This window comes from Deinococcus taeanensis, assembly GCF_020229735.1.
Lineage (GTDB): Bacteria > Deinococcota > Deinococci > Deinococcales > Deinococcaceae > Deinococcus > Deinococcus taeanensis.
The window spans coordinates 275,001-494,577 of the sequence record NZ_CP083455.1 but is presented as its reverse complement, the minus strand read 5'-3'; the positions used below and the strand labels follow the sequence as shown (position 1 = coordinate 494,577).

Below are 219,577 nucleotides of genomic sequence, written 5' to 3'. Positions count from 1 at the left end.
TGAACGCCATTTCCGAGGAGTCCACTTCGTGGTAGCTGCCGTCGTAGATGGTGACTTTCATGTCCACGACCGGGAAGCCGAGCATGGGGCCGCTCTGCATGGCTTCCTCGATGCCTTTCTGGGCCGGGCCGACGTACTCGCGGGGCACGGTGCCGCCGACGATGGCGTTCTCGAACACGAAGCCAGCGCCGGGCTCGAGGGGCTCAGCTTTGATCTTCACGTGGCCGAACTGACCGCGGCCGCCGGACTGACGCACGAACTTCCCTTCGACGTCCACCGCGCGGGTGATGGTTTCACGGAAGGCCACCTGGGGCGCACCGACGTTCGCTTCGACCTTGTACTCGCGCTTCAGTCGGTCCACCAGGATTTCCAGGTGCAGTTCGCCCATGCCGGCGATGGTGGTCTGACCGGACTCCTGGTCGGTTTCGACCTTGAAGGTGGGATCTTCTTCGGCCAGCTTCTGCAGGCCGATGCCCATCTTCTCCTGGTCGGCCTTGGTCTTGGGCTCGATGGCGAGCTTGATGACCGGCTCGGGCACGTCAATGCTTTCGAGCAGGACCTTGTCGTCACCGTCGCCGATCAGGGTGTTGCCGGTGCCAGCGTCTTTCAGGCCGATCACAGCGCCCAGTTCCCCGGCCTTGAGTTCGGTGACTTCCTCGCGGCTGTTGGCGTGCATTTTCAGCAGACGGCCCACGCGCTCGCGTTTTTCCTTGCTGGCGTTGTACACGTAGCTGCCGGACTGGAGGGTGCCGGAGTAGATGCGCACGAAGGTCAGGCGGCCCACGTAGGGGTCGGCCATGATCTTGAAGGCCAGCGCGGCCAGTTTGCCTTCAGGGTCAGCGGGGAACTCGGTGGTGTCCTCGGTGTCCTCGATCTTGCCTTTGATGGCGGGCACTTCGAGGGGGCTGGGCAGGTAGTCGATCACCGCGTCCAGGAGCAGCTGCACGCCTTTGTTCTTCAGGGCGCTGCCGCACAGCACGGGGAAGATGCGCTTCTCGATGGTGCCCTTGCGGATCGCGAAGACCAGCTGCTCCACGCTGGGTTCTTCGCCTTCGAGGTACATCATCATCAGGTCTTCGTCGACTTCCGCGGCCGCTTCGATCAGCTGGGCGCGCATCTCGGCGACCTTGTCGGCGTATTCAGCGGGCACGTCACTTTCGACGATGTCGGTGCCCAGGTCGTTGGTGTACGTGTGAGCGCGCTGACGCACGATGTCGATGATGCCCTTGAAGTCGCTTTCCTGACCCATGGGGTACTGGATGGGCGCGGGGATCGCACCGAGGCGCTCTTTGATGTCGCTCAGCACCAGTTCGAAGCTGGCGCCGGTCTTGTCCATCTTGTTACTGAACGCGATGCGGGGCACGCCGTACCGGTCAGCCTGACGCCACACGGTCTCGCTCTGCGGTTCGACGCCCTGGCTGGAGTCGAACACGGCCACGGCGCCGTCGAGCACGCGCATGGAACGTTCGACTTCAATGGTGAAGTCCACGTGACCGGGGGTGTCGATGATGTTCACGACGTATTCCTGGTCGGTGCCGCTGCGCTTCCACTTGGCGGTCGTGGCGGCGGCGGTGATGGTGATGCCGCGCTCGCGCTCCTGCTCCATCCAGTCCATGGTGGCGGCGCCGTCGTGCACTTCACCGATGTTGTGGGTACGCCCGGTGTAGTACAGGATGCGCTCGGTGGTCGTGGTCTTGCCGGCGTCAATGTGCGCGGCAATCCCGATGTTACGGAAGTGGGTCAGATAGCTCTGGGCTTTGGTGGTCATAAGACTCCCTATTTTGCCTGGCGACGTGTCTCGTCACCGTCAGTTCGGCACGTAGTCGTGGTGCTGCTGACTGGGTCGTGCGGCCGGGCTGCTCACGTGAAATGGACGGCGGGAGCGGTCCCGCCGTCCGATCTCGCTCGGTTCAGGCCCGGTGAGGGGCCGTGAAGCGGTCTTACCAGCGGTAGTGCGCGTAGGCGCGGTTGGCTTCCGCCATGCGCTCCACGTCGTCTTTTTTCTTGATGGCGCCGCCGCGGCCCTGGGCGGCGTCCATGATTTCACCGGCGAGGCGCTCCACGGCGGTGCGCTCGGGGCGGCCTTCCACGGCGGACATCATCCAGCGGAGCGTGAGGCTCTGCTTGCGGCGCTCGCTGGGCTCGACGGGCACCTGGTAGGTGCTGCCGCCGACGCGGCGGCTGCGCACTTCCACGCGGGGTTTGATGTTGTCGTAGGCCTGCTTGAAGATCTTCAGGGACTCCTGGCCGGTGCGTTCCTGAACGAGCTTCATGGCTCCGTAGAAGATGCGGGACGCGAGGTTCTTCTTGCCATCCTGCATGATGCGGTTGATGGTTGCGCTCACCAGAACGTCCTGGTAGACCAGGTCGGGCTGGATGACGCGCACTTCAGCTTGGCGGCGACGTGCCATGGTTGACTCCCTTGTGTCTTCGCCCCGCGTGCGGGGGTCAGGCGCGCATTACGCGCGGATTACTTGCTTCACTGGCATCACCCCTTGGTGGGCGATGGAAGGTGGGGCGGCGGAGCCGGCAACCGCAGTGCGCGGCGCGGCTGCGACGCACGCCTTACTTCTTCTTCGCCGCGGCCGCGCCGGCCTTGGGCTTCTTGGTGCCGTACTTGGACCGGCTCTTGTTGCGGTCCTTGACGCCCTGGGTGTCGAGGCTGCCGCGCACGATGTGGTAACGCACGCCGGGAAGGTCCTTCACACGGCCGCCGCGGATCAGCACGACGCTGTGCTCCTGCAGGTTGTGGCCTTCGCCGGGAATGTAGGCCGTCACTTCGAAGGCGCTGGAGAGGCGCACACGGGCGATCTTGCGCAGTGCGGAGTTCGGCTTCTTGGGGGTGGTGGTCTTAACGACCGTGCACACGCCGCGGCGGAAGGGGCTGCCTTTCAGGGCAGGGACCTTGCTCTTCTTCTGGATCGTCTTGCGACCCTTACGAAGCAGTTGCTGGGTAGTAGGCAGGGGAAATCACTCCTCATGGGAACAAGCGGCGCAGGGAGCGCCACTCTGGGGCGGGGCCGCCCACGCGTACGGGGCGGCGCAGGGTTGGCTGGGTCGGACCTAAGGTGATCACGCACCGACCGGCTGGTGGCGCAGGGCGCACGCGGTTGTGGTGGCTTGCCGAAAAACCCCCCTGGTGCAACCCAGAACCGGGGCAGTTTTCAACCTTCGCAGCATACCCTCGCGCGGGGCACGAACGCAAGCGTTCCGCCAGGCTATAGGGGTGGTGCGCGCGGCGCGGTCCGTGCTATGCTCCCGGACGCCCGTTCTTTCCCGTGCGGAGAGGTGCCAGAGTGGTTGAATGGGTCGGTCTCGAAAACCGAAGTAGTCGCAAGGCTACCGTGGGTTCGAATCCCACCCTCTTCGCCAGACGAACCCCAGGCCACGGCGCCTGGGGTTTTTTGCGGCCCGCTACGGCAGCCCGCGCCAGTGCTGAAGCAGCGCCGCTTCCCGCGCGGCGTGCACCACCGCTCCGTGCGCTTCCCGCAGGGCCTCGCCCCGCAGAGGGAGGTACAGCGCGTCGTACAGGGCCTGCCCGGCCCGCGCCAGTTCCATGAGTTCCACCCGCCAGGCGTTCAGGTCGGCCGGCACCCAGGTGGCGGGTTCGGTGGGATCGGTCAGGAGGGCGTGCGGGTCGGCAAGGCGCGCGGCCGTGAGGGTCAGCGTGTGGCGCAGGGCCAGCACCCGGCCGGGCAGGTGCGGCGCGGCGCGCAGATCAGCCAGGGTCAGGGCGTGCGCGGCGCGCAGCAGGCCATCACCTGGGCCGCTGAACAGGCCATGCAGGCCCTGGGGGCCGTACAGCACCTCACGCAGGGTGTCGCGCAGGAGTTCCGGAGCGGGCATATGCCGGATGGTACGCCAGGCGGCGGATGCGGGTGCCTGGGCCGTCGCGTAGGGTAGGGGTACGATGATCAAGAACATCAAGTGAACGCACACGTTCCCCGCAGATTCCCGGGCTTACACTGGGCGTAATGCTGGAACGGCTGAATGCCCCCACCCGAGTGCCGTCTGGGTGGCGCGTGGCCGCGTCAGGGTGGGCTGCGGAGCTTTGGCTCGCCCCACACTCCATCTCTTACTCTCCCACTGCGGGGCGGCCTGCCCTGCGGCGGCGCATTTCCCAAAGGAAGTGACTCACCATCGATAAAGTGCATGGCAACACGTCCGGCCTGCGCCCGGCCCAACTCAAAGCCCTGAGCAACCTGTACCGCCGCCGCATCGAGCCCGGGCGGATCGGGTCGCCCGAACTGGCGCGCAACCTCGCGGAACTCTCCGCGGATGTCCGCCGCGAGGTGGGCGTGCTGATCGACCGGCGAGGCCGCGTGATCAGCGTGAGTGTCGCCGACGCCAAGACCACCGAATTTCCTGACCTGCGCATGGGGGAAAATCGTCTGTCGGGCTTTCACCTGCTGCACACCCACCCGCGCGGCGGAGCACTCAGCAAGGGTGACCTGTCCACGCTGTTCCTGCGGCGCCTGGACGCGGTCTCCGCCATCGAGGTGCGCGGTGAAGGTCAGCCGGGCCTGGTGCATACGGCCCACCTCACCCCGCCGGGCACAGTCGGGGAGGAGGAGGACTGGCGCATCCTGCCGCCCGTTCCGGCCTTCCAGATCGACGAATTTGACCTGGGCGCGCAGGTGCAGGCGCTGGAGGAGGAAATTGCCCGGGCCGCTGTGGGCCGCGAAGCGAAAAAGGACCACGAGCGCGCCATTCTCGTGCAGATCGACCAGGGTGAGTTCGACGCCGAGGAGCGTCTGGAGGAACTCGCGGAACTGGCCCGGACGGCCGGAGCGGAAGTGGTGCACCGGGAGCTCGTGTACCGCCGCAACCTGAAACCCGGCACGCTCGTCGGCGCGGGGAAACTCGAGGAACTTACCAGCCGGGCGTACCACCTGGACGCGGACCTGCTGATTTTCGGGCAGGAACTCGGCCCGGCCCAGGCACGCGAGATTGAGGCCGCCACCGGCCTGAAGATCATCGACCGGACGCAGCTGATCCTGGATATCTTCGCGCTTCACGCGCAGGGCGTGGAATCCAGACTGCAGGTGGAACTGGCGCAGCTGCGGTACATGAAACCGCGCCTGCTGGGCGCCGGGGCGCAGCTCTCACGCATCGGCGGCAGCGCGGGCAGCGCCGCGGGCGGCGCCATCGGTACGCGCGGGCCCGGGGAAACGAAACTCGAGCTGGACCGCCGGCGCATCAACGACCGCCTCTCGTTCCTGGAACGGCAGCTGGAGAACGTCTCGGCGCGCCGGGAGGAGCGCCGCAAGCAGCGCGCCCGCAACGACGTGCCCGTGATTTCCATTGTGGGCTACACCAACGCCGGGAAGAGTACGCTGCTGAACACCTTCACGCACGCCGCCGAGGAGCCCCGGCGCGTGCTGGCGGAAAACAAGCTGTTTGCCACGCTGCGTCCCACCAGCCGCCAGGGGTACCTGGAGGGCATCGGACCCGTGGTGCTGACCGACACGGTGGGGTTCATCCGGGACCTGCCCAAGGACCTGACGCGGGCCTTCCGGTCCACGCTGGAGGAAATCGGGGACGCCGACGTGCTGCTGCACGTCGTGGACGCGGCCAGCCCCGGCGCGGACACCCGACTGGACGCCGTGAACCGCATTCTGGAGGAACTCGGATTCCGGGACATGCCGACCGTTATTGCCCTGAACAAGGCCGACGCGGCGGCCCCAGACACACTGGAGCGCGAGGTGGAACGCACCGACGGCGCCGGGATTCCCGTCAGCGCCCTGCAGAACGTAGGGCTCACAGAGTTGAAAGACGCGCTGGCGGACGCTGTGGCAGGGGTGCAGCGCGCCGAGCTGGCACGGCAGGAAGAAGCCCGGGCGCTCTCCGCCCGGTACCAGTAACGCGCGCTCACGTACCCACCGGACGCAGGGGAGCCGCAGTGGCCCCCTGCGCTTTAGGTTGACGACCTGATCACCGCGACCCAGGCAGACTGAACGGATGGTTCTGCCCTGGTTCACGCTTCTGCTCGCGTCGCTCACCTGGGTTCTGGGCGAGTGGCCGGGCGAGCGCACGCTGCCCACACTGCTGCTGGCCTACGCGCCGCCCCTGCTGTGGGTGGGCGCCACGCTTCCTGCCCTGCTCTGGACGCACGGGCACGGGAAAGGCCGGCGGGTGGCCTGGGCCGCCCTGCTGGTCGCCACATGGGGTGCCGGAGCGCTGCACCTGCGGCCCCAGGCGGAGGGGGCGCTGCGCGTGGTGACCTTCAACGTCCTGGGGGGTCAGCGCGCCACCCCCATCCAGCTGGGCCGCGCGCTGGCCGCCCTGAATGCAGATGTGATCCTGCTTCAGGAATCACGGTTTGCCACCCCGGAGGGCCGTGCTCTTCTGACGGCGGCCCTGCCCGGCTACCGCGCCGAGCACGCCGCTGAGGTCACCACCCTGACCCGCCTGCCGCTCCTGGACGTGCAGGTGTGGCCCCTGCCTGCCAACCGCCGCGAAGTGCTGCTCACCCGCCTGTCCTGGCAGGGCCGGCCGCTGGGCGTGGTGAACGCCCACCTGGGCACCGTGCAGGTCAGTTCCGTGCTCACGGGTGATCTGGAGAGGGTTCGCCGCACCAGGGACGCCCGGGACCAGCAGGTCCGGCTCCTGCGAGACATTGCGGCGCAGAGCCCCGGGCTCCTGTTGCTGGGCGGTGATCTGAACACCCCGCCGCGCGGGCGGACCTACCGCGAGCTTCGCACGGCCTTCGGGCCAGACGCCCACGATCAGGCTGGACGCGGCCCGGGCTGGACCTTTCCGCCGCTGCTGCTGAGAATCGATCACGTGATGGGCCGCGGCCTCACGCCCCGCAGCGCCCGGGTTCTGCCCTGGGCCCTCAGTGACCACCGGCCCCTCCTGGTGACGTTTGACCGCTAGCCGTGAAGGGCTCTTTACCGCCCTCAGCTGTGCGCTGAAGGATCACGGCCAACACTGAGGCCAAGGCCCCACCCCGACCCATTCAGGAGGTTCTCCATGACCGGCCCCTACGATCGCCCGCCCGCCCCGGCCAGTGAGCCGACCGATATGCCCGCCCCTATGCCTGAGCAGATGCCCGGCGCAGGCGACAGCGGTCCCATGATGGACCCGCCCGTAAACCCGGACACTCCGGGCCTCCCGGAGCCTCACCCGACGCCCAATCCCGACACGCCAGGCATGCCGGAACCGATGCCTGCTATGTAACGCCTGCACCTCCCTTCACCTTGAAGGGAGGTGCTCCGTTCAGCTCAGAGCGTATGACCATGGTCACGCAGCCAGGCGCGGTGTTGCGACCACTCGGGCATTACGCGCTGCACGTGCGCCCAGTAGCGGGCAGAGTGATTCAGTTCCAGCAGGTGCGCCGCTTCGTGCAGGGCCACGTACTGCAGGACCGGCAGAGGCGCGCGGCTGAGTTTCCAGTGCAGACGGATATCGCCGCTGGCGGTGCAACTGCCCCAGCGCGACTGCGTGTCACTCACCAGCACGCGGCCCAGGCGGGGCGCAGCGCCCAGCTGCGCGGCGTAATCCTGAACCAGCGCGCGGTAAGGAGCGGTACAGGCGCGGCGCGTCCAGTACCTCAGGGCGGTCTCCGGATCATTCAGGGGCAGCAGAAGTGTGGCTCCGTCACGCCGGGCGGCGCGCCGCGCAGGGTCCAGGCGGACCGTCAGGGTGTCGTTCAGGAACGGCAGAATCTGACCGTCATGCAACGCGACCCGGGCAGGGGGGCGGGCAGCGTAGCCCGCGAGGTGCCCAGCTACCCATTCGCGCCGGTCGTCCAGAAGGCTGCGCAGGTCCTGCAGACTCACGCGGTGCGGCGCGAACAGTGTCACCGCCCCAGGCCGGACCTGCACCGCGACAGTCCGGCGGCGGGCGCTGCGTTTAATCTCGACGGGCACCCCGGCCACCTCCCACTCACTCATGGAAACAGCAAAGCGCATAAACGCAGGGCGCGAGGTGATTCACCTCACGCCCCACCCGCTGGCCTGAACACTTACAGCTGACTGGCGTTCACGCTAAAGGTGTCGCAGCTGTTGGGGTCGCCGCCCTTGAAGCCGGTCATGAACCACTTCACGCGCTGCGCGGCGCTGCCGTGCGTGAAGGAATCCGGCACGACGCGCCCCTGCCCCTGACGCTGCAGGTTATCGTCACCGATGGCCTCAGCAGTCCGGACGGCCTCCTGCACGTCCGACTGGGTCAGCTTGGCGTCCTGCTGGGTTTTGTTGCCCCACACGCCCGCGAAGCAGTCCGCCTGAAGTTCGAGACGTACGCTGTAGCTGTTGGCTTCGGCCTCGGTGCGGGCGCTGCGCTGGCGACGCCCGACCTGATCAGCGATGCCAAGTTCGTTCTGCACGTGGTGACCAACCTCATGGGCGATTACGTAAGCGTACGCGAAGTCACCCCCGCCCCCCAGACGCTGCTGCATGGTGGCGAAGAAACTGGTGTCCAGGTAGATCGACTGGTCGGCCGGACAGTAAAAGGGGCCGACGGCGCTGTTGGCCTGCCCGCAGCCAGTGGCCGTGCCGCGGTTGTAACGCACCAGCCGGGGATCGGTGTAGGTGCGCCCAGCGGCCTGGAAGACGTTGTCCCAGACGAGGTTGGTGCTGCGGTAAATCTGGTTGATGAACTGATAGACCTCGTCGTCCGCGGCAGGCTGCGCCTGCTGCGTCTGACCCTGTTGCGTCTGGCCCTGTTGCGTCTGACTCTGTGGGGAGCTTCCGTTGCCGCCCCCCAGGATGGCACCGGGATCTATGCCGAAGAACATGGCGATCAGCGCAATGATCAGACCGCCCACGCCGCCGACCGCAATGCCCCCGCCAGGCAAACCGCCCCCGCCCTGACGACTCTCGACGTTCCCGCCACTCCCGGGAAGATTTTTCCAGTCCATGTGCGCCCCTTTCACTGCTTGATGCCGGTCCGCCGGTGCGGTCCTGGTCCCTCAAGCCATTCTAGGAACGGCTGTGCGGGGCGTGCCTGAGCTGACCTTTAGGCTTCACAGGGCCTCCCTGAAGGTTGAACCTGGGCGTTACTGAACGGCGCGGGCCGGGTGCGTGACCAGCAGGCGGGCGCGGCTCCCCTCGGCACGTACGTCGTCGCTGGGACCATGCACGAGCAGTTCCTGCTGCTGGCCGGCCAGGCCCACGGTGTCCGTGACGTCGTGGCCTTTGAACTCGCGGGCCAGGATGGTGACTTCCGGTGCGCCTGGATCGTCTGTGAAGCGCAGGTGCTCGGGACGCACGCTGACCAGCACAGGGCCACTGCGCGGTTCACTGAGCGCAACCGGGCCCAGCGCGGTCCGGGCCGTGAGGTGCTCGGCGGTGCCGGAGAGCAGGTTGCTGCGGCCCAGGAAGTTCGCCACGAACGCCGTACGGGGCTGCGTGTACACCCCGTGGGGCGTACCGATCTGTTCGGCCTGCCTGGCGCACATAAGCACAATGCGGTCACTGAAGGCCAGCGCTTCTTCCTGGTCATGCGTGACGAGGATGGCCGTGGTGCCGCTCGCACGGAGGATGGCGCGCACCTCCTGCCGGGTGGCGTGACGCAGCTGCGCGTCAAGGTTGCTGAATGGTTCGTCCAGCAGCAGCACGCCTGGGCGGGGGGCCAGGGCGCGTGCGAGGGCCACGCGCTGCTGCTGCCCGCCGCTCAACTGGTCCGGGCGGCGGGTCTCGAACACGGTCAGGCCAACCAGGGCCAGCGTTTCGCGGGCACGCGGCAGGCGCGCGGCGCGCGGCAGGTGTCGCAGCCCGAACAGGACGTTGCCCAGTACGCTCAGGTGCGGAAACAGCGCGTAGTCCTGAAACACGAGACCCACGCCGCGCCGCTCGGGGGGCGTGAACGGCACGGTAACGTTCTTTCCGGCGAGGTGCACAGCGCCGCTGTCGGGACGTTCCAGGCCGGCGATCAGGCGCAGGGTGGTGGTCTTGCCACACCCGCTGGGGCCGAGCAGCGTCAGGAGTTCGCCCGGAAGCACACTGAGATTCAGGTCATGAACGACGGGCGGCAGGCCCGGCGCGTAGCGTTTGGTGAGGTGCTCGAGGTGCCCCGTGAGCGCCAGGGTCCTGGGGGGGCCTTGGGAGCCAGTCGGACTAATATGGCAAGGACATCCTACAGCTCACGTTTCACGCTGCTACGCTCAGTGATTCAACGCTCCTCGAGTGCCAGCGTCACCAGCCTCGTCACCAGTTCACTGTATCCAAGTCCAGCTGCCTCAAAAAGCTTCGGGTACATGCTCGTGGTGGTGAAGCCCGGCATGGTATTCACCTCGTTCAGCAGCAGTTCGCCGGTCTCCTCCACGAAGAAGAAGTCAATGCGGGCCAGCCCTGCACAGTCCAGGGCCCGGAAAGCCCGCAGCGCTGTCTCACGCACCTGCTCGGCCACGCCGGCCGGCAGGGGGGCTGGGATGTGCATGGTCGCCCGCCCCTCGGTGTACTTCGTTTCGTAATCGTAGAATTCCGCTTCGAACTGCAGCTCGCCCACCGGGCTGGCGACCGGCGCGTCATTGCCCAGAATGCCGACCTCCACCTCACGTGGCCGGTGGCTGGTCATGGCTTCCAGAATCACGCGGCGGTCCAGGCTGAATGCCAGATTCAGCGCGCCGTCCAGCTCGGCGGGAGAATTCACCTTGCTGATGCCCACGCTGGAGCCCAGGTTCGCTGGTTTCACGAACAGGGGAAAGCCCAGTTCCGCGGCAACGGCCCGCACGCGAGTGGGTTCCTGCTGCCACTCGCGGCGGACCGCGAGCCGCCACGCCACCTGGGCGATGCCCGCGGACGCCAGCACCTGTTTGGTCATGACCTTGTCCATGCTGACAGCAGAACCCAGCACGCCGCTGCCCACGAAAGGAATTCCGGCCAGGGTCAGGAGGCCCTGAACGGTTCCGTCCTCACCCATCGGGCCGTGCAGCAAGGGAAAAACTGCGTCGTACCCCTCGGCGCTGGCCGCGCGGTGCAGCACAAGGTCGCCGCCGACGGGCGCCTCTCCGCTTTCCAGGGCCCGCTGCGTCTCGGTGGGGGGCAGCCAGCGGCCCTGCTTGCTGATCACCACGGGCGTCACGTCGAACTGGTCGCGGGGAAGCGCCTTCAGGACACTGCGGGCACTCTGGAGGCTAACCTCATGTTCACCGGACTGACCACCGGCCAGCAGCAGGATGCGCTTCTTCACGCGGCGCAGTATGTCATGCCTTTCGGGCGTACACATGGACAGCAAGTGCCGTACCATACGCCTGTGAAGCACGAGCAGTACTGTCCAGACTTCTTGGACTGTATAAAGATAGACAGCGGCGAATTCTCAGCACCACCACGAATTATCCCTGGCGTCCTGGCGTGTGGCAGCGGGTGAACGTCACACCACAGCACGAAACGGTGCGCTATGATGCCCACCGATCAACCCCCAGACAACACGGCGCGAGTCCCTGCACACGCAGTCCCGCGCCGGTTGTCGAAGTACCTTTCGGAGGATCAATGAAAAAAATTGCTGCACTTGCCACCCTGCTCACCCTGACCTCGGCCCTGGCCGCGGCTCCTAAGGACACCCTGGTCTACCAGACCTCCTCTGACATCCCCACCCTGGACCCCGGCGTCACCTACGACACCGCCTCTGGCGAAGTTGTCGAGAACATGTACGAGACCCTGCTGACCTACAGCGGCGCCAGCCTGACCAAACTCGAGCCCCTGCTGGCCACCAAGTGGACCATCAGCAACGGCGGCAAGACCTACACCTTCGATCTGCGCAAAGGTGTGAAGTTCCACAGCGGCAACACCTTCACCTGCGCTGACGCCGAGTACAGCTTCGAGCGCAACCTCGTGACCAACAGCGCCGAATCCGGCAACTGGTTCATCGCCGAAAGCCTCCTGGGCACCGGCGCCAACGCCGCCGACGACAAGACCATCACCTGGGCCCGCATCGACAAGGCCATCGAGTGCACCAGCGCCGGTCAGCTTGTCTTCACGCTTCCCAGCGTTGACCCCGCCTTCCTGGCGAAACTCGCTTTCTCCGGCCAGAGCATTGTGGACGCCAAGCATGCCGCCGAACTGGGCGAATGGAACGGCAAGGAAGCCACCTGGAAGGACTGGATCGGCAAGGACCTGACCAACAGCAAGCTGGCCCAGCAGCCCAGCGGCACCGGCGCGTACAAACTGGTTCGTAAGGACTCCAACGCCACCCTGCTGACTGCCTTTGACGGTTACTGGGGCAAGAAGCCGGCCATCAAGAACGTCGTGATTCAGAAGGTCTCGGAACTGGCGGCCCGCCAGCAGGCCTTCCTGAAGGGTGACGCCGACATCATCGACGGTGGTGGCCGCGCCGTGGACGAAGAGCAGGTCCGGGGCAAACCCGGCGTGCTGTGGATCGACAACCTGCCCAACACCACCGCCGGCGCGTTCTTCATGAACGAGAACATCAAGAATACCGGTCTGCTCGGCAGCGGCAAACTGGACGGCAAGGGGATTCCCGCGAACTTCTTCAAGGACGCCAACGTCCGCCGCGGCTTCAGCTACTCCTTCGACTACGACCAGTACATCAAGGACGTGCAGAAAGGCAAGGGCAAACAGCGCACCATGCTGCTCCCCGAATCCTTCCCGGGCTACGACCCCAAGGTCAGCACCTATGACTTTGACGCGGCCAAGGCCAAGCAGGCCTTCCAGCGCGCCTGGGGCGGCCAGGTCTGGAAGAACGGCTTCACGCTGACCGCGAACTACCGCGCCGGCAGCGTGGCCGCCCAGACGGCCGTGGAAATGATGAAGAAGAACGTTGAAGCCCTGAACCCCAAGTTCCGGATCAACATTCAGGCCAAGCAGTGGAGCGAAATGCTGAAGGACTCCAAGGACGGCAAGGAAGCCATGGTCATCCTGGCCTGGGCGCCCGACTACGCCGACCCGGACAACTTCATGTACACCTTCTACAGCAGCAACGGCTACTACTTCCCCCGCAACAACTGGAAGGACGCCCAGGTTGACAAGTGGCTCGAGCAGGCCCGCAACACCGTCAATACGGCCGAGCGTAACCGCCTGTACAGCCTGGTCGCCAAGAAGGCCCACGAGCAGGCCCCGTACATCCTGATCCCCGCGCCCGTGAACTACACCTTCGTGCGCGACAGCCTCGTCGGCGTGAGCGCCAGCAACTACAACCCCATGATTTCCTTCGGCGCCACCGGCACCTTCTGGAAGGAACTCAGCAAGAAGTAAATCACCCGCCCGCACTCACCTGCGCGGCAGGCAGGGCAGCCCCGACCGGGCTGCCCTTTTCCCGTGCCAGACAGTGAAACCAGGCCGGATTGCGCGCCGGACAGGTTCTCTATACCGGGACGACCCCCCCGCATACTTTGCGTTCTACAGGGGTTTTGGATACGCTAGCGGGCGGATTACACCTCAGCGCCCAGTCTTAGACACAGTTCGCTCTTCACCCTCTTCCCTCCCGCCCCGGTCAACCGTGACCTGACCGCCGGGAGACTTCCCACCGAGGCCCTCATGCTTAATTTCATCGTGCGGCGACTCATCCAGATTCCTGTGGTGATGCTCGTCCTCTCCCTGATGATCGTTGGCCTGACGCAACTGCTCACCCCCGAGCAGCGCGCCGCGCCGTACATCCGCAGTGAACAGCAGGCTGCGCGCCTGGAACAGATCATCGAGCAACGCGGACTGCGGGACCCCTTCCCTGTCCAGTACAGTCGCTGGCTGGGCAGCACCCTTCAGGGTGACCTTGGCTACTCCAAGGCCAGCAGTCAGGACGTGCTTGTCACGATCAAGGAACGCCTGCCGCGCACCATCGAGCTGACCATCGTCACGGCCATTCCGATCCTGCTGCTCAGCATCTGGCTCGGCACGCTCAGCGCCCTGCACAAGGACCGGTTCATCGACCAGCTGCTGCGGGTGCTGGTCGTCCTGGGCTACTCGCTGCCATCATTTGTGGTGGGCATCCTGTTGCTTGCCGTGTTCTACGCGTATCTGGGCTGGCTGCCCGGCGCCGGGCAGGTCAACGTGCTGAACACCTTCGCGCTGGGTGACATCAAGCACTACACCGGCCTGCTGACTGTGGATGCCGCTCTGAACGGCCGTTGGGACATCACCTGGGACGCCCTGCAACACATGCTGCTGCCCGCCCTGACGCTCATCATCGTGCTGAGCGCCAGCCTGATCAAGGTGATGCGCAACAACATGCTCGAAGCGCTCACCAGTGACTACGTGCGCACCGCGCGCGCCAAGGGCCTCACGCCACGCGTGGTGAACAACAAGCATGCCCGCCGCAACGCACTGCTCAGCATCGTGACGCTGGGCGGCTTCCTGATCATCGGCCTGCTCGGCGGCTCGCTCATCACCGAAACGATCTTCGCCTTCCCCGGCGTAGGCCAATGGGTGGTTCAGGCGGCCGTGGGTGTGGATCTCGCTGCCGTTCTGGGCTTTGCCATGCTGACTGCCGTGATCGTCGTCGTGGTCAGCACCATTGTGGACGTCCTGTACGGCGTGATCGACCCCCGCGTGAGGTTCGACTGATGTTCCGCTTCCTCTCCCCCCTGCGCCGGAGGACCGCATGACCGTCGCCCTGACCCCCTCAAAGGACCGCAGCAGCTTCAAGCAGTTCTGGACCAGCCCTGCGGTCCGCAAGCTGCGCCGTAACCCGCTGGCCATCACCGGCCTGATCATCACGCTGCTGTTTGCCCTGCTCGCCGTGTTCGCTCCGCTGATCGCCAGGCCCAGCGGCAACTGCCTGCGTGACCTGAACATCACCGAAGCCAGCCAGGTGTACAACCCCGGCGGCGGCGCCTTCTGGCAGGCTGTCTTCGCGCCGCCCGACAGCTGCTACCGCACGGAGCGCCTCAGCTTCCAGCAGCGGCCCAGCGCGCCCAGCGCCGAAGCGCCGTTCGGCACCGTGAACGGCTACAACATCTTCTATGGCCTGGTCTGGGGCACCCGAACCGCACTGAAAATGTCGTTCATCATCGTCGGCATTACCCTCGTCATCGGTGTGATTCTCGGCGCCATCAGCGGCTACTACGGCGGCTGGCTCGACAACCTGATTCAGCGCTTCATCGACGTGCTGTTCTCCCTGCCGCCCTTGATCCTCACCGTGGTCATCCTGACCATCCTGCGTGCCCGCCTGCAAAGCGGCGCAGGAGACTACGACCCGACGATTCCGATCATCGTGGCGTCCTGCGTCACCGGCTGGGCCTCCTACGCCCGCCTGATCCGCGGCGAGGTCCTGCGCACCCGGCAGCTGGAGTACGTGGACGCCGCCCGCAGCCTGGGCGCCCGTGACCCCCGCCTGATCATGAAGCACGTGGTGCCCAACAGCATCGCCGCGGTCTTCACGACTGCAGTGCTGGACCTGGCAACCGTGCCGCTGGGCATCGCCGGCCTGTCCTTCCTGGGCCTGGGCTTCGAGCCTGGTTTCGCGGAATGGGGTCAGCTGGTCGACGCAGCCCGCGCCTGGCTGAAACCCGAGTACTGGTACACCCTGGTGTACCCCGCTGTGTTCATCGTGCTGTTCAGCCTGGCGTTCAACCTGTTTGGCGATGGTCTGCGCGACGCGCTGGACCCCAAGTCCCGCTGAGCTGAGTGCACGCGACAGGTCCCCCGCTATGAAGCGGGGGACCTTGCTGTAAGGGCTGGTCCTCAGAGGGCCGGTGGGCCTCCCCTGGGGCGCGCCAGGAAGAACAGCGCGCCAGCGACCACCCACAGCAGCGCCACCACACCCGGCGAACGCAGGAATGCACAGCCGATCAGGAACGGCACAGCCGGCGCTGTGGCGGCCTGCATGGCCGCCGCCAGCGTCCGCTGCGGCTCAGGGAGGCCAGCATCGCGGGCTGTGCGCCGCGCGAGGTACAGTGCGGCCGCTGCGAGCAGACCTGCAAGCAGTACCACCCCGGCCAGCCAGCCGGGGCTGCGCAGGGTCAATGGGCGGACCAGCGCGAGCAGGCCGCCCAGCGGTACGCCCGGCGCGGCCAGCACCAGGAACGTGAGCGTGAATGAGCGGCGGGCCGCGCGGGTCAGACTTCCGGCGTCCCCGGCCCTCAGGTCCCGGGCCACGCCCTCAAGCATGCGTGGATAGCAGGTGCACCGTCACGGGCTGCCCATTCACCTCGGCGGCGGCGCCGTCCGGCAGTTCCTTGCGCAGCCGGGCCACGCTGCCCCCCCCGGCGTGCAGACCGGCCTGACCCACCACGCGGCCGTCTGCCGTGACTTCTGCACCGGGCGCCCAGGGGCCAGCACCGTTCAGGCGCACGAGGTGATAACGGGCGTTGCCGCGGGCTTCGAGACGGGCCATTATCTCCTGACCCACGTAGCAGCCCTTGCGGTAGCTGATGGCAGGCAGCGGGCCGGTGAGGTCCAGCCCCACTTCCTGCGGCAGCGTGCCGGTCAGGGCGTCACGGGTAATGTCTGGAATGCCTGCCTGCACCCGGGCGGCGTCCAGAGTCGCCAGGGGCGCTTCCTCGCCGGGCAGGGCAGCGAGCACAGCGGTCTCCTGCCGCGCGAGGTAGTGAAGATCCACACCGGGGTGCCCCACACGGTTCACGCGGCCGGCCAGGACAGTCACGCCGCCCAGGTCGAGGGTCTGGGCGTCCGCGCCGTCAGGCTGCCAGCCCGGCAGGAGGGCGCCGGGCCACACGTGCACGGTGCGCAACTCAGCGCTCACGTCGTGCACCTCCACCTGGTCGAAAATGATGTAACGGCGCAGCCGGGCGGCGAGCGGTTCGGCCTGGCCTTCATCGAGGTGAAGGTACACGTCCTGATCACGTTTGTAGGCGCGAGCAAACTGTTCGATCTGCCCGCGCACGTTCAGGAACGCGCAGGGCACCATGCCGGGCGTGGGGGCGCCGCGCAGGTTGTTCGTCATCTGGCCGTGCACAAAGTCCACGCGGTCCGCGCCGGTCACGCGCAGGCTGCTGGAGGGAATCCGGGTCCACATGCCGCCCAGGGTAAGGGATGACGCGCCCGGCATGTGGAACGCGGGTCGCAAGGTCTGCCGGCGAGCGCGCCTGGGACGACGCGGCGTTCAGTCGGAGGCGAGGGCCAGCTGCCGCTGCCGGGCCTGACGCGTCAGGTGCCAGCGGCTGAGGTCAGCGGCGGCGTCACGGACGATGGCGCCGGCGTGCGGCAGCGCGGCGCGGCGGCTCTGCATGTTGCGGGCCACAATGCCGGTCAGGTCGTCGAGGTTGTGCAGGTGCGCGCCGGGTACCCCGGCGATGTTCGGGTCGAGAATGCGGGGCACGCTGATGTCAATCAGGAACATGGGACGCCCGGGACGCTGGCGCAGCGCCGCGCGCACGCCGTCGCCGTGCAGGACGTAGTGGGGCGCGCCGCTGGACGCGATCAGCACGTCCGCCTCGGGCAGCACTTCGTGCAGGTACTCCACAGCGCAGGGCCGGCCGCCGAGCTTCTCGGCCAGCTGCCGCGCCCGCTCCACAGTGCGGTTGACCACGATGACGTCCTCCACACCCGCGGCACGCAGGTGCGTGAGGGTCAGTTCGGCCGTCTCCCCCGCCCCGATGATCAGCGCCGTGCGGCCCGCAAGGCCGCCCAGGGCGCTTTGGGCGAGATCCACGGCGGCGCTGGAAACGCTGACGATCTTGTCGCTCATGCCAGTCTCGAAGCGCACGCGTTTGCCGGCGGCCAGGGCCCCCTGCGCGACCTTGTTCAGGATGGTGCCGGTCAGGCCCCGTTGGCGGGCGTCCATCCAGGCGCGCTTGACCTGCCCCTGAATCTGCGTTTCGCCGACCACGAGGCTGTCGAGGCCCGCAGCCACGCGGTACAGGTGCGTGACGGCCGCCTCACCCTGGTGAACGTACAGGTGATCACGCAGCGCGTGTCCCCAGGCACCCTCGAAGGCCGACAGCGGGTCACCGCTGACGCCCGCCATGTACACCTCGGTGCGGTTGCAGGTGGCGAGCAGCATGACTTCCTGCGCGTGCGCGCACAGATGCGAAAGCAGGGTGCCTTCCTCACCGGCGCGCACCGCGGCCCGCTCACGGACCTCGACGGGAGCAGTCTGGTGATTGAGGCCGACCACAGCGAAGTCCAGCGCTTCGAGCAGGGGCGCGCCCGGCCGGGCCAGGAGGGCGTGGGCGGTGGGGCAGGCGAGGGTCATGCGGGAACTCCTACGGCCCGGCGGATCTCGGCGCGCAGCGCGTTGAGCTGCGCCTGCTTCTGGTCGCCCGGCAGGGTAAGGGCGTGCTCGCGGCGGCCCGTCCAGTCACGCAGCTGTTCGGCGCTCGGCAGCAGCTCCGCGATCCGTTCGCTGAGCGCCTGGGCAAGCGTGGGCAGTTCACGGCCGGTGTTCACGGCCACCTGAACCCCGTGCCCTTCAGCGAGTGCGGCGAAGCGCAGGTTCCCCCGCGTGGCGTCGGAAGCGTCATTCACGAGCAGGCCGAGGGTCAGCGCGTCACGCACCACGGCGCCGTTCACATCCGGCGAATCTGTGGCGGCCACCGCGATCCGCGCGCCGCTGAGGTCCCCGCGGCGGTAGTGCCGGGGCGTGACCTCCACGGACAGGGCCTGGAAGTCAGGGTGCACCTGCGGAGCGATGACCTGCACCTGGGCGCCGCTGCCCAGCAGGCTGCGGGCGCGGCGCAGGGCCACGGGCCCGCCGCCGATCACGACAGCCTGGGCGCCGTGCAGGTCCAGAAAGGCAGGCAGCAGGCTCACAGGGCGCAGTCTAGCGTGGGACGGCCGGGGCAGCCGTCCCCGACCGATCGGTAAGAAAGACGACTGGGACGCACTTGGTCTGCCTTTCCGTCACTGCCCGGGGAACGCCGTGACGGCGCCCCCTATGCCTGAATGGCCGCCTCCGCGGCCTGCGCCAGGGCGTCCAGGGTGGCTTCATGCGCCACCGTCACCTGCGTGAAGCCCGCCTCACGCGCTGCGTCCGCGGTCTGTGGTCCCATGGCCGCGACCCGGAACGCCGTACCCGCCAGCGCCGCCAGGTGCCGCGCAGCGCTGCCGGACGCGAGCGTCACGACCGCCGCGCCGCGGAGACGGTCCATGGACAGGTCATCCGGCTGGGCGGGCTCCGTGCGGTACAGCTCCTCGCGCTCGTACGTCAGGCCGCGCTCTTCCAGGGCGCGCTGCAGATCATCCTCGGCCACCTGGGACGTCAGGTGCAGCAGGGTGCCCTCCTCTGGCCCGGCCGGCAGTCCGGCCCCCAGGTGCCGTGCGCCCGGGGTGGCCGGCACGAAGTCCGCCCGCACACCCCGCTCCGCCAGGGACCGGGCGGTGCTGGGCCCCACCGCCGCAACGCGCACGCCCGCCAGGTGCCGGGCATCCAACCCCAGCGCGTCCAGGTGGGTGAACAGCGAACTGACCGCCTGGTTACTGCTGAGCAGCAGCCACGCCACGCCGCTCAGGTCGCGCAGCCTCGCGCGCAGCTCACCCGGGCGCGCCGTGGGAGCGAAGCGGATCAACGGGACTTCCAGCACACTGGCGCCGCGCGCCCGCAGACGGTCAGACAGGCCGCTGGCACCGTCACGCGTACGGGTGACCGCCACGGTCTTGCCGGCGAGCGGTCCACCAAAGCCGGGCGCCGTGTCGAACCAGCGCAGCGTGTCCCGCAGGCGCACCACCTCACCCACCACGGTCACGGCCGGGGCTTCCAGCCCGGCGGCGCGCACCACGTCCGCGATGGTTGCCAGGGTGCCGGTCACGGCGCGCTGCTGCGGGGTGGTGCCCCACTGCACGGTCGCGGCGGGCGTCTGGGGGTCCCGGCCCGCCGCAATCAGGTCCGCGGCAATCTGGTCGAGGTTGCGCACGCCCATCAGGAGCACCAGGGTGTCCACACCCGACAGGCGCTCGTAGTGCGCGCCGCCTTCCCTGGTGTTCCCGGTCAGCACCGCGAAGGACCGCGCGGCCTCGCGGTGCGTGACGGGAATCCCGGCGTACGCGGGCGCGGCGATGGCGCTGCTGACGCCCGGCACCACCTCAAACGGCACCATGGCGTGCGCGCAGGCTTCTGCCTCCTCGCCCCCGCGGCCAAACACGAACACGTCTCCACCCTTCAGGCGCGCCACGCGCCGCCCACCGTGCTCCTGCGCCTTGCGGACCAGCAGGGCGTTGATCTGCTCCTGACTGATGTACTCCGAAAAACCCTTCTTGCCCACGTAGATCGTCTCGGCCTGCGGAGCGAACCGCAGCAGGTCCGGATTGGCGAGGTAGTCGAAGAGCACCACGTCTGCCTCCTGCAGGGCCTGCATGCCCCGCAGGGTCAGCAGGCCCGGATCGCCCGGCCCGGCCCCGATCAGGGACACAAACGCGCGCGGAGAGGCAGAAGCAGGAACGTCAGTCATGGGCCACAGCGTAGCGGCCACCGGGCGGGACAAATGCGTGCTCCTCCGTCCGGTGCCCGTGACCCGTCACCTCCCCACCGGACAGGGCCGCGGCGCCGCGCAGCACCGCCTCCCAGTTCGCGCGTTGCAGGGCGTGCGCGCCGGCCAGGTAGGAGAAGCGGTCAAACCAGCTGGACGAGCGCACCACCGACTCAATCTCCAGGTGCAGGCCGCCTGAGGTGGGCTCAGCGCAGAACGTCACCGTTCCCGCGTCGGCGTGCAGCCGCAGCGTGCGGATACAGAAGCGCCGCGGCTCGTGCTTCTCCACCGTCACGCGCGCACGGCGTATAAAACCCATCAGGATCCGCAGGCGCGTGCCCGGCCCGATGGGCGGACCACCCTGGGACGGCAGGGGGGCGTCCAGGCCACGGAACCACGCGGCAAAGCGCGGCGCGAGTTCCGGAAGACGCTGCAGCACCTCGGCAGTCAGGACCTCCGGCGCAACGTCCGGGGCGCGCACCTCCACCCAGTAGCGGCGGTGCGTCACCGGCCCCACGCCGTCGGGCAGCGCCGTGGGGCGCAGGGGATTACGGGGCGACTGAACGTAAGCTGCGTAGCCGACCAGGGCCGCGACGGCCGCAGCCACCGGGCCGGACAGACGGAATGAAGACATGAGCACCTCGGAACGCTGACCTCGGCACGCCCAGGGTGGGCCGCGCCGGTGGATTCAGTGTTCCGGGCAGACGTTCAGACTGTGGGTGATTTGACTGAAGTTCACTTTATGCCCCGCCGCTCAGTCCGCAGCGGTCTGCATGGGCAGGTCAAGGTGATGCGCGGGCGTGTCGTGCAGCCCCGCGAAACGAAGGTGCCGCTGACAGATGAACCACAGTTCATCCCGGTCGTTCGGCAGGATGAAGTAGGCATCTGAGGTCTCGGAGGGGTTGTACACCCCCACCACGCGGTAGGCGCGGTGCCCGCTGAAGCCGCTCGACAATGGTCGGGGCATCGGAGCTCTCGGACCGTCCAGTTCGACAATCCGCACGAACAGGTGAGGGTGAAAAGCAATCATGACCCATCGTCACTGCGGCTGGGTCCGCTGAACTGGACAGATCACACAAGATCAACAAACGGTGATCAATCCCGAAGCCTATGCTGAGCGGCCATGACTGCGCACCGCACGCCGGCAGCCGCGCGGCTCGCGTGGGCCGAAGCCCACGCACACGCCCTCGGCGGCCTGCGCCACATGATCGGCCCGCTGGTGGCCGCCCACACCGCTCCGGACCTGCCCTTGAACACCGCGTGGCACGACGGCACGACTCCCCTCACCGCCGCCCACCTTCAGGACCTCGAAGCGTTCTGCGCCGCGCACCATCAGGTGCCCACCGTGCATGTCCTCTCTCCTTTCGCCGCAGCGTCCCTGCCCGCCCTGAACGCCCGCAGCTACGAGCTGAGCGGCGTGCTGAACGCCTACCTGCACAATCTGGAGCCCCTCCCCCTACCGCCGGCCCTGCCGGTCGCGGAAACCACCGACCCGGACGAATGGGCGCACCTGTCTGCGCAGGGCTTCGGGCCCGGCAGCCTGAGCACCATGCTGGTCGTGGCCCGCACCCCAGGCACCCGCCTGTTCACCGCGCAGCTGCACGGGGAAGCAGCGGGCAGCGCCGCACTCGCCGTGCATGAGGGGGTGGGCGCCCTGTTCGGCATGTCGACCCTGCCCGCTGCCCGGGGCCAGGGCGTGCAGACGGCGCTGCTCGCCGCGCGGGTGCACGCCGCCGCCCAGACCCGCGCGGACCTCGCGAGCGTGTTCGTGACCCCAGGTACACCCAGCGAACGCAACATACTGCGCGCCGGATTTCGGCTGGCGGCGCTGCGACTCACGTTCACCCGCCAGCCAGCCCGGTAGCCGTTCAGGCCCACGCACAGTCACGTCCGGACAGAGCGGCCCACCGTTCCCCGGCGAGCCCAAGGCGCCCGTCATCCGGAACTGCAAAGCTGAATCTTCGCGTTCCCCGGGCAGAGCCCCCCAGACCACCGGCCCATGCGGCACGCCGGGAGTCGCTGGGGGAACCCCTGTTGCCACTGAGCAGACGACAAGGTGGGCCCGCCGGCCCCTTCCAACAGCAGGAACTCCAGGGGCAGCCAGCCGGACTGACGCCCCCTCAGGCGTGCAGGGTGAACTTGTCGTTTCCCTGCAGGGGCCGTCTCGACCGGTCCCGGAGGCTCGTTGCAGCAGCATCTTACCCTCAGCGTTCAGTCTCAACCCAGGTGGAGCCGGGCGCCGACCGAGCCGCTCGGTCCGGCCCCGTCCCGAGTAAACTGAAAGGAGCCCCCCGTCTCACTGAGCCAGGGCGGACCCGGCGGTGCGGACCGCATCCCGCACCGCCGCACACACCGCCTCCTGCACCAACGCCCCCAGCAGCATGGGATCCGCCGCTGGACGCGTACCGCTGCTCAGCATGAACGCACTGTCCCCGTCCCAGAACGTATGGCTGGGGTGAATCACGCGCGCCAGGGCCGCCTGCGCAGCGTCCGCCAGCCGGCGGCACTCCCCCTTGGTCAGCGCATGCTCGGTCACCACGGCCACCAGCGTGGTGTTTTCGGCGTCGCCAGGCGTGAACGCGACCGCGCCCGGCCCCACCCCCGGTCCGGCCAGCACCCCCCCACGTTCATCCAGCACGTCCCCGATCGGGTTCACGACCGCCAGAGCCCCCACCTGCACCCCGTGCCGCTCAAGCAGCACACTCCCCAGTCCGCCCGGCACTGCGCCCACCCCCAGGTACTTCCCGGCCGTGGCACCCGTCCCGGCCCCCACCCGCCCGCGCGGCACGGCGGCGGTACTGGCCGCGCGCGCGGCGGCCTCGCCTTCCTGCGCGCCGGGGCGCACGTCGGCACGGCCCACGCCCAGGTCATAGATCACGGCCGCCGGCACGATCGGCACACGCGCCCACGGCGTCAGGTGCCCAACGCCACGTTCCTCCAGCACCCGCACCACGCCCGCGGCGGCCGCAAGGCCGAACGCGCTGCCGCCCGTGAACAGCAGGGCGTGCACACGCTCCACCTTCTTCTCCGGGGCGAGCAGCACGCCCTCGCGCGTACCTGGGCTGGGCCCCAAAAACGACGCGGACGCCACCGCGCCGTCCGGCGGGCACAACAGAACGGTGCAGCCAGTCTGCGCGTCTAGGTCCGTCCAGTGGCCCACCTGAAAGCCCGGAATTCCGGTCAGGGTGCGGTTGGTCCGTTCGGTCATACCGGTCATTCCAGCACGCAGGCGACCCCCAGTACGCTGGAACACCAGGCCTGACGAGCCGCTGGCCTGAGAAGCGGCGCTCGGCACGCCAAGCTGTGTGCCCCGCTGGGTGGCGGGCGTCCTGGCTTGTCACAAGGGGTTCGTGCCCCTCGCCGTGGCCCTGGTTCGCGGCCGGTGTGCCACTGGGCGCAGAACGCGGCGAGCCGGCGTGAAGGCCAGGCAGCATGACTTGACCGGCCGCCGGAGGCCTTGTAGGGACAGCCGCCCGAGGGCGGGTGCGCCGTCTGAGAGCTTCCTCTCCGGGACCGTGAAGGCCCGCCCTGGTAAAGAGCCGCAGAAAGGGATCGCAGCGGATGTGTTTCGCACGACGTGCTGATCTGCACCAGCAGGCCGTACGTGGGAGGCCTGACACCATGAGCCACACGGACGCCGTGGGACCCGTAAGAAACGCCGCCGGATGACCTTCGCGGTCCGGCGGCGTTGCGGCGCGCTTCAGGGCGTTTTCAGGGCGTACCCGATCCCGCGCACGGTGCGGATGATGCCGTAGCCGTCCAGGTCACGGAGTTTGGCGCGCATGTTGGCCATGTGCACGTCCACCACGTTGCTGTTGCTGGGCAGTTCCCCGTTCCAGACTTCCCGTTCGATCTCCTGCCTGGAGTACACGCGCCCGGGCTGGCGGGCCAGGAAGGTGAGCAGGTCGAATTCCTTCGGGGAGAGGCGCACCTCGTGACCGTTGTAGTGGCACAGGCGTTTCTGGGGGTGAATTTCCAGCGGCCCGATGGAGATGACCTCGCCGTGCTGCTGGTGGCGCAGCTGCACTTTTACGCGCGCCACGAGTTCCTCCGGGTGGAAGGGTTTGGTCATGTAATCGTCGGCGCCGGCTTCGAGCAGGTTCACCTTGCGGTCCACGGCGTCCATGGCGGTCAGGATGATGATCGGCACGCTGCTGGTCTTGCGCAGGCGCCGGGCGATTTCCGCGCCGTCGAAATCCGGCAGACCCAGGTCCAGGATCACCAGGTCCGGGCTGCTTTCACGTGCGGCGGTCAGGCCGGTCACGCCGTCTGGCGCGGCCAGGACGCGGTACCCGGCCTGTTCCAGTTCGTACTGGACGACGCGGGTGATATCAGGGTTGTCCTCGATCAGCAGGATGCGTTGCTCCATAAAAGTCGTTCTGTCTCCTCCGCCCCCGCGCAGGGGCACTCTGTACCGGGCGGCGCCCAGCGCTGAGGTGCGGCAGTGCAATTCGCCTGTATTCCGGCCCATCGTAGGGTGCAGGGTGTGCCCGTGGGGAAACACCGCTATTTATGGTTCTTTAACAGCCTGTCAGGCGCCCGGCACGTGAATGCTGTCCACCTGCACGCCGTGCCTCAGCAGCAGAGTTTTCAGGCGCTGCATGGCGCCCAGCGCCCGCTCCCGTTCCGGCGCGGTGAATACCAGGGTCAGGCGCGCCGGCTGCCCGGCGCGGGGTTCCTGCGCCTGCACCTGCAGCGGCCGCGTGAAGGCCGGGTCGTGCATCAGGTCACGCAGAATGCGGGTGAAGGTCAGCTCGTCCACACCGTCGAGCGTGAAGGCGATGCCCAGCGGGTCCGGCGGGAAGGTCATGCGCGCAGGGTAGGCCCAACCGTGCCCTGCGTCCACCCGGGCGCGCGGGGCGGCCCCTACAATGGCGCGCATGACGGGCGTGAACGCAGACGATTTCGACTTTCCGGATGCCGAGGGCGGCGTTCACTTTGAGCATCTGAACGGCGCGGACCTGTATTTCGAGGTGATCGGGGACGCGCAGAACGGTGAGGCGCCGGTGGTGTTCCTGCACGGCGGTCCCGGGTACAACAGCTACTCCTTTCAGGCGCTGGTCGCCGAGCGGCTCACGCGTTCCGCCGTGTACCTCGACCAGCGCGGCTCGGGGCGCAGCGGCCCACTGGAGGACACCGAGCAGGGCAGTGACACGCTGGATCTCGACACGCTGGTGCAGGATCTGGACGCCGTGCGGGATTTCCTGGGCGCCGAGCAGATCGTGCCGCTCGGGCATGGCTTCGGCGCGCTGGTCGCACTGGAGTATGCGCGGCGCCACCCGACCCTCACGGCCCGCGTCGTTGTCGTGAACCCCTGGGTGCACTTTCCGGATCTGGCCCGCACGCTGCTGGAGGAAGCCAGCGCGCGCCGCGGCGTCGCCTTCACCGACCCGGCCGACGAGGTGCGGGCCGCGACGCCTGAAGGCCAGCACCCCGCCGTGGGCGGCGCGCGCATCGAGGCGGCGTTCGCGCTGCTGAACGCCCGGGACCTGCTGAACGCCCTGCAGTTCCGCGATCAGGCGACCCGCATGCGCCTGGAGTTCACGGACGCCGAAGGGCAGCTGATCGGCGGCGGTGAGGTGCAGGAAGCGCTCGTGAACCAGGGGCTGTGGGAATTCGAGTACCCGCCGTTCCTGACCGAACTGCGCCGCCCGGTGTTTGTGATTGCGGGCGTGCACGACCGCACCAGTTACCCGGAGCAGGTGCAGTGGGTTGCGGACCTTGCCGACGCGGACGTAACGGTCCTGGACGCCGGCCACTACCCCTGGCTGGACGATGAGGACGCCTTCGCCGAGGCGCTGGAGGACGCCCTGAACCGCTAACCCCTATGCGCGCGCCTCCCCTGATCTGTACGGCCGCGCCCGCCTGCCCGGCGGCGCCCCCTATACTGAACGTGCCCCGCATGACGCCCGCCGCTTCCCTCCCTGCCTGCCGGATCTGCCGGAGGCGCGCGTGAAAGGCCTGATTCTGGCCGCCGGGCGCGGCAGCCGCCTGCTGCCCATCAGCGCCACGCGCGCCAAGCATGCGGTGCCCGTGGCTGGCGTGCCGATCATCGCGCGGGCCGTGCAGGCCCTGCGCGCTGCTGGCGTGAACGACATCGGCATTGTGACCAGTCCGTCCAGCGAGACGGACCTGCGCGACGCCACGCAGCACAGCGGACACCTGACCTTCATCCGGCAGTACGACCCGCTCGGCACCGGCCACGCCGTTCTGAGTGCCCGGCACTTCCTGGAGGGCAGTTCCGCCCTGCTGTACCTCGGCGACAACCTCTTCGAGGATTCCCTGACCCCACTGATCACCGCGCTGCGCTACGCGGACGCCGTGATCGGCGTGAAGGAGGTGCCGAACCCGCAGGCGTACGGCGTGGCCGTCGTGAAGGCCGGTCGGCTCACGCGGCTCGTGGAAAAACCCCGCACGCCGGAAAGCAACCTCGCGGCGTGCGGGGTTTTCAGCTTCAAACCCCCCCTGATGGACATCCTGGAGGACCTCCCGCACAGCACACGCGGTGAGATTGAGTTCCCGCAGGCCCTGACCCAGCTGCTCGTGCAGGGGCGGCAGGTGCGCGCCGTGGAATTCAAGGGCTTCTGGACGGACGCCGGCGCGCCCGAAGACCTGCTGGGGGCCAACACCCACTACCTGACCCTGCTTCAGGGCCGCGTCGACGGCCGCGTGGAGCGCAGCACCCTGACCGGCCCGGTGGTCATCGAGGCGGGCGCGCTGGTAGAAGACAGCGTCATCACCGGCCCCGTGTGGATCGGCCCGCACGCCGTGGTGCGCGGCGCCACGCTGGGCCCGTTCGTGAGCGTCGGCGCGCATGCCCGCGTGGACAGCGCCCGGATCAACAGCAGCCTGATTGATGAGTTCGCGCGCGTGCTGCACCCCACCCGCCCCCTGACCCGCAGCCTGATCGGCCGGCACGCGCTTGTCACGGCGCCGAGCGACTCAGGACTGCAGATGGTGATCGGGGACCGCAGTGTCATGCGCATGTGAAGCCCGCCGGCGCCCTTCAGCGTCCCCACACCCGGACCGGCCGGGCCTTCCCGTACGCTGAATAACATGACAACGCGCGACGGTCAGGGCAGCGGTCACGTCAGCACGCCGGTACCCGGCACGGACCGCGGCGAGGTACTTATCAGCGGCCTGGATACGGGTCCGCGCAGCGAGGACCGGGAAAATCTCTCCCCGACCGACACGCAGGCCCTGTTCCTGCCGCCGCACCACCCGGCCGAGGAACCCACCGACGAAGACGGCTGACCCCTCAGCGTGCCCACCCTGCCCCCGGCCCACCGGGGGCAGTGGCGCGCCTGCCGCTCCCGCATGACCGCACGGGGCGCCCTGCGTTAGAATGGCTGCCGCACGCGCCCCCGGCCCCCCGGTGCCGAACGGGCGCAGTTTCACGCAAGGAGAGTCACGAAACCATGGCCGGTCACAGCAAGTGGGCGCAGATCAAGCGCAAGAAGGGTGCCAACGACAAGAAACGCAGCGCGATGTACTCCAAGCACATCCGCGCCATTCAGGCGGCCGTCCGCTCCGGCGGCAGCGGCGACCCCGCCGCGAACCTCAGCCTGAAAAACGCCATTGCCGCCGCAAAAACCGACACTGTTCCCAACGACAACATCGACAACGCCATCAAGCGTGCTGTGGGGGCCGGCGAAGGCGCCGCGGAGTACAAGGAAGTCACGTACGAAGGGTACGGGCCCGGCGGGACCGCCATCCTGATTGAAGCGTTGACCGACAACGTCAACCGCACCGTGGCCGACATCCGCGCCGTGTTCAACAAACGCGGCGGGTCGCTGGGCACCAGCGGCAGCGTCGCCTGGCAGTTCGAGAAAAAAGGCGTGATCCTCCTGACCGACACCAGCGAGCAGGCGCAGGAAACCGCCATTGAGCACGGCGCCGAGGACATTCAGGAATCCGAGGACGGTCTGGAGATCAGCACCGGTCCTGCCGACCTGTACGCCGTGCAGGACGCCCTGCAGAGCGCCGGGTTCACCGTGGAGAACGCGCAGATCACCATGCTCCTCACGAACACCGTCGCGGTGGCCGGTGACGACGTGAAAAAGCTCCTGACCCTCATCGATGCGCTCGAGGAACTCGACGACGTGCAGAACGTCCACAGCAACGCCGACCTGCCCGACGACGAGGACTGACCCGGCGCGGCGAGGGGCACCGGAGGCCTGGCCTCCGGTGCCCCTCGCCCTCGCTGCTCTAGGGCGTGTAGGCCAAGGTCAACAGTCTCAGTGGAGCCTGAAGTGCTGCAATGCATCGTCGGGCCATTGACCCTCATAGATGTAGCCTTCCAGGGTCGTGATAATGCCGTCATCCACGTACAGCACAAATCCGCCCAGACTTTCTTTTGCCCCGATATATGCCACCACATGCTGACCAAGCCGCATGACGGAGGGGCATGAATGGCAAGGTTCCAAGTCGGCAGTAGGACTGAAGTTTGTATAAACGCCCACGCCAGTGGCGTGCCGTGAGACCACGGCCAGCTGACTGAGCTGAGTAGTCAGTTCTGAAAAGTCAGCCGCTTCGACAGTCAGAATCTGCTGTATAACGTGCCGTTCCAGGTCATTCATGCCAACAGCATAGGGAGAGCGATGGTACATGGTTTGGCCGCTACCGCCCCAAAATGTCATGTAGGGGTACCTTGGCCGACACGCCCTAGCACTACTTAAACACAGATTTTTGCGGTGCAGACGGCTTTCATACGTGTCTGACAGGCTGGTGCATGACCGTCGCTCAAAAGAACCCCTTGCCCCTGCGGCGCTTCCTGCGTCCGTTCCAGCGTGTGCTGGGCCATGCTCGCCGCCGAAAGTGGTGTCCCGTGTACCTGCACGGCTTGATGGCCCCGCTGGAACGCAAAAGTCTGCAACCACTCGCCGCATATGTCGCGCCTGGTCAGTAAGCGCAGCTGCACCATTTTGTGACGGTGAGTCCCTGGCAGGATGACCAGATGGGGGCCGTCCTCGCGCGACACGCGCAGCGGTTGGTCGGGGGCCACGACGCCGTGTTGATCGTGGACGACACGGCGTTCCCAAAGCAAGGCACAGGCAGTGTTGGGGTCGCCAGGCAGTATTGCGGTGTGCTGGGCAAGGTGGCCAACTGTCAGGTGTTGGTTTCCCTGACGCTCGCGAAGAACGATCTTCCCGTTCCTTTGGCGCTGCGGTTGTTCCTGCCCCAGGCATGGACGGATGACCCACAACGGTGTGTTGCGGCCGGTGTCCCTGTGGGACACCGGCTGTTTCTGACCAAGAAGGAGTTGGCATTGCAGGAGATCGACCGCGTCCGGCAGCACGGGGTGACGTTCAAAGTCATTGTCGCAGATGCTGGCTATGGGAATAGCGCTGCGTTTCGTGGAGCGCTCACCGCTCGGGGACTGACCTGGGCGGTGGGTGTCCCAGGCACGCAAAAGGTGTACTCCACACAAGTGGGAATGCTCACGGATCGGAGATCCAAGACCGGCCGACTTTTGGTGCCGGTTCCTGACGAGCCACGCAAAAGCGTGGCTCAGGTGTTGCATGACCTGCCACCACACAAATGGGTTTCACGCACCTGGCGCAAGGGCACCAAAGGACCGCTGCGCGCACGCTTTGCGGTCATGCGCGTCCGGGTTGTCGACGGTGGGGAACTTCATGACGGGTCCCACTTGCCCGGTGACGAAGTCTGGGTCGTTGGCGAACGTCGGCCCAGCGGGGAGCGCAAGTACTACCTCACCAATCATCCAGCCAACACATCAAAAATCGAGCTCATCCGCGACATCAAAGCGCGGTGGTCCTGCGAGCAGGTCCATCAGCAGCTCAAAGAGGAACTGGGCCTTGATCACTTTGAAGGCCGTTCCTGGCGAGGGTTGCACCATCACACACTGCTCTGCATGACCGCGATGCTGTATTTGCAAGCCCTTCGATTGGTCACGGTGACCGTTGACCCTGAGGGACGGCGACCAACCTTGCCACAAGCACGCCAGCTGACGTGCCCTGTGCTGTGGTGCCCGTACTGCTCAAGGGGAATCGGGTACGGTTGATCACGATGCTGGAGATGTACACCGTTCGACTTCACCAGGATGGACAGCCGGATCAGATCGCTGAGATGTCCGTGCTTGAAGATGATGGGGATGGCCTGATTCGTATACGGGTGGCCACACCGTCGCGCGTCTACGAGGGGCAGGACAGTTGTTTCTTTGAAACACTCTGCGTGGTGCGTCGCAAGTTGGAGCATGACGGTCTGCTGTTGTGCGTTCAAGGCGCCATGCTTGGGGTTTATCCGTCCCCGATGGCGCTCTCGATGGGTGCACGTGTCGCTTATCGGCTCACCTTGGGCCAACCTGCGAAAACAGCTGACCTCGTCGATCTCTTTGAGCCTGTAGACAGACTGGGGAGTACTGTGGACGAACAAGCACAGTGGTACAGCCTGTGGTTAGAAAGTCTCAGGCCGTCAACCTAGCTTTTTGGCGTGGATAGGCTCATGCATTGTGCTGGCGGTTGCTTAAAGCCATGATTCGCGACGTCACGGTCAAGACAGCTTGTGGCGTAGTTGCTGAATTGCGGCCAAGAGAGCATCGCGATTTCCTGCTGAACTGAGCCATCGGGGTAAGCGACTGGCAAGGCTACTGTTCTGCCAGTTTCTGAGATGCGTCCGTTGCCGGAGTGTGGCTGCGACGTATGACTCGAGGTAATCCAGGTGTGCTGAATTCAGCGCCCACAAGACATGCCCCCCAATTGGTTCCTGAAGCCACAAGGGGAGCTGAAAGTACGGGTCTGTGGGCTCATGCTGATCGTTAGGAATCTGCATGACGTTGTACGGCGATACGTATGACTTTGCGTAACCACACGAAAGACAGGTCACAGTGGGTTCAGTGGCAGATTTCCTGGCGACGCGCGCACATCGGCTACATCGAGGGCACACGACAAGGAAAGGCTCACCGAGGAAGGAAGAAATCGTCGCGCCTGGATCTTCGAAGCGTTTGGCTTCGGGCATGTCAGCATCGTACTGCCTAAATCAGGCGAGTTTGGCAGATACGCATGAATGCCGCATCCACCGTCAAAATCCGTGTTTAAGTAGTGCTAGAACACCAGTGCCTGCGCGTTCCCCCCCAGCCGGTCCCACAGCGTGAACGCGGCCCGCGCCCCAGGCCGGATGATGCCCTCATCGTCCCAGCCGGCCGCCAGCGCCGGACCGCGCGTATGCGCCCGCAGCACGTCCAGTTCCGTCAGCGCCTCACCGGGGGCCAGGCGCTCCCCTGCATCATCCACGCGGGTAACCGCCGCCGCGAAGTTCGCACGGTACTCAGGCGGCGCGACCGGCGCGTCACTCCCGAACGCCAGCACCGCCCCCGCATCCCGCAGCGACCGGAACGCGTAACTCAGGCTCTCCAGATGCGGCATCAGTGACCGGATCATCGGGCCGTCCGCCTGCAGGTGAATCGGCTGCACGCTCGCCGTCAGCCCCCGGAAGCGCGGCACGTCCTCCGCCCTCAGGTGCTGCGCATGCTCGATGCGCAGGCGAATCCCACGCGCCTGCGCCTGTGGCCGCAGGGCGTCGTACGCGTCCAGCACCTCCGTGTTCGCGCGGTCCCCGATGGCATGCGTGACCGGCGTGAGCCCCAGCTCAATCGCCGCGCGCCCCACCTCCCGGATCAACTCCGGCGGGTCCAGCGGAATACCCGTCCCGGAGCCATCCGCGAAACCCGGCGCATGCAGCCACGCCGTGCGGCTCCCCAACGCGCCGTCCGCGAAGAACTTCACCCCGCCCCACTGGAACAACCCGCCCGGCGTGCGCGCCAGCCCCAACGCCTGCGCCTGACCCAGCCGCTCGTGCGGCAGGCACGCCCACACCCTCAGCGGCAGCTCCCCCTGCTGCGCCAGCCGCTGCAACGCCCGCGGCGCGTCCGGCGCTTCAAACGCCATGGTGTGCGCACTCACGTACCCCCGCTCCGCCAGATCCTGCGCGCCCGCCCGGGCCGCCGTCAGGAACTCCGCCTCCGTCGGCGCCGGAATCGCCCGCGCCACCAGCGCCGACGCGTTCTCCAGCAGACACCCCAGCGGCCGCACCACCCGCCCCCCCTCCGGGTCCGGCGTGCCCTCATGCACCCCCGCCGCCCGAAGCGCCGCACTGTTCACCCACGCCATGTGCAGGTCCCGCGAGTACAGCATCACCGGATGGTGCGGACTCACCTCATCAAGCAGCGCCGCCGACGGGTATTCCCCCAACCCCAGCTCCGACAGCAGAAACCCCCCGCCCCGGATCCACGTTCCGGCCGGCGTGTTCAGCACCCGGTGCGCCACGCGCGCCTGCACCTCCGACACACTCCGCGCTCCATGCAACCCCACCTGCGAAAGCGAAAAGCCGTACGTCACCAGGTGAATGTGCGCCTCCGACAGCCCCGGCGTGAGCAGCACGTCCCGGTGATCCAGCACCCGCGCGCCCGGCGCCGCCCCCCGCACCGCCTCACGCGACCCGGCCATCAACACCCGCCCGCCCCCCACCAGAACCGCCTCCACCTCCGGCAGAGCGTCATCAAGCGTGAGGGTCCGGGCATGCACTACCGTCAGATCAGCGGTCATGCCCGCCAGCCTAGACCATCCCCTCCCGCCACCCAAGCGGGGGCGCAGCCCCAGCCGCACACCCCCACCCCGGAAGCGCCTGTTACACTCACCGTATGCCCCGCATTCTCGTGGTGGATGACGACGCCGCCATCCTCAAGCTTGTCAGCGTGATCCTCTCCCGCGCCGGGCACGAGGTGCGCACCAGCACCCACCCCGTCGAGGCCCTCGACCTCCTCAAGGTCTTCACGCCCGACCTCGTCATCAGCGACGTCGTCATGCCCTACATGACCGGCCTGGAATTCCTGGAGAAAGTCCGCTCACACGAACAGCTTTCCGCCATTCCATTCATGCTGCTCTCCAGCCACGCCGAACGCGGCGACGTCCGACGCGGCATGAACCTCGGCGCCGACGACTACCTCCCCAAACCCTTCACGCCGCAGGACCTCACCACCGCCATCGACGCCCGGCTGCGCCGCGCCGGCCTCACCCTGCAAGGCGAAAGCGGCATGCAGGCCAAAGGCCTCGGCACCGCACAGGTCGTGTGGAAAGGCACCGCCGTCACCTGGGTCAGCCGCAAAGCCCTGGAGTTGTTCTTCTACCTCCTCGAACACAAGGAAGTCACCAGCTGGGAAGCGGCCGAAGCCCTCTGGCCCGAAAAGGACGAGGCGCGCGCCAGCAGCCTCTTCCACACCACCCTGCACCGCCTGCGCCGCAGCCTCAGCAACGAATCCGTCGTCAGCACCAACCGCCGCTACGCCCTCGCCGGCGACATCAACCCCGAATACGACGTGCAACGCTTCGAACTGCTCGCCGCACAGGCCGAACACGGCAGCCTCGGCCTTGAAGAACTCCGCGAACTCGTCGCGCAGTACGGACACTTCCTCCCCGGCACCGACAGCCCCTGGGCCGACGACGTCCGCGCCCGCCTCGAACAGAAACAGCTCAACCTGCTCGGCATCGCTGCCCGCGCCGCCACCGCCGCCGGCCGCGACCGCGATGCCGCGCAATTCCACCAGCGCGCCCTCGCCATCGACCCCATGAGCGAAAACGACTGGCAGGGCCTCGCCAAAGCCCTCGACACCATCGGCGACCCCCGCGCCCGCCTCGCCGCCCAGCGAGAAGCCTGGTGGGCCGTCGACCTCGACTGACAACACGAACAGCAACAGGCCCGGCGCATCAACAGCCGGGCCTGCCTCATGTGCGCCACGCCACCCCCAGACCACCCGGTACGCTACCTGAACCGGAGGTCAAATGTTCGACACCAAAGAGCCCATCACCGGCATCGCACCGCAGCTAAAGGCCCCCACTTCTGTCTCAACCCCGCGCTCCTTAAAAAGCACCCAGCAGACTTGGGAACGCACCTTCCGCGGCAAGGCCAAAGGCGTTACTTTTCAATTACGGATCATCCGCAAACCCAATGGAGAGCTCAGTGCTCGCTACCAGGCGATACCCGGTAGAGGAAGAGGATGGCACCTCGAAGGACAACTTTTTAAGGACAACACTTTTGTACTTCGAGGTACAGAAAACAATGCCGAATTTCAAGGAAGAATAAGCCCTGACGGCACAATTCTGAAATCGCGTTTTATTAACAATACACATAAAGGAAAATTCGAAGTTGGTAACTTGCGTTTATCTGTTATCCCTGTTAGTACAGGGGAAATTATAGCTAAATCTTCGACATCCACTATTCGTAACGGAGATAAGGAGGAATCTGGTCATTTAAATCGAATTGATATACCTTTGAACCTAGCAAATGAAATCAATAATGTCAATTATACGCCAAAATCCTCGGAGAAGAAGGAAAGACATGAAGTTTACTTTCACATCGTAAACGCACTTCAAAAGCTTGGAGTACCTTACCCCGAATTAATTGCAGCGCAATGGGCAACTGAATCTTCATGGGGAAGATTACATTCAGGGAAAAATAATATTTTTGGCATCAAAGAATTTGATCCTGATAAACCTCGTACATTTGTAATGACCAAAGAGTGGGATCCAAAACAATCGAAGACAGTGGATAAGTCAGAGCCGTTTGCGGACTATAATGACTCTTTGGATGCGTTTATAGCACGAGCGAATTTCACATTTGATAATCCCAGGTATAGAAAAGCTGGCTACTTTGAATCTAAAACACTAAAAGAAGCAGCGTATGCTATAGATCGGGCAGGGTATGCAAATACAGGTCAACCAGGAAAATATGCCGAAAGCTTGATTGATATTATGAAGGGTTGTGGCGTGGATGTTGAGAAGCAAACATCGCTCATTAATAAAGAGACCGAGAAAAATGACAGCGATGATCAATCCAACAAAAATCGTACATCAAATGAAGGCTCACCAGACCAGCTCGACCGGCTAATCGGCTTGACTACTTATAAGAAAACATACAGCATCAGGGAAATAAACTTAGCCAGATCGATGATTGGGAAGATGACCAGCAAAAGAACACAGGGAGATCTTTTTGAGCTACTCCAAACGAAAGTACCCTACAGAAATCAGCGTAACAACAATTCTGTTGGCCTACAATCGGACCGGTGGACTTATAAGGGAAGAGATGGAAAACTCCATTGGGTAATTTATACTGGAAAGCCAATTGGAGATATAATGTGCAACCTCACGTCACTGACTATGGTACTTGAAACTTTGGGTATTCAGAATCCATCGGACGAGCAGTATGAGGATTTCTTAGAAAGAGTAAGACGTGAGAACAACCTTCCTCCTAGAACTACTCAAAGCGGCTGGGCGGGAATAGCACGGCAATTGAAAGCTCGAGAGACTAAGCATTTTTATAATTATAGAGGTGGTTATGACAAATGGTCTCAGGACCTACTACCGCGACTAAGAGAAGGACAAGGCATCATGATGAGTTTGAATGGTCATATTATCAGACTTCAGTCAGTGAATCAAAGCGGGATTACCGTCGATGACCCATATGGGCGCTTACCAAGTCTCCTTGCATACAATCCAAACCACGTAACCGCAAGCTATTCAGGTAATCTAAATTCTACAAAGAAAGAGGAGGGCGTCGGCGAAGATGTCGTCTTTCCCTGGACACAAGTTTCTAAATTTACTTTCTTATGGATTGCCGCCTTTGAAAGGAATTAAAATGAGCATACACGCAAATGCATTGGCATCTCTCGCGATTCTTTCAACCGCTTCAGCCTTGTCTCTCGAGAAGAGCTGGCAACTTGTGCCCATATCCGCCATTCCGGCGCTCCGTAATGATCCGGAGGTAAAAGCGTTGCGGAAACTATCAACCGCAGCCCGTGAAAAGCTGCTATTCACTCCGGGAAGTTTGGTAGATCGGAAGAACCAGTACGCGAACATGCGTCTGGGTGAGGGCAGCTTTCTGGAGTTCACAGTATGGAGTGGAAAAGACGGTGGGGGCGCAATAGGCTTGAACCGGTACCGAGGAGATGAGGATGTGCAAGCTCTTTATCTGTTTGATACAAAATTCAAGCTAAAGGAAGTCAGCGGTCTGCTGCGCGTATCTCCAGCGGAGGCGGCAGCATTCTATCGAAAGGTGACGGGCGTGATTCCAACGGGATCAGTGCGGACAGTGGTGAACCTGCCACGGTTCGGGACAAGCATCATCATCTCTTTAAAGCCAGACGATAATCGCCTGCTGGCGAAATGCACGGTTCTAGCGACGAACGATTACTCGTGCGGGGATCGACTTGATGTGTTGAAGCTAATGTGGACAGGCTCGGGGTTTTCGCGGGTGCCGCTGCGATAAGCCAATCCCGCAGCTCCGAACGTGTCACTTCGTGCGCCCATCCAGACCCTCATATGCGTGGGTCTGGATGGGCGCGCTAGACTTTCTTTTATGACGGTTTCGCTGACGACGGCGCAGATTCGGGAGAAGTACCTACAGTTTTTCGAGAGCAAGGGGCACCTGCGGCTGCCGAGTTACAGCACGGTCGCGCCGGACCCGACGACGCTGTTCACGGTGGCGGGGATGCAGCCGTTCAAGGAGCAGTTCATGGGCGCACCCGCCGTGTTCGACGGCGTGGCTAACAAGCGCGTGACGACGGCGCAGAAGTGCCTGCGTATCGGGGATATCGAGAACGTGGGGCGCACGCTGCGGCACTGTTCGCTGCTGGAGATGCTAGGGAACTTCAGTTTCGGGGATTACTTCAAGCTGGAGGCCCTGACCTGGGCGTGGGAGTTCCTCACGTCACCGGAGTGGCTGGGCCTGGACTGGTCGCGGCTGTACGTCACCATCTACAAGGATGACGAGGAGGCGTTCCGCATCTGGACAGAAGTGAATGGTCTTCCGGCCGATCACATCCTGCGGTTTGATGCGGACGAGAACTTTTGGCCGGCGAATGCGCCGCTGGAAGGGCCGAACGGGCCGTGCGGGCCGTGCAGTGAGATCTTCTATGACCGTGGGCCGAAGTACGGTGATGACACGTGGGCGGAGTATGCCGAGACGCGTGAGAGTGCCCGCTTCCTGGAAATCTGGAACTGTGTATTCCCTCAGTTTGACCGTCAGGACCTGGCGGCGGATGGAACGCCAGTGCTGAAGGACCTGCCGTTCAAGAACATTGATACGGGGATGGGGCTGGAGCGCATTGCCACGGTTGTTCAGGATGTGTACGACTTTTACAGCAATGATGTGTTCGCGCCGATCGTGGCGCGCATCGCGGAGCTGAGCGGTAAGCCGTACGAGGGGCCGCAGAGCGTGTCGCACCGTGTGGTGGCCGAGCATCTGCGTTCGGTGAGCATGGTGCTGGCTGATGGCACGGCGTTCAGCAATACGGGGCGCGGGTACGTGGTGCGGAAGATTCTGCGCCGGGCGTCCCGGCATGCGTACCTGCTGGGGCTGCGGGAGCCTGCGCTGTATGCCCTGGTGCCGCTGGTGGTGCAGAGCATGGGTGAGGCGTATCCGGAACTGAAGGAGCATCAGGCGAAGGTTGAGGCGGCAGTCCGGGGTGAGGAGGAGCGGTTCCTGAAGACGCTGGAGGGCGGCATTCAGCGGCTGGGGGGCCTGCTGTCCGGCATGGAGCGCGGCGCCGTGCTGTCGGGTCAGGATGCGTTCGTGCTGTATGACACGTACGGGTTTCCGGTGGACCTGACCATGGAAATTGCGGAGGAGTACGGCATCACGGTGGATGAGGCCGGGTACGCGGAGAGCCTGGAGAACGCGCAGGAGATCGCGCGGGCGGGTAGCAAGTACGGGAAGAGCGAACTGTTCGGCGGGAATCAGGAGGCGCTGGAGGGCCTGCCGCGTACGGCGTTCGTCGGGTACGACGACCTGAGTGCTGAGGGTGAGGTGGTGGCGCTTGTTGGTGTGGGGGAGCGTCTGGCGCACCTGCCGGCGGGGTCGGAGGCGACGGTGGTGCTGTCGCGGACGCCGTTCTACGCGGAGGGGGGCGGTGAGGTGGGCGACACGGGCCGCCTGGAGTGGGAGGGCGGCGCGGGCGTGGTGCGTGATACGCGCAAGACCCCGCAGGGCGTGTTCCTGCATGACGTGCTGGTCGAGGAGGGTGAGCTGCGTGAGGGCGTGACGGTGCGGGGCGTAGTGTCGGGCGACCGGCGCGCCATCGAACGGCATCACACGGCGACGCACCTGCTGCACGCGGCGTTGCGGGCGGTGCTGGGGAGTGGCGTGGCGCAGAAGGGTTCGCTGGTGGCTGCGGACCGGTTGCGTTTTGACTTCTCGCACGCGGCGGCGCTGACTGCTGAGGAGGTTGCGGCGGTGGAGACCCTCGTGAGCCGGTGGGTGAGTGCGAACTTCCCGGTGACGTGGCAGGAAATGCCGATCGCGGAGGCGAAGGCGGCGGGCGCGACGGCGCTGTTCGGTGAGAAGTACGGCGAGACGGTTCGTGTGGTGAAGGTGGGCGGCAGCGTGGAGTACGCCGGGGAGCCGGTGAGCAGCATGGAGCTATGCGGCGGAGCGCATGTGCGGCGCACGGGGGACATTGGCGCGTTCGTGATTCTCGGGGATGAGAACGTGGCCGCCGGGGTGCGCCGGGTTGAGGCGCTGGCGGGTGACGCCGCGACCGCGTGGGTGCGTGAGCGGCTGAATGCCGCCGCGAGGGTGGCCGGCCTGCTGAACACCAGTGTGGATGGTCTGGAGGCCCGCGTGGGTGGGCTGCAGGCGCAGCTGAAAGCGGCAGAGAAGGACGTGGTGGCCGTGAAGCGGCAGCTGGCTGAGGCCCAGATGGGCGGCGGGGGCGGCGCGGCGCAGACCCGCGACCTGGGGGGGTTCAAGGTTGCGGCGCTGAAACTCGCGGGGCTGGAAGGCAACGAGTTGCGCGGGGCGGCAGACAAACTCCTGGATCAGAGTGGCGCGGACCTCGTGGTGGTTGCGGGTGAGAAGGGGCTGGTCGTGAAGGCCACGAAGGACGCGGTGGGGCGCGGCGCGCATGCCGGGCAGCTGATCGGGAAGCTGGCAGCGGCGGGCGGCGGGAAGGGCGGTGGCCGCCCGGATATGGCGCAGGCAGGGGTCACTGATGCGGATGCGGCGCTGGGTGCGCTGGACAGCGCGTTCTGACCGCAGGGGAAGAGGGGCGCAAGCGTGTTGCTTGCGCCCCTCTTCCCCTGCGAAGTTGCTGTTCTGCCGTTCCGGGGTGGGGTTGTGGCGGCCCGCTCCAGGCGCCCTGGCACTTCCTGCCTGGGGCGGGGCGGTTGGTCCGTTCTACCGGAGCTGCTCGAGGATGGTGGGGTCCTGAATCTGCCGGTCCTGGGCGAGGAGCAGCACCTTGCTGATGACCTCGGCGGTGCGGGGGTCCGGGTCGGCGAACGGCAGGAAGATGCGGCCCTGCGCCTGGTTGTGCACGGGGATGATGCACAGCGCTCCGCCGGGCTGGCGGTGCACGGCGCCGCTGCCGAGATGCACGGTGTAGCGGGCGTGGTGTCCGTCAATGAGTGCGTGGCCGTGTTGCACGCGGACGTTCCCGAGGTTCAGGAGGCGCTGCGTTTCCCGCAGCAGGGCGCCGCGCATCTCCACGGTGCTCTGGGTGGCTTCGGGGTCGACGCCGCCGACGTGAGCGACGGAGATGATCAGGTCGAGGTCGCGCAGGGTTTCGCTCAGGAGGCGTGGGGGAACTTCGCTGAGGGGCAGGGCCTCGGTGGCGTCACGGCGGATGAAGTACGCGGCGTTCACGGGGGTGCCCTCAACTTCGTTGGGCGTGCCGTACCCGAGGCTGGTGTCCAGCCAGACGTTGATGCCTTCGGCGTGCCAGGTTTTGCGGACGCCTTCTTCCGGGACGGTGATCCAGCCGCGGGTTTTGAGGAGTGCGGCGGCCTTGCCAGGCTGAACGTGGTGGCCGGCGTGGCGGGTGAGGCGTCGGGCGCCGTGTTCGGCAGGGGTGAGGGGGTAGTACTCGCGGAACACCTGTTTGAACGGCTGGGTGGTGGCGCGGTCCATCACCTGCGTCTGGAAGGTGGTCCATTGACCGCTGGTGTACAGGTCGTGGGGATGAGCGAGGCGCAGGGCGTGTTCACCGATGGGGTGCGGCCCGGCTGGGGTGTCGAGGGTGTCGCCCTGCCACCAGCCGAGGTGCGTTTCGTTCAGGACCCACACGAGGCTGCGCAGCATGGGGGCAATGACGGGGTGTGCGGCGAGGTCGCGCAGTTCCTGGCCCTGCAGGTGGTCGCCGCGGATCATGGTGTCTTCCAGCGCGGCGCGCATGCGTTTGCGGGTGGCGTTCAGTTCGGTCACGGCGCCCTGCATGGCGGTGACATCCGGCCGTTTCTTCAGGGCGGTGGGCAGGGTTTTGAGGGGTTTTCCGCCACGCTGAACGGCCAGGCTGGCTTCGCCCTGCCCGGTGAGGTGAATTCTCAGGGTGAGGTCGCCGTCGGTGACGGTCTGCGTCCAGTCTGGGGCGGTGCGGGCTTCCATGGCCCACATGAGTCGCTGCGGGTCGGCGTACCCGGCGCTGCGGGCGAGGTTCTGCAGGCCGATGTCGGCGGCGCGGCGTTCGCTGGCCTGCCGCTGCGCACCGAACTGCCGCGCCTGGCGGCGGAAGTCGCTGAGCAGACGGTAACGACGTTCGAGGTCCCGGGCGGCTTTGGTTCGGCCGCGGGCGAGGGGCAGCAGGCCCAGCGCGCGGACGGCGTCCTGGTTGCGTTTCTCACGGATGCGGGCGGTCAGCTCTTCTTCGGGCAGTTCGCCGAGGATCGCGCGGGCGTACGTTTCGGCGCGTTTGTGCCCGCCGCTGGAGGATGCGTACTTGGCGGCATTCAGCAGGGCGCTGAAGCGTGCGCCGCCCAGCACTTTGAATGTCTGGCGGAACCACGCGACGTCCACGGCACCTTCGGTGAGGTCGGTGGGGCTCAGGGGGGTGCGTTCGCCGATGTCGGCCTCCCAGGCCTGGCGGACGTCTTCGGGGACGCTCCAGTTGCTGTCCCGGGTGTGGGCGTGCAGCCAGTACACGGCGTCACGCAGGCCGCGCCAGCCCAGCGCGTCCGCCACCAGTGGCGCCCACTGCGGAGCGAACATGGCGAGGTCCAGCAGCCGGGCGTCCGGGAGGCCGAGTGCGGCGGCCTGCGCGCGGAACGTGTCGGGGGTGTCGGTGGGCTGCGGGAAAGCCACGCGGATCAGGTGGCTGAAGGTCACGTCCCGGCTTTCGTTGTTGCCCTGGTACCCGCGTTTAAGGGGGTTGCTGCCGAGGGCCGCGAGGAGGCGCAGGGGCAGGGCCGCGCCGTGAATGCTACGCAGGGCCAGGGCGGGCCGGGTGGCGGGGGTTTCGAGGTCGCCGCGCGTGACTTCGACGTCCAGCACGCGTTCCCGGACGGTCTGTACGGCCTGCTCCCAGTCGGGGTGGGTGGGGTCGTCTTCCTTGCGGGTGCGGCGCGTGGCGTGGCTCAGGTCTTGGAAGGCGTTGCTGGAGGAGTAACCGCGGCGTTCGTGCCGCTCGCCGATCAGCTGGTCGAGGAGGTCGTCGCGGGTTGCCCAGCCGTGCGTGTAGGCGTGCAGCAGCAGGGGCGTGTCCACGCGCTCGCGTGGAAGCTTCGGGAAGGCGCCGCCGCGGTACAGGCGCAGCTGCCACAGGCGGCGCTGCTGCGCGGCCGTCCAGGTGCGCCAGTTGCCGGCCGGAGCGAGCGGTGCCAGCAGGTCGCGGGGGTCCTCGTTCCGCCAGGGTCGCTGGGGGTTCACGTGCAGTTCGGCGGTGGTGGGCAGGTAGGTCAGTGCGGTTTCCCAGGCGTCCAGGGCGAGTTCAGTGTCGGTGGGGGTGGCGTGCGCCTCGTGCAGGGCGTCCACGATGACCTGTGCAAGGTCCGGGTGCTGCAGGCGCAGGGGGACCAGGGGCCCCAGGGTGCGGTGCAGGGTCTGGCGCAGCAGCGCCTGGCGGGTGTGGGCGGCGGTGCGTTCCGCGGCGGCGTCACCGCCGTCTGCGCCGAGTTCCTCGTCAAGTTCGGCGGCGGTGGTGTCGTTGCGGTTCACGAAGTGGGCCAGCGCCCAGCGCAGGCGGGTCAGGTCGCCGTCCTCCGGGTTGAGGCGGGTGTGCCACCAGTGCTCCCACAGGGTCCACAGGGGCATGGGTTCGCCGCTGCGCCCGGGCCGCAGCGCCCAGGGGCGCACGTTGCCGAGCAGCTGGGTGTCGGCGCCGTCCCATCCGGCGCCGGTGAGGGGCGTGTCACGGTGCGTGACGAGCAGGTCGTCCAGGGTCCGCAGCAGGGCTGCTCCGCGGGCCACCTCGGCCGGGTAGTCGCGCCCGCGCACCTGCGGCGCCTCCGGGCGGGTCAGGCGGGCCGGGTCGAACAGGCCCAGCCCGTCGCGCAGACTCAGCTGGCTGCCCGGGTCGGTCAGGCGGGTCAGCAGGGTGGCCTCGGTCACGTTCTTCGGCTGGAATCCGTCGGGGGCGGGGCTGCCGGCTTCCAGCAGGAGTTGCAGGCCCGCCTGGCGCTGCTCGGGATTCGTAGTGCCCAGCAGCGCCCGGGCACTCCGGGCGGCCTGGGCGGGGTCCGTGGCCAGCAGGCGGATCAGGCCGCGCCGCAGGTCCGGACTTTTGCGTTTCAGCAGGGTGTGCACGACGTTCACCTCGGCCGGGTCGGGCGTGAAGTGCGTCATGACCTGCACTGCTTCCTGTGAGACGCTGCTGTTGCGGTCCTGCAGGAGCGTGAGCAGCAGGCTGCGGGTGGGGGCGTCCAGGGGACGCGTCTGGGCGTGCGCCTGAAGCTGGCGCAGCAGCGCGGCCTTTCCGTAGACGCTCAGCCCGCCCAGGTGCGGCGTGAGGACGGTGAACGGCCGGTCGCCTCGCAGGGTGGGCAGCATGTCCAGCGCGTCGCTGCGGGCGGGGACGTGGCCCAGCCAGGGGAACAGCAGCGGGTCGTGCCGTTCGGTGCCGGGCAGGCGCAGGGCGTAGGCCTCGTACAGCTCGAAGCTGTAGGGGAATGGGGCGTCGCCTCTGCGGGTCACGGCACTGCCCGCCACGACTGCCAGACGCACGTCCGGGTCAAGCAGCAGCGTGTGGCGGTCGTCGTCGCTGAGCAGATCGGCGGCCGCGAGGTACTGCGCGGCGGCCATGCGCCGTTCGGCGTTCGGGTCAAGCAGCAGCGGCCGGGCGAGGTCAGCGGCCTGCACGGCGTCCCGCATGCCGAGCGTGAAGAGGGCCAGGTACGCGTCGGTGGCTTCTCCGGTCTGCGCGGCCTGCCGGGCCACGGCGCTGTCGTCCAGGAAGCTCAGGGCGCGCGTGAGGTGGGCCCGGACGGTTTTCAGGTCGGTCACGTCGTAACTCAGGCCGAACCAGACGCACGCGGCGCGCAGGGTGGCGGCAAAGCGCAGCAGGTCCTCGCGCAGGATCAGACCCAGCATGCGCGTGAAGGCGTCCACGCTCGCTTCATCCACGGTTTCCAGAATCACCTGCCGCAGACCTTCCTGACGCTGCGCGGCGAGCAGCAGCCCCTCGGCGAGGGTCCAGGCGTCCTCGCGGGTGCTGCTCAGCAGCGCGCACGGGACGTGGCGGCCCATGCGGGCCACCGGGTGCTGCGTGCCGGCCGTGGCCCGCAGGACCTCGAACACCTCCTCGTGCCCGTCGCTGATGGCCTGACCGAGCAGCAGGCCCAGACCCTGCGACTCCCAGGGGTTGAGCAGTCCGGCGTGCACGGCAAACCATTCGATGGGCTGCGGGTACTCGCGGGTGGCGTGCCAGGCCTGCCACAGCCATTCCTGCGCGCGCGCGGCGGCCAGCCGGTGTCCGGGCGCGCGGAAGGCGCGCCGGTCATAGCCCAGCGGGTACGGGTGGCGGGTCAGCAGGGCGTCGAGCGTCCGGGCGGCCAGCTGGGGGAAGTGCGGGAACAGTGCCTCGCACAGGGCAAGCCGCGCCGCGGCGTCACTGGTGTGCAGGGCCTCCGTGAGCGCGGTCTCTGCGCCGCTCAGGCCGGTGCTGCAGTGGCGGATCAGGGTGGCCCAGGGGCCGGGCAGCGTCTGGAGGCGGGTGTCGAACTGCGCCTTCCAGGGCTGCTGGAAGGCGCGCAGGGTATCCTGGACGTTCATGGTCAGCCTCCGGCCAGGGCGGTCAGGCGCAGCAGCAGCAGGGTGCTGTCGGGCCGCAGGGTGACGGGCGCGCTGAGGTCCCTGATCTGCCGGTCGTCGAGGAACACGTAGTACAGTCCGTCGCGGAAGGCGGTCAGGGCGGTGCGGGTGGCGTCGTCGGGGGTGACGGTCCCGGCGCGGTCCTGCGGGGCGACGCTCACGCGGCCGGTGAGGGCCGAATCGTGCAGTTCCTGTTCGGTCAGGACGCGCAGGACACCGGCGCTGTTCTGCCGGTCCTCGTACGCAGTGACCTCGTGGTGCACGAGGTGGGTCAGGAGGCTTTCCAGGGTGTGGGGGCCGTCAGGCAGGGGGACGGAGCGGCGCTCGAAGGGGGTGCGGCGACCCAGGAGTTTCGTTTCGACGATCATCAGGAACCTCAGCGTGGGAGGGCGTCGTGGGAATGGTGCGTTTTTCACCTTGCACTGTACCCTCTCAGCTTTGTTATGTAAAGAGCAGAATCTATCCCTGCTTTTTGCCCCCGCTGAACGTCCCCTCCTCTGCTCCTACTGCCCAGGCCGCAACGATCAGGGAACCACCAGGCGAACACAGTCCAGGATCACGCTCGGAACACGCGGACGGCCCTCCCGCCAGGCGACATTCCGGTGCTTCAGCAGACGGCTGCGGTACCCAGGGCCGTCCTCCAGGCGCCAGTACGCCCAGCGCCGGGTGCCGGCGCCCTCCCACCCCATCCCAGCGGCCGCCCCTGACAGCCCGCCCTGGTCAACACAGCCTCCAGCGGGCCACGCGTGTACACAACCTGATGATCCTGTGCCCGCCCCCGGCCGCCCACCGCCACGAGCGCCGGTCAGGCCGGGTCCGGGGGATGACCGCCCGGTCCCACGACGCGCACCGTGCCGCCGGGCTCCAGGGAACGGAACACCAGACAAGCTCCGGCCCCCCTGAGCGGCGTTCAGGTCTTCCCACACGTGCCCGCACAGAAACGCGCCGGTCGCCGAGGCACGCGGCAAAACGACTGCGGCCGAGCTTTATGCTGCCAGGGGCCGTGCAGCCAGCGCTGTTCTCCCGCACCGATGTTCAGGCGCCGCGCCGCCGGTTAGCGCCCCAGCGCCTCCCGCTGCGCGCGGGTCAGACCCCGGACGACCAGCGCGTGACTGCTGCTCAGGAGTTCCTGGATCAGCGGAGCAGGCACGCGCCCGTCAAGAGTCACCGTCACCCAGTGGCGTTTGTTCAGGTGGTACCCGGGCGCAATCGCCTCGTGTTCGGCCCGCAGGGCGTCACCCCGCTCGGGTGGAACTTTCACGGACAGCGTGACGGGATCACCCTGCACGTCGGTCAGGGCGTACATTCTGCCGGCCACCTTGAACACCAGGGTGGTCGCATCGAACGGAAAAGTTTCCTGCGAGTGAGGCAGCGCGGCGCAGGCGGCCCGGAGCTCAGCGATGGACTGCATCTGCCCAGCATAGGGCGCCTCAGCTTTCCGTGATGCCCTCGGCCGGGTCGAGCGCCTCGTTCGCTTCGGCGCGGCTGGCGTCCCCTCCACCGATCAGGTCCGTGACTTCCTGACCGCTCAGGTGGTCAGGGCTGGTCGCCGGGACGAGCGGGACGTTCGGCAGCTGCTCCGGCACAGCGCCCTGCCCGGTGGGGTCAGTGGGATTCACGCTCGGCGTCTCATCATCACGGGTCATCCCTCAGCGTGACGCCGTGGGGCACGGCGCCGCTGATGGTTCCCTCAAGGAACCGTGATGAACTGAGCCTCATGCGCTCTCTCCTCCTGCTGTTTCTTCCGGCGCTGCTGTCCGCCGCGCCGCCTCCGGCTGCGGCACCACAGGCCGTCCGTCTGGCGATTCTGGGGGACTTCAACGGCGCGTACGGCAGCGTCACGTACCCGGCGCCCCTGGCCCGCAGCGTGGCGCGCATCGTGAATGAGTGGCGGCCCGACGCGGTGCTCTCCCCGGGGGACCTGATTGCCGGGCAGAAGGCGTCCCTGGAAGACGCGCAGATGCGGGCCATGTGGGCGGCGTTCGACCGGCAGGTGCGCCAGCCACTGACCGCCGCAGGTCTTCCCTTTGCGTTCACACTGGGCAACCACGACGGCAGCCCGGACGTCCCCCGGGACCGGCGCGAAGCCGCCGCGTACTGGCAGGCGCACGTGCCGCCACTGGCGTACGTGGACCGCGCCCTGTTCCCGTTCCGCTACAGCTTCACCCTGGCGGGCGGGCAGGTGTTCGTGGCGTCGCTGGACGCGGCGGGTGCGGCCGTGGACGCCGCGCAACGCTCGTGGCTGGCCGCCCAGCTGGCCAGCCGCGCGGCCCGGCAGGCGCGGGTGCGCCTCGTGCTGGGGCACCTGCCTCTGGCCGGCGTGAGTGCCGACAAGAACCGGCCCGGCGAGGTGATCCGCGAGGCCGGCGCGCTGCAGCAGGTGATGCTGGCCGGAGAGGTCCTGGCGTACATCCACGGCCATCACGCTGCGTATTACCCGGGCCGGTTGGGGCCGCTGAATGTCCTGTCCGCCGGGGGGATCGGTGGGCGGGCGTACGTGGGACACCCCGGCACGGCGCGCAGCACGGTCACGCTGCTGACCGTGGACACCGGTCAGGGCCGCGCGACCCTGCTGACGGTGGACGCCGACACGGGCCGCCCGGTGCTTCCGCAGACGCTGCCAGCGCGCCTGGACGGTCTGGGCGGCCCACTGCTGCGCGTGACGGACTTCCGGTAGGGCCGCTCAGGCTTTGGGTGTGCCGGTCCCGGTGTCTGGCGGGTCGCCCAGCGACCAGAAGTCCAGGTCGTCCACGGCGCTGCCAAGTCCCTGAAGCTGCTGCAGGTCCTCCGCGGTGGCGGGTGGGGTGCTGCCCTGAAGGTCCTGCCCGATGGCCCGCGCCAGGACCTCCTCGGGGACGCTGGCCATCAGGCGGCTCAGTTCCTCAGGCGTCACGTCGGTCAGCACCTCGTTCAGCACCTCGTCCGGCAGGGGCTCCAGTGCCGCCGCGACGGGCAGCGTGACGGCCGCCGCAGTGGGCGGCACGAGGGCTGGTGGCGGCACGTCCCGCCGGACGTCTTCAGCACGGCGAGGACTGACCGGAGGCACCGGGCGGACCGGCGCGGCGGAGCGGGCGCGGCGGGACGCGGCGCGCCAGAGCAGGAATGCGGCGGCCAGCAGCACCAGTACGATCAGGAAGCCCACCATGCCTTCCAGCGTACCGCGCCGGACGTTACCGCGCCTTCAGGTGGTACAGCTCCAGGCCCAGGGCCGTACGGTCCCTGAAGCCCTTCCACGCGGCGCTGCCCTTGGGGTTATTCGCCACGGGCCCGGGCACGTTCAGGTAGGGTGCGGCGCTCTGGTCACCGTTCAGGGTGAGCTTCAGGAAAGCCGTCACGAAATGCTGGTTGATGTTGTTCAGCCGCGCGCTGTCCCAGACGGGGTCGGCGTAATGCTCGTACTCCGCGAAACTGCTGCTGGCCTCAGCCGGGGCAGGGTTCGGGGCGACGTTGTGCAGGGCGCGCTGGTACACCAGCAGGTACCGGTCGGCGTTCACGGCATGCTCGAACAGGGGTTTCACGCCGTCCTCAAAGCCGGAGACGTCATCATGGTCCCCGACCACGAACAGGGTCGGGACCTTCAGACCGGCGAGACCCGCGGCGTCCCAGAAGCCGTACTCAGCGCCGGGAATGCCGACGCTGCGCGCGGCGCTGGGACCACCCCACGGGGCGAAGGCCACCACGGCGCGGATCCGGGGGTCCGGCGTGAACGCGCCGGTCTGGCGCGCTTTCAGGGTGCCGCCCGGCAGAAGGCCCGCGACCGCCGGGGCGTACCCGGCGCCTGCAGCGTTCAGGACGCCGTACCCGCCCATCGAGTACCCGATCAGTGCGGTGCGGCTGGCATTCACGGCGCCGCTCAGGGGTGAGCCGCTGCCGGGCGCGCCCAGACGCGCGAGCTGATCGAGGGTGAAATTGATGTCCGGGGCGCGGTGGACCAGCGTGCTGCTGAACGGCCCGCGGTTGCCGTGCGTGCTGTCGGTATGGTCGATGGCGGCCACCACGTACCCTTTGCTGGCGAGGTTCTCCGTGAGGTACGACAGCAGGTAACGGCTGCCGGTGTACCCGTGCGAGACGATCAGGAGCGGGAATGCCTGACCGGCGACAGGGGCGGCGTCGCGCGTGGCGCGCCCCGGAATGTCGAAGGCCACGCCGGTGCCGAGCGTGTCGCGGTAGCGGACCTCCCCAGTGCCGCTGGGCCCACCGGTGGGGTACCAGACTTCCACAGTCAGGGGCCGGTCGGCGCGGGGCACCGGGCCGCTCTGAGGGGCGCGTGCGAGGTCCGGCTGGTCGGGGTGAACGAGCCTCAGGGTGCGGACGCCCACGGCGTACTGGCCGCGCGCGGCGAGCTCCGGAGCGTCGGGGCGCAGGTCGCCCGGCACGCCTGTCCGGGCGGGAGCGGTGGCTTGCGGCGCAGTGGTCTGGGCGGCACTCAGGCTGGGGGCGGTCATCAGGGCAAGGCTAAGGCACAGGGCAAGACGGTTCACAGGTGTGGCCTCCAGAGTCCGCTGACCGGACGCGTGGTCCCGCAGGGGAGTTCAGGACGTGCAGCGCAGCATACTGTGCGTGCTGGCGGTCAGGGCCGCATCATGGGTGCGCCCCCCGGCAGCAGGAGCCGGGGGGCGCACGGAGCAGCGGGCGTTACGCCTCGCTGTAGGTTTTCTCGATGGGCAGGCCCACGGCGTTGCCCCATTCGGTCCAGCTGCCGTCGTAGTTGCGCACGTTGGGGTAGCCCAGCAGTTCGCGCAGCACGAACCAGCTGTGGCTGCTGCGTTCGGCGATGCGGCAGTACGCGATGACGTCCTTGTCAGGCGTGACGCCTTCCCCTTCGTACAGGGCCTTGAGTTCGTCGGCGCTTTTGAAGGTGCCGTCCTCGTTGGTGGCTTTTGCCCAGGGGATCGAGCGGGCGCCGGGGATGTGCCCGCCGCGCAGCACGCCTTCCTGCGGGTAGTTGGGCATGTGGGTCACCTTGCCGCTGAACTCGTCGGGGCTGCGGACGTCCACCAGGGCGCCGGTACCGCCGCGGACGCTTTCCAGGTGGGCCCTGACTTCGTCGCGGAAGGCACGCAGGCTCTCGTCGCGGGTCAGGGCGGGGTAGCTGCCCGGCTCGATGCTGGGGGCGTCGGTGGTGGTGGGGCGACCCTCAGCGACCCATTTCTGGCGCCCACCGTTCATGAGTTTCAGGGGGTTCTTCACGCCGCTGTACGACAGGAACCAGTAGGCGTAGGCCGCCCACCAGTTGCTCTTGTCGCCGTACAGCACGATGGTGTCGTTCTCCTTGATGCCCAGTCGGCCCAGCAGGGCGCTGACTTCTTCCGGGGTGATGAAGTCGCGTTCCACGGGGTGCCAGAAGTCCTGCTGCCAGTCGACCTTCACGGCGCCCGGGGCGTGCCCGGTGTCGTAGAGGAGGATGTCTTCGTCCACTTCGATCAGGCGGATGCCGGGGGTGTTCAGGTTGTCCTGCACCCAGTCGGTGTTGACCAGTACGTCTTTCGCGTAGTCCATGGTGGTGCCTCCTGTGCTGAGGGGTGATGCGTATTGTTACCCCAGGATTGTACCCTGATTCCAGACTTATTGACCAAAGAGGTCAACTGGACAGGGGACTGCATTCCCCTCCAGGGCAGGACGCTACAGTGACAGCCATGAGCGACGCCGCGCCCCTCCCCGAGAAACTTCAGAACATCGTGAGCATGTTCCGCAGTGCCCCCAAGACCCTGCGCCTGCAGGCCCTCCTGGAATACAGCAAGAAACTTCCCGGGCTGCCCGAGAAGTACCTGGAGCACCCGGAATTCCTGCAACCTGTGCCCGAGTGCACCAGCCCGTTCTTCCTGGTGACTGAACAGGACGATCAGGGCGGCATGCACCTGTTCTTCAAGGTGCCCGAGGAAGCGCCCACCGTGCGCGGGTACGCCGGCATCCTTCACGAGGCGCTGGACGGCGCGCGCCCCCAGGACATCCTGAACATCCCCGATCAGTTCTACATGGACATGGGCCTGACCGAACTGATCACCCCCATGCGCCTGCGCGGCATGGGCGCCATCCTGATGCGCCTGAAGAACGACGTCCGCGAACACGCCCAGAGCTGACCGACAGCCCGCAGGCTACCCGGCGCCACGGAGCAGCCCTCCCTATGCAGCGGCGACCAATACCAGTGGTCGAAACCAGCCCTTGCCCCCGTTCAGGCTTTCCTTGCGTCCTTGGGCAGCGCGGCGGCCAGCAGCAGGACCGTCACGCCAAGCGCCAGCCGTGGGCCACGTGCGTGCCCAGGCGATTGGCATGCCCACGCGCGGAACTGCCAGACTATCCTGCAACCCCAGCAGTGGCACCAGGCCTTCGTCAGTCAGCGCCCATAATCCCACGCCGAGCGTCAAGTCCCTGCCGAGGTTACCGCGCCCGGCGTGGGCGCCGTACAGCGCTCTACGGCCAACCCCCATGGTCCCAGTGCACTGCCTCGCTCAGGGCCGCGCGGGTGCGCCGGGCTGGCGCGTGCCTTTCGGCGGACCCGTACACTAGGTGGACCAGAGCCGCCTCGGCGCTGCCCTCCTCCTGGCGCACCATGGATGCCACGCGCGGGCCAGTACTGGCGCATCAGTGGTGAGTCTGGTGATCGGCCGATCAGCCCGGCCAGCGCGTTCCGGGCGACACCCATACCACCCGCCATAGAAAGCAGGCTGAGCAGCAACGGCGGCGCGACCCGCGATATGAAGAAAGCGGGGTCTGAATACAGAGGTGCGGCCCGCGCCGGTGGCGCGGGCCGCAGCCAGGCAGGTCAGACGATGGGTGTCGTCTCGCGCTCCGGTAGGCCCTGGCGGTGCGCTTCCCGCAGGGCGGCGAGGGCGCGGCCGCGGTGGCTCACGGCGCGCTTTTCCTCCACAGTCATCTCGGCCAGGGTGCGGGTGTCTCCGTCTGGCACGAACAGCGGGTCGTATCCGAAGCCGTTCGCACCGCGCGGGCCTTCGAGCAGCGTGCCGTGCAGTTCACCGCGGTACGTTTCAAGGTGCCCGTCCGGGTAGGCGAGAATCACCACGGAGACGAATTTCGCGCGGCGGTTCTTCTCCCCGCGGAGTTTCTCCAGGACGTACACGTTGCGTTCCATGTCGCTTTCGCGGTTGCCGTAACGGGCGGAGTACACGCCGGGCTCGCCGCCGAGCGCCTCTATCTCAATGCCGCTGTCGTCGGCCAGGGCGGGCGCGTTCAGCATGACAGCCGCCGCGCAGGCTTTCAGCGCCGCGTTCTCCTCGTAGGTCGCACCCGTCTCCTCTGGCAGGGGCAGCGGCCCCAGAGGGCTGAGCGTCCAGCCGAGGTCCTGCAGGGCCTCCTCGATCTCCCGGATCTTCCCGGCGTTGCTGGTCGCCAGTACCACTTTCATGCCCCCGTCAGTCATCACGCCCTCAAGTCTAGAGGATTCACTGAAAGGCTGAGTGAACGGCGCCGCCTCCCCCGGCGGCGGGGCCCGCGCTTCCCCCGCGCTGCCGCTCAGTGGGCCTGGGCAACGGCGCGAATCAGGTCATCCTGCACGGCCCGCAGGGTCAGAATGGAGGTGTCCTGCGGGCCGTTCATGAGAACCGCGAAGGCCAGGGGGTGCCCGCTGCGGCCGGTCACGTACCCGGCCAGGGCACTCACGCCGGGCAGCGTGCCGGTCTTGGCGCGAACGTCGAGGTCCGCGCCGCGCAGCCGCAGCGCCAGAGTGCCGCCCCGCCCGTCGTGTGCGGGGACGTTCTCGCCTGTCCCGGCCTGCGGGAGCGCCTCAATAAACGCGTTGCCGCGCGCGAGGTACAGCGCGCCGGGCAGGCCGCGGTGCCCCGCCAGGGGGTGCGGCAGGTCGTACTGCACGCGCAGCAGCTGCACGAGCACGCGCGCGCTGAGCCGGTTCCCGCGGCTCAGGCCGCTGCCGTCGTTCAGCACCACCTCGCTGAGGTCCGCGCCGATGCGCTGCAGGTACGCCCGTTCGCGCGCCAGGGCGCCCGGCCGCGTGCCGGTCCCGCCGGGCGGATGGGCCAGCGTCGCCAGGAGTTCCTCGGCGCGCAGGTTGTCACTGGGCCACAGGGTGGCGGCCAGGGCCTGCGCCGGGCTGGCGCTGCGCACGCTCGCGACCCCCTGTTCCGGCCGCCGCCCGGGCGGCACGAAAGGGTCCGGCGGCAGCGGCCGGCCCTGCTTGTCGGTCCGCTCGGGCGGCACGAACGGCTGCCACGCGGCGGCGCGTCCCGGCTGGTCGCGCGTGACCTTCACGCCGGCGGCACGCAGCTGCGCAACCAGTTCGGCCGCCAGGCGCGCCCGGGCCTCCCCGGCCGTGGCGGGCGGCGCGTCGTGCCACCCGGCCAGGCGAACGGCTGTCATGGGCGCACCCAGGGGCGGGGCCGCCCAGCTGTCCACGTCGAATGACTGGTCGTCCACGCGCACCTCGCCCACCTGCCGCAGGCCCCGGGCGTACGCCTGCCGCGCCAGGACCCGCAGACTGTACGGGCCGGTGGTGGCTTCCAGGGTGGGGTCTCCGCTGCCGCGCAGGGTGATGGCCTTGACGCTGGGGCGCCCCTCCTGCGCGGCGGGCACGGTCAGTTCCGCGCTCCACCACCCGCCTGCGCCGCCCCGTTCGTCGAGCACGCTGGCGGCCGTGACAAGTTTCGTGGTGCTCGCGGGAATGAACCCCCGGTCCGGCAGGGCCGCTTCCAGCACCTGCCGGGTGCGGAGGTCCTGCACCAGGATGCCCACCTGCACGCCGACGGGGAGGCTATGCAGAGCGGCGCGCGCGCCGGCACTCAGGCCAGGGTCGCGCGTCAGGTGCACGTCGCCCGGCTGCGCACCTCCGGCCGGGCGGTCCTGCGCGCCGGCCAGCGGCAGCAGCAGCAGGGGGATCAGCGCGGCGCGGCGCACGCGGCCCAGCCTGGGGGCGGTCGGCAGCGGAGGGCCAGGCGGGCTCAGACCTCGCCGCCCCAGGTCAGGCCGTGCTCGTGCCACGCGGCTTCGACGTGCGTGAGCAGGTCGATGGGCAGCGGGCCTTCCTGCACGACCCGCACGTTGCGTTCCAGGTTCTCGATGCTGGCGGTGCCCACGATGGCGCTGTGCACGCCGGGCGTGTAGGCCGCGAAGCGCAGCGCGAAGGTCAGCCAGTCCAGTCCGGCCTCCTGCCGCGCGGCGTCCAGGTTCAGGGTCCGCAGCCGTTCCCAGTACGTCTCGGCGTACTCGCCCGTGGGGCGCTCCTTGAACTGCCAGGCGGCATTCGCGATGGGCCGCTTGGCGATCACGCCCAGGCCGCGCTCGTTCGCCGGGCCGATCAGCTGGCGGCGGCTCCACTGGTCGGCGAGGTTCACGCTGGTCTCGATGCTCCCGAAGCGCCCACACTGTACGGCCCAGGCCAGCGCCTCGTTCTCGCCGCTGTACGCGGCCACGCGGATCAACCCGCTGCTGCGGGCGTCGTCGAGCGCGCCCAGCAGGTCCTCGCGGCGCAGCGTGTCGGCCGGGCAGGAGTGAAGGTGGAAGATGTCGATCCAGTCGCAGCGCATACGGGTCAGGGCCTGCTCGATGCCCAGGCGGACCGCCTGCGGCGTCCAGTCCTCGGCGCCCTCGGCGTCGTAGCCGCCCTTGCTGCTCAGGATGAAATCGTGCCGCCGGTACGACAGGTGCCGCCCGATGCGTTCCTCACTCAGGCCGTAGCCGCGGGCGGTGTCCACCAGGGTCACGCCGCGGTCCACGGCACGGTTGAGGAGGGTGCCGGCCTCGTCTTCACTCAGGTGCTCCGCGCCGACCTGCCCGGCGCCCAGGCCCAGGACGCTCACGCGCAGTCCGGTGTGGCCGAAATCCCGCTGTTCCATGCCCGGCATTCTGCCCTGAGCAGGCGCGGCGGCGTGTGAGGTGCGCCGGAAGGACCTTCAGAACGGGGGGGGTGGCCCCTCCGGGTGCCTCAGCGCTGAATGAGTTCAGCGCGGCCTTCCTGCTCGGCGCGGAACTGCAGTTCATACAGGTCGCGGTACAGGCCGCCTGTGGCGACCAGCTGGGCGTGCGGGCCGTCCTCCAGGATCCGGCCGCCGTCCATGACGAGGATGCGGTCTGCGCCGCGGATGGTGCTGAGGCGGTGGGCGATCACGAAGGTGGTGCGGCCCTGCATCAGACGGTCAAGGGCCGCCTGCACGAGCGCTTCGGACTCGTTGTCGAGCGCGCTGGTGGCCTCGTCGAGAATCAGGATGCGTGGGTCTTTCAGCAGGGCCCGGGCGATCGCCACGCGCTGGCGCTGCCCGCCGGAGAGTTTCACGCCCCGCTCACCCACGACCGTGTCGTACCCGCGCTCGAAAGCCGTGATGAACTCGTGCGCGTTTGCGGCGCGCGCCGCGGCCTCCACGTCCGTGTCGGTGGCGCCGGGCCGTCCGTACAGGATGTTCTCGCGCACCGTGCCGGAAAACAGCAGGGTTTCCTGCGGCACCAGCCCCACCTGGGCGCGCAGGTCCGTCAGGGCGTACTCGCGGACGTCCCGGCCGTCCACGCGCAGCGTGCCGCCGGTCACGTCCCAGAACCGCGGAATCAGGTTCACGAGGGTGGTCTTCCCTGCCCCGCTGGGCCCGACGAGCGCCACGACCTGCCCGGCCGGGACGTCCAGTGTCACGTCGCGCAGCACGGCCCGGCCCTCGTACGCGAACTGCACCGCCTCGAACCGGACGCGGCCCTCCGCGCGCCGCAGGGGGGCAGGAGCGGCCGGCTCGGGCAGATCGCTGCGCTCATCCAGCAGTTCGAAGATGCGGCCCGAGGCGCCCAGCGCCTCCTGAAACTGATTGAAAATGCCGGTCAGGGCCGCCACCGTGCCGCCCACCTGCAGGGCGTAGATCAGGAACGTCACGAGGTTCCCGGGGGTCATGGCGCCCGCCATGACCTGCCGCCCGCCGTACCACAGCACCACGGCCAGCGCCCCGAAGGTCAGGAAGCTCATCACGCCCGCCATCAGGGCCTGCAGGCGCGCCCGCCTGAGGGCCGCGAGGAAACTGAGGGTCACCCCCTGCCCGTAGCGGCGCTGCTCGGTGGGTTCCGCCGTGAAGCTCTGCACCACCCGGACGCCGCTGATGGCTTCCTCGGCGCTGGCATTCGCACCGGCCACGGCGTCCTGGACCTCGCGGCTCACCTTCCGGATGCGCCGCCCGATCGTGACGGCCGTGCCGATCACCAGCGGAATGACCGCCAGGGTCAGCAGGCTCAGGCGCGCGCTGGTGGTGACGAGCAGCACCACGGCCCCCACGAGGCTGACGCTCTGTGCGGCCAGCTGCGCCAGGGCGGTGCTCGTGACGGCCTGCACGGTGCCCACATCCGCGGTGAGGCGGCTGGTGAGGTCGCCGGTCTTGTGCTCACCGAAAAAGCGGGGGGAGAGCGTGAGCAGGTGCGTGAACACGGCGCGGCGCAGATCAGCGACCACTCCGGCCCCCACCCGGGCGAGCAGGTACGCCTGCAGCGCTCCGAACAGCGCGGACAGGGCGAAAATGCCCAGCAGGCTCAGCACGGTGCGGTCCAGGAGACTGGTGTCGGTGCTCCCCACCCGCAGGAAGGACGCGTCGATCAGGCGGCCGAACAGCGCGGGGAACACGAGGTTCAGGCCGCTGGACAGCAGGGTCGCGGCCACGCCCACCGCGAACAGGGCGCGGTACGGGCGGGCGTAGGCAAGCAGGCGCGTCAGCTGCCGCGGGTCGCGTTTCACGTGTGGAGCGTCCGGGGTGAGGGGAGGAGCAGCGCGGCCAGGGCGGGAGAACATGCCTCCAGGGTACGGCGCCCGCAGCGGGCCTGACCGGAAGGCCAGGTCCCCGCGCGGATGGAGGCACCCATGGGGCAGCGGCCCCCGGAAGCTCTCCCGGGGGCCGCTGCGGCAGAGCTTCAGGCCAGCGCGCTTTCAGGGGCGACGTAGGGCAGGTCGAAGGCGTCAGCGACGCCCTGGTAGGTCAGTTTGCCCTGGTGGGTGTTCAGGCCGAGCATCAGGGCCTTGTTGCGGTTCAGGGCGGCCGGGCCGTGATCGGCGAGCAGCAGGGCGTACGGGAGGGTCTGGTTGGTCAGCGCGAAGGTGCTGGTGCGGGGCACGGCGCCGGGCATGTTCGCCACGCCGTAGTGGATGACCCCGTCCACGGTGTAGGTAGGGTCGTCGTGGGTGGTCGCGTGGATGGTTTCCACGCAGCCGCCCTGGTCCACGGCGACATCCACGATGACGCTGCCTTCCGGCATGAGTTTGAGCATGTCCCGCGTGACGAGGTGGGGGGCTTTCGCACCGGGGATGAGCACGCCGCCGATCAGGAGATCGGTGGTGGGGAGCAGGTCGCGGATGTTCGCTTCGCTGCTCATCATGGTGGTGAGCTTGCCGAAGAAGACATCGTCGAGGTACGCGAGGCGGCGCTGGGACACGTCGAGGATGGTGACCTTGGCGCCCAGGCCCATCGCCATCTTGGCGGCGTTGGTGCCCACGACCCCACCGCCGATGATGGTGACGTGGCCGGGCTGCACGCCGGGCACGCCGCCGAGGAGCACGCCGCGGCCGCCGACAGGTTTCTGGAGGTGGTACGCGCCGGCCTGGACGCTCAGGCGGCCGGCAACCTCGCTCATGGGCGTGAGGAGAGGCAGGCTGCCGTCGTCAAGCTGCACGGTTTCGTAGGCGACGCCGGTGGTGCCCGCCGAGAGGAGGGCGTCGGTGAGGGGGCGGTCGGCGGCGAGGTGCAGGTACGTGAACAGCAGCAGGTCGGGACGCAGGTACCGGTACTCGCTCTGGATGGGTTCCTTGACCTTCACGACCATCTGGGCGGCCCAGGCGTCGTCGGCGGTGCCGAGGGTGGCGCCTGCGTTGACGTAGTCCTGATCGGCGATGCCGCTGCCGAGGCCGGCGCCCTGCTGAACGGTGACGGTGTGGCCGCGGCGCACGAGGGTGGCGACGCCGCCGGGGGTGAGGGCGACGCGATTTTCCTTGACCTTGATTTCTTTGGGGAGTCCGATGTGCATGGGGTGACCTCGCTGGCCACGCAGGTGTCTCCTGCCGGCGGTGTTGCTGCTGTTGTGGCGCAAGATTAACAGGTGAAGGCGCAACGGCGATTGCCGGCACATGCTGTTTTTGGCTGGATAGCCGCAACAGGATTGCGCGTTTATGGTATCTTAAGGTCAATCATGTCCCAGAATGATCTTGACGCCATCGACCGGCAGATTCTCGGCATCCTTCAGCGGGACGCCCGCATCCCCAACACCGAACTTGCCGACGAGATCGGCCTGACCCCCGCCCCCACCCTCCGGCGCGTCCGGCGGCTGGAAGAAGAGGGGGTCATTCAGCGCTACGTGGCCCTGCTCGACCCCAAGACCGTGGGACGTGAACTGATGGTCATCGTGCGCGTCACGCTGGACAAGCAGACCAAGGCCGGCTTCGAGGAATTCGCCCGGAAGATGCAGGAGCGGCCCGAGGTTCTCGAATGCTTCCTGTGCCTGGGGGACATCGACTACCTGCTCAAGGTGTCTGTGCCGGACCTGGACGCCTATCAGCATTTCCTGGTGAACACCCTGGCCGCCATTCCCGGTGTGCGCAACACGGCGAGCACCATCGTGGTCAAGCAGGAGAAGTACACCACCAGCCTGCCCCTGGAGTAACCGCCCGGCACCTTCAGAGACCCGCAGGCCGCTCTCACGCGACGTATGAAACACTGAAGCGCATGCGTTCTGCTGCTCTGCTGTCCGGCGCGGCCCTGCTGGGGTCCATCCTTGCCGCGTGCGCTCCCGCCCCCTCCACCACCGTGGCCGCCGCTGCGCGCGTCCCGGCCTCTCCCCCGGCCCAGCCGGCCGGGCAGAGGTTCGAGGCCCTTGCGTACCGCTCGGCCACGCCGGTGCGGTCCTTCCCGGCGGCCCCACCACGGATCATCGACCCGAACCGGGCGTACCGCGCGGTCCTGACCACCAGTCAGGGAACTGTCACGCTGGACCTGTACGCCAGGGCGTCCCCGGTGGCCGTGAACAACTTCGTGTTCCTCGCGCTGAACCGCTTCTACGACGGCACGCGCTTTCACCGCGTGATTGACGGGTTCATGGCGCAGGGCGGTGACCCGTTGAGCGCTGAGGACTCCAGACGCGCCCAGTGGGGAACGGGCGGGCCCGGCTACCAGTTCCCGGCGGAAGTGCTCAACGGCCTGCGCTTCGACCGGGCCGGGGTCCTGGGCATGGCGCGCGCGCAGAGCCTGAACTCGCAGGGCAGCCAGTTCTTCATCACGGTGGCGCCCGCGGACTTCCTGAGCGGCAACTACACGGTCTTCGGACAGGTCGTGGCCGGACAGGACGTCCTGAATCGCCTGCAACGCAACGATTCCGGCAGCGGGCCCATCGCCGGGACCGGCGCGGACACCCTGCTGAGCGTGCAGATCCTGCAGGGCCAGTAGCGGGCACAGGCAGGGTCAGCGGTCCCTCACCGGGGTCCCCGGGGGCCTCTAGACTGAACGGCATGCGTCTGCGACCTGTGCTTCCTCTGCTGGCCGCCGCGGCGGCCGCCTGGTACGTCCGTGGTGTCTACCGCTTCCGTGACCCGGTGCGTCTGCCGTCCGCGGCGCCCGGCGAGGTGCTGAGTGCCGCCGACGGCGTGGTCAGCGCGGTGCGGCGCGTGCAGGGCGGCGTGATTCACGGCGGCACGCCCCTGGACGCCGCCGCCCTGCTGGGAACACCCGGCGCCGCGGACGGCTGGCTGATTGCGGTCCTCGTGGGCGCACTGGACGTGCATTACGCGTACCAGCCGGCTTCCGGGCCGGTAACTTCGACCACGCACGTGGGCACCCGCGCGAACGTGCCCCTGGTGGGAAGCGTGGAGAGGCTCGCGGCGCTGACCGGCCGCCCGGTGGAGGCGCTCGTGTCACGCGGCGCGCTGGAAAATGAACGTCAGGCGGCAGTGATCGGCACGCCCCTGGGGGACGTCACGCTGACACTGGTGGCGCCCCAGGCGGGCCTGCGGGGCCTGTCCTTCCTCCGTGAAGGTGACCAAGCGCGCGCCGGGTACAAGGCCGCCTTCCTGGAGGAGGGAGGCCTGGTGCTGTTGCACCTGCCCGGGACGTTCACCCCCGCCGTGAGTGTGGGAGACCGCGTGACCGGCGCGCAGACCGTCGTGGCCCGCGCCGCACCCTGACCCTGGGCGGGGTTACGGCGGCGCCCGCCCGGGACCGCTATGCTGATCTGTCTGTCCTCCGGGGCAGTGGGAGGAACGCACCTTGAGTTCGGAAGCGCGCGCAGCAGACAGACAGAACCCGGAACGGGCAGGAGAGCGGCTGGTCGCGGACCGGAAGGTGAGGGCCGTGGCGCAGGCGGGCAGTTTCGGCACCGAGTACGCCTGGGCGGGCAGTGTGCCCACGTTCGTGACGTTCGAGCGGGGCGTGCTGTCTGCCCAGGCCGACACGCGCGCCGGAGTGACGGTGGAGCGCTTCCCGTTCGAGAAGCTTGAGGCCTGGCGGGACTGGGACGTGGCGCGCACAGAGGCGCCGCTGGCCCTGCTGGCCACCAGCCGCGTGATCTACGACCCGACCGGGCATTACGGCCGCATTCAGCGCACCCTGTGGAACCTGAGTGCCTCGCAGCGCGCCGCGCACCGCGCCGAACTGCTGCGCGGCGCCCAGGACGCGCTGAGCGCGGCGCGTGCGGCGCACACCGGGCCCGGGCACGGCGTGCAGGAGCAGCTGCTGGCCCTGGCCGACGCGCGCGAGATCGCGCTGACCCTGCTGTACCCGGCGCTGCTCACCTGGCTGCACCTGTGGCCTGAGTTCGAGATCCGCCTGCCTCACGCGTGGCGCTCAGCGGCGGGGCTGCGCTTTCCGAAAGCGGTGTACCGCCTGGAAGCCCTGTACGCCTTCGGCGGGGAGGATGAGGCCCGGCGGGTGCTGCTCGCCACGCGGGGCCTGGGCCTGGTGGAACAGGAGCGCCGGGCACGCGCCGCGTTCCAGGCGGGGTACTACGACGGCGCGGTACGGTTCCTGCGGGATGAAGCGGCCCGCACCCACCGCGAGGACCTGCGCCGCTGGATGAACCTGACGCCCGCGCGGCGGGAGAAGCTGGGCACGCTGATGGGCGTGACCCGCGCGCCACTGGGCCCGGCGGCGCTCCGGCTGGCGCAGGAACTGCTGGAGGCCGTGCAGGAAGGCGAGTAGCGCCGGAAGAGGGCAGGTGTGCCGTGGGGTCCGGTGCGCCGGCACCAGAGAGGCGAGGCGCGCTGGAATCAATGAATGAGCCCCCTTTCGGGGGCTCTCGGTGTGCCGGGGCGGGCGGGTCAGGCGCTGGGGGTGGTGTCCTGATCCAGGACCCTGCTGCCGCTGCGGATCGCAATGGTGCGTTTCTGCGCGGCTTCGCTGCGGGGCACGCGGATGGTGAGGGTGCCGTGGTTGAAGTCCGCTTCGACCTTGGCCAGGTCGTACTTGGCGGGCACGCTGAACGTGCGGGCCAGGGTGCCGTAGGCGCGTTCGACGCGGTGGGCGGTGCGGCCTTCCTTGCGGTCGTAGGTGCGGGTGGCCTGCACGGTCAGGGTCTGGTTCTCGGCTTCGATCTGCAGCTGGTCGGGGGTGATGCCGGGCAGGTCAAGGGTGAGTTCGAGGCCCTGGTCGTCCTCGTGCACGTCCACGGGGGGGGCGAAACGGGCGGGGGCGCTGGTCTGGCCGAAGGCGCGGTCCATGCGCTGGGTCAGCTCTTCGATTTCACGGAAGGGATCAAATCGCATCACTTGAAGTACCTCCTGGGAGTGGAAGCGCCGGGGGTTCCGCTCAGTTCTCCTGAGTGCCCTGCGCTCAACTGTCAGTAGTGTAAAACCTGAGCGCTATCATGTCAAGTTTAGTGCGTCTTAAATCTGCCGCGCCGTCCGGACACCCCCACCACACCCCGCCCCGCCCGGTGTACACTCCTTCAGGCCGCGCGCTCCGGCGCGCCCCCCGCAACCCATTCGTCCTTTCCCGGCAGTCCCGTGAGACTGCACCCGCCCCGTGAGGCAGGAGAAGGAGCACCATGCACCACACCCCCACCCGCCCTCAGCATGCGCTGAGCGGCCATTTTTTTGGGCCTGCCCGCCAGAGCGTGAGCGCATGACCCCCAAAGCCACCATCCTTACATCTGACGAAGTTCGGCGCGCCCTGACCCGCATCGCCCACGAAATCATCGAACGCAACAAGGGCGCCGAGAAACTCGCCCTGATCGGCGTTCACACCCGCGGCATCCCCCTCGCCCGGCGCCTCGCCGAGAAGCTCAGCAGCCTCGAGGGCGTGGAGGTCCCCACCGGCATGCTGGACATCACCCTGTACCGCGACGATCTTAGCGAAGTCGCCCAGCAGCCCATCATCCGGGAAACGCAGGTGCCCTTCGACCTGCGCGACCGCCGCGTGATTCTCGTGGATGACGTGCTGTACACCGGCCGCACGGTCCGCGCCGCCCTGGACGCCCTGATCGACCTGGGCCGCCCCGCCGGCATCCAACTGGCCGTCCTGGTGGACCGCGGCCACCGTGAACTGCCCATCCGCGCCGACTACGTGGGCAAGAACCTCCCCACCGCCGCCAGCGAGGTCGTGAAGGTCAAACTGCACGAAACCGACGGCGTGGACAGCGTGGAACTCTGGGACGTGGAGGCCCTCCGATGAACGCGCCCGTCAGCATGGGCCCCCGCCCCCGCCACCTCCTGGATTTCCAGGACTGGACTCCCGAACGCCTGAAAGCCATCCTCGACAACGCCGACACCATGCTTCAGGTGCTCGACCGCCCGGTGAAGAAGGTCCCCGCCCTGCAGGGCCTGACCGTCTGCAACGCGTTCTTCGAGAACTCTACCCGCACCCGCACCAGCTTCGAACTGGCCGCCCGCCGCATGAGCGCCGACGTGCTCACCTTCGCGGCCGGCAGCAGCAGCGTCAGCAAGGGTGAAAGCCTGCGCGACACCATGGAGGTCGTCACCTCCTACAAGGTTGACGCGTATATCGTCCGCCATCACGCCTCGGGCGCCGCGCACCTCGTCGCCCGCTACAGCGGCAAACCCGTCATCAACGCCGGGGACGGGCGCCGCGCCCACCCCACCCAGGCGCTGCTCGACGCGTACACCATCCGCCAGGAGTACGGCAGCCTGGAAGGCAAGAAGGTCGCCATCATCGGCGACGTCCGGCACTCCCGCGTGGCGCGCAGCAACGCTGAACTGCTGCCCAAACTCGGCGCGCAGGTGGTGCTGTGCGGGCCCGCCACCCTCCTGCCCGCCGACCTCGCCGGCCTGAACGGCGTGACCCTCACCACCGACCCGCGCGAAGCGGTTCGCGGCGCGCACGCCGTCATGGCCCTGCGCCTCCAGCGTGAACGCATGCAGGGCGGATTCCTGGGCAGCCTCCAGGAGTACGCGCACACCTACCAGGTGAACGAAGCGCTCATGCAGCACGCCGAGAGCGGCGCCATCGTCCTGCACCCCGGCCCCATGAACCGTGACCTGGAAATCAGCACGGACGCCGCCGACGGCCCGCGCAGCCGCATCCTGAAACAGGTCGAGAACGGCCAGGCCATCCGCATGAGCGTCCTGTACCACCTGCTGGTGGGCCGCGAGTAAAGGGAACCCCATGACCATCACCATCACCAACATCAAGCGGCTCGGTTCGGACGCCCTGACGTCCGTCACCGTGGAGAACGGCGTCATCAAAGGCTGGAACCTGCCCGAGCAGGGCCAGGTGATCGACGGCCAGGGCGGCACGGTCGCGCCCGCCCTGATCGAACCCCACGCGCACCTGCGCGAACCCGGCCAGACGGAAAAAGAGGACCTCGCCAGCGGCCTCGCGGCGGCCGCTGCGGGCGGCTACGGCACCGTGGTGTCCATGCCGAACACCAGCCCCGTGGTCGACGACCCGGCCACCGTCAGAGCCCTGATCGAGAAGGCGGCCGGACTGGGCTTTGCCCGCCTGAAGCCCGCCGCGGCCCTCACGCGCGGTCAGAAAGGCGATGAACTGGCGGAACTCACGTACCTGAAAGAAGCGGGCGCGGCCATGTTCACCGATGACGGCCGCACGAACGAGAACGCCCGCACGCTGCGCCTGGGCCTGGAAACCGCGGCGAGTCTGGGCATGGTCATCAGCGTGCACGCCGAGGACGCCAGTCTGCGCGCCGACGGCGTGATGAACGAAGGCGCCGTGAGCGAGGCGCTGGGCCTGCCCGGCAACCCCGCCGCGGCCGAAGCGGCCCGCGTGGCGCGCGACATTGAGATCGTGGCCGGCCTCGCGGCGCAGGGCCGGCCCGCCCGGCTGCACATCCAGCACCTCTCCACCGCCCGGGCCCTGGACCTCGTGCGCGCCGCCAAAGCGCAGGGCCTGCCCGTGACCTGCGAGGTGTGCCCCCACCACCTGACCCTGACCGACGAAGCGCTGCGGTCCTTCGACGCGATCTACAAGGTCGCGCCGCCCCTGCGCACGCAGGCCGACGCCGATCACCTGCTTGAAGGCCTGCGCGACGGCAGCGTGGACTGCCTTGCCACGGATCACGCGCCGCACACCCGCGCGGAAAAGGAACGGGACCTGCTCGACGCCCCCAGCGGCATCGCGTACATCGAACTGGCGTTCCCGCTGATGTACACCCGCTTCGCCGACACGCTGGGCCTCGAACGGATCGTGGACCTCATGACCGCCGCGCCCGCCCGCGTGCTGGGCTGGCCGGCCCCCACCCTGGACGCCGGGGCGCCCGCCGACCTGGTGGTGCTGGACCTGACCACCCCGCGCGAAGTGAACCCGGCCGAGTTCCGGAGCAAGGCAAAGTTCACGCCCTGGGCGGGCCAGACCCTGCGCGGGTGGCCCACCCTGACGGTCGTGAACGGCCAGGTGGCCTACCAGCGGACCTGACCTCCAAGGCCCCGAAGACCCCGCCCGGCGCCCAGGTCACGGCCTGAGCAGCCCCGGATTCAGATGAGCGCCCCCCGGCACCCGGGAGGCGCTTTCTGAGTCCACCGGACGACCATGGCCTGCCCGGTCAGGCTCAGCCCCGTGCATCAGGACGTGCCGGCAGCGGGGCGGGCCGGAGGCTGGGCCGCCGGGGCACGCAGCCTGAGCCTGGGTCACCTCGGAATTTTTCAGCCGTGTGGACGCATGGCGCCTGTCTACTGCCCGGGGCGTTCAGGGGGCGTGCCGCGGTACAGGTCCGTGCCGGTCTGCGGTGAAAGGCGCACCACCTGCCCGGTGCGGGCACTCTCGTAGATGGCGTCCATGATCACGTGGTCCTGCACGCCTTCCTCGCCGGGAGTCCAGGGGGCGCGGCCCTGCTGGATGCACTGCGCGAAGTGATCGAATTCCAGGCTGAACTGGTTGTACTCCGGGAAGGCCGGCTGGCGCGTGCCGTTCTGATCCGTGATTTCCAGACCCAGGCCGCCGTACGGGAAAGCAGGGTCCATCAGCAGGCTGCCGTCCTCCCCCATGACCCGCAGCGTGGCGGTGTTGTAGGCGCCGTAACTGGTCTGCAGGTTGGCGATCACGCCGCCCGGGAAGCCCAGCATGGCGCTCACGGATTCCTCCACCTCCCGGAAGCGGAGGTCACCGGCAGGCTGGTGCTGCGCCGCGAACACCCATTCGGGTTCCTGTCCGGTCACGAACTGCATGGTGTTCAGGCTGTAGATCCCGACGTCCAGGAGGGGGCCTCCGCCGGCCAGTGCACGTTTCAGGCGCCACGCTTCAGGGTCGTCCTCCACCTGCGCGTGAATGGAGTCCAGGAGTTTCACCCGGCCCAGCGCACCACTCTGCACGGCTTCCCGCGCGGCCCAGTGTTCGGGGGTGTACTGGCAGCGGTACGCGGTCATGAGCAGCACGCCGGCCTCCCGGCAGGCGTCCACGATCTGCCGGGCCTGTCCGGCGTTCACGCTGAGGGGTTTCTCGCACAGAACGTGTTTGCCCATCTGCGCGGCGCGCCGCACGAATTCCAGGTGTTTGCTGTTGGGCAGCACGATGTACACGGCCTGCACATCGTCACGGTCGGCCAGCTGTTCGAAGGTGTCGTAGGTGTACACGTCCTGCTCGGTCAGGTCGAAGGCCCGGGCGAACTCCTCTCCCTTGTCCTCCTCGCTGCTGACCAGCGCGGCAACGTACGCGTCCTGACTGGTGCGGACCGCGGGAATCAGCTGCTCGGCGGTGAGCTTGCCCAGGCCGACCAGGGCAAAGCCGACGCGTTCGCTGCGGGGTTTCGGTGCGGGCAGGTCCGGTTTCTGCGGCATGCCCCACCGTAGTCGCGCGCCCCCCGTAGCCGGGTGGGCGCGCGTTCAGGTGTTCTTCAGGGCGGCGGGCGCCTAGAACCAGCGGCGGGTGCGGGCTTTTCCCACGCGGCGCTGCGCCTGGTTCAGCAGGAAGTCCACGGCGCGGTCACGTTTGCTGGCCCTGGTGTAGCGGCTGCGTTTCTTCTGGCTCCTGCGGGCCAGGGCCAGCAGTTCCAGCGCGATGGGGGCGAGACTCAGCAGCAGGCCGAGTTTGCTTCGTGGTCGGGTGCGGGTGCTCATGCCTCCAGTACGACACGTGAGGCCGCAGGGTTGCTGAGGGAAGGTTCACTGCGGCTTTCCGTTCCTGCCCGCAGGCCGCTGTGTTCCGGGCGGGTGACCGGCCGGGCGGTGTCACGTCCAGGGTTCCGGATTGACGGACCGCGCGCCGCCCACCCCGGGGAGGGACGCGCTAGGCTGGGGCATGACCACAACTCAGGACCGGGTACAGGGACTTCGTGAGCAGCTCGTGGCGTGGCGCAGGCACCTGCACATGAACCCCGAAGTGGGGTTCGAGGAGCACCACACGACCGCGTACATCGAAGAGCAGCTGCGCGCCATGCCGGGCCTGAGCGTCACGCGGCCCACGGCCACCAGTGTCCTGGCGGTCCTGAAGGGCGGTCAGCCCGGACGGACGGTGCTGCTGCGCGCTGACATTGACGCACTTCCCATTCACGAGGAGAACACCTTCGAGTTCGCGTCGCGCACGCCGGGCGTCATGCACGCCTGCGGGCACGACGGACACACCGCGATCCTGCTGGGTGTCGCGCGCCTGCTGTCTGAAGGGGCGCAGGCGGTGCCGGGGGAAATCCGCATGATCTTCCAGCACGCCGAGGAGATCGGGCCGGGCGGCGCGGAGGAACTCGTGATGAACACCGCCCTGATGGACGGCGTGGACGTCGTCACGGGCCTGCACCTGAACAGCCAGCTGCCGGCCGGCGTGGTGGCCGTGAAGCCCGGGGCGTTCATGGCCGCGCCCGACACCATCGAACTCACCATCCGCGGGCGCGGCGGGCACGGCGCGCACCCGGAGGAGACCGTGGACCCCATTGCGGTGGGCGCGCAGGTCGTCACGAACCTCCAGCACGTGGTGAGCCGCATGGTGGCCGCGCAGGACGCCCTGGTGGTCAGCATCACCAAGTTCGCGAGTGGCACCACGCACAACGTCATTCCAGACAGCGCGCAGCTGATGGGCACGGTACGCACCTTCGACCCGGCGCTGCGGGAACGGGCGCCGCAGCTGATCGAGCGGGTGATCCGGGGGGTGTGCGAGGCGCACGGCGCGACGTACGACCTGCGCTACGACTTCGGGTACCGGCCGCTGATCAACACCGACTGGGTGGCAGAGCAGCTGCGGGAGATCGCGCTGGACGTCGTGGGCCCGGACCACTACCGGGACGCCAGACCCACCATGGGCGGCGAGGATTTCAGCGCTTACCTCGAGAAAGCGCCCGGCGCGTACTTCAACGTCGGCAGCGGCAGCGAAGCCGCCGACAGCCACTGGCCTCACCACCACCCCCGCTTCACGATTGACGAGGCCAGCCTGGAGACGGGCGTGCGCATGCTGCACGCCGCGGCGCTGCGCCTGACCGTTCCGGAGTAAGGGCGTGCTGCCCGAGACGGTCGCCCGGCAGATCATCGCGGACCACCAGCGCCGCCCGCGTCACACCGGGCCTCTGGACGGCGTGCCCGGCGTGACCGTGGACAACCCGGGCTGCGGGGATCAGGTGACCGTCTGGGCAGACGTGCAGGCCGGCCGCGTGGCACGCGTTCAGTTCAGCGGGAAGGGCTGCGCGATCAGCCAGAGCAGCGCCAGCCTGATGACCGTGGCCCTGACCGGGAAAAGCGTCGAGGAAGCCCGGGCACTGGCCGAACAGTTCCAGGCGATGGTGATGGGCGAAACCGAGCCGGACCCGCAACTCGGCGAGTTGCAGGCACTCTCCGGCGTGAGCCGGCTGCACGCGCGGCGCAAGTGCGCGCTGCTGCCCTGGCAGGCGCTGGAACAGACCCTGGGCTGAGCGCCGCAGCGAAACGCGTCCTGACGCCCGTCAGGACGCGTTTCGCGTGAGAGGTGCAGCCCACGGTGCGCCGAGCTGGCACCACAGATCCACGCGATGCGGTCCGGACTGTGTGGCCCGGCCACGGCAGACGAGGCCCGGAGCCTCACGTCCGGGCCGCACAGCGCGCACGCCAGCAGTGGGAACCTGATCGCCGTTGAAGGCAGCCGTCACACGTGCTGGACCCCGCCCGGACCTTCCGGCCACCGGCGTTCACCCACTGTGCACAGCAGAGGCCGGTTCAGCGGCCGCGGAGGGTGCCCTGCACCGCGCTCATGAACTCTGCGCGGGTCCGGGGGTCATCCTTGAACAGGCCGCGCATGGCGCTCGTGGTGGTGCTGCTGTTCTGCTTCTGCACCCCGCGCATCGCCATGCACAGGTGCACGCCTTCCATGTGCACTGCCACGCCCTTCGGCTCGAGCAGTTCCTGCACGGCGTCCGCGATCTGTGTCGTGATGCGCTCCTGCACCTGCAGCCGCCGCGAGTACAGGTCCACGATCCGCGCGAACTTGCTCAAGCCCAGAATCTTCCCGTCCGGGATGTACGCAATGTGCGCCCGCCCGTAGAACGGCAGCATGTGATGCTCGCACATGGAGTAGAACTCGATGTCCTTCACGATCACCATCTCACTGCCTTCCGCGGCGAACACGGCGTCCCCCACGGCCTCATGCAGGGACTTGTGGTACCCGGCGGTCAGGAAGCCCCAGGCTTTCGCCACGCGGTGCGGGGTCTTCAGCAGCCCCTCACGGTCCGGGTCCTCCCCGATGGCGGCCAGCCACTCGTGCGTCAGGCCGCTCAGACCGGGCACTTCCTGTTTCTCGTCGGCGGCGCTGATCACCGGTTCAATCGTCAAGATAGGTTCGCTCCTTCTCACCGTCACGCCGGCAAGCCGGCGGGGGTGAATGTGAATGGAGGGAGTGTAGGCCACGCCGCCCCCAGGCAATTGTCAAAAAGCTTTCAGGCGGCGCTGGTGGGGCCACCCCCCCCACCGGGCAAGAAAAGGAGCCCGCGACGGGGCTCCCGGACCAGACGGCGTGAACGCTCAGGTCCAGCTGACCTGACCGTACGTCTGCTCGCGTGCCGGGCCGGCCGAGAAGATCACCACGGGGCACCCCACGGTCTCCTCGATCAGGTCCAGGTACGCCTGCGCTTCCCTGGCCAGCGTCTCGCGGCTCGTGGCGCCGTCCGTGGTCGCCCAGCCTTTCATGCGCTTCCAGACCGGCTGTCCGTCCGCGTCGTACGCCACGCACACCGGCAGGTCGTCCAGGCCGGCCAGGATGTCCATCTTGTTGATGACCAGCCCGTCCAGTCCGTTCACGTCCACGGCGTACTTCAGAAGCGCCAGGTCCAGCCAGCCCACGCGCCGGGGCCGGCCGGTGGTCGTTCCGAATTCATCCCAGGGTTTGCTGCCGTCGCCGCGCAGGCGCAGGATGCCCGCCTCGTCATGCACTTCGGTCACGAACGGGCCGTGCCCGACGCGCGTGTTGAAGGCCTTCGCCACGCCGTACACCTTGTGAATCGCCTTGTGGTTCACGCCTGCGCCCACCAGGATGCCGCCCACGGTGGGGTGGCTGCTCGTCACGAACGGGTACGTGCCGTAGTTCAGGTCGAGCAGGGTCGCCTGCGCGCCCTCGAACAGCACGTTCCGCCCTTCCCTGATTGCGTCACGCAGCTGCGCGCCCGTGTCCTGAATGAACGGGGCGAGTGCCTCCCGGGTGGGGGCCAGGGCGTCCATCGCGCCCTGCACGCTGGTCCACCCGGCGTCACGGGTGCTGTTCGGCTTCGCTTCAAGCAGCCGCTCGACCCGTTCGGCCAGCACCTCGTCACTCAGCAGGTCCCCGAAGCGGATGCCCACGCGCCGGGCGCGGTCCGCGTAGGCCGGACCGATGCCGCGCCCGGTTGTGCCCACAAAGTCCTTGCGGCCGTCCACGTACTTGTGATGCGGCAGCACCAGGTGCGCGCGGTCACTGATGCGCAGGTCCGGGTTCAGGCCGCCGGCAATCAGGTTGCGACGTTCCTCCATGAACTTGTCCGCGTCAATGACCATGCCGTCCCCGAGCACGCTGACCGTGCCGTCATGCAGCACGCCGCTGGGCAGCAGGTTCAGCTTGAAGGTCTGTCCTTTGGCGGTGACGGTATGTCCGGCGTTCGCGCCGCCCTGGTAACGCACCACGAACTCTGCTTCCGGCGCGAGGAAGTCCGTGATCTTCCCCTTGCCCTCGTCGCCCCACTGGGCTCCCACAATTGCGATTCCAGGCATCTCAGCCCTCCGGCCACGCGCACAGACTTGCTTCTTCCGCCCGGCGGTCCTTGGACCGGAGCAAAAAAAACACGGCGCGCAGCACCGTGCCTCAGTGTAGGGGAAATAGCGGCCGGTCCTGCGGGACTTGTTTACCAGGGGCGGACGGGCACTCCTGCACTGGTCAGCCGCCCGGACCGGCCTGGATTCAGACCCGCCCGGCACGCGTCCCCGGTCCGGCCTGTGATCGCCTCACCTGGCCGGGACAGGGCGTTTCTCCTGTTCTTCAGAGGCTCTGTCTCCAGGTCCCGCACCACTCGCATGACGCTGCCCCGGCCAGGCTGGTCTCCCGGTTCCCTGAGGAGCGGCTGCTCCTGCCGGTCAGCGGCCCTGTGCCTCCCCGGTCAGGGTGAGCAGCAGGCGCCGGGGGCCGCCGTGATCACGGTGCTCGCACAGGTAGATGCCCTGCCAGGTGCCCAGCGCGAGCCGGCCGGCCTGGACGGGCAGGGTGAGACTGGGGCCCAGGACGCTGGCCTTGATGTGCGCCGGCATGTCATCGGCGCCTTCGAGGGTGTGCTCGAAGGCAGGCCAGCCGTCGGGTACGGCGTGGTTGAAGTACCGCTCGAAGTCGCGCCGCACGTCGGGGCTGGCGTTCTCGGTCAGGGTGAGGCTGGCACTGGTGTGCTGAATGAACACGTGCAGAAGTCCGGCGCGCACCCGGGTGAGGTCGGGCATGGCGGTCTGGACCTCGCGGGTGATCAGGTGAAAGCCGCGCCGGGCGGCGGGAAGGGTCAGGGTGCGCTGTGCCCACATGCGCCCCAGAGTAGGCGCTGAACCCGCTGGTGGCTGAACGGTCCTCCGGGCAACGGGCCGTTCAGCGGGTGGCGGCGGTCCGGTGGGCGGCCTGGGCGCGCCAGTCGGTGAGGAGTCACACGACGATCAGAGCCGCGGTGCTGCCCAGGAAGTCATACCGGGCGGTGGGCTGGTCCGCGACTCCCGGAATTCAGGGCGCCCCCAGGGCCGTGACGAGGCCGAAACCGCCGTGCACCGGGAACGGAATGACGTTCAGCAGGCCCCGGCGAAAGGCGGTCAGGCGCGTGAGGACCGCCAGAAGCCTGGCGAGGATGAACCGGGCGGCTGAGAGGGTCGCCTGCCGGTGGAACACGGAGGGGGCCAGCAGCAGGGCGACTGCGCCGGAGGCGGTGATGCCGTGAGGGGTGGGGGTGATGGGTGTCATGCGCCCTCCTGAAGCCCCCGGGGCGGCGCTCCGAGCGGTCCGTTCAGGGCCTGCGGCGGTGGTCCTCCTGGGCGGTCAGGACGCTGAAGTGTGAGGGGCTGGAGCCTCACGCTTCCGTTCAGGCAGGTGGATCGGCCTTCAGGGAGGCGCGCCGGGCGGGGTCTGCGGCCGCGCCCGGCCTCATTCAGGGCCGGTAAGCTCGGGGAATGCGTGCCTCCACCGTTCGCCTGACGCGCCTTCTCATGCCGGTCGTGTTGACTGGGCTCATGACTGCCCAGGCTGCGCCGTCCACGTTGACCGTTCCGGTGACGGTGCCGCTGGCGGGCGTGCAGGTCGCAGCGAACGCGCGCGTACCGAAGGCATTTGCGCAGCTGGATGAAGAGCGGTCATTTCTGGGGGGGCTGCTGAGCGTGCACCTGAGCGGTACGGTCACCCGGACCGGGGCGGTGCGGGTGGCGGCCGCGCCAGACGGCTCGGGGCTGCTGCTGAGCGTGCCGATCCGCGCAGCGTTCCGGGCGGAACCGACCGGGCTGGGCTCGGCGCTGGCGCGGGATTTTGGCGGGGAGGCGACCGTGACTCTCACGGTCACGCCCACCGTGACGCCGGACTGGAATGCAGGCGTGAAGGTGCGGGGAGAGTACGCGTGGACGGATCCCCTGAGTGTCGAGCTGGCGCAGGGGGTGCGGGTGAGTGTGCAGTCGCTGGTGGACGCCCAGGTCCGCGCGCAGCTGGACGCCCTGGCGGCGCAGGTGGAGCAGGCGGTGCGGAACGGCGCGCAGCTGCGCGAGCGGGCGGGCACGCTGTGGGCGCGGGCGCAGCAGCCCTGGACCCTGCCGCTGCCGGACCCGGCGTACGCGCGGGCGGTGCCGGTGAACCTGAGTGTCACGCCGTTCCGGTTCACGCCGGACGCGCTCAAGATCACGCTGGGCGCGCAGGTGACGCTGGACGCGGGTCTGGGGCACGCGCCGGCCGTGACGCCGCGCGCCCTGCCGGCACTGCGCACGGACGCCGCCCTGACGCCAGGACTGGACCTGAGCGTGCCGGTGCGTCTGCCCTACCCGGAGCTGTCACGGGCTGCGGCGCGTGAGGCGGCCCAGCGGACCCTGACGCTGCCGGTCCCGACCGCCCCGACCCTGCGCGTCACGGGCGTGACCCTGACCCCCGCGGGCGCCGCGCTGAACGCCGCCGTGCAGGTCCAGGTGAACGGACCGCTGGGCCTGAAGCTCACGGCAGTCACGGACGTGCGCGGCACGCCCACACTGGACGAGGCGGGGCAGGTGCTGACCCTGCGGAACGTGACCGTGACCACGCGCCGGCAGGGTGTGACCGGCCGGGTGCTGGCGTGGCTGGCCGACCGGCGGGCGCAGGCGTACGTGCAGCAGGCGGCGCGCTTTGACCTGCGGCCCGGTCTGGCGCGGGCGCGGGCGCAGCTTCAGGAGCGCCTGCCGTTCACGCCGGCGCCGGGCGTCACGCTGGGCGGGCAGGTGCGGGACCTGCGGGTCACGGGCGTGCAGGTCACCCCGCAGGGTCTGGTGGTGACCGGGCACCTGACGGGTTCGGCGCAGGCCACCGTGAACGTGGACCGCTGAAGCGCGCGGCACCCACCTCATTGGGGGCGCGGCCCCTGCTAGCCTGCGGGTATGACCGACCACCCGAACTGGGCCGCGCTGACCGAGGATGAAGTTCAGCCGTGGGAGACGCTGGAGTCACGGCGGCTGGTGTCAGGCTTCCGGACGGTGTTTGAGGACCGGGTGCGTCTGCCGGGCGGGGTGGAGACCACGTACCAGTACCGGCCGCGGGGGCCCCGGGCGGTGTTCGTGCTGCCGGTCACGGCGGGTGGGGAGGCGGTGCTGATCCGGCAGTACCGCTACCCGCTGCGCGCCACGGTGACGGAGGTTGTGGCGGGCGGGGTGGAGCGCGGCGAGGACCTTCTGGGTGCGGCGCAGCGGGAACTGCTGGAGGAGGTGGGCGGCGAGGCGGCCGAGTGGGTGGCGCTGCCGGGCTTCTACCCGCAGCCGAGCATCAGCGGGGTGGTGTTCTACCCGTTCGTGGCGCTGGGCGTCACCCTGGGCGACACGCATCACGAGGACACCGAGACGATCGAGCGGGTGGTGCTTCCCCTGCACGAAGCGTACCGACGGCTGGAGGCCGGGGAGATCCTGGACGGGCCGAGCAGCCTGACGCTGTGGCACGCGCGGGCCCTGCTCGCAGGGCGGGGACTGCTCTGAGCGTGGCAGACCTCCCCGCGCCGTTCACCACCCTGGCCGGCCCGCACCGGTTCGACGCGGTGATCGAGAACAGCGAATTCCTGGCCTTCGCGGACCGCGCCGAGACGCCCGAAGAGGCCCTGACGCAGCTCGCCGCCCTGCGGGCGCGCTACCCGGACGCCACGCACCACTGCTGGGCGTACCGGATCGCGGGCGCGTACCGCTTCAACGATGACGGGGAGCCGGGCGGCACGGCGGGCGGCCCGATCCTGCGGGCCATCGAGGGGCAGGGCGTGGATCATGTGATGGTGGTCGTGGTGCGCTTCTACGGCGGCGTGAAGCTCGGCACGGGCGGCCTGGTGCGCGCGTACGGCGGGACGGCCGCCGAGTGCGTGCGCAGCGCCCCGAAACTGGAGGTGCGGCCGCGCGTAACCCTGCGGGTGGCGGTGCCCTTCGCATCGGTGAGTGGCCTGTACCATCTGCTGGGCACCTGGGATGTCACGCGCGGTGAGGAGACCTACACGGCAGGCGGCGTGGAACTGCACGTGCAGCTGCTCCCGGAGGACGTGCCGGCGTTCACGGACGCCCTGCGGGACGCGACACGCGGCGCAGCGGAGACGGCCTTTGAGTAAGGTGACGGCCGTGACCGGGCCGGCGCTGTGCACCCTGGGTGAACTGCGCCTGGGCCGCTTCCGGAAGGTTAAGTCGCTGCTGCTGCTGGTGTACGCCGCGCTGGAGGGCCCCACGCCCAGGCGGCAGCTGGCGGCGCTGCTGTGGCCGAACGCCGCGAAACCCGAGGCCAGCCTGCGCGTGGCCCTGCACGCCCTGCGGGAGTCTGCCCCGGACGCCCTGGGCGGCGACGAACGCCTCACGGCCGGCGTGGCCGTGACATGCGACGCCGCGGCGCTCCCGGGCCTGCGGGGTGAGGCGGCCTGGGAGGCGTACCCGGGCCCTTTTCTGCATGGCGTGACCCTTCCGGACGTCTCGGCGGAGTTCGAGGACTGGGTGGACACGCAGCGCGAACGGCTCGCGCGCCACGTGCAGGGCGAGGCGCTGCGCGCTGCGGAGAACGCCGACCCGGCCCGCGCGGCCGTGTGGGCCGAACGGGCGTACCGCCTGCCCGGCGCCCCGCCGCTGGATCCCGCCGCGCTGCGCCGCCTCCTGCCTCTGACGCTGCCCGGCAGCGCCCTGGAGGCCGAGGTGCGGGCCGAACTCACAGAGCTGACCGGGCCGGACACCGCCACGCCGCGGGACCGGGCGGTGGGGCGCATGCTGGGCCGCGAGGCCGAGCTGGACGCCCTGCTCGCCTGGGCCCACGGGCCCGGCGGTGGTCTGGCCGTGGTCACCGGGCCGGGCGGCATCGGGAAATCCACCCTGACGCGCGAACTGCTGCGCGAACTGACCCGCCTGGACCGCCCCGTGACGCTTGTGGACGCCGAGGGTGCCACCGGCGCCCCGGACCTTGCCGTGCGGCTCGCTGCGGTCCTCACGCCGGGTCAGGCCGTGCCGGACGGGTTCGCGTTCCTGAGCGCCGCCGTGCCTCCGGGCGCCGTACTTCTCCTGGACGGTCTGGACGCCGCGCAGGACCCTCCGGCCCTGCTGAGCGCCCTGCGGCGTGACCTGCCGGCCGCCCGCTGGCTGGTCAGCACCCGCCACACCCGCCCCGGCACGCTGCGTGCCGGGGACCTGCTGCTTCCCCTGGGCGGTCTGAACCAGCCGGCGCCCGAAGCGGACCTCACGCAGATTGCCGCGTCCAGCGCCGCGCAGCTGTTCGTGCGGGAAGCCGCCCGTGTCCGCCGGAACTTCACCCTGCACGCCGGGAACGCCGCGCTGATTGCCGGCATCACCCGCCGGCTGCTGGGGCACCCCCTGGCCCTGGCTCTCGCCGCGTCGTGGCTGCGTGTGGAGCCCCTGGACGCCGCGTACGCCCGCGTTCTGACCGAGGCGGGCGCCCTGACCTCCGCGGACACCGCCGGGGATGGCCGGCGTGGCCTGGCGGTCGTGGCCCGCCGCTCCTGGGACCTGCTGGAACCGGCCGAGCAGCACGCCGCGCTGCGGCTGAGCGTGACCGCGGACTTCGACCCGGCCGACGCTCCTGCTCTGGGCGTCACCCTGGACGAACTCGACGCACTGCTCACCCATTCGTTCGTGGAGGCCTACCAGCCGGGCAGTGAACGCCTGCGCCTGTACCCGGCCCTGGCAGGCCTGCTCGCCGAACAGGCCGGGCAGCACCCGGCCCTGATGCACGGCGCCCGAGCCACGCACGCCCGGCATTACCTCACGTGGTTGACCACGCACCCTCCGGAAGCGCCGCAGGTCACAGCGGAACGGGAGAACATCCTCACGGCCGTTCGCGCGGCCCTGGCTCAGGGCACGCTGGACGCCGCGACTGTGGATCACCTGCTGGCCCACCACGACCGGCGGGGCCTGCACCAGTCCGGCACGGACACCTTTGCGCAGCTGGCCGACGCCGCCGAGGACGCCCAGGCTCCGGCAGACGTGCAGGCTGCCATTCAGGTGGCGTGCATGTGGCTCGCCTTCCGCGCGGGCAGGCTGCTGGACGCGCAGACCCTGGCGGGACAGTTCCTGGCCGGGTCACTCGCGGCCGATCCGGCGAGCCGGATGAAAGTCCTGAATACCCTCGCGGCCGTGCGGGGCGTGCAGGGGCAGATTCGCAGTGCCAGGGCGCTGCTGGAGCAGGCGCTGACACTGGCGATCACGACAGGCGACGCCACCCGGGCCCTGAGCTACCGCATGAATCTGCTGACGCACCTGACGTTCCTGGGCGATGAACCCGCCATTCATGCGCAGCTGGCGCAGGTTGAGAGGCAGCTGGCCCACCTGCCCGCCGTCCTGTCGTGGCATCTCCGCTATCTGGCCCTGAGTGTCCGTGCCCACCTGTCCACCGCGGACGAACAGCTCGAAGCGCTGCTTGCCGAAGCGCAGGCCGTGTTGCAGGCCGGACTGGCGTTGAATGTTCCGCAGTTGGAAGATGAAGGCCACCAGCTGCGGACGCGGCTGGCCCTGCGCGCCGGGCACTGGCGTCAGGCGGAGGACTGGCTGGCCGCGTGGCGGGCCTTCCGGCAGGCCCAGCCAGGACTCGCCGAACAGCTGACGCCTGTGCTTCTCCTGTCGCAGCTGCACTACGCGCGCGGGCGCACCCCGCAGGCCCGGCGCGCGGCGGCCGAGGCCGCGCAGCTGATGCAGACCCGCGGCAACCCCTGGGAGGTTGTCGAGGTGTTCCTGATCACCGCGCGTGATCTGCACCAGCAGGCGCCCGGGGCGGTGCTGGGCTGGCTCTCCAGCGTCGCGCGGGCCGGCAACGTGCACAGTGAGCAGCGCCGCAGGAGTGCAGCGCTGCTTCAGAACCTGACGGGTGAAGGCCTTGACCTGGAGGGCGCCGCCGAGGGCCTCAGTGTTGCGGCGCTCAGCACCTGGGTCACGCAGAATCTGGCGGGGTTCTAGCGGGCAGGCGTCAGGGGCCCAGGTACACAGGCGGCCACGTGACCACCGGCTCATCCGGCCCTGAGGGCGGCGTCATGCCCTGGGTGGCGGGCTCGAACAGGGCGGGCTGTTCGGTTTTGGCTCCCTGGTGCAGGTGCTCAACGTAGTACAGGGGCCAGCCGTTGCAGAGCAGCTGCTGGTAGCCGTACCAGGGGTCGTTGGGGCGCTCCTGCGTAGAGAAGGTCAGGCCGGCGGGAAGCTGACCGGTGAACTGGGCGTACACCGGAACGTACTGCTGCACGAAGGCGCGGTTGTACTGCGGCCACTCGGCGCCCAGGGGCACCTCGTAGCGCCCGGCGTAGCTCTGGGCCAGCGGGGTGTACACGAACAGCGGGTAGTCCTTGCCTTTCCGGGTGGCGTACAGCTGGCTGCCCTTCAGGGTGATTGTGTCGAACTGGGTGGGGGTGGGTTGAGTCATTGAACCGCCTTGAGTGTCTGATGTGAAGACAGTGTAGGACGCTCATGGCCCATGCGCTGACTGATCCGGACCCAGCAGCGGCGCCTGGTCGGTGTGCACAAGGCTGAAAAGATGCTGGATTTCCCCCCGGGGCGTGTGCCCGGGCTGGTCGTGCGCGTACAGGTACAGCGGCCAGCCCTGGTAAGTGGTGTGCTCCCAGGGGCGCAGGCCGTGCGGTCCGCGTTCACGCGTGCCGACCTGTCCGGGCAGGCGCGTGCAGACCGTTGCCGTGGGCGGCAGGGGGACGTACTGGTACAGAAAGAGCTTCAGGTGCTCCGGCCAGTGCGCGGCAGAGGGAACGGCCTCGCCGAACAGCAGCGCCGCCTGAAGGGGCGTGAAGCGGTACAGAGGCAGGGAACCGCGCGCCGTGCGCACCAGCACGCAGCCGTGCAGGTCATGCAGGCCCAGCAGGTCCGGCGGTGGCAGGGGCCGGCCAAGGCAGCGGGGGGCGGCCCCTGCCGGGGCGGCGGTCACAGGGCCATGCGGTGCGTCCGCGTGAAGGCGTCCGCATCGCTGTCCAGAAACCGTTTCAGGCGCGTGCCCAGCCCGCCGCGGTCCTGCTGCCGCTGCTGCTGCAGACGCCGCTGCGCGCACACCAGCAGCTCCCCGGGCGTGGCGCCGTCGTGCGGGGCGTCGGCCAGCCCCGCGTGCAGGTGCGCGGCGCGCAGGCCCACGGCACTCAGGGCGTGCGTCAGGCGGCGCTGCACGGGCAACAGCTGGTCAGGGTGCAGGGGCTGGGGCGTGCACAGCGTGAACTCGTGCGGGCCGGTACGGAAAGCGCTGCCGTGCCAGCCGCGCGCAGCGCGCGCCAGTTCGCGCGCCGCAGCCCGGAGGGTGGCGTCCGCGGCAGCGTCCCCCAGCGCGTGACGCAGGTCTTGCAGAGGCGGCAGACGCAACGCGGTCAGGGTGGCGATCCCATGCGTGCCGGCCGCATCAAGCAGCAGAGCCTTCAGGTCAGGCAGGCGCGTCAGAGGATCAAGGTGGTAGGCGTGAACGTCCTCAATCAGCAGAATGCGGTCCCCATTGGGCAGAGTCCGGAGGTTCAGGCGGCACACGCGCCGTTCGCCAGCCAGGCTCAGCAGGCGCGTCTGGTGCGTGCCGTCCGCCCACGTGAGGGCCGGGGCGGGCAGCGCGCCAGGCTGAAACAGCTGCGTGTAGGCGCGGTTGGAGGTCGCGTGTCGGGGCGCGTGCATGGGCCAGCGCAAGGCCGGCAGAGGCAGCAGGTGGAACAGATCGTCTTCAAGGTGATTCATGTGAGGCTCCCAGACAGCGGCTCGGGGCGGAGGGGCGAACCGTGATGCGCGCATCCTGCCGCGCGGGGCGTTAAGGGGGCGTTAAGCGCGGGGCGCCAGTAGACTGAACGCGTGAGGTCTTGGCCGTTCCGGGTAGGGTTTGGAGAGGACGCGCACCGTCTGGAGGCGGGGCGGCGTCTGGTGCTGGGCGGGGTGGAGATCCCGGACGCGCCACAGGGCGCCGTGGCGCACAGTGACGGGGACGCCGTGCTGCACGTCGTGGCAGACGCATTGCTCTCAGGCCTGGCGCTGGGGGACATCGGGCAGTACTTCCCGGACACCGCCGCCGAGTGGCGGGGCGTGGAATCCCGGGTGATCGTGGCGCGGGCACTGGAACTGGTGCGGGAGCGCGGCTGGGTGCCGGTGAACGTGGCGGTGGTCGTCACGTTGGACCGCCCGAAGCTGGGGCCGCTGCGCGCCCAGATTGCGCAGCGGGTCGCGGCCCTGCTGGACCTGCCAGCCGGCGACGTGGGCATCAGTTTCAAGACGTCCGAAGGCCTGGCGCCCACGTACGTGCAGACGCGCGCCACCGTGCTGCTCGCCCGGGTGAACGGTGAGTGAGGCGCCCCCAACCGCACCGGGCGGCTCTCCCCTGCTGCACGTGGTGCTGTTCGAACCGGAGAAGGCCGGGAACGTCGGGAACGTCGCGCGGACCTGCGCTGTGCTGGGCGCCGAACTGCACCTGATCCGTCCGTTCGGCTTCCATCTGCATGACCGGGAGTTCCGGCGGGCGGTCATGGACTACCTGCAGGGCGTGACGCTGCACGAGCACGCCAGCTGGACGGCCTTCCAGGGCACGCTCGGCCCAGGGGCGCGGGTGTGGGCGTTCAGCACGCACGCCACTGCGCTGCACACCCGCGCCGGGTTCCAGCGTGGCGACTATCTGCTGTTCGGCCCGGAATCCCGGGGCCTGCCGGTCTGGTTGCGTGACGCCCTGCCCAAACTGAAACTCCCGCAGCCCGGCGGAGGCCGCAGCCTCAATCTGTCCGTCGCGGCAGGCGTCGCAGCGTTCGAAGCGGGCCGCCAGATCGAAGGCTGGTAGGAATCCAGGAACGGCGTGACCGAACCGGCAGCCCCCAGCCCGGGGGTCTCCTAGGCCGGTGCGGCGACTAGCGGCAGGCAGGCGGCTGTGGGCACTCCTCTATCATGACGCTGCGGTCCGCGCCACGGAGGGTGTTCAGGCGGCGCACGACGATGAATCTGGTCCGGCCCTGCATCAGGCGCGAGAGATTCTCCTGAATCAACTGCCCGGGGGTGGTGTCCAGGGCCCTGATCATCTCGTCCAGGCGCCTGTGCACAGACTGGACGGGACCAGAAGAGCGCCCCGCCCAGTCTGTATACCCCTACGCTGGTCCCATCATCTCAGGGAATACGGAAAAGTCCGCCTCACGGCGGACTTTTTCTCTGGTGTGCCCGAAGGGATTCGAACCCCTGGCCTTCTGATCCGTAGTCAGACGCTCTATCCAGCTGAGCTACGGGCACATCCTGTTAGGTTTTGGCGAAGAGGGAGGGATTCGAACCCTCGATACCTTGCGGTATACACCCTTAGCAGGGGTGCGGTTTCAACCACTCACCCACCTCTCCAGCTGTGTCGTATTTGGCGAGGGGTGAGGGATTCGAACCCCCGGTAGGTTGCCCTACTACGGTTTTCAAGACCGTTGCCTTCAACCACTCGGCCAACCCCCCCTTCTGGCGGGGCGCGCTTCTGATGTTGCCTGAAGCGCGAGGGGAAGTATAAGGGGGGTGATTATTTCTGTCAATCGTTGCGCGGGCGGCGGCCGTACCAGGCGGCAAGACTGAGTGCCAGCAGGGCGGCGCCGGCCAGCCAGCTGGCGCTTCGCCCGGGGGTGGGCCAGGGCACGTCGCCGCGCAGCAGGGCGCGCAGGGCCTCCTCATGTGGTGTGGGCGCCGGCGGAAGGGTGGCGCTGGGCGGCACGGTCAGGTCGGCGTGAAGGGTCGCCTCGAGGTACTGGTTCTCGCGGGGGTGACCGCTGTGGGCGGCGAGTTGCCGCCCGGTGGCCCGCAGCGTGTCGGGGGGGCCATCCTGCACCCAGGGGGCCAGGGCCAGGAAGCCGGGGCGAGGATCGGTCAGGACGTAGCTGCGCGCGACGGGCGCCTCGTCGGGGCGGGCCGTGATGGCGCTCTGCCCGTCGAAGGTGAGGTTCAGGAGGTTGCCGACCACCATGGGGTTCACGGCGTAGCGGATGCGGCTGGAGGTCGCGGTGACCTGCCAGCTGCTTTCCAGCCAAGCGACGGGCTGGTCGCGCCGGTGGGCGGGGTCTGGGGGAAGTCCTTCAAGGCTGGTCCAGGGGGCGCCGTTCGCGTCGGGTTGCAGCAGGACGGTGCAGCCCTGGGCGTCCAGACGGCCGGTCACGTCGGAGCGGAAGGCGTCGAGGCTGATGGCGACGCCCAGGTCCCCGGCCGGGGTGGGAAACACCCGCAGTTCGGTGAGATCGCCGGGCGTGAGGTCCACGCCGCCGCTCTGTTCGTCGGGGGTGAGGTGCACCTTGTCGGTCACGCCGATCAGGTCGCCGTTCGGGTCAAGCAGCACCGTCTGGTTGGTGAGCACGCCGCGGGCGCGCGTGATGCGCCCGCCGCGCAGTGCGTAACGGGGCATGGGGGTGGAACCGCAGCAGAGGTACACGCGGTTCTCGCGCGCCAGGTCCTGGCAGGTCTGCAGGTACAGGGCGGCGTTCGCGTCGCTGCCGGCGAGTTGCAGGGCCCGGATGGGGCTTACGCGTTCGCGCAGCAGCAGCGGTAGGGTCCGCGGCAGGCGGGCGAGGAACAGGGCCAGCGCGACGCGCTCGAAGGTGCGTAGCCGCAGCGCCCAGGAACTGCCGCGCAGCACCAGCGGCAGGCCGTTCAGTTCGGTGAGGACCACGAGGTTCGGGCGGTCAGCGCGGAGGTGGGGGCGGGCCATGTCCAGTTGCGCGCGCATCCAGCGCCGGAACGCGTCGGCACTGGTGAAGTCCGAGGCGTGCCAGTGGGGCTGCACAGCCACGGCCCGGACGTGCCGGTCCTGGCGCTGGTCGTGGGGTGCTTTCGCGGGCATGCCGCCCAGCGTACCTGCCGGGAACGTGGCATGATGCGCGCATGTCACTGCCGGTCCTGTTCACGCCGTTGGGCGACGCGGCGGTGCGGGTGGTGACGCCGCTGGCACGGGAACTGCAGGCGGCGCTGGAGGCGCGCCCGCTGCCGGGCGTGCGGGAGGTTGTGCCGGCGCTGGGGCAGCTGACGCTGCTGCTCGACCCGCTGGTGGTGCGCCCGGATCTGCTGGAAGGCGCGGTGCGCGAACGCCTGGCGGTCCTGAGCGCGCAGCCGGCGGCGAGCGGGCGGACAGTGGTGGTCCCGGTGACTTTCGACGGGCCGGACCTGACGTGGTGCGCCGCGCACGCGGGCCTGTCCCCTGCCGGGCTGGTGGGGGCCCTGTGCGCGGCGCCGCTGGAGGTGGCGTTTCTGGGCTTCACGCCGGGTTTCGCGTTTCTGACGGGCCTGCCGGCGGCGTTGCAGATGCCGCGCCTGGACGCCCCGCGGGAGCGGGTTCCGGCGGGCAGCGTGGCGCTGGGGGGGCCGTGGGCGGGAGTGTACCCGCGCGCCACGCCGGGCGGGTGGCGGCTGGTGGGACGCACCACCATGAATTTCTTTGACCTGTCACGCGCGGAGCCGGTGCCGTGGCGGGCGGGGGACTGGGTGCGGTTTGAGGTGAGCCGTGATTGAGGTGCTGCGCGCCGGGGTGCAGTGCACGGTGCAGGATGCGGGGCGGTGCGTGCGGGCCCTGGGCGTGCCGGCGGGCGGTGCGGCCGACCCGGTGGCGCGGCGGCTGGGCAACGCGCTGGTCGGGAACCCGGCGGGCGCCGCGGGGCTGGAGATCACGCTGGGCGGACCGACCCTGCGCTTTCACGCGCCGGCGCTGCTGAGCCTGTGCGGCGCGCCGTTCGGGGCGACGCTGGACGGGGAGCCTGTTGCGCTGGGGCGGGCGGTGGCGGTGCTGGCCGGGCAGGTGCTGCGGGTGGGCGGCACCCCACGGGGCCTGCGGGCGTTTCTGGCGGTTCGGGGGGGCCTGCGGGGCACGCCGGTGTTCGGGAGTGTCTCTACGGACCTGCGGGGGGGCTTCGGGGGGCTGGAGGGCCGGGCGCTGCGGTCCGGGGACCGCCTGGCGTGGTCCGTCCTGCCGCCGGTGGCACCGGGCCGGGCCTTTCCGTCGCCGGGTCTGTGGACGCCGCTGGGGCCGCAGCACGTGCTGCGGGTGGTGGGCACGCCTGAGCTGGGGGACACGCTGAGAGGAGCGCTGCTGGACCGGTCGTTCCGGGTGGGGTCGCAGGCGGACCGCATGGGCGTGCGGCTGGAGGAGGCGGTGGCGGCGCCGGTTGAGCCGGGGCGGGCGAGTGTGCCGAACGTGCCGGGGATGGTGCAGTTGCCCCCGGACGGCCGGCCGATCCTGTTGCTGCCGGACGCGGGCACGCACGGGGGGTACCCGACGCCGCTGGTGGTGATCACCGCGGACCTGCCGCGGCTGGGGCAGTTGCGGCCTGGGGACACGGTGACCTTCCGGGAGGTGACGCTGGCGTCCGCGTGGGCAGCGCTGCGGGTGCAGGAGGGGGCGCTGCGGCAGGCGGAGTGGGCGCTGCGGCACGCGAGGTAACTGCAGGGCGCACGTCGGCGCTGCTCTACTTCAGGGCAGCCTGGAGGGCGAGGTCCTGGCCGTGGGCCAGGGCGCGCAGGTCGTCGGGCGTGATGGGCACGGGGGTCACGTCGGCCTTCAGACGCTCGCCGTGCAGGTCGTCGGCCACGCCGATGGTGACGCCCAGGCCGCGCTCGCCGCTGAGACCGCCCAGGATGGTGACCGTGTTGCCCACGCCGTAGCTGCGCTCGCCGATGAGGGTGGCGCCGCTGCGCACGGCCAGCTGCGCGACAATTTCGGAGGCGCTGGCGGACCCGGCGTTCACGAGGACACGCACGGGGCCGGTCCAGCGGGTGGGGGTCTGCACGCTCAGGACGGTCATGCTGGGTGCGCAGTTCAGGCCGGCGAGCACCTTGCCGTCCCGGTAGGCGTACGTCACGTCCTGGCCGTCGAGGGTTTCGATGGTCTCTCCGGCATTCGGTCCGGCGAGGGCGCCGGCAACGCCGATCGCCTCGCCCAGGAGGCCTCCGCCGTTGCCACGAAGGTCGAGGATCAGGGTGCCCGCCCCGGCCTGCTGAGCCGCGCGCAGCAGGGTGTGGACGCGGTCGGCCACGCCGGGGGTAACGAAGGTGGGCAGGCGCAGCAGGTACGTCTCCGGCGTCAGGAACGCGCCGTAGGGCATGGGGGCGCTGCTGATGATGCGGGGCGTGACGGTCGTCTGGCGCTGCTCCTCGCCGCGGCGGTAGGTGACGGTTACGGGCTGCCCCGCGGCCGTGACCTGCGCGAGCTGCTGCGTGAGGTGCGCGGCGTGCTCGACGTCGCTGTCCCCAGGCTGGCGGTTCAGGGCCTGTCCGTTCACGCTCAGGAGGGTGTCGCCGCGGCGCAGTCCGGCCTGCGCGGCGGGCGCCTCCGGGAAGGCCTCGAGCAGCACGGCGCCGTCCTCGGCGGGTACGGGCACCCAGCGCACCCCAAGGCGCGGGGTGGGGGTGGGCGCGGCGGTGCGGCTGTCCAGGAACGCGCGGTAGGCGGCGGCGTCCATGAAGTACGTGTGGCCGTCGTGCACACCGTCCACGTACGTGCCCATGAACGCGTCGGTCCTGGCGCTCAGAGCCGCGGCGCGCAGCGGCCCGAAGGTCGCGCGGGCCTGCGTTTCAGTCTGTTCGTGCAGGGTCTGGAGGTCCACGGGGGATTCCCCCCAGTACTGCCGGTTGATGATCTGCCGCACTTCCAGCAGCTGATCGAAGAGGCTGGGCGTGGCCTGTGCGTGCAGGCGGGCAGGCTGGAGGTTCACGTCCATCAGCCGGGCCGGGCCGCCTGCCGCGTCGAGCCACGCGGGTGTCAGCGCGCACGGCGCCTGGGCGGGCCGGGTGGCGCGCGGCACGGTGGGCACGTCGTCACTCTGGGGGGTGGGGGTGGGGGTGCAGGCGGCCAGAAGGAGGGGCAGCAGCAGGAGCCGGGCGCGGGTCACGCTGTGTATTGTGGCGGGAGAGGCCCCGGTAGACTGGCCGGCATGCACATTGACCTGAACGCGGACCTGGGGGAAGGGAGCGCTCATGAGGAGGCAGTGATGACCGCCGTCAGCAGCGCGAACATCGCGTGCGGCGGGCACGCCGGGGACCTGGAGAGCATGCGGGATTCCCTGCGGCTGGCGGCGCGGTTCGGGGTCGCGGCGGGCGCACACCCGGGCTTCCCGGACCGGGAGGGCTTCGGGCGGCGTGAACTGCACGTTCCGCCGGACGAGGTCACCTTGTTCGTGCGCGAGCAGATTGAGGCGCTCAAGGCGGTGGCCCTGCGGGAGGGCGTGCCGCTGCGGCACGTCAAGCCGCACGGCATGCTGTACAACATGGCCGCGCGGGACGCGGCGCTGGCGCGGGCGGTGGCGCGGGCCGCGGCCGACAGTGGCGTGCCGCTGTACTTCGGGCTGGCCGGGCCGGACAGCGTGATGCTGCGTGAAGCGCAGCGGCTGGGCCTGTCCGTGCTGGGGGAGGGCTTCGCGGACCGGGGTTACGCGCCCGACGGGAGCCTGTGGCCGCGCGGGCAGGCGGGGGCGCTGCTGCCGTTCGGGGCGGCGGTGGCGCAGGGCGTCCGGATCGCGCAGGAGGGCGCCGCGACGGCGGTGAGTGGCGAGGCGGTTGCCGTGCCCGCCCGGACGCTGTGCCTGCACGGGGACGGCGCTGAGGCCGCGGCGCTGGCCCGGGCGCTGCGAGCGGCGCTGGAGACTGCCGGAGTGGCGGTGCGCGCTCCCTGAGCGTGAAAAGACCCTTGTCTTGAGTGGAACTTCACGCTCAAGCTGTCAGGTCTTGGTGAGAGGACCTGTGGTTTGATCGCAGCCTATGCCTCCGCGTCTTCGCCTCCCCCTGCCTGCGCGCCTTCCGGCGGGCAGCCGCGGAACGGTCTTCCGCATCACGCAGGACCAGCGGGCCATGAGTCGCCGCGTGCTCAGCGTGCTGCTGGTCGCCGCGCTCCTGACGGCACTGTACGCACGGCATGACCCTTTCGAGCAGCTGGCCCTGCCGGCGCTGTCTACCCTGCTGGCCGGCGTGCTCGCCGCGGTGTCCCTGACGCGCACGCCGCTGCGGACGCTGCACGTGACGGGCCTGCTGGGCGCGTGGACGTACGTGCTGGCCAAGGTGGTGTACGTGCTGTTCATCATGACGTCCGGGCAGGGTCTGCCGACGCTGCTGGGGCTGGCGCCCTGGGTGCTGGTGCTGCTGGCGTCTCACATGTGGCTGCTGGGCCTCCGCTGGAGCGGCGCCGTGAACGCCGCCGCCGGCGGAAGTCTGCTGGCGCTGGTCCTGGCGCGCGTCACGCAGGACCCGGCGGCGCTGCACTCCCCGGAAGTGGGCGCGCTGGTGCAGGTGCTGGTGGCCGGCGGGGTCCTGCTGGCCGGGCAGCGCAGCACCACCAACCGGGTGATGGGCACGATGCGCCGGGATCTGCTGGGTCAGGACGCCCCTGGCCGGGACGCCCTGACGGGCCTGCCGGACCGCCGGACCCTGGAGCAGCTGCTTGAGCGCATCTACCGCCGCAGTCCGGATGGCCTGGTGGTGGCGATGATTGCGCTGGACCGGCCGGACCTGAAGAGCGGCGAGCACGGCCCGTCGTTCGAGGCGCGGCTGCTGGCGCATGTGGCGCGCGTGGTGCTGGGAACCGTGCGTGACCAGGACGTGCTGGGGTGCGTGGCCGAGGGGCAGCTGGCCATCGTGATGCACGCCCCGGACGCCCGGGCAGCCCGCGCGGCGTGTGAGCGGCTGAGGGTACGGGTCGCGTCCCGGCCGCTGGACGGCGTGAATCCCACCGTGAGTGTGGGGCTGGTGTGCGCCGACGGTCACCTGGACGGTCTGGCCCTGCTGCGCGAGGCCGAGGACACCCTCGCCGCGGTGCAGGCGCTGGGCACGAACCGGGTGCTGCTGGGGCCGGTGACGCCCGACGCTGGCGAGGCCGGGGCCCTGCGCGCGCAGCTGGCCTAGAGAGGGGCCGCTGGTCAGTCGGCGGTGATCTGCACCCCCTTCCAGAAAGCCACGCGGCCCTGAATCTGCCGGGCGGCGTCCTTGGGGGCGGGGTAGTACCACGCGGCGTCGCGGTTCTCCTGGCCGGCGACCAGCAGGGTGTGGTAGCTGGCTTCCCCTTTCCACGAACAGGTGGTGTGGGTGGGGCTGGGGCGCAGGTAGTCGGGGTTCACGCTGTCGGCGGGGAAGTAGTGGTTGCCTTCAACAACGACCGTGTCGTTGGACTGCGCGATGACCGCGCCGTTCCAGCTGGCTTTCATGCCTTCAGGGTAGGGGCAGCGGGCAGGCGTGACTGTCAGGTGGCCCGCCGTGGGGGCCCGTGACGATTTGGTGAAGGTTGACTTCCGGAAGCGCTTCCCATTTGAATAGAGAGACACATGAAACGCTTCCATAAGTTCGGGCGCGCCGGCGCCCTGACGGCCCTGACCCTGTCCATGACCGCCTGCAGCCTGCGCGGCGCTCCGGACGCCCAGCCGCGCGCGTGGCAGGACGAGGTCATCTATTTCGCGATGACTGACCGTTTCGCCAACGGCAACACCGCCAATGACAACGGCCCGGACCGCGCCGCCGGCGACCGCGCCGACCGCACCAGTCCGCTCGCGTGGCACGGCGGGGATTTCGCCGGTCTGAAGGCAAAAATTGAGGAGGGGTACTTCAGGCGCATGGGCTTCACGGCCCTGTGGGTCAGTCCGGTGGTGCTGCAGGTGCCGGCCATCAACACTGGCAGCGGCCCGAGCGCCGGCAGGCCCTTCGCGGGGTACCACGGCTACTGGGCTGAGGACTTCAGGAAGGTGGACCCTCACTTCGGCACGCTCGAGGAGTACAGGGCCCTGATCAACACCGCGCACCGCAACGGCATCAAGGTGATTCAGGACATCGTCGTGAACCACGCCGGGTACGACGCCACGCTCACGAAAACCAACCCCGAGTGGTTCCACACGCCGGGCGAGTGCGACGCCTCCACGAACAAAACCACCGACTGCGCCCTGGCGGGCCTGCCCGACTTCAAGCAGGACCTCCCGGCCGTGAGCGCGTACCTGAACGACTTCGTGAAGTACTGGCGTGACACCACCGGCATTGACGGCCTGCGCATCGATACCATGAAGCACGTCCCGGACGCGTACTGGACCCAGTTCTTCGCGCCGGGCGGCGCCGGCGACCCCGCGAAGCTGTGGTCGGTCGGCGAGGTGTTCGACGGCAACCCCGCCTCCCTCGCGCACTTCATGAATGACCTGGGCGCCCCGAGCGTGTTCGACTTCGCGCTGTACTACGCCATCAAGGACCAGCTGAGCAGCGCCGGCGGGAACCTGGACCGCATGGCCGACGTGTTCGCGCAGGACGGCGTGTACCGCGACGCCACCCGCCTGACCACCTTCGTGGACAATCACGACGTGCGCCGCTTCGTCTCGGAGGTCACCGAACGGGGCGGCACGCAGGCGCAGGCCACCGAGCGCCTGGACCTGGCGCTGTCCACGCTGTACTTCTCGCGCGGCACACCCAGCGTGTGGCAGGGCACCGAGTACGCTCAGGCCGGCAAAGGCGACCCCTACGACTACCCCCTGGGCGAAGGCAACCGTGAGGACATGAACTTCAGCCGCCTGGCGGGCAGCGCCCTGGACGAACGTCTGGGCGCCCTGGCCGCCGCCCGCGCGAAGTACCGCGCCCTGACCCGCGGCGCGCAGCAGGAACTGTGGCGGCCCAACGGCGGCGCGCCCATCCTGGCGTACCGCCGCGTGATCAGCGGCGTGAACGGCGCCGCCGGGCAGCCCGTGGTGTTCGTGGTGAACGGCGGCGACACCGACGTGGACCTGAGCGCCCTGAGTGGCGGCGGCATTCCCCTGCTGGGCACCTTCACCGGCGCCTCCCTGACCGAAGTCACCGGCCGCACCCATACCCTGAGTGTCAGCGGCGGGAAACTGGTGGGCCGCGTGCCGGCCCGCAGCGTACTCGCGGTTACCGCTCCGGCCGGTTCAGGCGCGGCCGGCACCGTGAACCCCAGCCTGCCGGAGGTGGCGGGCCTGACCGTACAGCCCGGCGACAGCGCCGCGCAGCTGTCCTGGACGCCCAGCACCGACGCCAGGGTCAGCGGGTACCGCATCTACGTGAACCAGGCCGGCGGCACCGAACGCCTCGTGAACTTCGCGCCCATTCCCGCCGCGCAGGGCACGTACCTGCTGCGCGGCCTGACGAACAACGCGGGCACCACCTTCCGTGTCGTGACTGTGGACAGCGCGGGCGCCGAGAGCCGGGGCGTCACTGCGGCCGCCACGCCCAGCAGTACCCTCACCGCGAAGGTCACGTTCACCGTGGACGCCCGCACCCAGGGCAACGGCCCCATTGAACTGCGCCGCTTCGATACCGGCAGCCAGATCGCGTACCCCATGACGCAGGACACCCCGGGCCTCTGGAAGACCAGCATTGACCTGCCCCTGTTCCGGGAGGTGAAGTTCAAGTTCGGCAATACTGGCGCCGGCGCAAAGAACGGCGGCTACGAAGCCCCCGGCCAGGGCGACCGCGCCTACGTGGTCGGCACGAACGGCAACGCGTACAGCGGCACCTACGACTTCACCGACCAGCCGGTCCCGGCCGCCACGGTGACGGGCCGCATTACGGGCGCCGGGCAGCCGGTGGGTGGCGCGCTCGTGGAAGCCACCAGCGCCAACCCCGCACTGAACTACGCCCTGACGTTCCCGGACGGCACGTACGTGCTGCGCGTGCCGGCAGGCGCGCAGACCCTGAAGGTCACGGCGGGCGGGTACGTGGACGGCACCCTGAGTGTCATGGCCCCGGCCACCGGCGCGAATCTCGATCTGGCCCGCGACCTGCGCACCCGGTACACCATCGACGGCAACCTGAGCGACTGGGCAGCGCCGAAAGTCACCGTGCAGAGTCCTGCAGAAGGCACCTTCGGTGCGAACAACAACTGGCTGACCCTGAAGGCCGACAGTGACGACCAGTACCTCTACCTGGCCTACACCTACCGCGTGGACAACAACAGCGCCATCCTGTACCTCGACACCGGGCCGGGCGGCGCCGCGCAGGCGGATAACTTCGACGCCTGGAAACGCGCGGCGACCTTCAGCGGCGCCGTGGACGGCGTGAACGCCTTCATTGCCCGCTACGGCAACGAAAAGGCGCAGTTGCGCCTGGTCCAGAGTGCCACCGCCACGCCTGAAGTGAACGCCGCGGCCTATCTGCAGGCCAGCAGCGGCACCCTGCCCGAACAGACGGTGGAGCTCGCCATTCCCTGGACGGCCCTGGGCCTCAGCGGCGCGCCGGCCGGCGGCGTGAAGCTCATGGGCGGCATCTTTGGCGGGGACGGTTACGGCGCCGGTGACATCATCCCCGACGCGGGCAGCACCCCGGGTGGCGGCAACACCATCACGGACTGTTACGCTTCCTGCCGCGCTACCTTCACAGCGCCCGTCACGGTGCCCTGAGCCCGCTACACTGAATCTCACTGCGGGAGGTGACCACAACGGCCCTCCCGCTTGACCTTGACCACCCGGGCTGACATTCCCATGACATTCGGGTGGAGAATCAGGAGGATTGTCATGGTTCTGTCTAAATTTATGCCCAGCAACCCAAAGTTCAGCGAGAAATTCGCCCAGTCCGCGCGGAACGCCCACGTGACCGCCCAGGCCCTGGTGGACCTGCTCGAGAACTACACCGACGTCGAGGCCAAAGTGCAGCGCGTCCGCGACCTGGAGCACGAAGGGGACCGGCTGAGTGCCGAGATCACCAGTCTGCTCGCAGAGTCCTTCATCGTGCCGTTCGACCGCGAGGACATCATCAGCCTGAACAACGAACTCGATGACCTCGTGGATGACATGGAAGACGCCGCGCGCAAACTCAGCCTGTACGGCGTCGAGCAGCCCCTGCCGCAGATGGCGCAGCTTGCCCGCGTGGTCGAACAGCAGTGCGCCCTTCTCGCCCAGGGCATGCCCTGGATCGAGCAGAACAGCCGACTCGCGGACCTGACCCGCATCGCCCGGGAGATCCGCACGCTGGAAGATGAAGGTGACACCATCAGTGACGAGGTGCAGCGCACGCTGTACCACGGCGTGACTGACGTTCCCGGCATGATCCGCGCCATGCGCGGCGGCGAGATCGCCGCCCTGATCGAGGATGCCAGTGACCAGGCGCAGCGCGTCGCGAAGACCGTTGAAAGCATTCTGCTGAAGAACGCCTGAGGCCCCCTGTGGATACTGCCCTCATCGGCCTGATCGTCATCGTGGCGCTGGCCCTGATCTTCGATTTCATCAACGGCTTTCATGACACCGCCAACGCCATTGCCACCTCGGTGGCCACGAAGGTCCTCACGCCCGCCCAGGCGATCGCCATGGCGGCCGTGCTGAACGTGGTGGGCGCCCTGGCCGGCACCGCCGTTGCCAAGACCATCAGCAAGGACATCATCCCGCAGGAGTACGCCACGCTGCACCTGGTGGGCGCCACGCTGCTCAGCGCCATCTTCTGGAACCTCTTCACGTGGTGGAAAGGACTGCCCAGCAGCTCCAGTCACGCCCTGGTGTTCAGCATGGTCGGCGCGGGCGTCGCTGCGGGCGGCTGGAGCATCATCATTCCCAAAGGCGTGAAGAAAACCCTGATGGGCCTGGCGTACTCCCCGGCCCTGGGCTTTCTTGTGCCGATCATCCTGTTCTTCCTGATCTCGTGGCTGGTGCTGCGCTGGATGAAACCCCGCGTGGTGACCCGCACCTTCCGGGTGTTGCAGATCTTCAGCGCTGCGTTCATGGCCTTCAGCCACGGCGGGAACGACGCGCAGAAAACCATGGGCATCATCACCTTCGCACTCGCCGCATACGCCAACACCAAGATCGAAACGGTGCCGCTGTGGGTGATTCTGGCTGCCGCAGGCGCCATGGGCGCCGGCACCGCCGTGGGGGGTTGGCGGATCATCAAGACCATGGGCTTCAAGGTGGTGGACCTGAAACCTGTGGACGGCTTCATTGCCGAAACCGGCGCCGCCCTGATCATCGACGGCGCCAGCCGCCTGGGTATTCCGGTCAGCACCACGCACACCATCAGCACCGCGATCATGGGCGTGGGCACCACCAAGGGCTTCCGGAAGGTGAAGTGGCAGGTGGCGGGCCGCATCGTGCAGGCGTGGATCTTCACGATCCCAGTGTGTATTGCGCTCGGCTGGGCCATTCATAAACTCATCCTGCTGATCGGCGCATAGATCATCAGGGATCAGACGAACCGGGACGCTGCTGTAGCGTCCCGGTTCGTCTGTGCGGCGGCCTTCTGGACCGGCAGGCCGCGAAAGGTTGGTCCGGCCCGTCCTCCGGTGGCCGCGCGGGGACGCGGGGGCCGGTCTGTCCGGGGGCGTGCCTGACGCGGAACCCACTGCCGGTCTGCGCCTCAACCTGGGGATTTCATGCGTGCAAGGGCGGCTGCGGCCCCATGATCCTCAGCGCTTAGGGACTTCTCTCAGGCTGAATGAGGGGGGCGCCGCCTGAGGTTGCGATCCGCTTCACGCAGCGGCCCCAGCCGGCCCGCAGGAGGCACACTGCGGGTATGCGAGTGCCTAAACGACTGTGGTTGACGGCCGCCCTGGGTGCCGTCGCGGCCCGCCGACTCCTGACGCCCCTGTACGACCTGCAGGGGCGGCGCGTACTGATCACCGGGGGGTCGCGTGGACTGGGCCTGGCGCTGGCCGAGGAGTTCCTGAAGCGCGGTGCGCGCGTGACCCTGCTGGCCCGCACCGCCGAGGATCTGCAGCGGGCGCAGGCGCACCTCGCCGCCGGGGAACGGGTGCATACCGTGACGGGGGACGTGACGGCCGCGGCAGACGTGGAACGCGCCGTGCAGGAAACGGTGCGGGCGCACGGGGGGATGGACGTGCTGGTGCACAACGCCGGGATCATTCAGCTGGGACCGCTGGCGAACATGACCGAGGCGGACTTCCGGCTGGTGATGGAAGTGAACGCCATGGCGCCGCTGCGGCTGGTCCGGGCGGCGCTGCCGCACCTGCGCGGCGGGGGGCGCGTGGTGATCGTGTCGTCGCTGGGCGGCAAGGTGGCCATTCCGCACCTGGGCCCGTACTCGATGAGCAAGTTCGCCTCGGCGGGCCTGGGGCAGGCGCTGCGAACGGAACTGGCGCGCGAGGGCGTCACCGTGTCGACGGTCATGCCGGGCCTGATCCGCACGGGCAGTCCGCTGAACGCCCCCGTCAAGGGCCAGCACAGCCGGGAGTACGCGCTGTTCGCCACGATGGCGACCCTGCCCGTGCTGTCGATCAACACGGGAGAGGCGGCCAGGCGCATCGTGAACGCGCTGGTGCGCGGGAACGCGGAAACCATGGTGGGCGGCCCGGCATGGGTGCTGCGGATGGCGCAGGCCGTGGCGCCGCAGCTCACGGCGGACCTGCTGGCGCTGGGCAACCGGCTGCTGCCTGCGCCCGGGCCCACCAACGAGACCCGGGTGGGCCGCGAGGTGGAAGGCACGATCACCCAGGCCAATCCCATGAAGCGGGCCGCGGAGGACCGGTTCAATCAGCGTGAGGCGCACGGTCACGGGCCGCAGGGTCTGCCGAACTGAGCCTGCCCGGCACGCGGGTCGTGCTTCGCACGGGCCGGTCAGAGGCCGCCGGCCCGTGCGCTCAGTGTTCTCTCTGGCCTGTTCCTGATGGAGGTGGCGTATGAGTTCAGATGATCAGAAGCCGGTGCCCGTGTCCCCAGCCGACGCTCCTGCGGCAGAGCCTGCCAGCGAGACGACGGGCGAGACCGGCGCGTCCCTGCCCGCGCTGGAGCGTTCCGTGATGGGGAGTGTGGGGGTCGCGCTGATGGGCGCGGGACTGCGCAGCGCCCGGCCACTGCAGAAGATCGTGCTGGGCAGCGTCGGTGCGGGACTAGCCGCGATGGCCGCCACCGGACGCAACCCGCTGGCCACCGCCCTGAAGATCCGCCAGACCGGTGACGGTGAGGTGCTCGTATCGGACGGCGTCACGATCGGGAAGCCCGCCCAGGGCCTGTACGCGGTGTGGCGCGACCTGCCCAACCTCCCGAACCTGATGCGGCACCTGCAGAGCGTGGAAGTGATTGACGAGCGGCGCTCCCGCTGGACGGTGAAAGCTCCCACCGGCACGGTGAGCTGGGAGGCGGAAATCACGGCGGACGAACCGGGGCGCCGCCTGGCGTGGCAGTCGCTGCCTGGCGCGGCCATCGAGAATCACGGGGAGGTGCTGTTCCGACCGGCGCCCGGCAACCGCGGCACGGAAGTCGTGGTGCGCCTCGCGTACCGCCCGCCGGCAGGTTCGGTGGGGGCCGTGGTGGCGCGGGTGGTGGGTGAGGAGCCCTCACAGCAGTTGCGGGATGACCTGACGCGCTTCAAGCGGGAGCAGGAGCTGGGTTTCGCTCCCACCACCGAAGGGCAGAGCAGCGGCCGCGCCGCAGGAGGACAGGCATGAAGGCCATCATCTGGCAGGGCACGAACAAGGTGGGCGTGGAGACCGTTCCGGACCCGACGCTGCTGCTCCCCACGGACGTCATCGTGAAGATCACCTCCACGGCCATCTGCGGCTCGGACCTGCACCTGCTGGACGGCGTGATTCCCAGCATGGAGAAGGGCGACATCCTGGGGCACGAGTTCATGGGGGAGATCGTCGAGGTGGGCCGGGACGTGAAGAAGCTCAAGGCCGGCGACAGGGTGATCGTGCCGTTCAACATTGCGTGCGGCTTGTGCGACCCGTGCCAGCGGGGCCTGTTCAGCGCGTGTGACAACTCCAACCCCAACCACCGCATGGCCGAGGCCCTGTACGGCGCGAGTGGCGGCGGTCTGTTCGGGTACTCGCACATGTACGGCGGGTACGCGGGCGGGCAGGCGCAGTTCGTGCGGGTGCCGTTCGCGGACATCAACGCGCACCGCATCGAAACGGACCTGCGCGACGAGCAGGTGTTGTTCCTCACGGACATCTTCCCCACCGGGTACCAGGCGGCCGAGCAGTGCGGCATCCAGCCCGGCCGGGACGTGGTGGCGGTGTTCGGGGCGGGCCCGGTGGGGCAGTTCGCGGCGCGCAGCGCCCTGATGCTGGGCGCCGCGCACGTGATCGTGGTGGACCGCGTGCCCGAACGGCTCGCGATGGCCGAGGCGGCCGGCTGCCAGACCATCAACTACGAGCAGGAGGACGCCCTGGTCGCGCTGCGGGAAGCGACGGGTGGGCGCGGCCCGGACCATGTGATCGACGCGGTGGGCATGGAAGCGCACGGGCACGGGCCCGGCGCGCTGGTGGACACCGCCAAGCAGCGGCTGCGCCTGAGTTTCGACCGGATCACGGCGCTGCGCTGGGCCCTGCTGAGCTGCGCGAAGGGCGGCACGGTGAGTCTGCCGGGGGTGTACGGCGGCCTGATCGACAAGGTGCCCATGGGCGCCGCGTTCGCCAAGGGCCTGACGTTCCGGATGGGTCAGACGCACACGCACCGCTACGTGGCGCCGCTGCTGTCCCGCATCGAATCGGGCGAGATCGACCCGAGTTTCGTGATCACGCACCGCGCGGCGCTGGACGACGCGCCGGAGCTGTACCGCACCTTCCGTGACAAGCACGACGGGTGCATCAAGGTCGTCCTGAACCCCTGGGCCTGACCACCCCTCAGGGGAAGGCGCCACTGAGCTCCCAGTGGCGCCCTTCCCCTGCCGGGGTCAGCGGGTCGCCCAGAGTTCCACAAGGCCGCGCAGCGTCAGTGTCTCGTCGTAGTGGTCGATCTCCCGGCAGATGCCTTCAATGGTGCGCGCAAAGCCCCCGGTGGCAATGGCCACGGCGTCGCCGGGCAGCTCGCTGCGGATGCGGCGCAGCAGGCCGTCCACCATCTCCGCGTAGCCGAACACCAGCCCCGACTGCAGGGCGTGCGTGGTGTTCCTGCCAATCGCCGACTGGGGCGCCTGCAGCGTGATGCGCGGCAGTTTCGCCGCGCGGGCGAACAGCGCGTCCGCGCTGACCTGCGCGCCGGTCGCCAGGACCCCCCCAAGGAAGCGGCGGCCCCGCCCGATCACGTCGAAGTTCGTGCTCGTGCCGAAGTCCACGACGACCGCATACTCGTGCTGCGCCAGGTACCGCTCGGCGCCGAACAGGTTGCACAGGCGGTCGGCGCCCACCGCGTCGGGGATGTCCAGTTCCACGCGCACGTCCGGGAGGTTCGTGGCGCTCACCTCGAACGCCTCCACCCCGAAGTGCCGCCGCAGCGCCAGCGCGTAATTCTGTCCTACCGGGGGCGCCACGCTGCTCAGCACCGCCGCGTGGGGCGCCTGCGCGCCGGCCAGCGTGAACAGCCCGCTGAGCTGCAGCGCCAGGTCGTCGGGAAGCACGTCGCGGTTCGTGCGGACCCGCCAGGTGTGCGTGAGATTCAGCTGCTCGTCGGCCAGGCCGATCACGGTACTGGTGTTGCCGATATCCACGGCCAGAAGGGGAAAGGCGGGCACGCCCCGCATTCTAGGGCCCACCCGGACAGACTGTTCCCCTGCGGCAGACACCCGCGCGTGACCTGCGCGGCGGGCAGGCAGCTGCCTGAGAGGGACGGACCAACCCGGTCCTCTGCTCCGCCGCGCCCGCTGGCGGTTGTGCATGGCCGCCGCCCTGCCGCCTCACCCACTCATTCCTCCTATCGGGCCCCTGTCGGCCACCGCGCCCGGCTTCCCGGAGGAGGCTGCCTGGACCCCCAGGTGGACTGGCTGAAACCCGCCTGGGACCTCACCTGGGTCACGCCGACCACCTCCGCGCAGCGCAGCACCCTCGGCAATTCTGACTCTTTTCCCGACGCGACCGGGAACGTCAGCGTGAACTGCCAGAACCGTTCCCCCCGAACAGGTCGCGCGACGAACGCGAGGACAGCCTGGGTGAAACGTGGCCGCCCGGGCAGGTCACGGACGCCGCGGCCCGCTTCTCCGTGGCCTTCCAGGACCTCGGCGTGACGACGGGGACCGGGTGACGATTGACCTGGGGGACGACCCGGAGGCGTGCATCGCCCTTCACTCGTGCTGCCGCGTCGGCGCGATCTCCTCGGTGAGCTTCGCCGGCTTCAGCGCCGCGGCCGTCCGGGACCGCCTGGAGGCCGCCCAGCCGAAGGTGGTGCGCACCAACGCTCCCCTGGTCAGGTCGTGGCCCTGAAAGCCACGCTGGATGAGGGCCTGCACGGCCTGCCGGAAGCGCAGGTGATCGGGGCGCGCCGCGTGGATCCGGCCGCGCCCCTGGAGGAACAGGCCCTGGGTCTCCACACGCTGCCGCGCACCTCTACCCGACGCGCCGGACCGGTGACGCTGGAGGCGAATGACCCGGGGCTCCTGATCTGCCCACCCGCAGCGGCGCAATCATGTGGCGCGTGCGGCGCGGCGTGCTGGTGTCCGTGGAGGTCCGCGGCGACTTCACCAGCCTGGACAATCCAGACGCCATGGCGTCCGCACCCGACTCCAGGGGGCCTGAGCGGGCCACACGCTGCCGGGCGGGGTCACGGTGAGCCTCTCCCCCGCCCCGCCCGGTGCCCGGCCGTCAGTTGAATGTGCTCAGGTCCAGCGGCACCGCGTAGGCGCAGTCGGAATCCGCCTCGGTCCGGACCAGCAGACTGAGCGTGTCGCTGGCGCCCAGGCCGGCCTTCAGCGGTTCAAAGTAATACACCAGCGTGCCCTGCACAGGCCCTGGCGCACTGGCAGCACCAGCCTGGGCGGGCACCGGCGCGGTGCCGGTCGCCGCTCCCGCTGCGCCGCTGACCGGAGCGAGGGGTTTCCAGTCGTTCACGTAGGTGCTCTTCACCGGTGCGATGAGTTTGCCGTCCGGGCCTCTGAGGCGCACGAGGTACGCCCCGCGGGCTTTCTCGCTGGGCAGGCCGCGCACCGCGAGGTCCACGCGCAGCTGCCCGGCCGGCAGGCGTTTGCTGGCGTACCCGTCGCTAAGGGCGTCTTTCACGCTGAGGTTCCGGAAGCTGTCGCGGGCGTCCTGCGCCTGGAAGTACAGCTGGTCGGCCTGCCCACTCACCGTGAGGCTCGCCGGGCGGCTGCCGCGGGCGTAGTTGGTGGGCGCGGCGAGCCAGTCCGCAACGCACGCCGCGCCGCCGTCGAAGGCAGTCACGGCGTCCTTCCCGGCGGCGAAAGTGCCGTCTTTGACGCTCAGGTCCACCGTCAGGTAGGTCGGGACGGGGTCACGGCGGCCGTACACGCCATCAATGACGTTTCTGGCGGTGGTGTCTTCCAGTTGGGGCACCCAGGCGTGGGCCGGGGCGCAGAGCAGGGTGCAGAGCGTGAGCAGGGTCAGCGGGCGGGAGATGGACATGGGGCTCCTTGTGGGGGTCAGTTCTTGAGGTACACGACGCGGCAGGCCTTTCCGGCAGCGCGGAACTGCGTGGCGGCCGCGTCAGACAGGGTGACGTCGGTGTACACCCTGGAGTTCGGGGCGAAACGGTTGGGTTGAATGCGTTCGGCTTTTACGAGCGTGACGTTCGGGAACTGCCCGAGCGCCGCCTCGCTGGTGACGTAGGTGTGCAGGTTCCCTTCCTGCACCACGGCGCTGGACACGCCCTTGATGAGTTCGGCATCCGGCCACAGCTGCGCGCCACCGGCGTACACGAAGCTGCTCATGTCCCGCTGGAACGTGCCCAGGCCGCGCACGTCAATGGCGACCGTGCAGGCAAGCGGCCGGTCCTCAGCGCCTGTTCCAGCGCCACCACCACGGGCCACAGGACCGGCCGGGTCACTGCCTGTCCCGGCACTACCCGCGCCGTTGCCGTCGCCGCGACCGCTGGGGGCCAGACCGCCGCCCGTGCCGGCATCACCCCTCCCACCAGGGCGGCCCGTGGCGGGGCCAGGGTCAGTCCCCCCCGCCCCGCCGCCGGTGCCGCCCACGCCGCGCGTGGGACCCGGATCGGGCGCCCCGCCGCTGGGAGCAGTGCCGCTGCCGGTACGGCTGCCGGGGTCAGGGCGCGGCGCCGGTTCGGCCGGTCCGGTGCTCCCGGCGGTGCCTGCTCCGGGAGCAGGGCGGGTATCCTCGCGGGCAACCGGCTCGCTGCGAACCGGGTCGTCACTGCGCGCAGGCGGGCCGCTGGCGGGTGCCGGGGCGGCCGTGCCGGGTGCCTCCGCGTTCGGGTCGGGCCGGGCAATGGTGGCCGCGGGGCCTGCCGGGGCAGGGTCGGCGGCTCGGGAAGCTGGGGACGGCTCTGGCGTCTCGCTCCGCGCCGGGGTGGGCGCAGGCCGGGCGGCGGGCGCAGCCGTGGGGACCTGGTCCGCCGGGAGGGGAGCGCGGCTGGCGGTGGTCGCGGCTGGCGCCTCGGCTGCACTCGTCACGGGCCGGGCGGGAATGCCGCGCACGTCCGCCGGGTCCGGGGGGCCTGCCGTGGCCCGCGCCGGGGCGGCAGTGACGGCCCCGGCAGGCTGGGCGGCCGTGAGGTCCTCCCGGCGGGGCAGGGCCGTGATGGGTTCCGGCGCAGGTTCGGCGTCGGCGGGAATGGTTGTGGTGGGCGCCGCCAGGGCGGGCGCCGCTGGTGTGATCGGCGCGGCGGCCCTGCCAGCAGGCGATGTGACCGGGGGGAGCTGAGGTGTGTCGCGGCGCGCTTCGGCTGGCGCCGTGAGGACCGGTTCGTCCGGCGTGACGGCGCTCGCGGGCGCTGCGCTGGGGACCGCTGGCGTGATCGGCGCGCTGGTTACGCCGGGGGTCGTGGCGGGCGCGGCTGCCGCCGGGCTGGGGAACGCCGGTGCGGGCGCACTGGCGGGCCGGGCTGGAACGCTGGCGGCGGCGCCCGCTCGGTCCTGGGGGGCGCCTGCGGCAGGCGGCTGGGGAACCGGAGTGGGCGCGGGGGGCGGCGCAGCAGCCGGGGGGATGGCCCGGGCAGGGGGGGTTCGGGCTGGGCGCGCCGGGGCCGGCGCTGTGGGGGCGGAACGGGTGGGGACTGCCTGAGGGACTTCCGGCCGGGCAACCTCCGCGCCCAAGCGGCCGGTCGGGGTGGGGGCGGGGGCCAGCGTCACGACTTCCAGCGGCGCGCGGGCCGGGTTGGGCGGCGGGGCGGTGGGCAGCGGCGGGGGGCGCAGCAGCAGCAGGCCGGCCAGCAGGGCGGCGTGCACGGCGACGGTGGCAGCGGCGGCGCGGCGCCCTTCGCGGGGTTCGGGGGGTGTGGGGGGCGGGGCAGCGTGGTCATGGGGTCTCTGTCTGGGTGCCCAGGGCGAGGCGGGTGCCGCCGGCTTTCTTGATCTCGTCCATGACACTGACGACGGTGCCGTAGCTGCCGCGTTTGTCTGCGCGGACGCCGACCACGCCGCCGGACGCGGCAGCGAGCGGTTTGAGCTGCGTGCCCAGTCTGGTGAGGGTGGTGGCCTGGCCGTTCAGGAACACCTGCCCGGCGCGGTTCACGCTGACGATGGGCAGGTCCGGGGTTTCCTGCACGGTGCGGCTGGCGCGGGGCAGGTCGAGCGGCAGGGCGTTCTGCCGCGCGCCGAGGGTGCTGGTCAGGAAGAAGAAGATCAGCAGCAGCAGCACGATGTCCACCATGGGCGCGAAGTCGAAGGTGACGGGGTCGTGGTCGGCACGGAAGCGGCGGGTGCGCCGGATCATGGGTGGGCCTGGGTGGGCGTCACTGGGCGCCGCTGAAGGTGAGGGCCACTTCGGGCAGGCGGGTGTCGGTGCGGGGTGCGGGTGTGAGCGCGCCGGGGCGGGCGAGCCAGCTGGGGAGGTCTTCGGTCACCTGTTCGGCCTGGATCATGATCCGGTCGGCGCGGGCGCGCAGAGCGCCGCGGGCGACGTAGGCGATCACCGCGACAATCAGGCCGGCGGCGGTATTGATCAGGGCTTCGCTGATGCCGGTGGCGAGTTGTGCGGGGGTGGGGGCGCTGGTCTGGCTGAACACCAGGAAGGAACGGACCATGCCGATGACCGTGCCGAGCAGGCCCAGCAGGGGGGCGACCTGCGCGGCGGTGCCGAGGGCGCTCAGGCCGGCGTAGGCGCGGGCGTCCTCGGCGAGAAGGGCGGAGTGCATGGCGCTTTCGGCGGTGCTGACGCCGCGGTCGGCGCGGGCAAGGCCGGCGCGCAGGACCTGCGCGGCGGGGCTGGGGTGGGCGGCGCGGTCCACTTCGGCGAGGGCGGCGACGGGGCCGCTTTCGGCGGTGACGGCGCGGGCACGTTCGATGAGGGTGCGGGCGTCCTGTCCGAGGCGCGTCAGGGCCTGGGCGCGTGCGGCGGTGAGGTACACGACGTACAGGGACAGGGCCAGCAGCACCCACAGCAGGGGGCCGGCGGCGCGGGCAAGGTCGAGGAGGGTCACGGCTTCACGGGTAGCATGGGGGGGCGTGGCAAGCGTGAAAAATGCTTGTGGGCACCTCATGAGGATGCGGTGGAGGGCAGACGGAATCCGCAGTGACTCACTCGACTTTGGGCGGCGCGACGGGTAAAATGGCAAGGTAACTAGGAATCATTCCTAACAAACCCTGTGATTCCCAAAGGAGCCCGCATGACCCATCAGCTCGAAATCCGTAACCTGCACGCCAGTGTCGGCGACCAGCCCATCCTCCGCGGCATCAACCTCACCGTGCCCCGCGGCGAACTGCACGCCATCATGGGACCGAACGGCAACGGCAAGAGCACCCTCGCCAAGGTGATCGTCGGGGATCCCGAGTACACCGTGACCGAAGGTGAAGTCCTGGTCGACGGCCAGAACATCCTGGAGATGGAACCCGACGAGCGCGCCCGCCTCGGCGTCTTCCTGGCCTTCCAGTACCCCGTCGAGATTCCCGGCGTGACCATCGCCAACTTCCTGCGCCTGGCCATGCAGGCCCGCAAGGCCGAAGGCGAGGAAGTGTCGTTCAGCGAGTTCTACGGCAAGCTGCAGGGCGCCCTGAAGACCCTCGAATGGGACGAGAGCATCGTCGAGCGTTACCTGAACGCCGGGTTCTCCGGCGGCGAGAAGAAACGCAACGAGATCCTGCAGATGCTGATGCTGGAACCCAACTACATCATCATGGACGAAACCGACTCCGGCCTGGACGTCGACGCCCTGAAGATTGTGGCCAAGGGCGTCAACAGCATGCGCGGCGAGCAGCTCGGCGGCCTGATCATCACCCACTACCAGCGCCTCCTGGACTACATCACCCCGGACAAGGTGCACATCATCGTGAACGGCCGGGTCGTGCAGAGCGGCGGCCCCGAACTGGCCCGCCGCCTGGACACCGAAGGCTACGACTGGGTCAAGGAACTCGCCACGGCCTGAGGCCGGCGGCGGCGGCCCGCTCCGGCGCGGCCCTGCACCCTCACTGAGCACGCAAGGAGTCACCACCATGACCATCAACCCTGAAGTGAACGACATCAACGCCACGTACGAGTACGGGTGGAGCAACCCGGAACGGTACGCGATCAAGGCCCCCAAGGGCCTGAGCCGCGGCGTCGTGGAAATGATCAGCAAAGCCAAGGACGAACCCCAGTGGATGCTGGACTTCCGCCTCAAGGCCCTGGACATCTTCCTGAGCAAACCCATGCCCGAGTGGGGCGCGGACCTGTCGGGCCTGAACCTCGACGAGATCTACTACTACATCAAGCCCGAAGGCTTCAACTCGCGCTCCTGGGATGACGTGCCGGCCGACGTGAAGGAAACCTTCGAGCGTCTGGGCATTCCCGAAGCCGAGCGCGCCGCGCTGGCGGGTGTGGGCGCGCAGTACGAATCGGAAATGGTGTACCACAACCTCAAGGAAGAGTGGGAGAAGCTCGGCGTGGTGTTCCTCAGCATCGAGGACGGCCTCAAGGAGTACCCCGAACTGTTCCGCGAGCACTTCGCGACCATCGTGCCTCCCGAGGACAACAAGTTCGCGGCCGTGAACTCCGCCGTGTGGTCCGGCGGCAGCTTCGTCTACGTGCCCAAGGGCGTCAAGGTCGACATTCCCCTGCAGACGTACTTCCGCATCAACGCCGAGAGCAGCGGGCAGTTCGAACGTACGCTGATCATCATCGATGAGGGCGCGCAGGCGCACTACATCGAGGGCTGCACGGCCCCCGCCTACAGCAGTGACTCCTTCCACTCCGGCGTGATCGAGATCGTCGTGAAGGAAGGCGCCCGCTTCCGCTACAGCACCATTCAGAACTGGAGCCACAACGTCTACAACCTCGTGACCCAGCGCGCCGCCGTGTACGCCAACGGCGTGATGGAATGGGTGGACGGCAACCTGGGCAGTAAGGTCACCATGAAGTACCCTGCCTGTTACCTGCTCGAAGAAGGCGCGCGTGGCGAGGTTCTCTCGATCGCCATGGCCGGCCGCGGACAGCATCAGGACGCCGGAGCGAAGATTGTGCACTTCGCGCCGCACACGAGCGGCACCATCGTCTCCAAGAGCATCAGCAAGGACTCGGGGCGCAGCAGCTACCGCGGCCTCGTGAAAATCTACGAGGGCGCCAAGGGCTCCAAGACGAACGTGGAATGCGACGCTCTGCTGCTGGATGAGGAAGCCCGCACCGACACGTACCCCTACATTGAAATTGAGGAGAAGGACGCCAGCGTGGGTCACGAGGCCACCGTCTCCAAGATTAATGACGACCAGATCCTGTACCTCCAGAGCCGTGGCCTGAGCGAGGACGAGGCCGCGGGCCTGATCGTGCGCGGCTTCATCGAGCCGATTGCCAAGGAACTCCCGCTGGAGTACGCCGTGGAACTCAACCGCCTGATCGAACTGGAAATGGAAGGTTCGGTCGGCTGACCCCCCACTCCCCCCGGCCCGCGGCTCATGTCCGCCCGGGGGGCCTCACGTGCCGTTCAGGAGACGCGCCATGAAACTCAACCACATCAATCTGGGCGTCACGGATGTCCTGCAGGCCGTGGACATCTTCCAGCGGTACTTCGGTCTGCGCCCCGCCGGGGGTGGCATGCCCCTGGACGAGAAGATGGCGTTCCTGCGCGACGATGACGGCGCGCTGCTGTCCATGTTCCGCGTGAATGACGTGCAGTACCCGAAGGTGTTTCACATCGGATTCCTGCAGGACACGCCTGAACAGGTGCGTGCCGTTCACCGGCAGCTGACCGACGGCGGCTTTCACATTCCGGGCCCCAGCGAGAACCATGGACGGCTGACCTTCTACTTCACCGCGCCGTTCGGCGTGGTGATCGAGGTCGAGTCGTTCCTCGGCTGAGGGACCGCTACTTACTTCCTGGAGGTCCCATGACGACATTCAATGATCAGCTGGCGCTGGTGCAGGGCCCCGAGTGGCTCAGCGCGAAACGCAAAGAGAGCCTGGAGCTGTTCGAACAGCTCACTATTCCCACCGAGAACGTGGAAGCCTGGAAGTACACGCAGGTCAGCGTGGACTTCGCTCAGCTGCGCCCGCACGGCAAGCGTGACACTGCCGCCGACGTGACGGCCCTGCCGGCCAGCGTGCAGGAGCGCCTGACCGGCACCGACGTCGGCGCATATCTGGTGCTCGACGGGCCGGACGTCGTGTACCGCACGTTCCTGCCGGCCGAACTCGCCGCGAAGGGTGTGATCTTCACCGACCTGAAAACGGCGGTGGAGCAGCACGCGGACAAGGTGCAGCAGTACCTGTACTCCGTGGTGCCGGCTGAAGTGCCGGACGACACCACCATCGCGGCGCCCGGCACCACGCCGAGCAAGAGCCCGGACCCCAGCGAAGGCAAGTTCAGCGCGCTCGCCGCGGCCCTGTGGACGAACGGCGCGTTCGTGTACGTACCGCGCGGCGTGGAAGTCGAACTGCCGCTGGGCTCCTTCCGCGTCATGAGCGAGGCCGGCACGTACACGGCGACCCGCACGCTCGTCGTGGCCGAGGAGAACGCGCAGGTGACGTTCATTGACGAACAGGACAGCGAGGCGCTGCCCGGAACGTACGCCATCGGCGCAGTGGAACTCGTGGTCAAAGACGGCGCGCGGGTCCGGTACGTCAGTATCCAGAACTGGGGCGAAGGGGTCACGCACATCCAGCGTCAGCGCGGCGACGTGGCCCGGGACGCCACGCTGAACTCCCTGGTCGTCACGATGGGCGGCACACTCTCGCGCACGGAAATGCAGTCCTACCTGCGCGGCCAGGGGGCCGACAGTGAAATGCTGGCCCTGTACTTCGCCAACGGCGGGCAGCACTTCGACCACTACACGCTGCAGCACCACGCCGCGCCGCACGCGCACAGCGACCTGCTGTACAAGGGCGTGAACAACGACCAGTCGGTCGGGGTGTTCAGCGGCATGATCAAGGTGGACCTGGGCGCCCAGAAGACCGACGCCTACCAGAAGCACCGCACCCTGATGCTCAGCAGTGAAGCGCGTAACTACAGCGTGCCGCAGCTGGAAATCAACGCGAACGACGTCCGGTGCAGCCACGGCAGCACGACCAGCCCCGTCGACCAGGAGGCGCTGTTCTTCCTGCGGTCGCGCGGCATCAGCCGGGAAACGGCGGAGAAGATGCTTGTCACGGCGTTCCTCGAAGACGTCCTGGGCCGCGTGCCCCTCGTCAGTGTCGTGAAGTATATCGAGGGCATCATCGCCAAGAAAGTCGGCGTGGCCTGAGCGCACGCCGCAACGAGAGAAGGGTCAGCCCCGTGGGCTGACCCTTCTCTCGTTGCGCAGGTTCACAATTCAGGACCGGGTGAACAGAGCGGCTCCCTGCAGACCCAGCACGCCAGGCACAGGCCAGCGGACCTGGTGGCGCCTCAGGGCCCGGCGGACCAGGGTTCTCCGGTTACAGGGTCACGCAGCGGATCCGGGACCTGCACGATTCGCCCGTGCGCCTCTGCCGGATCAGTCTGCTCAGGTCGGCAGATATCCCAGCTCCGCCCCTGCGCGTACGCGCCGATGATCAGCAGGTCGGCGCTGGCCGCGTCCCGGCGGTGCCCGGTCCCGGCCGGCAGCACCAGCACGTCCCCTTCGGCCACGCTGACTGTGGGACCGCCCTCACCCCCCAGCGTGAGGGTGGCCTGCCCGCACGCGATCACGAGCACCTCATGCGCGGTGGAGTGGTAGTGGTGGTACGGGTAGATTCCGTTGCGCCAGGCGGCGCTCCAGCCGTGTCCAGCCAGGTGCGCCTCGACCGCAGCGGGCGCTTGACCGCTCAGCGCCGCGCGGTACACCCGGACAGGCCAGTGACTGTTCGGCACAGCGCCCCCTGACTGGAGGGGCAGGCTCTCGCGCCGCACCCGGCGTTACTGGACGGGCAGTGCCTGCGCCTGCGTCAGGTGCATCTGCACGACCGGCTGGGTCTTGGCGGCGTAGGCGAGCGTAGCGGGGTCCTTGCCGATGCTGCGGTACGTCTGGATGAGATTCAGGATCATCTGGTGGCCCTGAATCTGCACTTTCTTGTACTCGGCGTCGAAGGCGCTGCCGCTCAGGGCGCTGAGCTTGTTGCCCTGCAGGCGCTGGTCAGCGCCGGGCTTGTCGGTCAGGGTGACGCCTTTGCTGGCGGCCAGCTGGTTCAGTTCAGCCTGCGCGCGGGTATGGTGGGTGATCATCATCTGCGCGTAGGCGCGCACGGCGGCGTTGCTGCTCTTCTGCAGGGCCAGGCGGGACGTGGCGATCTCGGCGAGGTTGCTCATGGTGGCGACTTCCATGAACAGCACGTCACTGTTGTTCGTGACCTGCGCGGTGGAGACCGGCCCCATGGGGGGCGTGCCGACGCCACCGGCCAGGGCGGTCGGGACGACCACGGCGAGAGCGGCGGTGAGGATGCGGGCGTGCAGGGTGCGATTGAGCATGGTGAAACCTCCGCCGCTCAGCGTGCCGCACCGCCCGCTCCGGAATCTCCCGGGTTGCGTTAAAGCTGAGCGCGGCTGACTTCACGTGGACTTCAGCGGGTCTTGCGTTTGGTGGCCTCTGTACACCCGCGTTCCCTGCCCTGCGGTGTGGGGGAAGGCGGCTGATGACGAAGGAACGGCGCGCAGCGTTCCGTGACCGGGTACTCGCAATCAGCACGGTCATGGCACTGCAACTGAGGATTCCGGAGGGCACGGGCGGCCGGACGTCACGCGGCTGTGGAGGCGCGGGCGTACCTGATCCGTTCCGTGGACGTGAGCTACTGGAACACTCACCGAGTCCTATTTCGCCCGGAACACTTTGGGAGTGCGCGGCGCCGTCGCCCTCATGGCGGCGGTGGCGCACTCGCTGCTCATCCGGGTGGGGCACCTGGGCTTCCGGCGCGGCGCTCGTCGGGGTGGCGCTGCTGTCGCTGATCCCGGACCACCACCCCCTGGAGGCCGCGGGAACTCGAAAAGCACTGACGAGACCCCGGGCACACCCTAGACTGGCGGCATGACACGCAGGGGGTGGGTGGCAGGCGCACTGATGGCGCTCGGGGCGGCGCTGCTGAGCGGGTGCGCGGACGTGCGGTACCTGACGCAGGCGGCCGCCGGGCAGCTGGACCTGCTGCGGCGCGCGCGGCCCGTGGCGGCGGTCCTGGCTGACCCGGCCACGCCCGAACCGGTGCGGCGCAAGGTGCAACTCGCGGCGGACGTCCGGGCCTTTGCCGTGGCGCCGGAAGCGCAGGGCGGGCTGGGCCTGCCGGACCACGGAGCGTTCCTGAATTTTGTGGATGTGGGGCGCCCGTTCGTGGTGTGGAACGTCTTCTCCGCACCGGAACTCAGTGTGCAGCTCGACACGTCGTGCTTCCCCGTGGCGGGCTGCGTCGGGTACCGGGGGTACTTCTCAGAGGGGGCGGCCCAGGCGTACGCGCAGGAGCGCCGCGCCGCCGGGCGGGACGTGAGTGTGGGCGGCGTCAGCGCGTACTCCACGCTCGGGTACCTGAAAGATCCGCTGCTCTCCACCATGCTGAACTACCCGGACAGCACCCTGATCCGCACCGTGATTCACGAGCTGGCGCACCCCAGCCTGTACGTTCCGGGCGACACGGTGTTCAACGAGTCGTACGCCACCGCCGTGGAGGAAGAAGGCGTTCGCCGGTGGCTGGACGCACGCGGCACGTCCGCCCTGCGCGACGAGGACCGGACGCTGCAGGCGCGGCAGGCGGCGTTTGAGACGCTGCTGCTGGACACGCGCGCTCAGCTGGACGCGCTGTACGCCGCGCCGGACCTGACGGACGACCTGCGCCGCGCCCGCAAGGCCGCCCTCCTGACGGCCCTGAATCAGCGATACGCGGCCCTGAAACTCACCTGGGGCGGCTACAGCGGCTATGACGGTTTCTTTCAGCGCGGCGTGAACAATGCGTCTCTGGGCGCAGTCGCTGCCTATGCCACGCTTGTTCCGGACTTCCAGGCGCTCCTGGCGCGCACTGGCGGACACCTGCCCACCTTCATCGAGCAGGCCCGGACATGTGGCGCCCGCCCGCAACCCCAGCGGGCCGCGTGCCTGCGCGGCTCATCGAATGAGCTTCACGTGCCGCTGCCACGCCCGCAGACCTGAGACAGCCACCTCTGCAGGCCTGAAGGCGCGCTCTGGGAGTGCCTCTCCTGATCAGACTGTCGCCCCGGCAGCATGAACCGGGCGTGGACGCGGCCCTGAACTGCCACAGGGCTTCAACCGGGCCGCGCCGAGTACACGCGGCCTTACTCTATAGAGCGTTCACGAAGTGAGGGCGCAACGTCACCCGGTAAGGTCAGAAACAGCCCGAGGGCGTTCACTCCCTGCGGGCGGCGGCGCGGCCCGTACCCCTGGGCTTGGCACGGAAACCGGCACTGGCTCACGCTGGGTTCACCGGGCCGGGACCAGACACCCCAGACACCATGGGGGCCCGGATATCACCGGGACGACCTCTGCGGGAGGCGGCACCGGCAGCGTGGCGCCCGTTGCCGCGACCGGGCGTCCGTGTGGCCCGGCCAGCCCAACAGGGGCGGTGTGTCATGGGCACCCACCGCAGATTCAGGCCGAGCACCGCTTTTCCCTGAACGCTGGTCCCAGCGCCGGGTGCGGCGCTCAGCGCCCCGGCAGCAGCATGCGGCCCCTCCACTGGGGAGGGGCCGCGGCGGAGCAGGTGAGTTTACTCTGCGGCCTGGGTGTCGGTGGCTTCGCCTTCGCTCTTGGCTTCTTCGAGGGTGGTTTCGCCTTCGAGCACGGCGGCGGCGGCTTCCTCGCTGAGTTCGCCTGCGGCGACGAGGCCGGCGACCTGGGCGGCCTGCTGCTCGGCGGCGGCTTCGCCGTCGCTGAGGCGGGGCGGCAGGACGCTGATGACGACCTGGTCGGCGTCACCGGCGAGTTTCACGCCTTCGGGCAGTTTGACCTGGCCGGCGCTGATGTGGTCACCGATGTTGAGCTTGGTGACGTCCACGACGAGTTCCTGGGGGATGCGGCGGGGGCCGGGGGCGATGACGGTGAGGGTGTGGGCAACGATGTCCACGAGGCCGCCCATGACTTCACCCTGGCTCTTGCCTTTGGTGTGCACAGGCACGCTGACTTCGACGGGTTCACCGTAGGTGACCATGTAGAAGTCCACGTGGATGGGGGTGCGGCGGCGCTTGTCCATCTGCACGGTCTTGACGAGCGCGGGGAAGGTTTCGCCGCCTTCGATGGTGATGTCGAACAGGCCGGTGGTGCTCTGCTGACGGAAGGCGCGGTCAAAGACCTTGCGGTCGATGGTGAAGGAGACGTTTTTCTCCTTGTTGTACGCGACGGCGGGGATCAGGCCTTCAGCCAGCTTCTCCTGGCTCTTGCGGGGTGTGGCGTTCAGTTCCATGTGCGGTTCTCCTTGAGGGGCGTTCTTCGCCGCCGCGCTCTCGCCGCACTGTCCGGGAGGAAGTGGGGGGCGGACGTGCAACCGTGACAGCATAGCAAACGCGCATAGGCGGGTGGAAGGGTCACGTGGCGCTCTGCTAGACTCTCTGGCGTTGCCGTGCGGCCGCTCCTGCCTGCTGTGCAGGATCTGGAGGAGGCGCCGGACAGGACATAAGGAGAAAGACATGATCAGTGTGACTGAACTGCGTAACGGCACGAAAGTGGAAATGGACGGGGGCCTGTGGGAGTGCCTGGAGTACTCGCACCTGAAGATGGGTCGCGGCGGCGCGAAGGTCGTGACGAAGTTCCGCAACATGGAAAGCGGCAGCATCGTGGACCGCACCTTCAACAGCGGTGAAAAGCTGCAGGACATCTACGTGGAAGGCAAGAAGATGCAGTACCTGTACCCGGACGGGGATGACTTCGTGTTCATGGACCTGGAGACCTTCGACCAGATCACGCTGGGCCGCGGGCTTGTCAGTGACGCCGCGAAGTTCATGAAGGAGAACACCGAGGTGGAAGTGTCGATGTACGGCGAGAAGGCGCTGAACATCACCCTGCCGAACCAGGTGATTCTGAAGATCGTGCAGACCGACCCCGGCGTGCGCGGCGACACGGTGTCGGGCGGCACGAAGCCCGCGACGCTGGAGACCGGCGCCGTGGTGCAGGTGCCTCTGTTCGTCGAGCAGGACACGAGCGTCAAGGTGGATACCCGCACCGGGCAGTACCTCAGCCGCGCCTGATGCCTTGAGACGTGCAGGCCGCCCCCGGATCGACCGGTGGGCGGCCTGCGCTTTTGCCTTTAGACTCAGTGCAGCCAAACGAGCGTTAGGCTGCGGGTAACACCCCGTTCCCGCCCCCAGCCGTCATGATGAGGGGCAGATCAACCGATCCCAGTGCCACCGGCACGGGTCCCGCTAAGGAGAGGCCATGAACCCGAACGACCTCAAACAGATTCTTGATGCTCTGACCTACGCTGACGTGCGCGAATTCAGCCTGCGCACCGGCAGCTTCGACCTTAACCTGAAACGCGGCCCACAGGCCTTTGCGCCGGCTCCCGGCACCCTGTCGGGCGGGGTGCCCGCGCCGCAGCTGCAGCAGGCCGCCCCGGCCCTGTACGCCCCGCCAGCCCCGCAGTTCAGCCCGGCCGCCACCGAGCCTGCCACGGCGAACACGCCGAGTGACAGTGCCCCCGCCGCGCCGGCCGCCCCTGCCGCACCTCCTGAGACGGCACCCAGCAAAGGCACGCCCGTAAAGGCCCCCATCGTGGGCACCTTCTACTCCGCGAGCAGCCCGGACGCCCCGGCGTACGTGAAGGTGGGCGACACGGTCAGCGCCGGCCAGGTCCTGTGCATCATCGAGGCGATGAAGCTCATGAACGAAATTGAAGCCGAGCAGGGCGGCGTCATCCGCGAGATCCTCGTGAAAAACGCCGAGCCTGTCGAGTACGGGCAGACGCTGTTCATCATCGAGTAAAGGCTGTGGGCCGCGGGGCCCGGACGGTGCGCCACACGCCCGCCACAGCAAGCGCCGCCCGGAGCTCAGCGCCCATGGCCTCCCCCTGCCGGAGGCAAGTCATGTTCAAGAAGATCCTGATCGCCAACCGTGGCGAGATTGCCCTGCGCGTTATCCGCACCGCGCGTGAAATGGGCGTCAAAACCGTTGTGGTGTACTCCACTGCCGACGAGAAGAGCCTGCCCGTCCTGCTGGCCGACGAGTCCGTGTGCGTGGGGCCGCCTGCCAGCAACCAGTCGTACCTGAACATCCCCAACATCCTCTCGGCGGCCCTGATGACCGGCGCCGAGGCCATTCACCCCGGGTACGGCTTCATGGCCGAGAACCCCGACTTCGCCGAGATGTGCCGCGAGCACGGCATCGTGTTCATCGGGCCCACCCCGGAAAGCATGCGCGCCCTGGGCAGCAAGGCCGGCGGGCGCGACATCGCCGCGCAGAGCAACGTGCCCACCGTGCCCGGCACCGGCGTCCTGGACACCGTGGATGACGCGCTGCTGGCCGCCAAGCAGATCGGCTACCCCGTGCTGCTGAAGGCCTCCGCCGGGGGCGGCGGGCGCGGCCAGAAGGTCATCCGCACGCAGGACGAGCTCGCCAAGGGCTTCGCGCAGGCGCAGGAGGAAGCCCGGCTGTACTTCGGTGACCCGGCCATCATCATGGAGAAATTCCTGGAGGAATTCCGCCACGTCGAGGTGCAGGTCATGGGAGACGGCCAGGGGCACGTGATTCACATCGGGGAACGCGACTGTTCCATCCAGCGCCGCAACCAGAAACTCATCGAGGAAGCGCCCAGCACCCTGCCCGACACGCTCCGGCAGGAGATCCTCGCAGCCGGCGTGCGCCTCGCGCAGTACGTGAACTACGCCGGGGCCGGCACCCTGGAATTCATCGTGGACCGCGACGGCAACTACTACTTCATGGAGATGAACACCCGCATTCAGGTGGAGCACTGCGTCTCCGAAATGATCAGCGGCCTGGACTTCGTGAAACTCCAGCTGGAGATTGCCGCCGGGTACGGCCTGCACATCCAGCAGGAGGACGTCACGCTGCGCGGGCACGCTATCGAATGCCGCCTGAACGCCGAGGACCCCGACAAGGACTTCCGCCCGGCGGCCGGGCGGGTTGAGGACGTGCACTTTGCAGGCGGCCCCGGCGTGCGCGTGGACAGTCACACCTACACCGGGTACGTGATTCCCCCCCACTACGACAGCCTGATCGGGAAACTCATCGTGCACCACGACACGCGCGAGCAGGCCATCAGCCGCATGAAACGCGCGCTGGAAGAAACTGTGATCCAGGGTCCCAAGACCACCATTCCGCTGTACGTGAAGATCATGGACAACCCCTTCTACAAGCGGGGCGCCGTGATGACCAACTTCCTGAAAACCCGCATGGACATGTAAACCTGCACGACAGCGGCGGCGCACTCCCCGGGGGAAGTGCGCCGCACTGCATGGCTGATTCGGAGGCCGCCTGAACCTCGCGTTCCTCTCCCCTGCGGCGGCTCAGCCGAACCGGCCTCCGGACCGGGTGCGTGGGCTGGGGAGCCAACCGGGCGGTCTGGCCGGTCCAGTGGCCGGCCATCAGGGCGGCGGAGCGCTCGGGACTTTCCGGGTGCCTTCCGGTTGTGTTTCCTGCCGGGGAACTCATGGCCGGGCGTCAGGTCGTTTCCCAAGTCCCGGAGCGCTCGGCAGGCTTCTGACTGAATCAGCCGACGTTCAAGCCATCGTTAAAGGACGCCACGATGCTGGTTTTGACGTCGCCGCTGGTGGTTCAGCAGCCTCTGGTTGCCGCCGTTCCTGAAGAGGCTGTCGGTGGCATTGGCCGTGTCGCGGGCCTCTTTCTGCCGGTAGGGCGTCTGGGCATGTACGCGGGCGAGCAGGGGCTCAGGGAAGATGGGAAACGAAATCGCCGCCGACCTTTCCAGCGCTGTCCAGGGTGCGCATCCATTACCGGTCCCTGGCGTTGGTGACCTGAGACCCACGCAGAAATTTCTGACTGTTGGTCTCCCCTGTCGCTGGCGCGCGGTTCGCAGACTTTCAGGCCGATGCGGAACACGCCGAGGCGCAGGGTCAGCGGTACGCTCTGGGGAACCTTGCCGGAGGTCGTGTCAGGGTGCACGTCGCGCCGCTTGAGCTTTTCATGGGCTCAGTACCGCTGGGTCTGGGCGGGCCAGGGTACCGGCCAGTGCGGCGCCGCCAACCCAGGCCAGGCGGAGGAAGCGCAGGGCGGCGGCCGACGACGGTGCCGACGGGAGTGTCTGGGAACCGTGGGATTCCTGAGGTCCCGTGGGCCCGGTAGGGAGGAAGCGGGTGTGAAGGCGGGTTTCCACCTGCCCGTGCGGAAATGCTAACGCCCCTGCCGGGTGGGGGCAGGGGCGCTGGTGGGGGTGGTTACAGGGGCAGGGTGGCGGCGAGGCGTTCGAGGACGCTGGGGTCCTCGAGGGTGCTGGTGTCCCCCTGGATGTCCTTGCCGGCGGCGATCTGGCGCAGGAACCGGCGCATGATCTTGCCGCTGCGGGTTTTGGGCAGGGCGTCAGCGATATAGATCGCGTCCGGGCGGGCGAGCGCGCCGATTTCGCGGCTGACATGGGCGCGCAGGGCGGCGGGGTCCACCTCGTGGCCGCTCTGGGGGAGGACGAACGCTACGACGCATTCGCCTTTCACTTCGTCGGGTCTGCCGACCACGGCGGCCTCGGCGACGCTGGGGTGCGAGACGAGGGCGCTTTCGATCTCCATTGTGCCCAGGCGGTGGCCGCTGACGTTCAGAACGTCGTCGACGCGGCCGACCACGGTGATGTACCCGTCGGCGTCGCGGCGGGCGCCGTCGCCGGCGAAGTACACGCCGTCTATTTCACCCCAGTAGGTTTTGCGGTAGCGTTCGTCGTCGCCGTACACGGTGCGCAGCATGCTGGGCCAGGGGCGTTTGATGACGAGGAGGCCGCCGTCGTCCGGGCCGAGTTCCTCGCCGGTGTGGGTCATGATGGCGGGCTCCACGCCGAACATGGGCAGGCCGGCGCTGCCGGGTTTGCTGGGGAACGCGCCGGGCAGGGTGGTGAGCATGATGGTGCCGGTTTCGGTCTGCCACCAGGTGTCCACGATGGGGCAGCGTTCCCCGCCGATCACGCGCCAGTACCACATCCACGCTTCAGGGTTGATGGGCTCGCCCACGGAGCCGAGGAGGCGCAGGCTGCTCAGGTCGTAACGGCCTGGAATCTCGTCGCCCTGACGCATGAATGAGCGGATGGCGGTGGGGGCGGTGTACAGGACCGTGACGCGGTGTTTCTGGATGATCTCCCAGAAGCGGCCCCAGTCGGGGTGGTTGGGGGCACCCTCGTACAGGACGACGCTGGCGCCGTTCAGCAGGGGGCCGTAGACGCTGTAGGAATGCCCGGTGACCCAGCCGACATCGGCGGTGCACCAGTAGATGTCGTCGTCCTGCAGGTCGAAGACGGTCTGGGTGGTGAGGTACGCGCTGACCATGTACCCGCCTGTGGTGTGCTGCACGCCCTTGGGTTTGCCGGTGCTGCCGGAGGTGTACAGGATGAACAGGGGGTGTTCGCTGTCCAGGTGGGCTGCGTCGTGCTGGTCGCTGGCGGCGGCGAGTGCGTCATGCCACCAGATGTCCCGGCCGGGTTGCATGGGCGTGTCGGTGCCGGCGCGGCGGACCACGATGATCCGTTCGAGGGCGGGGGTGTTCCGGGCGGCTTCATCGGCGTTGGCTTTCAGGTTCACGAGGCCGCCGCGGCGTTGTCCGGCGTCGGCGGTGATCAGGACCTTGCTCTGGGCGTCGTTGATGCGGTCGGTGAGGGCGCTGACGGAGAAGCCACCGAACACGACCGAGTGGACGGCGCCGATGCGGGCGCAGGCCAGCATGGCGATGGCCGCTTCGGGGGTCAGCGGCATGTACAGGGTGACGCGGTCACCCTTTTCGACGCCCAGGTGTTCCAGGGCGCCGGCGGCGCGGTTCACTTCGCTCAGCAGTTGCGCGTAGGTGTAGGTGCGGACCTCGCCGTCCTCGCCTTCCCAGATGAGGGCGCGTTTGTCGCCCAGGCCGCGCTGCACGTTGCGGTCCAGGGCGTTGTAGGCGATGTTCGTCTGGCCGTCCACGAACCAGCGGGCATGGGGGGGTTGCCAGTCGAGGATCTGCGTCCAGGGGGTGAACCAGTGAAGTTGGCCTGCGACGTCGCTCCAGAAGGTGTCGGGATCGTCAAGGCTCTGGCGGTAGAGGCGTTCGTAGTCCTCGCGGCTGATGCGGGCGTGGGCGCGGAAGGCGTCGCTGGGCGCAATGACGCGGTGTTCGTGCAGCATCGCGTCGATGTGGTCATTGGGCTGGGGGTGCGTCATGGGGTCCTCCGGAGACGGGGGCAGGGGGTCGGCACGGCCGGAATCAAGGGTTGTGTGTGTCTTCACTGTAGCGGCGGAAGATGCGGTTGCGGTTGGGGTTACCCGGGCAGTACTGATCGTGGTGCAGACAGGCCGCTTCTCTTGACAGGCTGCGCCGTGTTGCGGATAGTAGACCTATGACCACTATTCGCACACTACTCCTATGACGGGTCCCAGCCCAGAAACCGTGAATGAAGCCGGGCAGCGCCTCGCGCAGCAGATCACGCGGGAGCGCGAGGCACGAGGCTGGTCCCAGACGACGCTGGCGGCCCGCTCCGGCGTGTCCCGGGCTGCCGTGAGCCGCATTGAACGCAGCGAGATGAGTCCCACGGCCGTCACGCTCGTGCGCCTCGCAGGAGCGCTTGACCTGACCCTGGCGGGGCTGCTGCTGCGCGCGGAAGGCCACACCGAGCACGAGAGGCTCTGCCGGTCCGGCGCGCAGCATGAGTGGCGCGACCCGCAGACCGGATACACCCGCCGGCAGCTGTTCGCGGCGCCCGGTCACCCGCTGGAGGCCGCGCAGGTCACGCTGCCCCCACAGCAGCAGGTAACCCTGCCGGCCGAATCGTACGCCCACATTCAGCAGGTGGTGTGGGTTGTGTCCGGCACGCTGAGCCTCACGGAACACCGCGCTCCGGACCGCACCGTCGAGCTGAGCGCCGGGGACTGCCTGGGCTTCGGCACGCCGTGCGACGTCACCTTCCGCAACGCCAGCCCTGAGCCCTGCACGTACGCCGTGCTGCTCGCCCGGAGGACCGCATGACCCCACGCCCCGAGTCGATCCGCATTGAGACCCTGACCGCCGAGCCAGCCACCCTGGACGCCCTGAGTGACCTTCTGGTCGAAACGGTCGCGCACGGCGGGTCCGTGAGTTTCATGCATCCGCTGGCGCCCGCCGAAGCCCGCGCCTTCTGGGAGGCAGCCCTGACCGCCGCTGCGCGCGGCGAACGCATGGTGCTGGGCGCCTGGGCCGACGGGGCACTGCTCAGCACCGTCACGCTGCTTCTCGACTGTCCACCGAACCAGCCGCACCGCGCGGAGCTCGCGAAGATGATGACCGCGCCCGGCGCGCGTGGCCGGGGCCTCGCCCTGACCCTGCTGCGCGAAGCGGAGCGGCTCGCGCAGGCGCATGGCCGCACGCTGCTGGTGCTGGACACCGCCAGCGACGGCGGCGCGGCGGGCCTGTACGAACGCGCCGGGTACACCTTCGCCGGGGAGATTCCCGACTACGCTCTGAAACCCCACGGAGGGCTGACCGGCACCCGGCTGTACTACAAGCGCCTGCCCACCGCGCCCTGAGGAACGCCCCCCGCTTGGCGCTGCGCCCCCGCGCAGGCTAGGGTGAGGTATGACCCCACCTACCAGGTCGCCCACGAGGCGGTGCGCGGTTCTCTGATGGACCTGCCCGCGCACCTGCAACCCTTCGAGTCGCTCCTGCCCCCGCAGCCCGGTCCGGAACGGACGGACGCCCTGCTCGCCCTGTCCGAGGGGCCGCACCCGCTGCAGGAACAGGTGGCCCTGGCCGTTCAGGCCCGCACGCTGGCCGGCAGTCTGAACGACCCGGGCCGGGTGGCCCTTGCGGAGTTGCGCCTGGCACAGCTGCTGCCGGGCGATGAGGGACTGGGGTACGCGCAGTCGGCTGCCGGGCGCTTCGAACGCCTGCGTGACCTGCCGCACGAACTCAGTGCCCTGGAACGGGAGGCGCAGCTGACTGCCGAGCCTGCCGAGCGCCTGCCGGTGCTGCTGCGCGCCGCCTCGCTGGCCACCGAAGCGCAGCTGCCGGTGCGGGAACGGGACCTGCAGATCGCGGCGGGGCTGCTGCTGCGCACCCTGGGGGACAACACCCGCGCCCTGGAGGCCTTCACGCGGGCGCTGGCGCTGGCAGAAAGCACCGAGACCCGCGTGGCGGCGCTGGAGGCCCTGCTGGGGCTCGGAGAGCTGCATCTCGAGGCGCAGCGGCCCGACGAGGCGCTGGCGCCGCTGCGCACCGCGGGGCACATGACGCACGGGGAGGGCACGGCCGCGCAGGCCCGTGCGCTGGGCGGCCTGGGACGTATCTACGCTGCGCAGGGCGATCACACCCGCGCCGCCCGGTTCCTGGAAAGCGCCGCGCAGCTGGCCGAGGCGCACGGCACCCCGGACCTCCAGGCGCAGCTGCTCACCGCTCTGGCCGCCGCGCGGGAGGCCACCGGCGCTCCCGACGCCGCCCGGACCCTGCTGCGCCGCAGCCTCGCGCTGACCGAGCACAGTCACCCGGCGCAGCACGGGGAGACGCTGCTGGCTCTCGGCGCGTACGCCCTGCGGCAGGGTCAGCTTGCCGAGGCCCGGGACGGTTACGCCTGCGCCGCGCAGTACGGGCAGGAACACGGCCTGCCGGCCGTGGTGAGCCGGGCCCTGCGGGAGCGCGCGCAACTGGCCGAGATGCAGGGGGACCTGCCAGGGGCCATGGCGCTGCTGCGGGAGTGGGGGGAGGCGCTTCCAGCGGCCCTGCGTGCAGCTCAGCAGCAGGCGCAGCAGGTGGACCTGGGCGTGCAGACGGCGCGGGAGGCGCTTGCCCTGCGGCGTGAACGACAGGAAGTCTACGAGTCCATGTCCGCGGCCCTGGAAGACACGTCGACGCGCCTGAACGCGATGCAGATCATGCTGCAGCGCTCGCGGGAGGTCGCCATGACGGACCCCGACAGCGGCGCGCACTCCCTGGCCTTCGGAACAGCGGTGTTGGACCTGCATTACAGCCGGTCGGTGCGCCAGCGGAGCCCGCTGACCGTGGCGATCGTGGGTGTGGAGGTCAGCACCGGGCACACCGAGGGCCCCACGGCGCTGCTCCTCAGCAACGTGATAAGTGCCGTGGCCCGCCTGCTGGAAAGCAGCGTGCGGGACATGGACACCGTCGCCCGCTTCGACCGGTTCAAGTTCCTGGTGGTCTTCCCGGAAACCCCTCCGGCGGGCGCACAGATTGCGCTGCACCGGCTGATTGACCGGGTCCGGACCTACGAGTGGGGTGTGGGCGGCATGAGCGAGGCCGTGACCGTTGGGGCGGGGCTGGTGGGCCGCGGCAGCGTGCAGGGCACGCAGCCGCTGATTGCGGCTGCGGACGCCGAGTACTACCGGGCGCGCCGGGAAGGACCGAATACGATCAGTACCGCGCAGTAGCCCAGATTCACAGCACGCTGAAAGGCCCCCGGCAGGTGCCGGGGGCCTTTCAGCTGTGAGCGTGGCGGCGGTCAGTCGTGCGCGGCGACCGTGCCCTCTGCGCCCGCGCCGGTGTACGCCCGGAACTGCATGTCCTCGAAGTGCCGGGCGTCCTCGGCGGCGTCGCGGCGGCGCGCACCGAGCATGGTCCCCAGGTAGGCGAACAGGAAGCCGGCAGGAATGCTGAACAGGCCCGGGTTCTCGAACGGGAAGATCGGGTTGGCCTGGATCAGGTGGCGGCCGGTGGTCAGGTCGGCCGGGTCGATTTTCATGATGTTGGGGCTCAGGGCGATCAGCAGCAGCGTAAACAGGATGCCGCCCACGATGCCCCAGATGGCGCCTGTGGCGTTGAAGCGCCGCCAGAACAGCGTGAAGAGAATCACGGGCAGGTTGGCGCTGGCGGCGATGGCGAAGGCGAGGGCCACCAGGAACGCGACGTTCTGCGTTTTGGCGGCGAGGCCCAGCAGGATCGCGACGATGCCCACAGCGACGGTGGCCATGCGGGCCACGCGGAACTGGTCCTTCTCGCTGGCCTGTCCGCCTTTCAGGACGCCGTTGTAGATGTCGTGCGTGAACGAGGTGCTGGCGCTGATGGTCAGGCCCGCCACGACGGCCAGGATGGTGGCGAAGGCCACGGCGGTCACGAAGGCCAGGCCGAATTCCCCGCCGACCGTGCCGGCCCCGCCGAACAGCGCCTGGGCGAGGAGAGGCGCGGCCATGTTGCCGGCCTTGTTGGCGGCTTCAATGGCGTCCTTGCCGAGCAGGACGTTGGCGGCGTTGCCCATGAAGGCGGTCATGACGTAGAACGCGCCGATCAGGACCATGGCCCACACGACGCTCTTGCGGGCGTCCTGCGCGGTTGGCACCGTGAAGAAACGCACCAGGATGTGCGGCAGGCCGGCGGTGCCGAGCACCAGGGCGAGGCACAGGCTGATCAGGTCTACGGGGTTTTTGTATTTCAGGCCGGCACCCAGGAATTCCGCGCCGTTTTTCGCCTCGGCCTGTCCGAGCAGGTTGGAGAAGCTCCAGCCGAAGCGGCTGAGAATCAGGAGGGTCATGACGATGGTGGCGAACATCAGCAGCAGGGCCTTGATGATCTGCACCCAGGTGGTGGCGAGCATGCCGCCCACCACGACGTAGATGATCATCAGGACGCCCACGAGCGGAATGGCGAGGTCCGCGCGGATGGCCCCGCCGGACAGCAGGCTGATGAGGGAGCCGGCCCCGACGACCTGCGCGATCATGTAGAAGGTGCTGATCACGATGGTGCTCAGCGCGGCGTAGGTGCGCACGCGTGGGTCCTTCAGGCGGTACACGAGCATGTCGGCCAGGGTGTACTTGCCGAGGTTGCGCAGGGGTTCGGCCACGATGAACAGCACGGTCAGGTAGGCGATGAACCACCCGACGGAGTACATGAAGCCGTCGTAGCCGTTCAGGGCGATCAGGCCGGTGATGCCCAGGAAGGACGCGGCGCTCATGTAGTCCCCGGCGATGGCAATGCCGTTCTGGGTGGCGCTGATGCGGCCGCCGGCCACGTAGAAGTCGCCGGCGCTGGTGTTGCGTTTGCTGGCCCAGAAGGTGACGCCCAGGGTGATGGCGACGATGATCGCGGCGAGCAGGAAGGTCACGCGCGGGCCTCGGCGGCGAGGCGGTCGAAGGTGCGGGCCTTGACGATGTACAGGTAGGCCATGACCCAGCCCATCACGAATTCCAGGAAGGCGAGGATGTACCCGAAGGTGACGTTCCCCAGCACCTTCTGGGCCATCAGGGGCTTGTTGTAGCCGGCGAGGACGGGCAGCAGGAAGTACAGCACCAGGAAGGTCACGGTCATGGTAATGGTGAAGGCGTTGCGCTGCGCGACCAGTTGCTGGTACGCGGCGTTGCGCGGAATGGGTGGGGCGCTGGATACGGTCATGGCAACCTCCTGGATAGGACGAACGCAGCAGTGAAGCACGGCGGGCCGTGCGGCCGGGTAAATGGGGTGTCGCCTTCAGCGTAGGCCCGCGCTTTCGTCAGCGCAATGGACTGAGTTCAACATCCTCGTCTCTGGCGCTGGAACAGCGCCTTCATGTTGTGGTGGCTCACCGGCGGCAGGGCAATTGGGAACGTTCCCGCCAATCTCCCACCCGGCGGCGCGTATCCTGACCCTCAATGCTCGCCGACCAGTTGGGCCGTCCCCTGCGTGACCTGCGCCTCAGCGTGACTGACCGCTGCAACCTGCGGTGCACGTACTGCATGCCGGCCGAGGTGTTCGGTCCCGATTACGCGTTCCTGCCGCGCACGGAGCTGCTGAGTTTCGAGGAGATCGAGCGGGTGGCGCGGGTGTTCGTCACGCTGGGCGTCCAGAAGCTCCGGGTCACGGGCGGCGAACCCACCCTGCGCCGTGACCTGCCGGACCTGATCGGCCGCCTGGCAGGCATCGCGGGCGTGCAGGACGTGGCCATGACCACCAACGGCCTGCTGCTGCCGCGCCTGGCCGGGGACCTGAAGGCGGCGGGATTGCGGCGCGTGACGGTGAGTATTGACAGTCTCGATCCGGAGATCTTCGGACGAATGAACGGTCTGGGGACTCATCCGCAGCGGGTGCTCGACGGGATCGAAGCGGCGTTGCAGGCGGGGCTGGGAGTGAAGATCAACACGGTGGTGCAGCGTGGCGTGAACGACGCGGGGCTGCGCGACCTGTGGCTGGCCCTGCGGGCGCTGGCGCCGGTTCGGTTTATCGAGTTTATGGATGTGGGCAACCACAACGGCTGGAACATGGCGAGTGTGGTGCCCTCACGCGAGGTGCTGGCGCGGCTGGGGGGCGAGGCAGGCGCGGGGCTGTTCCGGCCGGTGAATCCGGAGTACCGCGGCGAGGTGGCGGCGAGGCACACGGACGGGCAGGGGCATGAGGTGGGGCTGATCAGTTCGGTGACGGCGCCGTTCTGTGGGGACTGCTCACGGGCGCGGGTGTCGGCTGTGGGGGTCCTGTACACCTGTTTGTTTGCCTCAGACGGCACGGATCTGCGGGCGCTGCTCCGCGGGGGGGGCAGTGATGAGGCGCTCCGGGGTCTTCTTGCGGAGGTGTGGAAAATGCGCCGGGACCGGTACAGTGAGGAACGCGGAGAAACGACGGCGGCCATGCGCGCAAAGGTGGAGATGTCGCATATTGGGGGGTAATTCACTTGGCATATGCGAGGCGCTGTGACCGAAAATCTGCCTAACGCTCGTTGTTCCGGGCGACGTAACACCTAGACAAGCTTGTGTACTCAGGACACTAACCTTAAGATAAGGTTGGCGCCGCCCGCCAGCGGACTGCCCGGAGGGATGCATGGCGAAGTACCCGCTCATCAAGACGACCCTGAAAGACCGCCTGCTCGGCGGCCACTACGCCGAAGGGCTCCCGCTGCCCAGCGAACCGCAGCTTGCCCGCGAGTTCGAAGTCTCCCGCATGACTGCCCGCCGCGCCATCGACGAACTGGAACGCGAAGGCTACGTCTACCGCGTCCAGGGGGCCGGCACCTTTCCCACTGGCAAACGCTTCCGGCAGGGCATGTTCCGCGTCCGCCCCTTCAAGGAATGGGCCCGCCACCCCGACCACCGCACCACGGTCCTGCGCGCCATGCAGATCGAGGCCACCCCGGAAATCGCCATCGTGCTCCAGATTCAGCCGGGCGACCCTGTGATTTTCGTGCACCGCCTGCGCACCGCCGGTGACGAGGCCCTCGTCATCGAGAAACGGTACATCAACGGTTCACTCGTCCCTGCGCTCCTGGACCACAACCTTGGCGCAGAAAGCATCCATGAGATCATGATCAGCCTCGGCGTGCCGCTGCAACGCGTCGAGCAGAACCTGGAAGCCGTCAACCTCCGCCAGGAGGAAGCGGACCTGCTGCGCGTGCCGCTGGGCACCGCGGCCTTCCTGCTGCGCCGCACCACCTACAGCGGGCAGAAACGCGCCAGTTACGTCAACTACTGGGTGCGCGGCGACCGTTACGCCTTCCAGGACACCTTCGAACCCTGAGTATAGACTCCTGGGGTCTGCACCCAGGAAGGCCGGGCATGGACCCGGCCTTCGCTGTTTCGCCCAAAGAACGCCGCCCCTGGAAAACCAGGGGCGGCGTGATGACGGAGATTTACCTACCGTTCTTGGCGGCGTCCACGAGCGCGCGGAAGGCTTCGGGTTCACGCGCGGCAATGTCGGCGAGCACCTTGCGGTTCAGGTCGATGCCGGCCTTCTTCAGACCACCGATGAAGGTGCTGTAGTTCATGCCGTGCAGGCGGGCGCCGGCGTTGATACGCTGGATCCACAGGCGGCGGAAGTCACGCTTCTTGTTGCGGCGGTCGCGGTACTCGTAGGTGGCCGCGTTCAGCAACGTCTGGAAGGCGTTGCGGTACTGCCTGCTGCGGGAGCCCCAGAAGCCCTTGGCGCGCTTCAGGACCTTCTTGTGACGGCGACGGCGGACGATACCGGTTTTGGCGCGAGGCATCTACTTCACTTCCCCTTCGGCAGCATGAGTTTCATGCGGGCCCATTCACTCTTGGCGAGGACGAAACCCTTGCCTTTACCGCGGATCTCGCTGCCGCTCTTGCCGGTGTTCTGGTGGCGCTTGCCACTCTTGAACGCCATGACCTTGCCGGTCCCGGTGATCTTCACCCGGCGGCTGGCCGCTTTCAGTGTCTTCATCTTCGGCATGGTGGTGCCTCCTTGCGTAGTCCGGTCGCACTTCTCCTGAAGGCTTCCGTCTGGGTTTCGGGCCGCCTGGAGGAACCCAGTGGTTCTCCCGGCTGTTGGTCGCCCTGCCCCACTTGACCAAGAGAGCACTATACGCGCGCCGCGGCGCACCGGTCAAGGCTTCACACGGACAGGTGCGGGTCGCCCGAAGCTCCAGCGCTGGGCGTGATGGCCTGCGTGCTGTTCAGGGGGCCCAGACTGGCACGGCCTGAGCGCCGATCTATCACAGTCCGTCACGCCCAGCAGGCCACGAGCCCTGGAGAGCAGAGGCGCAGGTCAGCCGTTTCCTCGGGGGCGGCTGGGGTCAGGGGCTGAGCCGTCGTCTGTGGTTGTGCAGGTAACGAGCGTGTCGTCCAAGGGCAGGAGCCGGTTCCGCCTGCAGGCCCAGGAGGCGCAGGGGGCATGCCGGTACGGGTGCGCGGAGGCAACGGGACGCGTCCATCGGGGCTGTGCAGGCCCACGCCCTTCCCGCCACACACCGGGTGGGTGCTGCACCGCGCCACTGCCGCAGCTGAGCGCGCCGCCCGTTCGGGCGGCGGACTCAGTCTGCCGGGCAGAGGCTACTGGGACCGGGGGGGCCGGCCGGCGCGGCGAATGGAGGTGAGCAGGCGCGCCATGGCTTCAGCGACCTGGGCGGCGTCATGACGGACCTGCGGGTCCCGGCTGAGGTGGGTGAGCCGCTCGGCGGCGTTGCGGGCGGCGCGGAGCAGGGTCTCGGTGGGAACAACGGTGCGGCGGGGTCGGGTCATGAGGGCCTCCCTGCGCGTGGGCGCACCGTCATCGTGACGGGTGGGCGCGGCGGACTTTGTGGCGTGGCGCGGGGTCAGCGCCAGCCACTGCCGATCTCTTCCAGGCTGGGCAGCTTCACCAGACCGCGCCAGTATGCCTGGATGGTGTCGAGAACCTGGGTGTACTCCTGGTAGGTGCCAGGCTTCACGACGTACCCGCTGGCGTACCCGTCATAGGCGCGGTGAATGTCCTCCGGATGGTCGGACGTGGACAGCACCAGCACCGGGATGGCGCGCAGGTCCGCCACGACCTTGGCCTGCGCGAGGAACTCGTGGCCGTTCAGGACCGGCATGTTCAGGTCCAGCACGATCAGGTCGGGCCGGATTGCGCCGGCGTACGGGCCGGTGCGGGTCAGGTAGTCCAGGGCTTCCTGGCCGTGCTCGACGTGGTAGACGGTGATCTCCTGCGTGACTTCCGCCAGCATGTCCTGAAAGAGAGCGGCGTCCGCAAGTTCGTCTTCCACGAGCAGCACGGTGAATGACCTGGACATATCGGCCTACCCTACACCAGGGGGCGCGGAGGGCACAAACCGGTGCATGTTTACCTGGGGCCGTGCCTGCTGCCAGGAAGCTGTTACCGTGAGGGGGTGACCCACCCTTCTGTCGCGCCGGTGCGTTTCGCTGTGGCGGCCTTTGACGCCCTGGCGGCGCAGGTGGCGCTGCTGGACAGGCACGGCGAGATCATGGCAGTGAACGCGGCGTGGCGGGCGTTTGCGCAGGAGAACGGCGGTGCGGACAGCGTCGGTGCGAATTACCTGGCGCTGTGCGACGCGACGTGCGGGGAGGACCGTGAGAACGCCGCGCAGATGGCGGCGGGCATCCGGGCGGTGCTGTCTGGCGAGGAGGCGCTGTTTGAACTGGAGTACCCGTGCCACTCGCCGGCGGAGCAACGGTATTTCATGGTGCGCGTCACGGCGTTCACGCAGGATGGCCTGCGGTACGCGGTGGTGGCGCATGAGAACATCACGCGGCGCAAGCTGGCGGAGCTGGAGATTGTGCGTCTGAACCGCACGCTGGAGGAGCGGGTTGAGGCCCGCACGCGGGAACTGGAGCTCAGTCAGGCGATCCTGGCGCGGCAGAACGCGGAGCTCGAGGACCGCAACCAGGCGCTCGCGCAGTTCGCGTACGTCGCCAGTCATGACCTTCAGGAGCCGCTGCGGACGCTGGGCGCGTACGCGGACATTCTGCGGCACCGGTACGCGGGCAGGCAGCTGGACGACCGGGCGGACACGTACCTGATGCACATTGCGGAGCAGGTGTTCCGCGCGCGGCAGCTCGTACGGGACATTCTGACGCTGTCGAACGTGGCCGCGCAGCCGCCCATGAAAGTGCTGGATCTGGGTGCCCTGGCCGATGAGGTGGGGCGCTCGCTGCCCTGGCCGGAAGGCGCGCAGTCCTCGCGCGCAGAGCTGCCGCGCGTGCGGGCCAACGCCGCGCAGGTGCGTCAGCTGCTGACCAACCTGCTGGGGAACGCCATCAAGTTCCGGTCGGACCGGCCCCTGCGGGTGCATCTGGACGGGCACGCGGAGGGGGCGTGGGTGCACTTCACGCTGCGTGACAACGGCATCGGGATCGCACCGAAACACGCTGAGCAGGTCTTCGTGATGTTCCAGCGGCTGCACAGCCGCACCCTGACCGGTGGGAACGGCATCGGGCTTGCGGTGTGCCGCAAGGTGGTCGAGCGGCATGGGGGCCGCATCTGGATTGACCCGGAACAGGAGGCGGGCATCGCGGTGCATTTCACGCTGCCCGCCGCGTCAGGGCCGGTCAGCTCTGAGTGAGCCACAGGGCCCGGTAGGGCTCCAGGATGACGTCGTGCCCGCCGAACGTGAACGCACTGCCGGCCACGTGGTCCCGGGCGTGTTCGCCCAGGTGGTCGCGCAGCGCGTGTGCGGGAAGGTGCACCGGGTGCTCACTGAAGTTGTACACCCCCAGGAAGGTGCCCAGCGGGTGGTCGCGCCGGAGCAGCAGCACGCGCGGATCGGGGCTGGCGACCGGGCGGCTCTCGATGCTGGCGTGCAGGTGGGCGAGGCTCTGCCGGGCGCGGATCAGGTGGCGCAGTCCGGCGTTCACGCGGCCGTGCGGGGTGGCGGGGCTGGCCTGCGCGTCGGCGGCCAGCGCCCAGTTCATCCGGGGGCGATGCACCCAGCGGTTGTCTGCGGCGTGCTCCAGGGTGTCGCCGAAGGCCGGGTCGTTCAGCAGGGCCAGTTCGTCCCCCATGTACAGCAGTGGTACGCCCCCGAAGCCCAGGGTGACGGCGTGCAGCAGCAGGATGCGGCGCACGGCGTCGTCGGTGCGGCCCGGGTCGCCGGCCTCGAGCGCGGCGTCCAGCCCGGCGAGGCTGGCGCAGGTGCCGCTGATGCGGCGGTCTCCGGTCTGCGGGTTGAACTGGAACACCAGGCCGCGCGCGAATGATCCGGGGAACTCGCCGCTGTAGAAGTCCGACAGGAAGTGCCGGTGTCCGGGTCCGCTGAGGCCCACGGCGTGCGCGTCGGCGTCGCTGATGGCCCAGCCGATGTCGTCGTGGCAGCGGACGTACATGCCCCAGGTGGTGTTCGTGGGTTTGGGGGGGAAAGCGGAGAGCGCCTGCGCGAACAGGCGCGTGTCGCGGCTGGCGAGGCTGCTCCACAGCTGCACCATCAGGGAGTTGTGGTAGGCCATGTCGCTCACCTTGCCGTGGTGGTCGCGGGTGCCCAGGTAGTGGATCAGGTCGGCGGGCGCCACGATCGCTTCGGCCTTGAACGCCACGGCGGGCGCCACGATGCGGGCGCAGGCGCGCAGCACGCGGGTCAGGTGATGCACTTCCGGCTGGTTCTGGCAGTCGGTGCCCAGGCGTTTCCACAAGAAGGCGATGGCGTCCAGGCGGAAGACCTCCACGCCGCGGTTGGCAAGGTGCAGGATGATGTCCACGAACTCGCGCAGAACGGCCGGGTTGGCCCAGTTCAGGTCCCACTGGTAGGTGTTGAAGGTGGTCCAGACCCATCCGCCTGCTTCTTCATTCCAGGTGAAGTTGCCGGGCGCGAAGTCCGGGAAGATCTCGGGCAGGGTCCGTTCGAACGCGTCGGGCTGGGTGCGGTCGGGGTAGATGTGAAAGTACTCGCGGAAGGTGGGTTCACCCGCACGGGCCCGGCGGGCCCAGTCGTGTTCCTGCGCCACGTGGTTCAGCACGAGGTCCAGCACGAGGCTCATGCCGCGGCTGCGCAGGTCTGCGGCCAGGGCGGACAGGTCGTCCATGCTGCCCAGGTCCTCGCGCACGGCCCGGTAGTCCTGCACGGCGTACCCGCCGTCGTTCTCGCCCGCGCGGGGTTTAAGCAGCGGCATGAGGTGCAGGTACCGCACGCCCAGGCCTTCCAGGTAACCCAGGCGGTCGTGCATTCCCTTGAGCGTGCCGGCGAACCGGTCGGTGTACGTGACGTACCCGAGCATGTCCGGTGCCTGCAGCCAGTCGGGGTTCAGGAGCCGGGCTTCATCCAGGCGGCGCAGGTCGGCGGGCCGGGTGTGGAAGGCGTGCAGCATGACTTCCAGCAGTTCGGCGAGCAGAGGCTGGGCCTGCTCGCCGTAGGCGGCCTGAAGACTTTCGGAGAGTTCAGGACCGTAGCGGTCCAGCCGCAGGGCGAAGGTGTCGGCGTCGCGGTCGTCATCGAAGGCGTTGCGCAGCGCCCGGGTCAGCAGGGTCCGGGAAAGGGCAGGTTGAGACATGGTCTGCTCAGCATACCCGGATGGTGGAACTGTTTCCAAGGTGGGCCGGGCCCTCTCCCCCATCCGGGCCAGGGACCGCGACTGGCCGCGGTCCCCACGCCTGCCCGGTGAAGCTCAGCGGGCCACGAACTCCAGCAGAATCCGGTTGAATTCATCGTTGTGCGTGGCGTTCAGGCCGTGCGGCGCGCCTTTCATGACGTGCAGCTGCGCGCCCGGCTGATACTGCGCCACCCGCTGCCCGCTGGCTTCCAGAGGCACGATCTGATCCTGGTCGCCATGCACGACCAAGGTCGGCACAGTCAGGCTCGCCAGGTCCTGCCGGAAGTCCGTCTCGCTGAAGGCGCGCACGCATTCCTGCGTGGCGACCGGCGACGCCTGCAGGTACAGACTCGCGGCGAACTCCAGGAACTCGTCACCCAGCTGCGCGCCGAACTGATCCCAGTTCAGAAACTTCCTCGTGAACCCGGCCAGGAACTGCGGGCGGTTCTGCGCCACCTGCTGCACCATGCCCTCGATGTCCTGCTCACTCGGGCCTCCGTCCGGGTTGTCCGCGGTTTTCATCAGGTACGGGGCGACCGACGCCACAAGCATGGCGCTGCGCAGCCGCTCAGTGCCGTACAGGCCCGCGTAGCGGCTCACTTCTCCGCCGCCCATGGAGAAACCCACCAGCGTAACGTCATTCAGGTTCAGGGCCCTCAGCAGGTCGCGCAGGTCGGCAGCAAACACGTCGTAGGTGTAGCCGGTGGCGGTCTTGCCACTCTGTCCGAAGCCGCGGCGGTCGTAGGCGACCACCTGGTACCCGGCGTGCCGCAGCGCGTCGATCTGCCCTTCCCACATCCGGCCGGACAGCGGCCAGCCGTGAATCAGCACCACGGGGCGGCCCTGCCCGTAGGTTTCGTAGTACAGCTCGGTCTGTGGGGCGTGGGCGTGCTGGGTCTGAATGGTGGGCATGGGGACCTCCGGCAGTTCAGTGGGAATTCGTGTAACGTTAAATCGTTCCGGGCTCTACCCTAGGTCCCAGTCCGCCTGGAATCCTGAGGTGCGCCTTTACCGTCCCTCGAACCAGGGCCTGCCGGGCACCAGAAGCTCAGGGAGCCCCTCCTGCCCCGTCTGCCGGACACCGGCCCCTCCACCCTCAGGGGCGGCCCCGGTACGCAACCGCGCCGCCTCCAGGTCCACCGCACCGTCCTCCATGCCCTCCACCTGCGCCGCCATGGTGATGTGGCCCGCCCAGGCGGCCCTGTTCCGCGAGCCACGCCGCTGTGGGCGCGGTGCAGGTCACCGCGGCGCAGGGTCCTGTCCGCCGCGGCCAGCCACAGTTCCGGCTGCCTGGTCCCGGCGGCGAGTCGTCCTGGGCGGCCGGGGAGCAGGCAGGGGCCTCGGGGGGCTGCCCAGCGGCTGGCGCAACCGCTCCAGGCGGCCGGGTGGGTCGCGCAGCGTCACGCCGCAGTCTGCCGCGCAGTGATGAGCGGGAAGGCCGGGGGGCTACCCCGCCTGGTGGGCGCGCCACGCCGCCCGCCCGCGCGTCCTTCACGCTGCGGGCCGGGCGCCTCAGGGTCCGGGAGATGACTTCCGCCCGCTGTGCGTTCACGGCCAGCCGAGGTCCAGGCGGGCGTGGGCGCCGCAGACAGGAGCCCGATCAAGGTCCGGGTCCGGGCGGGCCGTACTGCGCGCGGGCCGCCTCAGGCGACAGCCACCACACCCGGAATGCCGCAGAGTGGGAGGGTGACCGCGCCGGCCGGCGGTAGGCAGGCCGTCGTCCTGATCACCGCAGCGCCGGTTCCTAAGGACCGGCCCCGCTATGATGGCCTTTATGACGCAAGGTGGCAGCAAGGCGGACAAGAAGGCGCAGCAGTACGGGGTTACCCCGCAGAGCGTGGATTTCAACGACTGGTACAACGAGGTTGTGAAGAAGGCCGACCTGGCCGACAACAGCCCTGTGGCCGGCGCGATGGTGGTGCGGCCGTACGGCAGCGCGCTGTGGGAGAACATTCAGCGGTGGCTGGACGATCGGTTCAAGGCCACCGGGCACGAGTCGCTGGTCTTCCCCACCCTGATTCCGATGGGGTTCATCATGAAGGAAGCCGATCACGTGGAGGGTTTCGCGCCGGAACTGTTCACGGTCAGCAAGATCGGCACGGAGGAACTCGCCGAGCCGTACGTGCTGCGGCCCACGTCCGAGACGATCATCGGGCACATGTGGAGCGGCTGGCTGAACTCCTACCGGGACCTGCCGTTCCTGCATTACCAGTGGGGCAGCGTATTCCGCGCGGAGCTGCGCACGAAGGCGTTCCTGCGCACCAGCGAGTTCTACTGGCATGAGGGGCACACCGCGCACGCCAGTGAACCTGAGGCGCGCGGCGAGGTGCGGCAGATGCTGGACATCTACCACGAGTTCTGCCGGGACGTGCTGGCCCTGCCGGTGGTGCGCGGCGAGAAGACCGCCAGCGAACGTTTTGCGGGCGCGGTCGCCACGTACTCCATCGAGGGCATGATGCGTGACGGGAAGGCGCTGCAGAGCGGCACCAGCCACTACCTGGGGCAGAACTTCAGCCGGGCGTTCGACGTGAAGTTCCAGACGCGCGAGCAGCGCGAGGAGTACGCGCACACGACGTCCTGGGCAATCAGCAGCCGGATTATCGGGGCGATCATCATGACGCACGGCGACGACGCCGGGCTGATCATGCCGCCCCGCATCGCGCCGATTCAGGTGGTGGTGATCCCGGTGGGGCGCAAGGACAACTTCGACCAGATGGTGGAGGAAGGTGAGCGGCTCGCGGCAGAGCTGCGGGCCCTGGGCCTGAAGGTGAAAGTGGACCGGCGTGACGGCGTCACGAACGGCTTCAAGTACAACGACTGGGAGCTCAAGGGCGTGCCGGTGCGCATCGAGCTCGGCCCCCGCGACCTGGAGAGCGGGGTGGTGGTCGTGAAGAGCCGCAACAGTGACGAGAAGGAAACGCTGCCACGCGCCGAGGCCGTGAGCGGCATGCCTGCCCGCCTGGACGGCATTCATGACTGGCTGCTGGCGCGCGCCACCGAGTTCCTGCTGACCCGCACCGTGGAGACGGATGACTACGGCACCTTCCAGCAGAAGATCGAGGAGGGCCACTGGGTGCGGGCCTACCACTGCGGGGACGCGGCGTGCGAGAAGAGCATCAAGGAGGACACCAAAGCCACGACCCGCAACGTGCCGCTGGATGACGCGGAGTTCTTCAGCGAAGCCGGTCAGGGCGCGTGCGTGAAGTGCGCTCAGCCGGGCGCCTACGGCAAGCGCGTGATTTTCGGCCGGCAGTACTGAGGGTCCGGAGGTCCAGGCTCCCCGCGTGGGGAGCCTTTGTGCTGCCAGGTCCGGTCAGGGCGCGTGGGCGGCCCATATACTGGGCGTTCATGACTCCCCTGGACGCGCGGCTGGAGGACGCCTGGCAGCGCCGCGAACTCGAACCGGACCGCAGCCGCAGCCTGCTGCAGGGCGTGACCCCGGACGCGGCCGGGCCGCTGGGGGCCGCAGCGTGGCTGGTCATGGACGGGTACCTGAAGTTCCGGGACGCCCAGCAGGCCGGGGCGCTGGAGGCCGCCGCCTCGGCCCTGAAGATCCTGGAGGCCCACCCGGCCTCGTGGTGGTTCTCGCGGGCCCTGAACGTCCGCAGCTGCGCGCTGCTGGAGCTCGGCGAGTGGGAACCGGCACTGGTGTCGTTGCGCGCGCAGCTCTCGGCGTGCCACGCGAACGGGGACCGGGAGACCGAGGGCTGCGCGCTGCATGACCTGGGCGTGATGCACACGCGGCGCGATCCGCCGCGGGCGGCCGTGTACCTGCGCGCGGCCGGAGCGCTGTTCACGGAGCTGGAGCACGGGGTGGGCCAGACGTACGTGGCGTGGAGCGACGGGGAACTCATGGAGGCCCTGGACCGCCCGGCAGAAGCGCTGACGCTGTACCGCAAGGCGCTGACGCTGGCCGAACGGCACGGGCATCACTTCATGGAGGTGCTGGTCCTGTCGCGCCTGGGGGAGCTGGCGGTGGCCCAGGGGCGTGAGGCGGAAGGTGAGGTGTGGCTGCGCCGCGCGCTGGCGCAGCAGAACGCCCGCCCGGACCGGCCGCTGTGGGTGTCGGTGCCGCCGATGGTGCATCTGCTGCGCCTCAGCGGCCGCCTCACGGAGGCCCGGGAGGTGCTGGACGCTCAGCTGGCGCGGGCGCAGGCGGCGGGCATGATCGCGCCGCAGCCGCTGATGCATGAACTGCTCTCAGAGGTGCTCGAGCAGCTGGGCGAGCCGGAGGCGGCGCTGAAGCACGCGCGGGCGCACCTGCGGCTGGTGCGGCAGGAACTCGCGGAGGAGCAGGAGCGGCGGGTGCGGGGGCTGGAGGTGCTGCACCGTACGGAACTGGCCGAGCGTGAAGCGCAGCTGCAGCGGCAGCAGAACGAGGCGCTGCGTTCGGCGCTGGCGGATCTGGAGACGCTGCACCGGGAGGTGGAGCGGGTCAGTCTGACCGATGAGCTGACCGGCATTGCCAACCGGCATGCGCTGATGACGCGCGGGGCGGCGCTGGCCGCGGGGCTGACCCGGCCGGCGGCGGTGGCGATGGTGGACGTGGATCACTTCAAGCGGGTGAACGACGAGTACGGGCATGACGGCGGGGACCGGGCGCTGCGGGCGTTTGCGCAGCATCTGGCGGGGGGGCTGGGGCCGGGTGAACTGGTGGCGCGTTTTGGCGGGGAGGAGTTCGTGGTGCTGTGGCCGGGGGTGGGGGTCGCAGAGGCGCAGCGGCGGCTGGAGGGCATGAGACGCGCGCTGGTGGAGGTGCGGGTGCCGGGACTGCCGGCGGCACTGCGGCTGTCGTTCACGGGGGGTGTGGTGCCCCTGCTGGGTGGGGACCTGCTGGGCGCGCTGCGGCGGGCCGATGAACTGCTGCTGCGGGGTAAGCGGCAGGGGCGCGCGGCTGTGCTGGCAGACGTGGCTGGCACCTAGGGGCAGATCTCACAATGCCGATCAGTTGACAAAAAAGGTCAACTGGTCTGCTATGCTGAGCCGCATGAAGCGTGCCCTGTTCCCCCTCCTCACCCTGAGCCTGATCGCCAGCGCCGGCGCACAGCAGGCCCGTGAACTGCGGCTGGGCGTGTTCCCCAACGTCACCCACGCCGCCGGCCTTGTTGGCGTGCAACGCGGCCTGATCCAGAAAAACCTCCCCGACGGCGTGAAACTCGTCGTGAAGGAATTTGCCAACGGCAGCCAGATCAACGAAGCCTACGCCGCCGGCGCCATCGACGCCGCCTACGTCGGCCCCGGCCCGGCCATGAACGCCTTCCTGCGCGGCGTGCCCATTCAGGTGTACGCCGGCGCCGCCAACGCCGGCGCGGTCCTCGTGGCCCGCAAGGACAGCGGCGTACGGACCGTCAGAAACCTGAGCGGCAAGAAGGTTGCCGTGCCCACCCGCGGCAGCACCCAGGACATCAGTCTGCGCCACCTGCTGCACGAAAACGGCCTGAAAGCCACCGACGAGGGCGGCACCGTCACCATCGTGCCCATTGATCCGGCCAACATGCCCGCCGCGTTTGCCGCCAGGCAGGTGGACGCCGCCCTGGTGCAGGAACCCTGGGGCGCCGTCATGGAAACGCAGGGCGCCCGGCTCATCGTGAACGAGAAGGGCATCTGGGAAGGCGGGAACTACACCACCACCGTCCTGACCGTGAACACGAAGTACGCCGCGAGCAATCCCGAAACGGTCAGGGGCCTGCTGCGCGGGCACCTGGCGGCCATCACTTACATCAAGAGCAGCAACGCCGGCGCGCAGAAAGCCATCGCCGAGCAGATCGCCGCATTCACCGGCAAGCGGCCCAACACGGCCGAACTGTTCAAGGCGCTGGCCCGCACCCGCGTGACCTGGGACATCAACCTGAAAACCCTGGCGGAGTACGCGCAGCTGAACAAGGAAGCGGGCTTCGCGCGGGACGTGCCGGACTTCGGCCGGTTCGTGAACCTGGACCTGATCCGCAGTCTTGCCCGCTGAGCCTGTCCTCCACCGCCTGTGGGCCGGACCTCGCCGTGAGGTCCGGTCCACCCGCTACACTGGGACGCTATGACGGGGCCAAAGAAAGGTTCACGGGGCCGAGCCCCAAAACGCAATACCGCGCAGGGCCGCGGCGGCGACACGCGCGACACCAGCAAACCCGCGCGGGAACGTACGCCACGCAGCGACACCTCCTCCTCAAGCGGGGGGCGCAGCGAGCAGCGGCCCAGCGGGCCGCGCCGCAGCGGGAACGCCACCGGCCCGGCCCGGAGCGCCGCCAACCCGGCCCGGCGCAACGCCACCGACGGGGGCGGCGAGCGCAGCGGCCCGCAGGGCCGCGGCGAAGGCACCTTCAAACCCGGCCCGGGCCGCCGCGCGCCGCCCCGGGTGAAAAAAGCCCTGCCGGAACTCAAGCGGGTGCAGTTGCCGCCCCTGGCGCCCGACATGGTGTTCGTGGACCGGGACGGCGAGAAACTCACCTTCCCGGAAAGCAACCTCAAGCGGGTGGCCGCGCAGGTGCTGACCGACAAGCGCAAGGCCTGGCGGTACCGGCCGTTCCCGTTCCCGCTGTTCACGGACCGGGGCGGTGAGCAGAGCTTCCACTTCGATTTCTACATCTACGACGCCGAGGACAGCGTCATCCGCCTGATTCTGGTGGTGCCGTTCGAGTCGCGGGAGGTGTGGGACCGCGTGGGGCGGTTTAAACGGCAGTACCCGATGTACACGTATGAACTGTGGACGCCGGAAAAGCTATACCGGCTGAGTGGTCCGCGCGGCCGTCTGGAGTTCTGACGGCGAAGGGGTATGAACTCCCCCGGAGCTTGGCTCCCTCCTGGTCAATGCCTCATCTTCCTGGCCGGCTGAATCAACAGCCGGCCAGGGCTTCTGCTTTTCGCTGTGCGGCACGCGCCCGTGCCCGGTGAGGCCCGTGAGAGTGGCCTTGACCTTCGCTTGGTTTTGTGGCCTCAGGGGTGGCGGCGTCTGGTCCATCTGGTACCGTTTCCACGTTCGGCAACCGCCACTGCGCGCCCTGCCGCCTGGAACCACGGAAAGGAGCCCCCACCCCGATGACTCAACCCCAGACCACCCCCCGTCTCCGCCCCGGTCGCCCCTACCCCCTGGGCGCCACCTGGGACGGCCAAGGCACCAACTTCGCGCTGTACTCCGAAAACGCCACCGGCGTCGAACTGTGCCTGTTCGACGAACACGGCAACGAAACCCGTATTCCCCTGCGTGAGCAGACGGCCTTCACCTGGCACGGCTACCTGACCGACGTGGCCCCAGGCCAACGGTACGGGTACCGGGTGCACGGCGAGTACGCCCCCGAGAAGGGCCTGCGCTTCAACCCCAACGTGGTGCTGCTCGACCCGTATGCCAAGGCGCTGGACGGCACTGAGCAGTTCGAGCGGGGCGTGTTCGGCTACGTGATGGGCGAGGACGACAGCATCATGCAGGACCAGGAGCAGCGCGGCGCACCCCTGGGCGTCGTGATCAACCCCCAGTTCGACTGGGGCGACCAGCGCAAACCCGACGTGCCTTTTCACCAGTCCGTGATCTACGAAGCGCACGTCAAGGGTCTCACCATGACCCACCCGGACGTGCCTGAGGAGCTGCGCGGCACGTACGCCGGGATCGCCACCGAACCCATCCTGTTCTACCTGCGGGAACTCGGCATCACCAGCATTGAACTGATGCCCGTGCACCAGCACGTGGACGATCCGTTCCTGCTCGACAAGGGCCTCACGAACTACTGGGGGTACTCCACCCTGTCGTTCTTCGCGCCGGACGTCCGCTACAGCGCCGAAGCGCGCCGCGGCAACCCGGCTGGCGCCGTGGACGAGTTCAAAGCGATGGTCAAGGCCCTGCACGCCAGCGGCATCGAGGTGATTCTCGACGTCGTGTACAACCACACCGCCGAAGGCAACCACCTGGGCCCCACCATGTCCTTCAAGGGCATCGACAACCCCACGTACTACCGCCTCGTGGCTGAAGACCCCCGCTTCTACTTCGACTACACCGGCACCGGCAACAGCCTGAACGTCCGCCACCCGCAGACCCTGCAGCTCATCATGGACTCCCTGCGCTACTGGGTGACGGACATGCACGTCGACGGCTTCCGCTTTGACCTGGCCAGCACCCTGGCGCGCGGCCTGCACGAGGTGGATCAGCTGTCGGGCTTCTTCACGATCATTCACCAGGACCCCATCATCGGCCGCGTGAAACTCATCGCTGAACCGTGGGACGTCGGCGAAGGTGGGTACCAGGTCGGGAACTTCCCCGTGAACTGGGCCGAGTGGAACGGCATCTACCGCGATGACATGCGCGCCTTCTGGAAGGGCGAGGGTGGACTGGCCAGCGAGATCGGCTACCGCCTGACCGGCAGCAGCGACCTGTACCAGAATGACGGCCGCAAACCCTACGCCAGCATCAACTTCGTGACCGCGCACGACGGCTTCACCCTGCGCGACACCGTCACGTACGAACAGAAGCACAACGACGCGAACGGCGAAGGCAACAACGACGGCCACAACCACAACATCACCTGGAACTGCGGCGTGGAAGGCGAAACGGACGACCCCGCCATCAACGCCCTGCGCCGGCAGCAGCAGCGCAACTTCCTGGCGACGCTGCTGCTCGGTCAGGGCACGCCGATGCTGCTGGGCGGCGACGAGATCGGCCGCACGCAGGGCGGGAACAACAACGCCTACTGCCAGGACAACGAGATCAGCTGGTACGACTGGTCGAACCTGGACGAGGACCTGCTCGCCTTCACCAAGAAGGTCATTGCGCTGCGCAAATCCCACCCGGCGCTGCACCGGCGCAAGTTCTTCAGCGGCCGCAACATCCGCGGCGATGACATCCGCGACATCGTATGGTTGCGTTTCGACGGCGCCGAAATGACCGACGACGACTGGAGCAACCCCCAGACGCAGAGCATGGGGATCTTCCTGGACGGCGGCGGCCTGGACGACGTGGACACCCAGGGCAAGCCGCTGCTCGACGACCACCTGCTGCTGCTGCTGAACGCCTCGCACGTGGACCTGCCGTTCCGCCTGCCGGAGCTGGGCAGCTGCCAGACGTGGGAACTGCAGCTCGACACCACGGACGACCACGCGAGCGGCACAGCCAGCGCCGGTGAGGAAACGAACCTCGCGGCGCGCAGCGTGAAACTGTACCGCTGCGCCCGGCGCGCCTAGGACCGGGCACCTGGAGGCCCCCGGCACCTGAGGTGCCGGGGGCCTCACCCTGTGCCGGGGCGCGTCAGGTTTCGTACGTGCGCGCCACGCTGGTCAGCACACTGCGGTACTCGCCGGGCGTGATCAGGCCCATGGCCATGGCGTGACTGGCGGCATTCAGGCTGTCGGCCGCAAGCACGAGGTCCACGCCGGCCCGGCGGACCTCGGCGCGCAGTTTCATGACGCCCTCGTCCCGGCTGGCTTCGGTCACGTCACGGATGTACACGGCGAGCACCCGGTTCGGGTGGCGGTGCACCACCTCCGCGTAGATTTCCGGGTCCTTCTCGCCGCTGTCGCCCACGAGCACGAACTGCAGGTGCGGGAAGTGCTCGAAGATCCGTTCGATCACGCCGTGCTTGTACCCGCCGTGACCGCCCAGCAGGTCCACACCCCAGTTGCGCAGGAACATCGGGCCGAGCGGAATGCGCCGGTAGTCCAGAAACTGCCACAGCAGGTCAAAGAAATTCCAGGGGCTGCTGGACACGTAGAAGATCGGGTTGCGCGCCTCGCCCTCGCGCGTCAGCGCGCGGTACAGGGCGCCCACACCGGGAAAAGGCAGGCGGGTGCGGGCGTTGCCGGTCAGTACCGTGCCGAGCATGCGCGGCAGGCTGGTCACGTCCGACTGGATCACGGTGTCGTCCAGGTCGCTGATGATCCCGAACCGGGCGTCTGAGACCACCTGAACGCGGCCCGCGGCACTCACCTCACGGCCCTCGATGCGCAGACTCACCTGATGCCACCCGCCCGGGAGGGAGCGGGTGGGCGTGAAGACCAGCGTGAAGTACCCATCGGCGTCACTGACGGCACTGACCGTCACGCCGTCCAGCGTGCCGTTCACGCGGACGCCCCCCACCTCGCGGGAGAACAGGCGGCGCAGGACGTTCTGCACATTCCGCAGGCGGGGATCGGCTTTGCTGGCCGGCGCGACCGTCCGGGGCAGCAGCACCCGGCCCAGCAGTTCCACGCGGTCAGGGGTGCCCCAGCCCACGTACGGCTGGAGCAGCAGCTTGCCGCGCGCCCGCCGCGGCTGCACGTACCCGCTGAACGCGCGGTCGGCAGTCACGACACCCCGCTCCAGCAGCGGCAGCAGGGCCTTGAAGGCCGTCTTCAGCGAATCCACCCGCACAGTCTAAACGGGGGGGGTCCGGGGCGTCCTGCGGGCCTCCTTGCTCATTTCCTGAGGTTGCGGCCCCCGGCCGTGCGGGCCTCAGAACAGCACTTCACCGCCGGTCGCCCCGAACGTCCCGCCGCTGCTGTAACTGCTTTCCTGCGACGCCAGGAACACGTACAGCGGCGCCAGTTCGGCCGGCTGCCCGGGACGGCCCAGCGGGGTGGACTTCCCGAACGACTGCACCTTCTCCTGCGTCTGCCCGCCGCTGGGTTGAAGTGGCGTCCAGAAAGGCCCGGGGGCGACGGCGTTCACGCGGATGCCCTTGTGGCCCAGCTGCTGGGCGAGCGCCTGCGTGAACGCCACGATGGCTGCCTTGGTGCTGGCGTAGTCCAGCAGGTTCGGGCTGGGCCGGTACGCCTGGATGGACGCCGTGTTGATGATGCTCGCGCCGGCCTTCAGGTGCCTGAGCGCCTCCTGCGTGAGCCAGAACATGGCGTACACGTTCGTGCGGAACGTCTGGTCGAACTGTTCAGTCGTGATGTCGGCAATGCTCTCCTGTGACACCTGCTTTCCGGCGTTGTTCACGAGGATGTCCAGCCCGCCGAGTTCCTTTACGGCGCGCGTCACGAGGTCACGGCAGAACGCCTCGTCCTTGAGGTCACCGGGCAGGGCCACGGCCTTGCGGCCCGCCGCTTCGATCAGGGCAACAACCTCCCGGGCGTCCTGCTCCTCTTCCGGCAGGTAATTCAGCGCAACGTCCGCTCCTTCCCGCGCGAAGGCGATGGCGGCGGCCCGGCCGATACCGGAATCCGCGCCGGTCACGAGCGCCTTGCGGCCCTTCAGGCGCCCCAGGCCCACATAGCTGTCCTCGCCGTGATCCGGGCGAGGGTCCATGGCGCCCACCAGGCCCGGCGCTTCCTGCGGCTGCCGCGGAAACGGCGGGGCGGGGTACTGCGTGGTGGGGTCCTGCTTGTCGAACTGGTTGGGGGATGTGGGCTGGTCTGTCATGGGTTCAGCCTGGGCCTTCGGCCACGCGCGGGGCGTGACAGGGGCGTGAAGGTCACTTCGGGCAGGCCCGGTTCACGCCTGAGCCTGCCCTCATGTGCCGTTCAGAGCTGAGCGGCGGGGTGCGGCACGAAGGGCCACGCGACGTCTCCGGCCGGGTCGTCCGGGCCGGCGGCCGCCCAGTCGTACGCGTAGACCTCACGGGCGTGCAGGGGGCCAGGCGTGCCGTGCTGCGCGGCGGCGGCGCAGGTGGCGTCGTACGCCGCGAGAATGGCGGGGAACTCGAACTGCGCCCTGGTGAGGGTCACGAACGCTTCGTGATGGGCGGGCTCCACGCGCAGCGTGAGGTTCCCGCCGGGCGTCAGCGGCCCGGCGTACGGCACGCAGATCTCAACCGGACCGTCGCTGTCAGCGTTCACCTCGCCGTGGTAGATCACGAAGGCCGGCGTGGTCAGGCGGACGCCCTGGGCACGCACATGGTCAAGCAGAGCCTGCATGCCGGTCTGGATGGTGCGCGGCAGGTCCGGCACGAACACGTGAAAGGTCAGGGCAGCCACCGCCTGGGCGGGCACGAAGCGGGTCGGGGGCAGGGTCAGAGGTGGCGCTCCTTCCATCTGGTCGATGAGGTACCGGGTGAGGTCCCGCCGCTGCCGGTGCTGCCGCTCCATGCGGGTCAGGTGAGCACGCAGCGCAGCGGGCCGCGCGGGGGGAGGGGTGCCCAGCAGGCCGCGGATGTCGGCCAGCGGTAGGTCCACGCGGCGCAGCAGGCCGATCAGCTGCGCGTCGTGCAGCTGTGCCGGGTCGTACAGCCGGTAGCCGCTGGCGGGGTCCACCTGCGCGGGGCGCAGCAGGCCCAGATCGTCATACAGGCGCAGGGCTTTGGGGCTCAGGCGGCTGGCCTGCGCGAACGCGCCGATGGTCGGGTGCGGGTCATGCGGGACCTCCGGAGGTGCCTTCAGCGTGAGGCTTCCCCCAGGGGGAAGGTCAAGAGGCACCGTCCCCGTTCCAGGTCGTGGCAAAACGCCTGACACGTCCCGGGTAGCGTAGAAGGCATGACGCCACTGCTGCTCGGCCACCGGGGGACGCCCGCCCTGCACCGCGAGAACACCCTGACCGGCTTCCAGGCGGCGCTGGAGGCCGGGCTGGACGGCGTGGAACTGGATGTTCGCCGTCTGGGGGACGGCACGCTGGTCGTGCATCACGACGCGCACCTTGCAGACGGCCGGTTCCTGCCGGACCTGCGGGCCGCGGACCTGCCGGCGCACGTGCCCACCCTGGACGGCGCCCTGGCCTGGGCGGCCGGGGCGGGCGCGTTCGTGAACGTGGAACTCAAGCACGAGTCGGTGCGGCCCGATGACCGGGTGGGCCGCACACTGGACGCCGTGCGCGCCCACGGCCTGGCGCGCCGGGTGATCGTGAGCTCGTTCATGCCCACGCTGCTGCGCGCTGCGCGGGCGGCCGCGCCGGACATCGAACGGGGCCTCCTGACCCACCGGGCCTACCCTCCCCTGCTGCTGCGGGCTGTCATGGACTGGACGGGCAGTGTGGCCCTGCACCCCCCCCACACCCTGACCGACGCCGCACTCGTGGCGCTGGCCCGCCGGGAGGGCTGGCGGATCAACACCTGGACGGTCAACGATCCAGGGGAGGTGCGGCGCCTGCGCGCGCTGGACGTGGACGCCCTGATCGGAGATCACCCCACCGTGCTGCTCTGCGCGCGCTGAACACCACCGGGTGCCTGACACGCGACCGACAGTGCCCGGACTGGCCCGTCACACGGCGCTGATGAGCGGATGAGCGGCTGAACATGAGGCCCTCGCCTCGGCCCTTGCAAGGCGACGTGCATGCCTTCAAGAGCGTGAAGGGACCCACTCGTCGGCGGAGCTCTGCCCGTTGCGTGCAGGACCGCACGCGCCTCGCGGTCCTGCGCGCAACAGGCCTGCCGTGACTGTTCCTGCTCCACAGCCTCCTGGTCCTGGCGGTGTTCATCTCCCTGCCGGCTGTGCCCACGCTGCCGCTGGCAGCCGACCGCACCAACGTGATTCTGGGGACCGAGCAGTTCGCAGGGCTGGGCAACGTCGCGCAGCTGCTGGGGAGTGCCACCTCCGAGCAGGTGGCGCTGCAGACGCGAGTGTTCACGCCGCTGAGTGGGACGGGTGGGCTGCTGGCCCTGACGTTGCCCGCCGGGGTTCTCACCGTCGCGCTGTTTGACCTGGTCAGTCAGGACCTGCGCTGGCCGGACCTGTACGCCGCGATCGTCGTGCCGTTCCTGGCGAGCGCGACTGGCATGTTCGCGTTCCGCCAGCACTTGCTGAACATCCCGGCGAGCCTCGCGGACGCCGCGCGCATGGACGGCTGCGGTCCACTGCGCTTCCTGACGCAGGTGCTGGTGCCCCTGAGCGGCAACACCAGCGGGGCGCTGGACGTCATTCAGTTCGTGTCCACCTGGGATCAGTCCCTGTGGCCGCTGGTGATCATGCAGCGTGACGAGCACTCGGTCGTGCAGGTCGGCGTGCGCGGATTGATCGAGGTGGGTGGGCAGACCGACTGGGGCGCCGTGATGGCAGGCGACGTGGTCACCATGCTGCCGCCGCTGACCGTATTTACAGTGCTTCAGAAGCAGTTCAGCCGGGGTGTCGCCCTCAGGCAGGACAGGTAGCCGGTCAGCGGGCCGGACAGACGAAGGCCCCCTCCCGCGGGTGGAGGGGGCCTTCGTCTGTTCGTTCAGAGCTCGTCGTCGAGGTCGTTCTCGTCGCCCGTGGGGGCGACGTCCGGCGTGGGGGTGCTCTGGGGCCGCATGAAGCGCATGTAGTCCAGCCAGGGGGGCGTGTGGCCCAGCTGGCGGATCATCAGGGCAATCTGCGCGGTGTGCCGCACCTCGTGCGTCATCACGTTCCACAGCAGCTGGTCCAGGGTGACCGTGTCGCTGGCAGGGTCGTCCTGCACGAGTTTCACGTTCCGGTTCAGGTCCGGGGTGCTGTCCAGGAAGCCTGTGGTGCGGCGCGTGACTTCACGGCTGTATTCCAGGATCCAGGCCAGGTCGTACTGCTGCGCCTGTGGCCGCACCCAGTCGTGCGGGAACTGGCTTTGCACGCCGTCGCCCTGCACCACGCCGTGCACCCAGTGATCTTCGAAGTCCATGACGTGCAGCAGCAGATCCTTGATCGAGTGGAAGCGGTCGCCGCCTTCGATCAGGTCGCGGTCCAGGTCCGCCTGCGGCAGGGCCCGCAGGTAGTTCCAGAGCTGCTCTCGCGCGGCGGTCAGGTAGGCGTAGTACTCGCGGACGTTCATGAATGCCTCACAGCATACTCCGCTGCGGTGGCGGGCGCAGGCCGGATTGCGTCTTCATGCAGCAGGGGGGCCAGGGCGCGCCGGACGTCCGCCACGGTGAGCACGCTGGTCAGCGCCTCGCGCAGCTCGGGGTGGTCCGGCAGGTACTGGGGCAGCACCTTGCGTAGCGGGCGCAGGGTCAGGCGGCCCGTGTCGTCATCGTAGAACTCCTCCTGCAACTGCGCGTGCCGCAGCGCCGCCTGCGCCCGGTCCGGGGCGTCCGGCCGGGCTTCCTCGCCAGTGGCAAGCGCCCGAAAGATCCAGGGGTTGCCCACGGCGCCGCGCCCGATCATCACGGTCGCCACGCCCGTGCGCGCCCGGGCGCGCGCCTGCTGCGGCGTGGTGATGTCGCCGCTGCCCACCACCGGCACCTTCACGCTGGCCGCCACGCGCGCAATGGCGTCCCAGTCGGCCTCGCCGGTGTAGCGCTGGGCGCTGGTGCGGCCGTGCACGGTGATCAGCGCCGCGCCGGCCGCCTCCAGGCCCTGCGCGACCTCCACGCTGCGGTCATGGTCCCAGCCGAGGCGGATCTTCGCGCTGACGTCAAGGGTGGTGGCCGAGCGCATGGCCTGGATCAGACCGAACGCCACTTCAGGCGTCTGCAGCAGGCACGCGCCGCCCCGGCCGCGGATCTTCGGAACGGGGCAGCCCATGTTCAGGTCAAGGGCCGCCGGACGGAACCACGCCTCGGCGCGGGCCACAGCCCCGGCCAGGACGTCCGGCTCCGCCCCGAACAGCTGCACCACGCGGCCCTGCTCGCCCGGGTAGGGGCGGCCGAGGTTCAGTTTCTCGGTGTCCCCACCGCCTATCAGGCCGCGCGCGCTGATCATCTCGCTGACGGTCCACAGGGCGCCCTGTTCAGCCGCGAGCTGCCGCATGGGCGCGTCGCTGTAGCCGGCCATCGGGGCGAGGACCGCGCCGGGACGCTGCAGGCGGGCATGGTAGAAGCCGGGGACGCTCATCTGCGCGCCAGGGTAGCGCACCCTCCCTCCCCGGAGGGTGAAGTGCGCCTGAATTCCCCCAGCGGCGGCATTCACCGCATGCCGCGCGGGGGGAGGTATGCTCCCCTCAGTCCGGCCGTGCTGTGCTGTTCTGAACCCACCCTCTGCCGGATGGGAGGCTTTTACCTTGAACGTCACGCCGCTGGCGCTGCACCATGCGCCGCTGCTTCACCGCCTGTACAGCGCCGCGCCCGGCTACTTCGCCCTGCTCGGTACCCGCGTGCCCTCCGAGGCTGACGTGACCCGCGACGTGGAAATGGCGCTGCTGGACCGCCGCCGCTCCCTGGAACTCCTGTTCGACGACCAGGGCGAACTCGTGGGCAGCCTGGACTGCAAGCACGATTTTCCTGAACGCGGCGACCTGACCATCAACCTGCTGCTGATCCGCGAGGACCGGCAGTCGCAGGGTCTGGGCGAGCAGGCCGTGCGTCACCTGGAAGCGCGCGTGCCGACCGGCACCACCCGGATTCTGGCCAGCGTGCTGGGCGACAATCCTCGTGGCGCGCGCTTCTGGGAGCGGCTGGGCTACAGCTTCACGCTGGACGCCCGCCCGGTCATGACCTGGTACGCCCGGCCGATCGCGGTGGCCCCCAGCCCGGACCGTGTCAAGGTGCCGCTCGCCAGCGACTGACCGCCGGGCAGGTGGCCCGCCCAGCACGGACGCGCTGAAACCCTGTGAAGGGGCGGCGGACCTGACCTGGTCCGCCGCCCCTTCAGTGACCGCTTAGACGCTCTGCACGTCGAAGGTCAGCCCCAGGGCCTGCACGTCGGCCAGGGTGTTCGGGTCGCGGCCGGTGACCAGCCCGTACGCGGCCTGCCCGGGCGTCAGGTACGTGTCCATCACGCGGCGCAGGTCGTCCAGCGTGACGGTCAGCAAGCGGGCCTTGTAGGCCTGCTGCGCGGCGGCCGTGTACCCGGCGTGATCGCCGAACACCCGCATGCGTCCGGCCGTGTCCGGGCTGGTCAGGGGGTCCAGCAGCTTGCTGGCCGAGAGGACCGCCTCGGTCAGTTCACGTTCGCCCAGCGGGGTGTTCAGGAAGGCGCGCGCGTCGCGGAAGACCTGGAAGGTGCGCGCCACGTGCGGGTCGCGGTAGCTGCTCATGGTGAACAGGCCGTCGCGGGTGTCAAAGCTGGCGCCGCCGCCGTACGCGCCGCCCTTCTCGCGGATCTCGCTGAGCAGGTACTCGCTGCGCAGCAGCCGCGAGAGCACCAGCAGCGCCGGGCTGTCCGGGTGGGTGTACGGCACGGTCTGGAAGGCCACGGCGTTGAAGGCCACAGGCGCGTCGGTGGTGCGGGCCTGCGGGGCGCGGGGCAGCGGCGCCGGGGCGGGGCGTCCCACCGGGGCTTCACCGTGGAACACGCCGGCCAGGTCCGTGAGGTCCAGGTGCAGGTCGTGGGGGGTGGCGGTCAGGGCGATCAGGGGTTCACCCTGCAAGATCACCTCGCGCAGCTGGGCAAAGCGGGCCAGCAGGTCGTCCAGGCCGCCTTCACCCTCCACGATGCCCTTGAGGGTGTTCAGGGCGCTCAGGCCCGTCAGCCGCTCGTTCAGGGCGCCACTGACACTCAGCTGCGCCCCGGCGAGCCGCTCGGCGTACGCGTTGCCACTCTGCACCACGCTGGCTTTCAGCCCGGCGAGACGCTGCTTGAGCAGCTGCTCCAGGCGGTCACGGGTGAACTCCGGCGCGGTGAGCAGGTCGCGCATGACCGCCACCAGGGCCGGGGCGTTGCGGGCCAGGGCCTTGCCGCTGAACGTCACGGCGAGCCGCAGGGCGCCGAGGTCGTCGGGCGGGGTGCCGACGCCCACGCTGGCGCTCACGCCGCCCGTCACGGCCTCGATGCGGCGCGCCAGGGTCACGTAGTCCTGTCCGGCGGCGCCGCTGCGCGTGACCGCGAAGGTGTACAGCGGCAGCGTGTCCAGCAGCGTGTCGGGCAGGGCAGGCAGGCGCACCTGCACGTCCAGGTACGTGAGGCCGCCCGTGGGCTGCTCGGCGCGGGCAATGCGGGCGCGCCCGGCGCGTTCGGTGGTGTACGGCACGTCGCTCACAGCGGTGGGAATGTCACTCAGGTCCAGCGTGGGAAGCACGCTGGGGTCACTCTCCTGACCCTGAAGTTCTTTCAGGCGCAGGCTGTCCGCCACGATCCGCTGGCGGTCCTCGTCGGTGAAGGCCGCGCTGAGGCGCGCGACGAGCGCCGCCTCGTCCGCTTCGGCGCGGGCGGCCAGTTCGGGGTCCGGCGCGACTTCCAGCGTCACGCGGTGCGTGCCGGCCAGCAGGTCACGCAGCATCGGCTCGAACACCGGTCCGCGCGCCAGGTCTTCGCGCAGGCGGGTGAGCTGCTCGTCGAGCCGCAGGCCGGTGATAGGATTTCCGCCGTACAGCCAGGGGCCCAGCAGGCGGAACATGACGCTCAGCGCAAACGGGTAGCCGCTGTTGCTGACCTCCTTCTGCGCGATCTCGAACTGATGGAGGCTGCTCTCGATGAGTTCCGGTTCAATGCCGCTCTGCGCGATGCTCTCCAGGGTGCCCAGCACCAGCGCCTCGACCTCGGCGGCCTTCCCGGCCGGCAGGCCCTTGAGGCCGGCGGCGAAGGCCCCCTCGCGGAACGAGTCGCGGTAGCCGCTGCCGTCCGCCAGGGCGCTGCCCAGACCGGACTCGATGAGCGGGCGCGTGAGGGGCGCGGCGGGGTTGCCGAGCAGCACGTCACTCAGGACGCTCCAGCGCAGGTTCAGGTCCGGGTCGCTGGAGTATCCGAGTTTCCAGCCCACAAGCACCTGCGCGCCGCGCTCCTGGTCGGTGCCGGGGTACGTGGCGCGCTCCTGGCGGGGGGCGGCGAAGGCAGGCTGGTCGGGGATGCTGACGTCCAGCGTCTGCGGGGAGAAGCGGGACATCACGTGGTTTTCGATGGCGTCCAGGATCCGCGCCAGCGGCAGCTGCCCGTACGTGTAGAAAAAGGCGTTGCTGGGGTGGTAGTGCGCGGCGTGGAAGGCGCGCAGGTCCTCGTACGTGAGGTCCGGGATGGCGTCGGGCGCGCCGCCGCTGTTGTTCGCGTAGGTCAGGTCCGGGTACAGCGCCTTGCCGAAGGCGCGCCACATCACGGCGCCGGGGCTGGCCATGGCGCCTTTCATCTCGTTGTACACGACGCCCTGGAGTTTCAGGGGGGTGCTGGGGTCGTCGGGCGTCTCGAACTCGAAGCGGTGGCCGTCCTGGCGGAAGCTCTCGTAGCGCATCAGCGGGAAGAACGTGGCGTCCAGGTACACCGAGAGCAGATTGAAGAAGTCCTTCTCGTTGCGGGTCGAGAAGGGGTAGGTGGTCCAGTCACTGGCCGTCATGGCGTTCATGAAGGTGTTCAGCGACCGCGGCAGCATGGAGAAGAACGGGTCCGGGACCGGGAAGCGCTGGCTGCCCATCAGGACCACGTGCTCCAGGATGTGCGCCACGCCCGTACTGTCGCTGGGTACCGTGGGGAACGTCACGCCGAACGCGGCGTTGTCGTCCGCGCGGATCACGTGCGCGTGCCGGGCACCCAGCTCATGGCGCAGCAGCACCAGCGTGCCCTGCATCTCCGGCAGGGCTTCAACGCGCTCGACGGTGTAGCGGCCCAGCGTCTCCCCGGCGCGCGGCGCGGCGGGGGCCTCCGTGGTGATGGTCGTCATATGCCCGGCAGTCTAATGCGGCCCGCACGGCGGACATGGACGCAGGGAACGATTCCCGCGGCGTCACATGCACCGTTCACCGCCCGCCCCCGGACGCGCGGGTACACTCTGGGCATGGCACACTCCCGTTTCGCCGCCCGGCAGGGGCTGAGGGTCCTGCTGGCCTGCACCCTGCCGCTGGGCCTGGCAGCCTGCGGGCAGGACCTCACGGGCACCTCGGCCAGCAGCAGCCGCGACGCCCTGTACTTCAATGAACGCGCCAGCGGCCTGCCCCCCCTGTACCTGAACGAAACGTACAGCGCGCCCATCGAGGTCGCGGGCGGCGTCGGGCCGTACACGGTGCGGGTCACGGGCGGCACGCTGCCCCCAGGCGTGGACCTCAGCGGCCAGACCCTGAAAGGTAAACCCACCAAAAGCGGCACGTACTCGTTCACGCTGGAGGTCACCGACTCGACCCTCAGCAGCAGGAGCAAGACGTACGCCATGACCGTGCAGGAGTTGCCGCCCCTGAGTCTGGCACTCACGCTGCCCACCGGGGAGATCCGCGGGGAGACGCGCATTCCGGTGACCATCACCGCGCCGCGCGGCGCCCGCGCCGCCCGCCTGGGCTGGGACCTGCCGGCCGGCGTAACGGTCACGCGCGTGCAGCCCGGCGAACAGGGCGGCCTGCTCTTCTGGCGGCAGCAGGGCACGCGCCTCACCGTGGACCTGGGGTTCAGGGCTGTGCCGCGCACCGGCGCGCGCGTGGCGCTGGTCAGCGTGAAACCAGCGAAGGCCGTGACCCTGAGCGCCCCGGTCCTGGCGTACGAGGCGCGGGACGGCGCAGGCAAAGTCCTCGCCCAGAAGCTCTTCCCCGATGAGCAGAAAAAACTGGACGATCAGAAGGCCGCTGAACAGAAAGCCGCGCAGCCGGCCACCGCCCCGGCCGGAACGGCCCCGACTTCCCCGGCGCCGAAAACAGACGCGCCCACCCCCACCAACCCGCCTGTGACCCCGCCGCCCGGCACGCCCCCCACGGAACCGCCCACCCCGGGCCCCGGAGGCGGCAAGTGAGCCCCCGGGTTGCCGCGCTGCGGACCGCCGCGGTGGTCGCCCTGGCCCTTTCCCCGGCCCTGGCGACCACCGCGCCCACCCTGACCCTGGCGCAGCAGGCCCAGAAGGCCGAAGTGATCGTGCGCGCCACGCTGGGCACCCCTGCCGAAGTCCGCGACGGGGACGTCACCTACCTTGCCTACCCGCTGACCGTCGCGGAGACCCTGTCCGGCGACGCGAGCCGGCTGCCACAGCAGGAGGGCGCGCCGGCCCTGGTGGTCCTCAAGGGCCTGGAGGACCTGCCGGAACTGCGCGCCGGGCTGGAGGTCGTGGCGCTGCTGTACGCCTCGCGGCTGGACAGTCCGCTGGTGGGCTTCAACCAGGGGCTGTACGCCGTGACGAACGGCGCCGTGAAGGCCGGGGACATCACCACCCTGCCGAAACTGCGTGAGGCGATCCTGGCCGCGCGGGGGAGCCGATGAAACGCCTGCTGCTGACCCTGCTGCTGCTGGGCGGCGCTGACGCGGCCAGCGTGAAGCTGCGCCCCGTGGGGGCTGAACTGACCAAAGCGGTGCAGGACGCCCTGGCCGCCCTCGCCGGCCCGGATTTTCCGGTCACGCTGGACACCAGTGGCGGCGTGACCCTCACGCTGGGCGGCGCCGCGCCCTTCAACCCGGACGTCGCGGCGCGCGTGGTGGGGACCGGCACGGAGCGGCGCATCGAGTTCAATCCGCGCGGTCCCCTGCCCCTGCAGGACGCCGTGCGGGCAGAACTCAGCCGCGAACTGGGCCTGAAGGACTGGACGAGTGCCAGTGCGCGCGCGCGCCTGAGCGGCGCGGACCTGAATGCCGACGGAAAGATCGACCTGACCGATCTGGCCCTGCTGATGAACAGTTACGGCACGAGCGGCCCCGCGGGCGACCTGAACCAGGACCGCCGGGTGGACGACGCGGACCTGAAGCTGTTCAGCGCGCAGTACAAGGTCGGCCCCTGAGCGGCCGGGCCGCTTGATCGCCGGGCCACAGACAGGTGCGCGGCGGCGCTGCTACGCTGCGCGGCATGACAGGAGAGCGGCAGGACACGATTGACCTTCAGGACTTCCTGAAGATGCGCGGCATGGTCGAAACGGGCGGCGAGGCGAAATTCCGCGTGCAGGGCGGCGAGGTTCGCCTGAACGGCGAGATCGAGACCCGGCGGCGCAAGAAACTGCGCCGCGGGGACATCGTGGAGTACGCCGGGCAGCGCGTGCAGGTGGACTTCTAAAGTGAGCGCCTACGACAGCGCGCTGCTGGACTTCCGGCGCCGCAAGGACGAGCATTTCGCCGCAGGGCGCGGCCCGGTCGACGCGGCCGCGTTCGACGGGCTGAGCTACTACCCGCCCGATGAGACCTGGGCCTTCACGCTGCCGCTCACGGCGCTGCCGCAGGATGAGAGTGCGGAGTTCAGGCTGGAGACCAACACGGGCGAGGCGCGCGTCATGGCGCGGTACGGGGAAGTGACCGTTCCCCTGCCGGGCGGCGAGCGCACGCTGACGGTCTTCGCGCCGCTGGGTGAGGAGCGCCCCGAGCGGGTGTTCGTGCCGTTCCGGGACGCCACGAGCGGCCAGGCGACCTACGGCGCGGGCCGGTACCTGGACGCGCCGCTGGACCGGCAGCTGGGCGGCGACGGCGCCCTGGTGCGGCTCGATTTCAATCTGGCGTACCACCCGTACTGCGCGTACGGGGACGGCTGGACCTGTCCGCTGCCCCCGCGGGAGAACTGGCTGCCGGACGCCGTGACCGCGGGCGAGAAACTGCCCTGACCCCCAGGCCCGCCGCTCCAGGCGGGCTTTCCCGCGTCCGGCTCAGCGGGCGACGACAGCCATGTACACGGCGCTCGCTCCGGCCGAGAGCAGCGCGTCCTGGCAGGCGCGGGCGGTGAGGCCCGTGGTCAGCACGTCGTCGACGAGCAGCACAGCGCCGCGTGGGACCCGGCCGGGCGCCGCCTGGAACGCGCCGCTCAGGACGTCGCGGTCCGCGGCGTGCCGCCGGGCCTGCTGGGCGGTGGCGCGCGTGCGGCGCAGCGCGTCCACGCAGGGCACGCCCAGGGTATCCGCCAGGGCCTGCCCCAGCAGTTCAGCCTGATTGAACCCCCGTTCCCGCAGGCGCGTGGGGTGCAGTGGCACCGGCACCACGACCTGCACGGACCACCCGCCGGGCACCCCGCCGGCCAGCGCGGCCCCCAGCACGCCCGCGAGGTCGCGGGCCTGGCCGAACTTCAGGGCGCGGACCGCGCGGCGGCGCACGCCGCTGTACGTGCCCAGGGTCAGCAGGTGCGGCTCCGGGTGGGCGCGCAGGGGACTGTGGCGCTGCACCTCGGCCCGCAGTCCGCCGCGGCAGGGGCCGCACAGGCCCGGCTGCGTGCCCAGTTGTGCGCCGCAGCCAGGGCAGGGGCGGGGCAGCAGGGCGCGCAGCGCGCCAAGCAGGGCACTCACGCGCTCAGCTCGTCCAGGAACAGGGGCGGTCGGGTGGCTTCAATGCGGTCCCAGGTGGCACTCAGGCCGTCGGGGTCCAGCATGGGGGCCGCCAGCCCGAAGCAGGCGAGGTGGTGGGCGCACACGCGCGCCACCCCGTCCAGGCCCAGCCGGGCACGTTCGGTGGGTGTCAGGAGGGCCGCGAAGGCCTGCGGGTCCCCCAGGGCCGGGTGGCTGCCCTCGCGGATCGCGGCGCGCAGGAACGCGGCGACCTCCCCGGGGTTCAGCCAGAAACCGAACATCAGCTGGTCGGACAGGGCGTCGAGGCGCCGCATCAGGCGCGGGTCCAGGCCTTCGCGGACCAGTTGCCGGGCCAGCGTCTGGCGTTCCAGGCGCAGCGTGGCGTACTGCGCGAGGGTCAGCTGCTCGCCGGGCGGGGTGACGCGGCCGCCTACGGCGCGGCGCAGACGGAACGCCAGCACGTACTCCTGGTACTCCCGGAGCAGTTCGGTGACGGGGGCACTCACGCTGCTCAGTGTACGGGGCGGCCCATGAAGCACACCGTCCATTCACGCCCGTTTGACCGAAGTGGGTCATGCTGCGCGGACAAGAACGACATGCATCCCGGACAGCAGGGCGCCCCTTGCCTGATGTGGGGACAAAGGACACCGGCGGGTCACCTAAGCTGAGCTGACCCAATCGTTCTGAAGGAGAACCAGTCATGCACCTGCTGAGGCGCGCTTATGAATTCGAATACCGTTCCCGTGAGGGCACCGACCGGCTGGGCACGGCCGACCTGTGGGCCGATGCGGGCGCCACGCGCGCCGTGCTGGTGCTGCGCAGCGTGCCGCCCGGCGAGTCGCAGCGGGCCCTGGGGACCCTGAACCATTCGTGGTTGCCGTACCTGCTGCGCCCCGAGACGGCGCTGCTGGTGCTGTCCCTGCGGCCGCGGACCGCGGGGCAGAAGGCCCGCGCGGTGGTGTTGCCGCTCAGCGCCTGACCCCGCTTGTCACACCACCGGGAGAGCCCCCTGGATGTCCAGGGGGCTCTCCCGGTGCGTGATCCCTACAGGCCGTAGATGTCCAGGAACCGCCGGATCCGGGCGTCCAGAGTGGGCAGGGGCGCCACCTCGCCGCACACCCAGTCGGGCTGGTAGTGGCGGCACACGCCGGGCCGCGTGGCGTACACCGCGCACAGGTGCCCGCAGCCGTCATCTGCGCCGAGGTGTACGCAGGGAACGCCGAGGGGTTTACGCAGCGCGTGAATGTCCGGCGCCGCGCAGCACGCGCCGCAGGCCGTGCAGTCCCGGACGAGCACGCTGCGCGGGGCGTAGGGCGCAGGGGGCGTGAACCGGGCCGTTTCCTGCGCGCTGAGCGGCGCAGCGGACGGCGGCCCGGGGTGGGCGGTCACGGCCGCTCGGCCAGGGCGGCGAGCAGGGCGTCGTTCTCGGCGGGCGTGCCCACGGCGACGCGCAGGCACCCGCTGAGGCCCGGCAGGCGGTCCTGGCGGCGGACCACGATGCCGTGCGCGAGCAGGTGCCGGTAGGTGCCTTCCGCGTCGGGGCTGCGCAGCAGGAAGAAGTTCGCCTGGCTGGGCAGCGCCTCCAGGGTGGGGTGGCCGCGCAGGGCCGCCAGGAGCCGCTCGCGTTCCTGCACGCCTTCCTGCACGCGCCCGCGCATGTAGCCAGGGTTTTCCAGCGCCACTTCCAGCGCGGCCTGCGCGAGCAGGCTCACGTTGAAGGCCGGCACGAGTTTCTGCAGTTGCCCGGCCAGGGCGGGGCTGGCCAGGGCGTAGCCCACACGCAGGCCCGCCAGGCCCCAGGCCTTGCTGAAGGTGCGCAGGCTCAGGCGGTTGCCGCCCTCCCGCACGAGGTCGCGGTGGTCGGTGTGGCTGTACTGGTGGTACGCCTCGTCAATCACGACCACCCAGTCGCCGGCCGCTTCGGTCAGCTCGCGCACGGCGGCGGCGGCGTCCACGAAGCCGGTCGGGGCGTGCGGCTGCGTGATGTACAGCACGCCCGGCTCGTGGCGCGCCAGTTCGGCTTTCAGGGCCTGCACCGGCAGGCTGAAGTCCGGGTTCAGGGGCACCTGAACGAGGTGCGCGCCGAGCAGCTGAGCTTCGAGGGTGTACACGCTGAACGTGGGGCTGACGGTCACGACGGTCTGCCCGATGCCGGCCAGTTCGGTCAGCAGTTTGATCAGGACGTTGCTGCCGGGCGTGACCACCACGCCCTGGTCATCCCAGTGTTCGAACGCGGCGATGCGGCGGCGCAGTTCGTCGGCGTGCAGGTCCGGGTAGCGGTTCCAGGGCCGTTCGGTCATGCGGCGCAGCGCTTCGGCTTTCAGTTCAGCCGGGAAGTCGTACGGGTTCTCGTTCTGGTCGAGTTTGATGGGCGCGTCCAGCGGCGTGAACGGGTAGGCCGGTACGTCCCGCACGGCGGCGCGCACGCCGGCTGGCGCGGCCGTTCCCTGGACAGCGGAGAGAGGCTCGGTGGTCATGGGGTCCGTTGTATCACCCTCACGTGAACGGCCGTCCAATCATGGGAAACCCGCGGCCCGCCCAGACGGTGGCCGCGGCGTTCCAAACGCCCGTTTGGGAGGCGTGGTAGGCTGGCCGGACGTCGGGCGCGCCGCCTGATCCCCCTACCATGACTGAACCTGTCAAACCCCGCCGCGAGCAGATTCTGGACTCGGCCAGCCGTCTTTTTTCCGAGCGTGGGTACCACGCCACCAGCATGCGTGACCTGGCCGGTGAGCTGGGCATGCAGGGCGGCAGCCTGTACGCGCACATTTCCTCCAAGGAGGAACTGCTGATCGAGATCGTGAACAAGGCCTCCCGGCAGTTTGATGAGGCGCTGTTCACGCTGCGCGGTGAGCCGCTGCCCGCCGATCAGAAGCTGCGCGAGGCGATGTACCGGCACATCCGGGTCGTGGCAGACAACATGGACAGTGCCACGGTGTTCTTCCACGAGTGGAAGCACCTGTCACCTGAAGCGTACGGCCGCGTGACGGGCTGGCGTGACACCATCGACGGGTTCTACCGGGAACTGGTGACGCAGGGCATTCAGGAGGGCACCTTCCGGGCAGACCTGGACGTGAAGATGAGCGCGTACCTGATCCTCTCGGCGGTGAACTGGGCGTACACGTGGTACCGGCCCGGCGGGTCGCTGTCGCCGCGGGACGTGGCCGACCAGTTCGCGGAGATGCTGCTCTGCGGCCTCCGTGGAGGCGCGGCGTGAGTCACCCCACCGTGACGGTCCCGATCCGTGAAGCGCTGCGGTACGCGCAGGAGCGCGCCGAGCGGCTGAGCCGCACGCAGCAGCTGGAGATCGGCACGGACCTGTTTATCCGGATCGGTCCGGGGGGACGGAAATTCCTGCTGTTCACCCTGGACGGCGAACCGGACCGCAGCGCCGCCGAGGCCATCGCGGCCGCCCTGGGCCTGAGACATCCCCAGTACAGCTGGCACCAGGGTGAAACGCTGCGGTCGCTGACGGTGGTTGAGGAAGGGGCCGCGCATCTGCCCGAAGCGCCCGGCCTGGACGGCCCGGAAAACTGAGAGGCCAGTCAGCGGCGGCTCATAAGGCCGTCATGAGCTGCCTCTAGGGTGCAAGCATGAAGAACGCTGCCCTGCTGCTCCTCCCTCTTGCGGTCGCTTCCTGCGGGTACCTGGGCATTCCGGACGGCGACGTGTCCGGCAATATCCTGGGCACCCAGCCGGCCGGCACGATCCGTCTCGCGCTGCGCGGCGTCACGCTCAGCGGTGTGCAGACGCCCGCCCTGGATCAGGGCAACCTGGGCACCTTCAACCCGGAGAAGAGGGTGTACGCCATCAGCTTCCCTGTGACCCCCGAAGACGGTGGGTACGAACTGTTCGCGTACGTGGACACCAACAAGAACAACCGGTTCGACAGCGGCGAGAAGCAGACCGACACGCGGAACTTCGTGTACTCGAAGAACGGCGCGGGTGACAAGAGCGGTAAGGACGTGGTCAACGTGAAGCCCGGTTGGACCATCCTGAACGGGGGCGCCACCGGGCAGAACGGCACGCCGTTCACGAACGTGAACCTGAACTGGTAACCCGACCTGGCCGCGGCGTGAACGGGTTCTCACCGCGGCCACTCACACGACAGGCAGACGGCATAGCGCCGTCTGCCTGTTCTGCGCCGGGGTTCCGATCCGCTCAGTTCTTGCTGGTGCCCTCGAAGGCGGCCTTGAACTTCTGGAGGTCCTCCGCAATCTGCTGGCTGGGCTCCTCACCGAACAGCTTGGCGACGGCGGCGCCCAGCGGGCCGGCCGGCGGCCGGTAGGAGAGCGCGACGTGCACGCGGGTGCCGCCATTGGGCAGTTCCTCAAACTGCACGCTGCCGGCGTTGTCGACGGTGGCGCCGGGCAGGGAGTGCCAGCCGATGCGCTGGCCGGGCTTGTCGTTCACGATTTCGGCTTCCCATTCCACGTGGGTGCCCAGCGGCGCCTTGGCGACCCACCGGCTGCGTTTCTCGTCCAGGGTGGTGACGTTCTCCAGGTGGCTCATGATCTGGGGCAGGTTCTCCAGTTTGCGCCAGAAGTCGTACACCTGCTGCGCGGGGCGGTCGATCACGACGCTGTGCTCCACGAAGATGGGTTTGGCGGCCGTGGCGTTGCCGCTGAGCCCGGCGGCGGCCATCACGGGATCGTTGCCGGTGGCGGCGCGGTAGGCGAGGTACCCGCCCACGGCGGCCATGCCCAGGCCGAAAATACCGCGTTTGCGCAGGCCCATCAGCAGCAGGGCGCCGCCGGCGGCGCCGCTGATCATGCGGCCCTGATCCATTCCAGAAGTGCTGTTCGTCATGGTGATTCCCTCCGTGGGGGCAGTGTATGAACTGAAGGTCCGGGGGCACGTGAACCCTGCCCCAACGAAGATTAAGGCCCGTGGGTGCCGGGCGTCGAGGAACATGCTGTCAGTGTTCCGGGCGGTCGCCCTGGGACTGCTCCTCGATGGTGTCCGTGGCGGCGCGGTCGGCCGGCGTGCTGGGTCCGCCCTGCAGGTTCGGGTCAAGGTTGGTGTTCGCGCCGTGGCTGCTGTGATCGCCGCCGGTGTGCGTGCGCGAGGTTTCCGGGGTGCTGGTGGGCGTGTGGGTGTGGTCGTCGGCCATGATGCCCCTCCTGTCGGCTGCTCTCATCCTTCCCGCCTGGCGGCGTGGGCGGGTGTGGGGGGGCTGAGCGTGTGCTTATGCTGCGCCGGGCTGGACGGCGGGCCGGGCGCGCGGCGCCGGGCGCTCTATGCTGCGGGGCGTATGCGCGCTTCCCCTGTGCCCGGCCGGCTGGACGTTCTCTCTCTGGGGGCCATTCTGGTGACGATCGTGTTCTGGGCCTCGGCGTTCGCGGGAATCCGCGCGGGCCTGGAGGTCTTCTCGCCGGGGCACGTGACGCTGTACCGGTTCCTCGTGGCGAGCGCGGCGCTGGCGGCGTATGCACTCGTGGCGCGCATTCCGGTGCCGCCCCGGGGAGACCTGGCGCGCATTGCGCTGCTCAGCTTCTCGGGCATCACGCTGTACCACGTGTGCCTGAACTACGGCGAGGTGAGTGTCCCGGCCGGCACCGCCAGCCTGATCATCGCGGCGGGCCCGGTGATCACGGCGCTGCTCGCCACGCGCTTTTCCGGCGAGCGGCTGAACGCGCTGGGGTGGCTGGGCACCCTGGTGAGCCTGGGGGGGGTGACGCTGATCGTGCTGGGCAGCGGGCAGGGCGTCAGTTTCACGCAGGGCGCGCTGCTGATCCTGGCGGCGGCGGTGTTCACGAGCGTGTACTTCGTGTTTCAGAAGCCGCTGCTGTCGCGCATGAACCCGCTGCACTTCACGGTGTGGTCGCTGATTACCGGAACTGTGCCGATGCTGGTGTTCGTGCCGGGCTTCGCGGGGGAACTGGCGCGCGCGCCCCTCGGGGCGCACCTGGCGCTGGTGTACATCGGGCTGTTTCCGGCGGCCCTGGCGTACCTGACGTGGACGTTCGCGCTTGCGCGGGTGGGAGCGGGGGTCACGACATCGTTCCTGTACGTCTCGCCGGTGTTCGCGGTGCTGATCGCGTGGGTGTGGCTGGGCGAGGTACCGGGCCTGCTGACGCTGCTGGGCGGCGCGGTGGCCGTGGCGGGCGTGGTGCTCGTGAACACCCTCGGGCGGCCCGCGCTGCGGACAGCAGGCGGAGCAGAGGCTTGAGTGCGCCGCTGGGCGTGACGGACGTCACGGTCCGCCTGGGCGGGGAGGTCATTCTGAACGGCGTGACGCTGGACGTCCGGCGCGGGGAGTTCCTGGCGCTGATCGGCCCGTCGGGCGGCGGGAAAAGCACGCTGCTGCGCGTGCTGGCAGGACTGCTGCGCCCCGAGGCGGGAACGGTGCACGTTTCGACGCCGCCGGCACTCGTGTTTCAGGATTACCGGCTGCTGCCGTGGCGCTCGGCGCTGCGCAACGTGCAGCTGCCCGCGGACCTGCGTGCAGGGGGCGGACTGGAAGCGCACGAGGCGCTGAAGATGGTGGGCATGGAGGCGTACGGGCCGTACTTCCCGGCGCAGCTGTCGGGCGGCATGCGGGCGCGGGTGGCGCTGGCCCGGGCGCTGGCGCAGAGCGGGGACGTGCTGCTGCTCGACGAGCCTTTCGCGGCGCTTGACGCTCTGGTGCGCGAGCGGTTCAACGCGGAGTTGCGGCACCTGCACGAGAAGACCGGCCGCACCACCGTGCTGGTCACGCACTCGATCCGGGAGGCCGTGTGGCTTGCCGACCGGGTGGCGGTGCTGCGCGGCGGGCAGATCGTGGAAGTGCTTGATACGCGCGGCGAGGGCCGCGTGAGCGCCTACACGGACGGCCTGGAGGCGCACCTGCGGGCCGTCCTGGGCACCGGGGATTCCACGCGGCTGCGGGTCGAGGGCCGTGGGGCGCGCAGCCTGTCGTGGTTGCTGCCGGCCCTGGCGGTGGGGGTGGCGCTGGCCCTCTGGCAGGGGGTGGCCGCCACACTGAAGCAGCCGTTCCTGCTGCCCACGCCGGGCGCAGTGTGGCGCGAGGCCGTGCGTACGGCGCCGGCGCTGCTCGCGGCGTTCGGGGTGACGGTCCGTACCGCGCTGCTGGGCACACTGATCGGCGCGCTGCTGGGCATGCTGATCGGGTACCCGCTGGCGAAGTGGCGGGCACTGGAACGTTTTCTCAGTCCGTTCATTGTGGCGTCGCAGAGTACGCCCATCGTGGTGCTGGCGCCCCTGCTGGTGTCCTGGCTGGGCTTCGGGTTCCTGCCGGCCGTGGTGGTGTCGGCCCTGAGTGCGCTGTACCCGATGCTGGTGTCCACCCTGGTGGGCGTCCGGGAACTGGAAGGCACCTTCCATGAGCTGTTCAGCACGCTGCGGGCCACGCCCTGGCAACGCCTGACCCGCCTGGAACTGCCCGGCGCGCTGCCCGTGATGCTGGGCGGGTTGCGGCTTGCGGCGAGCCTCGCGCTGATCGGGGCGGTGGTGTGGGAGTTCGTGGATCCGAACCAGAAGGGCCTGGGCCTGACCGTGCAGGTGGCGGGCGTGTACCAGAACAAGGCCGCGCAGTTCGCAGCCATTGCGCTGCTGGTGGGCTACGGGGTGCTGGTGTACGCGCTGATTACGGGACTGGAACGCCGCGTGATGCGCCGGCAGGGTCGGTAGGGGTTCACCCGGACCGGGGCGCGGCCGGCACGCTAGGCTGCGCGCATGGACAGACCGCTGGTGTGCGTGGGAGCGCTGGTGTGGGGCCGCGACGGCCGGGTGCTGCTGGTGCGCACCACGAAGTGGCGGGGGCTGTGGGGCGTGCCGGGCGGCAAGGTGGAATGGGGCGAGACGCTGCTGTCGGCCGTGCAGCGGGAATTCGAGGAAGAGGTGGGACTGACGCTGCGGGACGTGCAGTACGCGCAGACGCAGGAGTCCGTCCTGAGCGAGGAGTTTCACCGGCCGGCGCACATGCTGCTGGTGGATTTCTTCGCGAGTACTGACGGCACTGAGATCCAGCCGAACGAGGAAATTGAGGAGTGGGCCTGGGTGCATCTGCACGAGGCGCTGGACTACCCGTTGAACGCCGTGACCCGCACGCTGGTGACCCTGGCGTTGCGGCAGGGAGAACAGTGAGTGGGCGCGGCACGGCGCTGGTGACCGGCGCGGCCCGTGGCATCGGCCGGGCGCTGGCGGTGGCGCTGGCCGATGAGGGATTCGATGTGGCGGTGCATTACCGGGAGAGCGCCGACGACGCAGCGGCCACGGCGCGGGCGTGCCGGGCGCAGGGCGTCCGGGCCGTGACCCTGCAGGCCGATGTGCGGGTGCCTGCCGAGGCGCGGGCGCTGGTGCGCGGCGCGCACGCGGCCTTTGCGGATTCGGGGCTGGCGGTGCTCGTGAACAATGTCGGCAATTACGTGAACCGCCCTGTCCTGGAAACAAGTGATGAGGAGTGGGCGGACATGCTGGGCAGCAACCTGACGTCCACGTTCGCCACGTGCCAGGAGGCAGCCCCGCTGCTGCGGGGACGCGGGTGGGGCCGGGTAGTGAACCTGGGGTTTGCAGGCGCGTCAGTGGGGGTGGCGCGGCCGGGAATCGTGCCTTACGTGGTGGCGAAGGCGGGCGTGGTGCAGCTGTCGAAGTCGCTCGCGGTGACCCTGGCGGGTTCCGGGGTGAGCGTGAATGTGGTGAGCCCCGGGGTCATCGAGACGAGTGTGAGCCAGCCGGTGCGGGAAATTCCAGCCGGGCGGGTGGGAACGGTGCGGGAGCTCGTGGACGCGGCGCTGTTTTTTGTTCGGGCGGGGGATTACGTGACGGGGCAGGAACTCGAGGTGGCTGGCGGCTGGCACCTGTAAAGGCCAAAGGTCCCGCCTGCATGAAGCGGGGGACCGGTATGCGCTCTGACCGGGCCTCTGCAGGGCAGGCCGGGCGGTCTGGCCGGCAGCGCAAGAGCTGGAGCCCGGGGTGTCTTCCTCATCTTGATTCCGCCCATCCTGTCATATGAAAGGTATGACGCCCGTATTCCTGTCATCTCGCTGAAAGTGACTTTCGGGTCAGATATGAAAGATGAGATTTTTCTCATATGGATTCCAGATGAATCTAATCGTTCGGATATACTGGACAGATGAATAAGACGTCAGGGGACCTCTTTTTCAATCTTTTTGAACTGCAAACGCACAAATCGCTGTGAGGCACCGGGGCGTTCATCAACACGGAACGTTCAGCTGCGTATCATCTTCAGAGTTCCCAGATTCGCTTGACTGCGCCTCGCCGCTGTGCCCTGCACGCGACCGGCGGCCATGCCCTGAACATCGGAACAGCCCAGGAGGTCACCTCATGAATGCACGCACTGCCACCCTCGGTACCCTCGCGCTTACGCTGCTCCTCGCCGCCTGTGGGCAGCAGCAGTCCGCCCCGCAGGCCGCCACCACGGCCCGCGGCCAGACCAGTGCGCCCCTCCTGGGCACCAGCAACCCCGAAGCGATCCCCGGGCAGTACATCGTCGTGTTCAGCGACGGCGCGGCCAGCAACCTCAGCAGCCAGAGCGCCAGCGGCCTGGTCAGCACGCTGGGCCTCGACCCGCAGGGCGTGCAGGTGCAGCACGTCTACAGCGCCGCCCTGAACGGCTTTGCCGCCCGGCTCAGCACCCAGAACGTCGCCCGGCTCCAGGCCGATCCCCGCGTGAAGTACATCGAGCAGGACGCCGCGATGCACATGAGCGCCACGCAGTCCGGCGCCACCTGGGGCATCGACCGCATCGACCAGCGCAGCCTTCCCCTGGACGGCAACTACACCTACAGCAGCACGGCCAGCGGCGTGAAAGCCTACATCATCGACACGGGCATCAACACCGGCCACACCGCCTTCGGCGGGCGGGCCATCTGGGGCACGAACACCACCGGGGACGGCAACAACAGCGACTGCCAGGGACACGGCACCCACGTCGCCGGGACGGTCGGCAGCAGCACCTACGGCGTCGCCAAGGGCGTGACCCTGGTCGCCGTGAAGGTCCTGGACTGCCAGGGCAGCGGCACGAACTCCGGCGTGATCGCCGGCGTGAACTGGGCCGTGAGCAACAAGGGCAGCGCGACCGCCGTGGCCAACATGAGCCTGGGCGGCGGGGCCAGCCAGGCCGTGGATGACGCCGTGAACAACGCCGCGGCGCAGAATCTCGTGATGGCGGTCGCCGCCGGCAACGAGAACCAGAACGCCTGCAACGTCTCCCCCGCCCGCGCCGCGAATGCCATCACGGTCGGCGCCACCACGAAAACCGACAGCCGCGACACCACGTACAGCAACTACGGCAGCTGCCTGGACCTCTTCGCGCCCGGCACCGGTATCACCAGCACGTGGATCGGCTCGACCACCGCCACTAACACCATCAGCGGCACCTCAATGGCCACCCCGCACGTCGCCGGCGCCGCCGCCCTGCTGATCGCCGCCGGCAACAGCACCACGAGCGCCGTGACCAGCGCCATGATCAACAACGCCACCACCGGCAAACTGACGAACATCGGCACCGGCAGCCCCAACCGCCTGCTCTACACCGGCACGGCCACGCCCCCCAGCACCGGCACGACCACCACGTACACCGGGACCGTCAGCCAGGGCACCAGCAGCTTCAAACCCGGCACCAGCGGCTTCTCCTACGCCGGCGGCACCCTGAAGGGCAACCTGAGCGGCCCGTCGGGCACCGACTTCGACCTGTACCTCCAGAAGTACAACGGCAGCAGCTGGGTGGACGTGGCCAGCAGCACAAGCGGCACCAGCACCGAAGCCATCAACTACGCGGCCACCAGCGGCACCTACCGCTGGGAGGTCTACGGCTACAGCGGCTCCGGCAGCTACACCCTGACCGAAACCAAGTAAGCGGCCCTTTCACCGGCGGGCGTGGAAACCCGCCGGTGATCTCGTCATCGTCTTCTCTTCTTCCCCGCGAGGTTCAACATGTTCAAGTCACTGCACGCTGTCATGACCGCCCTGGGCGTCCTGGCCCTGTCCGCCTGCTCCACCCAGACCGCCCCTGACGCCGGACTGCCCCAGGAGACCGTGACGGTCACCGGAACCGAGAAGGCCTTCCCGGACGCCATCGGCAGCCAGATCGTGTACGGCACGGTTACGAGCGTCACGAACCGTCCCTACCAGGTCAGCGTGACGCCCAGCACCGAACTGTCCGGCGGGTGGTGCGGCGGCACGCTGATCAGCAGCACCTGGGTGCTGACCGCCGCGCACTGCGTGGTGGGCTACAGCGCCAGCCAGATGCGCGTGCGCGCCGGAATCAACGACCTGACCACCACGAGCGGTCAGCTGCGCACTCCGTCGCAGATCATCGTTCACCCGTACTACTCCAGCAGCGCCGACGCGTACGACATCGCGCTGATCAAGGTAGGAACGGCGTTCACGCTGGGCAGCACCGTCCAGACGGCCGCGCTGCCCAACAACACCACGGAAAGCGCGCTGGACGTGAACGGCAAGTACGCCACAGTCAGCGGCTGGGGCAAGACCGAAACCGGCGCGTACAGCAACCGCGCGCTGCGTGAGGTCACGCTGCCCATCACGCCCACCGGCAGCGACTGCGGCAGCCGCCCCAGCAACACCATCTGCGGCAAGTACGACGCCGGCAAGGACTCCTGCAACGGCGACAGCGGCGGCCCGCTCGCCGCGCGGTACAACAACAGGTTCTACGTGCTGGGCATCGTGTCGTACGGCCCGGTGGAATGCCGCGGGTACGGCGTGTACACCCGCGTGAACGGCTACGTGAACTGGATCTACAACAACACGGGAATCAGCGCGCAGTAACCCCAGACCCCTCCGAGCGAACCGGGCCACCCCCCGGTTCGCTCGCTGCGTTTCCCGCACAATGACCGGCATGTCCCTTCCCCTCACCCGGGCGCCCCTCACGCACCACGGAGCCGCCGTCGCCCACCTGACCCGGGACCCCGCGATGGCCGCCATCATCGAGCGGGTCGGTGAACTGAAGGTCCTGACCCCCACCCCCGACCCGTTCGGCACCCTGATCCGCAACGTGACCGGGCAGCAGCTGAGCGTGAAGGCCGCGCAGACCATCTACGACCGGGTGCGCCAGCAGCTCGGGGAGCTCACCCCGGGCACGCTGCTGGCCGCGCCCGGCGGGACGCTGCGCGCCGCGGGCCTGTCGTGGGCGAAGGTGCGCACCGTGCAGGCCATCGCGCAGGCCGCCAGCAGCGGCGCGGTGGATTTCGCTCATCTGGCTGAGCAGGACGACGCGACCGTCATTGCCGAGCTGATCCCCATGCCCGGCATTGGCCGCTGGACCGCGGAGATGTTCCTGATTTTCGCCCTGGCCCGCCCGGACGTGTTCAGCCTCGGCGACCTGGCGCTGCGGCAGGCGCTGGCCGGCCTGTACCCGGATGTGCCGGCCACAGCGGTGCTGGAGCGCTGGGCGCCCTACCGGACGCTCGCCGCGCGCTACATCTGGGCGGACGGCGCACTGAAGGTGGGCAGCGAACCCATGTAGGGGATCGTCAGTCCTGCGTCTGGCGGTTCTGCCACGTCTCGAAACTCACGCGGTCAATGGCGAAGGTGTCCCGCGTGAGCGTATAGGTGCCGCGCCCGCCCATCCGGCCCACCAGGTCCAGCGCGGCGGTGTCCACGTGGTGCCGCTGCGGGTCCTGCACGGCGTCGGCGCGCAGGGTCAGGCCCAGCACCTCGCCCAGAATGATGCGGGTCCGGCCGATCAGGAGGGTCTGCACCTCGCGGCACTCCAGCGCGGCCGGCGCGCCCGCCACGCGCGGCACACCCACCTGCACGCCCGGCACCAGGGCAATGCCCAGGGCAGCGGGTTCCGCGTAACCGTGCGGAAAGTCGGTGGCGCTGGCATTCATGGTCTGCGCAAGCGCCGCGCTCACCAGGTTCACCGTGAACTCGCCGCCGGCGCCGATGTTCAGGGCGGTGTCCTTGGGCGTTCCGTCGGGCCGGTCGCCGGGCGCGAAGGCCACCACGGGCGGATCGCTGCCCATCAGGCCAAAAAACGAGTACGGCGCGAGGTTCACGTGCCCGTCGGCGCCGCGCGTGCTGACCCACGCGATCGGGCGGGGCACGACCGTGGCCGTCAGGAGCTTGTAGCGCGCCGGGCCGGGCAGGGCCGTCAGGTCGAAGTGCTGCGTGTCGGGCAGGGCAGGGTCCGGGGTGCCGGGAGCAGTCATGCGCGCAGGGTAGAGCAGCGCCGCGCGGCCCGCCACGCCCGGTCTCACTCCGCCGCGCTAGCATGCGCGGCATGACGGATCCCCAGGTGACCCCAGCCTCGTACCGGGAGGCCTACGCGCGCCTGTCACGCATCGCGGCCGAACTGGAGTCCGGCGAGGCCGACCTGGACCGCGTGCTGCCCCTGCTGGAGGAAGCCCGGACCGCGTACGCGCAGTGCCGCGAGCGGATCGAGGCGGTGCGGAGCGTCCTGGCCGGCGACTGGGCCAGCGGTGACTGGGCCAGCGAGGATCAGGGCGAGGACCCTGACGAGGAAGACGACGAGCCCGGCGACCCGTCCGGCGGCACCTGACAAGGCCGCAGGTGCCCGCCCGCACGCGGACAGGACGCGTATGCTCTGGAGAATGAGCGACGCTGTCCGCCCTGACACGCCCGGTTCCGGCTCCCCACCCCCCAGGCCCCGCCCCGCCCCTGAACCTGGCCCGCCTCCCGTCAACCCGCGCGTGTACCGCCTGGTGGTGGACACCACCTACCTGCCGGTGCTGTTCAGCGGCATGCATCTGGAGGTGCACGGGCGGGAGAACGTGCCGGCGCCCGGCACGCCGCTGGTGGTGGCCGCCAATCACGTCAGCTCGCTGGACCCGTTCCTGGTGGCCCGCGCCCTGCCGCCGGGGCGCTTCCTGCAGTTCATGGCGAAAAAGGAACTGTTCCTTCCGGGGATCGGGGACATCATCCGCGCGGGCGGCTCCTTCCCGGTGGACCGCAGCGGGAACGACCTGGGGGCCGTGCGGACGGCGCTGCGCATCCTGAAGGCCAACGGCACGGTGGGCATCTTCCCGCAGGGCACGCGCGGCGGCGCGGCGATGCAGGGCGGCGTGGCCCTGATTGCCGCCAAGGGCCGCGCGCCGATCCTGCCGGCCGGCCTCAGCCGCGAGGGGAAACGCTGGATCGTGCACTTCGGTGAGCCGATCTCCCCGCGCGGGGGCATCAAGGCGGTCACTGCGCAACTGGCCGAGGTGCTGGGAACGCTGGCCGTGCCCGTCGGACAGCGGCTGTAGGCCCCGGCGCTATACTGGCGGGGACGGCTGCGGGGGAAGTCCGGTGAGAGTCCGGCCCTGCCGCGCAACGGCAACCCCCAACGCGGGGAGGGCCGGGCACCCCCGCCGTTCACGCCCGCCCCTGCCGGGGTGCGTGTGGCATGACCTCCCGCGGACAGGGGGACCGCCGTGCCGGCCCCTGCTTCTGCGGGCGCGCCTCACGGACACCCACCCCCCGCCGCCCCCTCCGGGCGGCGCGCTCCGTTCCGGCGGGAGGCAAGGAGCGCCCAGCATGAAACACATCCTGACCCTGACTGCCCTGGCCGCCGTGACCCTGTCCGGCGTGGCCGGCGCCACCACCTACCCCTTGACCTTCACGGACGACCTGGGCCGCAAGGTCACCCTGAAGGCCGAACCGAAACGGATCGTGAGCGTGCTGCCCAGCACCACCGAGACCCTGTGCGCCATCGGCGCGTGCGACCGCCTGATCGGCGTGGACGAGTACAGCGACTATCCGCAGCAGGTCACGAAACTGCCGAAGGTGGGCGGCCTGTACAACCCGAACATCGAGGCGATGGTCGCCCTGAAACCCGACCTGGTGCTGGTCAGCAAGTACGGCAAGCTGGCCGAACCGCTCAGCCAGGCGGGCATCACGGTGATCGCGGTGAACCCCGAAACCTACGATGAGGTGTTCAGCCGGACGCTGCTGCTCGGCAGGATCGTCAACCGCGAGGCGCAGGCCAAGGCGCTTGTCACGAAACTGAAAAGCGACATTGCCCGCGTGGAAATCCTGACGAAGAACGCCGTGCGTAAACCCACCGCGTACTTCGAGATCGACCCCACACCGTACTCCATCGGCCCGAACTCGTTCATGGGCGTGCTGCTCACCAAAGCCGGCGCGCGCAACATCATTCCGGTGAGCATGGGGGACTTCCCGAAAGTGGACCCCGAGTTCATCGTGAAAGCCAACCCGCAGCTGATCCTGGGCGTGGACGCCACAACGGCCGGCGCCCGCCCCGGCTGGGCCAGCATCAGCGCCCTGAAAACCGGGCGGGTCGTGACGATTCCCAGCGAGCTGAACACCATCCTGGGCCGCCCCGGTCCGCGCCTGGCACAGGCGCTGCTGGGCCTGGCGCGCCTGGTGCACCCGGAACTGTTCAAAGCGGACGTCAAGAAGTAAGTGGAGGGCGCCGCCGCTCGCCGCGCTCCAGGTCTGGCGCTGCCGCTGGGCACGCTGGGCCTCGCGGCGCTGCTGCTTCTGGCTGTGGTGCTGGGCACCGGGCTGGGCAGCGTCACCATTGCGCCCCTGGAGGTGCTGGGCGCCCTGTGGCGCGGCGCGACCGGGCAGGCGCTGGCGGGCAACGACGTGATCGTCTGGCAGATCCGCCTGCCGCGCGTGGTGATGGGGCTGCTGGTCGGCGCGAGCCTCAGCGTGTGCGGCGGCGCGTTCCAGGGCGTGTTCCGCAACCCGCTGGCCGACCCGTACCTGCTGGGCGTCGCCAGTGGCAGCGCCCTGGGGGCCACCGTGGCGATCGTGGCCGGCTGGCCGCGCGCCCTGATTCCCGTGACCGCCCTGCTGAGCGCCCTGGGCGCCGTGGCGTGCACCCTCACCCTGGCGCGCGAGGGCCGGCGCTTTCCGCCCACCCGCCTGATTCTGGCGGGCGTGGTGGTGGGCAGCGTCCTGAGCGCGGCCACGACCGCGCTGATCCTGCGCGGCGAGGACCGCGCGCGGCAGGTGCTGGCGTACACGCTGGGCGACCTGGGCTTCAGCGGCTGGCGGGACGTGCTGACCGTGCTGCCCTACGCCGCGCTGGGCTGCGGCGCGCTGCTGCTGCTGGCGCGCGCGCTGGACACCCTGCAACTGGGTGAACTCACGGCCCGCAGCCTGGGCGTTCCGGTCGAGCGGCTGCGGCTGATCGCGGTGGTGGCCGCCAGCCTCGCCACGGCAGGCGCGGTGGCCTACGTCGGCGTGATCGGCTTCGTGGGCCTGATCGTGCCGCACATGGTGCGCCTTGCCTTCGGGCCGGGTCACCGCACGCTGCTGCCGCTCTCCGCGCTGCTGGGCGCGGCGCTGCTGGTGTTCGCGGACCTGCTGGCCCGCACGACGCCGCTGTCGCAGGTGGGCATCGTCACAACGCTGCTGGGCGGCCCATTCTTCCTGTGGCTGCTGCGGAGGCAAACCCGTGACTGACCTCCAGGGCGCGCTGGTGACCCGGGACGTGCATGTGCGCGCCGGGTCCTTTCCCGCGGTGCGCGGCGTGAGCGCCACCTTCCGCCCGGGGGTGTTCAGCGCTGTGATCGGCCCGAACGGTGCAGGGAAAAGCACCCTGCTGCGCGCCCTGATCGGTCTGAACCCGCTGCACGCCGGAGAGGTGAGCCTCGCGGGCCGGCCGCTGCGCGAGTGGAGCCGTCCCCAGCGGTCCCGGCACCTGGCGTACCTCGCGCAGAGCGAGGGGCTGCCCGACGGCGCGCGCGTCCGGGAGGTCGTGGCCCTCGGGCGCGGCGCGGGCGACTGGCGCTTCGGCCTGCTGCCCCGCACGCCCTGGACCACCGCGGACGAGGCGGCCGTGAACGCGGCCCTGGAGCGCACCGACACCCGCCGCTTCGAGGACCGCCGCGTTTCGGAACTGTCCGGCGGGGAACGGCAGCGGGTGGCGCTCGCCCGGGCGCTGGCGGCGCAGCCGCGCTTCCTGCTGCTCGACGAGCCCACCAACCACCTGGACCTCGCGTACGCGCTGGACGTCGTGCGCTACCTGCGCTGCGAGGTGGCCGGCGGACTGGGCGTCGTGGCCGTCCTGCACGACCTGAACCTCGCGGCGCGCGCCGACCACCTCGTGCTGCTGCGTGCCGGGCAGGTGCAGGCCAGCGGTTCCCCCCGCGAGGTCCTGACCCCCGCGCACCTGCACGCCGCGTACGGCGTGACCGTCAGGGTGGTCCAGGATGCAGACCGCCTGCTCGTGATCCCCGAGGATTGACCCCGGGCGCCACGCCCGGCACGAAGGAGAAGGCATGAACACCCCACGTTCCCACGCCGGCAGGCGTCCCAGAACGCCGAGCGGCTCACCCGTTCCGGCATGACCCCCAAGTTCTTTCCAACGAACGGCCACCTGCTGGTCTGCCAGGGCCAGAACTGCCTCGCGCGGGGCTCGGCGCTCCTGCACCGCGCCCTGTGGAACCACCTGGAACGCCAGGCGCTGGCGTACTACAAGCGGGGCGGCACGCTGCGCCTGACTGAAAGCGGCTGCCTGGGGGCGTGCAGTTACGGCCCCACGCTGTGCGTCTACCGGGACTCCCCCACCCCGGGCGCGGGCCTGGAGGAAGCGTGGTACGCCGCCGTGGACTTTCCTCTTGCGGCGCGCATCGCGCAGGCCGTGCAGGACCGGGCGCCCCTGCCACCCGAACACCGCTACGGCCCGGAAGTCCCGCCCACCTGACCCCGGCCTGCCGCAGCAGAGGCCCCCTTCCCGCGGTGGGAAGAGGGCCTCCGCCAGTTAAACGGCACGCGGCCGCGGAGTTCTAGCCGCGCACGACTTCCAGGAGCTTATCCCCGTACTTGCGCAGGCGCTCGGGGCCCATGCCGCGCACGGCCCGCAGGTCATCCAGGGTGTACGGCACGCGACGGGCAATTTCGGCCAGGGTGGCGTTGCTGGCAATGATGAACCGGCTGATCTCCTGACGTTTCGCCTCGGCGTTGCGCCACTCGCGCAGGCGGGCGTACACGGCGGCCTGCTCGTCCGTGAGGTTCGCGGCCGGGTCTTCCTTGCCGCCCGGCAGGTCCGGCGCCAGGATGACCGGCGCGGGCTCCGGCTCAGGAGCCGGCAGCGGTTCGGAAGCGCCCGCCTCCTCGGCCGGGGCCTCCTGCACCTCGCCCGCGTCCGCCGCCTGGTCTTCCAGCGCCTGGTGGTCCACATCAGGCACCTGCTCCAGCACCGGGGCGTCCGGACCACTGCTGACCGGAATGGGCAGCGGCGCGTGGTCCGGCGAGGGTGAATCGCTGAACACGATCTCCGGTTCCCAGGTTTCCTCGGCCGGACTCAAGGGGCCCTGCGCGGCGACCGGGGCCGGCGCCTGTGCACTGGGCGCGGCCGGGTGCGTCTCCTGCGGCGGCTCAAACGCGAACCGCTCCGGAACATCCGGCCGGGAGGGGGCGCCGGGCTGCTCGGGCCGCTCTCCGCGGCGCTCGAAACGGCCCCGCGTGCCGCCGCGCCCGTCAAAGCTCCGGCCGTCACTGCCCCGTCCGTCGCTGCCTCTGGCGTCGTTGCCGCGCCCGTCTCCGTCGCGGCGGTCACGGCGGTCAAAGCGCTCCCGGCCGGGCCGGCGATCCCCGCGGAACTCCCGCCGGTCGTCGCTTTCACGCGGTTCACGGCTCTCCGGCTCCGGTTCACGCGCGGGCGGAGCGACCTCCGCAGGCCGTTCCGCAGCGCGCAGCAACGCCAGTGCCGCGCCCGCCTCCTCCAGGCCTGGGCTGAGCAGCACGCCGCCCGGAACGCTGCACGCCGCCGCGAGCACGCCGCCCAGCGGCGCCTCCGTGTCGGCCGCGGCGTCCGGGGCCAGCAGCAGCGCCGTGGGACCGGCCGGCTGCGCCGCGCCGCCCAGCCGTTCGGCCAGCTGCGTCACGGTGCGCGCCACGCGCGCCAGTCGCAGTGGCAGCGTCGCCACGTCCCTCAGGGCGAGCGCCACGCTCAGGTCGCTGGGCGGGGCCGCGGCGGGCTGCGGCGCCTGGCCCGCGCCGAACAGGGCGCTGAGCGGCGCGTCCCCGTGCCCGGTGAGGGTCACGCTCGCGCGGTACGTGACCAGCGCCGCGCCCTGCGCCAGCCACGTTCCGCCGGGCGCGAGGGTGGCGTCCACGATCACGGGCACGCCTGCACGCCGCGCGCGGTCCAGGTCGGCCGCGCTGGGTTCCAGCAGCCACACGGCGCGCGCGCCGCGCCAGTCGGCGTCCAGGGCGGCGGCGGCCAGTCCGGCGGCGGCGAGCGCTTCGCGGTGCAGGCGGATGCGGGCGTCCACGCGCAGCGTTCCGGCGCCCACGGCGGCTGTCAGCTGGCGGGCCAGGGCCGCCTCGTCACGCAGCAGCAGGCCCCACCCGGCGCCTTCCAGGTCGGCGAGCGCGCCGGCCAGCCGGGCGTGCGGGTCTCCGCGCTCGGCGTGCAGGCGCACGAGGCGGGCGTCAGGGCGCGCGGTCTGGGGTTGGTCAGTCATGCCGCACATTCTGACGCACGCCGGGCCGCTCACGCTGCACTGCACCTGCGGCAATCTTCACGGGCCGGCCCGCGCGCCATCTCTGCCCTGCTGATGATCACGCCGGTTCCGGTGGGCTGCCCGGCCCGGCGCACTTCTTCCCTGCCCGTGTGCGCCGCGGAGGAGGTGCAGGGCACACGGCGCCTGCCGTGCGGGCAGCGCAGGGCCGCTGTGCGCTGCGGGGCTCAAACACCCAGACCCTTACAAACCGCGCGCTCCAAACGCGCCATGCTGAACCCACGGAGGTCCACATGGCGCGTGTCACGCGGTACAGCAAATTCGAGGGGGAACTCGATCAGCTTGAAAGCAGCGAGCTGATGCAGATGATTCAGGAGGCGCTGCTCGGTCAGGGCATGAACGACCCGTACGACCCGGACCCGGACGCGCGCCCGAGCATGGACGACCTGTTCGACGCGATTCTGCAGGCCCTGGCCGAACGCAACATGATCCCCGAAGATCAGCTGCTGGAAGCCATGCAGGCCGATGACATCCACGACACCAGCCTGGGGCAGCAGATTCAGCGCCTGATGGACAAACTGCAGCAGGACGGTTTCATCCGCAAGGAGTTCGACGACGAGAACGGACAGGGCGGCGCGCCCGGCGACCCGGGCGAGGCGAGATTCCAGCTGACCGACAAAAGCATTGACTTCCTGGGGTACAAGAGCCTGCGGGACCTGATGGGGGGCCTGGGGCGCTCCAGTGCCGGCGCGCATGACACCCGGGAATACGCTTCGGGCGTGGAGATGACGGGGGAACTGAAAAACTACGAATTCGGGGACACCCTGAACCTGGACACGACGGCCACGCTGGGCAACGTCATCAGCAAGGGGTTCGATCAGCTGGAGGAAAGCGACCTCGTGATCCGCCAGGCGGAGTACAACTCGTCGGCAGCGACGGTGGTGCTGCTGGACTGCTCCCACTCCATGATCCTGTACGGCGAGGACCGCTTCACGCCGGCCAAGCAGGTGGCCCTGGCGCTCGCCCACCTGATCCGCACGCAGTATCCGGGCGACACCGTGAAGTTTGTGCTGTTCCATGACAGTGCCGAGGAGGTGCCTGTGACGAAACTGGCGCAGGCGCAGATCGGGCCGTACCACACGAACACCGCCGGTGGCCTGCGCCTCGCGCAGCAGCTGCTCCGGCGTGAGAACAAGGACATGAAGCAGATCGTGATGATCACGGACGGCAAGCCCTCGGCGCTCACGCTGCCGGACGGACGCATCTACAAGAACGCGTATGGCCTGGACCCCTACGTGATGGGGGCCACGCTGCGCGAGGTGGCCAGCTGCCGCCGCAGCGGCATCCAGGTGAACACCTTCATGCTGGCCCGCGATCCGGAACTCGTCGGGTTTGTGCGGCGCGTCAGCGAGATGACCAAAGGCAAGGCGTACTTCACCACGCCGCACAACATCGGGCAGTACGTCCTGATGGACTTCATGACGAACAAGACGAAGATGATCAACTGAGCGCAGAGGCCGGAGGGCACCGCCGCCGACCTCCGGCCTCTGCAATGCTGCAGCATGAACTTTCAACTGGCGGAAGGAACGCAGCTGCTGGCGCGGACGCCGGGCGTGCTGAGCGCGCTGCTGCGGGGATTGCCGGACACCTGGGTCCAGCAGACCGAAGGTGAGGGCACCTGGAGCCCGGCTGATGTGGTGGCGCACCTGGCGCACGCCGAGCGCACGAACTGGCTGCCGCGCGCGCGGGTGCTGCTGGAGTGCGGCGAGCGCGTGGTGTTCCCGCCATTTGACCGCTTCGCGCACCTGACGGCGAGCCGCGAGCGGCCGCTGGCGGCGCTGCTGGACGATTTTGCGGCGGCACGCACGGCGAGCCTGCAGGCGCTTGGGGCGCTGCGCCTGGAACCAGCGGACCTGGCACGCCGGGGCACCCACCCGGAGTTCGGGACGGTCACGCTGGAACAGCTGCTGGCCACCTGGGTCACGCATGACCTGGATCACCTGGCGCAGGTCACGCGGACCCTGGCAGGCGGGCTGCGCGGCGCGGTGGGGCCCTGGGAGGCGTACCTGCGGGTGCTGCGCGCCTAGCGGCTGCGGCCGCGAAGGGGTCGGTGTGCAGCGGGCGCCTTTGGCGCGGCTGGCTGCGGGTGGGCGGAGCAGCTGGCGTTCACGCCCCGCCCGCCAGGGCCGTGGTTGCCGAGCGTCACCTGCAGGCGTTTCTCCTGCCAGGGCCGTGTGGATTTCCGGGCGCGCTGCTGGACTGGCCGCTTTCAGCCCATCTTGATGAACATGGGCGGTTTGACGCCGATCATGCGGGCCATCAGCCAGACCTGACCCTTGTGGTGCGCCTCGTGCGTAATGATCGTTTCCACCAGCGCCCCGAGGGGCATCTCCCGGCCCCCGAACGCCGGAACGCGCCGTGAGAGGTCCTCGTCGGTCAGGGCGGCGATGGCCTGCGTGGCGCTGGCCTGGGACGCCTCCAGGCGGGCGCGGGCTTCTTCCAGGGACGCACTGGGCGCCGGGGCGGGGGTGGGCGCCTGCCCCTGAAGCATGTTCAGAAACCGGTGGGTGCTGGCTGACAGGTGGTCGGCCTGCCCGATGAAGCTCATGCCGCCGTCCCACGCCGCGAAGGTGCCGTGCTCGCCGGGCAGCTGCCCGTACAGGTCGAGCAGCGCGGAGCGGTGGGCCTGGAAGGTGCGGGCCAGAGTGACGCTGCGGTTCATGCCGGGCAGCATACCTGCGTGAACCCTCACGTTTCCTTCAGCGTTCCTCACGCAGCGTCAGGCGGGCGGGCACACAGTGAACGCATGACCCTGCGTTCCCTGCTGACTGCTGCCCTGCTGGGCGCCTCGATCGCTCAGGCCCAGGTGACCGTGTTCAATATTCCGGCCCTCCCCCCCAAGGGGGCGACGGTGACGCCCGGCGCACCGGCCACTCCAGCGCCCGTCACGCCGGCGCCCGCCACGCCGGCTGGCCCCTCGACCCTGCCCTCTGCGGGCGCCGCGCTGAACGTGGCGCACAGCGCAAATCTGAGCGGCCCGGGCAGCGTGAAGGCCGGGCAGGCAGAGATCTGGACATTCACCCTGACGAACGAGGGGGATACCCCCATCCGCCTGCAGCACGGGGCGTGCGACGTGCGTTTCGAGGTGGTGAACGCGGCCGGGAAGGTGGTGCGGGGCACCCCCACGAACACGGTGTGTACGATGCAGATTGTGATAACCGACGTCGCACCGGGCGAAACAATGGACGTTCAGGCGATCCGCTGGGACGGCCGGGACAGCAGTGGCCGCGCCCTGCCGGCCGGGGAGTACATCATCCGCGCAGTGTTCAGCGGGACAGGGGTCCGGATCGCCGCAGCCGAATTTCCGGTGAGCGTGACCCCTTAAGGCTGACGGGCACAGGCGCGGCGTGCTGAGCGGCCGCGCCTCCCCTATTGGGTGGTGATCTCTGCCTGGAGGAGCAGAGGATGCGCCTTTTGCCGGATGCAACCTGCTGACGCCCGGGCGCGTAATGGGAGCATGAGTGATGGGAAACCTGGTCCGTTGACGCCGCCCGACGCCCTGCTGAAGGCCCCCGAGGCGGTGCCCAGTGTCCAGGCGCAGGAAGCGCCGGAAATGGTGCCGCTGTCCCCAGAGGACCGCGCGCGTCTGGAAGCGATGGCGCAGGCGTTCGCGCAGGACGTGCTCAGCGCCGGCACGCACTCGCCGGACTTCAAGCGCAAGCTCGACGCCGTGCACGAACTGGGTCTGCCGGAGCAGCGGGCCGCGGCGCAGAGCAGCAACCGCATGCTGGACCGGCCGCTGCGGGCCACGCGGGCCGGAGCGCTCGCAGAGGGCAGTGACATCCTGCGCGGCCTGACGGACCTGCGCCGCACCGTGGAGGAGCTGGACCCCAGCCGGGCCCCCACCCCGCGGCGACTGTTCGGAAAGCTGCCCGGCGGGAAGAAGGTCCAGAATCACCTCGACCGTTATCAGAGTGCGCAGTCGCACCTGAACGGCATCCTGGAGGCGCTGTACCGGGGACAGGATGAGCTGCGCCGTGACAACGCCACCATCGAGACCGAGAAGGTGCACCTGTGGGACACCATGCAGAAACTCCGGCAGTACGCGCATGTGGGCAAGGCGGTGGATGAGGCGCTCACCCAGCGGCTGCAGGAATTGCAGACCACCGATCCGGAAAAGGCGCGCATGGTAAGTGAGGAGCTGCTCTTCGCGGTGCGGCAGCGGGTCACGGACCTGCTCACGCAACTGGCCGTGAGTATTCAGGGGTACCTGGCCCTGGACCTCGTGCGGCGCAACAACCTGGAGCTCATCAAGGGCGTGGACCGCGCCACGACAACCACCGTGAGCGCCCTGAAAACGGCGCTGATGGTCTCCCAGGCCCTGGGCACGCAGCAGGCGGTGCTGGGGCAGGTGACGGCGCTGAACGACACGACGGGCCGCATGATCGGGTCCACGGCGCAGCTGCTCAAACAGCAGAGCACGGAAATCCAGCGGCAGGCCGGCAGCGCCACCGTGGACCCGCAGATCATCCAGGCGGCGTTCCGCGACGTGTACGGCGCGCTCGATGCCATCAGCGCCTACCGCACGCAGGCCCTGGACCGCTTCCGGGAGACCATGACTGTGCTGGACCGGGAGGTCGCGCAGGCGCAGACGTACCTGGACCGCGAGCGGCAGCAGGCGGCCCGCGACGTGGCGCAGGGCCTGAACGTGACCGAGAAGGGTGACCTGCAACTTTGACCGGCTCCGCCCCTCTGCCCCCCGGACCGGACGCCGGGCGGGAGGCGGTGCTGACGTGGCTGACGGCGCGTCTGGCAGCGCACGCCGCGCGGCCGGTGGTGCGCGTCGCCATCGACGGGGTAGACGGGGCGGGCAAGACCACCCTGGCGGATGACCTGGCGGGCCGGCTGCGCGCCCTGAACCGCCCGGTGATTCGCGCCAGCCTCGACGGCTTTCACCAGTTCAGAGCGGTGCGGTACACGCGGGGACGAACCTCACCCGGCGGCTTCTACCGCGATTCGTATGACCTGGGGGCGCTGGAGCGGGAGTTGCTGCAGCCGCTGTCGGAGAATGGCTCGTACCGGCCAGCGGTGTTTGACGTTACCCGCGACAAGGCCGTCCGTGAACACGCCCGGCGCGCCGTGCCGGGCAGTGTGCTGCTGCTGGACGGGTTGTTCCTGCACCGTCCGGAACTGCGCGGCTGGTGGCACGATTCGGTGTTCCTGCGCGTGCCCTTTGAAGTGTCGGTGCCGCGTGGCGCGGCGCGGGGGCCGGGGTACGGCTCGCCGGACCCGCAGGCACCCAGCAACCGGCGCTACATCGACGGCCACCGTCTGTACTTCCGGGTAGCGGACCCGGAGGACCGTGCGGGCGTGGTGCTGGATTACACGCACCTGGACCGGCCGGTGGTAGTGGCAGCCCGTGACCGCTGACGGGCCGGATCTGGCGGGGCGTGGCTGGGGCCGGAGGCACACCTGCTGGCACGTGGAGCCACGTGCACGGTGTTCACGGACAGAGTGAAGGTGCTGCGCGTGGCGCGGCCGGCTGAGGCCCAGCTGGGCATGCAGGCGCAGATCCAGCTTCACCTGTCGGGCCTGGGGCTGCCGGCGGCGCCTGTGCTGCGCCAGGGCACGCTCCCTGGGGGCCAGGCCTTCACGCTGGAACTCCAGGGAGCCGGCGATGGGCAGCCGCCTTCACCGGCCGGCTGGGGGGCTCTGGGCCGGGTCCTGGGGACGCTGCACGCCCTGACCGGACCGGGGTCCGGGCGTCTGCTGGACCGCTCTGAGGGGCCGCTGGGCAGCGCGGCCACGCCGGAGCTGGGTGTGCTGTCACGGCTGCCGGAGGTGTGGCCGCTGGGCAGCCTGCCCCTGCGAGGCCAGCCTCTGACTCAGGGGGCACCTGATCTGTGGGCGTCCCTGGCCCGCCAGGAGGCTGAGGTCCGGCGCGTGGTGCGGCAGGCGCCTGGGTTGGTACACACTGACCTGCACGGCGGACAGCTGGTGTGGCGCAGGGGTCGGCTGGCGGCGCTGCTGGATTTCGGGGATGCCGCCCGGGGCGTGCGGGTGTGGGATGTGGCGAGCATTGCGTTGTTTCACGGGTGGCGGACCGCACGGCACGTGGCGGGGGCTGCCGGCGGGCTGGCGGTGCGCGACGCGGCGGCATTTGGTCTGCTGCTCGCACAGCACCGGGCACGCCTGGCGCAGAACCAGGCGGCGCGGGAACGTGCGGCGGCCTATGTCTGGTCCTGCCTGGCGCGGATAAGGTGAGAGGACCCCAGCGCGGGGCCGGGGTCCTCTGTGGGGGTGGGATCAGTTGTTTTCGGCGTTGACGCCGTACGCGTCCCCCATACCGTCGGTGGGGGTGTAGGTCATGCACTGGGCGCTCTGGCCGCTGAGGCTGACCTCGATCTGGCCGGCGGTGCATTCCATGTCGTCGTTGAAGCGGCAGGTGGTGGCGTCACAGCGGCTGACCATGCTCTGGTGTTCAGTGTCATTCATGGGGGGACCTCCGTACCGTTCACCATGACTGCCGCGCGGTCGGGGCATGGTAAGCGCCACTGCAAGGTAAAGGGACGCTCCAAATCCGGAGTAAACCGCTGAACTTGCTGCGGTTGGGTCCCTGGGGCACGCTCTGGAAGGACGTGTGCCTGTACTGCGGAGTTCAACTCCAGGAATGGCGGCTCAGGCGGCTCTCATGGGCTCGCTCAGTTGAGCAGGGTCGCGCGGATGCCCTGGGCGCAGGCGACGCGGTGGGCAACCTGCGCGGCGTCCAGCTCGCCGTGTTCGCGCAGACCGGCGGCGAGCACTTCCACCTCACTCCAGGCGCGGCGCAGCCGGGCGCGGGTGCGGGCACTCAGCACGGTGAGGTAGGCGTCCAGCGTGCTGCGCTCGTCCGGGTCGTTGAGGCTCTGGTCAAGGAGCTGCCGGGCATCCCGGCCGTCCTCGGGGGCGGGGCTGCCGGTCAGCGTGGCGGCTTCCCGGGCGGCCAGGGCCACCATCACGACCTCCTCGGCGAGCGGACGGTTCAGGCGCAGCGCGGCGGGGTCAGGCGCGCTGGCGTATGTGACGCCATGCAGCGTGACGCGGTCCAGGCGCAGCGGCGCGCGGGGATGGGTGTGCGCCAGGTACGCTTCGGCCGCCCGGTGCAGGGAACGGGCATGCAGGTCCTGCGGGCTGGGACTGGTCGTGGGGTGGGGGTGGGGGATCGTCATAATCCTGAGTTCCGAACTCAGGATAAGCGTTGCGAACCGAGACACATGCCCCGCTGTCCAGAGGAGCGGGTCACGGCGCGTAAACCTGTCAGCCGCCCCGCGCCTCCACATCAGCCTGACGCGCACCCCAGGCTTCCATCTTCGCGTCCAGCTGCACTTCGAGGTCGTGGGCCGCCTGACCCAGCGCCACGAAGTCCGCGTCGGCCGGCGCGGCGTTCAGGGCGGCCTGTGCGGCCTCCAGCTGCTCTTCCAGACGGGCGATCTCCGCCTCGATGGCTTCCACTTCCCGCTTCAGGTGCCACAGACCCTTGGCGCGGGGCGCTTCGGGTTTCGCCACTGCTTTCGGCGCAGCCGCCTGCGCTTCGGCCTCCAGTTCGGCGGCCGTGCGGTGCTTGGCGCGGTAGTCCTCCCAGCCAGGGTACTCATAGAACTGCCCGTCCTCGATCAGCCAGATGCGGTCGGCAAGCCCCTCGATGAACGCGCGGTCGTGACTGACCATCACCAGCGTGCCCGTAAAGTCGTCCAGCGCGCCCTCCAGCGCCTCGACCATTTCCATGTCCAGGTGGTTGGTGGGCTCGTCCATGATCAGGAGGTTGTGGTCCTCCTGGGCGAGTTTCAGCAGCGCCAGCCGCGCCCGCTCACCGCCGGACAGAATCCGCGCCTGCTTGTCGTGCTGGTCGTACGGGAACATGAACGTCCCCAGCAGGTCGTGCGCTTCAGGGTCCTTCTGCGTGTAGGCGCGGGCCACGTCGTACAGCGTTTCACCGGGATCCACGCCGCGCAGCGCCTGATCGTAGTAGCCCACCGTCACGCGCGCCCCGGTGAGAATGCGGGCGCGCGCGTCGTCACTTTTCTCCAGGCCCAGCAGCATGCGCAGGAACGTGGTCTTCCCCGCTCCGTTGCGCCCGATGATCGCCACGCGCTCGCCGCGGCGGATCTGCACGTTCACGTCCCGGAACAGCGGCCGCCCGCCCGGCAGCACCCTCGTGACGTGCCGCGCGTCCAGCACCACGTCCCCACTTTCCGGGGCGTGAAAGGTGATGCGGGTGGTGCGCTGCTCGGACGCCGGGGCACTCACGGCCCGGGCCTGCATCCGGTCCACGCGGGCCTGCATGGCCTTGGCGCGCCGGGCCAGTTTGCTCATGCCCAGCCCCCAGATCTTCATGCGGTCCGCGCTGGCCTGCAGCGACGCGATCTGCTTGCTTTCCACAGCGTGCCGCGCCGCCTGCTGCTCCAGTTCGGCGGCGAGCGTCTCACGGAAGGTGGTGTAGTTCCCGGGGTACAGCTTCAGGGTGCCGCCGCGCAGGTACGCCGTTTCGCGCGTGACGTTGTCCAGGAACGCCCGGTCGTGGCTGATGACCAGCACCGCGCCGGGGTAGCGGCTCAGAAACGCTTCAAGCCACTCGACCATGGTGATGTCCAGGTGGTTGGTAGGTTCGTCCAGCAGCAGCACGTCCGGGTTCTCCACGAGCAACGCCGCGAGGCCCAGACGGGTGCGTTCCCCGCCGCTGAGACTGGCGACCAGGTCCGCCTCACGGCTCCGGAACCCGAACGCCAGCGTGACGGCGTCCTTCCGGCTGCGGCGCTCGAAGCCGCCGCGCCGCGCGTAGTGTTCCAGCACCGCCTCGTGGTGCAGGATGCTTTCCGGCGTGCCGCTGCCCATGGCCTCGGCCGCGTCATGCAGTTCGGCCTCCAGCTGATCGAGGTCGTGGAACGCGGCGTCCAGGACGCTGTCCACCGTCGCGCCGACCGGGAACACCGGGTCCTGCTGCAGGGAACGGACCCGCACGCCCGGCCCGCGCTTGACCGTGCCGCCGTCCGGCGTCAGCTGCCCGGTCAGGAGTTTCAGCAGCGTGCTCTTGCCGGCGCCGTTCCGGCCGACGAGTCCCACGCGGTCACCGGGCTGCACGGCGAAGGTCACGTCCTGCAGAACCGTCAGCGGTCCGTATTCCTTACTGGCGTCCAACGCGGCAACAAGCACGCCCCTGAGTATAGAGCGCCCGGTCCTCCGGCCGCCCGGCGTTGGGAAAACTGTCAGATTTCCTTCGTACCATGAGTCACAATGAGGTTCATTCCATCCTCACCCTGCGCCGGGCGGTGCGCCCGGACGGTTCCGCGCCTGCGCTCCAGCGGGGTCACCTCGTCCCCGCTGGAGCGCAGCCCGGACGCCCTGCGCGTGGCCCCGGGCCGCCGGATCATCACCGGACCGGCCGGCCGGTTGGTCAACCTCACCCGCAGACCGCTGAGCGCACACCGCGAAGCGGCGCCAGGGTACGCTGCGCCGTTCCGTGCACAGAGGCAGGGAAGGGCGCACGGGCCTGGGCGCCTGGACCGTAGCGCGACCCTGAGCGCGGGGGGGAACGCCTGGGCAGACGTAAGGGGCGCAGGCGTTCCCCTGCGCCCGTTCGAGAACAGCGAACCGACCGCCCTGAGGGTCGCGCGCCATGCACAGCTCCGCAGGGGGCGGACCGTCCTGGCGCGCGGCACTGTCTTCGGGCTCAACGCGCGGCTGGACGCCGGGGGTGTCCATTCCTCCGGGCGGACCTCCGTGCGGACCGTGCCACTGACCCTCGGCCGGAGTGCGCCCTGGACACGGCCCCGGGCGCAGAGGCAGGAGCTGAGCGGGGTGGGCGGCGCCGGGAACACCCGGCGTGCCATCCCCGGTCGAGCCTTCGCCTGGACGCCGCACCTGAGCGGGCGCTGCGCCGCCGGAAACGATGGTGAGAATGCTGCGCTCCGCTGAGTGGTCCCTGACCCGCTACGCCGCGCCCGCCGCGGCGCTGCTGGGCGCACTGCTGGCCCTGACCCTGCCGGACAACCCGCGCCTGTGGGACGCCCTCAGCCGCGCCCTGATGGCCCCCACCGACCGCCGCGTGGTGGTTGTCGGCATTGATGACGCGTCCCTGCGCGATTACGGCCCGATCGGCGGCTGGCCCCGTGAGCTGTACGGCCAGGCGCTCGGCACGCTGGAGCAGGCGGGCGCCGCGGCCATCGGCCTTGACGTCCTGCTCACCGGTTCCGCCCAGAGCGACCGGCGGCTGACCGAGGTGCTGAGCCGCCCCAACGTCGTCGTTGCCACGGCGCCCGGCGAGGCCCGGCAGCTGGCCCGCCCCGCGTGGCACTCCCGGACCGGCGTGAGCGCCCTGAACATCAGCCCGGGCGGCGTGGTCCGCAGCTTCCAGACCGGTTACGCCGCGCCCGACGGGCAGCTGGAACCCAGCTTCGCGCGGCAGCTGGCCGCCGCAGCCGGCTGGCCTGTGGAGGTCACAGCCGCGCCGCGTGTGCTCCGCCTGACCCGTCCGGACCCCGGGCGGCTCCCGGCGCTTTCCTTCCGGGACGTGGTGAGTGGCACCGTGCGGGGCGGGGCCCTGCAGGGCCGCGTGGTGCTGATCGGCGTTACCGCCGCCGGCAGCGGGCGGGCCGTGCGGGACGTGACCGGACAGGTCGTCTCAAGGACAGAAGTGCAGGCCCGCGCGGTGTCCAGCCTGCTCGGTGCGCCGTTCACGCCGATGCCCCTGTGGCTGACAGTGCTGCTGAGCGCGCTGCTGGCGGCCGCCGCCGCGCGCACGCGGGGCCTGTGGGGATTCGCGCTGGCATGCGGCACACTGGCCGTCTCGGCGCCGCTATGGCTGATGAACATCCTGCTGCCTGGCGTGACCCTGTCGTTCGCCGCGCTGATTGGCACGGCCCTCGTGGCGCTGGACACCTGGTGGACCCTGCGGACGCTGAGTCTGCGCGACCCGCTGACCGGCGTCGGAAACCGCGTGGCGTTGACGCGGGCGCTCGAGCAGCGCTGGGCGTCCCGGCAGGTGCGTCCGCTGGGCCTGCTGCTGGTGGACCTCAGCGGGTTCCGCCGCGTGAATGAACGGTACGGCGCGGCGGCCGGGGACGCGCTGCTGCGCGAACTGTCGGGCCGGCTCGCGCAGCACAGGCGGCGCGGAGACCGGGTGTTCCGGTGGGGCGCGGATGAATTCGCCGTGCTGCTGGACCAGCCCAGCGCGCAGGAGCTCACGCAGGTCACGCGGAGCGTGCAGGACGCGCTGGAGCAGTTCAGTTACCGCAGCCTGACCCTGAAGGTCAACGTGGGCGCCGCGCGCACCGGCGAGGACATCCAGACGCCGGTGGCCCTGGTAGAGGCCGCCAGCCGCAGCCGCCACCGGGTGAAGTACCAGCGTGAGCAGCGGGGCTGAGGAGCGCCTGGGTGCAGGCAGCACACGGCGCCGCGAGGCAGGGAGCAGGCTGGACAGGGGCCTGCCCGTCCCGCGCTTTGACATGAAGGAGGGGAGTGAGCGACTGGCCCACTCCCCTGCGCATGCGGCTGTGGTTACTGTCCGGCCAGCAGGCTCCAGATGGCGGGATTGGCGCCCCAGGCGTACCAGAGGTTCGGCAGCAGGCCCAGGACCGTCACGCCGGCCACGCCGAGCGCCACGGCCAGCGTGGTGGGCGTGCGCTGCCCGTGCGCGTACTCGCGGGCGGGCGTACGGTCAGGCATGAACATCAGCATGGCGGGACGCAGGTAGTACACGAGGGCGGCGACGCTGGTCAGGGCGGCCAGGATGCTCAGCCACTCGTAGCCGTTCTGGAACGCCGCCTGGAAGACCAGGTACTTCCCGAAGAACCCGGCGAAGGGCGGCAGGCCGGCCAGGGACGCGAGGCACACGGCGAGTGCCACGGCGTACCCGGGGTGACGGTAATACAGGCCGCGCATGTCGAGGATGCTCAGGCCGTCCTCTTCGCGTTGCAGGGCCGCCACGATCGCCAGGGCCGCGGCGGTCATCAGGGTGTAGACCAGCAGGTAGTACGACAGAGCCGGCCCGCCGGTCTGGGGCGTTCCGAGCAGGGCCATGGCGAGGAACCCGGTGTGCGCCACGGCGGAGTACGCGAGCATGCGTTTGAAGTTCGGCTGGCGCAGCGCGGCGAGGTTCCCGATGATCAGGGTCGCGGCGACCAGGATCTGCAGAACGGAGTGCCAGCCGGGCGCGTTGTCGAGCGCGCCGGCGAACACGCGCAGCATCCCGGCGAACGCGGCGACCTTCACCACGGTGCTCAGGAACAGGCTGACGCTGGTGGGCGCGCCGCTGTAGACATCCGGCGTCCACTGGTGAAAGGGCGCCAGGGCAATCTTGAAGCCGAACCCGCACAGCATCAGCAGCGCGCCGCCCACCAGCACCGCTGCGTTCTGCGGGTTCAGGCCGCTGGCCTGCTCGGCAATGCGGGCGTAGTTGAGGCTGCCGGTCGCGCCGTACACGAACGCCAGGCCGTAGATCAGGATGGCGCTGCCGGCGGCGCCCAGCAGGAAGTACTTCAGGCCGCTCTCTTCGGCGCGGCGTGAACCCTGCAGGGTTGCCAGGACGTACGAGCTGAGGCTCATGATCTCCAGGCCGATCAGCATGACGATCAGGTCGCCGGAGAAGGCGATGAGCAGGCAGCCGGTCACGGCGTACATCAGCATGGCGTCGAATTCGGGGAAGGAGACCCGGGCGCGCCACGCGGTGTCCAGGGACACCAGCAGCGTCATGAGGGTGCCGACCAGAATCACGAAGGACAGCAGCAGCGCCGGGTTGTCGGCCAGCAGGCTGCCGCCGAAGGTGCTCAGGCCGCGGTTCCACAGCGGAATGAGGCTGAGGCCCGAGAGGACCAGCGCGGCGATGTTGATGTACGTCAGGACGTGCCGGCGCAGCCAGAAGCCCAGCAGGGTGCTGCTGATGGCGCCGGCCAGCACGATCAGGATGGGCAGCAGGGGCGTGAGGAGCAGGTCGGGGGGCTGGAGCATGTCAGTTGCCTCCCAGGGCGCTGAGCACGGCGCGCACGGCGGGCTGCATGAGGTTCAGGGCGGGCGTGGAGTACACGCCGAACAGAATCAGGATGCCCAGTGGCACGGCCAGGATCAGCCACTCGGTGTGCACGAGGTCCCGCACGGTGACGCCGCCGGCCGGCCGGGCCTGCCAGAACGTGAACTGGAAGGCGGTCAGGGCGTACGCGGCGGCGGCGATGGTGGTGACGCCCGCGATGAAGGTCAGCCACGGGGAGACCTGGTAGGCGCCGAGCAGGATGCTGAACTCGCCGATGAAGCCTGCGAGGCCCGGCACGGCGATGCTGGCAAACCACAGGGCCATGGTCAGGCCGCCCAGCGCGCCTGCCTGGGTCATCACGCCGCCCACGCGGGTGTCGAGGCTGCCCACGCGTTCCTGGAGCATGCCCACCGACAGGAACAGCGCGCCGGTGTACAGGTTCTGGAAGGCCAGGAGGTACATCGCGCCGATGACGGCCGTTTCGTTCAGGGAGAACACACCCAGGGCCACGAAGCCCATGTGTGACAGGCCGGCGTAGGCGAGCAGGCGTTTCCAGTTGGTCTGCCGGAACGCGATCCACGCCGCGTACAGGGCCGTGAAGGCCGCGAGGCCCATCAGGATGGGGCGCAGTTCCAGGCTGGCGTCCGGGAAGAGGGGAATGGCGAAGGTGAAGATGCCGTACCCGCCCACCTTGTAGAGGGTGCCCATGACGTCGGGCACGCCGCTGTCGTGGTTCTGCTCGTGGAAGTCCGGCAGCCAGGCGTGCAGCGGCCACAGCGGCAACTTGACGGCCATGGCGGTCAGGAAGCCCAGGTACAGCCAGGTCTGCGCGCTGCCCTGCACAACGTGGCGTTTCAGGTCGGTCATGGCGAAGGTGGGGCTGCCCCCCAGGGTTTTGACGCCGATGATGCTGACCAGCATCAGCAGGCTGCCGAACAGCGTGTACGCCGCGAACTTCACGAGAGCCTGCATGCGGCCCGCCTTGCCGTACATGGCGAGCATCAGCAGGGCCGGAATGAGGGCGTCCTCGAAGAACACGTAGAACAGCAGCAGGTCCTGCGCGGCGAAAATCCCGATCAGGCCGGTTTCCATGGCCAGGATCAGCGAGAGCATCGGGCCGGGATTGGGGATGCGGCGCGCGGCGTACAGAATGGCGATGAAGGACATCAGGGCCGTGACCAGCGCCAGCGCCAGGCTCACGCCGCTCAGCTGCACGGAGTACGTGACGCCCAGTGAAGGAATCCAGTCCCAGCGGAGCAGCTCCGAACCGCCGCCCCGCCAGATGGCGAGGCCGGTCCCGAGGGTCAGCGCGGCCAGGAAGCCCGCCACCTCATCCCGGAAGGTTTTCGGGGTGACGAGCAGCAGCAGGCTGCCCAGCAGCGGCAGGAAGATCATGAGGGTGGGGAGCCAGTCGGTGAAGGTGTTCATGCGCCACTTCCAATCGTCTTGATGGCCCAGTACCCGATGATGAGGGCGGTGCCCAGCAGCATGCTGACGGCGTAGGCGCGCACGAAGCCGCTCTGCCACAGGGTGAACAGTCCGCCGGGGCCGCTGGCGTTGCGGGCAACGCCGCTCAGGGCGCTGTCCGTGCCGCGGTCCACGTCGTCCAGCGCGCCGGCAATGGCGCGGCTGGGCGCGGCGATCACGCCGTCGTACAGGGCGTCGAGGTACAGGCTGTTGCGGCTGAGATCCCCGAGGGGACCGTCGGCGAGTGTGCCGCGGCGGTGCGCGGCCAGCGCCCACAGCAGGCCCAGGGCGCCGGCCCCGACGGCCAGCGCGGTCAGGAGCCACTCGGTGGCAACCGGCACCTCGTGGGGGTGCAGGGGAATGACGCGGCCCAGGTACGTGTCGAACGCGTGCCCGCCACCCAGGAAGCCGGGAATGTTCAGGAAGCCGCCCAGCGTGGCGAGGGCGGCCAGCACGCCCAGCGGAATTTTGGTGAGGGTGTCGGCCTCGTGCGGGTGGCCGTGGCCGCGGTACGCGCCGCGCCACACCAGGAAGTACCAGCGGCCCATGTAGAACGCCGTGAGCAGGGCCACGACCAGCCCGATGACGTACAGCGGCAGGCTCTGTTCGTACGCGGCGGCGAGAATCGCGTCCTTGCTGAAAAAGCCACTCCAGATGGGGATGCCCGCAATGGCCAGCACGCCCGCCACGGACACGACGTGCGTGAACGGCATGAAGCGGTGCAGGCCACCCATCCGGCGCACGTCCTGCTCCTCGTGCAGCGCGTGAATGACTGCGCCCGCCGCGAGGAACAGCAGCGCCTTGAAGAACGCGTGGGTCAGCAGGTGGAACACGCCCGCTGAGTACGCGTGCAGGCCCACCGCCAGGAACATGTACCCCAGTTGCGACACGGTGGAGTACGCGAGGATCTTCTTGATGTCCGTCTGGTTCAGCGCGGACAGCGCGCCGTACAGGGCCGTGAGGCCGCCCGCCCACGCCACCCAGGTGCTGGCGTTCGGCGCGAGGTCGTACAGGAAGTGACTGCGGGCCACGAGGTACACGCCGGCCGTGACCATGGTCGCCGCGTGAATCAGCGCGGAGACCGGCGTGGGACCGGCCATGGCGTCCGGCAGCCACGTGGTGAGGGGCAGCTGGCCGCTTTTGCCGACCGCGCCGACCAGCAGGAACAGGCAGGCCAGTTCAATGCCGGCCTGCGCCACCCGCGCCCCCTCAACCCGTTCGGCCAGTTCAGGAATGGAAAGGGTGCCGTACAGTTTGAACAGCAGGAACATCCCCAGCATGAAGCCCAGGTCCCCGATGCGGTTCATGATGAACGCCTTGCGCGCGGCGTTGCTGTTGCTGACCCCCTCGCGGTCACTGGCGGCGCGCAGGTCGGCGTCACTGGCCTCACTGTTCCGGCCGCTGAACCAGAAGCCGATCAGGAGGTACGACGCCATGCCCACCCCTTCCCAGCCCACGAACATCAGGGGGTAGGAGTCGGCGAGCACCAGGATCAGCATCATCGCCACGAAGAAATTCAGGAACGCGAAGAAGCGCGTGAACTGCCGGTCGTGCCCCATGTACGAGATGGAGTACAGGTGAATCAGGAACCCCACCCCGGTGATGATCAGGGTCATCAGGGCCGAGAGCTGATCCAGCCAGAAGCCCACCGACAGGTTGGCGTTCAGGGCCATGTTCGGCAGCCACGCCCACAGCGTCTCGTGGGCAGGTGCCGCGCCCTGGTTCAGGTAGCGGATGACGGCCACCACGAACGCCGCGCCCACCGCGCCGGTCGCCACCCACCCGCCGGTCTTTCCGGTGAACAGGCGCGGCAGGCACATCAGCAGCGCGAAGGACAGCAGCGGCAGGAGGGGCAGCAGGTAAAGAGCGGGAAGACTGTCCATAGCCACTCAGCCTTTCAGGGCCGCGAGATCGTCCACGTTGGTGGTCTCGCGTTTACGGAAGATCGCGACGATGATCGCCAGCCCGATCGCCACCTCAGCGGCGGCCAGCGTCATCACAATGAACACGGCGGTCTGCCCGGTCGGGTCGCCCCAGGACCGCGCAAACGCCACCAGCGCCAGATTCGCGGCGTTCAGCATGAGTTCCACGGACAGGAACACCATGATGGCCGTGCGGCGCGTCAGCACGCCGATCATGCCCAGCGCGAACAGAATGCCGGACAGCGCCACGTACGAGGAGGTCGGGACCATCAGGCGCTCACCTCCGGATCGCGGGTCAGGGACAGGGCGGGGGCGGCGCCGCGCGGCGCGCCGGAACGCTCCTCACGCGCGCTGCCCACCGGGGCTTCCAGTTCGTCCGGAACGCCGTCAGGTTGCGGCGCGGGGCGCTGCACGAGCGCCACGGCGCCCACGATGGCCACGAGCAGCAGGATGCTGACCGCCTCGAACGGCAGCAGGAACCGGGTGAGGAGGGTCTCCCCCATCACCAGCGCCGTACCGTTTTTCAGCGCCGCGGCGCTCTCCGCCAGGGGGCGTGGGTCCTTGAACGTGAAGGCCAGCACCACGAAGGCCCCGGCCAGCAGCGTGCCGCCGATCCCGGCGAGTTCCCGCACGAACGGCACCGGGTCGCGGCCCGTGACCGGCTGGTTGGCGTTCAGGAGCATGATCACGAACAGGAACAGCACCATGACCGCGCCCGCGTACACGATCACCTGCGTGGCCGCCAGGAACGACGCATTCAGCGTGGCGAACAGGCCCGCCACGCTGAGCAGCGTGCCCACCAGGCCCAGGGCGGCGTGCACGGCGTTACGCGCCGCGATCGTGATGATGCCGCCCACAATGGCCAGGGCGCCCAGCATGATGAAGGCCAGGATCATGCGTGGCCTCCGGGGCGGGCGCCTGCACTTCTCAGGGGTTGGATGCTCACTGGTAGTTCACTCCTTCCAGTTCCGCGCGGGGTTCGCCGCCGTCCAGCTGGAAGCCCAGCCGCACAGGCGCGCCTTTCCTGGCCGCCTCACGCCGCTGTGGCACGCTGCCGGTCACGCCGACGAGCATGTCCTCCTTGGCGTACACGAAGTCGCGGTAGCGGTAGTCGGCCATTTCGAACTCGTTGCCCATCACCACCGCGCCGGTCGGGCAGGCTTCCTCACACATGCCGCAGAAGATGCAGCGCAGCATGTTGATCTCGTACACCTTCGCGTACCGCTCGCCGGGCGACACCGGCGCGGCCGGGTCGTTCTCGGCGGCCTCCACGTAGATCGCGTAGGCGGGACACGCCGCGGCGCACAGGGAGCAACCGATGCATTTTTCCAGGCCGGTGCCGGGGTGGCGGGTCAGGATGTGCCGGCCCCGGAAGCGGGGCTGCAGCGTGGCGCGCTGCTCGGGGTAGCTGACGGTCACGGGTTTCTGGAACAGTTTACCCAGCGTGACGCCCATGCCCTTGGCGATTTCAAGAACGCCCATGAGTGGCTCCTTTGGATGGGGACGTGAGGTGGGGAACGTGCATCAGTCGCCTCCGGCGCGGACCGGGTCACTGCGGCGCAGGCTGGGCTGGTTCCACAGGGTGCGGACACGGTCACTGAGGATCAGCAGGGCGACCACCCCGCCGAGGCTCAGCACGCCCAGGAACCACAGGCTGCCCTGCCCGCGGAACGCGAGGAACGCGGCGGTCAGGACGGTGTTGCCCAGGGCCAGGGGCAGCAGCAGCTTCCAGCCGAAGCGCATCAGCTGGTCGTACCGCAGGCGCGGCAATGTGGCGCGCACCCAGATGAACAGGAACAGGAAGAACGCGATCTTCACGATCAGCCACACGAGCGGCCAGTCACTGACGCCGGGAATCAGGGCGTTCAGAAACTGCGGGCCTTTCCAGCCGCCGAAGAACAGGGTGCTCATCACGGCGGACGCGGTGATCATGTTCACGTACTCGGCCATCTGGAACAGCGCCCATTTGATCGCGGAGTACTCGGTGAGGTACCCGGCCACGATCTCCTGCTCGGCTTCGGGCAGGTCGAATGGCGTGCGGTTCGTCTCGGCGAAGGAGGAGATCAGGAACAGCACGAAGCCCAGCGACTGGAACAGGATCAGCCAGCCGTTCTGGGACTGCCAGCCCACGATGCCCTGGAAGGACGTCGTGCCGACCAGCATCAGCAGGCCGAGAATGCTCAGGCCCATGCCGAGCTCGTAGCTGATCATCTGCGCACTCGAGCGCAGGCCCCCCAGGATCGGGTACTTGCTGCCCGACGACCAGCCGCCCAGGAAGATGCCGTACACGCCCATGCTGGTCAGCGCCAGCAGCGCCAGAATGCCGGCGTCCAGGTTGTACACCCAGGGGTTCTCGCCGAGCAGACTGCCGGCCGGGCCAGCCGGCAGGCCCCCGAAGGCGGTCAGGGCCATGCCGATCGCCACGATGGGCGCCAGGGTGTACACGAGCTTGTCGGCCAGGGTGACGGTCAGGTCCTCCTTGAAGATGCTCTTGATGGCGTCCGCGGCAGGCTGCAGCAGACCCATGGGGCCCACGCGGTTGGGGCCCGGGCGCAGCTGCATGCGGCCCAGCAGGCGCCGCTCGACGAGGGTCATGTACGCGAAGGTGGTCAGCAGCGCCAGAACGAGCAGCACGGCCTTGAGCAGCGAGATGAGCAGGGTGGCGAGCCAGTCGGGCATCAGTCGTCACCTCCGGGTTGAGGCACGGCGGGCGCGACGGGAAGACTCCAGCCGCCCTGCACGAGGTCCTCGATGCGCTGCGCCCTGTCGTGGTCGCGCGAGCGCATGCGCCCGGTCCACAGCTGCGGCGTGTGCGGCTGCGCGGGCGCCGTGAAGGTCCGCGCGAAGGTCTGCACGGCGCCGCGCTCCGGCAGGTCAGCCAGGGTCACGCCGAGCCGTTCGGTCAGCAGGGCCTGCGCCGCGCGGTGCCCGCGGGCGGGGGCCTTCACGCCCAGCGCCTCGGCCAGCGCGGTAAGGGTGCGGGTCAGGTCGGCGGCCTCACCGGCCAGGACCGCGGCCGGGTTCAGGGGCAGCAGGCGCCCTTCGAGGTTCTGCACCGTGCCGCGCTTCTCGTAGTTGGTCACGGCGGGCAGGACGACGTCGGCCTGCGCGGCGGTGGCGGTCAGGTGCGTGTCATGCACGACCGTGAACCCCTGGGCGCGGCCCGACTGTCCGTGCCCGGCAGGATCGAGGCGGCTGATAAAGGCGGCCGGCACCTCGTTCAGGCGGTCCAGGCCCAGCCCGCCGCGGCGCGGCACAAGGTTCAGGGCGGCCAGGCCGGCGCTGTTCGGGCCGGCAGGAATCGCCAGGACCTTCGCGCCGGTGCGGGCCGCCAGGTCGCTCAGCAGGGACGCTGCGGCGCCGCTCGCGCGGTTCAAGGCGTCGGCGCCCAGGATGAGCACGGGCCGCTCGGCGCGGTCCAGCAGGGCGCGCACGGCCCGGAGCTCCTCGGTGTCCGGGTGAACCAGGCGGGTCAGGGCGTTGGCGCCGTTCGCGCTGACGCGGTGGCCGGCGTGCGCCCACAGGCGGCTTTCGGCGCCGATCACGGCCAGCTGCTCGGGCCGGCGGGTGGGCCGCTCCACGAGCCGCAGGTCCGCGATGGCGGTGCCGTGCGCGAACTCGGCGGGCAGCAGGCCGCCGCGCAGCATTTCCAGGATGCGCAGTTCCAGCACGGGCGCTTCCTCGCCGAGGTCCGCGCCGATCACCACGACCGCGTCGGCGGTGGCAACGTCGGTGAGGGTGGCGGTCGGCGTGATGAACACCGCATGGCGCGGGAAGTGATCCACGTGCGCGGTGCCCAGGGCGTCGGCCAGGGCGGCCAGGGCGGCCCCTTCCTCCAGGGTGGCGTCGGCGCCGGTGAACAGTCCGATGTCGCTCAGGGCGCGGCCCAGCAGGCCCCGGTTGATGGCGGTGATCGCGTCGTCCCAGGTGGCGGGCACCAGCTGGCCGTCCTCGCCGCGGATCAAGGGGGTGGTGAGGCGCTCCTCGTTCGCGAACGGGTGTCCGAAGCGGCCGGCGTCGCAGATCCAGGCTTCGTTCACGTCGCGGTTCTCGCGCGCCACGATGCGTTCGAGACGGCCGTTGCGGGCGTCCACGGTGATGGAGCAGCCCACCGGGCACAGCGTGCAGGTGGTGGGGGTGTGGTCGTACTCCCAGTTGCGGCCGCGGAAGCGCGCGACGTTGTCCAGCAGGGCGCCCACCGGGCAGATGTCCGTGATGTTCCCGGAGAAGCCCAGCGGCAGCCCGCCTTCCTCCGTGTCGATGAAGGTGTGCCCGCCGCGCTCAATGAAGTCCAGAACTTCCTGACCGGGAACCTCCTCGAAGTACCGCACGCAGCGCTTGCAGTGAATGCAGCGTTCCTGATCCAGAATCACGAACTCGGAAAGCGGGTAGTGCTTCTCGGCGTGCCGGCGGTCGAAGCCGTACCGGCTGGCGCCGTAGCCGTACTCGAAGGCGCGGTCCTGCAGTTCGCACGCGCCGCCCTTGTCGCACGTGGGGCAGTCGAGCGGGTGGTTGAGCAGCGTGAATTCCATCATGCCGGCCTGCGCCTTGGCGACGACCTCGCTGCTGCGGGCCGTGCGGATGTGCATGCCTTCGGTGGCCTGCATGGTGCACGACGCCATGGGTTTCGGGAACCAGAAGATTTTCGGCTGGTCGCCGTCCATCACGAATGACCCGTCGGGGTTCTTGCGGGGGCTGCCGGATTCCACGAGGCACATGCGGCACGCGCCGACCGGGCTCAGGTACGAGTGCGCGCAGAAGTACGGCACGTCCCCGCCCACCTGGAACACCGCGTCGATGGCGGAGGTGCCGGCGGGCAGGTCGACTTCCACGCCGTCTACAGTGACTTTCATGCGTCCCTCCAGCGCTTGCGGGGTGGGTACAGGGGGGTCTGGGTGGTGGCGAGCGCGTCGTACTCCTCGCGGAAGAGTTTGATGCTGCTCAGGACCGGGCCCAGGCAGGCGTCGGCCAGGGCGCAGAAGCTGCGTCCGCCGATGTTCTCGCTCATGTCGAGAATCAGCTGCACGTCGCCGGGCTGGCCGCGGCCGGTGGCGAGTTTCTGGTACATGCGGGTCATCCAGCTGCTGATGCCCTCTCGGCACGGCGTGCACTTCCCGCAGGACTCATGCCCGTAGAAGCGCACGAGGTTCCAGGTGGCGTTCACGATGCAGTCGGCCTTCGGGATGAGGGTCACGCCGCCGGTGCCGAGCATGCTGCCGGCCGCGGCGACGCTCTCGTAATCCATGGGGGTGTCCAGGGTCCGGTCGTCCCAGGGCAGCATGGGGCAGCTGCTGCCGCCGGGAATGATGGCTTTCATCTCCTCCAGGGGGCCGCCCGCCCAGTCGTAGATCAGTTCGCGGAAGGTGGTGCCCAGCGGCAGTTCGTACACGCCGGGCCGCGCGACCGGTCCTGAAATCTGGAAGAGTTTCATGCCCCGGCTCTTCTCGGTGCCCATGCCGGCGTGCCAGTCGGCGCCGTAGCGCAGGATCTGCGTGGCGGCGCAGAAGGTTTCGACGTTGTTGATAGTGGTGGGCATGCCGTACAGGCCCGCCGCGGCCGGGAAGGGCGGCTTCAGGCGCGGGTTGGCGCGCAGGCCTTCCAGGGAGTTCATCAGCGCGGTTTCCTCCCCGCAGATGTACGCGCCGGCGCCCCGGTGCACGAACAGCTGGAAGTTGAAGCCGCTGCCCAGGATGTTCTGCCCGAGCAGCCCGGCTGCGCGCGCCTCGTGAATGGCGGCCCAGACGCGCTCGGCGGCGTGCACGTATTCCCCGCGGATGTAGATGTACCCCACCGAGGCGCGCATGGCGTACGCGGCGATGAGCATGCCCTCGATCAGCTGGTGCGGGTCCTCGCTGAGCAGGTAGCGGTCCTTGAAGGAGCCGGGTTCGGATTCGTCGGCGTTGCAGATGACGTAGTGCTGCCGGCCGTCGTTGAGCGGCATGAATGACCATTTCAGGCCGGTAGCGAAGCCCGCGCCGCCGCGCCCGCGCAGGCCGGACCGCTTGACTTCCTCGATCACGGCGTCGGGGCCCATGGCAAAGGCGCGTTTCACAGGTTCGTACCCGCCGTTGCGGCGGTAGTAGTCCAGTGTCCAGCTGCCCTCCTGCCCCACGTGGGCGTACAGGGTGGGCGCGAAGCGCGGGTCCTTGGCGCTGGTGATGGGTTTCGGGGCGGGTTCGGCAACGGTCACGCTTCACCTCCGGGCAGGCGGTGCAGGCCGGTGACACTCGCGCCGGTGGCCGCGCCGCTGGCGAGTACCTGCCGGCCGTCGGCACCCACCGTGACCGGTACGGGGTTGTCGGGCAGGGGCTGCAGGTCGCTCTGCAGGGCCGCCAGGATGCGCGCGCACTTGCCGGGCCCCACGTTCTCGTAGTAGCCGTCGTCGTTGATCTGCATCATGGGCGCGGTGCCGCACGAGCCGAGGCACTCGACCTTCTGCACGCTGAAGCGCCCGTCGGGTGTGACCTCGCCGGGCTGCACGTCCAGTGTGTCCACGAGGTGGTCCCACAGTTCGTCTGATCCGGCCAGGGCGCACATCAGCGTGGAGCACACCTGCAGGTGGTACCGGCCGGTGGGGACGGTGTGGTACGTGGAGTAGAAACTCATGACCGAGCGGACCTCGGTGGCGGTCGTGCCGCACAGCGCGGCGATTTCAGCCATGCGCGCCTCGGACACGAAGCCCTCGGCGTCCTGCACTTCACGCAGCAGCGGCATCAGTGCGCTGCGGCGGCCCTGCGGCGAGTCCGGGTAACGGGAGAAGAGTTCCGTCACCAGCGCCTGTTTCTCTGCGAAGTAACTCAAAGTGGCCGTACTCCTTGGGTGAAAGGGCTCTGCGCGGTGCGGGGCGGGCGTCGCCGGGGGACCGGGCGCCCACCGCCCACACCTTGCGGCGGTCGCTTAGCGGTCCACGTCCCCGAGCACGGGGTCGATGGTGGCCAGAATGGTGATCAGGTCCGCGAACTGCGCGCCGACGCAGGCGTACTCGAGCGCCTGGAGGTTCACGAAGCTGGGCGCGCGGATCTTGACGCGGTAGGGCATGCTGCCGCCGTCGCTGACGATGTAGTACCCGACCTCGCCGCGTGCGCTTTCGGTGGGGACGTACACCTCGCCGGTGGGCGGGTGGAAGCCTTCGGTCACGAGCTTGAAGTGGTGGATGACCGCTTCCATGCTCGTTTCCAGTTCGTGCCGGGGCGGCAGGCTGATCTTGCGGTTGGGGTCCTTGATGGGCCCGGGGGTCAGGCGTTTCAGGCCCTGCCGGACGATCTTGATGCTTTCACGGAACTCCAGCAGGCGCACGGTGAAGCGCGCCAGGGAATCGCCGTCCTGGCTGGTGATGACGTTGAAGTCGTAGGTTTCGTACCCGCAGTAGGGGTTGTCCCTGCGGTGGTCGAGGGGCACGCCGCTGGCCCGCAGGTTCGGGCCGGTGAGGCCCAGGTCGATGGCCACCTCGGCGGGAATGACGCCCACGCCCTTGGCACGGTCCAGGAAGATGGGGTTCTGTGCAAACAGGGTGGTGTACTCGTCCACGCCGCGTTCCATCTGGTCCAGGAACGTCTCGACCCGGGCAGGCCAGCCGTCAGGAATGTCGCGGCTGAGGCCGCCGATGCGGAAGTACCCCTGGTTCATGCGGTAGCCGGTCGCGGCTTCGAACAGGTCCTGCAGGGCTTCTTTCTCGCGGAAGGCGTAGAAGAAGGGCGTCAGGGCGCCCAGGTCGAGGAGGCCGGTGCCGACGAACACGAGGTGCGAGTGGATGCGGCCCAGTTCGTGCAGGATCACGCGGACGGTGGTGGCGCGTTCAGGCACGTCCGCCTGGAGGAGTTTCTCGGCACTCAGAACGTACGCAAGTTCATGCCCGAAGCAGTGCAGGTAATCGGTGCGGGGCGCGTACGTGACGCCCTGCTGGTAGGTGCGGTTCTCGAAGGTTTTCTCGAAGCCGGTGTGCAGGTACCCCATGTGCGGGGTGACCTTCACGACGTACTCGCCGTCCATGTCCACCACGAGGCGCAGCACGCCGTGCGTGGAGGGGTGCTGCGGGCCCACGTTCAGGGACATGATCTGCGTGTGCATCTGGCCGGCGGCCTGCTCGGGGGCGCTGGTAAGTTCGGCGGTCATTTCGGCCCTCCTTCCGGCATGACGGGCGGCAGCCGGTCGTCACCGCGGCCGCGGCGCAGTTCCCCGCGGTACCCGGTGAGGCCGGGGTCGCGGCCGGTGAGGCCCGCGCGGAAGGTGGGGGGGTCCAGGAAGCGGCCGTCGCGGAACAGGGTGGGCGTTTCGCCCAGCGGGAAGTCCTTGCGCAGCGGGTGCCCTTCGAGGTCGTCGGGGGTGAGGATCTTGCGCAGGTCGGGGTGGCCGGTGAAGGGAATGCCCATCAGGTCGTACACCTCGCGTTCCAGGTAGTTCGCGGCGCGCCAGATGGGGTACAGGCTGGGCAGGGGTTCACCGTCACCGAGCCACACGCGCAGGAACACGCGGCGGTGATCGCGGGGGTGGTAGAGGTTGTGCAGCACCGCGAAACGGTTGGGGCGCGCTTCGGTGTAGGCGGCGTAGTCGATGCCGACGGTGTCCATCAGCATGAAGCCGTGGTCCTTGAAGGCCTGCGCCACGTCCAGCAGGGTGTCCGGGGTGACGAGCGCGGTGGGTTCCGCGGCGTGATCCTCGGTCAGGCCGAGCTGGCGCAGCAGTGGCGTGACGTCCCGGCTGGGCGGGGCGGGCGTGGGCGCGGCCGGGCGGACCGGGGCGGCCTGGCTGGCGGAGGACTGCGCGAACCCTTCGCGGCCGCTGACCTTGCTCACCGGGTCCATGCGTCCACCATGGGGAGCTGCTGGCCGAGGCCGTCGAAGGCTTCGCCGCGCACCTTCTTCTGCAGCTGCATGACGGCGTAGATGAGCGCTTCGGGGCGGGGGGGGCAGCCGGGCACGAAGATGTCCACGGGCACAACGCTGTCGACGTTCTGCACGATGGCGTAGTTGTTGAACATGCCGCCGCTGCTGGCGCACGCGCCCATGCTGATCACCCATTTGGGGTCGGGCATCTGGTCGTACACGCGGCGCATGACGGGCGCCATCTTGCGGCTCAGGCGCCCGGCGACGATCATCACGTCCGCCTGGCGGGGGGAGGCGCGGAAGACCTCGCTGCCGAAGCGGGCAAGGTCATTGCGGCCGTCGGTGCTGCTCATCATCTCGATGGCGCAGCAGGCGAGGCCGAACGTGGCGGGCCACAGGCTGTTGCTGCGGCCCCAGGCGACGAGTTTCTCGAGGCTGGAAAACAGGATGCCTTCGGATTCAAGTTCCTGCCAGTCTTTTTCGAACAGCTCCTTCAGGGGCACGGGGGCACCTCCAGTGGTGGCAGAGGGCGGGTGGCCGGAGGCGCGGGGGGGCCGGGCCTCTCGTGGGTGCTCAGGGCTGGTGGTGCGTTCAGGCCCATTCGAGGACCTTCTTCTTCAGGATGTAGACGTACCCGACGAGCAGCAGGAGCACGAAGGTGATGGCTTCGAAGAAGGCAAAGGGAATGAGGCGCTGGTACGCGACGGCCAGGGGGTAGAAGAAGGCGGTTTCGATGTCGAAGACGATGAAGAGCATCGCCACGAGGTAGAAGTGCACCGGGAAGCGCTGGCCGGTGCCGACGCCGCCCCGTTCGGGGTCGTTGCCGCTTTCGTAGGCCATGAGTGTGGTGCGGCTGGCCTTTTTGGGGCCGAGGAGGGCGCTGGCGAGCACTGCGACGATGCCGATACCCAGCGCGACGAGCAGCATGATGACGAAGTTGGCGTATTCGATAGTGGGTCCCCTTTCTGCGTCTGTGCGCGTCCTCACTGCACTGCTCGTGAAAAAGAGCACGAAGTATTGGAAAAAAGAGAGGTCCTGAAACGAACTGCACTCCACCCTGACTGTTGGTACGCCCCTGTTTTATCACGGTTCACACGCCACGCAGCCACATTCAGCCTCACCTGCCCAGGTCAGCTTCACTTCAGGCCGCCCCCACCCAACAGCGGGTAGGCCGGGAGACAGACGCCCCCGGCCCACCCGCCTCAGCCGCCCTACACCAGTTCCACGAAATCGTCGTCCTCCGCGTCCTGCGCCAGCGGCAGCGTGAACGTAAAGGTCGCCCCCCTGCCCCGCTCGGACTCCACCCCGATGCTCCCGCCATGCTCCTCCACCGCCAGTTTGCAGAACGCCAGCCCCATCCCCGTATCAAACCGACCGTGCAGGGTCAGGCGCGACTGCTCGAACGCCGCGAACAGGTTCGGAATGTCCTCCGCCGGAATGCCCTCCCCATCATCCCGCACGGTGATCCGCACCGCGTCAGGGGCGCTGCGCACCGCCACCACGATCAGCCCGCCGGTCGTGGTGTGCTTCAGCGCGTTGCTGATCAGGTTCGCCAGGACCCGCCGCAGAATCTCCGGATCCGCGCTCGCCGGGCTCATGTCCGCCTCCACGTCCACCCGCACGTGGCGGTCGCGCAACCCACTGCCCACGTCCCCACGCGCCAGTTCCACCACCTCACGGAACATCGGGGTGAACATCAGTTCGCGGCGCAGGTTCATCTTGCCCGCCTGAATCTTGCGCACGTCCAGCATGTTCACCGTCAGGTGCAGCAGATGCTGCGTCTCATCCCGCGCCACCTTCAGCAGCTCCCGGTTGTCCTCCGGCACCCGCGGATCATCCTGCACGATCTCCAGCAGCCCCATCACGGCCGCAATCGGGTTCTTCAGGTCATGCACCAGCATGTGCACCAGCTGGTCACGCACGCGCTCCTCATGCTCCCAGGTGTCCATGCGGCGCTGCAGGGCCGCCACGCGCCCCTGCGTGTCCCGGAACTGCTGCGCGCGCCCCAGCAGCGTCCGCACCTGCAGCGCCAGCGCCTCGGGGGGCGTGGCGTCACTGATCAGCGCGTCCACACCGGCCGACAGCATCTCCCCCAGCCCCTGCGACCCCACCGCCAGCCAGTGCGTCCCCGCCAGTTCCGCCCGCTGACGCAGCATCGGCAGCACCTGGTGCAGCGGCACGCCGGGCGTGTCCGTGTACAGCAGGGCCACGTCCGGAATGGTCACGTGCGACTCACGCAGCAGGAACTCAGCGCTGGGCGCGTGCACCACGTTGGTGCGGGGCAGCCGCGCCGCCAGCCCGCTCGCACGGGCCTCCTCTGCGGCAACGACGAACACGGTGGGCGTCTCAGCAGTCGTCATGAACTGCCGTTCAGTTTACCCCGCGCCCGCCCGCACACCGTGACGGCCTTCCTGCGGGCGCCGCCCGCCGCAGCCTACACTGGGCGGGTGCTGCCGGCCCGTTCCCCGTTCGCCCGCCTGGAGGGGTTCCTGCGTGACACGCTGGGCGGCGGCGCCACACGCCTGCACGAGGAACCACCCGCCCCGCCCCGCACGGTGAGCGTCGGCGCCCTCGGCTGGAGCGACGCGGTGGCCCGCGGCTTCGGGTTCCCGCAGGTGTACGCCCACCAGGCCCGCACGTACGAACTGATGCGCGGCGGGCAGCACGTGATCATCACGACCCCCACCGCCAGCGGCAAGACCGGCGCGTTCTTCCCCGGCGTGTTCGACCGGCTGGAACGCAACCCGAACGCCACGGCCCTGTTCGTGTACCCGCTTGTGGCGCTCGGTCAGGACCAGCGCGACAAGCTGCTGCAGTACCGGGAACGCGGCGGTTTCCCCTGGGAGGTCGCCGCGTTTCAGGGCGCGGCGCAGGGCGCCGCCGTGTTCCGGCCCGGCGTGCGCATGGTGACCGCCACCCCCGACAAACTTCACTGGTCCCTGACCCAGCCCGGCGTGCGTGACTTCCTTCGCCACCTGTCCTTCCTGGTGCTGGACGAAGCGCACACGTACCGCGGCGGCTTCGGCAGTGAGGTGGCGGGCATGCTGCGCCGCCTGCTGGCCCTCGCCCGCGCCCTGGGCGCCAACCCGCAGGTTGTGCTGAGCACCGCCACCATCGGCAACCCCGCCGAGTTCGCGCGGGAACTCACCGGCGTGGACGCCGTGGAAGTCAGTGAATCTGGCGCCGCGCGGCACGGCAAGCACTACTACCTCGCCGATCACCGCGGGCAGCCCCGGCGCTTCTGGAACGCCGTGATGGACGCCAGCGCCCGCCACGACCTCAAGATCCTGGCATTCTTCCGCGGCCGGTCGCGCGCCGCGCGGCTGTACTCCACGTACCGCGCACAACCCGGGTACGCCAGCCACGCGCACCTGTACATGGCCGGCACCAGCGACCGCGAAGGCCGCCTGAGTGAATTCCGCCGCGCGCGCAACGGCGTGATGTTCGCCACGAACGCCCTGGAAGCCGGCGTGGATATCGGCGACCTGGAAGTTGTGATCATCGACGGGTACCCCGGCAGCCGCATGGCCTTCCGGCAGATGGCGGGCCGCGCCGGGCGGATCGCGCCGGGCCTCGTGCTGTACCTGCCCGCCCTGAACGAACAGGGCGTCCCGCAACCTGCCGACGCGTTCTACAGCAACGCCGGTAATTTCCTGGATCTCCTGACTGGCCCGATCGAGAAGGCCGTGGTCGAGGCGAACAATCCGTACCTGTCCCCCCGACACGACGCCCGCGCGAACGACGAGTTCCGCGCCGCAGGCCTCCCCACCCCGCACGAAACGCGCCCCAGCCCCCGCTACTGGAACCTGCGCGGTGAAGGCAGCCTGAAGTACGCGGTGGTGGACGCCGCCGACTGGGAACGGCTCGGGATGCGCGCGCTCGACACGCCCCTGGAAAGCCCCAGCCAGCACTACGCCCTGACCGAAAAGCACGAGGGCGCCGTCTTCACCCTCGACGGCCAGGGCTACAAGGTGGCGCGCTGGGAGGCTCACCCGGCCGGCACGGCCATCCTGGTCGAAAGGCACGACACCGCCAACCTCTTCACGCGCGGCCTGCACGCCACCCTCGTCACCCCCGCCCGCATGGGCGACTGGGTTCAGCGCGGTCCGCTCGCCTACCGGCACGGAGAGGTCATCATCCGCCGGCGCTACACCGGCTACCAGATGCTGCGCCAGGTGTTCGAGCGGGTGTGCGTCGCCTGCGACCGTGAACCCGGTCCCACCGAACGCAGCTGCGCCCGCTGCGGCGGCCGCATTCAGGACCGCATGCAGGACCACCGCCTGTCCGAACACCTGTACGAGCAGCCCACCGAACTGCCCCCCTTCCGCACCACCGCCCTGGAAGTCGGCCTGGACCCACGCGCCACCGAGCGGCCCACCGCGGTCGCGCACACCCTCAAGCACCTGCTGCAGAAGGTCACGCCTGAACGGGTCGCCTGCGATGAGAACGACCTCGCCGGTGCATTCCGCGAGGGGCGCGACACCTACTTCTTCCTGTACGACGACTGGCTGGGCGGCCTGGGTGTCTCCCGCCGCGCCTTCGAACACATGGACGACCTGCTGGGCCGAGCGCTGGATCTCGTCGGGAAAACCTGCTGCCAGAACGCCGGCGGGTGCTACGAATGCATCTCCGTGAGCCGCTGCTTTTCACCCACCCTGCCCAGCGGCGAGCGGCGCCCCACCGACAAGCACGCCACGCGCCTGTTCCTGCAGTCCCTGCCTGGCATGTCGGCCCGTCCGCAGCCTGCCGAAGCGCACCCCACCCTGGACGACGCCCCCCTGCCGGACCAGCCTGCCCCGCCGGCCAGCTGGCCGCTGCAGGCGCGTGAACTTCTGGACCTGCACGGCCTGTCCCTGCCGGAGGTCAGTGCCCGGCTGGGCATCCCCAGCCGCGAGCTGCAGCGCGCCGTGAGTGGCACCCCGTCCCTGCGGCTTCTGCACCCGAAGTTCGGCGAGGGCGTGTTCATGCAGGGCTTTCATCAGGGCGAACGGCGCGAGGTCCTGATCTACTTCCCTGGCGTGGGCCAGAAGCGGCTGCTGCTGAAATTTGCGGGCCTGAGCGTGATTGACCGGTCCCCCGCACCGACCGCCTGAGAAGCAGCCGACGGCGCATCTTGACCGGGCGCCAGCAGCGTGGCTATACTCGGTCGCGCCTGAAACGGCACCCTAGGGATATGGTGTAATGGCAGCACAACAGATTTTGGATCTGTTTGTCTAGGTTCGAATCCTAGTATCCCTGCCAGAAGAAAGGAGCCTCCAAGTATGCTTGGGGGCTCCTTTCTTCTGAGGAATTCATGTGAGGGTCTGACTCTGGCTCATGAGGCGTCAACAGCTGGCAGTACAACCAGCAACGCAGCCTCTTTTCAGCGAGACCTGATTCGAGCTTCCGGGGAAGCGACACGTAATCAGGAGTCTTTGAGGAGAGCAGAGCCTGTTTTCTGCGATTTCGACGCTCATTGACCAGGCCCCCCAGCAGGGGCATACACGTGGGGGGTCCCACAAACACGCTCTACATGAAAAGGTTGTCCTACACGACTCCGGGTCACTTCCAGCGTCAGGCCCCAAAAATGCAGTGTGAAATTCTTCGCAAAATTAGGGTCTCATGTAAGAAATACGACAGGCCATGAGCGAAAGATGAAGAGGCGCACTGACCTGTGCAACCCCACACGGGACGCGATGAACTCTGCCTCAGTACACGGTCACCTCAGGGCAGACGGAGCGAATGGTGAGACCCATCCCAAGGAGATTTTATGAATCGTTTCTACATGATTCTGGCACTGGGCACTCTCACCCTCGCTCTGTCTTCCTGCAGCGGCGGAAGCAAAACCCCCAACGGGCAAGCCGGCAGCTGGAACACCGCCATCTGGAACACCGCCACCTGGCAGTAAGCCACCCACCCGCCCGCAGGGTCCGTGCGATACCGCACGGGCAAGCCTCCTCATTGACCACGCCTTGGAGTTCCCATGAAACTGAAACTTGACAGCAAGTCCGCCGTCCTCGGAGCCGCCCTCGTCATCTCCGGCAGCCTCGCCGCCGACCAGGCGCCCAGCATGATCGCTTATGTGTTCAAGGCCGGCACACCCATCAAGGCTGAAGAAGTCAACGCCAACTTCACCGCCCTCGCCAACGGCATCCAGGCGGCGCAGAATGCGGCCCAGTCCGGCGCCGTCGACGGTACCCGCCTGCAGGATGCCAGCGTCACCTTCAGCAAACTCAAGACCAGTAACACCGCCCAGGCCGGCTACGCCCTGACCTACAAAGCCGACGGCACCCTCGCCTGGGTCGCGGCCGGCACTGGCCCCCAGGGCCCTGCTGGTCCTGTCGGTCCCCAGGGACCCAAAGGTGACACCGGCGCGACTGGTGCGGCCGGCGCCAAAGGTGACACTGGCGCTCAGGGCCCCCAGGGCCTGAAGGGTGACACCGGCGCCACTGGCGCTGTCGGTGCAACTGGCGCGACTGGCGCTCAGGGGCCTCAGGGCCTGAAGGGTGACACTGGCGCGACCGGTGCTGTCGGTGCGACCGGCGCCACTGGTGCTCAAGGTCCCCAGGGCGAGAAGGGTGACACCGGCGCTGTCGGTGCGACCGGCGCCACCGGCGCTCAGGGCCTCCAGGGCGAGAAGGGTGACACCGGCGCCACTGGTGCCACCGGTGCGCCTGGCGCCCAGGGCCTCCAGGGCGAGAAGGGCGACACCGGCGCCACTGGTGCCACCGGCGCTCAGGGCCTCCAGGGCGAGAAGGGTGACACCGGCGCCACTGGTGCCACCGGCGCTCAGGGCCTCCAGGGCGAGAAGGGCGACACCGGCGCCACTGGTGCCACCGGCGCTCAGGGCCTCCAGGGTGAGAAGGGTGACACCGGCGCCACTGGTGCCACCGGCGCTCAGGGCCTCCAGGGTGAGAAGGGTGACACCGGCGCCACTGGTGCCACCGGTGCGCCTGGCGCCCAGGGCCTCCAGGGCGAGAAGGGTGACACCGGCGCGACTGGTGCCACCGGTGCGACTGGCGCTGTTGGTCCTGTTGGTCCCCAGGGTCCTGCCGGGACGAACGGCGTGAGCGGCTATGAGTACGTGACCGGCACGTCCGTAGCCATTACTGGCAACCAAAACACCGTCACTGCTACGGCCAGCTGCTCCGCAGGTAAGAGGGCCATTGGTGGTGGAGCTACGCTGAACAACGGCGGTAACGGCGTCTTCGCTCTGTCGGGCAGCTACCCTGACACTCAGAGCAGCTGGAAGGCTACCGCAGTCCGTGTCGCCGCAAACGGTAGCTCCTTGCTGACTGCCTACGTGATCTGCGCAACGACCAACTAAACCTCCTTTCAACGAACTGCCTTCCTATAAATGGAAGGCAGTTCTTTCTTCTCGCCGCTGCCCATAAATAGGGCTCATGAGAGGAAATGCAATGTTCCTCATGTTGCGTCAGCCTGGCTTCACCGTGCGTCAGGGACGGAGGCGTACGGTGGTTCTCAGGGTTACAGCACGCGGCAGCGTTTCAGGCGACTGCAGCGGGTGTCTGCGTGGCCCGGAGGACCTGCATGAAGAAACCCGCTTTGCTGATCGCCCTGACCGTTTCTCTTCTTGGCACCCTGGGTGCGCCTGCCTTCGCCGCTCCGAAACTCAGTGCACAGAGCATCATCGTGAATCCGGTGCCGACCAGCCTCAGTGTGAACCTGTCGGTGGACCGCGACCCGAGTGGGAACCTGACCCCGGTGTACCGGGTGGGGGACGCCATCAGGATCAGGGCCACCGTGAATGAGGACGCGTACGTGTACCTGTTCAACATCAACCCGGACGGCACCACCGATCAGATTCTGCCGAATCACCTGAGTGGCACGCATTTCGTCCGGGCCGGGCAGACGCGCACCTTCCCGGCGCCTGGCGATCACTTCGTGTTCAACGTCAGTGGGCCGCGTGGCGTGAACAAGGTGCTGGTGATTGCCAGCCGCACGCCGCTGAACCTTGACGAGCTGAGCAGTTACCGTGCGGGCGAGGCGTTCGCGACCGTGCAGCCGCAGACGCAGGGTGGGCTGGCGCAGGCGCTGAGTATCGTGGTGAATCCGGTCGAGCAGCCGATTCCGCAGCAGAACTGGACGAGCGACACGGTCCGCTACAGCGTCGGCCGCTGAGCCGACCTCGCACGCACCAAGCGGCCGCCTCTGAGTCAGGGGCGGCCGCTTGGTGTGCGGGGGTCAGGCCTGGGCGTCCGGGTCACGGCTGTGGTCGTACCGGCGGTAGATCAGGCCTTTCACGATGCGGTCACCGAGGTGGGGAAGCAGGGTTTCCAGCCAGACGAGTGCGCGGTAGAGGCGGGGGACGATCACTTCCGCGCGGGGGTGGAGCAGAACGCCGGCCACGGCGCGCGCCACGACGTCCGGGCCGGGCATGGGCAGGCGGGCGCTGGCGGTCATCTCGCTTTTCACGAAACCGGGCGCGACGAGGCTGACGTGCACGCCGCTGCCCAGCAGTTCGCGCCGCAGCGCCAGGCTGAAGCCGCGGAGGCCGAACTTACTCGCGGAGTACATGCCGTTCGTGGCGGCCCGCCCGGCGACGGAGCCGATGTTCACGATGTGTCCGCTGCCCCGGGCGCGCATTTCGGGCAGGATCAGGCGCGTGAGTTCGATGGGGGATTCGAGGTTCACGCGCAGCACCCGCAGGGGGTCCGGGTCGTTCCACCACCAGCCTTTCTCGACGGTAACGCCGGCATTGTTGATGAGCACGTCAATTCGTCCGAAGTGGGCGTGCGCGGCGCTGATCAGGGCGCGGCGCGAGGTGTCGTCGGTGACGTCGGTGGGGACAGCGATGACGCGGGCGCCGGAGGGGTCGAGGTGGCGCGCGAACACTTCGAGCTGCTCAGCGCGGCGGGCGGCGAGGACCAGCGCGTACCCCAAGGCAGTCAGTTCGATGGCGGTGGCGCGACCTATGCCGCTGGAGGCGCCGGTGAGCACCACGACAGGCCGCGCCGTGGCGTACGCGGGGGCTGGCGCCGTCTGCTGCTGTTCCATACGCGTGATGGTATCCCCAAGTGCCCCTCAGGTGCGCGTCAGGCCCGGGCGGCACACTGGGGGGATGACTGCCCGTTGCGCCTTGCACGCCCTGTTGCTGAGCGGCGCGTTTCTTCTTCTGCCTGTGCAGGCGGCCCAGAGTGTACCGGCGGCGCCCTCACCGGCGCCGGTGCTGCCGGAGATCCTGCCGGTCGCGCCGGCGCCGCGCCTGTCAGCGCCGCCTCTTGTGCCGGTGGCGCCGGGTTCCGTTCCTGTGCCGGCGCCGGTGACGCCCGCTGATCCGCTGTTTCCCGCGCAGTGGAACCTGAATCTGATTCGCATGCCGCAGGCGTGGGTGCTGGAGCGGGGAGCGCCGGTGACGGTGGCGGTGCTGGACACCGGGTTCGTGCGCAGCAGCGAACTGGGCGCCCGGGCCGTGAACGGCTACGATTTCGTGAGCACGCCCGCCCGGGCCGGAGACGGCACAGGCCGCGACGCGGACGCCAGTGCCGTGGGGGAGTTCTCGTACCACGGCGAGGTCATTGCGAACCTGATCGGTGCGGCGCACGATGGGCGCGGCATGGCCGGCATCAACCCGCAGGCGCGGGTGGTGCATGTGCGCGTCGCGGCCGTAGACGGCACCATCGAGGTGCCGGACCTTGTGGACGGCCTGAAGTGGGCGGCGGGCCTGAGCGTGCCTGGGGTGCCGGTAAACCCCAACCCGGCGAAACTGCTGAATCTCAGTCTGTTCGCGGATTTCATTCCGTTGACCGGCTGCGACCCGCGCGTGCAGGCGGCTGTGGACGCCGTGACGGCCCGGGGGGCCATGGTGATTGCCGGCGCGGCGAATGACGGTCAGGACGCCGCCGGGTATTCGCCTGCCGGGTGCCGGAACGTTCTGACGGTCACCAGCGTCACGGAGGCGGGGCTGCGCCCTGCGTACGCCAACTGGGGCCGCGCGGTGGCACTCGCTGCGCCCGGCGGGGACGAGCGGCGCGGTGTGCCGAGCGTCAGCTCGTCGGGCAGTGGCGGGGAGCGCCGCCCGAACGGCACGAGTTTCGCCGCGCCGCATGTGACTGGCGTGGCCAGCCTGCTGCTGGGTGTTCGGCCGAAGCTCAGTCCGGGGCTGCTGCGCTCGTACCTGACGCGGTCCGCGGCACCTTTCCCGAACCGGCTGTGCGATCCGCAGCCTGCCCGCACGTGCGGCGCCGGCACCCTGAATGCCGAAGCGGCCCTGAAACTGGCGCTGGCGTCCAGTCTCGGCCGGTGAGGCCCGGGACGCCTCGCCCCTCCCCCGGCCTTTACCCTGAAGGCATGAGGTTCTCCCGATGAACGCACCCGCATGGCGGGTCTGGCTGGTTGTGGCCCTGATGTGCGGCTGGGGCATCCTGGGCATCCGGTTCGGCACGAAGCAGGAGTGGCCGATGGTGCTGCTGTGTGTGGTGCTGCTGGTCAGCAACGGCGTCACTCTGTACCGCCTTACCCGGCACGGGAAGTAATTTCAGAAGGCGACGTGGGCTGCGTGCCCGCATCTGGCCCGGCGCCCGCGGGACCTCAGGTGCGGGAGAGGCCAGGCCAGTGTCCGGGCAGGTAGGGGTGGCCCAGCATGCGGCCCACAGTGAGCATCTGGCCCCCGTGGTGAAACTCGTGCGTGAGTGGGTGCATGATCAGCCAGCGGCCCGGCACGCCGAGGGTCTCGTCCCGGAACGGCACATGGCGGGGCTCGTCGGGGTGCGTGCAGTGCTCGAAGGCCCCGGCCGTGACGCGCTCCACTCCGGTGAAGACGGTCCGCATGGCGTGGACGTCCGCCGACGGCGTCTGGAACAGCCCGGGCTCGTGTTCGAGCAAGTGCAGACCCCGCCGGGCCACCCAGGCGTAGACCGTTCGCAGGTCAGGGTGGGCAGTGTAGGCAGCCCGTTCATGCCCGTCTCCCTGCTTCCTGTCTGTGGGCCTGCCCGGGGGTGTGCGCCGCCGTCCGGGGATCAGGAGGCCCAGGCTAAACCCCCGCCCTGTGCGGGGGCGGGGGTCAGCTGGGCGTCCGGCGTTACAGGCTGATCAGGAAGGGGTCTTCCAGGCTTTCGCAGATGAAGCGCACGAAGCGGGCGGCGTCGGCGCCGTCAATCAGGCGGTGATCGTACGTGAGGCTCAGGGGCAGCATGTTGCGCGGCTCGAACTCGCCTTTTTCCTTGTTCCACACGGGTTCCAGGCCGCCGCGTGATACGCCGAGGATGGCCACTTCGGGGCTGTTCACGATGGGTGTGAAGGCGTGCCCGCCGATCCCGCCGAGGTTGCTGATGGTGAAGGTCGCGCCCTGCATCTCGTCGGGTTTGAGTTTGCGGTCACGGGCCCGGCCGGCCAGCTCGGACAGTTCCAGCACGAGGTCGGTGATGCTCTTGCGGTCGGCGTCCTTGACCACCGGAACGAGCAGGCCCACGGGCGTGTCGACGGCCACGCCGATGTTCACGTAGTCCTTGTAGATGACCTGCTGCGCGTTCAGGTCGAGGCTCGCGCCGAATTTGGGGAACTTGCGCAGGGCGTTCGCCACGACCTTCATCAGGATGTGGGTCATGGTGAGCTTCCCGCCGGCCTTCTCCACGCGGGCGCCGAAGCGTTTGCGGACCTCTTCCATGACGGTCACGTCGGCCTTGTCGAAGTGCGTGACCATCGGAATTGTCGTGCTGACGGTCATGGACCGGACGGTCGCCTTGCGGATGCCGCTCATGTCCTCGCGGGTCACGGCGCCCCACTTCGCGAAGTCCGGGAGGGGCGTCGCGGCGGGCGTGGGGGCCGGAGCGGGTGCTCCGGCGCTCTGGGGGGCGGGCGAGGCGGCCGCGGCCGGAACGGTGGGCGTGCCGCCGGTGCGGCGCACGTCCTCCTCGCTGATGCGGCCGGCAATGCCGGTGCCGCGCACCGTGTGAATGTCCACGCCAAGTTCCCGCGCGAGGCGGCGGACGCTGGGCGCAGCGGGAATCACCGGCCGGCCGTCGAACGCCTGGGTGTTGTAGGGCCGCTCAGCGCCGGGCACCTGCGTGGGCGGGTGGGCCCGTTCGGGCGGGAGCGTGCCGGCCTGCGCAGCGGCGGGCCGTTCGGTGGGCAGCGTGGAGACTGGTGGGTCCGCCTGAACGGCGGCTGGGGCCGCGGGCGCGGTCTGGGCGGGCGTGCTCTGGGCGGGCGCGGCGGCCGGGGCGCCGCCGAGGGTGGCGATCACGCCGCCGACCTTCACGGTGTCACCGACGTTCACGTTGACGCTCTGCACGGTGCCGCTGGCGTTGGCAGGCACTTCGACGACGGCCTTATCGGTTTCGATCTCAATGACGGGCTGGCCCTCACTGACGGCGTCGCCGGCCTTGACCAGCACGGTCACGACGGTGCCCTGCTCGATGTTGTCGCCCACGTCGGGCAGGGTGATCTGCGCGCCGCCCTGCGCGGGGGCGCTGGCCGCCGGGCTGGCGGTCTCCGCTGGCGCTGACTGCGCCTTCTGGTTGACCTGCTGGGCGGCGGCCACGCGGTTGGCGGTGGCAGGGTCGCTGGCCGTGGCGGGGGCGTCCGGTTCCGCAGAGGGCGTCCCTGGGGCGGGCGTCTGGTTCCCGGTGGCACTGTCGGCGCTGCTGCCTGCGCCGCTGAGGGTGGCGATGACGCCGCCGACCTTCACGGTGTCGCCCACGTTCACCTTCACGGCTTCGATGGTGCCGCCGGTGTCGGCGGGAACTTCCACGACGGCTTTGTCGGTTTCAATTTCGATGATCGGCTGGCCGGCGGTCACGGTGTCGCCGGCCTTGACCAGCACGGTCACGACGGTGCCCTGCTCAATGTTGTCGCCCACGTCGGGCAGTTTCAGTTCAGTGGCCATCAGGGGTGCTCCTTCGGGAAGGGGGAGGATGAACTGCCGGGAGCTCAGGGCTGAGGGCGGGGCCGGGGCCGCGCGTCAGCCCTGAGGTCTCAGCGCAGGACGGGCGCGTCGCGTTCCGGGTCGATGCCGAGGTCGCGGATGGCCTGGGCGACCACGTCGCCCTTGATCCTGCCGTCGCGCTGCAGGGCGTACAGGGTGGCCAGGACGACGTGGCGGGCGTCCACCTCGAAGAAGTCGCGGAGTTCCTCGCGCGCTTCGCTGCGGCCGAAACCGTCGGTGCCCAGCGTCCAGAGTTTGCGGTCCAGGTGGCCGTTCAGGCCGTCAGCGCCGAGCTTGATGTAATCGCTGACGCTGATCAGCACGCCGGGGGCGTTCTCGCGGCTGAGCTGCTGCGCGACGTACGGCACGCGGGGCTCTTCGGTGGGGTGCAGCATGTTGTGGCGCTGGGCGAGCAGGGCGTCCTGGTGCAGGGCCTTGTAGCTGGTCACGGACCACAGGTCGGCGGCCACGCCGTACTTCTCGAGCATCTTCACGGCGTCCTGCGCGGCGCCCATGGCGGGGCCGCCGGCAAGGATCTGCGCCTGCAGCCTGGGTTTCTTCTGCTCACTTCTGGTCAGGCGGTACAGGCCGCGAATGATGCCCTCGCGGATCTCGTCGTGGCTGCGGCCGTCGTTGGGCATGGCGGGCTGCAGTTCGTTCTCGTTGTCGATGGTGACGTAGTAGAACTCGTCAATGCCGTCCACGTACATGCGCTGGATGCCGCTCTCGATGATCACGGCGAGTTCGTACGCGAACGCCGGGTCGTAGGTTTTGAGGTTCGGCACGACGTACGCCTGAAGGTGGCTGTTGCCGTCCTGATGCTGCAGGCCCTCACCGGCGAGGGTGGTGCGCCCGGCGGTGGCGCCGAGAATGAACCCGCGGGCCCGCTGGTCGGCGGCGGCCCACACGAGGTCACCGACGCGCTGCATGCCGAACATGGAGTACAGCACGAAGAACGGGATAGTGGGCACGCCGTGGTGTGCGTAGGCGGTGCCGGCCGCAATCCAGGAGGCCATGGCGCCGTCCTCGGTGATGCCTTCTTCGAGCATCTGACCGTTCACGCTTTCCTTGTAGGCCATCAGGGAGCCGCTGTCGACGGGCGTGTACGTCTGGCCGCGCGGGGAGTAGATGCCGATGCGGGGCACCAGGGCGTCCATGCCGAAGGTGCGGGCCTCGTCCGGCACGATCGGCACGATGTAACGGCCGATCTCCTTGTCGCGCAGGAGTTTGCTGATGATCTGCACGGCGGCCATGGTGGTGCTGACCGCGCGGTCGCCGCTGCCCTTGGCGAACTCCTCGTAGAACTCGCCGTTGGGAATGGTGGGGTGCGGGTACTCGACCTTCCGGGCCGGAATCAGGCCGCCGAGCGCGGCGCGGCGTTCCAGGGCGTACTTCACCTCGGGACTGTCCGGGCCGGGGTGGTAGTAGTCGAGGTGCTCGACCTGCTCATCGGTGAGGGGAAGTTCCAGCAGGTCGCGCAGGTCCTTGAGGGTGTGGAAATCGAGTTTCTTGACCTGGTGGGCGACGTTGCGGGCCTGGGCGCTTTCCCCCAGGCCGTAGCCCTTGATGGTGCGCGGAATGATGATCGTGGGGCTGCCCTTGTGCTGCACGGCGGCCTTGTACGCGGCGTAGATCTTGTTGATGTCGTGCCCGCCGCGGTTCAGGAGTTCCAGGTCCGCGTCGCTCCAGCCTTCAATCAGGGCCTTGAGCTCGGGGGTGTTGAAGAACTTCTCGCGCAGTTCCTTTCCGCCGAACGCGGCGTACCGCTGCGATTCGCCGTCCACAAGCAGCTCGAAGCGTTTGACAATGTGGCCGTTGTAGTCCTTGGAGAGCAGCTCGTCCCACTTGCCGTCCCAGATCACCTTGATGACGTTCCAGCCGGCGCCGCGGAACAGCGCCTCGAACTCCTGAATGACCTTGCTGTTGGCGCGCACCGGGCCGTCGAGCCGCTGGAGGTTGGCGTTCAGCACGAAAATCAGGTTGTCGAGGTTCTCGTACGCCGCGAAGCGGATGGCACCGATGCTCTGCGGTTCGTCCATCTCGCCGTCCCCGAGGAACGCCCAGACTTTCGCGTCCCCTTTGGGTTTCAGTTCGCGGTTCTCCAGGTACTTGATGAAGCGCGCCTGGTAGATCGCCTGAATGGGCCCAAGCCCCATGCTGACCGTCGGGAATTCCCAGTAGTCGGGCATCAGCCAGGGGTGCGGGTAGGAACTGAGGCCTTCACCGGCAGGCTGCAGTTCGCGCCGGAAGCGGTTCATGCGGGCCTCGTCGAAACGGCCCTCCAGGAAGGAACGGGCGTACACGCCGGGGCTGGCGTGTCCCTGATAGAACACCAGGTCGCGGTCCTGGCCGGCGCCATGCCCGCGGAAGAAGTGGTTGAAGCCCACCTCGAGCAGCTCGGCCGCCGAGGCGTAGGTGCTCAGGTGGCCGCCGATTCCGTCACTCTGCTTGTTGGCCCGGATGACCATCGCCACGGCGTTCCAGCGGATGATGTTGCGGATGCGGCGCTCGATTTCAGGATCGCCGGGGTATTCGGGCTGCGCCTCGACGTCAATCGTGTTGATGTACGGGGTGTTCTGCTTGAACGTGATGGGCGCCCCGTGGAAGTACGCGTAGTGGTCGAGTTCCTCCAGAAGTTCCGCAGCGCGGTTGTCGCCGGCATTGGCGAACACGTACGCGAGGGAATCCAGCCACTCCTGGGTTTCCACGCTGTTCAGCTGCTGCCGCTCCTGCGCGCCCATGGTGGCGCGCGGCGGCCGGTTGGGAGGGGTTTTCGTCATACTGCCCAGCATAGGCCCGGAATTTCAACACTTCCAACAGGGAATCCTCATGCGATTCACCACTGGCAGTGGTGGGTGGCCCCAGGCAACGGGAGCGGCCAGGACAACAGCACAGACGACAGGACGGTCTCATACAGAACAGGGGACCTGTGAAGGCCGCCCCAGCGCGCAGGCCAAGGGTGAGCCTCACGCCAGTGCCTTCAGGCTCTGGGGGCCTGGCAGGCCCTCGACGGACGAGCCTTCCAATACTTCCGCTCGTCTGAACACAGACTCCAGGTCCCCGCCCCCGCCGCTGAACCTCACACCAGGATGTGCCTCAGCTCACGGCCCCAGGCGCCGGTCCGGCCTGCGCGGCCCCCACCGCGGCTCACCCGGCCCAGCGCCCAGGGTGTTCGGCTGCCCCTGATGAACAGTGCCGGGTCCGCCTGAACCTGCAAGCGGTGCCCGGCCCCCGTCCGAGGCCATGATCTCCCCTGCTGAACGAGCGGCCTGGGCGGGCACACCCCGTGAGGCCGGAAGGGGCGGGCCGCCCGCCGAGCCGCCCGCGGGCTATGCTGGGATGACCCGGGGGCCGCCGCGCCCCACGGCCCCACCATGACCATTGAACTGCGTCACCTGCGTCACTTCGTTGCGCTGGCCGAGGAGGAACACTTCGGCCGGGCGGCTGAACGCGTGTTCGTGGTGCAGCAGGCCCTCTCCAACTCCATCCGGAACCTGGAAGAGGAAGTCGGGGTGCCGCTCGTGCTGCGCACCACCCGCCGCGTGCAGCTCACGCCTGCGGGGCAGGAGTTTCTGGCGGGTGCCCGCGAGACCCTCGCGCTGGCCTCGCAGACCGTGGAACGTGCCCGGCGGGCCGCGCGAGGCGAGGTGGGCCGCCTCACCATCGGGTTTGTCAGTGGCCTCGCGTTCGGGGGCCTGCCGGAGATCGTGCGGCGGTTCCGCGAGCTGTACCCGAACGTCAGCGTGGATCTGCGCGAACTGACCGCGCAGGAACAGGAGCCCGCCCTGCGCGGGCACCAGGCGGACATTGGCCTGATGCTGCTCCCGGTGCGTGACCCGACGCTGGAATCACGCGCCCTGTGGCGTCAGCCGCTCGTGGCGGCGCTTCCTGCCGCGCACCCGCTGGCCCGCAAACGCCGCCTGAAGATCAGTGACCTGCGCCACGAGCCGTTTGTGTTCTTCCCCAGGCAGATCCGCGCGACGTACTTCGATCAGGTGATGCGCTGGTGCGCCGGCGCGCACTTCACGCCGCACGTGGTGCAGGAGGCCATTGAGGTGCCCACGCTGCTGTCCCTGGTGGCCGCGGGCGTCGGGGTGTTCCTTCCCATTGAATTCTTCAGCCGGCTGTCCCTGCCGGGCGTGGTGTACCGTCCGGTCGAGGACGCCCCCACGGTGGAGATCGTGGCCGTATGGCGGCGCGGGGACGGCCGCAGCCCCGTCGTCCGGGCGTTTCTGGGGGTTGCCGACGAGGTCCTGCGCGGCACCGGTCAGGAAGGCGCGCTGGCCGAGGTGCACCCACCGCCCTGAGCGGCAGGTCAGGCTCGCGTCGGTGATGCCGGCCGGCACACACCAGGAACACCCATTCAAGGCTGGGGTCGAACGCGAGGAGCACGTCTTCCGGGTGCAGGCCGACCCGGACGAGCGGCAGCATGGTTCGGCCGCCGCTACGGTCACTCAGGTGGACGAGGATGCGCGCGAAATTGAAGGCCAGCGGTGAGCCAGCTGAGGTCACGCGCGCGGGTCAGGGCAGGTACTTTCGGTCAAGGTTCCCTTCAGCCATCCGGCCTACAGTTCACTTACGTCCAGGGCGTAATATAGGGAGATTCGTTCGGCCCGCGCGCCGTCCTCTCTTCCCTGCTTCGCCGGAGGTTTCATGCTCAACGTCAAGTCCGCGTTTCAACCCTCAGGTGACCAGCCCACCGCGATCCGTTCCCTGGTGGACGGCCTCGACTCGGGTCTGCGCTTCCAGACGCTGCTCGGCGCGACCGGCACCGGCAAGACCTACGCCATGGCGAAGGTCATTGAGGAGACGCAGCGGCCCGCGCTGATCATGGCGCCCAACAAGATCCTCACGGCGCAGCTCGCCAGTGAATTCCGGGAGTTCTTCCCGGACGCCGCGGTGGAGTTCTTCATCTCGTACTACGACTACTACCAGCCCGAGGCGTACGTGCCGGGCAAGGACCTGTTCATCGAGAAAGACGCCAGCGTGAACCAGGAGATCGAGCGACTGCGGCACTCCACCACCCGCAGTCTGCTCACGCGGCGCGACACCATCGTCGTGGCCAGCGTGTCGTGCATCTACGGCCTGGGCGACCCGAAAGAGTACACCGCGCTCAATGCCATCCTGAAAAAGGGCGGCAGCATGCCCCGCGACGAACTGCTGGCGCGGCTGGTGAACATGCAGTACGAACGCAACGACATTGAACTCATGCCCGGGCGTTTCAGCGTGAAGGGCGAGATCGTGACCGTCTGGCCCGCGTACGACGAGCAGCCTCTGCGGATCGAACTGTGGGGGGACGACGTGGAACGCATCAGTGTGGTGCACCCCCTCACCGGGGACCGCCTTGCGGATCTGGACGCCACGGTCGTGTACCCCGCCAAGCATTACGTGAGCAGTGCCGGGAACATCGAGCGCGCCATCGTGACCATTCAGCAGGAACTCGATGAACGGCTCGAGTACTTCAGTTCGGTGGGCAAACTTCTTGAAGCCCAGCGGCTGAAAGAACGCACCCTCTACGACCTGGAAATGCTGAAGGTCCTCGGGTACTGCTCCGGGATCGAGAACTACTCCCGTCACATTGATGGCCGCGCGACCGGCGCCACGCCGTACACCATGCTGGACTACTTCCCCGATGACTTCCTGACCTTCATTGACGAATCGCACGTCACCGTTCCGCAGATCGGCGGCATGGCCAACGGGGACCGCGCCCGCAAACAGACCCTCGTGGATTACGGCTTCCGGCTGCCCTCTGCCATGGACAACCGCCCTCTGAACTTCGACGAGTTCCTCGCGAAGACCGGACAGACGGTGTTCGTGTCGGCCACCCCCGGCGCGTTCGAGCGGGAGCACAGCGACAGCATCGCCGACCAGATCATCCGCCCCACGGGCCTGGTGGACCCGCCCGTCACCGTGCGGCCCATCAACGGCCAGATCGAGGACCTGCTGGGCCGCGTGCGGGACCGCAGCGCCAGGGGCGAACGCACCCTGGTCACCACCCTCACCAAGCGGATGTCCGAGGACCTCACCGAGTACCTGCTCGAGAAAGGCGTGAAGGCCCGGTACATGCACAGTGACATCGACTCGGTGGAACGCCAGGTGATCATCCGCGACCTGCGCCTGGGGCACTACGACGTGCTGGTCGGCATCAACCTGCTGCGTGAGGGCCTGGACCTGCCCGAGGTGTCCCTGGTGGCCATCCTCGACGCGGACAAGCCCGGCTTCCTGCGCAGCGAACGCGCCCTGATCCAGACGATCGGGCGCGCGGCGCGCAACGTGCACGGCGAGGTCATCCTGTACGGGGACACCATCACGCCCGCCATGCGCTACGCGATGGACGAGACGCAGCGCCGCCGTGAGAAGCAGATGGCGTACAACGAGGAGCACGGGATCACGCCCACCACCATCATCAAGGGCGTGCGCGACGTGATCCGCGGTGAGGAGCAGCCCACCGAGATCAGCGACGCGACGGTCGGCGACGACCGTGACGCCCTCACCACCCAGCTCACGGACCTGGAACTCGACATGTGGCAGGCCAGCGAGGACCTGGACTTCGAGCGGGCCGCGAGCCTGCGCGACCAGATCCGCGCCATCGAGGCGAAGCTGCAGGGGAAGGAATTCCAGCAGGCCACAGTGCCCGGGCAGAAGGTGCGCCGCAAAGGCCGCCGCTGACGCGGGGCAGCCAATCTGAGGTTCTGTTCCTGTGTGCCGGGGCCGCGTGAAGCCGGAGCCTGCCCGGCAGGAAAGAGCGATGAACCCAGTGAGAGGGCAGAGCGTCGGTGAGACCCGCCGGGATGACGTTCCCGAACCCGGCTCTGCTGACACCAACGGCGCGATTGTGCGCCTCACGGCCAGCGCACTCTGCCTCGCCAGCCTGCACTTCATCCGCGGCCCCAGAAGTGGCATGGGGCTGGGCCCCATACCAGGCCCCGAGGGCATGAAAGCAGCCAGGAACGACGTGCGGAAGTGGGCGTCCAGGGACTGTGGGCTGATTCCGGCGTCAGGGCCGTTCGGATGTCCTGTCCGCGAGGCCACAGGGGGAACACCGCGCAGTGAACCGGGGTGAGAAACCGAACGGCCCGGCCGCAGAAAAGGCGCAGGTCCTGCAGGCCAACGTTCAGCCTCGTGCGGCCGACAGACGGCTCGAGTGACGATCAATCGCTACTGCTCTCCAACATTTTCTGAGCACTCCGGGGAGGAGTTCGCGGGCGTACGCAGAGGCAGGATGGTCATGTTGTGGGTGCGGGGCAGCAGGGCAACCTGCCTTCACCGCCCGCCTGCTGGGTGCACCACGCGTCACTGCCCTGCGCGTCATTGCCATAGGCCATGAGCCGCCCAGGGCAGCCATTTCGCAGACCGGCTGGTGAGAGGAGCACCTGGAACTGTATGTGTCGGCCGCCGCGGACCGGGGGACGGCACACTCCTGTTCTCCGGTCTGCGCGCCAGGCGGGTCAGGGGTTCAGGTGGAGGGTGCAGGTGCCGAGCTTCAGTTCGCGGATGGCCTGCGCCTGCTCGTCCGGGGTGTGGGTGACGCTCAATACGGCCAGGGCCGCTTCCAGCCGGCCCGGCAGGTCGGCCAGGGGCCCGGCGGCCAGCACGCCCCTCAGGGCGGGTGCGGTGGGCGTGAGGGTCACGGCGCAGGCGAGCCCTACGCCACCGTTCCGGGCGTCTTTGAGGTCCAGGGCAATCAGGGTGGCGGCCTGCTCGTCAAGCAGCAGCACGCCCCGGTCGGCGCGGTACGTGCCGGGCGTGGTGGGCACACCGGCCGAGAGGCGCAGGGTGCTCTGGAACTGCTCGCCGTCGGCGGTGGTGCCCCTCAGCGTCCACACCTGCCCGGGGCGGATGAGTGGGCCGGCTGCTGGGGGGCGGGGCAGCGGGGCGGGCTGGGCCAGGGCGGCGCTGAGGGTCAGGACCAGGAGCCATAAGGTTCGCCGCATGCGCCGAGCGTAGCGCCTGCCGGGCCTGCACGGGTAGGCTGACTTCATGAACGCGAAGGGTGACCTGATTGCGCGCGCCATGAGTTTGGGGCTGGGCGCGCCGGTGTTTGACGTGACGACCGACGGACCCCCGCACGAGCGGGTGTTCCACGTGACCATCCGGATCGGCGGGGAGCTGCTGGGTGAGGGCGGTGCGGGCCGCAGCAAGAAGGACGCCGAGCGGGTTGCGGCCGAGTCGGCCCTGCGGGTCCTGGACGGGGAGCCCATGGAGCCCGAGGATGAGGCCGAGCACCGCCCGGCGGAGGACGGGCCGGGGGGCCGGTGGCCGATCTACGCCGCGGTGCTGGAAGCGGCGCTGGAGACCGCGGTGGAATTCGCGGATGAGGACGCCTCGCTGGATGACGTGCGCCGGGACGCCGCGCGGCTGTACCGGGAGCTGCTGGGTGAACTTGGACACGGCCCGGAGGCCGGGTGAGCGTGTGGCCGTGGCGGCCGGCGGGGGTGCTGTTCGACATGGACGGCGTGCTTACCGCGAACAACCTGCACCACCGGCGGGCGTGGCAGGAGGTTGCGCTGGAGGAACTGGGTCTGGCCCTGACCGAGGAGGATCTGGACACCAAGGTGGATGGGGGGCGCAATCCGGAGATTCTTGAGCGGCTCACCGGGGTCTACCCGGATGACGCGCTGGCCGCCCGGTTCCACGAGGCGAAGGAAGGCCGCTACCGCACCCTGGCGGCGGGGGCGCTGCGGGAGGTGCGGGGCCTGAGCGCTTACCTGGACGCCCTGGATGAGCGGGGCATTCCGTTCGCGCTGGTCACGAGTGCCGACGCGGTGAACGTGGCGTTCGGCATGGAGCAGCTGGGATTCGGAGCGCGCTTCCGCACGCGGGTGCTGGGGGAGGACGTCACGAGGGGTAAACCGCACCCGGAGCCGTTCCTGCTGGGGGCCCAGCGGCTTGGCCTGAACGCTGCGGAATGCCTGGCGCATGAGGACGCCGTCAACGGGGTGCGCAGCGCGGCGGGCGCGGGGTGCCGGGTGGTGGCCCTGACGACCACGGCGCCTGAGTCGGCCCTGCGGGCGGCCGGGGCGACGCTGGCGGTGCCGGACTTTACGGGCTGGGCCGCGTGGCTCGCCTGAGCGGACGGGCGGGGGCATGAAGGGCGCCGACGCCGAGGACCGCGCCGAGGCGCACCTGGGGACGCTGGGGCGGGTGATCGTGGCCCGCAATTACCGCATTCCAGGTGGGGAGATTGATCTGGTGTCCAGGGAGGCGGACGGCACGCTGGTGTTCACGGAGGTGCGCCAGCGGCGTGGGGCGCGCTTCGGGTCGGCGGCCGAGTCCGTCACGGCGCGCAAACTGACCCTGATGCAGCGGGCCGCACTGGCCTACCTGACACGCGAGCTGGGCCGGGACGACCTGCCGTGCCGGCTGGAGGTCCTGACCATCGACGGTTCAGCCGCGGCCGGCGTACTGGCCGTGCACCCCGTGGAGTGAGGGCCGCATCTCCTCCGGCTTTCGTTCATGAGGTGCGGCGTCTTCCGCCCTGTTCAGCGCAGGCCCTGACACCTGACGGGCAGCGGCGGCCGCAGCGGCGCGCTAGAATCCCGGGCATGCGAAGCGCGTACCTGTCTGCGGCCCGCGCCCTGCAGCTGGGGCGGGACAGCGCCGTGGAGGGCGACCAGGACCGGGCGCTGCGGCTGTACGGCGAGGCGCTCGACCTGCTGGCGGTGCTGCCGCCCGAGCGGACGCGGGACGTGCTGCTGGCGCACACCCACCTGGCGTTCTACCAGACGCTGGAACTGCTGGGCGGGCAGGGCAGCCAGCGGCACCTGCAGTTGGGCGTCAGTTATGCGCGCAGCACCCGTGATCCGCTGGCGCGGGCTATTGCGGAGGAGTGTCTCAGCGGCCTGGACGTGGTGATGTAGGTCAACTCGGCCGGCTGGGCGCTCAGGCCTGCCTTAAGACCCAGAGCGCAGGCCCCGGCACGTGATTGCCGGGGCCTGCGCTCTGGGTCCTGAGGTTACTGGCCAGGCAGGTTCAGGGTGGCGGTGGTCTTGCCGGTCTTCTTGTCGTGTGTGCAGGCCATGGGCAGCTGCCCGAGGGTGCTCACGCGGGCGCCGTTATGAATGGAGATGGCCGCCGGAGCCGTCAGGGTCCAGCCGCCGCCCTCGACGGTCTGCGTGGCCTTGATGATCTCGCGCGGTTCAGCGTCCAGGGTGGCGCGCAGTTCGTCGCCCGTCTTGAGGGGGCTGCTCTGCTCCACCAGGGTCTTCAGGGGAATCGTCTGGCCCATGGCGCCGACCGTGAGGGCCTCGCTGTCCTCGGCGATTTCCTTGCACTCCTCGATGAACCGGTACTTGCTGATGCCGTTGGCGTCCCGGTCACTGTAGATGGGGTTGTGGCGCACGGCGGTGGCCGTGACGAAGCTCAGCAGGGCCAGCGTCAGGAGGATCGCGACCCACAGCAGCGCGCGGCCAGCGCCTCCGTGGCTGGTGGATTTGGTGTGCTCGCTCATGTCGCTCTCCAGCATAGCGCCCCGGCATGCCTGGAACGGCGCGCGTCACAACAGTGTCCGGCTATTGCGCGGGGAACCAGGTGTCCGCGTGCACCTGCAGGCCGCGGCGGTCCGCGCGGGCCAGGGCGGCCGCGACGGTCTCCCCGGTCCGGGGGTGCGGCAGGTGCGGGTTCAGGTCATTGAGGGGGGCCAGGACGAACGCGCGGTCCCAGGCGCGGGGGTGCGGCACGGTCAGGTCCGCTGTGGTGTGCACCAGGGTGCCGTAGGTAATGAGGTCCAGGTCCAGCACGCGGGCCTCCCAGCGTTCGCGGCGCTGCCGGCCCGCCTGGGCTTCCAGGCTGTGCAGGCCCCGCAGGAGGTCCCGGGCGGGCAGGGTGGTGCGCAGCAGCACGGCGGCGTTCAGGTAGTCCGGCTGCCCGGGAGGGCCGCCGACGGGGGCGGTGCGGTACAGGCGGGACCAGGCACTGACTGTGCCGAGGCGGGACAGGGCAGCTGCGGCGCCGCGCAGGGTGCTCAGTGGGTCACCCAGGTTGGCGCCCAGCGCGATGGTGGCGTCGGTGCCTGGCGCCGGAACCGTCACAGGTCATCGCGATTGAGCCTGAGTTCCGCGTAGACGTCTCGGAAGACGCCGGGCAGCGGCGCGAAGGGTTTGTGCACCCGCACCGTGACCGCTGCGAGCCGCGGCTGGTCGCGCAGCACGCGGCGGGCAATCCGGTCGGTGAGCACCTCGATCAGCTGGTGGCGGGGCACGGTGACCTCCTCCTGAATGGCGGCGTACACCTCGGCGTAGTTCACCGCTTCACTCAGGTGGTCGGTCAGGCCAGCGAAGGCGTAGTGCAGTTCGGCGTCCACCACGAACCGGGCGCCCAGCACGCCTTCGGTGTCGTATACGCCGTGCCGTGCGTGAAATTCCAGGCCCTGCAGAACAACGCGGCTCATGCTCGTTCCCTCATCACCAACGAGTCTAGTGCACGCCTGCCTGCCCCAGGGCGCTCTGCACGCGCAGGGCCTGCACGTGTGCACCGGCAGCGTGGGCGCGCACGACGGCGGCGCCGTGCCGCGCCGCGTGCAGGTGTACGGCCAGCGTCCCTGGGTCCCGGTCGGCCGGATCAGGGACCCGTGCGATAAAGTCGATCAGGCGTTTGCGGCTGGCGGCCACCAGAACCGGGTGGGGGCCGGCTGTCAGATCCGGCAGGGCGCGCAGCAGGGCGAGGTTGTGCTCCAGCGTTTTCCCGAACCCGATGCCGGGGTCCAGCAGCGCGTCCGGAACGCCTGCGGCGAGCGCGGCCTGCGCCTGGGCACGCAGCCAGCCGTGAACCTCGCTCACCACGTC

The 219,577-nt window shown here is 69.1% G+C and carries 213 protein-coding genes, 5 tRNA genes and 1 pseudogene (2 of these 219 only partly in view); 110 read left to right on the top strand and 109 right to left on the bottom strand.

Annotated features, from left to right (window positions below):
- The 3 genes from fusA to rpsL all read right to left on the bottom strand — a co-directional run.
- A protein-coding gene (gene fusA / locus LAJ19_RS02375; protein ID WP_225476730.1) for an elongation factor G crosses the window boundary here: on the bottom strand, positions 1-1,768 show its 5' portion. It extends 326 nt beyond the left edge of the window; the window shows 1,768 of its 2,094 coding nt (coding positions 1-1,768); its start codon is at positions 1,766-1,768; the stop codon falls past the left edge of the window.
- A 172-nt stretch (positions 1,769-1,940) separates the two neighbouring features.
- Entirely contained in the window at positions 1,941-2,411 is a 471-nt protein-coding gene (gene rpsG / locus LAJ19_RS02370) for a 30S ribosomal protein S7 (protein WP_225476729.1), read from the bottom strand.
- Between the two features lie 154 nt (positions 2,412-2,565).
- Positions 2,566-2,964 carry a 30S ribosomal protein S12 gene (gene rpsL / locus LAJ19_RS02365; protein ID WP_225477921.1) on the bottom strand — a complete coding sequence of 133 codons (399 nt, stop codon included), beginning with the start codon at positions 2,962-2,964 and terminating at the stop codon, positions 2,566-2,568.
- Between the two features lie 318 nt (positions 2,965-3,282).
- On the opposite strand from rpsL, the gene LAJ19_RS02360 reads away from it, so the two are divergent.
- Positions 3,283-3,372 (top strand) — tRNA-Ser (locus LAJ19_RS02360).
- 42 nt (positions 3,373-3,414) lie between these two features.
- On the opposite strand, the gene LAJ19_RS02355 is transcribed toward LAJ19_RS02360, so the two are convergent.
- Positions 3,415-3,846 carry a hypothetical protein gene (locus LAJ19_RS02355; RefSeq protein ID WP_225476728.1) on the bottom strand — a complete coding sequence of 144 codons (432 nt, stop codon included), beginning with the start codon at positions 3,844-3,846 and terminating at the stop codon, positions 3,415-3,417.
- Positions 3,847-4,148: 302 nt separating this feature from the next.
- On the opposite strand from LAJ19_RS02355, the gene hflX reads away from it, so the two are divergent.
- The 3 genes from hflX (at position 4,149) to LAJ19_RS02340 (ending at position 7,182) form a co-directional block, all read left to right on the top strand.
- Positions 4,149-5,864: a GTPase HflX gene (gene hflX, locus LAJ19_RS02350; protein WP_225476727.1), complete on the top strand. Its 1,716-nt coding sequence runs from the start codon at positions 4,149-4,151 to the stop codon at positions 5,862-5,864.
- A gap of 97 nt (positions 5,865-5,961) precedes the next feature.
- On the top strand, positions 5,962-6,879 hold the full coding sequence (locus LAJ19_RS02345) for an endonuclease/exonuclease/phosphatase family protein (RefSeq protein WP_225476726.1): 918 nt from the start codon (positions 5,962-5,964) through the stop codon (positions 6,877-6,879).
- 96 nt (positions 6,880-6,975) lie between these two features.
- On the top strand, positions 6,976-7,182 hold the full coding sequence (locus LAJ19_RS02340) for a hypothetical protein (RefSeq protein WP_225476725.1): 207 nt from the start codon (positions 6,976-6,978) through the stop codon (positions 7,180-7,182).
- 44 nt (positions 7,183-7,226) lie between these two features.
- On the opposite strand, the gene LAJ19_RS02335 is transcribed toward LAJ19_RS02340, so the two are convergent.
- The 4 genes from LAJ19_RS02335 to LAJ19_RS02320 form a co-directional block, all read right to left on the bottom strand.
- Positions 7,227-7,898, bottom strand: coding sequence for a M48 family metallopeptidase (locus tag LAJ19_RS02335; protein ID WP_225476724.1), 672 nt, complete (start codon positions 7,896-7,898; stop codon positions 7,227-7,229).
- Positions 7,899-7,969: 71 nt separating this feature from the next.
- Positions 7,970-8,863: a KPN_02809 family neutral zinc metallopeptidase gene (ypfJ, locus tag LAJ19_RS02330; protein WP_225476723.1), complete on the bottom strand. Its 894-nt coding sequence runs from the start codon at positions 8,861-8,863 to the stop codon at positions 7,970-7,972.
- A gap of 138 nt (positions 8,864-9,001) precedes the next feature.
- Positions 9,002-9,979, bottom strand: a complete 978-nt coding sequence (locus LAJ19_RS02325) for an ABC transporter ATP-binding protein (RefSeq protein ID WP_255639847.1) — start codon at positions 9,977-9,979, stop codon at positions 9,002-9,004.
- Between the two features lie 137 nt (positions 9,980-10,116).
- Positions 10,117-11,136, bottom strand: a complete 1,020-nt coding sequence (locus LAJ19_RS02320) for a D-alanine--D-alanine ligase family protein (RefSeq protein ID WP_225476722.1) — start codon at positions 11,134-11,136, stop codon at positions 10,117-10,119.
- Positions 11,137-11,435: 299 nt separating this feature from the next.
- Here LAJ19_RS02320 and LAJ19_RS02315 point away from each other — a divergent pair, with 299 nt between their 5' ends.
- The 3 genes from LAJ19_RS02315 (at position 11,436) to LAJ19_RS02305 (ending at position 15,519) form a co-directional block, all read left to right on the top strand.
- Positions 11,436-13,157 (top strand): ABC transporter substrate-binding protein, encoded by a 1,722-nt coding sequence (locus LAJ19_RS02315; RefSeq protein WP_225476721.1) that lies wholly within the window; start codon positions 11,436-11,438, stop codon positions 13,155-13,157.
- 282 nt (positions 13,158-13,439) lie between these two features.
- On the top strand, positions 13,440-14,462 hold the full coding sequence (locus tag LAJ19_RS02310) for an ABC transporter permease (protein ID WP_225476720.1): 1,023 nt from the start codon (positions 13,440-13,442) through the stop codon (positions 14,460-14,462).
- Positions 14,463-14,499: 37 nt separating this feature from the next.
- Entirely contained in the window at positions 14,500-15,519 is a 1,020-nt protein-coding gene (locus LAJ19_RS02305; RefSeq protein WP_225476719.1) for an ABC transporter permease, read from the top strand.
- Between the two features lie 62 nt (positions 15,520-15,581).
- Here LAJ19_RS02305 and LAJ19_RS02300 read toward each other — a convergent pair whose 3' ends face one another.
- The 7 genes from LAJ19_RS02300 to LAJ19_RS02270 all read right to left on the bottom strand — a co-directional run bounded on the left by LAJ19_RS02300 (position 15,582) and on the right by LAJ19_RS02270 (position 21,293).
- The gene (locus tag LAJ19_RS02300; RefSeq protein ID WP_225476718.1) at positions 15,582-16,007 is read right to left on the bottom strand and encodes a hypothetical protein; all 426 of its coding nucleotides are present in this window, start codon (positions 16,005-16,007) and stop codon (positions 15,582-15,584) included.
- Positions 16,000-16,875, bottom strand: coding sequence for a CAF17-like 4Fe-4S cluster assembly/insertion protein YgfZ (ygfZ, locus tag LAJ19_RS02295; protein ID WP_225476717.1), 876 nt, complete (start codon positions 16,873-16,875; stop codon positions 16,000-16,002). The genes LAJ19_RS02300 and ygfZ overlap by 8 nt, the downstream gene beginning before the upstream one ends.
- Positions 16,876-16,962: 87 nt before the next feature.
- On the bottom strand, positions 16,963-18,054 hold the full coding sequence (gene hemA / locus LAJ19_RS02290) for a glutamyl-tRNA reductase (protein WP_225476716.1): 1,092 nt from the start codon (positions 18,052-18,054) through the stop codon (positions 16,963-16,965).
- A complete protein-coding gene (locus LAJ19_RS02285; protein WP_225476715.1) occupies positions 18,051-18,611 on the bottom strand; it encodes a precorrin-2 dehydrogenase/sirohydrochlorin ferrochelatase family protein in 561 nt (186 codons plus the stop codon). The genes hemA and LAJ19_RS02285 overlap by 4 nt, the downstream gene beginning before the upstream one ends.
- 122 nt (positions 18,612-18,733) lie before the next feature.
- Complete coding sequence (cobA, locus tag LAJ19_RS02280) at positions 18,734-20,245, bottom strand: uroporphyrinogen-III C-methyltransferase (RefSeq protein ID WP_225476714.1); 1,512 nt, start codon at positions 20,243-20,245, stop codon at positions 18,734-18,736.
- Positions 20,238-20,897, bottom strand: a complete 660-nt coding sequence (locus LAJ19_RS02275) for a hypothetical protein (RefSeq protein ID WP_225476713.1) — start codon at positions 20,895-20,897, stop codon at positions 20,238-20,240. Before LAJ19_RS02275 ends, cobA begins: the two co-directional genes overlap by 8 nt.
- Positions 20,898-21,017: 120 nt before the next feature.
- Positions 21,018-21,293, bottom strand: coding sequence for a hypothetical protein (locus tag LAJ19_RS02270; protein WP_225476712.1), 276 nt, complete (start codon positions 21,291-21,293; stop codon positions 21,018-21,020).
- Between the two features lie 93 nt (positions 21,294-21,386).
- On the opposite strand from LAJ19_RS02270, the gene LAJ19_RS02265 reads away from it, so the two are divergent.
- The gene (locus LAJ19_RS02265; protein ID WP_225476711.1) at positions 21,387-22,127 is read left to right on the top strand and encodes a GNAT family N-acetyltransferase; all 741 of its coding nucleotides are present in this window, start codon (positions 21,387-21,389) and stop codon (positions 22,125-22,127) included.
- A gap of 432 nt (positions 22,128-22,559) precedes the next feature.
- Here the strand turns inward: LAJ19_RS02265 and LAJ19_RS02260 are convergent, their stop codons facing one another.
- From LAJ19_RS02260 to LAJ19_RS02250, 3 genes are all read right to left on the bottom strand, one after another.
- A complete protein-coding gene (locus LAJ19_RS02260; RefSeq protein ID WP_225476710.1) occupies positions 22,560-23,471 on the bottom strand; it encodes a P1 family peptidase in 912 nt (303 codons plus the stop codon).
- Positions 23,472-23,963: 492 nt separating this feature from the next.
- Positions 23,964-24,632 (bottom strand): response regulator transcription factor, encoded by a 669-nt coding sequence (locus LAJ19_RS02255; RefSeq protein WP_225476709.1) that lies wholly within the window; start codon positions 24,630-24,632, stop codon positions 23,964-23,966.
- A 162-nt stretch (positions 24,633-24,794) separates the two neighbouring features.
- Positions 24,795-25,073, bottom strand: a complete 279-nt coding sequence (locus tag LAJ19_RS02250; protein WP_225476708.1) for a molybdopterin-binding protein — start codon at positions 25,071-25,073, stop codon at positions 24,795-24,797.
- A gap of 70 nt (positions 25,074-25,143) precedes the next feature.
- Between LAJ19_RS02250 and LAJ19_RS02245 the strand changes: the two genes are divergently transcribed.
- The 4 genes from LAJ19_RS02245 to LAJ19_RS02230 all read left to right on the top strand — a co-directional run bounded on the left by LAJ19_RS02245 (position 25,144) and on the right by LAJ19_RS02230 (position 28,413).
- Entirely contained in the window at positions 25,144-26,085 is a 942-nt protein-coding gene (locus LAJ19_RS02245) for an alpha/beta fold hydrolase (RefSeq protein ID WP_225476707.1), read from the top strand.
- Positions 26,086-26,215: 130 nt separating this feature from the next.
- Positions 26,216-27,253, top strand: a complete 1,038-nt coding sequence (locus tag LAJ19_RS02240; protein ID WP_225476706.1) for a sugar phosphate nucleotidyltransferase — start codon at positions 26,216-26,218, stop codon at positions 27,251-27,253.
- Positions 27,254-27,319: 66 nt separating this feature from the next.
- The gene (locus LAJ19_RS02235; RefSeq protein WP_225476705.1) at positions 27,320-27,517 is read left to right on the top strand and encodes a hypothetical protein; all 198 of its coding nucleotides are present in this window, start codon (positions 27,320-27,322) and stop codon (positions 27,515-27,517) included.
- 164 nt (positions 27,518-27,681) lie between these two features.
- Positions 27,682-28,413 (top strand): YebC/PmpR family DNA-binding transcriptional regulator, encoded by a 732-nt coding sequence (locus LAJ19_RS02230; RefSeq protein WP_225476704.1) that lies wholly within the window; start codon positions 27,682-27,684, stop codon positions 28,411-28,413.
- A gap of 87 nt (positions 28,414-28,500) precedes the next feature.
- Here the strand turns inward: LAJ19_RS02230 and LAJ19_RS02225 are convergent, their stop codons facing one another.
- Positions 28,501-28,842, bottom strand: a complete 342-nt coding sequence (locus tag LAJ19_RS02225) for a hypothetical protein (RefSeq protein ID WP_225476703.1) — start codon at positions 28,840-28,842, stop codon at positions 28,501-28,503.
- A gap of 152 nt (positions 28,843-28,994) precedes the next feature.
- Here LAJ19_RS02225 and LAJ19_RS02220 point away from each other — a divergent pair.
- Together LAJ19_RS02220 and LAJ19_RS02215 are read left to right on the top strand one after the other, a co-directional pair.
- Positions 28,995-30,287 (top strand): annotated as a pseudogene (locus LAJ19_RS02220) (IS701 family transposase).
- Between the two features lie 5 nt (positions 30,288-30,292).
- On the top strand, positions 30,293-30,706 hold the full coding sequence (locus tag LAJ19_RS02215) for a hypothetical protein (RefSeq protein ID WP_225476702.1): 414 nt from the start codon (positions 30,293-30,295) through the stop codon (positions 30,704-30,706).
- A gap of 620 nt (positions 30,707-31,326) precedes the next feature.
- Here the strand turns inward: LAJ19_RS02215 and LAJ19_RS02210 are convergent.
- The gene (locus tag LAJ19_RS02210) at positions 31,327-32,826 is read right to left on the bottom strand and encodes an amidohydrolase (RefSeq protein ID WP_225476701.1); all 1,500 of its coding nucleotides are present in this window, start codon (positions 32,824-32,826) and stop codon (positions 31,327-31,329) included.
- Between the two features lie 95 nt (positions 32,827-32,921).
- On the opposite strand from LAJ19_RS02210, the gene LAJ19_RS02205 reads away from it, so the two are divergent.
- The 4 genes from LAJ19_RS02205 to alaS all read left to right on the top strand — a co-directional run bounded on the left by LAJ19_RS02205 (position 32,922) and on the right by alaS (position 39,304).
- Positions 32,922-33,956, top strand: a complete 1,035-nt coding sequence (locus tag LAJ19_RS02205) for an AfsR/SARP family transcriptional regulator (protein WP_225476700.1) — start codon at positions 32,922-32,924, stop codon at positions 33,954-33,956.
- A 103-nt stretch (positions 33,957-34,059) separates the two neighbouring features.
- Positions 34,060-35,910, top strand: a complete 1,851-nt coding sequence (locus LAJ19_RS02200; protein ID WP_225476699.1) for a glucosaminidase domain-containing protein — start codon at positions 34,060-34,062, stop codon at positions 35,908-35,910.
- Complete coding sequence (locus LAJ19_RS02195; RefSeq protein WP_225476698.1) at positions 35,897-36,541, top strand: hypothetical protein; 645 nt, start codon at positions 35,897-35,899, stop codon at positions 36,539-36,541. The genes LAJ19_RS02200 and LAJ19_RS02195 overlap by 14 nt, the downstream gene beginning before the upstream one ends.
- Before the next feature lie 90 nt (positions 36,542-36,631).
- Positions 36,632-39,304: an alanine--tRNA ligase gene (alaS, locus tag LAJ19_RS02190; protein ID WP_225476697.1), complete on the top strand. Its 2,673-nt coding sequence runs from the start codon at positions 36,632-36,634 to the stop codon at positions 39,302-39,304.
- Positions 39,305-39,448: 144 nt separating this feature from the next.
- Here the strand turns inward: alaS and LAJ19_RS02185 are convergent, their stop codons facing one another.
- The 4 genes from LAJ19_RS02185 to LAJ19_RS02170 all read right to left on the bottom strand — a co-directional run bounded on the left by LAJ19_RS02185 (position 39,449) and on the right by LAJ19_RS02170 (position 45,936).
- A complete protein-coding gene (locus LAJ19_RS02185; RefSeq protein ID WP_225476696.1) occupies positions 39,449-44,251 on the bottom strand; it encodes a DUF4132 domain-containing protein in 4,803 nt (1,600 codons plus the stop codon).
- 2 nt (positions 44,252-44,253) lie between these two features.
- Positions 44,254-44,658 carry a hypothetical protein gene (locus tag LAJ19_RS02180; RefSeq protein WP_225476695.1) on the bottom strand — a complete coding sequence of 135 codons (405 nt, stop codon included), beginning with the start codon at positions 44,656-44,658 and terminating at the stop codon, positions 44,254-44,256.
- 686 nt (positions 44,659-45,344) lie between these two features.
- Positions 45,345-45,701 carry an MmcQ/YjbR family DNA-binding protein gene (locus LAJ19_RS02175; protein ID WP_225476694.1) on the bottom strand — a complete coding sequence of 119 codons (357 nt, stop codon included), beginning with the start codon at positions 45,699-45,701 and terminating at the stop codon, positions 45,345-45,347.
- Between the two features lie 19 nt (positions 45,702-45,720).
- Positions 45,721-45,936, bottom strand: coding sequence for a hypothetical protein (locus tag LAJ19_RS02170; RefSeq protein ID WP_225476693.1), 216 nt, complete (start codon positions 45,934-45,936; stop codon positions 45,721-45,723).
- 71 nt (positions 45,937-46,007) lie between these two features.
- Here LAJ19_RS02170 and LAJ19_RS02165 point away from each other — a divergent pair, with 71 nt between their 5' ends.
- A complete protein-coding gene (locus LAJ19_RS02165; protein ID WP_225476692.1) occupies positions 46,008-46,967 on the top strand; it encodes a metallophosphoesterase family protein in 960 nt (319 codons plus the stop codon).
- Positions 46,968-46,973: 6 nt separating this feature from the next.
- Here LAJ19_RS02165 and LAJ19_RS02160 read toward each other — a convergent pair whose 3' ends face one another.
- The 3 genes from LAJ19_RS02160 to LAJ19_RS02150 form a co-directional block, all read right to left on the bottom strand.
- On the bottom strand, positions 46,974-47,435 hold the full coding sequence (locus tag LAJ19_RS02160; protein ID WP_225476691.1) for a hypothetical protein: 462 nt from the start codon (positions 47,433-47,435) through the stop codon (positions 46,974-46,976).
- A gap of 25 nt (positions 47,436-47,460) precedes the next feature.
- Positions 47,461-48,735, bottom strand: a complete 1,275-nt coding sequence (locus LAJ19_RS02155) for an alpha/beta hydrolase family protein (RefSeq protein ID WP_225476690.1) — start codon at positions 48,733-48,735, stop codon at positions 47,461-47,463.
- A gap of 190 nt (positions 48,736-48,925) precedes the next feature.
- On the bottom strand, positions 48,926-49,789 hold the full coding sequence (locus tag LAJ19_RS02150) for a sulfurtransferase (protein WP_225476689.1): 864 nt from the start codon (positions 49,787-49,789) through the stop codon (positions 48,926-48,928).
- A gap of 137 nt (positions 49,790-49,926) precedes the next feature.
- Between LAJ19_RS02150 and LAJ19_RS02145 the strand changes: the two genes are divergently transcribed.
- Entirely contained in the window at positions 49,927-50,370 is a 444-nt protein-coding gene (locus tag LAJ19_RS02145) for a SufE family protein (RefSeq protein ID WP_225476688.1), read from the top strand.
- Between the two features lie 683 nt (positions 50,371-51,053).
- Here the strand turns inward: LAJ19_RS02145 and rdgB are convergent.
- The 5 genes from rdgB to ald form a co-directional block, all read right to left on the bottom strand.
- A complete protein-coding gene (gene rdgB, locus LAJ19_RS02140; RefSeq protein WP_432804232.1) occupies positions 51,054-51,653 on the bottom strand; it encodes an RdgB/HAM1 family non-canonical purine NTP pyrophosphatase in 600 nt (199 codons plus the stop codon).
- Positions 51,654-51,760: 107 nt separating this feature from the next.
- Complete coding sequence (locus LAJ19_RS02135) at positions 51,761-53,155, bottom strand: D-alanyl-D-alanine carboxypeptidase/D-alanyl-D-alanine-endopeptidase (protein ID WP_225476687.1); 1,395 nt, start codon at positions 53,153-53,155, stop codon at positions 51,761-51,763.
- Positions 53,156-53,199: 44 nt separating this feature from the next.
- Positions 53,200-54,093 carry an aldo/keto reductase gene (locus LAJ19_RS02130; RefSeq protein ID WP_225476686.1) on the bottom strand — a complete coding sequence of 298 codons (894 nt, stop codon included), beginning with the start codon at positions 54,091-54,093 and terminating at the stop codon, positions 53,200-53,202.
- A gap of 89 nt (positions 54,094-54,182) precedes the next feature.
- On the bottom strand, positions 54,183-56,009 hold the full coding sequence (locus tag LAJ19_RS02125; RefSeq protein WP_225476685.1) for an ABC transporter ATP-binding protein: 1,827 nt from the start codon (positions 56,007-56,009) through the stop codon (positions 54,183-54,185).
- A 119-nt stretch (positions 56,010-56,128) separates the two neighbouring features.
- The gene (gene ald / locus LAJ19_RS02120) at positions 56,129-57,235 is read right to left on the bottom strand and encodes an alanine dehydrogenase (RefSeq protein WP_225476684.1); all 1,107 of its coding nucleotides are present in this window, start codon (positions 57,233-57,235) and stop codon (positions 56,129-56,131) included.
- A gap of 162 nt (positions 57,236-57,397) precedes the next feature.
- On the opposite strand from ald, the gene LAJ19_RS02115 reads away from it, so the two are divergent.
- The 4 genes from LAJ19_RS02115 (at position 57,398) to LAJ19_RS02100 (ending at position 60,393) form a co-directional block, all read left to right on the top strand.
- Positions 57,398-57,868 carry an Lrp/AsnC family transcriptional regulator gene (locus tag LAJ19_RS02115; RefSeq protein WP_225476683.1) on the top strand — a complete coding sequence of 157 codons (471 nt, stop codon included), beginning with the start codon at positions 57,398-57,400 and terminating at the stop codon, positions 57,866-57,868.
- Between the two features lie 62 nt (positions 57,869-57,930).
- Positions 57,931-58,647: a peptidylprolyl isomerase gene (locus LAJ19_RS02110; RefSeq protein WP_225476682.1), complete on the top strand. Its 717-nt coding sequence runs from the start codon at positions 57,931-57,933 to the stop codon at positions 58,645-58,647.
- Positions 58,648-58,709: 62 nt separating this feature from the next.
- The gene (locus LAJ19_RS02105) at positions 58,710-59,381 is read left to right on the top strand and encodes a phosphatidylserine decarboxylase (protein WP_225476681.1); all 672 of its coding nucleotides are present in this window, start codon (positions 58,710-58,712) and stop codon (positions 59,379-59,381) included.
- Positions 59,382-59,463: 82 nt separating this feature from the next.
- Positions 59,464-60,393, top strand: a complete 930-nt coding sequence (locus LAJ19_RS02100; RefSeq protein ID WP_225476680.1) for a hypothetical protein — start codon at positions 59,464-59,466, stop codon at positions 60,391-60,393.
- Between the two features lie 119 nt (positions 60,394-60,512).
- On the opposite strand, the gene LAJ19_RS02095 is transcribed toward LAJ19_RS02100, so the two are convergent.
- Positions 60,513-60,959, bottom strand: a complete 447-nt coding sequence (locus tag LAJ19_RS02095) for an Hsp20/alpha crystallin family protein (protein WP_225476679.1) — start codon at positions 60,957-60,959, stop codon at positions 60,513-60,515.
- A gap of 355 nt (positions 60,960-61,314) precedes the next feature.
- Between LAJ19_RS02095 and pyrR the strand changes: the two genes are divergently transcribed.
- The 3 genes from pyrR to LAJ19_RS02080 are packed head-to-tail and all read left to right on the top strand — an operon-like array spanning position 61,315 to position 64,080.
- Positions 61,315-61,863: a bifunctional pyr operon transcriptional regulator/uracil phosphoribosyltransferase PyrR gene (gene pyrR / locus LAJ19_RS02090; RefSeq protein ID WP_225476678.1), complete on the top strand. Its 549-nt coding sequence runs from the start codon at positions 61,315-61,317 to the stop codon at positions 61,861-61,863.
- Positions 61,860-62,804 (top strand): aspartate carbamoyltransferase catalytic subunit, encoded by a 945-nt coding sequence (locus tag LAJ19_RS02085; RefSeq protein WP_225476677.1) that lies wholly within the window; start codon positions 61,860-61,862, stop codon positions 62,802-62,804. The genes pyrR and LAJ19_RS02085 overlap by 4 nt, the downstream gene beginning before the upstream one ends.
- A 10-nt stretch (positions 62,805-62,814) precedes the next feature.
- Positions 62,815-64,080 carry a dihydroorotase gene (locus tag LAJ19_RS02080; RefSeq protein WP_225476676.1) on the top strand — a complete coding sequence of 422 codons (1,266 nt, stop codon included), beginning with the start codon at positions 62,815-62,817 and terminating at the stop codon, positions 64,078-64,080.
- A gap of 254 nt (positions 64,081-64,334) precedes the next feature.
- Here LAJ19_RS02080 and LAJ19_RS02075 read toward each other — a convergent pair whose 3' ends face one another.
- Positions 64,335-65,438 carry a Gfo/Idh/MocA family protein gene (locus LAJ19_RS02075; protein ID WP_225476675.1) on the bottom strand — a complete coding sequence of 368 codons (1,104 nt, stop codon included), beginning with the start codon at positions 65,436-65,438 and terminating at the stop codon, positions 64,335-64,337.
- A gap of 72 nt (positions 65,439-65,510) precedes the next feature.
- On the bottom strand, positions 65,511-65,717 hold the full coding sequence (locus tag LAJ19_RS02070) for a hypothetical protein (RefSeq protein WP_225476674.1): 207 nt from the start codon (positions 65,715-65,717) through the stop codon (positions 65,511-65,513).
- A gap of 181 nt (positions 65,718-65,898) precedes the next feature.
- Here LAJ19_RS02070 and LAJ19_RS02065 point away from each other — a divergent pair, with 181 nt between their 5' ends.
- Both LAJ19_RS02065 and sufU read left to right on the top strand, forming a co-directional pair.
- Positions 65,899-67,077: an amidohydrolase gene (locus LAJ19_RS02065; protein WP_225476673.1), complete on the top strand. Its 1,179-nt coding sequence runs from the start codon at positions 65,899-65,901 to the stop codon at positions 67,075-67,077.
- A gap of 4 nt (positions 67,078-67,081) precedes the next feature.
- Positions 67,082-67,492, top strand: a complete 411-nt coding sequence (gene sufU, locus LAJ19_RS02060; protein ID WP_225476672.1) for a Fe-S cluster assembly sulfur transfer protein SufU — start codon at positions 67,082-67,084, stop codon at positions 67,490-67,492.
- A 280-nt stretch (positions 67,493-67,772) separates the two neighbouring features.
- Here sufU and folE read toward each other — a convergent pair whose 3' ends face one another.
- The 4 genes from folE to LAJ19_RS02040 form a co-directional block, all read right to left on the bottom strand.
- The gene (gene folE, locus LAJ19_RS02055; RefSeq protein WP_432804223.1) at positions 67,773-68,384 is read right to left on the bottom strand and encodes a GTP cyclohydrolase I FolE; all 612 of its coding nucleotides are present in this window, start codon (positions 68,382-68,384) and stop codon (positions 67,773-67,775) included.
- Positions 68,385-68,573: 189 nt separating this feature from the next.
- Positions 68,574-69,791 (bottom strand): adenylosuccinate synthase, encoded by a 1,218-nt coding sequence (locus LAJ19_RS02050; RefSeq protein ID WP_225476671.1) that lies wholly within the window; start codon positions 69,789-69,791, stop codon positions 68,574-68,576.
- Positions 69,792-70,151: 360 nt separating this feature from the next.
- Positions 70,152-70,583 (bottom strand): secondary thiamine-phosphate synthase enzyme YjbQ, encoded by a 432-nt coding sequence (locus LAJ19_RS02045; protein WP_225476670.1) that lies wholly within the window; start codon positions 70,581-70,583, stop codon positions 70,152-70,154.
- A gap of 190 nt (positions 70,584-70,773) precedes the next feature.
- Positions 70,774-71,007, bottom strand: a complete 234-nt coding sequence (locus LAJ19_RS02040) for a hypothetical protein (protein ID WP_225476669.1) — start codon at positions 71,005-71,007, stop codon at positions 70,774-70,776.
- A 266-nt stretch (positions 71,008-71,273) separates the two neighbouring features.
- Here LAJ19_RS02040 and LAJ19_RS02035 point away from each other — a divergent pair, with 266 nt between their 5' ends.
- The 4 genes from LAJ19_RS02035 to LAJ19_RS02020 are packed head-to-tail and all read left to right on the top strand — an operon-like array spanning position 71,274 to position 76,679.
- Positions 71,274-72,596: a DUF4403 family protein gene (locus tag LAJ19_RS02035; RefSeq protein WP_225476668.1), complete on the top strand. Its 1,323-nt coding sequence runs from the start codon at positions 71,274-71,276 to the stop codon at positions 72,594-72,596.
- Positions 72,597-72,647: 51 nt separating this feature from the next.
- Complete coding sequence (locus tag LAJ19_RS02030) at positions 72,648-73,235, top strand: NUDIX domain-containing protein (protein WP_225476667.1); 588 nt, start codon at positions 72,648-72,650, stop codon at positions 73,233-73,235.
- 2 nt (positions 73,236-73,237) lie between these two features.
- The gene (locus tag LAJ19_RS02025; RefSeq protein ID WP_225476666.1) at positions 73,238-73,846 is read left to right on the top strand and encodes an IMPACT family protein; all 609 of its coding nucleotides are present in this window, start codon (positions 73,238-73,240) and stop codon (positions 73,844-73,846) included.
- Positions 73,839-76,679: a hypothetical protein gene (locus LAJ19_RS02020; protein WP_225476665.1), complete on the top strand. Its 2,841-nt coding sequence runs from the start codon at positions 73,839-73,841 to the stop codon at positions 76,677-76,679. Before LAJ19_RS02025 ends, LAJ19_RS02020 begins: the two co-directional genes overlap by 8 nt.
- A gap of 10 nt (positions 76,680-76,689) precedes the next feature.
- On the opposite strand, the gene LAJ19_RS02015 is transcribed toward LAJ19_RS02020, so the two are convergent.
- Genes LAJ19_RS02015 through LAJ19_RS02005 form a run of 3 tightly spaced genes read right to left on the bottom strand, consistent with a single transcriptional unit; the run spans position 76,690 to position 78,428 of the window.
- Positions 76,690-77,136, bottom strand: coding sequence for a hypothetical protein (locus tag LAJ19_RS02015; protein WP_225476664.1), 447 nt, complete (start codon positions 77,134-77,136; stop codon positions 76,690-76,692).
- Between the two features lie 42 nt (positions 77,137-77,178).
- A complete protein-coding gene (locus LAJ19_RS02010; protein ID WP_225476663.1) occupies positions 77,179-77,649 on the bottom strand; it encodes a COG4315 family predicted lipoprotein in 471 nt (156 codons plus the stop codon).
- A complete protein-coding gene (locus LAJ19_RS02005; protein ID WP_225476662.1) occupies positions 77,646-78,428 on the bottom strand; it encodes a diguanylate cyclase domain-containing protein in 783 nt (260 codons plus the stop codon). The genes LAJ19_RS02010 and LAJ19_RS02005 overlap by 4 nt, the downstream gene beginning before the upstream one ends.
- A 111-nt stretch (positions 78,429-78,539) precedes the next feature.
- On the opposite strand from LAJ19_RS02005, the gene ispF reads away from it, so the two are divergent.
- Positions 78,540-79,028 (top strand): 2-C-methyl-D-erythritol 2,4-cyclodiphosphate synthase, encoded by a 489-nt coding sequence (gene ispF, locus LAJ19_RS02000; RefSeq protein ID WP_225476661.1) that lies wholly within the window; start codon positions 78,540-78,542, stop codon positions 79,026-79,028.
- Entirely contained in the window at positions 79,021-79,509 is a 489-nt protein-coding gene (locus tag LAJ19_RS01995; protein ID WP_225476660.1) for a tRNA (cytidine(34)-2'-O)-methyltransferase, read from the top strand. The genes ispF and LAJ19_RS01995 overlap by 8 nt, the downstream gene beginning before the upstream one ends.
- 67 nt (positions 79,510-79,576) lie before the next feature.
- On the opposite strand, the gene LAJ19_RS01990 is transcribed toward LAJ19_RS01995, so the two are convergent.
- The 5 genes from LAJ19_RS01990 to LAJ19_RS01970 all read right to left on the bottom strand — a co-directional run bounded on the left by LAJ19_RS01990 (position 79,577) and on the right by LAJ19_RS01970 (position 81,519).
- Positions 79,577-79,765, bottom strand: a complete 189-nt coding sequence (locus LAJ19_RS01990) for a P-loop NTPase family protein (protein ID WP_225476659.1) — start codon at positions 79,763-79,765, stop codon at positions 79,577-79,579.
- Between the two features lie 107 nt (positions 79,766-79,872).
- Positions 79,873-79,949: transfer RNA gene (locus LAJ19_RS01985), tRNA-Arg, on the bottom strand.
- A gap of 14 nt (positions 79,950-79,963) precedes the next feature.
- Positions 79,964-80,051: transfer RNA gene (locus tag LAJ19_RS01980), tRNA-Ser, on the bottom strand.
- A 14-nt stretch (positions 80,052-80,065) separates the two neighbouring features.
- Positions 80,066-80,153, bottom strand: a tRNA-Ser gene (locus LAJ19_RS01975).
- Between the two features lie 70 nt (positions 80,154-80,223).
- Positions 80,224-81,519, bottom strand: a complete 1,296-nt coding sequence (locus tag LAJ19_RS01970; protein WP_225476658.1) for a nitrilase-related carbon-nitrogen hydrolase — start codon at positions 81,517-81,519, stop codon at positions 80,224-80,226.
- A 41-nt stretch (positions 81,520-81,560) separates the two neighbouring features.
- On the opposite strand from LAJ19_RS01970, the gene LAJ19_RS01965 reads away from it, so the two are divergent.
- Both LAJ19_RS01965 and LAJ19_RS01960 read left to right on the top strand, forming a co-directional pair.
- A complete protein-coding gene (locus LAJ19_RS01965; RefSeq protein ID WP_225476657.1) occupies positions 81,561-82,184 on the top strand; it encodes a 5-oxoprolinase subunit B family protein in 624 nt (207 codons plus the stop codon).
- Positions 82,177-83,109: a 5-oxoprolinase subunit C family protein gene (locus tag LAJ19_RS01960; protein WP_225476656.1), complete on the top strand. Its 933-nt coding sequence runs from the start codon at positions 82,177-82,179 to the stop codon at positions 83,107-83,109. Before LAJ19_RS01965 ends, LAJ19_RS01960 begins: the two co-directional genes overlap by 8 nt.
- A gap of 25 nt (positions 83,110-83,134) precedes the next feature.
- Here LAJ19_RS01960 and LAJ19_RS01955 read toward each other — a convergent pair whose 3' ends face one another.
- Positions 83,135-84,556 (bottom strand): S41 family peptidase, encoded by a 1,422-nt coding sequence (locus LAJ19_RS01955; protein WP_225476655.1) that lies wholly within the window; start codon positions 84,554-84,556, stop codon positions 83,135-83,137.
- A 42-nt stretch (positions 84,557-84,598) separates the two neighbouring features.
- Here LAJ19_RS01955 and pxpA point away from each other — a divergent pair, with 42 nt between their 5' ends.
- Entirely contained in the window at positions 84,599-85,336 is a 738-nt protein-coding gene (gene pxpA / locus LAJ19_RS01950; RefSeq protein ID WP_225476654.1) for a 5-oxoprolinase subunit PxpA, read from the top strand.
- A gap of 85 nt (positions 85,337-85,421) precedes the next feature.
- Positions 85,422-86,558, top strand: coding sequence for a GGDEF domain-containing protein (locus LAJ19_RS01945; RefSeq protein ID WP_225476653.1), 1,137 nt, complete (start codon positions 85,422-85,424; stop codon positions 86,556-86,558).
- Positions 86,559-86,572: 14 nt separating this feature from the next.
- Here LAJ19_RS01945 and LAJ19_RS01940 read toward each other — a convergent pair whose 3' ends face one another.
- Positions 86,573-86,857 carry a DUF427 domain-containing protein gene (locus LAJ19_RS01940; RefSeq protein WP_225476652.1) on the bottom strand — a complete coding sequence of 95 codons (285 nt, stop codon included), beginning with the start codon at positions 86,855-86,857 and terminating at the stop codon, positions 86,573-86,575.
- A gap of 117 nt (positions 86,858-86,974) precedes the next feature.
- Between LAJ19_RS01940 and LAJ19_RS01935 the strand changes: the two genes are divergently transcribed.
- The 6 genes from LAJ19_RS01935 to LAJ19_RS01910 all read left to right on the top strand — a co-directional run bounded on the left by LAJ19_RS01935 (position 86,975) and on the right by LAJ19_RS01910 (position 95,198).
- Positions 86,975-90,037 (top strand): alpha-amylase family glycosyl hydrolase, encoded by a 3,063-nt coding sequence (locus LAJ19_RS01935; protein WP_225476651.1) that lies wholly within the window; start codon positions 86,975-86,977, stop codon positions 90,035-90,037.
- Between the two features lie 114 nt (positions 90,038-90,151).
- Positions 90,152-90,790 (top strand): DUF47 domain-containing protein, encoded by a 639-nt coding sequence (locus LAJ19_RS01930; RefSeq protein WP_225476650.1) that lies wholly within the window; start codon positions 90,152-90,154, stop codon positions 90,788-90,790.
- An 8-nt stretch (positions 90,791-90,798) separates the two neighbouring features.
- Entirely contained in the window at positions 90,799-91,797 is a 999-nt protein-coding gene (locus LAJ19_RS01925) for an inorganic phosphate transporter (RefSeq protein ID WP_225476649.1), read from the top strand.
- Between the two features lie 338 nt (positions 91,798-92,135).
- Entirely contained in the window at positions 92,136-93,158 is a 1,023-nt protein-coding gene (locus LAJ19_RS01920) for an SDR family NAD(P)-dependent oxidoreductase (protein WP_225476648.1), read from the top strand.
- A 100-nt stretch (positions 93,159-93,258) separates the two neighbouring features.
- The gene (locus tag LAJ19_RS01915) at positions 93,259-94,026 is read left to right on the top strand and encodes an SRPBCC family protein (protein ID WP_225476647.1); all 768 of its coding nucleotides are present in this window, start codon (positions 93,259-93,261) and stop codon (positions 94,024-94,026) included.
- Complete coding sequence (locus LAJ19_RS01910) at positions 94,023-95,198, top strand: zinc-dependent alcohol dehydrogenase (RefSeq protein ID WP_225476646.1); 1,176 nt, start codon at positions 94,023-94,025, stop codon at positions 95,196-95,198. Before LAJ19_RS01915 ends, LAJ19_RS01910 begins: the two co-directional genes overlap by 4 nt.
- A gap of 57 nt (positions 95,199-95,255) precedes the next feature.
- Here the strand turns inward: LAJ19_RS01910 and LAJ19_RS01905 are convergent, their stop codons facing one another.
- The 6 genes from LAJ19_RS01905 to LAJ19_RS01880 form a co-directional block, all read right to left on the bottom strand.
- Positions 95,256-96,032, bottom strand: coding sequence for a type III pantothenate kinase (locus LAJ19_RS01905; RefSeq protein ID WP_225476645.1), 777 nt, complete (start codon positions 96,030-96,032; stop codon positions 95,256-95,258).
- Between the two features lie 546 nt (positions 96,033-96,578).
- On the bottom strand, positions 96,579-96,824 hold the full coding sequence (locus LAJ19_RS01900; protein WP_225476644.1) for a hypothetical protein: 246 nt from the start codon (positions 96,822-96,824) through the stop codon (positions 96,579-96,581).
- Positions 96,825-97,095: 271 nt separating this feature from the next.
- Positions 97,096-97,872, bottom strand: coding sequence for a hypothetical protein (locus tag LAJ19_RS01895; RefSeq protein WP_225476643.1), 777 nt, complete (start codon positions 97,870-97,872; stop codon positions 97,096-97,098).
- A 17-nt stretch (positions 97,873-97,889) separates the two neighbouring features.
- A complete protein-coding gene (locus tag LAJ19_RS01890) occupies positions 97,890-99,653 on the bottom strand; it encodes a hypothetical protein (protein ID WP_225523279.1) in 1,764 nt (587 codons plus the stop codon).
- 70 nt (positions 99,654-99,723) lie between these two features.
- Positions 99,724-100,140 carry an ExbD/TolR family protein gene (locus tag LAJ19_RS01885; protein WP_225476642.1) on the bottom strand — a complete coding sequence of 139 codons (417 nt, stop codon included), beginning with the start codon at positions 100,138-100,140 and terminating at the stop codon, positions 99,724-99,726.
- 19 nt (positions 100,141-100,159) lie between these two features.
- A complete protein-coding gene (locus tag LAJ19_RS01880) occupies positions 100,160-100,846 on the bottom strand; it encodes a MotA/TolQ/ExbB proton channel family protein (RefSeq protein ID WP_225476641.1) in 687 nt (228 codons plus the stop codon).
- A gap of 186 nt (positions 100,847-101,032) precedes the next feature.
- Here LAJ19_RS01880 and sufC point away from each other — a divergent pair, with 186 nt between their 5' ends.
- The 4 genes from sufC (at position 101,033) to sufD (ending at position 105,074) form a co-directional block, all read left to right on the top strand.
- Positions 101,033-101,788, top strand: a complete 756-nt coding sequence (gene sufC, locus LAJ19_RS01875; protein WP_225476640.1) for a Fe-S cluster assembly ATPase SufC — start codon at positions 101,033-101,035, stop codon at positions 101,786-101,788.
- Between the two features lie 67 nt (positions 101,789-101,855).
- Entirely contained in the window at positions 101,856-103,262 is a 1,407-nt protein-coding gene (sufB, locus tag LAJ19_RS01870) for a Fe-S cluster assembly protein SufB (RefSeq protein ID WP_225476639.1), read from the top strand.
- A gap of 70 nt (positions 103,263-103,332) precedes the next feature.
- Complete coding sequence (locus tag LAJ19_RS01865) at positions 103,333-103,692, top strand: VOC family protein (protein ID WP_225476638.1); 360 nt, start codon at positions 103,333-103,335, stop codon at positions 103,690-103,692.
- Between the two features lie 29 nt (positions 103,693-103,721).
- Complete coding sequence (sufD, locus tag LAJ19_RS01860) at positions 103,722-105,074, top strand: Fe-S cluster assembly protein SufD (protein WP_225476637.1); 1,353 nt, start codon at positions 103,722-103,724, stop codon at positions 105,072-105,074.
- A 143-nt stretch (positions 105,075-105,217) separates the two neighbouring features.
- Here the strand turns inward: sufD and LAJ19_RS01855 are convergent, their stop codons facing one another.
- Both LAJ19_RS01855 and LAJ19_RS01850 read right to left on the bottom strand, forming a co-directional pair.
- Positions 105,218-105,661, bottom strand: a complete 444-nt coding sequence (locus tag LAJ19_RS01855; protein WP_225476636.1) for a cupin domain-containing protein — start codon at positions 105,659-105,661, stop codon at positions 105,218-105,220.
- 45 nt (positions 105,662-105,706) lie between these two features.
- Positions 105,707-106,255, bottom strand: coding sequence for a DUF4142 domain-containing protein (locus LAJ19_RS01850; protein WP_225476635.1), 549 nt, complete (start codon positions 106,253-106,255; stop codon positions 105,707-105,709).
- 553 nt (positions 106,256-106,808) lie between these two features.
- Between LAJ19_RS01850 and LAJ19_RS01845 the strand changes: the two genes are divergently transcribed.
- Entirely contained in the window at positions 106,809-107,915 is a 1,107-nt protein-coding gene (locus tag LAJ19_RS01845; protein WP_225476634.1) for an aminopeptidase, read from the top strand.
- Positions 107,916-108,489: 574 nt separating this feature from the next.
- Here LAJ19_RS01845 and LAJ19_RS01840 read toward each other — a convergent pair.
- Positions 108,490-109,182: a 50S ribosomal protein L25/general stress protein Ctc gene (locus tag LAJ19_RS01840; protein WP_225476633.1), complete on the bottom strand. Its 693-nt coding sequence runs from the start codon at positions 109,180-109,182 to the stop codon at positions 108,490-108,492.
- A 223-nt stretch (positions 109,183-109,405) separates the two neighbouring features.
- Between LAJ19_RS01840 and efp the strand changes: the two genes are divergently transcribed.
- From efp to accC, 3 genes are all read left to right on the top strand, one after another.
- The gene (gene efp / locus LAJ19_RS01835) at positions 109,406-109,963 is read left to right on the top strand and encodes an elongation factor P (protein WP_225476632.1); all 558 of its coding nucleotides are present in this window, start codon (positions 109,406-109,408) and stop codon (positions 109,961-109,963) included.
- Positions 109,964-110,150: 187 nt separating this feature from the next.
- Positions 110,151-110,696 (top strand): acetyl-CoA carboxylase biotin carboxyl carrier protein, encoded by a 546-nt coding sequence (gene accB, locus LAJ19_RS01830; RefSeq protein ID WP_225476631.1) that lies wholly within the window; start codon positions 110,151-110,153, stop codon positions 110,694-110,696.
- A gap of 101 nt (positions 110,697-110,797) precedes the next feature.
- Complete coding sequence (accC, locus tag LAJ19_RS01825) at positions 110,798-112,135, top strand: acetyl-CoA carboxylase biotin carboxylase subunit (protein ID WP_225476630.1); 1,338 nt, start codon at positions 110,798-110,800, stop codon at positions 112,133-112,135.
- A gap of 990 nt (positions 112,136-113,125) precedes the next feature.
- On the opposite strand, the gene acs is transcribed toward accC, so the two are convergent.
- The gene (acs, locus tag LAJ19_RS01820) at positions 113,126-115,078 is read right to left on the bottom strand and encodes an acetate--CoA ligase (protein WP_225476629.1); all 1,953 of its coding nucleotides are present in this window, start codon (positions 115,076-115,078) and stop codon (positions 113,126-113,128) included.
- A gap of 202 nt (positions 115,079-115,280) precedes the next feature.
- On the opposite strand from acs, the gene LAJ19_RS01815 reads away from it, so the two are divergent.
- The 3 genes from LAJ19_RS01815 to LAJ19_RS01805 are packed head-to-tail and all read left to right on the top strand — an operon-like array spanning position 115,281 to position 118,270.
- Positions 115,281-115,880 (top strand): helix-turn-helix domain-containing protein, encoded by a 600-nt coding sequence (locus LAJ19_RS01815; RefSeq protein ID WP_225476628.1) that lies wholly within the window; start codon positions 115,281-115,283, stop codon positions 115,878-115,880.
- Positions 115,877-116,416, top strand: a complete 540-nt coding sequence (locus tag LAJ19_RS01810) for a GNAT family N-acetyltransferase (RefSeq protein ID WP_225476627.1) — start codon at positions 115,877-115,879, stop codon at positions 116,414-116,416. The genes LAJ19_RS01815 and LAJ19_RS01810 overlap by 4 nt, the downstream gene beginning before the upstream one ends.
- A gap of 42 nt (positions 116,417-116,458) precedes the next feature.
- Positions 116,459-118,270: a tetratricopeptide repeat protein gene (locus LAJ19_RS01805; RefSeq protein ID WP_225476626.1), complete on the top strand. Its 1,812-nt coding sequence runs from the start codon at positions 116,459-116,461 to the stop codon at positions 118,268-118,270.
- Between the two features lie 71 nt (positions 118,271-118,341).
- On the opposite strand, the gene LAJ19_RS01800 is transcribed toward LAJ19_RS01805, so the two are convergent.
- On the bottom strand, positions 118,342-119,937 hold the full coding sequence (locus LAJ19_RS01800) for a solute symporter family protein (protein ID WP_225476625.1): 1,596 nt from the start codon (positions 119,935-119,937) through the stop codon (positions 118,342-118,344).
- Complete coding sequence (locus LAJ19_RS01795; protein WP_225476624.1) at positions 119,934-120,224, bottom strand: DUF485 domain-containing protein; 291 nt, start codon at positions 120,222-120,224, stop codon at positions 119,934-119,936. The genes LAJ19_RS01800 and LAJ19_RS01795 overlap by 4 nt, the downstream gene beginning before the upstream one ends.
- Positions 120,225-120,460: 236 nt before the next feature.
- Here LAJ19_RS01795 and moaA point away from each other — a divergent pair, with 236 nt between their 5' ends.
- Positions 120,461-121,468: a GTP 3',8-cyclase MoaA gene (moaA, locus tag LAJ19_RS01790; protein ID WP_225476623.1), complete on the top strand. Its 1,008-nt coding sequence runs from the start codon at positions 120,461-120,463 to the stop codon at positions 121,466-121,468.
- A gap of 151 nt (positions 121,469-121,619) precedes the next feature.
- Positions 121,620-122,312: a GntR family transcriptional regulator gene (locus LAJ19_RS01785; protein WP_225476622.1), complete on the top strand. Its 693-nt coding sequence runs from the start codon at positions 121,620-121,622 to the stop codon at positions 122,310-122,312.
- Positions 122,313-122,424: 112 nt separating this feature from the next.
- Here LAJ19_RS01785 and rplT read toward each other — a convergent pair whose 3' ends face one another.
- The 4 genes from rplT to LAJ19_RS01765 all read right to left on the bottom strand — a co-directional run bounded on the left by rplT (position 122,425) and on the right by LAJ19_RS01765 (position 124,302).
- Complete coding sequence (rplT, locus tag LAJ19_RS01780) at positions 122,425-122,778, bottom strand: 50S ribosomal protein L20 (protein WP_225476621.1); 354 nt, start codon at positions 122,776-122,778, stop codon at positions 122,425-122,427.
- 5 nt (positions 122,779-122,783) lie between these two features.
- Positions 122,784-122,984, bottom strand: coding sequence for a 50S ribosomal protein L35 (gene rpmI, locus LAJ19_RS01775; protein WP_225476620.1), 201 nt, complete (start codon positions 122,982-122,984; stop codon positions 122,784-122,786).
- Positions 122,985-123,583: 599 nt separating this feature from the next.
- The gene (locus LAJ19_RS01770; RefSeq protein WP_225476619.1) at positions 123,584-123,772 is read right to left on the bottom strand and encodes a hypothetical protein; all 189 of its coding nucleotides are present in this window, start codon (positions 123,770-123,772) and stop codon (positions 123,584-123,586) included.
- 74 nt (positions 123,773-123,846) lie between these two features.
- A complete protein-coding gene (locus tag LAJ19_RS01765; RefSeq protein WP_225476618.1) occupies positions 123,847-124,302 on the bottom strand; it encodes a response regulator in 456 nt (151 codons plus the stop codon).
- Positions 124,303-124,398: 96 nt separating this feature from the next.
- Between LAJ19_RS01765 and LAJ19_RS01760 the strand changes: the two genes are divergently transcribed.
- Positions 124,399-125,592: a sensor histidine kinase gene (locus tag LAJ19_RS01760; protein ID WP_225476617.1), complete on the top strand. Its 1,194-nt coding sequence runs from the start codon at positions 124,399-124,401 to the stop codon at positions 125,590-125,592.
- Here the strand turns inward: LAJ19_RS01760 and LAJ19_RS01755 are convergent.
- Entirely contained in the window at positions 125,579-127,510 is a 1,932-nt protein-coding gene (locus tag LAJ19_RS01755; RefSeq protein WP_225476616.1) for an alpha-amylase family protein, read from the bottom strand. The two genes, LAJ19_RS01760 and LAJ19_RS01755, sit on opposite strands and share 14 nt — an antisense overlap.
- A gap of 114 nt (positions 127,511-127,624) precedes the next feature.
- On the bottom strand, positions 127,625-128,461 hold the full coding sequence (locus LAJ19_RS01750) for an alpha/beta fold hydrolase (RefSeq protein ID WP_225476615.1): 837 nt from the start codon (positions 128,459-128,461) through the stop codon (positions 127,625-127,627).
- 862 nt (positions 128,462-129,323) lie between these two features.
- Between LAJ19_RS01750 and proS the strand changes: the two genes are divergently transcribed.
- The 5 genes from proS to glgX all read left to right on the top strand — a co-directional run bounded on the left by proS (position 129,324) and on the right by glgX (position 136,708).
- Complete coding sequence (proS, locus tag LAJ19_RS01745) at positions 129,324-130,808, top strand: proline--tRNA ligase (protein ID WP_225476614.1); 1,485 nt, start codon at positions 129,324-129,326, stop codon at positions 130,806-130,808.
- Between the two features lie 89 nt (positions 130,809-130,897).
- Positions 130,898-132,472, top strand: a complete 1,575-nt coding sequence (locus LAJ19_RS01740) for a tetratricopeptide repeat-containing diguanylate cyclase (RefSeq protein WP_225476613.1) — start codon at positions 130,898-130,900, stop codon at positions 132,470-132,472.
- A 64-nt stretch (positions 132,473-132,536) separates the two neighbouring features.
- A complete protein-coding gene (locus LAJ19_RS01735) occupies positions 132,537-133,511 on the top strand; it encodes an ABC transporter substrate-binding protein (protein WP_225476612.1) in 975 nt (324 codons plus the stop codon).
- A 69-nt stretch (positions 133,512-133,580) separates the two neighbouring features.
- Positions 133,581-134,303: a hypothetical protein gene (locus LAJ19_RS01730; RefSeq protein WP_225476611.1), complete on the top strand. Its 723-nt coding sequence runs from the start codon at positions 133,581-133,583 to the stop codon at positions 134,301-134,303.
- A gap of 275 nt (positions 134,304-134,578) precedes the next feature.
- Entirely contained in the window at positions 134,579-136,708 is a 2,130-nt protein-coding gene (gene glgX, locus LAJ19_RS01725; protein WP_225476610.1) for a glycogen debranching protein GlgX, read from the top strand.
- Positions 136,709-136,772: 64 nt separating this feature from the next.
- Here the strand turns inward: glgX and LAJ19_RS01720 are convergent, their stop codons facing one another.
- From LAJ19_RS01720 to LAJ19_RS01710, 3 genes are all read right to left on the bottom strand, one after another.
- On the bottom strand, positions 136,773-137,867 hold the full coding sequence (locus LAJ19_RS01720) for an App1 family protein phosphatidate phosphatase (RefSeq protein ID WP_225476609.1): 1,095 nt from the start codon (positions 137,865-137,867) through the stop codon (positions 136,773-136,775).
- 87 nt (positions 137,868-137,954) lie between these two features.
- Positions 137,955-138,866: an SDR family oxidoreductase gene (locus tag LAJ19_RS01715; protein WP_225476608.1), complete on the bottom strand. Its 912-nt coding sequence runs from the start codon at positions 138,864-138,866 to the stop codon at positions 137,955-137,957.
- 101 nt (positions 138,867-138,967) lie between these two features.
- Complete coding sequence (locus LAJ19_RS01710) at positions 138,968-139,858, bottom strand: MerR family transcriptional regulator (protein WP_225476607.1); 891 nt, start codon at positions 139,856-139,858, stop codon at positions 138,968-138,970.
- 57 nt (positions 139,859-139,915) lie between these two features.
- Between LAJ19_RS01710 and LAJ19_RS01705 the strand changes: the two genes are divergently transcribed.
- Entirely contained in the window at positions 139,916-140,587 is a 672-nt protein-coding gene (locus tag LAJ19_RS01705; RefSeq protein WP_225476606.1) for a glycerophosphodiester phosphodiesterase, read from the top strand.
- Between the two features lie 257 nt (positions 140,588-140,844).
- A complete protein-coding gene (locus LAJ19_RS01700; protein ID WP_225476605.1) occupies positions 140,845-141,522 on the top strand; it encodes a carbohydrate ABC transporter permease in 678 nt (225 codons plus the stop codon).
- Positions 141,523-141,587: 65 nt separating this feature from the next.
- On the opposite strand, the gene LAJ19_RS01695 is transcribed toward LAJ19_RS01700, so the two are convergent.
- Together LAJ19_RS01695 and LAJ19_RS01690 are read right to left on the bottom strand one after the other, a co-directional pair.
- Positions 141,588-142,154, bottom strand: a complete 567-nt coding sequence (locus LAJ19_RS01695; RefSeq protein WP_225476604.1) for a DinB family protein — start codon at positions 142,152-142,154, stop codon at positions 141,588-141,590.
- Positions 142,151-143,155: a tRNA dihydrouridine synthase gene (locus tag LAJ19_RS01690; RefSeq protein ID WP_225476603.1), complete on the bottom strand. Its 1,005-nt coding sequence runs from the start codon at positions 143,153-143,155 to the stop codon at positions 142,151-142,153. Before LAJ19_RS01690 ends, LAJ19_RS01695 begins: the two co-directional genes overlap by 4 nt.
- Before the next feature lie 166 nt (positions 143,156-143,321).
- Between LAJ19_RS01690 and LAJ19_RS01685 the strand changes: the two genes are divergently transcribed.
- Entirely contained in the window at positions 143,322-143,825 is a 504-nt protein-coding gene (locus LAJ19_RS01685) for a GNAT family N-acetyltransferase (protein WP_225476602.1), read from the top strand.
- 93 nt (positions 143,826-143,918) lie between these two features.
- Here LAJ19_RS01685 and LAJ19_RS01680 read toward each other — a convergent pair whose 3' ends face one another.
- A complete protein-coding gene (locus tag LAJ19_RS01680; RefSeq protein WP_225476601.1) occupies positions 143,919-146,846 on the bottom strand; it encodes an insulinase family protein in 2,928 nt (975 codons plus the stop codon).
- 114 nt (positions 146,847-146,960) lie between these two features.
- Here LAJ19_RS01680 and LAJ19_RS21850 point away from each other — a divergent pair, with 114 nt between their 5' ends.
- The 5 genes from LAJ19_RS21850 to LAJ19_RS01655 all read left to right on the top strand — a co-directional run bounded on the left by LAJ19_RS21850 (position 146,961) and on the right by LAJ19_RS01655 (position 149,679).
- Complete coding sequence (locus LAJ19_RS21850) at positions 146,961-147,899, top strand: Ig domain-containing protein (protein WP_285892301.1); 939 nt, start codon at positions 146,961-146,963, stop codon at positions 147,897-147,899.
- The gene (locus LAJ19_RS01670) at positions 147,896-148,360 is read left to right on the top strand and encodes a hypothetical protein (protein WP_225476600.1); all 465 of its coding nucleotides are present in this window, start codon (positions 147,896-147,898) and stop codon (positions 148,358-148,360) included. The genes LAJ19_RS21850 and LAJ19_RS01670 overlap by 4 nt, the downstream gene beginning before the upstream one ends.
- On the top strand, positions 148,357-148,872 hold the full coding sequence (locus LAJ19_RS01665; RefSeq protein ID WP_225476599.1) for a hypothetical protein: 516 nt from the start codon (positions 148,357-148,359) through the stop codon (positions 148,870-148,872). Before LAJ19_RS01670 ends, LAJ19_RS01665 begins: the two co-directional genes overlap by 4 nt.
- Before the next feature lie 65 nt (positions 148,873-148,937).
- Positions 148,938-149,141, top strand: coding sequence for an RNA-binding S4 domain-containing protein (locus LAJ19_RS01660; RefSeq protein WP_225476598.1), 204 nt, complete (start codon positions 148,938-148,940; stop codon positions 149,139-149,141).
- Position 149,142: 1 nt separating this feature from the next.
- Positions 149,143-149,679 carry a DUF1684 domain-containing protein gene (locus tag LAJ19_RS01655; protein WP_225476597.1) on the top strand — a complete coding sequence of 179 codons (537 nt, stop codon included), beginning with the start codon at positions 149,143-149,145 and terminating at the stop codon, positions 149,677-149,679.
- Between the two features lie 42 nt (positions 149,680-149,721).
- Here the strand turns inward: LAJ19_RS01655 and LAJ19_RS01650 are convergent, their stop codons facing one another.
- Together LAJ19_RS01650 and LAJ19_RS01645 are read right to left on the bottom strand one after the other, a co-directional pair.
- Positions 149,722-150,351, bottom strand: a complete 630-nt coding sequence (locus LAJ19_RS01650) for a ComF family protein (protein WP_349774819.1) — start codon at positions 150,349-150,351, stop codon at positions 149,722-149,724.
- The gene (locus tag LAJ19_RS01645; protein WP_349774818.1) at positions 150,348-150,857 is read right to left on the bottom strand and encodes a hypothetical protein; all 510 of its coding nucleotides are present in this window, start codon (positions 150,855-150,857) and stop codon (positions 150,348-150,350) included. The genes LAJ19_RS01650 and LAJ19_RS01645 overlap by 4 nt, the downstream gene beginning before the upstream one ends.
- A gap of 194 nt (positions 150,858-151,051) precedes the next feature.
- On the opposite strand from LAJ19_RS01645, the gene LAJ19_RS01640 reads away from it, so the two are divergent.
- A complete protein-coding gene (locus LAJ19_RS01640; RefSeq protein ID WP_225476596.1) occupies positions 151,052-151,330 on the top strand; it encodes a hypothetical protein in 279 nt (92 codons plus the stop codon).
- 65 nt (positions 151,331-151,395) lie between these two features.
- Here LAJ19_RS01640 and LAJ19_RS01635 read toward each other — a convergent pair whose 3' ends face one another.
- Together LAJ19_RS01635 and LAJ19_RS01630 are read right to left on the bottom strand one after the other, a co-directional pair.
- On the bottom strand, positions 151,396-151,740 hold the full coding sequence (locus LAJ19_RS01635; RefSeq protein WP_432804222.1) for a YkgJ family cysteine cluster protein: 345 nt from the start codon (positions 151,738-151,740) through the stop codon (positions 151,396-151,398).
- On the bottom strand, positions 151,737-152,828 hold the full coding sequence (locus tag LAJ19_RS01630) for a pyridoxal phosphate-dependent aminotransferase (protein WP_225476595.1): 1,092 nt from the start codon (positions 152,826-152,828) through the stop codon (positions 151,737-151,739). The genes LAJ19_RS01635 and LAJ19_RS01630 overlap by 4 nt, the downstream gene beginning before the upstream one ends.
- A gap of 149 nt (positions 152,829-152,977) precedes the next feature.
- On the opposite strand from LAJ19_RS01630, the gene LAJ19_RS01625 reads away from it, so the two are divergent.
- From LAJ19_RS01625 to LAJ19_RS01615, 3 genes are read left to right on the top strand one after another with little or no spacing between them, the layout of a single operon-like run.
- Complete coding sequence (locus tag LAJ19_RS01625) at positions 152,978-153,568, top strand: TetR/AcrR family transcriptional regulator (RefSeq protein ID WP_225476594.1); 591 nt, start codon at positions 152,978-152,980, stop codon at positions 153,566-153,568.
- The gene (locus LAJ19_RS01620; RefSeq protein ID WP_225476593.1) at positions 153,565-153,888 is read left to right on the top strand and encodes a hypothetical protein; all 324 of its coding nucleotides are present in this window, start codon (positions 153,565-153,567) and stop codon (positions 153,886-153,888) included. Before LAJ19_RS01625 ends, LAJ19_RS01620 begins: the two co-directional genes overlap by 4 nt.
- 56 nt (positions 153,889-153,944) lie before the next feature.
- Positions 153,945-154,409 carry a hypothetical protein gene (locus LAJ19_RS01615; protein ID WP_225476592.1) on the top strand — a complete coding sequence of 155 codons (465 nt, stop codon included), beginning with the start codon at positions 153,945-153,947 and terminating at the stop codon, positions 154,407-154,409.
- 103 nt (positions 154,410-154,512) lie between these two features.
- Here the strand turns inward: LAJ19_RS01615 and LAJ19_RS01610 are convergent, their stop codons facing one another.
- Together LAJ19_RS01610 and LAJ19_RS01605 are read right to left on the bottom strand one after the other, a co-directional pair.
- On the bottom strand, positions 154,513-155,160 hold the full coding sequence (locus LAJ19_RS01610) for an SRPBCC family protein (RefSeq protein ID WP_225476591.1): 648 nt from the start codon (positions 155,158-155,160) through the stop codon (positions 154,513-154,515).
- 109 nt (positions 155,161-155,269) lie between these two features.
- Entirely contained in the window at positions 155,270-155,464 is a 195-nt protein-coding gene (locus LAJ19_RS01605) for a hypothetical protein (protein WP_225476590.1), read from the bottom strand.
- A gap of 141 nt (positions 155,465-155,605) precedes the next feature.
- Here LAJ19_RS01605 and LAJ19_RS01600 point away from each other — a divergent pair, with 141 nt between their 5' ends.
- From LAJ19_RS01600 to LAJ19_RS01570, 7 genes are all read left to right on the top strand, one after another.
- A complete protein-coding gene (locus LAJ19_RS01600; protein WP_225476589.1) occupies positions 155,606-156,523 on the top strand; it encodes a DMT family transporter in 918 nt (305 codons plus the stop codon).
- On the top strand, positions 156,520-157,983 hold the full coding sequence (locus LAJ19_RS01595) for an ABC transporter permease subunit (protein ID WP_225476588.1): 1,464 nt from the start codon (positions 156,520-156,522) through the stop codon (positions 157,981-157,983). The genes LAJ19_RS01600 and LAJ19_RS01595 overlap by 4 nt, the downstream gene beginning before the upstream one ends.
- A 45-nt stretch (positions 157,984-158,028) precedes the next feature.
- Complete coding sequence (locus LAJ19_RS01590) at positions 158,029-158,439, top strand: NUDIX domain-containing protein (protein ID WP_225476587.1); 411 nt, start codon at positions 158,029-158,031, stop codon at positions 158,437-158,439.
- Positions 158,436-159,158, top strand: a complete 723-nt coding sequence (gene tmpR / locus LAJ19_RS01585) for a bifunctional dihydropteridine reductase/dihydrofolate reductase TmpR (RefSeq protein ID WP_225476586.1) — start codon at positions 158,436-158,438, stop codon at positions 159,156-159,158. The genes LAJ19_RS01590 and tmpR overlap by 4 nt, the downstream gene beginning before the upstream one ends.
- A 481-nt stretch (positions 159,159-159,639) precedes the next feature.
- On the top strand, positions 159,640-161,172 hold the full coding sequence (locus tag LAJ19_RS01580; RefSeq protein WP_225476585.1) for a S8 family peptidase: 1,533 nt from the start codon (positions 159,640-159,642) through the stop codon (positions 161,170-161,172).
- A 78-nt stretch (positions 161,173-161,250) separates the two neighbouring features.
- Positions 161,251-162,102: a serine protease gene (locus tag LAJ19_RS01575; protein WP_225476584.1), complete on the top strand. Its 852-nt coding sequence runs from the start codon at positions 161,251-161,253 to the stop codon at positions 162,100-162,102.
- 70 nt (positions 162,103-162,172) lie between these two features.
- The gene (locus LAJ19_RS01570; RefSeq protein WP_225476583.1) at positions 162,173-162,799 is read left to right on the top strand and encodes a DNA-3-methyladenine glycosylase family protein; all 627 of its coding nucleotides are present in this window, start codon (positions 162,173-162,175) and stop codon (positions 162,797-162,799) included.
- Positions 162,800-162,806: 7 nt separating this feature from the next.
- On the opposite strand, the gene LAJ19_RS01565 is transcribed toward LAJ19_RS01570, so the two are convergent.
- Positions 162,807-163,487 carry a flavin reductase family protein gene (locus LAJ19_RS01565; protein ID WP_225476582.1) on the bottom strand — a complete coding sequence of 227 codons (681 nt, stop codon included), beginning with the start codon at positions 163,485-163,487 and terminating at the stop codon, positions 162,807-162,809.
- A 71-nt stretch (positions 163,488-163,558) separates the two neighbouring features.
- Between LAJ19_RS01565 and xseB the strand changes: the two genes are divergently transcribed.
- The 6 genes from xseB to LAJ19_RS01535 all read left to right on the top strand — a co-directional run bounded on the left by xseB (position 163,559) and on the right by LAJ19_RS01535 (position 167,956).
- The gene (gene xseB, locus LAJ19_RS01560) at positions 163,559-163,837 is read left to right on the top strand and encodes an exodeoxyribonuclease VII small subunit (protein WP_225476581.1); all 279 of its coding nucleotides are present in this window, start codon (positions 163,559-163,561) and stop codon (positions 163,835-163,837) included.
- Positions 163,838-163,889: 52 nt separating this feature from the next.
- Entirely contained in the window at positions 163,890-164,543 is a 654-nt protein-coding gene (locus tag LAJ19_RS01555) for a lysophospholipid acyltransferase family protein (RefSeq protein WP_225476580.1), read from the top strand.
- A 271-nt stretch (positions 164,544-164,814) separates the two neighbouring features.
- On the top strand, positions 164,815-165,702 hold the full coding sequence (locus LAJ19_RS01550; protein ID WP_225476579.1) for an ABC transporter substrate-binding protein: 888 nt from the start codon (positions 164,815-164,817) through the stop codon (positions 165,700-165,702).
- Positions 165,703-166,713, top strand: coding sequence for a FecCD family ABC transporter permease (locus LAJ19_RS01545; protein ID WP_432804221.1), 1,011 nt, complete (start codon positions 165,703-165,705; stop codon positions 166,711-166,713).
- Positions 166,706-167,497 (top strand): ABC transporter ATP-binding protein, encoded by a 792-nt coding sequence (locus LAJ19_RS01540; protein WP_225476578.1) that lies wholly within the window; start codon positions 166,706-166,708, stop codon positions 167,495-167,497. The genes LAJ19_RS01545 and LAJ19_RS01540 overlap by 8 nt, the downstream gene beginning before the upstream one ends.
- Before the next feature lie 99 nt (positions 167,498-167,596).
- Complete coding sequence (locus LAJ19_RS01535; protein WP_225476577.1) at positions 167,597-167,956, top strand: (2Fe-2S) ferredoxin domain-containing protein; 360 nt, start codon at positions 167,597-167,599, stop codon at positions 167,954-167,956.
- Between the two features lie 82 nt (positions 167,957-168,038).
- Here LAJ19_RS01535 and LAJ19_RS01530 read toward each other — a convergent pair whose 3' ends face one another.
- Entirely contained in the window at positions 168,039-169,721 is a 1,683-nt protein-coding gene (locus LAJ19_RS01530) for an HRDC domain-containing protein (RefSeq protein WP_225476576.1), read from the bottom strand.
- 290 nt (positions 169,722-170,011) lie between these two features.
- On the opposite strand from LAJ19_RS01530, the gene LAJ19_RS01525 reads away from it, so the two are divergent.
- Positions 170,012-171,226 carry a vWA domain-containing protein gene (locus LAJ19_RS01525; protein ID WP_225476575.1) on the top strand — a complete coding sequence of 405 codons (1,215 nt, stop codon included), beginning with the start codon at positions 170,012-170,014 and terminating at the stop codon, positions 171,224-171,226.
- Between the two features lie 54 nt (positions 171,227-171,280).
- Positions 171,281-171,805, top strand: a complete 525-nt coding sequence (locus LAJ19_RS01520) for a DinB family protein (RefSeq protein ID WP_225476574.1) — start codon at positions 171,281-171,283, stop codon at positions 171,803-171,805.
- A gap of 182 nt (positions 171,806-171,987) precedes the next feature.
- On the opposite strand, the gene LAJ19_RS01515 is transcribed toward LAJ19_RS01520, so the two are convergent.
- On the bottom strand, positions 171,988-172,440 hold the full coding sequence (locus LAJ19_RS01515; RefSeq protein WP_225476573.1) for a DinB family protein: 453 nt from the start codon (positions 172,438-172,440) through the stop codon (positions 171,988-171,990).
- 84 nt (positions 172,441-172,524) lie between these two features.
- Here LAJ19_RS01515 and LAJ19_RS01510 point away from each other — a divergent pair, with 84 nt between their 5' ends.
- The 4 genes from LAJ19_RS01510 to LAJ19_RS01495 all read left to right on the top strand — a co-directional run bounded on the left by LAJ19_RS01510 (position 172,525) and on the right by LAJ19_RS01495 (position 175,982).
- Positions 172,525-173,103, top strand: coding sequence for a flagellar hook assembly protein FlgD (locus tag LAJ19_RS01510; RefSeq protein ID WP_225476572.1), 579 nt, complete (start codon positions 172,525-172,527; stop codon positions 173,101-173,103).
- Positions 173,104-173,235: 132 nt separating this feature from the next.
- On the top strand, positions 173,236-174,456 hold the full coding sequence (locus LAJ19_RS01505) for a toxic anion resistance protein (protein WP_225476571.1): 1,221 nt from the start codon (positions 173,236-173,238) through the stop codon (positions 174,454-174,456).
- Complete coding sequence (locus LAJ19_RS01500) at positions 174,453-175,148, top strand: nucleoside/nucleotide kinase family protein (RefSeq protein ID WP_225476570.1); 696 nt, start codon at positions 174,453-174,455, stop codon at positions 175,146-175,148. Before LAJ19_RS01505 ends, LAJ19_RS01500 begins: the two co-directional genes overlap by 4 nt.
- Positions 175,149-175,217: 69 nt before the next feature.
- Positions 175,218-175,982 carry an aminoglycoside phosphotransferase family protein gene (locus LAJ19_RS01495; protein WP_225476569.1) on the top strand — a complete coding sequence of 255 codons (765 nt, stop codon included), beginning with the start codon at positions 175,218-175,220 and terminating at the stop codon, positions 175,980-175,982.
- A gap of 42 nt (positions 175,983-176,024) precedes the next feature.
- Here LAJ19_RS01495 and LAJ19_RS01490 read toward each other — a convergent pair whose 3' ends face one another.
- From LAJ19_RS01490 to LAJ19_RS01480, 3 genes are all read right to left on the bottom strand, one after another.
- The gene (locus LAJ19_RS01490; RefSeq protein WP_225476568.1) at positions 176,025-176,213 is read right to left on the bottom strand and encodes a DUF1540 domain-containing protein; all 189 of its coding nucleotides are present in this window, start codon (positions 176,211-176,213) and stop codon (positions 176,025-176,027) included.
- A 206-nt stretch (positions 176,214-176,419) separates the two neighbouring features.
- On the bottom strand, positions 176,420-176,926 hold the full coding sequence (locus LAJ19_RS01485) for a hypothetical protein (protein WP_225476567.1): 507 nt from the start codon (positions 176,924-176,926) through the stop codon (positions 176,420-176,422).
- Between the two features lie 88 nt (positions 176,927-177,014).
- Positions 177,015-178,907 (bottom strand): ABC-F family ATP-binding cassette domain-containing protein, encoded by a 1,893-nt coding sequence (locus LAJ19_RS01480; RefSeq protein WP_225476566.1) that lies wholly within the window; start codon positions 178,905-178,907, stop codon positions 177,015-177,017.
- A 745-nt stretch (positions 178,908-179,652) separates the two neighbouring features.
- On the opposite strand from LAJ19_RS01480, the gene LAJ19_RS01475 reads away from it, so the two are divergent.
- Positions 179,653-181,116 (top strand): CHASE2 domain-containing protein, encoded by a 1,464-nt coding sequence (locus LAJ19_RS01475; RefSeq protein ID WP_225476565.1) that lies wholly within the window; start codon positions 179,653-179,655, stop codon positions 181,114-181,116.
- Between the two features lie 134 nt (positions 181,117-181,250).
- On the opposite strand, the gene LAJ19_RS01470 is transcribed toward LAJ19_RS01475, so the two are convergent.
- From LAJ19_RS01470 to LAJ19_RS01400, 15 genes are all read right to left on the bottom strand, one after another.
- The gene (locus LAJ19_RS01470) at positions 181,251-182,699 is read right to left on the bottom strand and encodes an NADH-quinone oxidoreductase subunit N (RefSeq protein WP_225476564.1); all 1,449 of its coding nucleotides are present in this window, start codon (positions 182,697-182,699) and stop codon (positions 181,251-181,253) included.
- Position 182,700: 1 nt separating this feature from the next.
- A complete protein-coding gene (locus LAJ19_RS01465; protein ID WP_225476563.1) occupies positions 182,701-184,146 on the bottom strand; it encodes an NADH-quinone oxidoreductase subunit M in 1,446 nt (481 codons plus the stop codon).
- Positions 184,143-186,068, bottom strand: a complete 1,926-nt coding sequence (gene nuoL, locus LAJ19_RS01460; RefSeq protein ID WP_225476562.1) for an NADH-quinone oxidoreductase subunit L — start codon at positions 186,066-186,068, stop codon at positions 184,143-184,145. Before nuoL ends, LAJ19_RS01465 begins: the two co-directional genes overlap by 4 nt.
- Positions 186,069-186,074: 6 nt before the next feature.
- Positions 186,075-186,377 (bottom strand): NADH-quinone oxidoreductase subunit NuoK, encoded by a 303-nt coding sequence (gene nuoK / locus LAJ19_RS01455; protein ID WP_157457741.1) that lies wholly within the window; start codon positions 186,375-186,377, stop codon positions 186,075-186,077.
- Positions 186,377-187,003, bottom strand: a complete 627-nt coding sequence (locus tag LAJ19_RS01450; RefSeq protein ID WP_225476561.1) for an NADH-quinone oxidoreductase subunit J family protein — start codon at positions 187,001-187,003, stop codon at positions 186,377-186,379. Before LAJ19_RS01450 ends, nuoK begins: the two co-directional genes overlap by 1 nt.
- Before the next feature lie 46 nt (positions 187,004-187,049).
- Complete coding sequence (nuoI, locus tag LAJ19_RS01445) at positions 187,050-187,589, bottom strand: NADH-quinone oxidoreductase subunit NuoI (protein ID WP_225476560.1); 540 nt, start codon at positions 187,587-187,589, stop codon at positions 187,050-187,052.
- Positions 187,590-187,631: 42 nt separating this feature from the next.
- Entirely contained in the window at positions 187,632-188,786 is a 1,155-nt protein-coding gene (gene nuoH / locus LAJ19_RS01440; protein ID WP_225476559.1) for an NADH-quinone oxidoreductase subunit NuoH, read from the bottom strand.
- The gene (gene nuoG / locus LAJ19_RS01435; RefSeq protein WP_225476558.1) at positions 188,786-190,960 is read right to left on the bottom strand and encodes an NADH-quinone oxidoreductase subunit NuoG; all 2,175 of its coding nucleotides are present in this window, start codon (positions 190,958-190,960) and stop codon (positions 188,786-188,788) included. Before nuoG ends, nuoH begins: the two co-directional genes overlap by 1 nt.
- Entirely contained in the window at positions 190,957-192,297 is a 1,341-nt protein-coding gene (gene nuoF, locus LAJ19_RS01430) for an NADH-quinone oxidoreductase subunit NuoF (RefSeq protein ID WP_225476557.1), read from the bottom strand. The genes nuoG and nuoF overlap by 4 nt, the downstream gene beginning before the upstream one ends.
- Complete coding sequence (gene nuoE, locus LAJ19_RS01425) at positions 192,294-192,908, bottom strand: NADH-quinone oxidoreductase subunit NuoE (RefSeq protein WP_225476556.1); 615 nt, start codon at positions 192,906-192,908, stop codon at positions 192,294-192,296. Before nuoE ends, nuoF begins: the two co-directional genes overlap by 4 nt.
- A gap of 96 nt (positions 192,909-193,004) precedes the next feature.
- Positions 193,005-194,219: an NADH dehydrogenase (quinone) subunit D gene (nuoD, locus tag LAJ19_RS01420; protein ID WP_225476555.1), complete on the bottom strand. Its 1,215-nt coding sequence runs from the start codon at positions 194,217-194,219 to the stop codon at positions 193,005-193,007.
- A complete protein-coding gene (locus tag LAJ19_RS01415) occupies positions 194,216-194,908 on the bottom strand; it encodes an NADH-quinone oxidoreductase subunit C (RefSeq protein WP_225476554.1) in 693 nt (230 codons plus the stop codon). The genes nuoD and LAJ19_RS01415 overlap by 4 nt, the downstream gene beginning before the upstream one ends.
- The gene (locus LAJ19_RS01410; protein WP_432804220.1) at positions 194,896-195,432 is read right to left on the bottom strand and encodes a NuoB/complex I 20 kDa subunit family protein; all 537 of its coding nucleotides are present in this window, start codon (positions 195,430-195,432) and stop codon (positions 194,896-194,898) included. Before LAJ19_RS01410 ends, LAJ19_RS01415 begins: the two co-directional genes overlap by 13 nt.
- A gap of 88 nt (positions 195,433-195,520) precedes the next feature.
- Complete coding sequence (locus LAJ19_RS01405; RefSeq protein WP_349774836.1) at positions 195,521-195,856, bottom strand: NADH-quinone oxidoreductase subunit A; 336 nt, start codon at positions 195,854-195,856, stop codon at positions 195,521-195,523.
- A gap of 284 nt (positions 195,857-196,140) precedes the next feature.
- Positions 196,141-197,289 carry an ATP-binding protein gene (locus LAJ19_RS01400; RefSeq protein WP_225476552.1) on the bottom strand — a complete coding sequence of 383 codons (1,149 nt, stop codon included), beginning with the start codon at positions 197,287-197,289 and terminating at the stop codon, positions 196,141-196,143.
- Positions 197,290-197,376: 87 nt separating this feature from the next.
- Here LAJ19_RS01400 and LAJ19_RS01395 point away from each other — a divergent pair, with 87 nt between their 5' ends.
- The 5 genes from LAJ19_RS01395 to LAJ19_RS01375 all read left to right on the top strand — a co-directional run bounded on the left by LAJ19_RS01395 (position 197,377) and on the right by LAJ19_RS01375 (position 203,050).
- Positions 197,377-200,022: a DEAD/DEAH box helicase gene (locus LAJ19_RS01395; RefSeq protein WP_225476551.1), complete on the top strand. Its 2,646-nt coding sequence runs from the start codon at positions 197,377-197,379 to the stop codon at positions 200,020-200,022.
- Positions 200,023-200,096: 74 nt separating this feature from the next.
- Positions 200,097-200,170, top strand: a tRNA-Gln gene (locus LAJ19_RS01390).
- Positions 200,171-200,678: 508 nt separating this feature from the next.
- Entirely contained in the window at positions 200,679-200,816 is a 138-nt protein-coding gene (locus LAJ19_RS01385) for a hypothetical protein (RefSeq protein WP_225523278.1), read from the top strand.
- A 75-nt stretch (positions 200,817-200,891) separates the two neighbouring features.
- Entirely contained in the window at positions 200,892-202,235 is a 1,344-nt protein-coding gene (locus tag LAJ19_RS21845; protein WP_285892300.1) for a collagen-like domain-containing protein, read from the top strand.
- A 224-nt stretch (positions 202,236-202,459) separates the two neighbouring features.
- Positions 202,460-203,050, top strand: a complete 591-nt coding sequence (locus LAJ19_RS01375; RefSeq protein WP_225476550.1) for a DUF4384 domain-containing protein — start codon at positions 202,460-202,462, stop codon at positions 203,048-203,050.
- A gap of 63 nt (positions 203,051-203,113) precedes the next feature.
- Here the strand turns inward: LAJ19_RS01375 and LAJ19_RS01370 are convergent, their stop codons facing one another.
- Complete coding sequence (locus LAJ19_RS01370) at positions 203,114-203,926, bottom strand: SDR family NAD(P)-dependent oxidoreductase (protein WP_225476549.1); 813 nt, start codon at positions 203,924-203,926, stop codon at positions 203,114-203,116.
- 64 nt (positions 203,927-203,990) lie between these two features.
- Between LAJ19_RS01370 and LAJ19_RS01365 the strand changes: the two genes are divergently transcribed.
- A complete protein-coding gene (locus LAJ19_RS01365) occupies positions 203,991-205,175 on the top strand; it encodes a S8 family serine peptidase (protein ID WP_225476548.1) in 1,185 nt (394 codons plus the stop codon).
- 58 nt (positions 205,176-205,233) lie between these two features.
- Entirely contained in the window at positions 205,234-205,404 is a 171-nt protein-coding gene (locus LAJ19_RS01360) for a hypothetical protein (protein WP_225476547.1), read from the top strand.
- 55 nt (positions 205,405-205,459) lie between these two features.
- Here LAJ19_RS01360 and LAJ19_RS01355 read toward each other — a convergent pair whose 3' ends face one another.
- From LAJ19_RS01355 to aceE, 3 genes are all read right to left on the bottom strand, one after another.
- Positions 205,460-205,753 carry a DinB family protein gene (locus tag LAJ19_RS01355; protein ID WP_225476546.1) on the bottom strand — a complete coding sequence of 98 codons (294 nt, stop codon included), beginning with the start codon at positions 205,751-205,753 and terminating at the stop codon, positions 205,460-205,462.
- A gap of 196 nt (positions 205,754-205,949) precedes the next feature.
- Positions 205,950-207,755: a dihydrolipoyllysine-residue acetyltransferase gene (gene aceF, locus LAJ19_RS01350; RefSeq protein WP_225476545.1), complete on the bottom strand. Its 1,806-nt coding sequence runs from the start codon at positions 207,753-207,755 to the stop codon at positions 205,950-205,952.
- 89 nt (positions 207,756-207,844) lie between these two features.
- Positions 207,845-210,574 (bottom strand): pyruvate dehydrogenase (acetyl-transferring), homodimeric type, encoded by a 2,730-nt coding sequence (gene aceE / locus LAJ19_RS01345; RefSeq protein WP_225476544.1) that lies wholly within the window; start codon positions 210,572-210,574, stop codon positions 207,845-207,847.
- 600 nt (positions 210,575-211,174) lie between these two features.
- On the opposite strand from aceE, the gene LAJ19_RS01340 reads away from it, so the two are divergent.
- The 3 genes from LAJ19_RS01340 (at position 211,175) to uvrB (ending at position 214,463) form a co-directional block, all read left to right on the top strand.
- Entirely contained in the window at positions 211,175-212,101 is a 927-nt protein-coding gene (locus LAJ19_RS01340) for a LysR substrate-binding domain-containing protein (RefSeq protein ID WP_225477903.1), read from the top strand.
- 25 nt (positions 212,102-212,126) lie between these two features.
- Entirely contained in the window at positions 212,127-212,291 is a 165-nt protein-coding gene (locus LAJ19_RS01335; protein WP_225476543.1) for a hypothetical protein, read from the top strand.
- 156 nt (positions 212,292-212,447) lie between these two features.
- Positions 212,448-214,463: an excinuclease ABC subunit UvrB gene (gene uvrB, locus LAJ19_RS01330; protein WP_225476542.1), complete on the top strand. Its 2,016-nt coding sequence runs from the start codon at positions 212,448-212,450 to the stop codon at positions 214,461-214,463.
- 779 nt (positions 214,464-215,242) lie between these two features.
- Here the strand turns inward: uvrB and LAJ19_RS01325 are convergent.
- Positions 215,243-215,728, bottom strand: a complete 486-nt coding sequence (locus tag LAJ19_RS01325; RefSeq protein WP_225476541.1) for a hypothetical protein — start codon at positions 215,726-215,728, stop codon at positions 215,243-215,245.
- A gap of 46 nt (positions 215,729-215,774) precedes the next feature.
- Between LAJ19_RS01325 and LAJ19_RS01320 the strand changes: the two genes are divergently transcribed.
- From LAJ19_RS01320 to LAJ19_RS01305, 4 genes are all read left to right on the top strand, one after another.
- Positions 215,775-216,203, top strand: a complete 429-nt coding sequence (locus tag LAJ19_RS01320) for a double-stranded RNA binding motif domain-containing protein (protein ID WP_225476540.1) — start codon at positions 215,775-215,777, stop codon at positions 216,201-216,203.
- Positions 216,200-216,865 carry an HAD family hydrolase gene (locus LAJ19_RS01315; protein WP_349774817.1) on the top strand — a complete coding sequence of 222 codons (666 nt, stop codon included), beginning with the start codon at positions 216,200-216,202 and terminating at the stop codon, positions 216,863-216,865. Before LAJ19_RS01320 ends, LAJ19_RS01315 begins: the two co-directional genes overlap by 4 nt.
- Positions 216,866-216,881: 16 nt before the next feature.
- Complete coding sequence (locus LAJ19_RS01310) at positions 216,882-217,223, top strand: YraN family protein (RefSeq protein ID WP_225476539.1); 342 nt, start codon at positions 216,882-216,884, stop codon at positions 217,221-217,223.
- Positions 217,224-217,339: 116 nt separating this feature from the next.
- Positions 217,340-217,654 carry a hypothetical protein gene (locus LAJ19_RS01305; protein WP_225476538.1) on the top strand — a complete coding sequence of 105 codons (315 nt, stop codon included), beginning with the start codon at positions 217,340-217,342 and terminating at the stop codon, positions 217,652-217,654.
- 95 nt (positions 217,655-217,749) lie between these two features.
- Here the strand turns inward: LAJ19_RS01305 and LAJ19_RS01300 are convergent, their stop codons facing one another.
- The 4 genes from LAJ19_RS01300 to folP form a co-directional block, all read right to left on the bottom strand.
- Positions 217,750-218,244: a hypothetical protein gene (locus tag LAJ19_RS01300; protein ID WP_225476537.1), complete on the bottom strand. Its 495-nt coding sequence runs from the start codon at positions 218,242-218,244 to the stop codon at positions 217,750-217,752.
- 61 nt (positions 218,245-218,305) lie between these two features.
- Positions 218,306-218,824: a 2-amino-4-hydroxy-6-hydroxymethyldihydropteridine diphosphokinase gene (gene folK, locus LAJ19_RS01295; RefSeq protein ID WP_225476536.1), complete on the bottom strand. Its 519-nt coding sequence runs from the start codon at positions 218,822-218,824 to the stop codon at positions 218,306-218,308.
- Positions 218,821-219,183, bottom strand: coding sequence for a dihydroneopterin aldolase (gene folB / locus LAJ19_RS01290; protein ID WP_225476535.1), 363 nt, complete (start codon positions 219,181-219,183; stop codon positions 218,821-218,823). The genes folK and folB overlap by 4 nt, the downstream gene beginning before the upstream one ends.
- Positions 219,184-219,208: 25 nt before the next feature.
- On the bottom strand, positions 219,209-219,577 hold the 3' portion of the coding sequence (folP, locus tag LAJ19_RS01285) for a dihydropteroate synthase (protein ID WP_225476534.1). 501 nt of this gene lie beyond the right edge of the window; the window shows 369 of its 870 coding nt (coding positions 502-870); its start codon lies off the right edge, out of view; its stop codon occupies positions 219,209-219,211.

Excerpts from the sequence above, each read along its gene's own strand:
- LAJ19_RS01535 (WP_225476577.1), top strand. The coding sequence starts at position 167,597 with ATGACCCCCAAGTTCTTTCCAACGAACGGCCACCTGCTGGTCTGCCAG.
- LAJ19_RS01795 (WP_225476624.1), bottom strand. The coding sequence starts at position 120,224 with ATGACCGTATCCAGCGCCCCACCCATTCCGCGCAACGCCGCGTACCAG.
- LAJ19_RS01940 (WP_225476652.1), bottom strand. The coding sequence starts at position 86,857 with ATGAAAGCCAGCTGGAACGGCGCGGTCATCGCGCAGTCCAACGACACG.
- LAJ19_RS02065 (WP_225476673.1), top strand. The coding sequence starts at position 65,899 with ATGACCACAACTCAGGACCGGGTACAGGGACTTCGTGAGCAGCTCGTG.
- LAJ19_RS02050 (WP_225476671.1), bottom strand. The coding sequence starts at position 69,791 with ATGCCTGGAATCGCAATTGTGGGAGCCCAGTGGGGCGACGAGGGCAAG.
- LAJ19_RS01515 (WP_225476573.1), bottom strand. The coding sequence starts at position 172,440 with ATGAACCGCAGCGTCACTCTGGCCCGCACCTTCCAGGCCCACCGCTCC.
- LAJ19_RS01365 (WP_225476548.1), top strand. The coding sequence starts at position 203,991 with ATGACTGCCCGTTGCGCCTTGCACGCCCTGTTGCTGAGCGGCGCGTTT.
- pyrR (WP_225476678.1), top strand. The coding sequence starts at position 61,315 with ATGACCCCCAAAGCCACCATCCTTACATCTGACGAAGTTCGGCGCGCC.
- LAJ19_RS02355 (WP_225476728.1), bottom strand. The coding sequence starts at position 3,846 with ATGCCCGCTCCGGAACTCCTGCGCGACACCCTGCGTGAGGTGCTGTAC.
- ygfZ (WP_225476717.1), bottom strand. The coding sequence starts at position 16,875 with ATGTGGACCCGGATTCCCTCCAGCAGCCTGCGCGTGACCGGCGCGGAC.
- LAJ19_RS02235 (WP_225476705.1), top strand. The coding sequence starts at position 27,320 with ATGACAACGCGCGACGGTCAGGGCAGCGGTCACGTCAGCACGCCGGTA.
- glgX (WP_225476610.1), top strand. The coding sequence starts at position 134,579 with ATGACTCAACCCCAGACCACCCCCCGTCTCCGCCCCGGTCGCCCCTAC.
- sufC (WP_225476640.1), top strand. The coding sequence starts at position 101,033 with ATGACCCATCAGCTCGAAATCCGTAACCTGCACGCCAGTGTCGGCGAC.
- LAJ19_RS01470 (WP_225476564.1), bottom strand. The coding sequence starts at position 182,699 with ATGCTCCAGCCCCCCGACCTGCTCCTCACGCCCCTGCTGCCCATCCTG.
- pxpA (WP_225476654.1), top strand. The coding sequence starts at position 84,599 with ATGCACATTGACCTGAACGCGGACCTGGGGGAAGGGAGCGCTCATGAG.
- LAJ19_RS02210 (WP_225476701.1), bottom strand. The coding sequence starts at position 32,826 with ATGACCGCTGATCTGACGGTAGTGCATGCCCGGACCCTCACGCTTGAT.
- LAJ19_RS02070 (WP_225476674.1), bottom strand. The coding sequence starts at position 65,717 with ATGAGCACCCGCACCCGACCACGAAGCAAACTCGGCCTGCTGCTGAGT.
- rplT (WP_225476621.1), bottom strand. The coding sequence starts at position 122,778 with ATGCCTCGCGCCAAAACCGGTATCGTCCGCCGTCGCCGTCACAAGAAG.
- LAJ19_RS02300 (WP_225476718.1), bottom strand. The coding sequence starts at position 16,007 with ATGCTTGAGGGCGTGGCCCGGGACCTGAGGGCCGGGGACGCCGGAAGT.
- cobA (WP_225476714.1), bottom strand. The coding sequence starts at position 20,245 with ATGACTGACGTTCCTGCTTCTGCCTCTCCGCGCGCGTTTGTGTCCCTG.
- LAJ19_RS01730 (WP_225476611.1), top strand. The coding sequence starts at position 133,581 with ATGACGGGGCCAAAGAAAGGTTCACGGGGCCGAGCCCCAAAACGCAAT.
- uvrB (WP_225476542.1), top strand. The coding sequence starts at position 212,448 with ATGCTCAACGTCAAGTCCGCGTTTCAACCCTCAGGTGACCAGCCCACC.
- LAJ19_RS02335 (WP_225476724.1), bottom strand. The coding sequence starts at position 7,898 with ATGAGTGAGTGGGAGGTGGCCGGGGTGCCCGTCGAGATTAAACGCAGC.
- LAJ19_RS02265 (WP_225476711.1), top strand. The coding sequence starts at position 21,387 with ATGACTGCGCACCGCACGCCGGCAGCCGCGCGGCTCGCGTGGGCCGAA.
- LAJ19_RS01400 (WP_225476552.1), bottom strand. The coding sequence starts at position 197,289 with ATGACGACTGCTGAGACGCCCACCGTGTTCGTCGTTGCCGCAGAGGAG.
- moaA (WP_225476623.1), top strand. The coding sequence starts at position 120,461 with ATGCTCGCCGACCAGTTGGGCCGTCCCCTGCGTGACCTGCGCCTCAGC.
- LAJ19_RS01305 (WP_225476538.1), top strand. The coding sequence starts at position 217,340 with ATGCGAAGCGCGTACCTGTCTGCGGCCCGCGCCCTGCAGCTGGGGCGG.
- nuoI (WP_225476560.1), bottom strand. The coding sequence starts at position 187,589 with ATGGGCGTTCTTGAAATCGCCAAGGGCATGGGCGTCACGCTGGGTAAA.
- LAJ19_RS01935 (WP_225476651.1), top strand. The coding sequence starts at position 86,975 with ATGAAACGCTTCCATAAGTTCGGGCGCGCCGGCGCCCTGACGGCCCTG.
- LAJ19_RS01300 (WP_225476537.1), bottom strand. The coding sequence starts at position 218,244 with ATGAGCGAGCACACCAAATCCACCAGCCACGGAGGCGCTGGCCGCGCG.
- LAJ19_RS02085 (WP_225476677.1), top strand. The coding sequence starts at position 61,860 with ATGAACGCGCCCGTCAGCATGGGCCCCCGCCCCCGCCACCTCCTGGAT.
- LAJ19_RS01840 (WP_225476633.1), bottom strand. The coding sequence starts at position 109,182 with ATGGAACTGAACGCCACACCCCGCAAGAGCCAGGAGAAGCTGGCTGAA.
- proS (WP_225476614.1), top strand. The coding sequence starts at position 129,324 with ATGACGCAAGGTGGCAGCAAGGCGGACAAGAAGGCGCAGCAGTACGGG.
- LAJ19_RS01625 (WP_225476594.1), top strand. The coding sequence starts at position 152,978 with ATGACTGAACCTGTCAAACCCCGCCGCGAGCAGATTCTGGACTCGGCC.
- LAJ19_RS01475 (WP_225476565.1), top strand. The coding sequence starts at position 179,653 with ATGCTGCGCTCCGCTGAGTGGTCCCTGACCCGCTACGCCGCGCCCGCC.
- rpmI (WP_225476620.1), bottom strand. The coding sequence starts at position 122,984 with ATGCCGAAGATGAAGACACTGAAAGCGGCCAGCCGCCGGGTGAAGATC.
- LAJ19_RS01520 (WP_225476574.1), top strand. The coding sequence starts at position 171,281 with ATGAACTTTCAACTGGCGGAAGGAACGCAGCTGCTGGCGCGGACGCCG.
- LAJ19_RS01370 (WP_225476549.1), bottom strand. The coding sequence starts at position 203,926 with ATGGAACAGCAGCAGACGGCGCCAGCCCCCGCGTACGCCACGGCGCGG.
- LAJ19_RS01715 (WP_225476608.1), bottom strand. The coding sequence starts at position 138,866 with ATGACAGACCAGCCCACATCCCCCAACCAGTTCGACAAGCAGGACCCC.
- LAJ19_RS02115 (WP_225476683.1), top strand. The coding sequence starts at position 57,398 with ATGTCCCAGAATGATCTTGACGCCATCGACCGGCAGATTCTCGGCATC.
- LAJ19_RS01335 (WP_225476543.1), top strand. The coding sequence starts at position 212,127 with ATGCCGGCCGGCACACACCAGGAACACCCATTCAAGGCTGGGGTCGAA.
- LAJ19_RS01640 (WP_225476596.1), top strand. The coding sequence starts at position 151,052 with ATGCACCTGCTGAGGCGCGCTTATGAATTCGAATACCGTTCCCGTGAG.
- LAJ19_RS01665 (WP_225476599.1), top strand. The coding sequence starts at position 148,357 with ATGAAACGCCTGCTGCTGACCCTGCTGCTGCTGGGCGGCGCTGACGCG.
- LAJ19_RS01530 (WP_225476576.1), bottom strand. The coding sequence starts at position 169,721 with ATGACTGACCAACCCCAGACCGCGCGCCCTGACGCCCGCCTCGTGCGC.
- LAJ19_RS02205 (WP_225476700.1), top strand. The coding sequence starts at position 32,922 with ATGCCCCGCATTCTCGTGGTGGATGACGACGCCGCCATCCTCAAGCTT.
- LAJ19_RS02145 (WP_225476688.1), top strand. The coding sequence starts at position 49,927 with ATGAGCGACGCCGCGCCCCTCCCCGAGAAACTTCAGAACATCGTGAGC.
- LAJ19_RS01570 (WP_225476583.1), top strand. The coding sequence starts at position 162,173 with ATGTCCCTTCCCCTCACCCGGGCGCCCCTCACGCACCACGGAGCCGCC.
- LAJ19_RS01910 (WP_225476646.1), top strand. The coding sequence starts at position 94,023 with ATGAAGGCCATCATCTGGCAGGGCACGAACAAGGTGGGCGTGGAGACC.
- LAJ19_RS02160 (WP_225476691.1), bottom strand. The coding sequence starts at position 47,435 with ATGGTGGGCTTCCTGATCGTACTGGTGCTGCTGGCCGCCGCATTCCTG.
- aceF (WP_225476545.1), bottom strand. The coding sequence starts at position 207,755 with ATGGCCACTGAACTGAAACTGCCCGACGTGGGCGACAACATTGAGCAG.
- LAJ19_RS01895 (WP_225476643.1), bottom strand. The coding sequence starts at position 97,872 with ATGTCCATCTCCCGCCCGCTGACCCTGCTCACGCTCTGCACCCTGCTC.
- LAJ19_RS01415 (WP_225476554.1), bottom strand. The coding sequence starts at position 194,908 with ATGGACCCGGTGAGCAAGGTCAGCGGCCGCGAAGGGTTCGCGCAGTCC.
- nuoH (WP_225476559.1), bottom strand. The coding sequence starts at position 188,786 with ATGCCCGACTGGCTCGCCACCCTGCTCATCTCGCTGCTCAAGGCCGTG.
- LAJ19_RS02165 (WP_225476692.1), top strand. The coding sequence starts at position 46,008 with ATGCGCTCTCTCCTCCTGCTGTTTCTTCCGGCGCTGCTGTCCGCCGCG.
- LAJ19_RS01945 (WP_225476653.1), top strand. The coding sequence starts at position 85,422 with ATGCCTCCGCGTCTTCGCCTCCCCCTGCCTGCGCGCCTTCCGGCGGGC.
- accC (WP_225476630.1), top strand. The coding sequence starts at position 110,798 with ATGTTCAAGAAGATCCTGATCGCCAACCGTGGCGAGATTGCCCTGCGC.
- LAJ19_RS01485 (WP_225476567.1), bottom strand. The coding sequence starts at position 176,926 with ATGACGATCCCCCACCCCCACCCCACGACCAGTCCCAGCCCGCAGGAC.
- accB (WP_225476631.1), top strand. The coding sequence starts at position 110,151 with ATGAACCCGAACGACCTCAAACAGATTCTTGATGCTCTGACCTACGCT.
- nuoD (WP_225476555.1), bottom strand. The coding sequence starts at position 194,219 with ATGACCGCCGAACTTACCAGCGCCCCCGAGCAGGCCGCCGGCCAGATG.
- ald (WP_225476684.1), bottom strand. The coding sequence starts at position 57,235 with ATGCACATCGGACTCCCCAAAGAAATCAAGGTCAAGGAAAATCGCGTC.
- LAJ19_RS01920 (WP_225476648.1), top strand. The coding sequence starts at position 92,136 with ATGCGAGTGCCTAAACGACTGTGGTTGACGGCCGCCCTGGGTGCCGTC.
- LAJ19_RS01690 (WP_225476603.1), bottom strand. The coding sequence starts at position 143,155 with ATGAGCGTCCCCGGCTTCTACCATGCCCGCCTGCAGCGTCCCGGCGCG.
- LAJ19_RS02310 (WP_225476720.1), top strand. The coding sequence starts at position 13,440 with ATGCTTAATTTCATCGTGCGGCGACTCATCCAGATTCCTGTGGTGATG.
- LAJ19_RS01765 (WP_225476618.1), bottom strand. The coding sequence starts at position 124,302 with ATGTCCAGGTCATTCACCGTGCTGCTCGTGGAAGACGAACTTGCGGAC.
- LAJ19_RS01600 (WP_225476589.1), top strand. The coding sequence starts at position 155,606 with ATGCGCGCTTCCCCTGTGCCCGGCCGGCTGGACGTTCTCTCTCTGGGG.
- LAJ19_RS01865 (WP_225476638.1), top strand. The coding sequence starts at position 103,333 with ATGAAACTCAACCACATCAATCTGGGCGTCACGGATGTCCTGCAGGCC.
- LAJ19_RS02175 (WP_225476694.1), bottom strand. The coding sequence starts at position 45,701 with ATGCAGTCCATCGCTGAGCTCCGGGCCGCCTGCGCCGCGCTGCCTCAC.
- LAJ19_RS01810 (WP_225476627.1), top strand. The coding sequence starts at position 115,877 with ATGACCCCACGCCCCGAGTCGATCCGCATTGAGACCCTGACCGCCGAG.
- LAJ19_RS02105 (WP_225476681.1), top strand. The coding sequence starts at position 58,710 with ATGCGTCTGCGACCTGTGCTTCCTCTGCTGGCCGCCGCGGCGGCCGCC.
- rdgB (WP_432804232.1), bottom strand. The coding sequence starts at position 51,653 with ATGAAAGTGGTACTGGCGACCAGCAACGCCGGGAAGATCCGGGAGATC.
- LAJ19_RS02155 (WP_225476690.1), bottom strand. The coding sequence starts at position 48,735 with ATGACCGCCCCCAGCCTGAGTGCCGCCCAGACCACTGCGCCGCAAGCC.
- LAJ19_RS01310 (WP_225476539.1), top strand. The coding sequence starts at position 216,882 with ATGAAGGGCGCCGACGCCGAGGACCGCGCCGAGGCGCACCTGGGGACG.
- LAJ19_RS21850 (WP_285892301.1), top strand. The coding sequence starts at position 146,961 with ATGGCACACTCCCGTTTCGCCGCCCGGCAGGGGCTGAGGGTCCTGCTG.
- LAJ19_RS02340 (WP_225476725.1), top strand. The coding sequence starts at position 6,976 with ATGACCGGCCCCTACGATCGCCCGCCCGCCCCGGCCAGTGAGCCGACC.
- LAJ19_RS01320 (WP_225476540.1), top strand. The coding sequence starts at position 215,775 with ATGAACGCGAAGGGTGACCTGATTGCGCGCGCCATGAGTTTGGGGCTG.
- LAJ19_RS01385 (WP_225523278.1), top strand. The coding sequence starts at position 200,679 with ATGAATCGTTTCTACATGATTCTGGCACTGGGCACTCTCACCCTCGCT.
- LAJ19_RS01695 (WP_225476604.1), bottom strand. The coding sequence starts at position 142,154 with ATGAACGTCCGCGAGTACTACGCCTACCTGACCGCCGCGCGAGAGCAG.
- LAJ19_RS01615 (WP_225476592.1), top strand. The coding sequence starts at position 153,945 with ATGAAGAACGCTGCCCTGCTGCTCCTCCCTCTTGCGGTCGCTTCCTGC.
- LAJ19_RS01555 (WP_225476580.1), top strand. The coding sequence starts at position 163,890 with ATGAGCGACGCTGTCCGCCCTGACACGCCCGGTTCCGGCTCCCCACCC.
- LAJ19_RS01770 (WP_225476619.1), bottom strand. The coding sequence starts at position 123,772 with ATGACCCGACCCCGCCGCACCGTTGTTCCCACCGAGACCCTGCTCCGC.
- LAJ19_RS01505 (WP_225476571.1), top strand. The coding sequence starts at position 173,236 with ATGAGTGATGGGAAACCTGGTCCGTTGACGCCGCCCGACGCCCTGCTG.
- LAJ19_RS01755 (WP_225476616.1), bottom strand. The coding sequence starts at position 127,510 with ATGTCTCAACCTGCCCTTTCCCGGACCCTGCTGACCCGGGCGCTGCGC.
- LAJ19_RS01735 (WP_225476612.1), top strand. The coding sequence starts at position 132,537 with ATGAAGCGTGCCCTGTTCCCCCTCCTCACCCTGAGCCTGATCGCCAGC.
- LAJ19_RS02125 (WP_225476685.1), bottom strand. The coding sequence starts at position 56,009 with ATGTTCTCCCGCCCTGGCCGCGCTGCTCCTCCCCTCACCCCGGACGCT.
- LAJ19_RS02185 (WP_225476696.1), bottom strand. The coding sequence starts at position 44,251 with ATGAACGTCCAGGATACCCTGCGCGCCTTCCAGCAGCCCTGGAAGGCG.
- efp (WP_225476632.1), top strand. The coding sequence starts at position 109,406 with ATGATCAGTGTGACTGAACTGCGTAACGGCACGAAAGTGGAAATGGAC.
- LAJ19_RS01525 (WP_225476575.1), top strand. The coding sequence starts at position 170,012 with ATGGCGCGTGTCACGCGGTACAGCAAATTCGAGGGGGAACTCGATCAG.
- LAJ19_RS02045 (WP_225476670.1), bottom strand. The coding sequence starts at position 70,583 with ATGTGGGCACAGCGCACCCTGACCCTTCCCGCCGCCCGGCGCGGCTTT.
- nuoL (WP_225476562.1), bottom strand. The coding sequence starts at position 186,068 with ATGGACAGTCTTCCCGCTCTTTACCTGCTGCCCCTCCTGCCGCTGCTG.
- LAJ19_RS02230 (WP_225476704.1), top strand. The coding sequence starts at position 27,682 with ATGGCCGGTCACAGCAAGTGGGCGCAGATCAAGCGCAAGAAGGGTGCC.
- LAJ19_RS02075 (WP_225476675.1), bottom strand. The coding sequence starts at position 65,438 with ATGCCGCAGAAACCGGACCTGCCCGCACCGAAACCCCGCAGCGAACGC.
- LAJ19_RS02170 (WP_225476693.1), bottom strand. The coding sequence starts at position 45,936 with ATGACCCGTGATGATGAGACGCCGAGCGTGAATCCCACTGACCCCACC.
- LAJ19_RS01465 (WP_225476563.1), bottom strand. The coding sequence starts at position 184,146 with ATGAACACCTTCACCGACTGGCTCCCCACCCTCATGATCTTCCTGCCG.
- alaS (WP_225476697.1), top strand. The coding sequence starts at position 36,632 with ATGACGGTTTCGCTGACGACGGCGCAGATTCGGGAGAAGTACCTACAG.
- LAJ19_RS01785 (WP_225476622.1), top strand. The coding sequence starts at position 121,620 with ATGGCGAAGTACCCGCTCATCAAGACGACCCTGAAAGACCGCCTGCTC.
- sufD (WP_225476637.1), top strand. The coding sequence starts at position 103,722 with ATGACGACATTCAATGATCAGCTGGCGCTGGTGCAGGGCCCCGAGTGG.
- nuoG (WP_225476558.1), bottom strand. The coding sequence starts at position 190,960 with ATGAAAGTCACTGTAGACGGCGTGGAAGTCGACCTGCCCGCCGGCACC.
- LAJ19_RS01750 (WP_225476615.1), bottom strand. The coding sequence starts at position 128,461 with ATGCCCACCATTCAGACCCAGCACGCCCACGCCCCACAGACCGAGCTG.
- LAJ19_RS01660 (WP_225476598.1), top strand. The coding sequence starts at position 148,938 with ATGACAGGAGAGCGGCAGGACACGATTGACCTTCAGGACTTCCTGAAG.
- LAJ19_RS01815 (WP_225476628.1), top strand. The coding sequence starts at position 115,281 with ATGACGGGTCCCAGCCCAGAAACCGTGAATGAAGCCGGGCAGCGCCTC.
- LAJ19_RS01580 (WP_225476585.1), top strand. The coding sequence starts at position 159,640 with ATGAATGCACGCACTGCCACCCTCGGTACCCTCGCGCTTACGCTGCTC.
- LAJ19_RS02180 (WP_225476695.1), bottom strand. The coding sequence starts at position 44,658 with ATGATCGTCGAAACGAAACTCCTGGGTCGCCGCACCCCCTTCGAGCGC.
- LAJ19_RS02345 (WP_225476726.1), top strand. The coding sequence starts at position 5,962 with ATGGTTCTGCCCTGGTTCACGCTTCTGCTCGCGTCGCTCACCTGGGTT.
- LAJ19_RS21845 (WP_285892300.1), top strand. The coding sequence starts at position 200,892 with ATGAAACTGAAACTTGACAGCAAGTCCGCCGTCCTCGGAGCCGCCCTC.
- LAJ19_RS01740 (WP_225476613.1), top strand. The coding sequence starts at position 130,898 with ATGACTCCCCTGGACGCGCGGCTGGAGGACGCCTGGCAGCGCCGCGAA.
- LAJ19_RS01965 (WP_225476657.1), top strand. The coding sequence starts at position 81,561 with ATGTCACTGCCGGTCCTGTTCACGCCGTTGGGCGACGCGGCGGTGCGG.
- LAJ19_RS01565 (WP_225476582.1), bottom strand. The coding sequence starts at position 163,487 with ATGACTGCTCCCGGCACCCCGGACCCTGCCCTGCCCGACACGCAGCAC.
- LAJ19_RS01930 (WP_225476650.1), top strand. The coding sequence starts at position 90,152 with ATGGTTCTGTCTAAATTTATGCCCAGCAACCCAAAGTTCAGCGAGAAA.
- acs (WP_225476629.1), bottom strand. The coding sequence starts at position 115,078 with ATGACGCACCCCCAGCCCAATGACCACATCGACGCGATGCTGCACGAA.
- LAJ19_RS02245 (WP_225476707.1), top strand. The coding sequence starts at position 25,144 with ATGACGGGCGTGAACGCAGACGATTTCGACTTTCCGGATGCCGAGGGC.
- LAJ19_RS01630 (WP_225476595.1), bottom strand. The coding sequence starts at position 152,828 with ATGACCACCGAGCCTCTCTCCGCTGTCCAGGGAACGGCCGCGCCAGCC.
- folB (WP_225476535.1), bottom strand. The coding sequence starts at position 219,183 with ATGAGCCGCGTTGTTCTGCAGGGCCTGGAATTTCACGCACGGCACGGC.
- LAJ19_RS02305 (WP_225476719.1), top strand. The coding sequence starts at position 14,500 with ATGACCGTCGCCCTGACCCCCTCAAAGGACCGCAGCAGCTTCAAGCAG.
- hemA (WP_225476716.1), bottom strand. The coding sequence starts at position 18,054 with ATGACCCTCGCCTGCCCCACCGCCCACGCCCTCCTGGCCCGGCCGGGC.
- nuoK (WP_157457741.1), bottom strand. The coding sequence starts at position 186,377 with ATGGTCCCGACCTCCTCGTACGTGGCGCTGTCCGGCATTCTGTTCGCG.
- LAJ19_RS01590 (WP_225476587.1), top strand. The coding sequence starts at position 158,029 with ATGGACAGACCGCTGGTGTGCGTGGGAGCGCTGGTGTGGGGCCGCGAC.
- LAJ19_RS02005 (WP_225476662.1), bottom strand. The coding sequence starts at position 78,428 with ATGAATCACCTTGAAGACGATCTGTTCCACCTGCTGCCTCTGCCGGCC.
- LAJ19_RS02080 (WP_225476676.1), top strand. The coding sequence starts at position 62,815 with ATGACCATCACCATCACCAACATCAAGCGGCTCGGTTCGGACGCCCTG.
- LAJ19_RS02275 (WP_225476713.1), bottom strand. The coding sequence starts at position 20,897 with ATGTCTTCATTCCGTCTGTCCGGCCCGGTGGCTGCGGCCGTCGCGGCC.
- LAJ19_RS01705 (WP_225476606.1), top strand. The coding sequence starts at position 139,916 with ATGACGCCACTGCTGCTCGGCCACCGGGGGACGCCCGCCCTGCACCGC.
- LAJ19_RS02250 (WP_225476708.1), bottom strand. The coding sequence starts at position 25,073 with ATGACCTTCCCGCCGGACCCGCTGGGCATCGCCTTCACGCTCGACGGT.
- LAJ19_RS01490 (WP_225476568.1), bottom strand. The coding sequence starts at position 176,213 with ATGAATGACACTGAACACCAGAGCATGGTCAGCCGCTGTGACGCCACC.
- LAJ19_RS02200 (WP_225476699.1), top strand. The coding sequence starts at position 34,060 with ATGTTCGACACCAAAGAGCCCATCACCGGCATCGCACCGCAGCTAAAG.
- LAJ19_RS02260 (WP_225476710.1), bottom strand. The coding sequence starts at position 23,471 with ATGACCGAACGGACCAACCGCACCCTGACCGGAATTCCGGGCTTTCAG.
- ypfJ (WP_225476723.1), bottom strand. The coding sequence starts at position 8,863 with ATGGACTGGAAAAATCTTCCCGGGAGTGGCGGGAACGTCGAGAGTCGT.
- LAJ19_RS01510 (WP_225476572.1), top strand. The coding sequence starts at position 172,525 with ATGACCCTGCGTTCCCTGCTGACTGCTGCCCTGCTGGGCGCCTCGATC.
- LAJ19_RS02030 (WP_225476667.1), top strand. The coding sequence starts at position 72,648 with ATGACCGACCACCCGAACTGGGCCGCGCTGACCGAGGATGAAGTTCAG.
- LAJ19_RS01405 (WP_349774836.1), bottom strand. The coding sequence starts at position 195,856 with ATGCTGCTCGTCGCGCTGGGTATCGGCATCGTCGCAGTGCTCGCCAGC.
- LAJ19_RS02225 (WP_225476703.1), bottom strand. The coding sequence starts at position 28,842 with ATGAATGACCTGGAACGGCACGTTATACAGCAGATTCTGACTGTCGAA.
- LAJ19_RS01915 (WP_225476647.1), top strand. The coding sequence starts at position 93,259 with ATGAGTTCAGATGATCAGAAGCCGGTGCCCGTGTCCCCAGCCGACGCT.
- LAJ19_RS01360 (WP_225476547.1), top strand. The coding sequence starts at position 205,234 with ATGAACGCACCCGCATGGCGGGTCTGGCTGGTTGTGGCCCTGATGTGC.
- LAJ19_RS02315 (WP_225476721.1), top strand. The coding sequence starts at position 11,436 with ATGAAAAAAATTGCTGCACTTGCCACCCTGCTCACCCTGACCTCGGCC.
- LAJ19_RS01575 (WP_225476584.1), top strand. The coding sequence starts at position 161,251 with ATGTTCAAGTCACTGCACGCTGTCATGACCGCCCTGGGCGTCCTGGCC.
- aceE (WP_225476544.1), bottom strand. The coding sequence starts at position 210,574 with ATGACGAAAACCCCTCCCAACCGGCCGCCGCGCGCCACCATGGGCGCG.
- LAJ19_RS01325 (WP_225476541.1), bottom strand. The coding sequence starts at position 215,728 with ATGCGGCGAACCTTATGGCTCCTGGTCCTGACCCTCAGCGCCGCCCTG.
- LAJ19_RS02150 (WP_225476689.1), bottom strand. The coding sequence starts at position 49,789 with ATGGACTACGCGAAAGACGTACTGGTCAACACCGACTGGGTGCAGGAC.
- LAJ19_RS02110 (WP_225476682.1), top strand. The coding sequence starts at position 57,931 with ATGCGTTCTGCTGCTCTGCTGTCCGGCGCGGCCCTGCTGGGGTCCATC.
- LAJ19_RS01970 (WP_225476658.1), bottom strand. The coding sequence starts at position 81,519 with ATGCCCGCGAAAGCACCCCACGACCAGCGCCAGGACCGGCACGTCCGG.
- LAJ19_RS01885 (WP_225476642.1), bottom strand. The coding sequence starts at position 100,140 with ATGATCCGGCGCACCCGCCGCTTCCGTGCCGACCACGACCCCGTCACC.
- LAJ19_RS01680 (WP_225476601.1), bottom strand. The coding sequence starts at position 146,846 with ATGACGACCATCACCACGGAGGCCCCCGCCGCGCCGCGCGCCGGGGAG.
- LAJ19_RS02015 (WP_225476664.1), bottom strand. The coding sequence starts at position 77,136 with ATGACTCAACCCACCCCCACCCAGTTCGACACAATCACCCTGAAGGGC.
- LAJ19_RS01610 (WP_225476591.1), bottom strand. The coding sequence starts at position 155,160 with ATGACGAACAGCACTTCTGGAATGGATCAGGGCCGCATGATCAGCGGC.
- LAJ19_RS01550 (WP_225476579.1), top strand. The coding sequence starts at position 164,815 with ATGAAACACATCCTGACCCTGACTGCCCTGGCCGCCGTGACCCTGTCC.
- sufB (WP_225476639.1), top strand. The coding sequence starts at position 101,856 with ATGACCATCAACCCTGAAGTGAACGACATCAACGCCACGTACGAGTAC.
- LAJ19_RS01450 (WP_225476561.1), bottom strand. The coding sequence starts at position 187,003 with ATGATCCTGGCCTTCATCATGCTGGGCGCCCTGGCCATTGTGGGCGGC.
- LAJ19_RS02130 (WP_225476686.1), bottom strand. The coding sequence starts at position 54,093 with ATGGAACAGCGGGATTTCGGCCACACCGGACTGCGCGTGAGCGTCCTG.
- LAJ19_RS01850 (WP_225476635.1), bottom strand. The coding sequence starts at position 106,255 with ATGCTCAATCGCACCCTGCACGCCCGCATCCTCACCGCCGCTCTCGCC.
- LAJ19_RS02255 (WP_225476709.1), bottom strand. The coding sequence starts at position 24,632 with ATGGAGCAACGCATCCTGCTGATCGAGGACAACCCTGATATCACCCGC.
- LAJ19_RS02040 (WP_225476669.1), bottom strand. The coding sequence starts at position 71,007 with ATGACACCCATCACCCCCACCCCTCACGGCATCACCGCCTCCGGCGCA.
- LAJ19_RS02035 (WP_225476668.1), top strand. The coding sequence starts at position 71,274 with ATGACTGCCCAGGCTGCGCCGTCCACGTTGACCGTTCCGGTGACGGTG.
- xseB (WP_225476581.1), top strand. The coding sequence starts at position 163,559 with ATGACGGATCCCCAGGTGACCCCAGCCTCGTACCGGGAGGCCTACGCG.
- LAJ19_RS02270 (WP_225476712.1), bottom strand. The coding sequence starts at position 21,293 with ATGATTGCTTTTCACCCTCACCTGTTCGTGCGGATTGTCGAACTGGAC.
- rpsG (WP_225476729.1), bottom strand. The coding sequence starts at position 2,411 with ATGGCACGTCGCCGCCAAGCTGAAGTGCGCGTCATCCAGCCCGACCTG.
- LAJ19_RS01845 (WP_225476634.1), top strand. The coding sequence starts at position 106,809 with ATGACACGCAGGGGGTGGGTGGCAGGCGCACTGATGGCGCTCGGGGCG.
- LAJ19_RS02215 (WP_225476702.1), top strand. The coding sequence starts at position 30,293 with ATGCTGGAGATGTACACCGTTCGACTTCACCAGGATGGACAGCCGGAT.
- LAJ19_RS01375 (WP_225476550.1), top strand. The coding sequence starts at position 202,460 with ATGAAGAAACCCGCTTTGCTGATCGCCCTGACCGTTTCTCTTCTTGGC.
- LAJ19_RS01605 (WP_225476590.1), bottom strand. The coding sequence starts at position 155,464 with ATGGCCGACGACCACACCCACACGCCCACCAGCACCCCGGAAACCTCG.